Source organism: Burkholderia sp. USMB20, assembly GCF_000949135.2.
Classification (GTDB): domain Bacteria; phylum Pseudomonadota; class Gammaproteobacteria; order Burkholderiales; family Burkholderiaceae; genus Burkholderia.
In genome coordinates, this window is sequence record NZ_JTAN02000012.1 from 455369 (window position 1) to 678806 (window position 223438).

At 68.1% G+C, this 223438-nt stretch carries 207 protein-coding genes, 1 tRNA gene, 1 other RNA gene, 10 pseudogenes and 1 riboswitch (2 of these 220 cut by a window edge); of the genes and pseudogenes, 114 read left to right on the forward strand and 105 right to left on the reverse strand.

The window, feature by feature from the left end; genetic code table 11:
• The 8 genes from PL79_RS15275 to PL79_RS15310 all read left to right on the forward strand — a co-directional run.
• Window positions 1-532: the 3' portion of an L-iditol 2-dehydrogenase gene (locus PL79_RS15275; RefSeq protein WP_044844476.1), read on the forward strand. It extends 245 nt beyond the left edge of the window; the window shows 532 of its 777 coding nt (coding positions 246-777); the start codon falls outside the window, past its left edge; it ends in the stop codon at window positions 530-532.
• 72 nt (window positions 533-604) lie between these two features.
• A complete protein-coding gene (locus PL79_RS15280) occupies window positions 605-1561 on the forward strand; it encodes a sugar kinase (RefSeq protein WP_044844545.1) in 957 nt (318 codons plus the stop codon).
• On the forward strand, window positions 1549-2901 hold the full coding sequence (locus PL79_RS15285) for a D-tagatose-bisphosphate aldolase, class II, non-catalytic subunit (RefSeq protein WP_044844475.1): 1353 nt from the start codon (window positions 1549-1551) through the stop codon (window positions 2899-2901). The genes PL79_RS15280 and PL79_RS15285 overlap by 13 nt, the downstream gene beginning before the upstream one ends.
• Before the next feature lie 117 nt (window positions 2902-3018).
• Entirely contained in the window at window positions 3019-4344 is a 1326-nt protein-coding gene (locus PL79_RS15290) for an ABC transporter substrate-binding protein (protein ID WP_044844474.1), read from the forward strand.
• A gap of 102 nt (window positions 4345-4446) precedes the next feature.
• On the forward strand, window positions 4447-5394 hold the full coding sequence (locus PL79_RS15295; RefSeq protein ID WP_044844473.1) for a carbohydrate ABC transporter permease: 948 nt from the start codon (window positions 4447-4449) through the stop codon (window positions 5392-5394).
• Complete coding sequence (locus PL79_RS15300) at window positions 5391-6242, forward strand: carbohydrate ABC transporter permease (RefSeq protein ID WP_044844472.1); 852 nt, start codon at window positions 5391-5393, stop codon at window positions 6240-6242. Before PL79_RS15295 ends, PL79_RS15300 begins: the two co-directional genes overlap by 4 nt.
• Window positions 6239-6952, forward strand: coding sequence for an HAD family hydrolase (locus tag PL79_RS15305; protein WP_044844471.1), 714 nt, complete (start codon window positions 6239-6241; stop codon window positions 6950-6952). The genes PL79_RS15300 and PL79_RS15305 overlap by 4 nt, the downstream gene beginning before the upstream one ends.
• A 62-nt stretch (window positions 6953-7014) precedes the next feature.
• Window positions 7015-8124 carry an ABC transporter ATP-binding protein gene (locus PL79_RS15310; RefSeq protein ID WP_044844470.1) on the forward strand — a complete coding sequence of 370 codons (1110 nt, stop codon included), beginning with the start codon at window positions 7015-7017 and terminating at the stop codon, window positions 8122-8124.
• 13 nt (window positions 8125-8137) lie between these two features.
• On the opposite strand, the gene PL79_RS15315 is transcribed toward PL79_RS15310, so the two are convergent.
• Window positions 8138-9022 (reverse strand): LysR family transcriptional regulator, encoded by an 885-nt coding sequence (locus PL79_RS15315; RefSeq protein ID WP_044844469.1) that lies wholly within the window; start codon window positions 9020-9022, stop codon window positions 8138-8140.
• Window positions 9023-9135: 113 nt separating this feature from the next.
• Between PL79_RS15315 and PL79_RS15320 the strand changes: the two genes are divergently transcribed.
• Together PL79_RS15320 and PL79_RS15325 are read left to right on the forward strand one after the other, a co-directional pair.
• Window positions 9136-10338: a serine hydrolase domain-containing protein gene (locus tag PL79_RS15320; protein WP_044844468.1), complete on the forward strand. Its 1203-nt coding sequence runs from the start codon at window positions 9136-9138 to the stop codon at window positions 10336-10338.
• Entirely contained in the window at window positions 10335-11573 is a 1239-nt protein-coding gene (locus PL79_RS15325; protein ID WP_044844467.1) for an MFS transporter, read from the forward strand. The genes PL79_RS15320 and PL79_RS15325 overlap by 4 nt, the downstream gene beginning before the upstream one ends.
• 13 nt (window positions 11574-11586) lie before the next feature.
• Here PL79_RS15325 and PL79_RS15330 read toward each other — a convergent pair whose 3' ends face one another.
• The 6 genes from PL79_RS15330 to kynB form a co-directional block, all read right to left on the reverse strand.
• Complete coding sequence (locus PL79_RS15330; protein WP_044844466.1) at window positions 11587-12543, reverse strand: sugar-binding transcriptional regulator; 957 nt, start codon at window positions 12541-12543, stop codon at window positions 11587-11589.
• A gap of 116 nt (window positions 12544-12659) precedes the next feature.
• Entirely contained in the window at window positions 12660-14141 is a 1482-nt protein-coding gene (gene xylB / locus PL79_RS15335; RefSeq protein ID WP_044844465.1) for a xylulokinase, read from the reverse strand.
• Between the two features lie 127 nt (window positions 14142-14268).
• A complete protein-coding gene (dalD, locus tag PL79_RS15340) occupies window positions 14269-15663 on the reverse strand; it encodes a D-arabinitol 4-dehydrogenase (RefSeq protein ID WP_044844464.1) in 1395 nt (464 codons plus the stop codon).
• A gap of 480 nt (window positions 15664-16143) precedes the next feature.
• On the reverse strand, window positions 16144-17070 hold the full coding sequence (gene kynA / locus PL79_RS15350) for a tryptophan 2,3-dioxygenase (RefSeq protein WP_044844544.1): 927 nt from the start codon (window positions 17068-17070) through the stop codon (window positions 16144-16146).
• Between the two features lie 92 nt (window positions 17071-17162).
• A complete protein-coding gene (gene kynU, locus PL79_RS15355; protein WP_044844462.1) occupies window positions 17163-18419 on the reverse strand; it encodes a kynureninase in 1257 nt (418 codons plus the stop codon).
• 55 nt (window positions 18420-18474) lie between these two features.
• On the reverse strand, window positions 18475-19116 hold the full coding sequence (gene kynB, locus PL79_RS15360; RefSeq protein ID WP_044844461.1) for an arylformamidase: 642 nt from the start codon (window positions 19114-19116) through the stop codon (window positions 18475-18477).
• 130 nt (window positions 19117-19246) lie between these two features.
• Here kynB and PL79_RS15365 point away from each other — a divergent pair, with 130 nt between their 5' ends.
• On the forward strand, window positions 19247-19747 hold the full coding sequence (locus PL79_RS15365; RefSeq protein WP_044844460.1) for an Lrp/AsnC family transcriptional regulator: 501 nt from the start codon (window positions 19247-19249) through the stop codon (window positions 19745-19747).
• Here PL79_RS15365 and PL79_RS15370 read toward each other — a convergent pair.
• The 3 genes from PL79_RS15370 to PL79_RS15380 all read right to left on the reverse strand — a co-directional run bounded on the left by PL79_RS15370 (window position 19734) and on the right by PL79_RS15380 (window position 22628).
• A complete protein-coding gene (locus PL79_RS15370) occupies window positions 19734-20243 on the reverse strand; it encodes a flavin reductase family protein (RefSeq protein ID WP_044844459.1) in 510 nt (169 codons plus the stop codon). The genes PL79_RS15365 and PL79_RS15370 overlap by 14 nt on opposite strands.
• A 316-nt stretch (window positions 20244-20559) precedes the next feature.
• Window positions 20560-21225, reverse strand: a complete 666-nt coding sequence (locus tag PL79_RS15375; protein ID WP_044844458.1) for a hypothetical protein — start codon at window positions 21223-21225, stop codon at window positions 20560-20562.
• A complete protein-coding gene (locus PL79_RS15380) occupies window positions 21222-22628 on the reverse strand; it encodes a selenium-binding protein SBP56-related protein (protein ID WP_044844457.1) in 1407 nt (468 codons plus the stop codon). The genes PL79_RS15375 and PL79_RS15380 overlap by 4 nt, the downstream gene beginning before the upstream one ends.
• A 574-nt stretch (window positions 22629-23202) precedes the next feature.
• On the opposite strand from PL79_RS15380, the gene msrA reads away from it, so the two are divergent.
• Window positions 23203-23763 (forward strand): peptide-methionine (S)-S-oxide reductase MsrA, encoded by a 561-nt coding sequence (msrA, locus tag PL79_RS15385; protein ID WP_044844456.1) that lies wholly within the window; start codon window positions 23203-23205, stop codon window positions 23761-23763.
• Window positions 23764-23826: 63 nt separating this feature from the next.
• On the opposite strand, the gene PL79_RS15390 is transcribed toward msrA, so the two are convergent.
• The 3 genes from PL79_RS15390 to pdxH all read right to left on the reverse strand — a co-directional run bounded on the left by PL79_RS15390 (window position 23827) and on the right by pdxH (window position 27177).
• Window positions 23827-25158: a DUF72 domain-containing protein gene (locus PL79_RS15390; protein WP_044844455.1), complete on the reverse strand. Its 1332-nt coding sequence runs from the start codon at window positions 25156-25158 to the stop codon at window positions 23827-23829.
• 23 nt (window positions 25159-25181) lie between these two features.
• On the reverse strand, window positions 25182-26402 hold the full coding sequence (locus PL79_RS15395; protein WP_044844454.1) for an SAM-dependent methyltransferase: 1221 nt from the start codon (window positions 26400-26402) through the stop codon (window positions 25182-25184).
• 130 nt (window positions 26403-26532) lie between these two features.
• Window positions 26533-27177 carry a pyridoxamine 5'-phosphate oxidase gene (gene pdxH / locus PL79_RS15400; protein WP_044848555.1) on the reverse strand — a complete coding sequence of 215 codons (645 nt, stop codon included), beginning with the start codon at window positions 27175-27177 and terminating at the stop codon, window positions 26533-26535.
• A 128-nt stretch (window positions 27178-27305) separates the two neighbouring features.
• On the opposite strand from pdxH, the gene tcdA reads away from it, so the two are divergent.
• The gene (tcdA, locus tag PL79_RS15405; protein ID WP_044848556.1) at window positions 27306-28163 is read left to right on the forward strand and encodes a tRNA cyclic N6-threonylcarbamoyladenosine(37) synthase TcdA; all 858 of its coding nucleotides are present in this window, start codon (window positions 27306-27308) and stop codon (window positions 28161-28163) included.
• Between the two features lie 102 nt (window positions 28164-28265).
• Here tcdA and trxA read toward each other — a convergent pair whose 3' ends face one another.
• Window positions 28266-29114: a thioredoxin gene (gene trxA, locus PL79_RS15410; protein WP_044848557.1), complete on the reverse strand. Its 849-nt coding sequence runs from the start codon at window positions 29112-29114 to the stop codon at window positions 28266-28268.
• Between the two features lie 52 nt (window positions 29115-29166).
• Window positions 29167-30048: a pirin family protein gene (locus tag PL79_RS15415; protein ID WP_044848558.1), complete on the reverse strand. Its 882-nt coding sequence runs from the start codon at window positions 30046-30048 to the stop codon at window positions 29167-29169.
• A gap of 252 nt (window positions 30049-30300) precedes the next feature.
• Here PL79_RS15415 and PL79_RS15420 point away from each other — a divergent pair, with 252 nt between their 5' ends.
• Window positions 30301-31179, forward strand: coding sequence for an EamA family transporter (locus PL79_RS15420; protein WP_185640843.1), 879 nt, complete (start codon window positions 30301-30303; stop codon window positions 31177-31179).
• Window positions 31180-31224: 45 nt separating this feature from the next.
• Here the strand turns inward: PL79_RS15420 and PL79_RS15425 are convergent, their stop codons facing one another.
• Window positions 31225-32760: an N-acetylmuramoyl-L-alanine amidase gene (locus PL79_RS15425; RefSeq protein WP_044848560.1), complete on the reverse strand. Its 1536-nt coding sequence runs from the start codon at window positions 32758-32760 to the stop codon at window positions 31225-31227.
• The gene (gene tsaE / locus PL79_RS15430) at window positions 32742-33293 is read right to left on the reverse strand and encodes a tRNA (adenosine(37)-N6)-threonylcarbamoyltransferase complex ATPase subunit type 1 TsaE (RefSeq protein WP_044848561.1); all 552 of its coding nucleotides are present in this window, start codon (window positions 33291-33293) and stop codon (window positions 32742-32744) included. Before tsaE ends, PL79_RS15425 begins: the two co-directional genes overlap by 19 nt.
• A 17-nt stretch (window positions 33294-33310) precedes the next feature.
• Here tsaE and queG point away from each other — a divergent pair, with 17 nt between their 5' ends.
• The 3 genes from queG to xerD all read left to right on the forward strand — a co-directional run bounded on the left by queG (window position 33311) and on the right by xerD (window position 36030).
• Window positions 33311-34546 (forward strand): tRNA epoxyqueuosine(34) reductase QueG, encoded by a 1236-nt coding sequence (queG, locus tag PL79_RS15435; RefSeq protein WP_044848562.1) that lies wholly within the window; start codon window positions 33311-33313, stop codon window positions 34544-34546.
• Between the two features lie 63 nt (window positions 34547-34609).
• A complete protein-coding gene (locus PL79_RS15440) occupies window positions 34610-35077 on the forward strand; it encodes a methylated-DNA--[protein]-cysteine S-methyltransferase (RefSeq protein ID WP_044848583.1) in 468 nt (155 codons plus the stop codon).
• Window positions 35077-36030, forward strand: coding sequence for a site-specific tyrosine recombinase XerD (gene xerD, locus PL79_RS15445; protein WP_044848563.1), 954 nt, complete (start codon window positions 35077-35079; stop codon window positions 36028-36030). The genes PL79_RS15440 and xerD overlap by 1 nt, the downstream gene beginning before the upstream one ends.
• Before the next feature lie 68 nt (window positions 36031-36098).
• Here the strand turns inward: xerD and PL79_RS15450 are convergent, their stop codons facing one another.
• A complete protein-coding gene (locus PL79_RS15450) occupies window positions 36099-37661 on the reverse strand; it encodes a class I adenylate-forming enzyme family protein (protein ID WP_044848564.1) in 1563 nt (520 codons plus the stop codon).
• 377 nt (window positions 37662-38038) lie between these two features.
• Between PL79_RS15450 and ybaK the strand changes: the two genes are divergently transcribed.
• Together ybaK and plsY are read left to right on the forward strand one after the other, a co-directional pair.
• Window positions 38039-38530 carry a Cys-tRNA(Pro) deacylase gene (gene ybaK / locus PL79_RS15460; RefSeq protein WP_044848566.1) on the forward strand — a complete coding sequence of 164 codons (492 nt, stop codon included), beginning with the start codon at window positions 38039-38041 and terminating at the stop codon, window positions 38528-38530.
• 185 nt (window positions 38531-38715) lie between these two features.
• Complete coding sequence (gene plsY, locus PL79_RS15465) at window positions 38716-39354, forward strand: glycerol-3-phosphate 1-O-acyltransferase PlsY (RefSeq protein ID WP_044848567.1); 639 nt, start codon at window positions 38716-38718, stop codon at window positions 39352-39354.
• A gap of 117 nt (window positions 39355-39471) precedes the next feature.
• Here the strand turns inward: plsY and PL79_RS15470 are convergent, their stop codons facing one another.
• The gene (locus tag PL79_RS15470; RefSeq protein ID WP_014896235.1) at window positions 39472-39957 is read right to left on the reverse strand and encodes a YajQ family cyclic di-GMP-binding protein; all 486 of its coding nucleotides are present in this window, start codon (window positions 39955-39957) and stop codon (window positions 39472-39474) included.
• Between the two features lie 136 nt (window positions 39958-40093).
• Here PL79_RS15470 and murB point away from each other — a divergent pair, with 136 nt between their 5' ends.
• Complete coding sequence (gene murB, locus PL79_RS15475) at window positions 40094-41143, forward strand: UDP-N-acetylmuramate dehydrogenase (protein WP_044848568.1); 1050 nt, start codon at window positions 40094-40096, stop codon at window positions 41141-41143.
• A gap of 118 nt (window positions 41144-41261) precedes the next feature.
• Here the strand turns inward: murB and argF are convergent, their stop codons facing one another.
• The gene (argF, locus tag PL79_RS15480; protein WP_044848569.1) at window positions 41262-42191 is read right to left on the reverse strand and encodes an ornithine carbamoyltransferase; all 930 of its coding nucleotides are present in this window, start codon (window positions 42189-42191) and stop codon (window positions 41262-41264) included.
• A gap of 415 nt (window positions 42192-42606) precedes the next feature.
• Between argF and PL79_RS15485 the strand changes: the two genes are divergently transcribed.
• Window positions 42607-42927, forward strand: a complete 321-nt coding sequence (locus tag PL79_RS15485; protein WP_044848570.1) for a DUF3579 domain-containing protein — start codon at window positions 42607-42609, stop codon at window positions 42925-42927.
• 147 nt (window positions 42928-43074) lie between these two features.
• Here the strand turns inward: PL79_RS15485 and rpsT are convergent, their stop codons facing one another.
• Window positions 43075-43347: a 30S ribosomal protein S20 gene (gene rpsT, locus PL79_RS15490; RefSeq protein WP_006482211.1), complete on the reverse strand. Its 273-nt coding sequence runs from the start codon at window positions 43345-43347 to the stop codon at window positions 43075-43077.
• A 304-nt stretch (window positions 43348-43651) separates the two neighbouring features.
• Here rpsT and murJ point away from each other — a divergent pair, with 304 nt between their 5' ends.
• The gene (gene murJ / locus PL79_RS15495; protein WP_044848571.1) at window positions 43652-45202 is read left to right on the forward strand and encodes a murein biosynthesis integral membrane protein MurJ; all 1551 of its coding nucleotides are present in this window, start codon (window positions 43652-43654) and stop codon (window positions 45200-45202) included.
• Window positions 45203-45210: 8 nt separating this feature from the next.
• The gene (locus PL79_RS15500) at window positions 45211-46053 is read left to right on the forward strand and encodes a SirB1 family protein (RefSeq protein WP_044848584.1); all 843 of its coding nucleotides are present in this window, start codon (window positions 45211-45213) and stop codon (window positions 46051-46053) included.
• Between the two features lie 79 nt (window positions 46054-46132).
• On the opposite strand, the gene PL79_RS15505 is transcribed toward PL79_RS15500, so the two are convergent.
• Together PL79_RS15505 and PL79_RS15510 are read right to left on the reverse strand one after the other, a co-directional pair.
• Entirely contained in the window at window positions 46133-46891 is a 759-nt protein-coding gene (locus tag PL79_RS15505) for an SDR family NAD(P)-dependent oxidoreductase (protein WP_044848572.1), read from the reverse strand.
• A 247-nt stretch (window positions 46892-47138) separates the two neighbouring features.
• Entirely contained in the window at window positions 47139-47795 is a 657-nt protein-coding gene (locus PL79_RS15510) for an FMN-dependent NADH-azoreductase (RefSeq protein ID WP_044848573.1), read from the reverse strand.
• Between the two features lie 113 nt (window positions 47796-47908).
• Between PL79_RS15510 and PL79_RS15515 the strand changes: the two genes are divergently transcribed.
• The gene (locus PL79_RS15515; protein ID WP_044848574.1) at window positions 47909-48760 is read left to right on the forward strand and encodes a LysR substrate-binding domain-containing protein; all 852 of its coding nucleotides are present in this window, start codon (window positions 47909-47911) and stop codon (window positions 48758-48760) included.
• A gap of 134 nt (window positions 48761-48894) precedes the next feature.
• On the opposite strand, the gene adk is transcribed toward PL79_RS15515, so the two are convergent.
• The 4 genes from adk to lpxK form a co-directional block, all read right to left on the reverse strand.
• On the reverse strand, window positions 48895-49557 hold the full coding sequence (adk, locus tag PL79_RS15520; RefSeq protein WP_044848575.1) for an adenylate kinase: 663 nt from the start codon (window positions 49555-49557) through the stop codon (window positions 48895-48897).
• A gap of 208 nt (window positions 49558-49765) precedes the next feature.
• Window positions 49766-50557 (reverse strand): 3-deoxy-manno-octulosonate cytidylyltransferase, encoded by a 792-nt coding sequence (gene kdsB / locus PL79_RS15525; protein WP_044848576.1) that lies wholly within the window; start codon window positions 50555-50557, stop codon window positions 49766-49768.
• 116 nt (window positions 50558-50673) lie between these two features.
• Entirely contained in the window at window positions 50674-50877 is a 204-nt protein-coding gene (locus PL79_RS15530; protein ID WP_006750935.1) for a Trm112 family protein, read from the reverse strand.
• On the reverse strand, window positions 50858-51886 hold the full coding sequence (lpxK, locus tag PL79_RS15535) for a tetraacyldisaccharide 4'-kinase (protein WP_044848577.1): 1029 nt from the start codon (window positions 51884-51886) through the stop codon (window positions 50858-50860). The genes PL79_RS15530 and lpxK overlap by 20 nt, the downstream gene beginning before the upstream one ends.
• Window positions 51887-52336: 450 nt before the next feature.
• Here lpxK and xseA point away from each other — a divergent pair, with 450 nt between their 5' ends.
• Both xseA and sodB read left to right on the forward strand, forming a co-directional pair.
• Window positions 52337-53719, forward strand: a complete 1383-nt coding sequence (xseA, locus tag PL79_RS15545; RefSeq protein WP_044848578.1) for an exodeoxyribonuclease VII large subunit — start codon at window positions 52337-52339, stop codon at window positions 53717-53719.
• Between the two features lie 240 nt (window positions 53720-53959).
• Window positions 53960-54538, forward strand: coding sequence for a superoxide dismutase [Fe] (gene sodB / locus PL79_RS15550; protein ID WP_044848579.1), 579 nt, complete (start codon window positions 53960-53962; stop codon window positions 54536-54538).
• Window positions 54539-54648: 110 nt separating this feature from the next.
• On the opposite strand, the gene chrA is transcribed toward sodB, so the two are convergent.
• Window positions 54649-55860, reverse strand: a complete 1212-nt coding sequence (gene chrA / locus PL79_RS15555) for a chromate efflux transporter (RefSeq protein WP_044848580.1) — start codon at window positions 55858-55860, stop codon at window positions 54649-54651.
• A 141-nt stretch (window positions 55861-56001) separates the two neighbouring features.
• Window positions 56002-56709 (reverse strand): Crp/Fnr family transcriptional regulator, encoded by a 708-nt coding sequence (locus PL79_RS15560; protein WP_044848581.1) that lies wholly within the window; start codon window positions 56707-56709, stop codon window positions 56002-56004.
• A gap of 81 nt (window positions 56710-56790) precedes the next feature.
• On the opposite strand from PL79_RS15560, the gene PL79_RS15565 reads away from it, so the two are divergent.
• Together PL79_RS15565 and PL79_RS15575 are read left to right on the forward strand one after the other, a co-directional pair.
• Window positions 56791-57315 carry an Mpo1 family 2-hydroxy fatty acid dioxygenase gene (locus tag PL79_RS15565; protein WP_044848582.1) on the forward strand — a complete coding sequence of 175 codons (525 nt, stop codon included), beginning with the start codon at window positions 56791-56793 and terminating at the stop codon, window positions 57313-57315.
• Window positions 57316-57555: 240 nt separating this feature from the next.
• The gene (locus PL79_RS15575) at window positions 57556-58170 is read left to right on the forward strand and encodes a class I SAM-dependent methyltransferase (protein ID WP_044845571.1); all 615 of its coding nucleotides are present in this window, start codon (window positions 57556-57558) and stop codon (window positions 58168-58170) included.
• 16 nt (window positions 58171-58186) lie between these two features.
• On the opposite strand, the gene PL79_RS15580 is transcribed toward PL79_RS15575, so the two are convergent.
• Entirely contained in the window at window positions 58187-59461 is a 1275-nt protein-coding gene (locus PL79_RS15580; RefSeq protein WP_044845572.1) for an EAL domain-containing protein, read from the reverse strand.
• A gap of 180 nt (window positions 59462-59641) precedes the next feature.
• Complete coding sequence (mdtD, locus tag PL79_RS15585) at window positions 59642-61081, reverse strand: multidrug transporter subunit MdtD (protein ID WP_044845573.1); 1440 nt, start codon at window positions 61079-61081, stop codon at window positions 59642-59644.
• Between the two features lie 191 nt (window positions 61082-61272).
• Here mdtD and PL79_RS15595 point away from each other — a divergent pair.
• A pseudogene (locus tag PL79_RS15595) lies at window positions 61273-61596 on the forward strand (DUF2917 domain-containing protein).
• Here the strand turns inward: PL79_RS15595 and PL79_RS15600 are convergent.
• Window positions 61572-62800 (reverse strand): annotated as a pseudogene (locus PL79_RS15600) (citrate/2-methylcitrate synthase); the annotation flags it as partial. The pseudogenes PL79_RS15595 and PL79_RS15600 overlap by 25 nt on opposite strands.
• A gap of 139 nt (window positions 62801-62939) precedes the next feature.
• On the opposite strand from PL79_RS15600, the gene PL79_RS15605 reads away from it, so the two are divergent.
• Window positions 62940-64331: a CoA transferase gene (locus PL79_RS15605; RefSeq protein ID WP_044845576.1), complete on the forward strand. Its 1392-nt coding sequence runs from the start codon at window positions 62940-62942 to the stop codon at window positions 64329-64331.
• Window positions 64332-64368: 37 nt separating this feature from the next.
• Here the strand turns inward: PL79_RS15605 and PL79_RS15610 are convergent, their stop codons facing one another.
• On the reverse strand, window positions 64369-65115 hold the full coding sequence (locus PL79_RS15610; RefSeq protein WP_044845577.1) for a GntR family transcriptional regulator: 747 nt from the start codon (window positions 65113-65115) through the stop codon (window positions 64369-64371).
• Between the two features lie 168 nt (window positions 65116-65283).
• Between PL79_RS15610 and PL79_RS15615 the strand changes: the two are divergent.
• Window positions 65284-66130: pseudogene (locus tag PL79_RS15615) on the forward strand (aldo/keto reductase).
• A gap of 1786 nt (window positions 66131-67916) precedes the next feature.
• On the opposite strand, the gene PL79_RS15640 reads toward PL79_RS15615, so the two are convergent.
• From PL79_RS15640 to PL79_RS15660, 5 genes are all read right to left on the reverse strand, one after another.
• Complete coding sequence (locus tag PL79_RS15640) at window positions 67917-68927, reverse strand: HoxN/HupN/NixA family nickel/cobalt transporter (protein WP_044845641.1); 1011 nt, start codon at window positions 68925-68927, stop codon at window positions 67917-67919.
• Window positions 68928-69104: 177 nt separating this feature from the next.
• Window positions 69105-71216, reverse strand: coding sequence for an elongation factor G (gene fusA / locus PL79_RS15645; RefSeq protein WP_044845578.1), 2112 nt, complete (start codon window positions 71214-71216; stop codon window positions 69105-69107).
• Window positions 71217-71439: 223 nt separating this feature from the next.
• Entirely contained in the window at window positions 71440-71940 is a 501-nt protein-coding gene (locus PL79_RS15650) for a DUF192 domain-containing protein (protein ID WP_044845579.1), read from the reverse strand.
• A gap of 160 nt (window positions 71941-72100) precedes the next feature.
• Entirely contained in the window at window positions 72101-72313 is a 213-nt protein-coding gene (locus tag PL79_RS15655; protein WP_072465376.1) for a hypothetical protein, read from the reverse strand.
• A 289-nt stretch (window positions 72314-72602) separates the two neighbouring features.
• Window positions 72603-73181, reverse strand: a complete 579-nt coding sequence (locus tag PL79_RS15660; RefSeq protein ID WP_044845580.1) for a pseudouridine synthase — start codon at window positions 73179-73181, stop codon at window positions 72603-72605.
• A 275-nt stretch (window positions 73182-73456) separates the two neighbouring features.
• On the opposite strand from PL79_RS15660, the gene icd reads away from it, so the two are divergent.
• Both icd and PL79_RS15670 read left to right on the forward strand, forming a co-directional pair.
• Window positions 73457-74713, forward strand: a complete 1257-nt coding sequence (gene icd, locus PL79_RS15665; protein WP_044845581.1) for an NADP-dependent isocitrate dehydrogenase — start codon at window positions 73457-73459, stop codon at window positions 74711-74713.
• Window positions 74714-74992: 279 nt separating this feature from the next.
• A complete protein-coding gene (locus PL79_RS15670; RefSeq protein WP_044845582.1) occupies window positions 74993-77221 on the forward strand; it encodes an NADP-dependent isocitrate dehydrogenase in 2229 nt (742 codons plus the stop codon).
• Between the two features lie 129 nt (window positions 77222-77350).
• Here the strand turns inward: PL79_RS15670 and PL79_RS15675 are convergent, their stop codons facing one another.
• Window positions 77351-77575: a hypothetical protein gene (locus tag PL79_RS15675; protein WP_044845583.1), complete on the reverse strand. Its 225-nt coding sequence runs from the start codon at window positions 77573-77575 to the stop codon at window positions 77351-77353.
• Window positions 77576-78266: 691 nt separating this feature from the next.
• Here PL79_RS15675 and PL79_RS15680 point away from each other — a divergent pair.
• The gene (locus tag PL79_RS15680; RefSeq protein ID WP_044845642.1) at window positions 78267-79865 is read left to right on the forward strand and encodes a multicopper oxidase family protein; all 1599 of its coding nucleotides are present in this window, start codon (window positions 78267-78269) and stop codon (window positions 79863-79865) included.
• Between the two features lie 178 nt (window positions 79866-80043).
• Here the strand turns inward: PL79_RS15680 and PL79_RS15685 are convergent, their stop codons facing one another.
• Together PL79_RS15685 and PL79_RS36140 are read right to left on the reverse strand one after the other, a co-directional pair.
• A complete protein-coding gene (locus tag PL79_RS15685; protein WP_004196460.1) occupies window positions 80044-80247 on the reverse strand; it encodes a cold-shock protein in 204 nt (67 codons plus the stop codon).
• Window positions 80248-80303: 56 nt separating this feature from the next.
• A complete protein-coding gene (locus tag PL79_RS36140) occupies window positions 80304-80504 on the reverse strand; it encodes a hypothetical protein (RefSeq protein WP_185641051.1) in 201 nt (66 codons plus the stop codon).
• Between the two features lie 289 nt (window positions 80505-80793).
• Here PL79_RS36140 and clpS point away from each other — a divergent pair, with 289 nt between their 5' ends.
• The 4 genes from clpS to PL79_RS15710 all read left to right on the forward strand — a co-directional run bounded on the left by clpS (window position 80794) and on the right by PL79_RS15710 (window position 85814).
• Window positions 80794-81108 carry an ATP-dependent Clp protease adapter ClpS gene (clpS, locus tag PL79_RS15695; protein WP_006398529.1) on the forward strand — a complete coding sequence of 105 codons (315 nt, stop codon included), beginning with the start codon at window positions 80794-80796 and terminating at the stop codon, window positions 81106-81108.
• On the forward strand, window positions 81105-83405 hold the full coding sequence (gene clpA, locus PL79_RS15700; protein ID WP_044845584.1) for an ATP-dependent Clp protease ATP-binding subunit ClpA: 2301 nt from the start codon (window positions 81105-81107) through the stop codon (window positions 83403-83405). Before clpS ends, clpA begins: the two co-directional genes overlap by 4 nt.
• Window positions 83406-83508: 103 nt before the next feature.
• Window positions 83509-84891: an amino acid permease gene (locus PL79_RS15705; protein ID WP_442861557.1), complete on the forward strand. Its 1383-nt coding sequence runs from the start codon at window positions 83509-83511 to the stop codon at window positions 84889-84891.
• A gap of 152 nt (window positions 84892-85043) precedes the next feature.
• On the forward strand, window positions 85044-85814 hold the full coding sequence (locus PL79_RS15710; protein WP_044845586.1) for a COG4705 family protein: 771 nt from the start codon (window positions 85044-85046) through the stop codon (window positions 85812-85814).
• 63 nt (window positions 85815-85877) lie between these two features.
• On the opposite strand, the gene dut is transcribed toward PL79_RS15710, so the two are convergent.
• The 5 genes from dut to PL79_RS15735 all read right to left on the reverse strand — a co-directional run bounded on the left by dut (window position 85878) and on the right by PL79_RS15735 (window position 92094).
• Window positions 85878-86324 (reverse strand): dUTP diphosphatase, encoded by a 447-nt coding sequence (gene dut / locus PL79_RS15715; RefSeq protein WP_044845587.1) that lies wholly within the window; start codon window positions 86322-86324, stop codon window positions 85878-85880.
• A 55-nt stretch (window positions 86325-86379) separates the two neighbouring features.
• Window positions 86380-87591, reverse strand: coding sequence for a bifunctional phosphopantothenoylcysteine decarboxylase/phosphopantothenate--cysteine ligase CoaBC (gene coaBC, locus PL79_RS15720; protein ID WP_044845588.1), 1212 nt, complete (start codon window positions 87589-87591; stop codon window positions 86380-86382).
• 67 nt (window positions 87592-87658) lie between these two features.
• Complete coding sequence (gene lspA / locus PL79_RS15725; RefSeq protein ID WP_044845589.1) at window positions 87659-88159, reverse strand: signal peptidase II; 501 nt, start codon at window positions 88157-88159, stop codon at window positions 87659-87661.
• 2 nt (window positions 88160-88161) lie between these two features.
• On the reverse strand, window positions 88162-90999 hold the full coding sequence (gene ileS / locus PL79_RS15730; protein WP_044845590.1) for an isoleucine--tRNA ligase: 2838 nt from the start codon (window positions 90997-90999) through the stop codon (window positions 88162-88164).
• A gap of 102 nt (window positions 91000-91101) precedes the next feature.
• Window positions 91102-92094 (reverse strand): bifunctional riboflavin kinase/FAD synthetase, encoded by a 993-nt coding sequence (locus PL79_RS15735; protein ID WP_044845591.1) that lies wholly within the window; start codon window positions 92092-92094, stop codon window positions 91102-91104.
• Between the two features lie 122 nt (window positions 92095-92216).
• Between PL79_RS15735 and purN the strand changes: the two genes are divergently transcribed.
• From purN to nadC, 6 genes are all read left to right on the forward strand, one after another.
• Window positions 92217-92879 (forward strand): phosphoribosylglycinamide formyltransferase, encoded by a 663-nt coding sequence (gene purN / locus PL79_RS15740; RefSeq protein ID WP_044845592.1) that lies wholly within the window; start codon window positions 92217-92219, stop codon window positions 92877-92879.
• Entirely contained in the window at window positions 92876-94141 is a 1266-nt protein-coding gene (locus PL79_RS15745) for an RsmB/NOP family class I SAM-dependent RNA methyltransferase (RefSeq protein ID WP_044845593.1), read from the forward strand. Before purN ends, PL79_RS15745 begins: the two co-directional genes overlap by 4 nt.
• A gap of 18 nt (window positions 94142-94159) precedes the next feature.
• Entirely contained in the window at window positions 94160-95542 is a 1383-nt protein-coding gene (locus tag PL79_RS15750; RefSeq protein ID WP_044845594.1) for a mechanosensitive ion channel family protein, read from the forward strand.
• Between the two features lie 222 nt (window positions 95543-95764).
• A complete protein-coding gene (locus tag PL79_RS15755) occupies window positions 95765-96958 on the forward strand; it encodes a DesA family fatty acid desaturase (RefSeq protein ID WP_044845595.1) in 1194 nt (397 codons plus the stop codon).
• Between the two features lie 207 nt (window positions 96959-97165).
• Complete coding sequence (gene nadA, locus PL79_RS15760) at window positions 97166-98302, forward strand: quinolinate synthase NadA (RefSeq protein ID WP_044845643.1); 1137 nt, start codon at window positions 97166-97168, stop codon at window positions 98300-98302.
• Complete coding sequence (gene nadC / locus PL79_RS15765; RefSeq protein ID WP_044845596.1) at window positions 98299-99180, forward strand: carboxylating nicotinate-nucleotide diphosphorylase; 882 nt, start codon at window positions 98299-98301, stop codon at window positions 99178-99180. The genes nadA and nadC overlap by 4 nt, the downstream gene beginning before the upstream one ends.
• 92 nt (window positions 99181-99272) lie before the next feature.
• Here nadC and nadB read toward each other — a convergent pair whose 3' ends face one another.
• From nadB to radC, 4 genes are all read right to left on the reverse strand, one after another.
• Window positions 99273-100859 carry an L-aspartate oxidase gene (gene nadB, locus PL79_RS15770; protein ID WP_044845597.1) on the reverse strand — a complete coding sequence of 529 codons (1587 nt, stop codon included), beginning with the start codon at window positions 100857-100859 and terminating at the stop codon, window positions 99273-99275.
• Between the two features lie 170 nt (window positions 100860-101029).
• Complete coding sequence (gene rpmG, locus PL79_RS15775) at window positions 101030-101197, reverse strand: 50S ribosomal protein L33 (RefSeq protein WP_006478046.1); 168 nt, start codon at window positions 101195-101197, stop codon at window positions 101030-101032.
• 17 nt (window positions 101198-101214) lie between these two features.
• Window positions 101215-101448, reverse strand: coding sequence for a 50S ribosomal protein L28 (rpmB, locus tag PL79_RS15780; RefSeq protein ID WP_004186391.1), 234 nt, complete (start codon window positions 101446-101448; stop codon window positions 101215-101217).
• Between the two features lie 238 nt (window positions 101449-101686).
• The gene (radC, locus tag PL79_RS15785) at window positions 101687-102460 is read right to left on the reverse strand and encodes a RadC family protein (protein ID WP_044845598.1); all 774 of its coding nucleotides are present in this window, start codon (window positions 102458-102460) and stop codon (window positions 101687-101689) included.
• A 135-nt stretch (window positions 102461-102595) separates the two neighbouring features.
• Here radC and PL79_RS15790 point away from each other — a divergent pair, with 135 nt between their 5' ends.
• From PL79_RS15790 to PL79_RS15825, 8 genes are all read left to right on the forward strand, one after another.
• A complete protein-coding gene (locus PL79_RS15790; protein ID WP_044845599.1) occupies window positions 102596-103051 on the forward strand; it encodes an FKBP-type peptidyl-prolyl cis-trans isomerase in 456 nt (151 codons plus the stop codon).
• Between the two features lie 2 nt (window positions 103052-103053).
• A complete protein-coding gene (gene ispH, locus PL79_RS15795; protein WP_044845600.1) occupies window positions 103054-104034 on the forward strand; it encodes a 4-hydroxy-3-methylbut-2-enyl diphosphate reductase in 981 nt (326 codons plus the stop codon).
• A gap of 271 nt (window positions 104035-104305) precedes the next feature.
• Window positions 104306-105145 (forward strand): branched-chain amino acid ABC transporter, encoded by an 840-nt coding sequence (locus PL79_RS15800; protein WP_082088559.1) that lies wholly within the window; start codon window positions 104306-104308, stop codon window positions 105143-105145.
• A gap of 211 nt (window positions 105146-105356) precedes the next feature.
• On the forward strand, window positions 105357-106307 hold the full coding sequence (locus tag PL79_RS15805; protein WP_044845601.1) for a branched-chain amino acid ABC transporter permease: 951 nt from the start codon (window positions 105357-105359) through the stop codon (window positions 106305-106307).
• Window positions 106308-106326: 19 nt separating this feature from the next.
• A complete protein-coding gene (locus tag PL79_RS15810; RefSeq protein WP_044845602.1) occupies window positions 106327-107496 on the forward strand; it encodes an ABC transporter permease subunit in 1170 nt (389 codons plus the stop codon).
• A 23-nt stretch (window positions 107497-107519) separates the two neighbouring features.
• Window positions 107520-108296 carry an ABC transporter ATP-binding protein gene (locus PL79_RS15815; protein ID WP_044845603.1) on the forward strand — a complete coding sequence of 259 codons (777 nt, stop codon included), beginning with the start codon at window positions 107520-107522 and terminating at the stop codon, window positions 108294-108296.
• Entirely contained in the window at window positions 108296-109012 is a 717-nt protein-coding gene (locus tag PL79_RS15820) for an ABC transporter ATP-binding protein (protein WP_044845604.1), read from the forward strand. Before PL79_RS15815 ends, PL79_RS15820 begins: the two co-directional genes overlap by 1 nt.
• 270 nt (window positions 109013-109282) lie before the next feature.
• Entirely contained in the window at window positions 109283-109954 is a 672-nt protein-coding gene (locus PL79_RS15825) for a DUF2278 family protein (protein ID WP_044845605.1), read from the forward strand.
• A gap of 21 nt (window positions 109955-109975) precedes the next feature.
• On the opposite strand, the gene PL79_RS15830 is transcribed toward PL79_RS15825, so the two are convergent.
• The 3 genes from PL79_RS15830 to PL79_RS15840 form a co-directional block, all read right to left on the reverse strand.
• Window positions 109976-110431: a GNAT family acetyltransferase gene (locus PL79_RS15830; RefSeq protein ID WP_044845606.1), complete on the reverse strand. Its 456-nt coding sequence runs from the start codon at window positions 110429-110431 to the stop codon at window positions 109976-109978.
• Window positions 110432-110444: 13 nt separating this feature from the next.
• Window positions 110445-111629 (reverse strand): acetylornithine transaminase, encoded by a 1185-nt coding sequence (locus tag PL79_RS15835; protein WP_044845607.1) that lies wholly within the window; start codon window positions 111627-111629, stop codon window positions 110445-110447.
• Between the two features lie 296 nt (window positions 111630-111925).
• Window positions 111926-112957, reverse strand: coding sequence for a CDP-6-deoxy-delta-3,4-glucoseen reductase (locus PL79_RS15840; RefSeq protein WP_044845608.1), 1032 nt, complete (start codon window positions 112955-112957; stop codon window positions 111926-111928).
• A 106-nt stretch (window positions 112958-113063) separates the two neighbouring features.
• Here PL79_RS15840 and PL79_RS15845 point away from each other — a divergent pair, with 106 nt between their 5' ends.
• The gene (locus PL79_RS15845) at window positions 113064-114101 is read left to right on the forward strand and encodes an NAD-dependent epimerase/dehydratase family protein (protein ID WP_044845609.1); all 1038 of its coding nucleotides are present in this window, start codon (window positions 113064-113066) and stop codon (window positions 114099-114101) included.
• Here the strand turns inward: PL79_RS15845 and PL79_RS15850 are convergent.
• Window positions 114084-114272, reverse strand: a complete 189-nt coding sequence (locus PL79_RS15850; protein ID WP_044845610.1) for a hypothetical protein — start codon at window positions 114270-114272, stop codon at window positions 114084-114086. The two genes, PL79_RS15845 and PL79_RS15850, sit on opposite strands and share 18 nt — an antisense overlap.
• 105 nt (window positions 114273-114377) lie before the next feature.
• The gene (locus tag PL79_RS15855) at window positions 114378-115094 is read right to left on the reverse strand and encodes a pseudouridine synthase (protein WP_044845611.1); all 717 of its coding nucleotides are present in this window, start codon (window positions 115092-115094) and stop codon (window positions 114378-114380) included.
• 211 nt (window positions 115095-115305) lie between these two features.
• Here PL79_RS15855 and PL79_RS15860 point away from each other — a divergent pair, with 211 nt between their 5' ends.
• The 3 genes from PL79_RS15860 (at window position 115306) to PL79_RS15870 (ending at window position 117890) form a co-directional block, all read left to right on the forward strand.
• The gene (locus PL79_RS15860) at window positions 115306-115806 is read left to right on the forward strand and encodes a DinB family protein (protein ID WP_044845612.1); all 501 of its coding nucleotides are present in this window, start codon (window positions 115306-115308) and stop codon (window positions 115804-115806) included.
• A 192-nt stretch (window positions 115807-115998) separates the two neighbouring features.
• On the forward strand, window positions 115999-116772 hold the full coding sequence (locus PL79_RS15865; RefSeq protein ID WP_044845613.1) for an SDR family oxidoreductase: 774 nt from the start codon (window positions 115999-116001) through the stop codon (window positions 116770-116772).
• 188 nt (window positions 116773-116960) lie between these two features.
• Window positions 116961-117890, forward strand: coding sequence for a LysR family transcriptional regulator (locus tag PL79_RS15870; RefSeq protein ID WP_044845645.1), 930 nt, complete (start codon window positions 116961-116963; stop codon window positions 117888-117890).
• Window positions 117891-118015: 125 nt separating this feature from the next.
• Here PL79_RS15870 and PL79_RS15875 read toward each other — a convergent pair whose 3' ends face one another.
• Entirely contained in the window at window positions 118016-118903 is an 888-nt protein-coding gene (locus PL79_RS15875) for a LysR family transcriptional regulator (RefSeq protein ID WP_044845614.1), read from the reverse strand.
• A 105-nt stretch (window positions 118904-119008) separates the two neighbouring features.
• Here PL79_RS15875 and PL79_RS15880 point away from each other — a divergent pair, with 105 nt between their 5' ends.
• Window positions 119009-119899, forward strand: a complete 891-nt coding sequence (locus PL79_RS15880; protein WP_044845615.1) for an alpha/beta fold hydrolase — start codon at window positions 119009-119011, stop codon at window positions 119897-119899.
• A gap of 39 nt (window positions 119900-119938) precedes the next feature.
• On the opposite strand, the gene PL79_RS36145 is transcribed toward PL79_RS15880, so the two are convergent.
• The 4 genes from PL79_RS36145 to PL79_RS15895 all read right to left on the reverse strand — a co-directional run bounded on the left by PL79_RS36145 (window position 119939) and on the right by PL79_RS15895 (window position 122627).
• Window positions 119939-120109, reverse strand: a complete 171-nt coding sequence (locus PL79_RS36145) for a hypothetical protein (RefSeq protein ID WP_193759846.1) — start codon at window positions 120107-120109, stop codon at window positions 119939-119941.
• Window positions 120110-120272: 163 nt separating this feature from the next.
• Window positions 120273-120357 (reverse strand) — tRNA-Leu (locus PL79_RS15885).
• Between the two features lie 106 nt (window positions 120358-120463).
• Window positions 120464-121621, reverse strand: coding sequence for an ABC transporter substrate-binding protein (locus tag PL79_RS15890; RefSeq protein ID WP_044845616.1), 1158 nt, complete (start codon window positions 121619-121621; stop codon window positions 120464-120466).
• 64 nt (window positions 121622-121685) lie between these two features.
• A complete protein-coding gene (locus tag PL79_RS15895; protein ID WP_009689198.1) occupies window positions 121686-122627 on the reverse strand; it encodes a CysB family HTH-type transcriptional regulator in 942 nt (313 codons plus the stop codon).
• A 217-nt stretch (window positions 122628-122844) separates the two neighbouring features.
• Between PL79_RS15895 and PL79_RS15900 the strand changes: the two genes are divergently transcribed.
• The 6 genes from PL79_RS15900 (at window position 122845) to cobA (ending at window position 129047) form a co-directional block, all read left to right on the forward strand.
• Complete coding sequence (locus PL79_RS15900) at window positions 122845-124524, forward strand: nitrite/sulfite reductase (RefSeq protein ID WP_044845617.1); 1680 nt, start codon at window positions 122845-122847, stop codon at window positions 124522-124524.
• A gap of 25 nt (window positions 124525-124549) precedes the next feature.
• Window positions 124550-125092: a DUF934 domain-containing protein gene (locus PL79_RS15905; RefSeq protein WP_044845618.1), complete on the forward strand. Its 543-nt coding sequence runs from the start codon at window positions 124550-124552 to the stop codon at window positions 125090-125092.
• A complete protein-coding gene (locus PL79_RS15910; RefSeq protein ID WP_044845619.1) occupies window positions 125089-125832 on the forward strand; it encodes a phosphoadenylyl-sulfate reductase in 744 nt (247 codons plus the stop codon). Before PL79_RS15905 ends, PL79_RS15910 begins: the two co-directional genes overlap by 4 nt.
• 75 nt (window positions 125833-125907) lie before the next feature.
• Window positions 125908-126870: a sulfate adenylyltransferase subunit CysD gene (gene cysD / locus PL79_RS15915; RefSeq protein WP_044845620.1), complete on the forward strand. Its 963-nt coding sequence runs from the start codon at window positions 125908-125910 to the stop codon at window positions 126868-126870.
• 22 nt (window positions 126871-126892) lie between these two features.
• The gene (locus PL79_RS15920; protein WP_044845621.1) at window positions 126893-128209 is read left to right on the forward strand and encodes a sulfate adenylyltransferase subunit 1; all 1317 of its coding nucleotides are present in this window, start codon (window positions 126893-126895) and stop codon (window positions 128207-128209) included.
• 88 nt (window positions 128210-128297) lie between these two features.
• Complete coding sequence (gene cobA, locus PL79_RS15925; protein WP_044845622.1) at window positions 128298-129047, forward strand: uroporphyrinogen-III C-methyltransferase; 750 nt, start codon at window positions 128298-128300, stop codon at window positions 129045-129047.
• A gap of 90 nt (window positions 129048-129137) precedes the next feature.
• Here the strand turns inward: cobA and PL79_RS15930 are convergent, their stop codons facing one another.
• The 3 genes from PL79_RS15930 to lptF are packed head-to-tail and all read right to left on the reverse strand — an operon-like array spanning window position 129138 to window position 131790.
• The gene (locus tag PL79_RS15930; protein ID WP_044845623.1) at window positions 129138-129521 is read right to left on the reverse strand and encodes a sirohydrochlorin chelatase; all 384 of its coding nucleotides are present in this window, start codon (window positions 129519-129521) and stop codon (window positions 129138-129140) included.
• Between the two features lie 25 nt (window positions 129522-129546).
• Complete coding sequence (gene lptG / locus PL79_RS15935) at window positions 129547-130695, reverse strand: LPS export ABC transporter permease LptG (protein ID WP_044845624.1); 1149 nt, start codon at window positions 130693-130695, stop codon at window positions 129547-129549.
• A gap of 3 nt (window positions 130696-130698) precedes the next feature.
• Window positions 130699-131790, reverse strand: coding sequence for an LPS export ABC transporter permease LptF (gene lptF, locus PL79_RS15940; protein WP_044845625.1), 1092 nt, complete (start codon window positions 131788-131790; stop codon window positions 130699-130701).
• 122 nt (window positions 131791-131912) lie between these two features.
• Here lptF and PL79_RS15945 point away from each other — a divergent pair, with 122 nt between their 5' ends.
• Genes PL79_RS15945 through PL79_RS15955 form a run of 3 tightly spaced genes read left to right on the forward strand, consistent with a single transcriptional unit; the run spans window position 131913 to window position 134644 of the window.
• Window positions 131913-133424 carry a leucyl aminopeptidase gene (locus tag PL79_RS15945; protein WP_044845626.1) on the forward strand — a complete coding sequence of 504 codons (1512 nt, stop codon included), beginning with the start codon at window positions 131913-131915 and terminating at the stop codon, window positions 133422-133424.
• A gap of 34 nt (window positions 133425-133458) precedes the next feature.
• Complete coding sequence (locus PL79_RS15950) at window positions 133459-133875, forward strand: DNA polymerase III subunit chi (RefSeq protein ID WP_044845627.1); 417 nt, start codon at window positions 133459-133461, stop codon at window positions 133873-133875.
• A gap of 25 nt (window positions 133876-133900) precedes the next feature.
• Window positions 133901-134644, forward strand: coding sequence for a DUF2486 family protein (locus PL79_RS15955; protein ID WP_044845628.1), 744 nt, complete (start codon window positions 133901-133903; stop codon window positions 134642-134644).
• A 143-nt stretch (window positions 134645-134787) separates the two neighbouring features.
• Here PL79_RS15955 and PL79_RS15960 read toward each other — a convergent pair whose 3' ends face one another.
• Window positions 134788-135117, reverse strand: coding sequence for a c-type cytochrome (locus tag PL79_RS15960; protein ID WP_044845629.1), 330 nt, complete (start codon window positions 135115-135117; stop codon window positions 134788-134790).
• Between the two features lie 125 nt (window positions 135118-135242).
• Window positions 135243-136916: a dihydroxy-acid dehydratase gene (ilvD, locus tag PL79_RS15965; protein WP_044845630.1), complete on the reverse strand. Its 1674-nt coding sequence runs from the start codon at window positions 136914-136916 to the stop codon at window positions 135243-135245.
• A gap of 135 nt (window positions 136917-137051) precedes the next feature.
• Between ilvD and PL79_RS15970 the strand changes: the two genes are divergently transcribed.
• A complete protein-coding gene (locus PL79_RS15970; protein ID WP_044845631.1) occupies window positions 137052-137969 on the forward strand; it encodes a LysR substrate-binding domain-containing protein in 918 nt (305 codons plus the stop codon).
• 89 nt (window positions 137970-138058) lie between these two features.
• Window positions 138059-138949, forward strand: a complete 891-nt coding sequence (gene lgt / locus PL79_RS15975) for a prolipoprotein diacylglyceryl transferase (RefSeq protein WP_044845632.1) — start codon at window positions 138059-138061, stop codon at window positions 138947-138949.
• 181 nt (window positions 138950-139130) lie between these two features.
• Here lgt and PL79_RS15980 read toward each other — a convergent pair whose 3' ends face one another.
• The 5 genes from PL79_RS15980 to PL79_RS16000 form a co-directional block, all read right to left on the reverse strand.
• A complete protein-coding gene (locus tag PL79_RS15980; protein ID WP_044845633.1) occupies window positions 139131-139871 on the reverse strand; it encodes an SIMPL domain-containing protein in 741 nt (246 codons plus the stop codon).
• A 204-nt stretch (window positions 139872-140075) separates the two neighbouring features.
• Window positions 140076-140537 carry an EVE domain-containing protein gene (locus PL79_RS15985; RefSeq protein WP_044845634.1) on the reverse strand — a complete coding sequence of 154 codons (462 nt, stop codon included), beginning with the start codon at window positions 140535-140537 and terminating at the stop codon, window positions 140076-140078.
• Between the two features lie 69 nt (window positions 140538-140606).
• Window positions 140607-140788: non-coding RNA, 6S RNA (gene ssrS / locus PL79_RS15990), on the reverse strand.
• A gap of 80 nt (window positions 140789-140868) precedes the next feature.
• Window positions 140869-141183, reverse strand: a complete 315-nt coding sequence (locus PL79_RS15995; RefSeq protein WP_011885730.1) for a cell division protein ZapA — start codon at window positions 141181-141183, stop codon at window positions 140869-140871.
• Window positions 141180-141530 carry an ATPase gene (locus PL79_RS16000; RefSeq protein WP_044845635.1) on the reverse strand — a complete coding sequence of 117 codons (351 nt, stop codon included), beginning with the start codon at window positions 141528-141530 and terminating at the stop codon, window positions 141180-141182. The genes PL79_RS15995 and PL79_RS16000 overlap by 4 nt, the downstream gene beginning before the upstream one ends.
• A gap of 165 nt (window positions 141531-141695) precedes the next feature.
• Window positions 141696-141948: riboswitch (cobalamin riboswitch) on the forward strand.
• Window positions 141949-142636: 688 nt separating this feature from the next.
• Between PL79_RS16000 and PL79_RS16005 the strand changes: the two genes are divergently transcribed.
• Genes PL79_RS16005 through cobC form a run of 5 tightly spaced genes read left to right on the forward strand, consistent with a single transcriptional unit; the run spans window position 142637 to window position 146887 of the window.
• Entirely contained in the window at window positions 142637-143635 is a 999-nt protein-coding gene (locus tag PL79_RS16005) for a FecCD family ABC transporter permease (RefSeq protein WP_044845646.1), read from the forward strand.
• A complete protein-coding gene (locus PL79_RS16010; protein WP_044845636.1) occupies window positions 143632-144444 on the forward strand; it encodes an ABC transporter ATP-binding protein in 813 nt (270 codons plus the stop codon). The genes PL79_RS16005 and PL79_RS16010 overlap by 4 nt, the downstream gene beginning before the upstream one ends.
• Before the next feature lie 52 nt (window positions 144445-144496).
• Window positions 144497-145552: a nicotinate-nucleotide--dimethylbenzimidazole phosphoribosyltransferase gene (gene cobT, locus PL79_RS16015; protein WP_044845637.1), complete on the forward strand. Its 1056-nt coding sequence runs from the start codon at window positions 144497-144499 to the stop codon at window positions 145550-145552.
• Window positions 145542-146318 (forward strand): adenosylcobinamide-GDP ribazoletransferase, encoded by a 777-nt coding sequence (locus PL79_RS16020; RefSeq protein ID WP_044845638.1) that lies wholly within the window; start codon window positions 145542-145544, stop codon window positions 146316-146318. Before cobT ends, PL79_RS16020 begins: the two co-directional genes overlap by 11 nt.
• The gene (gene cobC, locus PL79_RS16025; RefSeq protein WP_044845639.1) at window positions 146303-146887 is read left to right on the forward strand and encodes an alpha-ribazole phosphatase; all 585 of its coding nucleotides are present in this window, start codon (window positions 146303-146305) and stop codon (window positions 146885-146887) included. The genes PL79_RS16020 and cobC overlap by 16 nt, the downstream gene beginning before the upstream one ends.
• A 152-nt stretch (window positions 146888-147039) precedes the next feature.
• On the opposite strand, the gene PL79_RS16030 is transcribed toward cobC, so the two are convergent.
• The 4 genes and pseudogenes from PL79_RS16030 to cobU form a co-directional block, all read right to left on the reverse strand.
• A complete protein-coding gene (locus tag PL79_RS16030) occupies window positions 147040-147951 on the reverse strand; it encodes a cobalamin-binding protein (protein ID WP_044849310.1) in 912 nt (303 codons plus the stop codon).
• Window positions 147948-148941: pseudogene (locus tag PL79_RS16035) on the reverse strand (aminotransferase class I/II-fold pyridoxal phosphate-dependent enzyme). The gene PL79_RS16030 and the pseudogene PL79_RS16035 overlap by 4 nt, the downstream one beginning before the upstream one ends.
• Entirely contained in the window at window positions 148934-149878 is a 945-nt protein-coding gene (gene cbiB / locus PL79_RS16040; protein ID WP_044849301.1) for an adenosylcobinamide-phosphate synthase CbiB, read from the reverse strand. The pseudogene PL79_RS16035 and the gene cbiB overlap by 8 nt, the downstream one beginning before the upstream one ends.
• A pseudogene (gene cobU, locus PL79_RS16045) lies at window positions 149872-150425 on the reverse strand (bifunctional adenosylcobinamide kinase/adenosylcobinamide-phosphate guanylyltransferase). The gene cbiB and the pseudogene cobU overlap by 7 nt, the downstream one beginning before the upstream one ends.
• A 73-nt stretch (window positions 150426-150498) precedes the next feature.
• Between cobU and PL79_RS16050 the strand changes: the two are divergent.
• From PL79_RS16050 to PL79_RS16060, 4 genes are all read left to right on the forward strand, one after another.
• Entirely contained in the window at window positions 150499-152001 is a 1503-nt protein-coding gene (locus PL79_RS16050) for a cobyric acid synthase (protein WP_044849224.1), read from the forward strand.
• An 81-nt stretch (window positions 152002-152082) separates the two neighbouring features.
• Window positions 152083-152223, forward strand: a complete 141-nt coding sequence (locus PL79_RS36150; RefSeq protein ID WP_185500425.1) for a hypothetical protein — start codon at window positions 152083-152085, stop codon at window positions 152221-152223.
• A 165-nt stretch (window positions 152224-152388) separates the two neighbouring features.
• Window positions 152389-152802: a DoxX family protein gene (locus PL79_RS16055; protein ID WP_044849223.1), complete on the forward strand. Its 414-nt coding sequence runs from the start codon at window positions 152389-152391 to the stop codon at window positions 152800-152802.
• Window positions 152803-152929: 127 nt separating this feature from the next.
• Window positions 152930-153589: a ParA family protein gene (locus PL79_RS16060; protein WP_044849222.1), complete on the forward strand. Its 660-nt coding sequence runs from the start codon at window positions 152930-152932 to the stop codon at window positions 153587-153589.
• Window positions 153590-153812: 223 nt separating this feature from the next.
• Here the strand turns inward: PL79_RS16060 and panD are convergent.
• The 4 genes and pseudogenes from panD to PL79_RS16080 all read right to left on the reverse strand — a co-directional run.
• Window positions 153813-154187 (reverse strand): annotated as a pseudogene (gene panD / locus PL79_RS16065) (aspartate 1-decarboxylase); the annotation flags it as partial.
• Window positions 154188-154228: 41 nt separating this feature from the next.
• On the reverse strand, window positions 154229-155068 hold the full coding sequence (gene panC / locus PL79_RS16070) for a pantoate--beta-alanine ligase (RefSeq protein WP_044849221.1): 840 nt from the start codon (window positions 155066-155068) through the stop codon (window positions 154229-154231).
• Window positions 155069-155325: 257 nt separating this feature from the next.
• Window positions 155326-156198 carry a segregation and condensation protein A gene (locus PL79_RS16075; RefSeq protein ID WP_044849220.1) on the reverse strand — a complete coding sequence of 291 codons (873 nt, stop codon included), beginning with the start codon at window positions 156196-156198 and terminating at the stop codon, window positions 155326-155328.
• Between the two features lie 4 nt (window positions 156199-156202).
• Window positions 156203-156391, reverse strand: a complete 189-nt coding sequence (locus tag PL79_RS16080) for a DUF3460 family protein (RefSeq protein ID WP_044849219.1) — start codon at window positions 156389-156391, stop codon at window positions 156203-156205.
• 254 nt (window positions 156392-156645) lie between these two features.
• On the opposite strand from PL79_RS16080, the gene PL79_RS16085 reads away from it, so the two are divergent.
• Both PL79_RS16085 and PL79_RS16090 read left to right on the forward strand, forming a co-directional pair.
• Complete coding sequence (locus tag PL79_RS16085; protein WP_044849218.1) at window positions 156646-158472, forward strand: autotransporter assembly complex protein TamA; 1827 nt, start codon at window positions 156646-156648, stop codon at window positions 158470-158472.
• Window positions 158473-158497: 25 nt separating this feature from the next.
• A pseudogene (locus PL79_RS16090) lies at window positions 158498-162577 on the forward strand (translocation/assembly module TamB domain-containing protein).
• Window positions 162578-162772: 195 nt separating this feature from the next.
• On the opposite strand, the gene metG reads toward PL79_RS16090, so the two are convergent.
• Together metG and PL79_RS16105 are read right to left on the reverse strand one after the other, a co-directional pair.
• Window positions 162773-164935 carry a methionine--tRNA ligase gene (gene metG, locus PL79_RS16095; RefSeq protein ID WP_044847721.1) on the reverse strand — a complete coding sequence of 721 codons (2163 nt, stop codon included), beginning with the start codon at window positions 164933-164935 and terminating at the stop codon, window positions 162773-162775.
• Window positions 164936-165311: 376 nt separating this feature from the next.
• A complete protein-coding gene (locus tag PL79_RS16105) occupies window positions 165312-165953 on the reverse strand; it encodes an OmpA family protein (RefSeq protein ID WP_044847722.1) in 642 nt (213 codons plus the stop codon).
• Between the two features lie 352 nt (window positions 165954-166305).
• Here PL79_RS16105 and apbC point away from each other — a divergent pair, with 352 nt between their 5' ends.
• The 5 genes from apbC to PL79_RS16130 all read left to right on the forward strand — a co-directional run bounded on the left by apbC (window position 166306) and on the right by PL79_RS16130 (window position 172033).
• Complete coding sequence (apbC, locus tag PL79_RS16110; RefSeq protein ID WP_044847723.1) at window positions 166306-167397, forward strand: iron-sulfur cluster carrier protein ApbC; 1092 nt, start codon at window positions 166306-166308, stop codon at window positions 167395-167397.
• A 133-nt stretch (window positions 167398-167530) separates the two neighbouring features.
• Complete coding sequence (sodC, locus tag PL79_RS16115; RefSeq protein WP_044847724.1) at window positions 167531-168067, forward strand: superoxide dismutase [Cu-Zn]; 537 nt, start codon at window positions 167531-167533, stop codon at window positions 168065-168067.
• A 193-nt stretch (window positions 168068-168260) separates the two neighbouring features.
• Window positions 168261-168830, forward strand: a complete 570-nt coding sequence (gene dcd, locus PL79_RS16120; RefSeq protein WP_006398615.1) for a dCTP deaminase — start codon at window positions 168261-168263, stop codon at window positions 168828-168830.
• Window positions 168831-168911: 81 nt separating this feature from the next.
• Window positions 168912-171191, forward strand: coding sequence for an arginine/lysine/ornithine decarboxylase (locus PL79_RS16125; protein WP_044847725.1), 2280 nt, complete (start codon window positions 168912-168914; stop codon window positions 171189-171191).
• Window positions 171191-172033: a lysozyme inhibitor LprI family protein gene (locus tag PL79_RS16130; protein ID WP_044847726.1), complete on the forward strand. Its 843-nt coding sequence runs from the start codon at window positions 171191-171193 to the stop codon at window positions 172031-172033. Before PL79_RS16125 ends, PL79_RS16130 begins: the two co-directional genes overlap by 1 nt.
• An 87-nt stretch (window positions 172034-172120) precedes the next feature.
• Here the strand turns inward: PL79_RS16130 and PL79_RS16135 are convergent, their stop codons facing one another.
• The 3 genes from PL79_RS16135 to PL79_RS16145 all read right to left on the reverse strand — a co-directional run bounded on the left by PL79_RS16135 (window position 172121) and on the right by PL79_RS16145 (window position 175240).
• Entirely contained in the window at window positions 172121-172804 is a 684-nt protein-coding gene (locus PL79_RS16135) for an HAD family hydrolase (RefSeq protein ID WP_044847727.1), read from the reverse strand.
• A 110-nt stretch (window positions 172805-172914) separates the two neighbouring features.
• Window positions 172915-174324 (reverse strand): argininosuccinate lyase, encoded by a 1410-nt coding sequence (gene argH, locus PL79_RS16140; RefSeq protein ID WP_044847728.1) that lies wholly within the window; start codon window positions 174322-174324, stop codon window positions 172915-172917.
• A gap of 106 nt (window positions 174325-174430) precedes the next feature.
• Window positions 174431-175240, reverse strand: coding sequence for a helix-turn-helix transcriptional regulator (locus tag PL79_RS16145; RefSeq protein ID WP_044847729.1), 810 nt, complete (start codon window positions 175238-175240; stop codon window positions 174431-174433).
• Between the two features lie 162 nt (window positions 175241-175402).
• On the opposite strand from PL79_RS16145, the gene PL79_RS16150 reads away from it, so the two are divergent.
• Window positions 175403-176155, forward strand: coding sequence for a class I SAM-dependent methyltransferase (locus tag PL79_RS16150; RefSeq protein WP_044847730.1), 753 nt, complete (start codon window positions 175403-175405; stop codon window positions 176153-176155).
• 145 nt (window positions 176156-176300) lie between these two features.
• On the opposite strand, the gene ppc is transcribed toward PL79_RS16150, so the two are convergent.
• Window positions 176301-179306, reverse strand: coding sequence for a phosphoenolpyruvate carboxylase (ppc, locus tag PL79_RS16155; protein WP_044847731.1), 3006 nt, complete (start codon window positions 179304-179306; stop codon window positions 176301-176303).
• A gap of 217 nt (window positions 179307-179523) precedes the next feature.
• Here ppc and hemC point away from each other — a divergent pair, with 217 nt between their 5' ends.
• The 3 genes from hemC to PL79_RS16170 are packed head-to-tail and all read left to right on the forward strand — an operon-like array spanning window position 179524 to window position 183670.
• Window positions 179524-180510, forward strand: coding sequence for a hydroxymethylbilane synthase (gene hemC / locus PL79_RS16160; protein ID WP_044847732.1), 987 nt, complete (start codon window positions 179524-179526; stop codon window positions 180508-180510).
• A complete protein-coding gene (gene hemDX / locus PL79_RS16165; protein ID WP_044847733.1) occupies window positions 180510-182480 on the forward strand; it encodes a fused uroporphyrinogen-III synthase HemD/membrane protein HemX in 1971 nt (656 codons plus the stop codon). The genes hemC and hemDX overlap by 1 nt, the downstream gene beginning before the upstream one ends.
• Window positions 182481-182482: 2 nt before the next feature.
• Window positions 182483-183670: a heme biosynthesis protein HemY gene (locus tag PL79_RS16170; RefSeq protein ID WP_044847734.1), complete on the forward strand. Its 1188-nt coding sequence runs from the start codon at window positions 182483-182485 to the stop codon at window positions 183668-183670.
• A 177-nt stretch (window positions 183671-183847) separates the two neighbouring features.
• Here PL79_RS16170 and PL79_RS16175 read toward each other — a convergent pair whose 3' ends face one another.
• From PL79_RS16175 to PL79_RS16185, 3 genes and pseudogenes are all read right to left on the reverse strand, one after another.
• Entirely contained in the window at window positions 183848-185152 is a 1305-nt protein-coding gene (locus PL79_RS16175; protein WP_044847735.1) for an MFS transporter, read from the reverse strand.
• Window positions 185153-185286: 134 nt separating this feature from the next.
• On the reverse strand, window positions 185287-186045 hold the full coding sequence (locus PL79_RS16180) for an SDR family oxidoreductase (protein ID WP_044847736.1): 759 nt from the start codon (window positions 186043-186045) through the stop codon (window positions 185287-185289).
• A 154-nt stretch (window positions 186046-186199) separates the two neighbouring features.
• Window positions 186200-187560, reverse strand: a pseudogene (locus PL79_RS16185) (aldehyde dehydrogenase family protein); the annotation flags it as partial.
• A gap of 224 nt (window positions 187561-187784) precedes the next feature.
• Here PL79_RS16185 and ppa point away from each other — a divergent pair.
• Window positions 187785-188312 (forward strand): inorganic diphosphatase, encoded by a 528-nt coding sequence (gene ppa, locus PL79_RS16190; RefSeq protein ID WP_011885693.1) that lies wholly within the window; start codon window positions 187785-187787, stop codon window positions 188310-188312.
• Between the two features lie 56 nt (window positions 188313-188368).
• Here ppa and PL79_RS16195 read toward each other — a convergent pair whose 3' ends face one another.
• Together PL79_RS16195 and PL79_RS16200 are read right to left on the reverse strand one after the other, a co-directional pair.
• Window positions 188369-189283 (reverse strand): GIY-YIG nuclease family protein, encoded by a 915-nt coding sequence (locus tag PL79_RS16195; protein WP_044847738.1) that lies wholly within the window; start codon window positions 189281-189283, stop codon window positions 188369-188371.
• Between the two features lie 80 nt (window positions 189284-189363).
• Entirely contained in the window at window positions 189364-190542 is a 1179-nt protein-coding gene (locus PL79_RS16200) for a GNAT family N-acetyltransferase (RefSeq protein ID WP_044847739.1), read from the reverse strand.
• Window positions 190543-190651: 109 nt separating this feature from the next.
• Here PL79_RS16200 and PL79_RS16205 point away from each other — a divergent pair, with 109 nt between their 5' ends.
• Together PL79_RS16205 and PL79_RS16210 are read left to right on the forward strand one after the other, a co-directional pair.
• Complete coding sequence (locus PL79_RS16205) at window positions 190652-192373, forward strand: NAD+ synthase (protein WP_044847748.1); 1722 nt, start codon at window positions 190652-190654, stop codon at window positions 192371-192373.
• 103 nt (window positions 192374-192476) lie between these two features.
• Window positions 192477-192815 (forward strand): P-II family nitrogen regulator, encoded by a 339-nt coding sequence (locus tag PL79_RS16210; RefSeq protein ID WP_006398637.1) that lies wholly within the window; start codon window positions 192477-192479, stop codon window positions 192813-192815.
• Window positions 192816-193010: 195 nt separating this feature from the next.
• On the opposite strand, the gene PL79_RS16215 is transcribed toward PL79_RS16210, so the two are convergent.
• Together PL79_RS16215 and PL79_RS16220 are read right to left on the reverse strand one after the other, a co-directional pair.
• Window positions 193011-194090 carry a porin gene (locus PL79_RS16215; protein WP_044847749.1) on the reverse strand — a complete coding sequence of 360 codons (1080 nt, stop codon included), beginning with the start codon at window positions 194088-194090 and terminating at the stop codon, window positions 193011-193013.
• A 570-nt stretch (window positions 194091-194660) separates the two neighbouring features.
• Window positions 194661-195587 carry a LysR family transcriptional regulator gene (locus PL79_RS16220; protein ID WP_044847750.1) on the reverse strand — a complete coding sequence of 309 codons (927 nt, stop codon included), beginning with the start codon at window positions 195585-195587 and terminating at the stop codon, window positions 194661-194663.
• A gap of 143 nt (window positions 195588-195730) precedes the next feature.
• Between PL79_RS16220 and PL79_RS16225 the strand changes: the two genes are divergently transcribed.
• On the forward strand, window positions 195731-196228 hold the full coding sequence (locus PL79_RS16225) for a GNAT family N-acetyltransferase (RefSeq protein ID WP_044847740.1): 498 nt from the start codon (window positions 195731-195733) through the stop codon (window positions 196226-196228).
• Window positions 196229-196286: 58 nt separating this feature from the next.
• Here the strand turns inward: PL79_RS16225 and PL79_RS16230 are convergent, their stop codons facing one another.
• The 4 genes from PL79_RS16230 to PL79_RS16245 form a co-directional block, all read right to left on the reverse strand.
• Window positions 196287-197066: an ABC transporter ATP-binding protein gene (locus PL79_RS16230; protein WP_044847741.1), complete on the reverse strand. Its 780-nt coding sequence runs from the start codon at window positions 197064-197066 to the stop codon at window positions 196287-196289.
• Window positions 197067-197084: 18 nt separating this feature from the next.
• On the reverse strand, window positions 197085-197798 hold the full coding sequence (locus PL79_RS16235) for an ABC transporter permease (RefSeq protein ID WP_044847742.1): 714 nt from the start codon (window positions 197796-197798) through the stop codon (window positions 197085-197087).
• Window positions 197795-198484, reverse strand: coding sequence for an ABC transporter permease (locus tag PL79_RS16240; protein WP_044847743.1), 690 nt, complete (start codon window positions 198482-198484; stop codon window positions 197795-197797). The genes PL79_RS16235 and PL79_RS16240 overlap by 4 nt, the downstream gene beginning before the upstream one ends.
• A 228-nt stretch (window positions 198485-198712) precedes the next feature.
• Window positions 198713-199489 carry an ABC transporter substrate-binding protein gene (locus tag PL79_RS16245; RefSeq protein WP_044847744.1) on the reverse strand — a complete coding sequence of 259 codons (777 nt, stop codon included), beginning with the start codon at window positions 199487-199489 and terminating at the stop codon, window positions 198713-198715.
• A 368-nt stretch (window positions 199490-199857) separates the two neighbouring features.
• On the opposite strand from PL79_RS16245, the gene PL79_RS16250 reads away from it, so the two are divergent.
• Window positions 199858-200556, forward strand: a complete 699-nt coding sequence (locus PL79_RS16250; protein ID WP_044847745.1) for a pirin family protein — start codon at window positions 199858-199860, stop codon at window positions 200554-200556.
• Between the two features lie 69 nt (window positions 200557-200625).
• Here PL79_RS16250 and PL79_RS16255 read toward each other — a convergent pair whose 3' ends face one another.
• Window positions 200626-201177, reverse strand: coding sequence for a Spy/CpxP family protein refolding chaperone (locus PL79_RS16255; RefSeq protein WP_044847746.1), 552 nt, complete (start codon window positions 201175-201177; stop codon window positions 200626-200628).
• A gap of 225 nt (window positions 201178-201402) precedes the next feature.
• On the opposite strand from PL79_RS16255, the gene PL79_RS16260 reads away from it, so the two are divergent.
• Together PL79_RS16260 and PL79_RS16265 are read left to right on the forward strand one after the other, a co-directional pair.
• Window positions 201403-202128, forward strand: coding sequence for a response regulator (locus PL79_RS16260; protein WP_006755678.1), 726 nt, complete (start codon window positions 201403-201405; stop codon window positions 202126-202128).
• Window positions 202112-203432: pseudogene (locus tag PL79_RS16265) on the forward strand (ATP-binding protein). The gene PL79_RS16260 and the pseudogene PL79_RS16265 overlap by 17 nt, the downstream one beginning before the upstream one ends.
• 40 nt (window positions 203433-203472) lie before the next feature.
• Here PL79_RS16265 and PL79_RS16270 read toward each other — a convergent pair.
• Complete coding sequence (locus tag PL79_RS16270; protein WP_027786765.1) at window positions 203473-203739, reverse strand: double-stranded DNA-specific endonuclease; 267 nt, start codon at window positions 203737-203739, stop codon at window positions 203473-203475.
• A 496-nt stretch (window positions 203740-204235) separates the two neighbouring features.
• On the opposite strand from PL79_RS16270, the gene PL79_RS16275 reads away from it, so the two are divergent.
• Both PL79_RS16275 and PL79_RS16280 read left to right on the forward strand, forming a co-directional pair.
• A complete protein-coding gene (locus PL79_RS16275; protein WP_135801067.1) occupies window positions 204236-205990 on the forward strand; it encodes an ABC transporter permease in 1755 nt (584 codons plus the stop codon).
• Between the two features lie 11 nt (window positions 205991-206001).
• Window positions 206002-207348, forward strand: a complete 1347-nt coding sequence (locus PL79_RS16280; RefSeq protein ID WP_135801068.1) for an ABC transporter ATP-binding protein — start codon at window positions 206002-206004, stop codon at window positions 207346-207348.
• Window positions 207349-207421: 73 nt separating this feature from the next.
• Here the strand turns inward: PL79_RS16280 and PL79_RS16285 are convergent, their stop codons facing one another.
• Both PL79_RS16285 and PL79_RS16290 read right to left on the reverse strand, forming a co-directional pair.
• Window positions 207422-207916 (reverse strand): hypothetical protein, encoded by a 495-nt coding sequence (locus tag PL79_RS16285; RefSeq protein WP_044846386.1) that lies wholly within the window; start codon window positions 207914-207916, stop codon window positions 207422-207424.
• A complete protein-coding gene (locus PL79_RS16290) occupies window positions 207913-208464 on the reverse strand; it encodes a hypothetical protein (RefSeq protein ID WP_044846387.1) in 552 nt (183 codons plus the stop codon). Before PL79_RS16290 ends, PL79_RS16285 begins: the two co-directional genes overlap by 4 nt.
• A 287-nt stretch (window positions 208465-208751) precedes the next feature.
• Between PL79_RS16290 and PL79_RS16295 the strand changes: the two genes are divergently transcribed.
• The 3 genes from PL79_RS16295 (at window position 208752) to PL79_RS16305 (ending at window position 211095) form a co-directional block, all read left to right on the forward strand.
• Window positions 208752-208937 carry a hypothetical protein gene (locus PL79_RS16295; protein ID WP_044846388.1) on the forward strand — a complete coding sequence of 62 codons (186 nt, stop codon included), beginning with the start codon at window positions 208752-208754 and terminating at the stop codon, window positions 208935-208937.
• Between the two features lie 150 nt (window positions 208938-209087).
• Window positions 209088-210509, forward strand: coding sequence for an alpha,alpha-trehalose-phosphate synthase (UDP-forming) (gene otsA, locus PL79_RS16300; protein ID WP_044846389.1), 1422 nt, complete (start codon window positions 209088-209090; stop codon window positions 210507-210509).
• A 4-nt stretch (window positions 210510-210513) separates the two neighbouring features.
• A complete protein-coding gene (locus PL79_RS16305) occupies window positions 210514-211095 on the forward strand; it encodes an AAA family ATPase (protein ID WP_044846390.1) in 582 nt (193 codons plus the stop codon).
• A 51-nt stretch (window positions 211096-211146) separates the two neighbouring features.
• On the opposite strand, the gene PL79_RS16310 is transcribed toward PL79_RS16305, so the two are convergent.
• Both PL79_RS16310 and PL79_RS16315 read right to left on the reverse strand, forming a co-directional pair.
• A complete protein-coding gene (locus PL79_RS16310) occupies window positions 211147-212514 on the reverse strand; it encodes an MFS transporter (protein ID WP_044846391.1) in 1368 nt (455 codons plus the stop codon).
• Window positions 212515-212693: 179 nt separating this feature from the next.
• Window positions 212694-213074 (reverse strand): DUF5594 family protein, encoded by a 381-nt coding sequence (locus tag PL79_RS16315; RefSeq protein ID WP_044846392.1) that lies wholly within the window; start codon window positions 213072-213074, stop codon window positions 212694-212696.
• Between the two features lie 117 nt (window positions 213075-213191).
• Here PL79_RS16315 and PL79_RS16320 point away from each other — a divergent pair, with 117 nt between their 5' ends.
• The gene (locus PL79_RS16320; protein ID WP_044846393.1) at window positions 213192-213593 is read left to right on the forward strand and encodes a hypothetical protein; all 402 of its coding nucleotides are present in this window, start codon (window positions 213192-213194) and stop codon (window positions 213591-213593) included.
• A gap of 183 nt (window positions 213594-213776) precedes the next feature.
• On the opposite strand, the gene PL79_RS16325 is transcribed toward PL79_RS16320, so the two are convergent.
• Entirely contained in the window at window positions 213777-214151 is a 375-nt protein-coding gene (locus PL79_RS16325; protein WP_044846394.1) for a hypothetical protein, read from the reverse strand.
• 143 nt (window positions 214152-214294) lie between these two features.
• Here PL79_RS16325 and eco point away from each other — a divergent pair, with 143 nt between their 5' ends.
• The gene (gene eco, locus PL79_RS16330) at window positions 214295-214795 is read left to right on the forward strand and encodes a serine protease inhibitor ecotin (RefSeq protein WP_044846395.1); all 501 of its coding nucleotides are present in this window, start codon (window positions 214295-214297) and stop codon (window positions 214793-214795) included.
• An 86-nt stretch (window positions 214796-214881) separates the two neighbouring features.
• On the opposite strand, the pseudogene PL79_RS16335 reads toward eco, so the two are convergent.
• Window positions 214882-215148 (reverse strand): annotated as a pseudogene (locus PL79_RS16335) (TetR/AcrR family transcriptional regulator); the annotation flags it as partial.
• Window positions 215149-215593: 445 nt separating this feature from the next.
• On the opposite strand from PL79_RS16335, the gene PL79_RS16345 reads away from it, so the two are divergent.
• The 3 genes from PL79_RS16345 to PL79_RS16355 all read left to right on the forward strand — a co-directional run bounded on the left by PL79_RS16345 (window position 215594) and on the right by PL79_RS16355 (window position 218714).
• Window positions 215594-216712: a right-handed parallel beta-helix repeat-containing protein gene (locus PL79_RS16345; RefSeq protein ID WP_044846396.1), complete on the forward strand. Its 1119-nt coding sequence runs from the start codon at window positions 215594-215596 to the stop codon at window positions 216710-216712.
• A gap of 437 nt (window positions 216713-217149) precedes the next feature.
• On the forward strand, window positions 217150-217890 hold the full coding sequence (locus tag PL79_RS16350) for a HipA family kinase (protein ID WP_044846397.1): 741 nt from the start codon (window positions 217150-217152) through the stop codon (window positions 217888-217890).
• On the forward strand, window positions 217887-218714 hold the full coding sequence (locus tag PL79_RS16355) for a DUF3037 domain-containing protein (RefSeq protein ID WP_044846398.1): 828 nt from the start codon (window positions 217887-217889) through the stop codon (window positions 218712-218714). Before PL79_RS16350 ends, PL79_RS16355 begins: the two co-directional genes overlap by 4 nt.
• Window positions 218715-218912: 198 nt before the next feature.
• Here PL79_RS16355 and PL79_RS16360 read toward each other — a convergent pair whose 3' ends face one another.
• Entirely contained in the window at window positions 218913-219137 is a 225-nt protein-coding gene (locus PL79_RS16360; protein ID WP_044846399.1) for a hypothetical protein, read from the reverse strand.
• Between the two features lie 422 nt (window positions 219138-219559).
• On the opposite strand from PL79_RS16360, the gene PL79_RS16365 reads away from it, so the two are divergent.
• The 3 genes from PL79_RS16365 (at window position 219560) to PL79_RS16375 (ending at window position 220547) form a co-directional block, all read left to right on the forward strand.
• Window positions 219560-219847 (forward strand): hypothetical protein, encoded by a 288-nt coding sequence (locus tag PL79_RS16365; protein ID WP_044846400.1) that lies wholly within the window; start codon window positions 219560-219562, stop codon window positions 219845-219847.
• Between the two features lie 189 nt (window positions 219848-220036).
• Window positions 220037-220315, forward strand: coding sequence for a hypothetical protein (locus PL79_RS16370; RefSeq protein ID WP_135801070.1), 279 nt, complete (start codon window positions 220037-220039; stop codon window positions 220313-220315).
• The gene (locus PL79_RS16375; protein WP_135801071.1) at window positions 220305-220547 is read left to right on the forward strand and encodes a hypothetical protein; all 243 of its coding nucleotides are present in this window, start codon (window positions 220305-220307) and stop codon (window positions 220545-220547) included. Before PL79_RS16370 ends, PL79_RS16375 begins: the two co-directional genes overlap by 11 nt.
• Window positions 220548-220682: 135 nt before the next feature.
• On the opposite strand, the gene PL79_RS16380 is transcribed toward PL79_RS16375, so the two are convergent.
• On the reverse strand, window positions 220683-220949 hold the full coding sequence (locus PL79_RS16380; protein WP_044846403.1) for an Arc family DNA-binding protein: 267 nt from the start codon (window positions 220947-220949) through the stop codon (window positions 220683-220685).
• A gap of 101 nt (window positions 220950-221050) precedes the next feature.
• Between PL79_RS16380 and PL79_RS16385 the strand changes: the two genes are divergently transcribed.
• From PL79_RS16385 to PL79_RS16410, 6 genes are all read left to right on the forward strand, one after another.
• Window positions 221051-221518: a hypothetical protein gene (locus PL79_RS16385; protein WP_082088598.1), complete on the forward strand. Its 468-nt coding sequence runs from the start codon at window positions 221051-221053 to the stop codon at window positions 221516-221518.
• A 9-nt stretch (window positions 221519-221527) separates the two neighbouring features.
• A complete protein-coding gene (locus tag PL79_RS16390) occupies window positions 221528-221854 on the forward strand; it encodes a hypothetical protein (protein WP_135801072.1) in 327 nt (108 codons plus the stop codon).
• Between the two features lie 126 nt (window positions 221855-221980).
• Window positions 221981-222625, forward strand: a complete 645-nt coding sequence (locus PL79_RS16395; RefSeq protein WP_044846405.1) for a hypothetical protein — start codon at window positions 221981-221983, stop codon at window positions 222623-222625.
• Window positions 222626-222735: 110 nt separating this feature from the next.
• The gene (locus PL79_RS16400; protein WP_193759847.1) at window positions 222736-222978 is read left to right on the forward strand and encodes a helix-turn-helix transcriptional regulator; all 243 of its coding nucleotides are present in this window, start codon (window positions 222736-222738) and stop codon (window positions 222976-222978) included.
• 12 nt (window positions 222979-222990) lie between these two features.
• Window positions 222991-223293 carry a helix-turn-helix domain-containing protein gene (locus tag PL79_RS16405; protein WP_044846406.1) on the forward strand — a complete coding sequence of 101 codons (303 nt, stop codon included), beginning with the start codon at window positions 222991-222993 and terminating at the stop codon, window positions 223291-223293.
• Window positions 223290-223438, forward strand: partial view of a hypothetical protein gene (locus PL79_RS16410; protein WP_044846407.1) — the 5' end (the start) only. The gene runs 658 nt beyond the window's last position; 149 of the gene's 807 nt are visible here — the first part of the coding sequence; it begins with the start codon at window positions 223290-223292; its stop codon lies off the right edge, out of view. Before PL79_RS16405 ends, PL79_RS16410 begins: the two co-directional genes overlap by 4 nt.

Consider the following 223438-nt stretch of genomic DNA (forward strand, 5'->3'; position numbering starts at 1 on the left):
CGACATCCTGTTCAACAACGCGGCGCTGTTCGACATGCGCCCGCTCCTCGACGAATCCTGGGACGTGTTCGACCGGCTGTTCGCGGTCAACGTGAAAGGGCTGTTCTTCCTGATGCAGGCGGTCGCGCAGCGGATGGTCGAGCAGGGCCGCGGCGGCAAGATCGTCAACATGTCGTCGCAGGCGGGGCGTCGCGGCGAGGCACTCGTTTCGCACTACTGCGCGACCAAGGCCGCGGTGATCAGCTATACGCAGTCGGCCGCGCTCGCGCTCGCACCGCACCGGATCAACGTGAACGGCATCGCGCCGGGCGTGGTCGACACGCCGATGTGGGAGCAGGTCGATGCGCTGTTCGCGCGCTACGAGAACCGGCCGCTCGGCGAGAAGAAGCGGCTCGTCGGCGTTGCCGTGCCGCTCGGCCGGATGGGCGTGCCGGGCGACCTGACGGGCGCCGCGCTGTTCCTCGCGTCGGCCGACGCCGACTACATCACCGCCCAGACGCTGAACGTCGACGGCGGCAACTGGATGAGCTGAAGTGGCGCCGCTCGCACGCTTACCCCTGGCGTTCGTGCCGCGCGCGGCCGCCGCCGCACGAGGACACGCATGATGGCGGAGATCGTGGTTGCCGGCGAACTGCTGGCCGAATTCGTCGCCGCCGAGCGCGGCCAGGGCTTCGACGTGCCGGGCCTGTTCGCGGGCCCGTTCCCGAGCGGCGCGCCGGCGATCTTCGCCGACCAGGCCGCGCGGCTCGGCGTGCGCGTCGCGTATGCGGGCTGCGTCGGCCGCGACGCGTTCGGCGACGCGATCGTCGCGCGGCTCGAGCGGGACGGCGTCGACGTCGCGCGCATCCGTCGCGTCGCACGTCCGACCGGCACCGCGTTCGTCGCGTATCGCGACGACGGTTCGCGCAGCTTCGTGTTCAGCCTGTCGACCAGCGCTGCCGCGTGCGTCGACGCATCCGACGTCGATACATCGATGTTCGACGGCTGCCGCTACTTCCACGTGATGGGCTCGTCGCTGACGAGCGAATCGGCGATCGCGGCGGTCCAGCGCGGCGTGATCGAGGCGGCGCGCGCCGGCGCGAAGGTGTCGTTCGACCCGAACGTGCGGCCCGAGATGCTGAGCTTCCGCCCGATGCGCGCGGCGCTCGACACGCTGCTCGCCGCGTGTCACCTGTTCCTGCCGAGCGAGGCCGACCTGCCGTTCTTCTGCGGGCCGCAGCCGGCCGAGCGCGCGATCGCCGGGCTGCTCGCGACGCATCCGCTGCTCGAACGCGTCGTGCTCAAGCGCGGCGCGGCCGGCAGCGTCGCGTTCGACCGTGCGAGCCGCGTCGACGCGCCGGCTTATCCCGTCGACGAACGCGATCCGACCGGCGCCGGCGACTGCTTCGGCGGTACGCTGGTCGCGAGTCTCGTCGCCGGCCTGCCTATCGACGTCGCACTGCGCCGCGCGAACGCGGCCGGCGCGATCGCGGTCACGCGGCGCGGCCCGATGGAGGGCAACAGCAGCGCGGCCGAGATCGACCGCTTCCTGACCGAACGAGGTGTCGCATGCCCGGCCTGACTTCCACTGCCGAACGCCCGCGCAGCGCGCACGCCGGCGCCGTGCTGCGGATGATCTTCGACGCGAACCGCGCGCAGGCGCAGCGCGGCATCTATTCGGTCTGCAGCGCGCACCGGCTCGTGCTGGAGGCCGCGTGCGAGGCCGCGCGCGCGGACGGCTCGCCGCTCCTGATCGAGGCGACCTGCAACCAGGTGAACCATCTCGGCGGCTATACGGGCATGACGCCCGCCGATTTCCGGCGCGACGTCGATGCGATCGCGCAGCGCTGCGGGCTCGCGCCGTCGGCGCTGGTGCTCGGCGGCGACCATCTGGGACCGAACCCGTGGCGGCACCGCCGCGCGGCCGACGCGATGCGCGAAGCGGCGGCAATGGTCGCCGCGTATGTCGAAGCCGGGTTCGAGAAGATCCACCTCGATGCGAGCATGGCGTGTGCGGACGATCCGGCGCGGCTCGACGACCGGACGATCGCCGCGCGCGCGGCCGGGCTGTGCCGCGCGGCCGAAGACGCGGCGGCGCGCGCCGGCGTCGCGCCCGTCTACGTGATCGGCACCGAGGTGCCGACGCCGGGCGGCGAAGTGGCCGGCGACGCAGCCGGCGATGCGATCGCGCGGATCGCGGTCACGCGCAGCGACAGCATCGCGGCGACGCTCGACGCGCATCGCAGCGCATTCGCGGCGGCCGGGCTCGACGACGCATGGACGCGCGTGGTCGCGATCGTCGCGCAACCGGGCGTCGATTTCGACGATCGCCACGTGCTCGACTACGACAGCGCGAAGGCCGCATCGCTCGGTGCAAGCATCCTGCACACGCCGCGCCTCGTGTTCGAAGCGCATTCGACCGACTACCAGACCGAAGGCGCGCTCGCCGCGCTCGTGCGCGACCACTTCGCGGTGCTGAAGGTCGGCCCCGCGCTGACCTTCGCGCTGCGCGAGGCGCTGTTCGCGCTCACCTTCATCGAGGACGCGCTGATCGGCGACGGCGCGCAGCGCTCGCAGCTGCGCGACGTGGTCGACGCCGCGATGCGCGCGCAGCCCGAGCACTGGGCGCCGTACTACCGCGGCGACGAGACCGAGCAGCGGCTCGCGCGCCAGTTCAGCTACAGCGACCGGATCCGCTACTACTGGCTGCAGCCGGCCGTCGTGGCGGCGGTCGAGCAGTTGTTCGGCAACCTCGCGCGGCAGCCGGTGCCCGAAACGCTCGTCGCGCAGTGGCTGCCGGACGTGTACACGGCGTGCCGCGCGGGCGGCCTCGCGAAGGAGCCGCGCGCCTGGGTGCGCCACCGGATACGCGACGTGATCGCGCACTATGCGCGCGCGTGCGGGATGCAGCGGCCGGCGTGACGGGCCGCGAAGGAAGTGCAGCAACGCGACACACGCAATACGCAATACGCAATACGCAATACGCAATACGCAATACGCAACACCGACGACAGTTCGAACAATCACAGGAGACATGCCATGCAACGAAAGATGCTCGATGCCGCCGTACGCTGCTTCGCCGGGGCCGCGCTCGCGACGGCCGCGTGCGCGGCGTCCGCCGGCACGCTGACGATCGCGACGCTGAACAACCCGGACATGATCGAGTTGAAGAAGCTGTCGCCGGCGTTCGAGAAGGCGAACCCTGACATCAAGCTGAACTGGGTGATCCTCGAGGAGAACGTGCTGCGCCAGCGCGCGACCACCGACATCACGACCGGCAGCGGCCAGTTCGACGTGATGGCGATCGGCACCTACGAGACGCCGCAGTGGGGCAAGCGCGGCTGGCTCGCGCCGATCACGGGGCTGCCCGCCGACTACGACCTGAACGACATCGTGAAGACCGCGCGCGACAGCCTGTCGTACAACGGCCAGCTGTATGCGCTGCCGTTCTACGTCGAGAGCTCGATGACGTTCTACCGCAAGGACCTGTTCGCGGCGAAGGGGCTCAAGATGCCCGACCAGCCGACCTACGACCAGATCGCCGAGTTCGCGGACAAGCTCACCGACAAGGCGAAGGGAACCTATGGCATCTGCCTGCGCGGCAAGGCCGGCTGGGGCGAGAACATGGCGTACGTGTCCACGGTCGTGAACACGTTCGGCGGGCGCTGGTTCGACGAGAACTGGAACGCGCAGCTCACGTCGCCGGAATGGAAGAAGGCGATCGGCTTCTACGTAAACCTGCTGAAGAAAGACGGCCCGCCGGGGGCAAGCTCGAACGGCTTCAACGAAAACCTGACCCTGACCGCGTCGGGCAAGTGCGCGATGTGGATCGACGCGACGGTCGCGGCCGGGATGCTCTATAACAAACAGCAGTCGCAGGTCGCCGACCGGATCGGCTTCGCCGCCGCGCCGGTCGCCGCCACGCCGAAGGGCTCGCACTGGCTGTGGGCGTGGGCGCTGGCCGTGCCGAAGACGTCGAAGCAGCAGGACGCCGCGCGCAAGTTCATCGCATGGGCGACGTCGAAGCAGTACATCGAGATGGTCGGCAAGGACGAAGGCTGGGCGTCGGTGCCGCCGGGCACCCGCACGTCGACCTACCAACGCGCCGAGTACAAGGCCGCCGCGCCGTTCTCGGACTTCGTGCTGAAGGCGATCGAGACGGCCGACCCGAACGATCCGTCGCTGAAGAAGGTGCCGTACACGGGCGTGCAGTACGTCGGGATTCCTGAATTCCAGTCGTTCGGCACGGTGGTCGGACAGGCGATCGCGGGTGCGGTGGCCGGCCAGATGACGGTCGACCAGGCGCTCGCCGCCGGGCAGGCGGCGGCCGACCGCGCGGTCCGGCAGGCCGGCTACAAGAAGTAACGCGGCTGGCACCGTGCGCGCTGCCGCGCACGGTGCGCGTCGCCGATGCAGAAAGGCGGGCCGGCCGTTCGTGCCCGCGTCTCAACCGGAGGGACTCCGATCATGCGTCATTTGCGTCTTCCCCTGAGCCATGCGTCGCCGGTCGGCGACGCGTCGTCGCCGCCGGGCGCGCCGCGCCGCGCGCGCGGCGGCGCCAGCTGGCTCGTGTCGCCGTCCGTCGCGGTGCTGCTGCTGTGGATGTCGATCCCGCTCGCGATGACGATCTGGTATTCGTTCTCGCGCTACAACCTGCTGAACCCGGACGTGAAGGGCTTCGCCGGGATCGACAACTACCGCTTCCTCGCGACCGATCCGTCGTTCCTGCCCGCGATCTGGCACACGCTCGTGCTGATCGGCGCGGTGCTCGCGATCACCGTGGTCGGCGGCGTGCTGATGGCCGTGCTGTTCGACCGCAAGTTCTACGGGCAGGGCGTGGCCCGCCTGCTCGCGATCGCGCCGTTCTTCGTGATGCCGACGGTCGCCGCGCTGATCTGGAAGAACATGATCCTGCATCCGGTGTACGGGCTCGTCGCGAACGCGATGCGCGCGCTCGGGATGACGCCGATCGACTGGTTCGCCGATTACCCGCTCACCGCCGTGATCATCATCGTCGCGTGGCAGTGGCTGCCGTTCGCGTTCCTGATCCTGTTCACCGCGATCCAGTCGCTCGACCAGGAGCAGAAGGAAGCCGCGCGCATCGACGGCGCGGGCCCGATCGCGATGTTCTTCTACATCACGCTGCCGCACCTGAAGCGCGCGATCGCCGTGGTCGTGATGATGGAGACGATCTTCCTGCTGTCGATCTTCGCGGAGATCTACACGACGACGGGCGGCGGCCCGGGCGATGCGACGACCAACCTGTCGTACCTGATCTATGCGCTCGGCCTGCAGCAGTTCGACGTCGGCCTCGCATCCGCGGGCGGGATCATCGCCGTCGTGGTCGCGAACGTCGTGTCGTTCTTCCTGGTGCGGATGCTCGCGCGCAACCTGAAGGGAGAGTACGAGAAATGAGCGACCTGACTTTGGAAGGCCGGCGCGCGCCGGCTGCATTCGACCTCGTGCGGCGCGCGCTGCCCGGTGCGCTCGCGTGGCTGCTCGCGCTGCTGCTGTTCTTCCCGATCTTCTGGATGGCGATCACCGCGTTCAAGACCGAGCAACAGGCGTACGCGTCGACGCTGTTCTTCATGCCGACGCTCGACAGCTTCCGCGAGGTGTTCGCGCGCAGCAACTACTTCGCGTTCGCGTGGAACTCGGTGCTGATCTCGGCGGGCGTCACGGTGATCTCGCTGCTGCTCGCGGTGCCGGCGGCCTACGCGATGGCGTTCTTCCCGAACCACCGCACGCAGAAGGTGCTGCTGTGGATGCTGTCGACCAAGATGATGCCGTCGGTCGGCGTGCTCGTGCCGATCTACCTGCTGTGGAAGAACGCGGGGCTGCTCGATACCGTGTCGGGCCTCGTGATCGTGTACACGCTGATCAACCTGCCGATCGCGGTGTGGATGACCTTCACGTACTTCAACGAGATCCCGAAGGACATCCTCGAAGCGGGGCGCATCGACGGCGCGTCGACGTGGCAGGAGATCGTCTACCTGCTGATGCCGATGGCGCTGCCGGGGCTCGCGTCCACCGCGCTGCTGCTCGTGATCCTGTCGTGGAACGAGGCGTTCTGGAGCATCAACCTGTCGAGCTCGAACGCCGCGCCGCTGACCGTGTTCATCGCGTCGTACTCGAGCCCCGAGGGGCTGTTCTGGGCGAAGCTGTCCGCGGCTTCCCTGCTCGCGGTCGCGCCGATCCTGATCGTCGGCTGGCTGTCGCAGAAGCAGCTCGTGCGCGGGCTCACGTTCGGGGCGGTCAAATGAGTGCTACCGGCGAACGCGCGCTCGGTCACGGGATGAACGTGCTGATCTGCGACTGCGACGGCGTGCTGATCGACAGCGAGGCCGTCGCCGCCGACGTGATCGTGCGCGAGCTCGATGCGCGCTGGCCGGGTGTCGACGCGCGGCCGGCGGTGATGCCGCTGCTCGGGCTGCGCATCGAGCGCGTGCTGGCCGGCGCGGGCGAGGCCGTCGGCCGCACGCTGTCGGCCGGCGACGTCGACGCGATCCGCCGCGCGGTCGAGGCGGCGGCCGTCAACGCGCCGATGGTCGATGGCATCGACAAGGCCCTCGCGGCGCTCAACCTGACGACCGCGTGCGCGAGCAACAGCTACCGCGCGTACGTCGAGGCGGCGCTCGCGCGCACGGGCCTCGCGCGCTTCTTCGGCGACCGGCTGTTCTGCGCGGACGCCGTGGCGAGGCCGAAGCCGGCGCCCGACGTGTATCTCGCGGCCGCGCGTGCGCTCGGCGCGGTGCCCGCGCAATGCCTCGTCGTCGAGGACAGCGTGACCGGCATCACCGCGGCCGCCGCGGCCGGCATGACCGTGCTCGGCTTCGTCGGCGGCGGGCATGCGTCGGCCGCGCAGATCGACGCGTTGCGCGGGATCGGCGCGCGTCACGTATTCGACGACATGCACGAGCTGCCCGGCTACGTCGCGCGCTGGCAGGCGACCGGCGCGGTGCTGCCGAACTAGCAACCAGGAACGAATGCGCGCCGCCTTCAACGCGGCGCATCACGAACGAACGGAGACAGACCATGGCAAGCGTGCTCCTGCGCAACATCGCGAAGCGCTACGACGACACCGAAGTGCTGCGCAACGTGAACCTCGACATCGCCGACGGCGAATTCGTCGTGTTCGTCGGGCCGAGCGGCTGCGGCAAATCCACGCTGATGCGGATGATCGCCGGGCTCGAGGACATCTCGAGCGGCGAACTGCTGATCGACGGCGCGAAGGTCAACGACGTGCCGAGCGCGAAGCGCGGCATCGCGATGGTGTTCCAGTCGTATGCGCTGTACCCGCACATGACGCTGTACGACAACATGGCGTTCGGCCTGAAGCTCGCCGGCGCGAAGAAGCCCGAGATCGACCAGGCGGTGAAGCAGGCCGCGAAGATCCTGCACATCGACCACCTGCTCGACCGCAAGCCGAAGCAGCTGTCGGGCGGCCAGCGGCAGCGCGTCGCGATCGGCCGCGCGATCACGCGCAAGCCGAAGGTGTTCCTGTTCGACGAGCCGTTGTCGAACCTCGACGCGGCGCTGCGCGTGAAGATGCGGCTGGAATTCGCGCGGCTGCACGACGAGCTGAAGACCACGATGATCTACGTGACGCACGACCAGGTCGAGGCGATGACGCTCGCCGACAAGATCGTCGTGCTGTCGGGCGGCGCGGTGCAGCAGGTCGGCACGCCGAACGCGCTGTACCACGCGCCGGCCAACCAGTTCGTCGCGGGTTTCATCGGCTCGCCGAAGATGAACTTCCTGAAAGGCACCGTCGAGTCGGTCGACGCGGCCGGCGTGCTGGTGCGCTTCGGCAGCGGCGAGACGCAGCGCGTCGCGGTCGAGGCGGCCGGGCTGTTGCGCGGCGCGGCGGTGACCGTCGGCGTGCGGCCCGAGCATCTGATCGTGGGGCAGGCGGAGACCGGCGTGGCCGCGCGGACGATGGCCGTCGAATCGCTCGGCGATGCCGCGTACCTGTATGCGGAGTCGGCCGTCGCGCCGGACGGGCTGATCGCGCGGATTCCGCCGCTCGATACGTACCGCACCGGCGAGGCGCTGCACGTGCATGCGCAGGCCGAGCACTGCCACCTGTTCGACGAGCAAGGCCAGGCGTTCCGGCGCTTGAGCGCGCACGCGAAGGCGGCGTGAGGGCGCGCGCCGGTCAGAGCCGCAGATGCTCGGCCATGTAATCGACGAAGGCGCGCAGTTTCGGCGTCGGATGGCGGCCTGACGGCCACAGGACGTAGATCGGCGTGCAGCTCGCGACGTGTTCGTCGAGCACCGCGCACAGCGTGCCGTCGTCGAGCGCGTCGCGCACGAAGAACTCGGGCAGGCACGCGATGCCGAGCCCGCGCAGCGTGAAGCACAGGCGCGCTTCCGCGCTGTTGCTGACCATCGCGACCGGCACCTCGGGCGGCGTACTCGCGTGCGGCACGCGCAGCGGCCAGGTCTCGAGCTTGCCGCTGCTCGGAAAGCGGTAGTGCAGGCAGCGATGCTGCGCGAGATCGGCCGGCGTGCGCGGCGTGCCGTGCCGCGCGAGGTAGTCGGGCGCCGCGACGAGGTGCTGGCGGAAATGGCGGAGCAGCCGCGACGACAGCCGCGAATCCGTCGGCTGGCCGGTGCGCAGCACCGCGTCGAAACCTTCTTCGACGACGTCGACGAGGCGGTCGCTGAAATCGATGTCGAGTTCGATCTCCGGATACGCGGCCATGAAATCGGCGAGCAGCGGCAGCAGCAGCGTGCCGATCGTCGGCAGGCTCACGCGCAGGCGCCCGCGCGGCGCTTCGGCGCTGTGCGTCAGTTCCTGCTCGGCCGCGTCGATCTCGGCGATCACGCGCCGGCACCGTTCCAGGAAGCGCGTGCCTTCCGCGGTCAGCGTGATGCTGCGCGTGCTGCGGTGAAAGAGGCGCACGTTCAGCCGCGCCTCGAGCCGCGCGATGCGCTTGCCGATCGCCGACGCCGACAGCCCGAGCGCGCGGCCGGCCGCGACGAAGCTGCGCGTTTCCGCGACCTGGACGAACACGACGAAACCGCCAAGATTTTCCATGCTGGTCCCCGATTGCGGACACCGATGTCCGGAGTGTCCGGAACTCTAACCCGGTTTTTCTTCTCGCGCCGGCTCCCTACGATGGGCGTTCCTTCACTGTTCGAGGTCACGCCATGTCATCCCTGCCTGTCACCGCCCACCGCGCCGAACCGGACGCCGACGCCGCGCTGCCCGAGCGCCTCGACGCCGCGCTCGATCGCGCGCTGGCCGATGCGCGCGTGGTCGGCGCGGTCGTGCTGGTCGCCCGCGACGGCCAACTTCGCTATGCGCGCGCGGCCGGTCTCGCCGATCGCGAGGCCGGCACGCCGATGCGCGAGGACGCGCTGTTCCGGCTCGCATCGGTATCGAAGCCGATCGTGACGGCCGCCGCGATGCGGCTGGTCGCGGCGGGGCGCATCGGGCTCGACGAGCCGGTCGCGCGCTGGTTGCCCGCGTTCCGGCCGACGCTGCCCGACGGCACGCCGGCCGACATCACGTTGCGTCATCTGCTTTCGCATACGGCCGGGCTCGGTTACCGCTTCCTCGAAGCCGACGCCGACGGCCCGTATGCGCGTGCCGGCGTGTCCGACGGGATGGACCGCGCGGACCTGTCGCTCGCGGAGAACGTGCGGCGCATCGCCGGCGTGCCGCTGCAATTCGCGCCCGGCACGTCGTGGAACTACTCGCTCGCGACCGACGTGGTCGGCGCGCTGATCGAGGCGGTCGACGGCCGGCCGCTCGCCGAAGCCGTGGCCGCGCTCGTCACGACGCCGCTCGGGATGACCGACACCGCGTTCTACTCGAATGACGCCGCGCGCTTCGCGACACCGTACGTCAGCACGCCGGGCGCGCCGCGCCGGATGGCCGACGACGATCTCGCGCCGGTGTACGACGGCACGGTCGGCATCCGCTTCGCGCCGGCGCGCGCGTTCGACGCGGCCGCGTGGCCGTCGGGCGGCGCGGGTATGGTGGGCACCGCGCGCGACTGCATGACGCTGCTCGATGCGTTGCGCACCGGCCGCGACGGCTGGCTCGCGCGCCGCTGGATCGACGAGATGTCGCGCGTGCAGCCGGGCGCGCACGACCTGCCGGACGCGCCGGGATTCGGTTTCGGGCTCGGCTTTTCGGTGCTGCGCGATCCGGCGGCCGCGCAGTCGCCGGAGTCGGTCGGCACGTGGCGCTGGGGCGGTGCGTACGGGCATGCGTGGTTCGTCGACCGCGCGGCCGGGCTGACGGTCGTCGCGCTGACCAATACGTTGTACGAAGGGATGCACGGGCGTGTCGTGACCGACGTGCGCGATGCGGTGTACGGCGTCGACGACCGGAGCGCGGCATGAGCGAGTGCGTATCCGTTCCCGACCGCGCTTCCGACCGCGTCGCCGACCCTGCGTCCGATCTGTCCGCACCGGTGCGCGAACGCCTGCCGGTCGCGAACCTGCTGGCGCTCGCGACCGCCGGTTTCATCACGATCCTCACCGAAGCGTTGCCGGCCGGCTTGCTCCCGTTGATGAGCATCGACCTGCGCGTGACCGAGGCGCTGATCGGCCAGCTCGTGACCGTCTACGCGCTCGGCTCGATCGTCGCGGCGATCCCGCTCGTCGCCGCGACGCGCGCGATGCGCAGGCGCCGGCTGCTGCTCGCGGCGCTGGCGGGCTTCGTCGTGTCGAATGCGCTGACGGCCGCGTCACCGTACTACGCGCTGACGCTCGCCGCGCGCTTCGTCGCGGGCATGTCGGCCGGGCTGTTGTGGGCGCTGTTGGCCGGCTATGCGAGCCGGATGGTCGACGCATCGCTGCGCGGCCGGGCGATCGCGGTCGCGATGCTCGGCGCGCCGGTCGCGATGTCGATCGGCATCCCGGCCGGCACCGCGCTCGGCGCGATGTTCGGCTGGCGCATCGCGTTCGCGGGCATCACGGTCGCGGCGCTCGCGCTGATCGGCTGGATCCGGCTGCGCGTGCCCGACTATCCGGGGCAGCCCGCCGGCGCCCGCGAGCCGGTGCTCGGCGTGATCGCACTGCCCGGCGTGCGGCCGGTGCTGGTCGTGATGTTCGCCTATGTGCTCGCGCACAACATGCTGTACACGTACGTTGCGCCGTTCCTTGCCGGCGTGCGGATGGGCGCGCAGGTCGATGCGGTGCTGTTCGTGTTCGGTATCGCGTCGCTGGTCGGCATCGCGCTGACGGGCGCATGGATCGGCGCCGCGCAGCGGCGGCTGACGCTCGCGAGCATCGCGCTGTTCGCGCTTGCGGCGGCGATGCTCGGTGCCGGGTCCGGGATGACGATCGTTTATGCGGGTGTCGCGCTGTGGGGGCTCGCGTTCGGCGGCGCGCCGACGCTGTTCCAGACGGCCACCGCGAACGCGGCGGGCGATGCGGCCGACGTCGCGCAGTCGATGCTCGTGACGGTGTGGAACCTCGCGATCGCGGGCGGCGGCATCGCGGGCGGGATGCTGCTCGGCGCGACGGGCGCGGGTGCGATTCCGTGGGTGCTGGTCGCGCTGCTGGCGGCTGCGTGGCTCGGCGCATGGCGCGCGCGCCGGCATGCGTTTCCGGCGCCGCGCGCGGCCGCGTGAGCGTGCGGCGGCGTCAGGCCGCCTTCGCGTCGAGCGCCGCGCGCGCGCAGGTTTCGTCGGTGACGAGCCCCGACAGCCAGCCGCCGCGCAGCGCGGCGATCACCGCGTCGCGCTTCTTCGGGCCGCCCGCGAACGCGATCGTCGGGCGCTTCGGCGGCGCGTCGAGCGCGACGCTCGTCACGCGTGCGCTCGTCGACACGTCGACGAGCCGGCCCTGCGCATCGATCGGCACGCCGAGCAGTTCGGCCACCGCGCCGAGCGCGGTCATCTCGTCGCGTTCCTGTTCGGTGATGAAGCCGTCTTCATAGAGCGGGCAGTGCGGACCGATGTTGCCGATCCCGACGAACGCGACGTCGGCCTGCGCCGACAGCGCGTCGACGATCCGGTACAGCCGGTGATTGCACCATTGCGCGCGCTCGGCGTCGCTGTCGGCGAACAGCGGCGCGGGCAGCAGGAAGTGCTTGCCGCCGGTCTTCTCGGAGATGTACTGCGCGACGTCGTAGCGGTTCGACGAGCCGTCGGCGGCGATCGCGCCGACCATCGACACGAGCCGGTGCTGCGGCCGCTCGATCTGGGCGATCTGCGCGACCGCCGCCTTCAGCGTCCGGCCGCTGCTGACGGCGATCACCATCGGCCGCGTCTCGTTCAGGTAGCGCTCCATCACCTGCGCGCCGGCGACCGCGAGCTTGCGGTCGATCGCTTCGGCCGCATCGGCATCGACGGGCACGACTTCGCACATCGTAAGCCCGTAGCGTTTCGACAGCTGCGCGCCGAGCTCGAGGCAGTCGGCGAGCTGGTGATCGACGCGCACGCGGATCAGGTTCTTCTCGACCGCGAACGCGACGAGGCGCTGCGCGACCGGGCGCGACACCTGCAGCTTCTCGGCGATTTCGTTCTGCGTGTCGCCCGCGACGTAGTAGAGCCACGCGGCACGCGTGGCGAGATCGAGTTTTTCTGAGGACTTGGACACGATAGCGGTTCGGTTCGGATCTGGGGGGCCGCCCGCGGACCGGCCGTCGGGCGGCGCAACGGCATCCACTGTAACGCATGCGCGGCGGGCGGCCGACGGCCGCCCTGCGTCGCCGCCTACGCGAGCCGCGCGCGCGACGGTTCGTAAAGCGGGCGCACGTGGCGATACAGCGCGCGGAACGCGTCGAGGCGCTCGCGCAGCAGCGCATGACGCGCGGCGTCGGGCACGTATTCGGCGCGCACCGGCGGCTTGGTCAGCACGACTTGCGGATCGCCGCCGACGGCGAGCCAGCCCAGCCGCGCGGCGCCCAGTGCCGCACCCGTTTCGCCGCCGCCGTGCTGGCAGGTGCGCACGTCCAGCGCGTCGGCGATCAGCTGCGCCCAGAACGCGCTGCGCGCGCCGCCGCCGATCAGCGACAGCCGGTCGGTTTCGACGCCGGCCGCGTGCAGCGCGTCGAGGCCGTCCGCGAGGCCGAGCGTCACGCCTTCGAGCACCGCGTAGCCGAGATGCGCGCGCTCGGTCGCATGCGTCATCCCGAAGAACACGCCCTGCGCATACGGATCGTTGTGTGGCGTGCGTTCGCCGGACAGGTAGGGCAGGAACAGCGGCGCCGTCGCGAGCGCGTCCGCGTCGAGCGCCGCGATTTCGGCGAGCAGCGCCGGCTCGTCGGTGCCCGTCAGCTTGCAGACCCAGCGCAGGCAGCTCGCGGCCGACAGCACGACGCTCATCAGTTGCCAGCGATCGGGAATCGCGTGGCAGAACGCATGCACGGCCGATGCCGGATTCGGCATGAAGCGGTCGCCGACCACGCTCAGCACACCCGACGTGCCGAGCGACACGAAGCCGTCGCCCGCGTGGATCGCGCCGATGCCGAGCGCGCTCGTCGCGTTGTCGCCGCCGCCGCCCGCCACCACGACGGCCTCCGACAGCCCGAGTTCGCGCGCGACGTCGGCGCGCAGCGTGCCGGACGGCGCATTGCCTTCGACGATGCGCGGCATCTGGGCGCGCGTCATGTCGCACGCGGCGAGCAGCGCGTCGGACCAGTCGCGGCGCGCGACGTCGAGCCACAACGTGCCGGCCGCGTCGGACGGATCGGACACCTTCGCGCCGGTGAGCCGGAAGCGCAGGTAGTCCTTCGGCATCAGCACGCAGGCCGTTGCGGCGAACACGTCGGGCTCGTGCTTCGCGACCCACAGCAGTTTCGGCGCGGTGAAGCCGGGCATCGCGAGGTTGCCGGCCAGCGCATGGAGATCGGGCGCGCGTTCGGTGAGCAGCGCGCATTCGTCGGCGCTGCGCATGTCGTTCCACAGGATCGCGGGGCGCAGCACGCGGTCGTCGCGGCCGAGCAGCACCGCGCCGTGCATCTGGCCCGACAGGCCGATCCCGCGCACCTGCGCGAAGGCCTGCGGATGCCGTTCGCGCAGCGCCGCGAGTGCGGCGAGCGTGCCTTGCCACCAGTCGTCCGGATGCTGTTCCGCCCAGCGCGGGTGCGGCCGCGACACGCTGAACGGCGTGCCGGCGGTGCCGACCACGGTGCCGTCCGGAGCAAGCAGCAGCACCTTCACTTCCGAGGTGCCGAGGTCGATGCCGAGATACATGAGCGATCCGTTCCGTCAGTGAGGAGCCGCTACTTTAGCCGCACGCGCGCGCGCCTGCCAACGCAGGTTCGCCCGAATGCGCGGCCGCTCGCGGGCGGCCGGCTGCGGGGCCGCGGGCCGCCGTGCGTCAGCGCTGCGCGAGCCATGCGTCGACGCGTGCGAGCCCGGCGCGCAGCGCGTCGAACAACGCCGCGTTGCCGGCGAGCGAGCCCCACAGCGCGCGGCTCGCGCACAACGCGACGACCGGGTCGTCGGCCTCGACGATCGCCCGCGCGGCGCCGTCGTCCATCACGCCGTCCTGGTACGCATACGGCAGCAAGCCGCGCGCCCAGCGTTCGAGAAAGCGCAGGAACAGCGCCGGCAGCACGGCAGTGGCGACCGGCGCCGCGCCGCGTGCGAGCGATTCGGCGAGCGTCGGCGCGATGAAGCCGGGAATCTTCGAGAAGCCGTCGGCCGCGACGCGCTGGTTCGTGTCCAGCACGTACGGATTGCCGAACCGTTCGAGCACGACGTCGCGGTAGCGCCAGAGATCGAGCGGGCTCGGGCTGAGACACGGGATCACGTCTTGCGTCACGTAGTCGTGCGCGAAGCGGCGGATCGCCGCGTCGTGCGTGCCTTCGTGGATGTACGTGTGGCCCGCGAGCGTGCCGGCCCACGCGATGCAGCTGTGCGTCGCGTTGAGGATGCGGATCTTCGCTTCCTCGTACGGATGCACGTCGTCGACCAGTTCCGCGCCGGCCAGCTCCCAGCGCGGCCGGCCCGCCGCGAAGCGGTCCTCGATCACCCACTGGATGAACGACTCGCCCATCACCGGACACGCGTCGTCGACGCCGGTTGCCGCGCGCACCCGTTCGCGCACGTCGGCGGTCGGGCGCGGCGTGATGCGGTCGACCATCGCGCTCGGCGTCGCGACGTTCGCATCGAACCACGCGAGCAGATCGGCCTCGCCGCGCCGTTCGAGGAATTCGCGCATGCCCGCGCGAAAGCGCGCGCCGTTGTTGCGCAGGTTGTCGCAGCTCTGCAGCGTGAGCGGGCCCGCGCCGCGTTTCGCGCGTTCGGCGAGCAGCGCCGCGAGCGCGCCGTACAGCGTCGTGCGCGCGCCTTGCAGGTCGGCCGCGAGATCGGCGTTCGCGAGGTCGAGCCGGTTGTGTTCGTCGAGGTAGTAGCCGCCTTCGGTGACGGTGAACGACACGAGCCGGCACGCGGGGTCGGCGCCGGCGTCGATCAGCGCGGCGAGATCGATCGACCACGGCAGCACGCGCGAGATCGCGCGGACCGTCTCGTACGCGCGCTCGCCCTGCGGCGTGACGGTCTCGAGCGTGTAGGCGCCGTGCTGCGCCGCGAGCGCGTCCATCGTCGCGCGCATGTCGTCGCGGATGTTGCCGACGGTCAGCGACCAGCGTTCGTCGGCCGGCACGGCCGCGTTCACGCGGTGCAGATACCACGCCTGGTGCGCGCGGTGGAACGAGCCTGCGCCGATGTGCAGCAGCACGGGCGCGTGGGCGGAGGGCGATTCGCTCATCCGGTGTCTCCTGTTCGTGCCAGTTTTTCCTGTCGAATACGATCATTTGCTCTTTGTGTGAGCGAATGATCGTATTCGGGCGAACGAAAGTCAAGGCGCGGACGCGGCATTTCGATGGTGCGCTGCGGCGGCGCGTGGGCGGAAGGCGGAAGGCGGAAGGCGGAAGGCGGAAGGCGGAAGGCGGAAGGCGGAAGGCGGATGGCGCAAGGCGCAAGGCGCAAGGCGCAAGCGTCCGTCGAGATTCGATGCGACGAGTTCGTCGAGCAGCGAGCGGGCTGGCCGCCCCGGCAGGATGCCTTGGCGCCGTCGGAACACGGCGAGCATGCGCAGCGGATGGTGCGGCGCCGCAACGATACGGCGATATGCCGGCGATCCCGGCCGCGCCGGCACATTCCGCGGCTCGCGCACGAACGCGCGTTGCCGCGCGAAGGGGAGGCGCCGGCCCGCACGTCGTCGTGACGCGCGGGCGCGAGGCGTGCGTTACAGCGTGGTGCGCACGTGCCAGAGCTCGGGGAACAGCACGACGTCGAGCATCTTGCGCAGATACGGCGCGCCGCTCGTGCCGCCGGTGCCCTGCTTGAAGCCGATGATGCGCTCGACGGTCGTCACGTGACGGAAGCGCCACTGGCGGAACGCATCCTCGAGATCGACGAGTTCCTCGGCCATCTCGTAGAGCTCCCAGTGCTGCTGCGGGTGACGATAGACTTCGAGCCACGCGGCCTCGACCGTTTCGTCGTGACGCATCGGCTGCGTCCAGTCGCGCTCGAGCCGTTCGGGCGCGATCGGGAAACCGCGCCGCGCGAGCAGGCGCACGACCTCGTCGTAGAACGACGGCGCCTCGAGCGTCGCGCGCACCTGTTCGAGGATGTCGGGCCGGTGCGCATGCGGCTGCAGCATCTGCACGTTCTTGTTGCCGAGCAGGAATTCGAGCTGCCGGTACTGGTACGACTGGAACCCCGACGACTGGCCGAGATACGGCCGCATCGCCGAATACTCGGACGGCGTCATCGTCGACAGCACGTTCCACGCCTGCACGAGCTGCTCGAGGATCCGCGACACGCGCGCGAGCATCTTGAACGCGGGCGGCAGCGCGTCGCCGCGCACCGCGTCGAGCGCGCCGCGCAGCTCGAACAGCGCGAGCTTCATCCACAGCTCGCTCGTCTGATGCTGGATGATGAACAGCATCTCGTTGTGATCGGGCGACAGCGGATGCTGCGCGTCGAGGATCGCATTCAGCGACAGGTAGTCGCCGTAGCTCATCGACTTCGAGAAATCGAGCTGCGCATCGTGCCAGCCGGCTTGAGCGGTGGCTTCGCCGGGCACGTGCGGCGCTTCATGAGCCGGTTGGGCCGCGCGTGCGCCCGAGAACGGGCAGCCCGCCGGCGCATCGTCGCCGGGTGGCTGAATATGACCAGAATTCACGACTTTCTCCAGATTTGAATGACGGGGCGCGGCGCGCAATCCGCACGTCGCGGCGGCGCGCGCCGGGCTGGAAGCGATCAGGTCACCGCGCCGCGCTCGGCGAACTCGGGCGCCTTCCACGCGTCGGTGGCGAGGATGTCGCGCAGCGTCTCGACGGCATCCCACACGTCGACGAAGCGCGTATAGAGCGGCGTGAAGCCGAAGCGCAGCACGTAAGGCTCGCGGTAGTCGCCAATCACGCCGCGCGCGATCAGCGCCTGCATCACCTCGTAGCCGTGCGGATGCTCGAAGCTCGCCTGCGAGCCGCGCTGGTGATGCGCGCGCGGCGTGACGAGCTTCAGCGACAGGCCCGCGCAGCGCGTTTCGACGAGCGCGATGAACGCGTCGGTCAGCGCGAGCGACTTGCGGCGGATCGCGTGCATGTCGGTCTGCAGGAACACGTCGAGCCCGCATTCGACCATCGACATCGACACGATCGGCTGCGTGCCGCACAGGAAGCGCGCGATGCCCGGATCGGGCGCGAAGCCCGGCTGCATCGCGAACGGTGCGCGGTGGCCCCACCAGCCCGACAGCGGCTGCGAGAAGTGAGCGAGATGGCGCTGCGGCACCCACACGAACGCCGGCGAACCGGGGCCGCCGTTCAGGTACTTGTACGTGCAGCCGACCGCGCCGTCCGCGTGCGCGCCGTTCAGGTCGACCGGCACCGCGCCGGCCGAATGCGCGAGATCCCACAGCATCAGCGCGCCCGCATCGTGCACGAGCTGCGTGACGGCCGGCATGTCGTGCATGTAGCCGGTGCGGTAGTTCACGTGCGTGATCATCGCGACGGCCGTGTCCGCGCCGAGCGCGTCGGGCAGGTCCGCCGGATCGTCGATCAGGCGCAGCTCGTAGTCGCCGCCGAGCTGTTCGATCAGCCCTTGCGCGATGTACAGGTCCGTCGGAAAGTTCGAGCGCTCCGACACGATCACGCGGCGCTCCGGCGCGCGTTCGGCCTGGTGGCGCACCATCGCCGACAGCAGCTTGAACAGGTTGATCGAGATGGTGTCGGTCACGACGGTTTCGCCGGGCGCGCCGCCGATCAGCGTCGCGAGCTTGTCGCCGAGGCGGCGCGGCAGCGCGAACCAGCCGGCGGTGTTCCAGCTGCGGATCAGGCCGTCGCCCCATTCGGCGCCGATCACCTGTTGCGCGCGGGCGGCCGATGCGCGCGGCTGCGCGCCGAGCGAGTTGCCGTCGAGATAGATCACGCCGTCGGGCAGCGCGAACTGGTCGCGCAGCGCGGCGAGCGGGTCGTCGCGGTCGAGGGCGAGCGCGTCTTCACGGGTCTTGATGATCATGATGTCGGGTCAGTAGTTCGCGGACGAGTGGTTCGCGGGTCGATGGTTGGATGAATCAGGAGGACCGGCCGGGCAGCGCGCGCAGCACCGCACGCACGGGGCTCGCGTCGAGCGTCGCGAACTTCAGCGGCAGCGCGATCAGCTCGTAGTCGCCGGGCGGCACGTCGTCGAGCACGATCCCTTCGAGGATCGCCATCCGGTGCGTGCGCACGCGGTGATGCGCATCCATGGTCTTCGATTCCTGCGGGTCGAGCGACGGCGTATCGATGCCGATCAGCTTGACGCCGTGCGCGGCGAGCAGGTCGACGGTCTCGGGCGCGACCGCGCAGAAGCCGCTGTCCCATTGCGCGACGCTGGCGCGCGCATAGGTGCGCAGCAGCACGCGCGGCGGCACGCCGGCGAGCGCGGCCTCGAGGTCGGCCGGGCGCACGACCGGCGATGCGCCGATGCAGTGGATCACGCGGCACGGGCCGAGATAGGTGTCGAGCGGCACCGCGCCGATCGGCGCGCCGTCGGCGTCGTAGTGGAGCGGCGCGTCGCAGTGCGCGCCGGTATGCGGCGACAGCGTCAGGCGCGCGACGTTGACCGGCGAGCCGGCCTCCATCCGCCATACGCGTTCGACGGAAACCGGCGTGTCGCCCGGCCACACGGGGGTGGCGGGGCTGACGGGCGGCGAGATGTCCCAGAGTGTGTCCATGGCATGACGAGTCGGTGAATCGATGCTTCGAATGATAGGTGGACGCTCGCAGAAAGTGCTTGCGAAATAAACATGGACAATCCGCCCGATTGGCAGATAATTCGACTCAGAGGGAAAATGGGGACCAAAAATGCACGCGATCACGCTCGATGCCACCGACTGCCGGATTCTGGCGGTCCTGCAGGAAGAGGGCAGAATCAGCAATCTCGATCTGGCGGAGCGCATCTCGCTTTCGCCATCCGCCTGTCTGCGCCGGATGCGCCTGCTCGAGGAGCAGGGCGTGATCGAGCACTATCGCGCGTGCCTGAGCCGCGAGAAGCTCGGCTTCGAGCTCGAGGCGTTTGTGCAGGTGTCGATGCGCAACGAAGAGAATCAATGGCACGAGCGCTTCGCGGAGGCGCTGCGCGAATGGCCGGAGGTGGTCGGCGCGTTCGTCGTGACGGGCGAGAGCCACTACCTGCTGCGCGTGCTCGCGCACAACCTCAAGCACTATTCGGATTTCGTGCTGAACCGGCTCTACAAGGCGCCGGGCGTGATGGACATCCGTTCGAACATCGTGCTGCAGACGCTGAAGGACGAAGCGGGCGCGCCGGTCGGGCTGGCGCGCATGGGGGCGATCAAAGCGGTGTGAGGCCGTGGAAGCCGCCGCCGTGGAACACGAGCGGCGGAGCGGCATCCGACACGGCACGCACGCCGCAGCGTTCCACTTCGCCGACGAAGATCACATGGTCGCCTTCGTCGTAGCGGCTGCGGTTGTGGCATTCGAACCACGCGAGCGCACCGTCGAGCACCGGCATGCCCGAGTTGCCGGCCGCGTGCGCGATCCCTTCGAAGCGGTCGCCCTTGTAGGTCGAGAAGCGCTTGCACAGGTCGAGCTGCGACGCCGCGAGCACGTTCACCACGTAATGGCTGTTGCTGCGGAACACCGGCGTCGACGCCGATTTGTGCGCGAGGCTCCACAGCACGAGCGGCGGATCGAGCGACACCGAGTTGAACGAGCTCGCGGTGATGCCGATCAGCTGCCCGGACGGCGCACGCGTCGTGATGACCGTGACGCCGGTCGCGAACTGGCCGAGCGCCTGGCGAAAGGCGGCCGAGTCGAAATCGGGCGGGGTGGCATGCTTCATCGGGCGGCCATCCGGATCGAAACGGACAGGCGCGGCGCGCGGCGGGTGCGGGAGGCGCGGCGGACGAAAGGCGGCAAGGCCAGGGCGGTCGGTCGGGAAGTGGTGCGCATGGCGCGATTTTAGCGGAATCGCGACCGCCGGGCCCGTGCGGACGGTGCATTGCGGGGCCAGCGTGAGGTAGCGAACACAGTCGCCCGGCGCCGCGATCGGGCCCGCGGAGGCGTTTCTGGCGTGTTTTATCGCGCGCGGTCGGCGGCCCGCCCATCCGCCACGCCCTGCATCACGCGCGACCGCCGCGGCAGCCATCGCGCGTGCGCTACCGCGCCGCCGCCAGCCCGAGCGACAGCGCACCCGTCAGGATCAGGCTCGACGCCCACACCGCATCGAGGTTGAACCAGCTCCGCGCGACGAACTTCAGCCCGAGATAGCGGTACACGAGCCACGCGAGCACGCCGCCCGTGCCGATCATCGCGGCCGCGTGCACGGCCGCGACGACGAGCGCCATCCCGAGATGCGCGTCGACGAGCGTGGCCGCCGCGCGATCGCCGGCGTCCGTGTCGAGCCCGCAAAGCCCCAGATAGATCGGCACCAGCATCAGCCCGGCGCCGTGCGCGAGCGCGACCGCGAACGACCACAGCCCGAGCCGCGCGGGCGGAATCCGGGCGAGTGCACGCGGGTGGCGCCGCCGGATCAGCAGCACCGCGCCGAAGCCGATCACGAGCGCGCTCGCGCCGATCCGGATCGCCGTCTGCCACGCGAGCAGCGCGGCGAGCAGCCCGAACGGCAGCATCACCATGAATACCGCGAGCGCATGGCCGAGCGCGAGATAGCCGAGCGCCGCGACGAGCGCGCCGCCGCGGCGCGTCATCAACGCGTTCGACACCGCGAGCGGCCAGCCCATCGCCGGATTGAGCCCGTGATAGACGCCGCTCGCGAGCACGGCCGCCCACAGCGCGAGCGGCGCGGAGAGGCCGGCGCTCAACGCTTGACCGACGGATAGCAGAACGAGTCGGTCGAGCAGTCGCCGCCTTCCAGCCGGATCTGGTGCGCGCGATAGCCGTCGGGGAACTCGACCCAGTAGTCGTCGGCGAGCGTCAGCCCGCCGTCCGGCCCCGCATGCGCGAGCACCTGCGCGGCCGGCACGCCGTCCGGATAGAACTGGTCGTCCCACGTCGAGTAGAGCGAGTTGGTCCAGTACACGCGCCGGCCGTCGCGGCTGATTTCCACCATCTGCGGGCCGCCGGCGAACGCGCGGCCGCTCGAGTGCGGCGCGCGGCGCACGATCCCGCCGATGCGCACCGACCCGGCGAGCACCGGGTGACGCGGATCCGACACGTCGTACTGACGCATCTCGCCCGTGCCCCAGCACGATACGTACAGGAAACGGTCGTCGAGCGACAGGTCGATGTCGGTCACGAGCGGCGGCACCGCGCCGAATCCCTGGAGCAGCGGCGGCAGTTCGTCGGCGGCGGCCGGCTCGGGCGGGATCGTCGCGGTCTTCTCCACATGGAACTGGCCGTCCTCGCGCCACCAGGTCCAGATCGATCCTTCGAGATTGGTCGTGTCGACCACGACGCCGACGAACCCGTATTCGCGCACCGGATCGTGCGCGGGCCGCACTTCGAGCGCCATCTGGTGCTGCGCGCCGAGATCGATCGTCTGCACGTTGCGCCGCGCGCGCAGGTCCCAGAAATGCAGCCGGTGGCCGTAGCGGTTCGCGAGCAGGTCTTCCGGCACGATGCCGTTCTCGAATTGCGGCGGCAGCGCCCATTCGCTCGACACCATGTAGTCGCGCGGCAGGTTCCACCAGAAGTCGTAATGCTTGTCCTGCGGGCCGCGGTCGATTTCCCAGCGGCCGAGCACGTCGAAGGTCTCGCAGTCCATGATGAAGATGCCGGGCGCGCCGTCGGTGCCGTCCGGGCCCGCGCCGCCGAGCGTGCTCACGTAGATGCCCTCGGGGCCGCAATGAACCGTGTGCGGCCGCGAATAGCCGGTCTTCGCGAACACCTCGCCGGGCTCGATGATCTTGTGGATGCGCGCCTGCGTCGGGTGCGGCTTCGTGTCGATCACGTAGATCCGCGACGAGCGCAGGCCCGGGATGATCAGGAAGCGGCGCTCGAGAAACGCGTGACCGGTCAGCGGCGACAGCGACGACGAGCACGCATTCCAGCCGAAGTGGTGGAATTCGTCGCCGGTGTTCGGCATCGTCACCGTGTGCACGATCTTGCCGTAGGTCGCCGAGCCGGGTTTCACGTCGATCACGGCAAGCGCGTCGGGCCTGGAAAAATCAGGGCTCAGCAACAACGTATAGGCAAATTCCTCCGCCGGCGCCTGCATCGCAAGTTCCGGCGAAGCGTGAAAGGTCGGGTCAGGCCGCATGCTCATCGTGGTGCCTCTCTCGGTTGTATCGGATCACCGGCGCACGGCCGTTCACTGCGGGCGTGCGGGTCGAACAGGTTGCGTGACGGGAATGCGCCGGCGGTTGCGCGCGATTGCAGGACGCGCGGTGCGCTGCATCAGGTCGGGAAAGCGGGGAAACGCGGCGCGCCGGATCGTCGCGCAGGCGGCGCAACGGGCGCACGGTGACGCGAGGGTGCGGTGAACGCGACGGCGCGCGGGGCACCGGTGGTCAGGCCCGCCATGCGGGTGATTTCTGCTGAGGCGTGCATATCGATGTTCCGGCAGATGTTGTTGGCATCAGGGCGGGCATGCATCGGACGCTGCGTGCAGCCGGACGGTGTGCCGTCGCGGCGAAGCGTGCCTAAGTGTAGTCGAGAAACGTGCAGCCGGTGGTGCGCGCCGCGCATGCGGTTCTGCCGGATTCGCGCGCGAGTGAGATACTTGAACGCTGCCGCTGCGCGCCGGGCAACCGGGCAGCGGCCGGGCAGTGGTGATAAGGACCGGCGGCGCCGGCACGCGCCTGCGTGCCGGCCGCCGTCTTCAACGAGGTACTGATTTCATGGTGAACGAGATGCTTGAAACCGCGACTGTGGGCGGCGGGTGCTTCTGGTGCACGGAGGCCGTGTTTCTCGACGTCGACGGCGTGACGGCCGTCCAGTCGGGCTATGCGGGCGGCCATACGCGCAATCCCGGCTATCGGGACGTCTGCGACGGCGACACCGGTCACGCGGAGGTCGTGAACGTGACGTTCGATCCGGCGCGCATCGGTTATCGCGAGATCCTCGAGATCTTCTTCGCGACGCACGATCCGACCCAGCTGAACCGGCAGGGCAACGACGTCGGCACGCAATACCGGTCGGTCGTGTTCACGCATTCCGACGCGCAGCGCGACGTCGCGCTCGACGTGATCCGCGAACTGGAGCGCGAGCAGGTGTTCGGGCAGCCGATCGTCACGCAGGTCGTGCCGCTCGACGGCAACTACTGGCCGGCCGAGGACTATCATCAGAACTATTACGCGCGCAATCCGGGGCAGGGCTACTGCTCGGTCGTGATCGGGCCGAAGCTCGCGAAATTCCGCCAGAAGTTCTCGCACCGGCTGAAGTCGCAGCGCGGCGCGTAATCGACGCATCAGCCGCAAGCGGCACGTCGGCCGCAAGCGGCGCGGGCACCCGCGCCGCGACCCCTACGCCGCCTCGCTGCGCCAGTGCGCGCACGCGGCGGCGATCTCGCGCGCGAGCGCGAGGCACGACAGCGGCGCGGAGCCTTCCGCCTTGTTGTTGATCGTGATGATCACCGGCTGTCCGGCCAGCGCGTAGCGCGCGGCCAGCTCGGCGAGCGCCGCGCGCGTGGCCGGGTCCTCGTCGACGAGCTTGTCGAACGGCTCGTACTTCGCCTTCGCCTGTTCGTACTTGAAGCCGCCGTGCAGGCTCCAGCGCACGATCAGCGGGCCCGGCGCATCGCCGTCGAGCAGCGCGAGCGCGGCCGCCTGGCGCAGCGGGTCGGGCATCCGCGCGTGCAGGCCGACGCAGTAGCGCACGCCGAGCGCCGCGAGTGCGCGGATGAAGCGCGGCGTGAGCAGGCTCGCGTCGCGGATCTCGATCGCGTAGCGCGTGCCGTCGGCGTCCGGCGGCAGCGGCGGCAATGCCGCGAAGAATGCCGACAGCCGGTCGATCAGCGCGGCCGGCTCGGCGAGCAGTTGATCGGGCATCGGCGAGAACTGGAACACCAGCACGCCGGCCTTCCTGCCGAGCCCTTCGACGCACGGCTGCACGAATTCCCGGGTGGCGAGCTGCGCGTCGAGGAAGGTCGGGTTCGGGCCCGACGGCTCGCCGCGCCTGCCGCGCACGACCGCGTCGGTGACGGACGCCGGCGCCTTCACGACGAAGCGGAAGTCGTCCGGCACCTGTTGCGCGTAGCGCAGGTAATCGGCCACCGACAGCGGCCCGTAGAACGAGCGGTCGAGGCTCACGCTCTTCAGCAGCGGATGCGCGCCGTACGCCTGGAGCCCTTCGCGCGATAGCTTCGTCTGCGCGAAATCGCCGTCGTAGACGATGCCGTCCCAGCCGGGGAAATACCACGACGACGTGCCGAGCCGCACATTGGGCGGCAGCGCGGCCGCGGCGGCGGCGACTTCCGCGGAAACCGGGGCGGGCGGCACGCCGCGCCGGCGCCGGCTTTTCTTCGGCGGCGCGGCCGGTGGAGACGGTTCGTCCCACAGCAGGCCGGAGGCGGGGGGCGGTTCCACCGGCTCCTGGTCGGCGCAAGGGCGGGGCGATGCACGGCCGGGGCGCGCGGGCGACTTTGCCGGCCGCGCAGCGTCGTGCTCGTCCGGCGTCACGCGTGCGTCGGCGCCGGCAGGGTTGTCGTCATCCGCGGGCGCAGCCGCGCGCGCGTCGGCGGGCGGCGCGCCACCGCCACCGAACAGGTCGAACTGCCCGTCGGCGTGCGATCCGTCCGGTTCGTCGCGCTGCTGTCGTTGCGGCGCCGTATTGCGCCGCGTCCTGCCGTCACCCATGCATGCCCAGCGTGAAGTGCCGCCTAGCGCGGCAGCGTGTGTTCGTACATGTAGCGCCGCGACCACGGCAGCGTTTTCGCGCTGCGTCCGGCCTTGCGGCACACGATCTGGAAGATCGACACGTCGTCGTGCTCGAACGCATACGCGCAACCGGCGAGGTACACGCGCCAGATGCGGAATTTCTCGTCGTCGACGAGCGCGCGCGCCTGGTCCGCCTTCGCCTCGAAGTTCTCGGTCCAGATGTCGAGCGTGCGCGCATAGTGCCGCCGCAGGCTTTCGACGTCAATCGCCTCGAGCCCGCCGCGCTGCGCCGCTTCGAGCGCGAGGCTGATGTGCGGCAGCTCGCCGTCCGGGAACACGTAGCGGTCGATGAATTCGCCGCCGCCGAGCGCCGTTTCGCCGCTTTCCGCGTCGGTCGACGTGATCCCGTGGTTCATCGCGACGCCGTCGTCGGTCAGCAGGTCGTGCACGCGCGAGAAATAGAGCGGCAGGTTCTTGCGGCCGACGTGCTCGAACATCCCGACGCTCGTGATGCGGTCGAACTGCCCGTCGATCTCGCGGTAGTCCTGCAGGCGGATCTCGATCTGGCCCTCGAGCCCGGCGGCCTTCACGCGCGCGGTCGCGAGATCGAACTGGTTCTGCGACAGCGTCACGCCGAGGCACGTCGCGCCGAACTTCTGCGCGGCGCGCAGCACGAGCGCGCCCCAGCCGCAGCCGATGTCGAGCAGGCGCTGGCCGGGCTCCAGCTGGATCTTGGTCAGGATGTGGTCGATCTTCTTGATCTGCGCGGTCGCGAGATCCTCGTCGCCGTTCTCGAAGTACGCGCACGAGTACACCATGTTCTCGTCGAGCCACAGCTGGTAGAACTCGTTCGAGACGTCGTAGTGATACTGGATCGCCTTCCGGTCGGTGTTCTTCGTGTGATTGAAGTAGCGCTTCACGCGCGCGAGCTTGCTCGCGCTCGTGACCGTGCTGCGCGCGAGCGAATAGCTGATGTTGATGATGTCCGACAGCCGGCCTTCGATGTCGATCTTGCCCTTCACGTACGCCTCGCCGAGATTGTCGAGGCTCGGTTCGAGCAAGAGCGGCAGCGCCGACGCGCTGTTGACCTTCAGCGTGACCTGCGGTGCGCTGAAGGTGCCGAAATCGAGTTGATCGCCGTTCCACAGCACGAGGCGCGCCGGTATGTTCGCTTTCGCCCGTACTTCGTCCGCCCACTGTGCCAGCTTCTTTTCCCAGAACATTTGGATTCTCCGTTTGTTCGTTGAATCGAATACAGCCAAGTATCTTGACCGGCGCCCGCCTCCTGCGAGGCGGGCGCCCGGATGCAACACGAGACACGACCGGCGAGCGGCACCGCGGCCGCGGTTCGGCTTACGGCGACAGGCGCGAGATCGTCCAGCCCGACGCCGCAGCGGCGTCGCGCGTATAGAGCAGGCGGTCGTGCAGCCGCGACGGGCGGCCCTGCCAGAACTCGATCGCGTCGGGCACGACGCGATAGCCGCCCCAGTGCGGCGGGCGCGGCGGGTTCTCGCCGTAGCGTTCGGCCACGTCCTTCTCGCGCGCTTCGAGCGTCGCGCGGCTGTCGATCACGGCGCTCTGCTCGGACGCCCACGCACCGATGCGCGAGCCGAGCGGGCGCGACGCGAAATAGCGGTCGCTTTCGTCGGCGCTGGTCTTTTCGATCCGGCCCTCGATGCGCACCTGGCGCTCGAGCTCGATCCAGTAGAACAGCAGTGCCGCGTACGGATGGGCGGCGAGGTCGCGCCCCTTGCGGCTTTCGTAATTGGTAAAGAAGACGAACCCGCGTTCGTCGACAGCCTTGATGAGCACGATGCGTGCCGACGGCCGGCCGTCGTCGCCGACGGTGGCGAGCGTCATCGTATTGGGCTCGGGGAGCTTGGCGGCGAGCGCCTCCTTGAACCAGCGATCGAACTGGGCGAAGGGGTCGGGGGCGGCATCGGCTTCGTCGAGCGAAGCACGCGAATAGTTGATGCGGAGATCGGCGAGAGTCGTCATGTTATGCAAACGCTTCAATCTGGGGCCAGTATAGCGAACGCGCGAGAATCGTGCGTGCACAGTGGCGCGTGCCGGCGGGGAGTTCAGGCAAAATAGAGGGCTGCTCGACTTACGTTTTCCTTGCTGCCATGTCCGCTGCCGACACCGCCCCGCTCAGTTCCTCTGATCTTACCCCGACCCCGACAATCCAGCTTGACGTGGATCGCGAGCGCCGCTTCGGCGGCATCGCGCGGCTGTACGGCGCCCCGGCGCTGGCCGCGTTCGAGGGCGCGCACGTGGCCGTGATCGGCATCGGCGGCGTCGGGTCGTGGACGGCCGAGGCGCTCGCGCGCAGCGCGATCGGCACGCTGACGCTGATCGATCTCGACAACGTCGCCGAAAGCAATACGAACCGGCAGATCCACGCGCTCGACGGCAATTACGGCAAGCCGAAGGTCGACGCGATGGCCGAGCGGATCGCGCTGATCGATCCCGCGTGCCGCGTGAACCGGATCGAGGATTTCGCGGAACCCGACAACTTCGACGCGCTGCTCGGCGGCGGCTTCGACTACGTGATCGACGCGATCGACAGCGTGCGCACGAAGGTCGCGCTGATCGCGTGGTGCGTCGCGAAAGGGCAGCCGCTCGTCACGGTCGGCGGCGCAGGCGGGCAGCTTGACCCGACGCGCATCCGCATCGACGATCTCGCGCTGACGATCCAGGATCCGCTGCTGTCGAAGGTGCGTGCGCAGTTGCGCAAGCAGCACGGCTTTCCGCGCGGGCCGAAGGCGCGCTTCAAGGTCAGCGCCGTGTATTCGGACGAGCCGCTGATCTATCCGGAAGCGGCCGCGTGCGACATCGAGGATGGCGCGGAGCCGTCGACCGCCGCGCATGTCGCGGGGCTCAACTGCGCGGGGTTCGGTTCGAGCGTGTGCGTGACCGCGAGCTTCGGTTTCGCGGCCGCCGCGCATGCGTTGCGGGCGATCGCGGCGCGGGCCGCGGGTTGATCGGGGCGTCGAGCGACGCGTCAAGGAATGTTGCGGCGCGGCGGACCGGCCGCGCGCGACGAGGCGAGTGGGCCAGGCCATCGCGGCCCGGCCGGTGGTTCGTCAGTTGAGCGCCATGCTCAGCTTGCGCCGCCACGCGGCGACGAGTTCCGGGCGATCGCCCGCCAGCTCGAACACCGAGATCATCGTACGGCGGCCGAGGTCGTCGCCATACGCGCGGTCGCGCAGCACGATTTCCAGCAACTGCTCGAGCGCGCCTTCGTACGCGCGGCGCGCGATCAGGCTCTGCGCGAGGTCGAAGCGTGCGTCGAGATCGGCGGGGTTCGCCGCGATACGCGCCTCGAGCGCGTCGGTCGGCGGCAGGTCGGCCGTCGCGTCGAGCGCATCGAAACGGGTCTTGATCGCCTGGTAGCGCGGATCGGTGCCCTGCACGGTCTGCGGCGACAGGCGTTCGGCCTCGGCGCGTGCGGCGTCCACCTGGTTGTTCGCGAGCAGCAGTTCGATCAGGTCGAGCCGCGCGTCGTCGAAGCCGGGGTTCAGCGCGAGCGCCGCTTCGAGGTGGGTGATCGCATCGTCGTAGCGCGATTCGGCGATCGCGTATTGTGCGGCGCGGCGCTCGGCTTCGTCGGGCGCGGGCAGCAGCCGGTCGAGGAACGCGCGCAACTGGCCTTCCGGCAGCACGCCGATGAACTGGTCGACCGGGCGCCCGTCGGCGAACGCGATCACGTGCGGGATGCTGCGCGTCTGGAAGTGCGCGGCGAGCTCCTGGTTCTCGTCCACGTTCACCTTCACGAGCTTCCAGCGGCCTTCGTAGTCGGCTTCGAGCTTTTCGAGCAGCGGACCGAGCGTCTTGCAGGGGCCGCACCACGGCGCCCAGAAGTCGACCAGCACGGGCGTGTCCAGCGACGCCTCGATGACGTCTTTCTCGAAAGTGGCAAGCGTGGTGTCCATGTCGTTCTCTTCGGTTCGAATGTCGTCAGGATGGGGGCGGCGTGCCCCTTTTTCAACGCGGCTTCGACTCGGGCAGCGGAATCCACTCGGTTTCGCCGGGCACCTTGCCCATTTCCTGGTTCGTCCACGCCCGTTTCGCGCGCTCGATCGCGTCGCGGCTGCTGGCGACGAAGTTCCATTCGATGAAGCGCTCGCCGTCGATCTTGTCGCCGCCCAGCAGCATCGCGCGCGCGCCGTTGCCGCTCGCGAGCGTGACGGTGGCGCCCGGTGCGAGCACGGCCATCTGCTCGGCCGGCACCGGCGTGCCGTCGATCGACAGGTCGCCGTCGACCACGTAGACCGCGCGTTCCTCGTGCGATGCGTCGAGTTCGAGGCGGCCGCCGGCCGCGAATTCGGCGGCGACGTACAGCGTGCGCGAGAACGTCGTGACGGGCGAGCGCAGGCCGAACGCGTCGCCGGCGATCACCGTGAGCGACACGCCGTTCTCGTCGCGCTTGGGCAGCGTGTCGGCCGCATGGTGCTCGAACGACGGCTCGGTGGTCTCGTGGGCAACCGGCAGCGCGACCCAGGTCTGGATCCCGTGCACCGTGTGGCCGCTCGCGCGCTGCGCGTCGGGCGTGCGCTCCGAGTGGACGATGCCGCGGCCGGCCGTCATCCAGTTCACGTCGCCCGGCACGATCTCCTGCAGCGAGCCGAGGCTGTCGCGGTGCAGGATCGCGCCGTCGAACAGGTAGGTGACGGTGGCGAGCCCGATATGCGGGTGCGGGCGCACGTCAAGCCCGGTGCCGGCCGGCAGCGTCGCGGGCCCCATGTGATCGAAGAAGATGAACGGGCCGACGAGGCGTGCGGCGAGCGCGGGCAGCGTGCGGCGCACCTGCAGGTTGCCGATGTCGCGGATGTGCGGCTTCAGCAGGGCTTTGATCGGATCGGTCATGGCGGGCCTCGTGGGGAACGGCAGGAATGCCGGTCATTGTACTGGCGGCACGGCGGCCACGCGTGCAACGGGCAGTCGGATGTCCGCCGCGCGATGCGGCCGCGGGGCAGGCACGCGTCGTGCGGCGCGGCCACGTCGCCGTGCCTGGCGCCGATTCCATGTGCGCCGCGCGGGTATCGGGTCGCGTGGCGAAATTCGGTAGACTGAGCGGCGTTCAGGAAACCATCCGACAAAATCGAGGAGACGCCGATGATGGCCCCGAAGGACTTGCTGCTCGCGCTGGTCGTGATCCTGGCGTGGGGCGTGAACTTCGTCGTGATCAAGGTCGGCCTGCACGGCATGCCGCCGATGCTGCTCGGCGCGCTGCGCTTCACGCTCGCCGCGGTGCCCGCGGTGTTCTTCGTGCGCCGGCCGCAGATTCCGTGGCGCATGCTGATCCTGTACGGCGCGACGATCCAGCTCGGCCAGTTCGTGCTCCTGTTTACCGGCATGTACGTCGGCATGCCGGCCGGCCTCGCGTCGCTCGTGCTGCAGTCGCAGGCATTCTTCACGCTGGTGTTCGCGATGCTGTTCCTCGGCGAGCGGCTGCGCGTGCAGAGCCTGGTCGGGCTCGCGGTCGCCGCGGCCGGACTCGTCGTGATCGCTGCGCAGGGCGGCCGCGCGATGACGCTCGCGGGCTTCCTGCTGACCCTCTGCTCGGCCGCGATGTGGGCGTTCGGCAATATCGTCACGAAGAAGCTGGGCAAGGCCAACCTGGTGTCGCTCGTCGTGTGGGCGAGCCTCGTGCCGCCGGTGCCGTTCTTCCTGCTGTCGCTGTGGTTCGAGGGGCCGCAGCGGATCGAGGCCGCGCTGCTCGGGCTGAACGGCGCGTCGATCTTCGCGGTCGTCTATCTCGCGTTCGTCGCGACGCTGCTCGGCTACGGCTTGTGGAGCCGCCTGATGTCGCGTTATCCGGCCGCCCAGGTCGCGCAGTTCTCGCTGCTGGTGCCGATCGTCGGGCTCGCGTCGTCGGCGCTGCTGCTCGACGAGCATCTGACGGACGCGCAGCTGATCGGCGCCGCGCTCGTGATGGGCGGGCTCGCGGTGAACGTGTTCGGCGGGAAGCTCGCGCGCCGCTTCGCGGCGTCGTGACGCGCCGGCACGCAGCGCGTGCCGGCGGCGGGGAAGGGTGGCCGGTCAGGCCATCCGGCTCTTCGCGAGCGGCGGATTCGCGGCGAAGTAACGCTTGATGCCGCGGAAGATCGCGTCGGCCATCTGGTCGCGATAGCTGTCGTCGTTCAGCCGGCTTTCCTCTTCCGGATTGCTGATGAACGCCGTCTCGACGAGGATCGACGGAATGTCGGGCGCCTTCAGCACCGCGAACCCGGCCTGCTCGACCGAGCCCTTGTGCAGCTTGTTGATGCCGCCGACTTCCTTCAGCACGTAGTTGCCGTAGCGCAGCGAATCGCGGATCTGCGCGGTCGTCGACATGTCGAACAGCGCGCGGCTGACTGCCGCGTCCTGCGTCTTGATGTTGATGCCGCCGATCAGGTCGGACGAGTTCTCCTTGTTCGCGAGCCAGCGCGCCGCGGCGCTCGACGCGCCGTGGTCGGACAGCGCGAACACCGACGAGCCGCGCGCGGACGGCGTCGTGAACGCATCGGCGTGGATCGACACGAACAGGTCCGCGCCGACGCGGCGCGCCTTCTGCACGCGCACGTTCAGCGGCACGAAGAAGTCGGCGTCGCGCGTCATCATCGCGCGCATGTTCGGCGCGCCGTCGATCTTCGCGCGCAGCTTCTTCGCGATGTCGAGCGCGACGTGCTTCTCGTACGTGCCGCCGCCGCCGATCGCGCCCGGATCCTCGCCGCCGTGGCCCGGGTCGATCGCGACCGTCAGCAGGCGCACGGTGCCGCCCTTGCCGGATTTCGGCGCGGTGAACTTGTAGGTGTCGCCGTCGTCCTCGCTGTCGTCGCGGCGCGCGATGACGGGCGGCGGCTTGACGGCCGGCTTCGCGGGCGTGGCGGGCGAAGACGGCGTTGCGGCGGCCGGCGGCGTGCGCGGTGCGGCCGGCGTGTTCTGCGCGAAGCGCTGGAAGAACGCGTCGCTGTTGTCGTTGCCCGCGACGGGCGGCGTCGCCGGCCCGTTCAGCGCGCTCGGCGGCTGCACCTGCTGCGCGCGCGCGGTGTCGTTGAGCGCCTGTTCCTTGCGTTCCGTCTGCGCGATCAGGTCGGTCAGCGGATCGGGCGCGACGGCCGGATACAGGTCGAACACGAGCCGGTACTTGTAGGTGCCGACCGGCGGCAGCGTGAACACCTGCGGCTTCACCGAGCCTTTCAGGTCGAACACCATCCGCACCACGTGCGGCTGATACTGGCCGACGCGCACCGACTGGATCTGCGGATCGTTCGGCGCGATCTTCGACACGAGGTCGCGCAGCGCCTGGTCGAGATCGAGCCCGTTCAGGTCGACGACGAGCCGGTCGGGACCCTGCAGCAGCTGTTGGCTATTCTGCAGCGGCTGGTCGGATTCGATCGTGACGCGCGTGTAATCGCGCGCGGGCCACACACGCACGCCGAGCACCGACGACGCGTGCGCGAGCCGCGGCGCGACGAGGCCGAGCACCAGCGTCGACGCGCCCGCGCACAGGATCTGGCGGCGCCGCCAGTTGTGCGTGGCGGTGGCCGCCGATTCGATCGAGCGGAACGGTTTGATCAACATCTTTCGAGACATGCCTTTCCTGAAGCGCTGTACGCACGGACGGTGAGGGCGCGGCCGTCGCCATCCACGTCGAGCGAGAAAACCAGATCGGGCACGCCGAGCAGGGGGCCCGCCTGCTGCGGCCATTCGACGAGGCAGATCGCGCTGGAATTGAAATACTCGCGAAAGCCTGCATCGGACCATTCGGCCGGATCGTTGAATCGATACAGATCGAAGTGATAGACCTCAAGTTCCCCGTCGTCGCGCGCGAACGCGTACGGTTCGACCAGCGTGTAGGTCGGGCTGCGCACGCGCCCCGGGTGGCCGAGGCCGCGCAGGATCGCGCGCACGAGGGTCGTCTTGCCCGCGCCGAGGTCGCCGATCAGCTGGATCTGCAGCCCGTTGAACGCGTGTGCATGGGCGAGTTCGCTGCGCGCCGCGTCGAGCGCGTGCGCGAAGCGGGTGCCGAAGGCCTCGGTCGCCGCTTCGTCGGCGAGTGCGATCACGCGCTCCGCGAGCGGGGCGGGCAGCGTGTCGGCATGAGGCGTATGGGACGTGGCTGGCATTCTCGTAAAATAGTGCGATGAACCGATTACCGGAACTCGCCGCATCCGACAGGCCTTCGACTCGTGCCGAAGGCGCGGCGCCGTGCGCGCTCGATGATGCGACGTTGACTGCGCTCGCCGCGCGCATCAGGGCGTGGGGGCGCGAATTGGGTTTCGGGGCGATAGGCATCAGCGATACCGATCTCTCGGATGCCGAAGCAGGCCTCGCCGCCTGGCTGGAAGCCGGGTACCACGGCGAAATGGATTATATGGCGAAACACGGGATGAAACGCGCGCGGCCGGCCGAACTTGTGGCCGGTACGCGACGCGTGATTTCCGCGCGGCTCGCCTATCTGCCGGCCGAAACGCTCGCCGCCGACGCGCCCGATGCGTCATCCGGCGCGCTCGCGCCGCACGACTGGCGCGCCCGCGAGCGCGCGCGTCTCGACGATCCGCAGGCGGCCGTCGTGTCGATCTACGCACGCGGCCGCGACTATCACAAGGTGCTGCGCAACCGGCTGCAGACGCTCGCGGAGCGCATCGAGCGCGAGATCGGCGCATTCGGCTACCGCGTGTTCACCGATTCGGCGCCGGTGCTCGAGGTCGAGCTTGCGCAGAAGGCCGGGGTCGGCTGGCGCGGCAAGCACACGCTGTTGCTGCAGCGCGACGCGGGTTCGCTGTTCTTCCTCGGCGAAATCTACGTCGACGTGCCGCTGCCGACCGACGCGCAAACGGCGCCCGAGCGCGCGCCCGAGACGCCCGGCGCGCACTGCGGCAGCTGCACGCGCTGCATCGGCGCGTGCCCGACGGGCGCGATCGTCGAACCGTATCGCGTCGACGCGCGCCGCTGCATCTCGTACCTGACGATCGAACTGAAAGGCAGCATTCCGGAGCCGCTGCGGCCGCTGATCGGCAACCGCGTGTACGGTTGCGACGACTGCCAGCTCGTGTGTCCGTGGAACAAGTTCGCGCAGGCCGCGCCCGTCGCCGATTTCGACGTGCGGCACGGGCTCGACCGCGCGACGCTCGTCGAGCTGTTCGCGTGGGACGCCGACGCGTTCGACACGCGGATGCAGGGCAGCGCGATCCGGCGCATCGGTTACGAAAGCTGGCTGCGTAATCTCGCGGTCGGGCTCGGCAACGCGTTGCGCGCGCCGGCCGATCGGCTCGCACCCGAAGCGCGCACCGCGATCGTCGCCGCGTTGCGCGCACGGGCCGACGATCCGTCGCCGGTCGTGCGCGAGCATGTCGAATGGGCGCTGCGTGCCGCATGAAGGCGGCGTAAAGTGTCGTCGGCGCGCGGCGGCGCCGCGTGTTTCACCGGTCAGGAGAAGTTCATGTTCAACGCAGTCATCGACGCGCCGTTCGGCAAGGTCGGCATCCGCACCGATGGCGCGGTGGTGCGCGAGATCGTCTATCTGCCCGAGTCGGTCAAGTCGGTCGATCCGGATTCGCCGCTCGCGAAGCGCGCGGTCGAGCAGATCGAACGGTATTTCGAGCGTGCGTCGGCGCGCTTCGACCTGCCGCTCGCCGACGTCGGCAGTGCATTCCAGCACCGCGTGTGGAACGTGATCAGCGACATTCCGCCGGGCACGGTGCTGACCTACGGGCAGGTCGCGAAGCGGATCGGCAGCGCGCCGCGCGCGGTCGGCCAGGCGTGCGGCGCGAACTATTTCCCGCTCGTGATTCCATGCCATCGCGTCGTCGCGGCCGGCGGCCTCGGCGGTTTCGCGAATCACGACGACAATGGCTATTACCAGAAAGTGAAGCGCTGGCTGCTGGCGCATGAAGGCTTGCCGTACTGATGAGCGAACCGTTGCTTTCCCCCGATTCCGACTCCGATTCCGCGTCCGACGCATCGCCCGCGCTGCTCGCGAGCCGCGCGTCGATCGATGTGTTCTGCGATGCGCTGTGGCTCGAGCACGGGCTCGCGCGCAACACGCTCGATGCGTACCGGCGCGACCTGGCGCTGTTTTCGCAATGGCTGGCCGCGACGCACGACACGTCGCTCGACTCGGCCGACGAAGCGATGGTGACGGGCTACATCGCCGCGCGCAGCGACGGCAAGGCGACGTCGTCGAACCGGCGGCTGTCGGTGTTCCGGCGCTATTACGGCTGGGCCGTGCGCGAGCGTCACGCGAGCGCGGACCCGACGCTGCGGATCACGTCGGCGAAGCAGGCCGCGCGGTTTCCGTCGACGCTGTCCGAGGCGCAGGTCGAAGCGCTGCTCGGTGCGCCCGACATCGGCACGCCGCTCGGCCTGCGCGATCGCACGATGCTCGAGCTGATGTACGCGAGCGGGCTGCGCGTGAGCGAGCTCGTCACGCTGAAGACCGTCGAGGTCGGGCTCAACGAGGGTGTCGTGCGGGTGATGGGCAAGGGTTCGAAGGAACGGCTCGTGCCGTTCGGCGAAGTCGCGCACGGCTGGATCGAGCGCTATCTGCGCGACGCGCGGCCCGCGTTGCTCGGCGCGCGCGCGGCCGACGCGCTGTTCGTGACCGCGCGCGGCGACGGGATGACGCGCCAGCAGTTCTGGAACATCATCAAGCGCCACGCGCAGCAGGCCGACGTGCGCGCGCACCTGTCGCCGCATACGCTGCGGCACGCGTTCGCGACGCACCTGCTGAACCACGGCGCCGACCTGCGGGTCGTGCAGCTGCTGCTCGGCCACAGCGACATCTCGACCACGCAGATCTACACGCACGTCGCGCGCGAGCGGCTGAAGACGCTGCACGCGCAACACCACCCGCGCGGCTAGCGCGGCGCGCGCCGGCCCGCGCGCCGGCCCGCGCGCGGGATGCGGCGGGATGCGGCCGGCGCCGCGCGTCACGCGAGTTCGCGCAGCTTGTGCTTCAGCACTTTGCCCGTCGATGCGGCGGGCAGCGCATCGAGCACGCGGATGCGCGCGGGGCGCTTGTACGGCGCGAGCCGTTCCGCGCACCACGCCTGCAGCGCGGCCTCGGTCGCGGCCGCGCCCGGCACCAGCTCGACGAACGCGAGCACTTCCTCGTTGCCCTCGATCGCACGGCCGACGACGGCCGCCTGCACGACGTCCGGGTGCGCGTTCAGCACCTGTTCGACCTCGACCGGATACACGTTGAAGCCCGAGCGGATGATCAGCTCCTTGCTGCGGCCCGCGATCGTCACCGAGCCGTCCGCTGCCTGGCGCGCGAGATCGCCGGTGCTGAGCCAGCCGTCCGGCGACACGGCCGCGCGCGTCGCGTCCGCGTTGCGGTAGTAGCCGAGCATCACGTTCGGCCCGCGCACGCGGATTTCGCCTACTTCGCCCGGCGGCACGTCGGTGCCGTCCGGTGCGACGATCCGCATCTCGACGCCCGGGATCGGCACGCCGACCGAGCAGTCGGTACGCGGTGCGTCGAGCGGCGTCTGCGTGATCGTCGGGCTGCTCTCGGTCATGCCGTAGCCGTTGTGCAGCGGCACGCCGTATACGCGCTCGACGCGGGCCTTCAGGTCGGCGTCGAGCGGCGAGCCGCCCGAATACGCGAAGCGCAGCCGCGGCGCATGCCATGCGTGCGCGTGCGTGTGCAGGTGCTCGAGCAGTTTCGCGTGCATCGCGGGCACGCCCTGGAAGATCGTCACGCCTTCGTCGGCGAGCGCGACGCGCACGGCCTCCGGCGCGAAACGCGGCGCGAGCCGCAGCGTCGCCCCCGCGTACAGGCTGCCGAGGCAGACCGACGCGAGCCCGTACACGTGCGACACGGGCAGCACCGTATAGACGACGTCGTCGGGCGACACGCCGCGCAGCGCGCTCGACGTCGCCGCGATGAACAGCAGGTTGCGGTGCGACAGCATCACGCCTTTCGGCGTACCCGTCGTGCCGGTCGTGTAGATCAGCGCCGCGCACTGCGCGGCGCCGTCGGGTGCCACCGGCTCGTCGGGGGCGCTCGCGTCGACGCGGTACGACCACGCGCCGATGTCGACCGGCAGCGCGTCGGCGGGCGTCGCGCCGTGGCGCGCCGCGTGCGTGCGCGCATCGGGCGATGCTTCCGTCGCGAACGCGATCAGCTTCGGCCGCGCGTGCGCGGCGATCGCATCGAGCTCGCCGGCCGACAGCCGCGCGTTCGACACGAGCGCCCAAGCGTCGACGCGCGCGGCCGCGAACAGCAGCACGATCTGCGCGACGCTGTTTTCCGCGACGATCATCACGCGATCGCCGCCGCGCACGCCGAGGCGCGCGAGCCGCTCGGCGGCCGCATCGACGGCCCGCGCCAGCTCGCCGTACGACAGGCGGCGCGCGTCCTCGATCAGCGCCGGATGCGTGGGCGCTTGCGCGGCCCAGCGGGCGGGCACGTCGGCGATGCGGCCGGGCAGCGCGGCGAGCAGTGCCGCGACGTCGAGCGGCGCGGATGAGCGGACAGGCGAGGACATGGCGTCTCCAGAAGAAGGGCCGGGCGGCGGCGCGGCAAGTTTTGCGAACGATCGTGCCATGACGGCGGGCGCGCCACAATCGGTCAATCGGGCAATAGCGGTTCGCGATGTCCGCAATGATGCCGGTGCGGCGCGGATCGGCTCGACGCGGCTGCGGCTGCGGCTGCGCTCGCCCCGGGACAAAAGGGCCGCGAGTATACCGCCGGCGCCCGGTACGCTGTCGCGAAGGCGAAGGCGAAGGCGAAGGCGAAGGCGAAGGCGAAGGCGAAGGCGAAGGCGAAGGCGAAGGCGTGATGCGCTCGTGTGCAATGGTGTGCGATGCATGCGATGGCCGCAACGCCGCCCGCCCGCCGGTCGTTCGCCATTAAAATGCCGCCATGAGCAAATCCAGACACGTGTCCGAGACACCCGCGACCCAGCTGCTGCGCCGCCACGGCGTCGCGTTCGGCGAGCATCCGTACGATTACGTCGAGCACGGCGGCACCGGCGAGTCGGCGCGCCAGCTCGGCGTCGACGAGCACAGCGTCGTGAAGACGCTCGTGATGGAGGACGAGCACGCGAAGCCGCTGATCGTGCTGATGCACGGCGACCGCACGGTGTCGACCAAGAACCTCGCGCGGCAGATCGGCGCGAAGCGCGTCGAGCCGTGCAAGCCCGACGTCGCGAACCGCCATTCCGGCTATCTGGTCGGCGGCACGTCGCCGTTCGGCACGCGCAAGACGATGCCCGTGTACGTCGAGTCGACCATCCTTGAATTGCCGACGATCTACCTGAACGGCGGCCGCCGCGGCTATCTCGTCAGCCTCGCGCCGGCGGTACTCACGACGCTGCTCGGCGCGACGCCCGTGCAGTGCGCGAGCGTCGACTGAGGGTTTCACCTTCGTGGCAGGCCGCGCTCGTTCGGTAGAATGGGCGCCGTTTCGGCCGGTCGGCCGGTCGGCCCGCACGGCGGCTGCCACGGCCTGCCGGCGGTTCGCCGCGGCGAGGCCTGCCCGCGACGGCGGCGCCGCGCCCGGCCGTCCCTTTACCGATACGTTGAAGAAGAGTTTTCCGCATGCAGATCCTGCTCGCCGCACTTGTTGCCTACCTGATCGGTTCGGTGTCGTTCGCCGTCGTCGTCAGCGCCGCGATGGGCCTGGCCGATCCCCGTTCGTACGGGTCGAAGAATCCCGGCGCGACCAACGTGCTGCGCAGCGGCAACAAGAAGGCCGCGATCCTGACGCTCGTCGGCGACGCGTTCAAGGGCTGGTTCGCCGTCTGGCTCGCGCGGCACTTCGGGCTGTCCGACGTCGCCGTCGCGTGGGTCGCGATCGCCGTGTTCCTCGGCCACCTCTATCCGGTGTTCTTCCGCTTCCAGGGCGGCAAGGGCGTCGCGACAGCGGCCGGCGTGCTGCTCGCCGTGCACCCGGTGCTCGGCCTCGCGACCGCGCTGACCTGGCTGATCGTCGCGTTCTTCTTCCGTTATTCGTCGCTCGCGGCGCTGGTGGCGGCCGTGTTCGCACCGGTGTTCGACGTGTTCCTGTTCGGCACCGGCCACAACCCGGTCGCGTGGGCCGTGCTCGCGATGAGCGTGCTGCTCGTGTGGCGTCACCGCGGCAATATCTCGAAGCTGCTGGCGGGGCAGGAAAGCCGGATCGGCGACAAGAAGAAGGCGGCGTCCGACGGCGGCGCGCAGGACGGCGGGAAGGCCTGAGGAAGGGGATTGCCGCCGCCGCCCGCCGGGGCGCCCCGCATGCGGGGCCGGCGGCGCGGCGTGACTGTTCGACGGCGTGGTCGACGGCGCGCTTGACGGCGCGGCCGACCGCGTCGATCAGTCGCGGAAGTTGTTGAAGTCGAGCGGGGTGTCGGTCACGTCCTTGCGCAGCATCGCGATCACGCTCTGCAAGTCGTCGCGCTTCGTGCCGGCCACGCGCACCGCGTCGCCCTGGATGCTCGCCTGCACCTTGATCTTGCTGTCTTTCACGAGCCTGACGATCTTCTTCGCGAGGTCGCCCGTCACGCCCTTCTTCACGGTGACGACCTGCTTGACCTTGTCGCCGCCGATCTTCTCGACCTTGCCGTAGTCGAGGAAGCGCACGTCGACGTTGCGCTTCGCGAGCTTGTTGATCAGCACGTCCTTGACCTGGCCGAGCTTGAAATCGTCGTCGGCGAACAGCGTCAGCTCGCGCTCCTTCTGCTCGACGCGCGCGTCGGAGCCCTTGAAGTCGAAGCGCGTCGAGATTTCCTTGTTCGACTGCTCGATGGCGTTCTTCACTTCGATCATGTTCGCTTCGGAAACGACGTCGAACGATGGCATGGCATTCTCCCTTGAGATGCGGGCGCCCGGCTCGCGCGCGGGCACTCGCTATAATTGCGGACTGTTTGCCATTTTACCGATGCCCCTCCGTTTGCCCAAGGCCGGCTGTCTGCCGGCCCGGCGGACGTGAACGCGAATGCCGATGCCTCCTGACGATTCCGCCCTGTCGCTGCTCCCCGACCATCCGCTCGCCGCGCACAACACGTTCGGCATTGCCGCGAAGGCGCGCTTTGCCGCGCGCGTCACGCATGCGGCGCAGTTCGAGGCGCTGCACCGCGACCCGCGCGTCGCATCGCTGCCGCAGCTCGTGCTCGGCGGCGGCAGCAACATCGTGTTCACGCGCGATTTCGACGGTGTCGTGCTGCTCGACGAGATCGCCGGCCGCCGCGTCGTGCGCGAGGACGACGACGCGTGGTACGTCGAGGCCGGCGGCGGCGAGACCTGGCACGCGTTCGTCGCGTGGACGCTCGAGCACGGGATGCCGGGCCTCGAGAACCTTGCACTGATTCCGGGCACCGTCGGCGCCGCGCCGATCCAGAACATCGGCGCATACGGCCTCGAGATGAAGACCTATTTCGATTCGCTGGTCGCCGTCGAGCTCGCGACGGGGCGCAGCGAGCGCTTCGACGCCGCGCGCTGCGGGTTCGGCTATCGCGACAGCTTCTTCAAGCGGGAAGGGCGCGGCCGCTTCGCGATCGTCGCCGTGACGTTCCGGCTGCCCAAGCGCTGGACGCCGCGGCTCGGCTACGCGGACGTCACGCGCGAGCTCGACGCACGCGGCATCGCGCCGGACGCCGCGACCCCGCGCGACGTGTTCGACGCCGTTGTCGCGATTCGCCGCGCGAAGCTGCCCGATCCGCTCGTGCTCGGCAACGCGGGCAGTTTCTTCAAGAATCCGGTGATCGACGTCGCGCAGTTCGACGCGCTGCGCGCGCGCGCACCCGAAGTCGTGTCGTATCCGCAGCCGGACGGGCAGGTGAAGCTCGCGGCCGGCTGGCTGATCGACCGCTGCGGCTGGAAAGGGCGCGCGCTCGGCGCGGCGGCCGTGCACGACCGGCAGGCGCTCGTGCTGGTCAATCGCGGCGGCGCGACGGGCGCCGACGTGCTCGCGCTGGCGCGCGCGATCCAGGATGACGTGCGCGAACGGTTCGGCGTCGAGCTCGAACCCGAGCCCGTGTGCCTGTAACGCGGTGTTGCGCCGCGCGGTTCGTTCGCGTTCGTCCGACCCAACAAAAAAGCGCCGATCGACGACGATCGGCGCTTTTTTTCGCATGCCGCGCGGATGGCGGCGATGCGTACGGCGGTCAGTGCTTGAGGCGGCCGAGCAGCAGGAACTCCATCAGCGCCTTCTGCACGTGCAGGCGGTTTTCCGCCTCGTCCCACACGACGCTCTGCGGGCCGTCGATCACGCCGGCCGTCACTTCCTCGCCGCGGTGCGCGGGCAGGCAGTGCATGAAGAGCGCGTCGGGATTCGCGTGCCCCATCATTTCCTCATCGACGCACCAGTCGGCAAACGCCTGCTTGCGCGCTTCGTTCTCGGCTTCGAAGCCCATGCTCGTCCACACGTCGGTCGTCACGAGATCGGCGCCCTTGCACGCTTCGTTCGGATCGTCGAACACCTCGTAGAACGGCGCGCTGTCCGGCGCCACCAGCTTCATGTCGAGCGCATAGCCCGGCGGCGTCGACAGGCGCAGCTTGAAGCCGAGGATCTGCGCGGCTTCGATCCACGTGTACAGCATGTTGTTCGCATCGCCGACCCACGCGACCGTCTTGCCGGCGATCGGGCCGCGGTGCTCGTAGTACGTGAAGATGTCGGCGAGCACCTGGCACGGGTGGTATTCGTTGGTCAGGCCGTTGATCACCGGCACGCGGGAGTTTTGCGCGAAGCGCGTGATCACGTCCTGCTCGAACGTGCGGATCATGATGATGTCGACCATCCGCGAGATGACCTGTGCGGAATCCTCGACCGGCTCGCCGCGGCCGAGCTGCGTGTCGCGCGTGCTCATGAACACCGCGTGGCCGCCGAGCTGGAAGATGCCGGCTTCGAACGACAGGCGCGTGCGCGTCGAACTCTTCTCGAAGATCATCGCGAGCGTGCGGTCGTGCAGCGGGTGATAGGTCTCGTAGTTCTTGAACTTGCGCTTCAGGATACCCGTGCGTTCGAGCACGTACTCGTAGTCTTCCAGCGAGAAATCCTTGAACTGCAGGTAGTGACGAATGGTTTTGGCGGTCATGAAACGAAATACGGCGGGTCTGAACCGGCCGCGGGGCCGGACGGCGCCGCCGTCGGGTGTGGATAACTCAAAGCAGCATAAAGGATTTTCTGTGCTTTGACGAGCCGCGACGAAAACCGGGTTGGGATCGTGGCGCACGCTGGAAGGCGCCGGAAGACGGGCGGCGAGACGACGCGCGATGCCGCGCTGCGGTATAATCCAAAAGTCTTCTCCAGCCCGGCAGGCAAGCCTCTTCGCGCTCTGCCGGACACAAGCCATGCGCTGCACAAATCCGGTGCGGCGCGTCGGCGGCACGCCTCGACAGCCTGTTTTTTCGGGATATCGGAGCGCGAGTGCCGCTGTCCGCTCGAGCTTTGTGTTCGCGTATCCGGGCGCTGTCGCCTGGACATCGCCGGGCCGTCACTTGGGTAACCACATGGCTGAAACCCCTCCGACCGAATTCTTCATCCAGGGCATTACGAAAGACGGGAAAAAGTTTCGCCCGAGCGACTGGTCGGAGCGTCTGGCCGGCGTGATGGCCTGCTTCGGGCCCGGTGCGAGCGGGCCGAACGCGCGCCTGAAATATTCGCTGTACGTGCGCCCGACGATGCTCGGCGACCTCAAATGCGTGATCCTCGATTCCCGGCTGCGCGACGTCGAGCCGATGGCGTTCGATTTCGTGCTGAATTTCGCGAAGGACAACAACCTCGTCGTCACCGAAGCGTGCGAGCTGCCGGACTACCACGAGAAGAAGTGAGTTCGACGGGCGAGGGCGCGTGCCGCGCCCCTGCCTGGCGGTCGCCCGGCGCGATGTGCGGGCGACGCACAGCAAAAAAGCCCGCCTAGGCGGGCTTTTTTGCGATCGCAGGAAACAGGAGCGCCCGCCGAAGCGGGCACGCCGGATTTACGCTGCTGCCTGCAGACCCTTGACGGCTGCGGCGAGGCGGCTCTTGCTGCGAGCGGCCTTGTTCTTGTGAACGATCTTCTTGTCGGCGATCGTGTCGATCGTCTTCACGGCAGCCTTGAACAGCTCGGCAGCCTTTGCCTGGTCGCCGGCTTCAACAGCCTTGCGAACCGACTTGATCGCGGTACGGAATTTCGAGCGCAGCGCCGAGTTGTGCGAATTTGCCTTCGCGGCTTGGCGGGCGCGCTTGCGTGCTTGTGCGGAGTTAGCCATGACGGTTCCTTATCCTGTCCTGTTTCCAGAGCTTGGAGCCTGACGGCCAAGCGCTGCTTTTCGATCCGTCCCCTGAGAGCGATTGCCCAGGGGCGCATAAAAAACGGTGATTTTAACCGAGGCCGAGACATGAAAACGACAGGCGCCGTGCATGTAACAGGCTCAGAAACCGGCGATTATAGCAACAAAATCAAGCGCGTGGCAAGGTCAACGTGACGTCGGCCGGACGGGGGCGCCGGCGACGCGCGCCCTTTTCGCCATCCGTCCGTGCCGGGCCTCGCAACGTCCGTATAATAAGCGCCCCATGAATCTATTCCGAGCCCTGCTGACGGTCAGCGGCTTCACGCTGCTGTCGCGCGTGACCGGACTGGCCCGCGAGACGCTGATCGCCCGTGCGTTCGGCGCCAGTCAATACACCGACGCGTTCTACGTCGCTTTCCGCATTCCGAACCTGCTGCGCCGCCTGTCTGCCGAAGGCGCGTTCTCGCAGGCGTTCGTGCCGATCCTGGCCGAGTTCAAGAACCAGCAGGGGCACGATGCGACCAAGGCGCTCGTCGACGCGATGTCGACCGTGCTCGCGTGGGCGCTCGCCGTGCTGTCGGTCGTCGGGATCGCCGGCGCGTCGTGGGTCGTGTTCGCGGTCGCGTCCGGCCTGCATACCGACGGGCAGGCGTTTCCGCTCGCGGTCACGATGACGCGGATCATGTTCCCGTACATCGTGTTCATCTCGCTGACGACGCTCGCGTCAGGCGTGCTCAATACCTACAAGAGCTTCTCGCTGCCGGCGTTCGCGCCGGTGCTGCTCAACGTCGCGTTCATCGCCGCGGCCGTGTTCGTCGCGCCGCACCTGAAGGTGCCGGTCTACGCGCTCGCGTGGGCCGTCATCGTGGGGGGCGTGCTGCAGTTCATCGTGCAGCTGCCGGGGCTGAAGAAGATCGACATGGTGCCGCTGATCGGCCTCAACCCGGTGCGCGCGCTGCGTCATCCCGGCGTGAAGCGGGTGCTCGCCAAGATGGTGCCCGCGACGTTCGCGGTGTCGGTCGCGCAGCTGTCGCTGATCATCAACACCAACATCGCGTCGCGGCTCGGGCAGGGCGCGGTCTCGTGGATCAACTACGCCGACCGCCTGATGGAGTTCCCGACCGCGCTGCTCGGCGTCGCGCTCGGCACGATCCTGTTGCCGAGCCTGTCGAAGGCGCACGTCGACGCCGATTCGCATGAATATTCGGCGCTGCTCGACTGGGGGCTGCGCGTCACGTTCCTGCTCGCGGCGCCGAGCGCGCTCGCGCTGTTCTTCTTCGCGACGCCGCTCACCGCGACGCTGTTCAACTACGGCAAGTTCGACGCGCATACGGTCACGATGGTCGCGCGCGCGCTCGCGACCTACGGGATTGGTCTCGTCGGCATCATCCTGATCAAGATCCTCGCGCCGGGCTTCTACGCGAAGCAGGACATCAAGACGCCGGTGAAGATCGCGATCGGCGTGCTGATCGTCACGCAGATCTCGAACTACGTGTTCGTGCCGCTGATCGGCCATGCGGGCCTCACGCTGAGCATCGGCGTCGGTGCCTGCCTGAACTCGCTGCTGCTGTTCCTCGGGCTGCGCAAGCGCGGCATCTACCAGCCGTCGCCCGGCTGGCTGCGCTTCTTCGTGCAGCTGATCGGCGCGGCGCTCGTGCTCGCCGGCCTGATGCACTGGTGCGCGATCAACTTCGACTGGGCCGGCATGCGTGCGCAGCCGCTCGATCGCATTGCACTGATGGCCGCGTGCCTCGTGCTGTTCGCTGCACTATATTTCGGTATGTTGTGGGTGATGGGCTTCAAATACGCTTACTTCAGAAGGCGCGCCAAGTGACGACCGCAATGACCCGCGTCCTCGACTACTTCAGCACGCTCGTGGCGGACGACGACAGTCTGCCCGTCACGGAAACCGCGCTGTCGCTTGCGCAGGACGCGTATCCCGACCTCGACCTGCAGGGTACGCTGGCCGAACTCGACATCCTGGCCGCGCGGCTGAGCCGCCGGCTCGCCGACGATGCGGACCTGAAGGACCGCGTCGCCGCGCTCAACGAGTTCTTCTTCCGCGAACTCGGCTTCGCATGCAATCACAACGATTACTACGACCCCGATAACAGCCACCTGAACGCGGTGCTGAAACGGCGGCGCGGGATTCCGATCTCGCTGTCGGTGCTGTACCTGGAGCTCGCCGAGCAGATCGGCGTGCCGGCGCGCGGCGTGTCGTTCCCCGGCCACTTCCTGCTGCGCGTGACGCTGCCGGACGGCGACCTGATCATCGATCCGACCAACGGCCATTCGCTGTCCGAGGCCGAGATGGTCGAGATGCTCGAGCCCTACGTCGCGCGTGCGGCGGGCGCGGTCGACAGCGCGTTGCGCGCGCTGCTGCAGCCGGCCACGAGCCGCGAGATCATCGCGCGGATGCTGCGCAACCTGAAGACGATCTATCTGCAGACGGAACGCTGGCAGCGGCTGCTCGCGGTCCAGCAGCGGCTCGTGATCCTGCTGCCGGAACAGCTCGACGAAGTGCGCGACCGCGGCTTCGCGTATGCGCGGCTCGACTACCTGCGCCCCGCGCTCGAGGATCTCGAGCAGTATCTCGGCGAGCGGCCCGATGCGGAGGACGCGACCGTCGTCGAATCGCAGGTGACCGAGTTGCGGCAGCGGATGCAGCGCGACGGCGAGGACTGAGCCGTCGCAGTCTCACCGGCACCCCGAACGTCGACACGCCCGCATCGCGGGCGTTTTTTTTGCAGCTGCTTGCTTGCACTTACTTCGGCTGCATCCGGATCGCGCCGTCGAGGCGGATCACTTCGCCGTTGAGCATCGGATTCTCGACGATCTGGCGCACCAGCATCGCGTATTCGTCCGGTTTGCCGAGCCGCGGCGGGAACGGCACCATCGCGCCGAGCGCGTCCTGCACGTCCTTCGGCATGCCGAGCAGCATCGGCGTCTCGAACAGCCCGGGCGCGATCGTCATCACGCGGATGCCGTGGCGCGACAGGTCGCGCGCGATCGGCAGCGTCATGCCAGCGACACCGGCCTTCGACGCCGCATACGCGGCCTGGCCGATCTGCCCGTCGTACGCGGCGACCGACGCGGTGCTGACGATCACGCCGCGTTCGCCGCCGGCGTTCGGCGCGGTCGCGGCCATCGCGGCGGCCGCGAGCCGGATCATGTTGAAGGTGCCGACCAAGTTGACGTTGATCGTCTTCGCGAACACGTCGAGCGGATGCGCGCCGTCCTTGCCGACGGTTTTCGCGGCGGGCGCGATGCCCGCGCAATTCACGAGGCCGCGCAGCGTGCCCGCGCGCGTCGCGGCGTCGACGGCCGCCTGCGCATCGGCCTCGCTCGATACGTCGCAGCGCACGAATACGCCGCCGAGTTCGCCCGCGAGCGCCGCGCCGGCTGCTTCGTTGAGGTCGGCGAGCACGACCTTGCCGCCGGCCTGAGCGAGCATGCGCGCCGTTCCGGCGCCGAGGCCCGATGCGCCGCCCGTGATCAGAAAGACGTTGTCGCGAATCTCCATCACTGTCTCCTTGGTTGGGTCCGATGCCGGTCGATCGGAGGCACGGCCGCCGCGCCGGTTCGTGCGGCGCACGTATTCGATCGATTGTACGGGGCGCCGCCGGATGCCGGCGAGACCGGCGCGGTCGTGCGAGGTCGTGCGAGGTCGGACGAAACGGATGGCGCAGGCGGAAAAAAGGTTCATCGAAGATTGCCGGCGAACACGTGGAAGACCGTCGGCGCTCGGCGGTCTCCAGCCGTTGGCCAGTTCAGCCGTCAACCGAAGCTGATGCTGAAGCCGCGTGTACCAGCGTCACTGCCTGTTCGCGCGCAGCCTCCCTGCCCGCGTGATCGATTTCGAGTCCAAACAGCGTTTTCTCGACGACGATCGATTCGATGTCGGTGATACCGATGAAGCGCAGCCACGCCTCAAGAAACGGCCGCTGATAGTCGAACGACTCGGCGGGCGTGCTCGATTGCCTTGAATAGTCGAGGCCTCTCGCATAGATCACGACGGCTTTCTTGCCGTTCAGCAATCCCGCCAACCCACGCTCGTCGAATGAGAAGAGGAGGCCGCGGTGGGACACGGCGTCGATGAAATGCTTGAGCTTGTACGGGATGGAAAAATTCCACAGCGGCACGGAGAACAGCAGCGTATCCGCGTCGTGCATCCGCTGCGCCAGCTGCCGGAAATCCGCCCACGCTTGCTGCTGGCCTTCGCTGAGCGGCGTGCCGCTCAAGTCCGCGTATTTGGCATCGAGCGCATCGCCGTCGAGTTCCGGCAATTGCGTCGCCCACAGATCGAGCACGTCGACCCGATGCACCGGATGCGCGTCGCGCCAGGCTTCCAGATACGCGTGCGCAACGTCGAGTGATGCGGACCGCGACTTGCGCGGGGACGATTCGATATGAAGCAAGGTCGACATGGAACGACTCCTGACGGGTTGACGGCCCTCATCAGAACATAGTTCGATTCGAAATATAAACGAAGTATCATCACGCTACTCAGTAGCATTCGCACTGTATTGCGGGACATCTCATGTTCGATACCGTTTTGCTGCGCTCCTTCGTGGCCGTCGTCCAGGAAGGCGGGTTCACGCATGCCGCGGCCCGTCTGAATCTGACGCAGTCCGCGGTCAGCGCGCATCTGCGCCGCCTGGAAAAACAGGTCGGCCGTGACCTGCTCGTGCGCACCACGCGCTCGGTCGCGCTCACGGTGGACGGCGAGCTGCTGCTGGGTTACGCGCGCGCCATCCTCGCGCTCAATCAGGACGCGCGGGCGCAACTGCTGCGCGAACCGAGCGCGGGCACGATCCGCGTGGGTCTGTCGGAAGACCTCGCCAACGTCAGGCTGATGCATGTGATGAAGGCGTTTGCCGGGCGGTACCCGCGCATCGCATTCAGCATCAGAGTGGGTATCCCGGGCGATCTGCTCCAGGCGCTGGATCACGGTGAACTGGATGTGGTGATGGGCGGGCGCTGCCACGGCGGGCCCGCCGGACGCGTGCTCTGGCGCGAGCCGCTCGTGTGGGCCGGTGCGGATTGGGCGTCGCTCACGCCTGGCGTACCGGTGCCGATTGCGCTGCTGCCGGAACCCTGCCCGTATCGCGAGGCCTCGCTGGCAGCACTGGCCCGAGCGGGCGTGGATTACCGGATCGTGCTCGTGTGCCCGAGCGGCGCCGGCCTGTGCGCCGCCGCGCACGCGGGCCTTGCGGTGACGCCGATCGTGCACACACAACTTGCGCACGGCTTGCGTGCGATTCCGCCGGATGCCGGACTGCCGGCCCTGCCCGATGTCGAGTTCACGATGTTCGCGGCACCGGGCGCGTCGGCCAGGGTTGTCGATGAACTGGGCAACGCGATCGTGCTGGCATTCGCGCACAACGGGTGACCACGTTCATCGCGGCGACAGCGTTGGGATTTGCGCGGCCAGAGGCACATGCATCGTCGCCGGTTCACGAAATTCCACGATGAACCAAAAAAAAGCCGCCCCGAAAGGGCGGCTTGCGGTGCACGACGCGGTGCTTACTTCAGTGCGTCGAACGCACGCTCGCGGATTTCGTCCACGCTGCCGAGGCCCGAGATCTTGCGATACTGCGGGGCCTTCAGGCCGTTTTCCTCGCCGCGCTGCGCCCAGTCGCCGTAGTACGTGATCAGCGGCTTGGTCTGCGCTTCGTACACTTCGAGACGCTTCAGGACGGTTTCTTCCTTGTCGTCGTCGCGCTGGATCAGCGGTTCGCCCGTCACGTCGTCCTTGCCCTCGACCTTCGGCGGGTTGAACTTCACGTGGTACGTGCGGCCCGATGCCGGGTGCGTGCGGCGGCCGCTCATGCGCTCGACGATCTCCGAGAACGGGACGTCGATTTCGAGCACGTAGTCGATCGCGACGCCGGCTTCCTTCATCGCGTCAGCCTGCGCGATCGTGCGCGGGAAGCCGTCGAACAGGTAGCCGTTCGCGCAGTCGGCTTCCTTCAGGCGCTCCTTCACGAGGCCGATGATCAGCGCGTCCGGCACGAGCTTGCCGGCGTCCATGTAGCCCTTCGCCTCGACGCCGAGCGGCGAGCCGGCCTTGACGGCCGCGCGCAGCATGTCGCCCGTCGAGATTTGCGGGATGCCGAACTTTTCCTTGATGAAGTTTGCCTGGGTACCCTTGCCCGCGCCGGGCGCACCCAACAGGATCAAACGCATGGTGATATCTCCGGTATGTAGATTCGTGTGGCGAGACGCAAAAGCGTCGGCGACAGCGTGCGCGGGGCTTGCCTTGCGCGCGGCGGACCGGTCTGATGCGGCGCGTCGGCGAAAGGCGACGCGCGGCTGCCGGGACAGGCCGTGGCGGGGTCAAGCTAGGACGCGCGGGTCGCGGACGGCTCGCACAATCGCCTGATTATGCCACGGGTTATTTTGAACCCGGCCGAAAAAGGGCCTGCACGCGTGCGAGATCGGCCGGCGTATCGATGCCGGCTTCGGGTGCATGCTCGGTGATCAGCACCGCGATGCGCTCGCCGTGCCACATCGCGCGCAGCTGTTCGAGCTGCTCGGCCTGCTCGATCGGCGCCTGCGCGAGCGACGGATAGGTGCGCAGGAAACGCGCGCGATAGGCGTAGAGTCCGATGTGGCGATAGACCGGAAAGGCCGGTGCGGGCATGGCCGCGACGTCGGGCCAGTGCGGCTGGTACGCATCGCGGCTCCACGGAATCGGCGCGCGCGAGAAGTACATCGCGACGTTGCGCGCGTCGAGCGCGACCTTCACGATGTTCGGATTGAACACGTCGGCCGCGTCGTGGATCGGGTGCGCGGCGGTTGCGATCGCGCAGTCCGGGTGCGCGGCGAGGTGCGACGCTACGTCGCGGACGAGCGCCGGGTCGATCAGCGGCTCGTCGCCCTGCACGTTGACGACGACGGTGTCGTCGCTCCACCCGAACGTCGCGGCGACTTCCGCGAGCCGGTCGGTGCCGGACGGATGGTCGGCACGCGTCAGCACCGCTTCGAAACCGTGCTCGCGGGCCGCGTCGAGCACGCTCTGCGCGTCGGACGCGACGAGCACCTGCTGCGCGCCCGCTTCGCGCGCACGCTCGGCGACGCGCACGACCATCGGCTTGCCGCCGAGATCGGCGAGCGGCTTGTTCGGCAGGCGCGTCGACGCGAGCCGGGCAGGAATGACGGCGATGAAGGGCTGCGGATGAGTCATCGGGGCTGAGCGGTGAGAAGAGCGGGGCGGGCGGCGCGTCGAAGGCGGGCCGCCCGGCAGGGCCGGCACGCGGCCGCGAAGAAGCGCGGCCGGGCGCCGGTGCAGCGGTGCGGCGTTTAGCTGCCGGCCGGGCCGGCGGGATCGACCGGCGTGCCTTCGACGGTCTGGCGTGCTTCGTCGACGAGCATCACGGGGATGCCGTCGCGGATCGGGTAGGCGAGCTTGTCCGCGTTGCAGATCAGCTCCTGCGCGGCGCGGTCATAGTGGAGCGGGCCTTTGCAGATAGGGCACACAAGGATTTCAAGCAGGCGAGCGTCCACGGAGTTTCTCCACAACGAGGGCAATGAGGCGAGGATCGAGCGCGGCTTCGACGGGGACGACCCACAGCCGAGCGTCGCGCCAGGAAGCGCCCAATTTTACTGCATCCTTCTCGGTGATCAGGATCGCATCGACCGCGTCGTCGACGAACGGATTGTCGGCGAACGCGTAATGGTCGGGCAGCGCGCGCGTCGCCGGCGCGAGGCCGGCCGCACGCAGCGTCGCGAAGAAGCGTTCCGGCGCGCCGATGCCGGCCGCGGCGAGCACGCGCTCGTGCGCGAACTGCGACAGCGGGCGGCGCAGCGCCGGCTGGTCGAGGTGCCACGCGGCGCCCGGCGTGAGCGCGAGCGCATAGGTGTCGGGCCATGGCGGCAGCGCGCCGCTGTACGGATCGTTGACGAGCGTTGCGTCGCGGTGGCGCGACAGCGGCTCGCGCAGCGGCCCGGCCGGCAGCAGGAAGCCGTTGCCGCCGAGCCGGTGGTCGAACACGACGAGCTCGACCGTGCGCGCGAGGCGGTAGTGCTGGAGGCCGTCGTCGCTGACGATCACGTCGACGTCCGGGTGCGCGGCGCGCAGCGCCTGCGCGGCCGCGACGCGGTCGGGGCACACCCACACGGGCGCGCCGGTGCGGCGCGCGATCAGCAGCGGTTCGTCGCCGGCCGCGCTCGCGCGCGACGCGGGCGTGACCGCGGTGGGCGCCGTCACGTTCGCGCCGTAGCCGCGCGACACGACGCCCGGCGTGAAGCCGGCCGCGCGCAGCGCGTCGACGAGCGCGATCACGGTCGGCGTCTTGCCGGTGCCGCCGACGGTCACGTTGCCGACCACGACGACGGGCACGCCGACGTCGACCGGTTGCTTCCAGCCCTGCGCGTAGGCCGTGCGGCGCAGCGCCGCGCACAGGCCGAACACGCACGCGAACGGCGTGAGCGCCCACGCGAGGGCGCCGCGTCGCTGCCATTCGCGCGTGAGGCGCGCTTCGAGCCGCGCGAGCGGGCCGCCGGGCGCGCTCATCGGGCCGGGCGCGGCGCGTCGTGCGCCGCGGCGTGGGACGGATTCGTCAAGACGGATTCTCCGTGGGGCGGCGCATGCCGCTAGGGGTTCGGAAGGCGGCACTCTAGCGCGCCGCACGCGGGCGCGGCAAGCGCGGCCGGGCGACGCACCCGATGGGGCCGGAACGGAACGGGCTGTGGATAACTCTGTGAAAAACTCCCGGCCTGTCCGCGTGAAACGCCCGCCGGGCGGACATCGAATCGGCGGCAAATCAAACTGCAAGGTTTAAAAAACTATAAAAATCAATGCGTTGTGAGGAATCGTCTGGGTTTTTCCGCGGTTTTGAAGCGTTTTTGATGGACGATTGCCAGAGTGTGGACACCTTCCAAATGGTGCAGCGCGGGCGGCCGGCGCTGGACGCCGCGCGCGTGTCGGACTATCGTGTCGCCGCCAGCATTCATCCGACCGCCCATGCTTTCCGACTCTCCTTTTTCCGCTCCCGGCGCGACCCGCGGCGGCGACGAAGTGATTCCCGTTTCGGCGCTCAATCGCGCGATTTCGACGATGCTCGAGCGCTCGTTTCCGCTGCTGTGGATTTCGGGCGAAGTGTCGAATTTCACGCGCGCCGCGAGCGGCCACTGGTATTTCTCGATCAAGGACCAGCAGGCGCAGATGCGCTGCGTGATGTTCCGCGGTCGCGCGCAGTACGCGGAATTCACGCCGCGCGAAGGCGACCGGATCGAGGTGCGCGCGGTCGTCACGATGTACGAGCCGCGCGGCGAAGTGCAGCTCAACGTCGAGGCCGTGCGGCGGACCGGCCAGGGGCGCCTGTACGAGGCATTCCTGCGGCTGAAGGCGCAGCTCGAGGCCGAAGGCCTGTTCGCGCCCGAGCGCAAGCGGCCGCTGCCGGCGCACCCGCGCGCGATCGGCATCGTCACGTCGCTGCAGGCCGCCGCGCTGCGCGACGTGCTGACCACGCTCGCGCGCCGCGCGCCGCACATCCCGGTGATCGTCTATCCGGCGCCCGTGCAGGGTGCGGGCTCCGCCGAGAAGCTCGTCGCGGCCGTGCAGGCGGCGAACGCGCGGCGCGAGGTCGACGTGCTGCTGGTCTGTCGCGGCGGCGGGTCGATCGAGGATCTGTGGTCGTTCAACGACGAAGCGCTCGCGCGTGCGATCGCGGCGAGCGAACTGCCGGTCGTCAGCGGCGTCGGCCACGAAACCGATTTCACGATCGCGGACTTCGCGGCCGACCTGCGCGCGCCGACGCCGACCGGCGCGGCCGAGCTCGCCAGTCCGCAGCGCGCGTTGCTGTTGCGCGAGGTGGCCGACCGGCAGCGCGCGCTTGCGCGCAGCCTGGAACGCGGGCTCGAGCAGCGTGCGCAGCAGCTCGACTGGCTCGCGCGCCGGCTCGTCAGCCCGGCCGAGCGGCTGCAGCGGCAGCGTACCCACGTCGAGCAACTGGCGGTGCGGCTCGCCTCGGCCGCGTCGCGGCCGGTGCGCGACGCGCGTGCGCGTTTCGCGCTCGCGCAATTGCGCTGGCAGCGCGCGCGGCCCGACCCGGCGCAGGCGCGTCAGGCACTCGCCGGGCTGTCGCAACGTCTCGCGGTGGCGCTGCAGCGCCGTCACGAGCGCGATACCGCGCGCGTGTCGGCCTGCGCGGCGCGGCTCGAGGTGCTGAGCCCGCAGCGCACGCTCGAGCGCGGCTACGCGGCGCTGATCGACACGCAGACCGGCCGCGCGGTGCGCGCGCCGAACGCGCTGAAACCGCAGCGCCGCCTGACCGTGCATCTCGCCGAAGGCTCGGCCGACGTATCGCTCGCCGACGTGCAGCCGCGGCTGACCGACACGATCTGACGGCGGCGGCGTAAGCGGAACGAAGGTCGCGCGTCCGGCGCTCCGGATGGTCCGGCGCCCGGCGCGGGAACGGATGCTGCGCATCCGTCTTCTGGTCCTGCCGGATGAAGCGGGAACGCCGATTTTCTGCATACCGCGGATAAATGCCCGTGAGTTTGCGGGGATATTCGGACTCGCCTACAATCGGACGCTCGGCAGCATTCAACACAGCCTCCCTACATACTCAACGAAGGAATCGCCATGGCTCATACGCTCCCGCCGCTCCCGTACGCTGAAGACGCACTCGCGCCGACCATCTCGAAAGAGACGATCGAGTACCACTACGGCAAGCATCATCAGGCTTATGTGACGAACCTGAACAATCTGATCCCGGGCACGGAATTCGAAAACCTGTCGCTGGAAGAGATCGTGAAGAAGTCGTCGGGCGGCATCTTCAACAACGCCGCGCAAATCTGGAACCACACGTTCTTCTGGAACAGCCTGTCGCCGAACGGCGGCGGCGCACCGTCGGGCGCGCTGGGCGACGCGATCAACGCGAAGTGGGGTTCGTACGACGCGTTCAAGGAAGCGTTCACGAAGGCCGCAGTCGGCACGTTCGGTTCGGGCTGGGCATGGCTCGTGAAGAAGGCCGACGGTTCGCTCGACATCGTGTCGACGAGCAACGCCGCCACGCCGCTGACGACGGCCGACAAGCCGCTGCTGACGATCGACGTGTGGGAACACGCGTACTACATCGACTACCGCAACGCACGTCCGAAGTTCGTCGAAGCGTTCTGGAACATCGTGAACTGGGACTTCGCAGCGAAGAACTTCGCGTAAGTCCATGCGTACTGCGCGCCGTTGCGGCGCGCGGCACCCGAAGAAAAGCCCTCGTCACGAGGGCTTTTTTGTTTTTGTCGGGCGGGAATCGATGCGTGGCACTTGCCGGATCACGCGAGCGTCGTCGCCAACCAGCCGAGCGCCGCGCTCGCGATCACGACGGCCCACGGCGGCACCCGCCAGAACACGAGCGCGACGAACGCGACGAGCGCCGCCGCGAAGTCGCGCGGCGACACGATCGTCTCGCTCCACACCGGGTGATACAGCGCGGCGAGCAGCAGCCCGACCACCGCCGCGTTCACGCCCGCGAGCGCGGCCTGCATGCGCGTGCTGCGGCGCAGGCGTTCCCAGAACGGCGCGGTGCCCGCGACGAGCAGGAACGACGGCGCGAAGATCGACACGAGCGCGATCGTCGCGCCGAGCCAGCCGTTCGGCGCGTCGCGCAGCGACGCACCGAGGAACGCCGAGAACGTGAAGAGCGGCCCCGGCACGGCCTGCGCGACACCGTAGCCGGCGAGGAACGCCGAATCGCCGACCCAGCCCGGCGCGACGACGGCCGCCTGCAGCAGCGGCAGCACGACGTGCCCGCCGCCGAACACCAGCGCGCCGGTGCGAAAGAATGCGTCGGCCACCGCGACGGGGTGCGAATGCAGCGCGCCCGCCGCGAACGGCAACGCGACGAGCAATGCGGCGAACAGCACGAGCCACAGCGCACCCGCGCGATGCGACACGTGCAGCGGCAGCGGATCGTGCGCGCCGCGCTCGGGCTGCGGCAACAGTACCAAGCCGGCCGCGCCGGCGGCGACGATCACGGCCACCTGCAGCCATGGGGCCGGCACGAGCAGCGCGAGGCAGGCCGCGACCGCCATCAGCGTGGCGCGGCGCGCATCCGGGCACAGCGTGCGCGCCATGCCCCACACCGCCTGCGCGATCACCGCGACCGACACGATCCGCAGCCCGTGCAGCGCGCCGGCCGCGACCGGCATGCCCGCTGCGTGCATGCCGAGTGCGAACAGCATCATCAGCAACGCCGACGGCAGCGTGAAGCCGAGCCACGCGGCGAACATTCCTGCATAACCCGCGCGCGACAGGCCGATCGCCATCCCGACCTGGCTGCTCGCCGGCCCCGGCAGGAACTGGCACAGGCCGACGAGATCGGCATACGCGCGTTCGGTCAGCCAGCCGCGCCGCGTGACGAACGCGTCGCGGAAGTAGCCGAGATGCGCGACGGGCCCGCCGAACGACGTGAGGCCGAGCCGCAGGAACGCGACGAAGACAGGCCACGCGTGGCGGGAAGGGGCGGTAAGGGTGGACGTGTTCAAGCGCGTGTGCGGGGAGAAGGACGAACGAGCCGCCACGATAGCGCGAAGCGATGACGGCGGGAATGCGGCGTTGCGGCGATCGCTCGATGGCGTCACGACGGGCGCGTCAGGACGGAGGCGGCGCGTCGTCAGTGCGTGCCGTCAGTGAGTGCCGTCAGGCAGCCCGCTCGCCCGGCGCAGCGCATCGACGTCGACGAGTTCGATCTCGCCGACATGCAGCCGCACGACGCCGTCGGCCTGCAGCGCCTTCAGCAGCTGGTTGGTGGTCTGCCGTGTGAGCGACAGCATCGCCGCGAGCTTTTCCTGCGACAGCCGGATGCGCGTGCGGCCGGCGCTGATCCCGCCGTAGCCGTCGGCGATCATCAGCAGCCGTGCGGCAAGCCGCTGCGCGGCCGGCATCACGCTCATCGATTCGACGGTCAGGAAGCTCAGCCGGAGCTTTTGCGCCATCAGCAGCGCGAACTGCCGCCAGTATTGCGGCGTCGTGTCGAGAATCGCGAGCAGCGCGCGCTGCGGGACGTGCAGCAGGAGCGTGTCGTCGAGCGCGATCGCGTCGTGCGTGCGCGGCTGGCCGTCGAACAGCGCGATCTCGCCGAACCACGTGACGGGTTCGGCGACCGTCAGCAGCGCTTCCTTGCCCTGCGGATCGACCGCGCCTATGGTGAGGGCGCCGGCCAGCACCGCATACAGCCCGCATGGCGGGTCGCCGCGGCGGAACAGCGCGTGGCCGGCCGGCAGGTGCCGCAACGCGGCGCGGGCGAGCAGGTCGTCGCGCAATGCCCGCGGCAGCGCGGCGAACCACGGGTGCGCTTCGATCTGCGGCAGGTACGGGGCGAGCGGCGAGGGCATGGGCACGCGATGTCGGGTAGCTGACAGAGGTTCCTGGGCGTGACGCGCATCATAGCGCCCAATGATCGTTCAGGAGACGCCATGAAGACGCTCGAAGACCACCTTTCCCAGTATGCGGCCTACCATCGCGACGCACGCAACATCGCGACGCATCTGGTCGGCATTCCGATGATCGTGTTCGCGGTCGAGGTGCTGCTGTCGCGGCCGGCGCTCGGTACGCTGGCCGGTGTCGCGCTGTCGCCGGCGCTGCTGCTCGCGGTGGCGTTCGCGGTGTTCTACCTGCGCCTCGACCTGCGCTTCGGGGCGGTCATGACCGCGCTGTTCGCGCTCGGCCTGTGGGCCGCGCAGACGCTCGCGCTGCTGCCGACCGCGCAATGGCTCGGGATCGGCATCGGCGCGTTCGTGGTCGGCTGGATCGTGCAGTTCGTCGGGCACTGGTTCGAGGGGCGCAAGCCCGCGTTCGTCGACGACCTGGTCGGGCTGATGGTCGGGCCGCTGTTCGTCGTCGCCGAAGTCGCGTTTTTCGCGGGCCTGCGCGGCGACGTGCGCCGCGAGGTCGAGCGGCGCGCGGGGCCCGTGCACGGCGGCGCGCATTCGCATGTCTGACGCGTCGGCCGCGTCGGCCTGCGGGTTCGGCGCGGACGCGGTCGGCTGCGCCCTCGGCGGCCGGTTCGCGGCGGCATCGCGGCCGGCCCTGGCGCGGCGATGCGCCGTGGGCCGAACTGACCGCGCCGGCGACCTGCGAGCGGCGCGGGGCCGCGCGTCGCCCGCCATCCCACGCGCGACGCGCAACGGCTAAGATGCGGGGTGCGTCGCACGACAGGACGCGTACGCGGAGCAATCGCCATGGTGGATCGCCCGACTCTCGATGCCTACGAAGCCCATGCCGCGCAATACGCGCAGGACTGGCTCGACCAGGCCGCCCCCGACGACATGTATGCGCTGCTCGAGCAATATTTCTCGCCCGGGCCGACGGCCGACGTCGGCTGCGGTGCGGGACGCGACACCGCGTGGCTCGCTTCGCGCGGATTCGACGTGCGCGGCTACGATGCGAGCGCCGCGCTGCTTGCCGAGGCGCGCTTGCGCCATCCGTCGCTGACCTTCGAGCTGGCTGCGCTGCCGGCGCTCGCCGGCGTGCCGGCCGGCGCGTTTCGAAACGTGTTGTGCGAGACGGTCGTCATGCACCTCGAACAGGCGGATGCTGCAGCGGCGGCGGCGCGGCTGGCCGCGCTGCTGATGCCCGGCGGCACGCTGTACCTGAGCTGGCGGGTGGCCGGCAACGGCGCGCTGCGCGACGAGCGCGGCCGCTTGTATACGCCGCTCGATTCGGCGCGCATGCACGCGGCGCTCGGCGCCGGCATGCACGTGATCGACGAGCACGAGGTGGTCAGCGCGTCGTCCGGCAAGCGCGTGCACCGGCTGATCGCGCGCCGCGCCAACGCCCTCGACGGCGCCGCGTGAGCGCGGCCGCGCGAACTCATTCGCGGCTGAGTGCCGCTTCCCAGTTGATGTCGACGCACAGCACCTGCATGCCGGTCGCGGCCGGCGCGGCGATCGATGCGGTCACGCACAGGTGCGCTTCGTTGATCGACAGGTACGGCGGCGTCAGATGCACGCGGCCGGGCGCGCGCATCGCGTGGATGAAGTAGGGGCGGCGCTCCCAGCTCGCGCCTTCCGAATGCAGCAGCGGCCGGAAGCGCTTTGCCCGCTGCGAGACGCTGCCGCGCGCGAGCACGTTGTCGCCGATCTGGCGGCCCGATGCATCGAGCAGGAAGCAGCGCGCGGTTTCCGGCAACCCGAGCACGGCGCCGGCCGCGTCGATCAGCGATTCGCCCGCGACGAGCTTCCGGCTGGCTTCCTCCAGCGCGGCGACATACGGCGCGAGGCGTTCGGCCTGCGTGCGCTCGCGTTGCGCGACGCGCAGCCGCAACGCGGCCGACAGCGTATCCATGCAGCCTGCGGCGGCCTGCGGTTGCACGGGGTCGACGCTCGGCCCCGCGAAGTACTGTCCCTGCACGAAATCGACGTCGCATTCGAGCGCGATCATCGCGTCGCGCTCGGTCGAGAGCCCGCCCATCAGCACGAGCTGGCCGGATTCGTGCAGCAGCGACACGAGCCCGGGCAGTACGCGTTCGAGATGCGAGTGTTCGCTCGCCTGCGCGAGGATCCCGCGGTCGAGCGTGACGATGTCGGGGTGCAGGTGCCACACGCGGTCGATGTTCGAATGTTTCGCGCCGAAGCCGCCGAGCGCGATCAGGAAGCCGGCCTTGCGCAGCCCGTCGACGATCGCCGCATAGCGCGGCGTCTCGCCGCCCGCCTGCTCGGGCACCTCGAGCACCACGCGATGCGGCGGCAGGCCGAGCGCCTTCAGGTTGGCGAGCAGCGCGTCGCCGTAGACGGTGTCCATCAGTGCCGCCGGGTGCAGGCTCAGGAAGAGCCATTCGTCGTGGCTGTCGAACGCGTGGAAGTTGCCGAGATGCAGCGATTCGGCGAGCCGGCCGAGCTCGAGCAGGTCGCCGCGCCGCGCCGCCTGCGTGAACACCTCGTGCGACGCGACCTGGCGGCTGTCCTCGTCGTGCGCGCGCAGCGACGCGTGATAGCCGATCGCGCGGCGGTGCGACACCGAGAAAACGGGCTGGAACACGCTGAACACGGTGTATGCGCCGTACAGCACGGTGCGCCGCTTCCCGTCGTCGCCGGCGACGGGGCGGGGCGGCTGGAAGCCGGGTGGATCGATGTCGATCATGCTCATGATGTCGGCCGAAGGAAGACTGCCAGTTTACCTACAGAATAGGCGAGCAAGAAGCATGCACGGCATCGTGCCCCGTGCGGCGGGCCGTCGCGGCCGGCAGGGCGCGCGCGGTGCAGCCGTGCTGCACCGACATGGTGCGCGGCGCGCCGCCGTGGCGATTGCGGCGGCGCGCGCCGTGCGTCACGCGCGTTCGGACGGATCGGTCTTGTGCTGCGTGCCCCCGCGGATGTCGGGCGCGAGTTGCGCGAAGATCCACGCGGACGCGGCCGTGATGATCCCGACACAGATGAAGGTCGCATGGAACGCGGGCAGCGTGTTGCTCGGCGTCACCGTGCGCAGCATCCCGGTGAAGGTGGCCAGCAGCGCGCCCGCGACCGTGACACCGAGGCTCATCGACAGCATCTGCACGAGCGAGAACAGGCTGTTGCCGCTGCTCGCGCCGCCGGTGCCGAGATCCTTCAGCGTCAGCGTGTTCATCGCGGTGAACTGCATCGAGTTGAAGCCGCCGAACAGCGCGAGATGGACGACCTTCACCCACACCGGCACCGTGTCGCGCATCAGCGCGAAGCTCGCCATCATCACCCCGACCATGATCGTGTTCGCGAGCAGCACCTTGCGGTAGCCGTGCTGCGTGATCAGGCGCGTGATGATCCGTTTCGAGAACATCCCGGCCGCCGCGACCGGCAGCATCATCAGCCCGGCCTCGAATGCCGAATAGCCCAGGCTCACCTGCAGCAGCAGCGGGATCAGGTACGGCATCGCGCCGCTGCCGATCCGCGCGAACAGGTTGCCGAGCAGGCCGACGCTGAACGTATGGATCTTGAACAGCTCGAGCGAGAAGATCGGCTGCGGCGCGCGCACCGCGTACAGCCCGTACGCGACGAAGCACGCGAGGCTCAGGATCAGCAGCACGAGCACGGCCGCGTGCTGCATCCCGAGATCGGCGAGCCCGTCGAGCGACAGCGAGATCGCGACCATCCCGATCGTCAGCAGCAGATAGCCCTTCAGGTCGAAGCGGCCGACGGCCGGGTTGCGCGCGTCGGGCATCGAGTAGAAGGTCGCGACGCAGCCGGCGACGCCCACCGGCACGTTGATCAGGAAGATCCAGTGCCACGACGCGATCTTCACGAGCCAGCCGCCGAGCGTCGGCCCGATCAGCGGCCCGATCAGCCCGGGAACCGCGACGAACGACAGTGCTGGCAGGTAGCGTTCGGCCGGGAAAGTGCGCAGCACGGCCAGCCGCCCGACCGGCAGCAGCATCGCGCCGCCCACCCCCTGCACGACGCGGAACACGACGAGCTGCGACAGCGTATGCGCGTTCGCGCACAGCAGCGAACCGAGCGAGAACACCAGGATCGCGCTGAAGAACACGCGCCGCGTGCCGAACGTGTCCGCGAGCCAGCCCGAGACGGGAATCATCACCGCCATCGTCAGCGAGTAGGCGATCACGACCGACTGCATCCGCAGCGGCGATTCGCCGAGACTCACTGCCATCGACGGCAGCGCCGTGTTGACGATCGTCGCATCGAGCGTCTGCATGAAGAAGCCCGTCGCAACGAGCCAGAGCATTATGGTGAGGTTCTTTTCGCCGGGAGCGGCGGCGGGCGGGCGTTGGAACATGGGGACGGACCGGTGGCGCGGGACAGCCGCCATTGTAGGCAAAGCCGCCGCGCCACGCAGGATCGGTCCGGACGCCTGTCCGGCGGCGGACCGGTACAGTTCAGTCGAAAGTGTCTGCAGGCGTATCTGTCCGTGGGTCGCCACTGTCCGAAATACTGGCGTCATCGAACCCACACGACCCGGAGGCGGCCATGCGCGAACTGCGACTCTACGAGATGGACGGCAACGAACCGGCCGGGCGGTGGCGGATTGTCGATCGCACCGCGTTGCAGGTCGCGGACGGCGGTCTGTGGGTGACGATCGAGGGCCGGCCCGACGATCACTGGTTGCATGCCGGTGAGACGCTCGCGCTGCTGCCCGGCATGCGCGTTTGGATCAGCGCGGCGCGGGCGGCGCGGTGTTCGCGTTCGGCCCGCAGGCGGCGCCGGCCGTGCAGGCTGCGCCGAGCGCATGGCGGCGGCTCGCCGCATGGCGCGGCGGCCGCGCTCCAGGCCGCCGCGTCGCTGCCGACGTAGCGCGCGCGGGGCCGGATGAGCTTGCGCTAGCGTACTGTTCGAGCGCGTGCGCGATCCAGCCGGCGGTGCGGCCGGCCGCGAACAGCGTGAACGCGGCGCCGTCGGGCAGCGCAAGCGTGCGCTCCAGCACCGCGAGCGCGAAATCGATCGACGGCCGCAGGCCGGTCGCCGCCTCGACGCGCGCGGCGAGCGCGCGGGCCATGCGCAGCGGTGCCCGGGCGGGCAGCGTCGCGTGCAGTGCGTCGAGCAACGCGCGTGCGCGCGGATCGCCGTCGGGATAGAGCGGATGCGCGAAACCGGACAGCGCCGTGCGTGCGCCGCCCGCGCGTTCGTCGTGTGCGACGCGCAGCGCGAGGTAGCGGTCGAGGTCGGCGGCCCGCGCGGCTTCGTCGAGCAGGGCGCCCGCGCGGAACGTCTCGCCGCCGTGGCGCGGGCCCGACAGCGCCGCGAGCCCGCCCGCGATCGCACCGAACAGGTGGGTGCCGGTCGACGCGATGCAGCGCACCGCAAAGGTCGACGGGTTCAGTTCGTGATCGGCGCACAGCACGAGTGCGCGGCGCAGCAGGTCGGCTTCGTCGCGCCGCCGGATCCGCCACGCGGCGGCGAGCTGTCGATGCACGGGCGCGTCGCCCGGTGCGATGCCGGCCAGCGCGGCCGTCGTCACGCGCAGCAGCAGCGTGGCCGCGTCGAACTGCGCGTCGCGCCCCTGCGCCCACAGGCGCGGCAGCGAGGCGGCCGCGGCGGGGAGCAGCACCAGCGTGCGCTCGAGCGGCGCGAGATGGGCCCAGCGGCGGGCCCAGTCTTCCCACTGGGCGGCGTCGAAACCGGTCGATGCAAGCGCTGCCGCAGCGAGCCGTGCGGGCGGACAATCCCACAGGCGGGCCGCCGTTTCCTCGAGCGTCGCGTCGTTCGCGAGCGCGATCGCATCGGCGCCGCGATAGTGCAGGCGCCCGTCGGCGATTTGCGTGATCCGCGATTCGAGCACGGGCACGCCCCAGTCGAGCGAGCGTTCGGCGACGCCGCCCGCGCGTTTTGCATCGGCGCGGCGGCGCGCGAGCAGGCGCACCTCGTCCGCGTCGTAGCGGCGGCGCTTGCTCGCGCCGTCGGGCAGCGAGCGCAGCAGGCCGCGGCTCACATACGCGTAAAGGGTGCTCACGCTGACACCGAGGATGCCGGCGGCTTCCGGCGCGCTGAGGGACGTCATGCCGATCGCTCCTGTCGGGGCGCATGAAGCGCGGCCCGGCTACAACTATTCGTTATGCATTGATTCGCGCAATCAAGATTGATCGCGCCTGTCGCGAATTCTAGACTCGAATGCATCTCCTCCACGGCGCGCTTCCACCATGACCCCCGAACTCGCATTGACCCACTTGTGGCAACTGGCGCACGGCGAACCGCGCGCACTGGCCCGCGCGGCCGTGGCGGGGCAGGACCCGACGCTGCCGTCGTCGTTCCACGTCGGCACGCTCGCCGCGGCGACGATCGCGGCAGCCGGGCTCGCGGCGGCCGAATGCCACCGGCTGCGCACGGGCGTCGCGCAGCGCGTCGACGTGTCGATGCGCGACGCGCTCGTCGCGTTTCGCAGCGAACGCTACCTGCGCGTGGACGACGGCCTGCCGCCCGAGCCGCGCCATCCGGTGACGGGCTTCTACGACACACGCGACGGGCGCTGGATCCAGCTGCATGCGAACTTTCCGCATCACCTGCACGGGATTCTCGACGTGCTCGGCAGCGGCCCGCAGCGCGATGACGTGGCCGCGGCGATCCGCACGTGGGACGGCGCGGCCCTCGATACCGCGCTCGCCGAGGCCGGCCTGTGCGCGGCATTGATCAGAACCCCTGACGAATGGGCGGCGCACGACCAGGCACGGGCACTCGCGTCGCTGCCGCTGTTCGAGATCGAGCGGATCGGTGACGCGCCCGTCGAGGCGATCGGCCGCGGCGCGCCCGACCAGCCGCTCGCGGGCGTGCGCGTGCTCGATCTCACGCGCATCATCGCGGGGCCGGTCGCGGGCCGCACGCTGGCATCGCACGGTGCACAGACGCTGCTCGTCAACGGCCCGCACCTGCCGAACATCGCGTCGCTCGTGATCGACAACGGGCGCGGCAAGCGCTCGACGTGGATCGACCTGCGCGAGGCGGGCGGTGTCGCCACATTGCGCGCGCTCGCACGCGACGCCGACGTATTTCTGCAGGCCTATCGCCCCGGCGCGCTCGCGGCGCGCGGGTTTTCGCCGCAGGCGCTGGCGGAGCTGCGGCCCGGCATCGTCTGCGTGTCGGTGTCCGCATACGGGCACGCAGGGCCGTGGTCGATGCGGCGTGGCTTCGACAGTCTCGTGCAGTCGGCGAGCGGTATCGCGTGGCACGAGCAGCACGCCGCGCAAGCGGACGGCCCGCGCCATCTGCCATGCCAGGCGCTCGATCATGCGACGGGTTATCTCGCGGCGTTCGGCGCGATGATCGCGCTCGCGCGCCGTGCGACCCAAGGGGGGAGCTGGCACGTGCGGCTGTCGCTCGCGCAGACGGGGCGCTGGCTGCAATCGTTCGGCACGGTGCCGGACGCCCTGCGGGCGCCGGATTTCACGTTCGACGACGTGCGCGACCGGATCGACCGGAGCGCGTCGCCGTTCGGCACGATCGATGCCGTGCGTCCGGCCGAACGCCTGTCTGCGACACCGCCGCGCTTCTCGAGGCCGCCCGTGCCGCTCGGCACGGACGAAGCATGCTGGTTGTGAGCGCCGGCGGCGCCGTACGCCGTGAGTATTGCCGGCGTTACTTGCGCAGTTCGACGACGAAGTCGTAGTAGTCGTTGCGGCAGTAGGTATCGGTGAGTTCGATCGCGCGCTGGTCGGCCGTATAACCGATCCGCGTGATCAGCAGCAGCGCATCGTGCGGCGCGATGCCCATCTGTTGCGCGATCTCGTCGGTCGCGTTGACCGCGCGGAAATGCTGCAGTGCGCGCACGATCGGCGTGCCGCGCGCTTCGAGATAGCTGTACAGCGAACCGCCGATCGCCTGCGGATCGGGAATCAGCGTGGCGGGGAACGTCGAATTCTCGACGGCCATCACGATGCCGTCGGCGAGGCGCAGGCGTTTCAGCCGTGTAACGGAGGCGGCCGGCGACAGGCCGAGCTGGATCACTTCGTCGCGATTCGCGGGCTGGATTTCGCGCTCGAGCCATTGCGAACTCGGCTTGAAGCCGCGGCGCTCGAGCATCTCGCTGAAGCTCGACAGCCGCGACAGCGGATCCTCGTAGCGCGGCCGGATGAAGTTGCCGGCGCCTTGCGTGCGGCGGATCAGGCCCTGCTCGACGAGCAGCGCGATCGCCTTGCGCGCGGTAATGCGCGACACGCCGAGCGCTTCGGACAGCACGCGTTCGGACGGCAGCGCCTCGCCGGCCGCCCAGCGATTGTCGTGGATCGCGTCGCCGAGCTTGCGGGCGAGCTGCAGGTAGAGCGGCGTGTCGTTGTCGGGGTCGGGGCGCAGGTCCTGCCAGCGGTCGTCCGTGGGAGCCTTCATGGAATGGGTATCGATCAGGGTGCCGGCCATTCTAAGTCATCATGCGGTGCCGTTATAGCCGGTTTTTGCCGCGTAACAGGTGGACGCCGCACCGATTGACTACACTGATGCGTCGTATTTGATGCTTCGGCCGCGGGTGCGCGGCCACGAATCCGCAGCGAGGAGCACATGACAGACACGATCGCCACGGTCGTCCTGCCGGACGGCGAGACGATTCCGAAACTCGGCCTGGGCACCTGGGAAATGGGCGAGCGGCCCGCGCGCCGCGCCGACGAGATCGCCGCATTGCGCGAGGGGATCGATCTCGGGATGACGCTGGTCGATACCGCCGAGATGTACGGCGACGGTGCGACCGAGGCACTCGTCGGCGAGGCGCTCGCCGGCCTGCGCGACGACGTGTTCCTGGTCAGCAAGGTGTATCCGCATCATGCGAGCCGGCGCGGCGTCGTCGCCGCGTGCGACGCGAGCCTCAAGCGTCTGCGTACCGATCGTCTCGACTTGTACCTGCTGCACTGGCGTGGTTCGGTGCCGCTCGAGGAGACGGTCGAGGGGTTCGAGGCGCTGCGACGCGCGGGCAAGATCCGCCACTGGGGCGTCAGCAACTTCGATACGGCCGACATGGCCGAGCTCGTCGACGAGGCGGGCGGGGGGCGCGTGCGCGACCAACCAGATTCTCTACAACATCGCGCGGCGCGGCCCGGAATTCGACCTGCTGCCGTGGCTCGCCGATCACCGGATGCCGGCGATGGCCTACAGCCCGGTCGATCACGGACGGCTGCCGAAGCGTTCTCCGCTCGATGAAATCGCGCGGCAGCGCGGTGTGTCGGTCACGCGCGTCGCACTCGCCTGGGTGCTTGCGCAGCCGGGCGTGTTCGCGATTCCGAAGACGTCGCGGATCGAGCACGTGCGGGACAATAGCGCCGCGCTCGATCTCGTGTTGAGCGATGACGAGCGCGCGCAACTCGACGGGTACTTCCGTCCGCCGCGCAGCAAGCGCGCGCTCGAAATGCTCTGACCGCGTCGGGGGCAGGCGACGCGTCGGTCAGTGGCCATGGCCACTGGACGATCCGCCGTTGCCGCCGGCACTGCCGCTTCCATTGCCATTGCCGACGCCATTGGCGCCACCGTTGCCAGCGCCGCCGCTACCGTTGCCATTACCGTCGCCACCGCCGTTGCCGTGACCGCCGGTGCCATGGCCGCCGGTGCCATGGCCGCCGGTGCCGGAACCACCGCCGGAACCACCGCCGGAACCACGCCGGAACCACCGCCCGAACCGCGCCCGACACGCCGCCCGAACCGCCGCCGATCCACCGCCGGATCCACCGCCGGAACCGCCGCCGGAACCGCCGCCGGACCACCGCCGGAACCACCGCCGGAACCACCGCCGGAACCGCCGCCGGAACCGCCGCCGGAACCGCCACCGGAACCACCGCCGGAACCGCCGCCGGAACCGCCACCGGAACGCCACCGGAACACCGCCGGAACCACCGCCACCGTGCCCCGCCACCGCCGAGGCCGCCACCACGTGACCTCCGCCACCGGAGCCTCCGCTACCGCCGGAGCCGCCGCCACCGTGACCTCCGTCGCCGTGGCCTCCGCCACCGCCGGAGCCGCCACCACCGTGACCTCCGTCGCCGTGGCCTCCGCCACCGCCGGAGCCGCCACCACCATGACCCCCGTCGCCGTGGCCTCCGCCACCGCCGGAGCCGCCACCGCCGTGACCTCCGTCGCCGTGGCCTCCATCGCCGTGACCTCCGTCACCGTGGCCTCCGTCACCGTGGCCTCCGTCGCCATGGCCTCCGTCACCGCCGGAGCCGCCACCGCCACCATGGCCGCCTCCGGAAGTACCGCCTCCGGAAGTACCGCCCCCGGAAGTACCGCCCCCGGAAGTACCGCCCCCGGAAGTACCGCCTCCGGAAGTACCGCCCCCGGAAGTACCGCCCCCGGAAGTACCGCCCCCGGAAGTACCACCTCCGGAAGTACCACCTCCGGAAGAACCACCGCCCGAAGTACCACCGCCTGAGCCCCCGCTGCCGGAGGCATTGCCGCCGCGGCCGGTGCCCCCCGAGCCAACCGAGCCGTTCGTCCCGCCCGTTGTCCCGCCGACGCCTGCGGGGCCGACGGCGCCATTGCCGTTGTTTCCGCCGCTACCCGTGCTGGCGCTCCCGCTTCCGGTCGTTCCGCCGCTACCGAGGCCGCCATTTCCGCCATTGCCGCCGCCGGCATACACACGCACCGCACAAGCGGCCGGGTTGGCCGCACATGACGCAGCGTTTTCGGCCAAGATCATCACGGTGTCCGCGCTGGACGTGGCGTCAGGCGCCGCGTTCTGCTCGATCTGGGCGGATGGGGGGGTGGAAGTGCCGTCACCCGGCAGCACGGTCACAGGAACGACGGTTGTCGTGTCCTGCGCGACGGCATACGAGCAGCAGCACGCAATCGCGGCTGCGGCCAGCAGGGTCATGCGATAGCACCGTCCCGTCGTGCGGGACAGTTGTTTCGTTATGCTCATCATTGGCCTCCCGATGCGCGCGATGCCTCGACACGCGCGTTCATCAACGTGTGGAGCAGGGGACCAGCAACGATGCAGTGTCGTTTCGGCGGCCGACGTGTGTCCGGCCGGCGCCAGAGGCCAGCCGCGAGCACGAGTCGGCACGCGGGCCCGCCGTGCGAATCCCTAATTGCGAGATTCGTGCCACCGGCCGGCTATGCCCGCGGCGCAAGGCGCGCACGTAGTGCGCGACAGCGTGCGATACGTCGTCGTGAGCTTTTTGTTTCCGAACTGAAACGTCTGACTACGTCTAGCGCGCCGTCGTGTCGGCAGCGCGCGGCCAGCGATGGCAGAGGATCGACGCGATCCAGGCGACGAGAAAGAGTGCGACGATGCCGTAACCGATCGCGCCGAAGCGTTCCCCGAGTGCATCGAGCGCATCGCGTACGGGGCCCGTCAACGACAGCTTGTCGGCGAGCAGGCCGGCGGCCTCGATCCCGCCGATGGCCAGCGCGACGGCCGCCGACAGCAGCGTGATGCTCGCGTTGTAGAGCAGCTTGCGCCGCGGGTCGTCCATCGCCCATCCGTACGCATGAATCATCAGGACATTGTCGGTCGAGTCGATCAGCGTCATGCCGGCGGCGAACAGCGCGGGAAACAGCATGACCGTATAGAGCGGCAGCGCGTGGCTCGCCTGTGCGGCCGCGATCGCGAGCAGCGCGATTTCGGTTGCAGTATCGAAACCCAGGCCGAACAGCACCCCGGCCGGATACATGTGCCAGCTCTTCGACACGAAGCGGAACAGCGGACGCAGCAGCCGACCGACGAGGCCGGCCGGCGGATGTGCATGCGAGGCGTCGTGCGCCTGATCGGGCGCGCCGCGATAGCGCCGCCACACGTCGCGCAGGATCACCAGGTTGATGCACGCGAGCACGAGCAGGAAGGTGGCCGACACGGCCGTGCCGATCGTGCCGCCGATCTCGCGGAATGCGTCGAAGCGGTCGCGCAGCGCGAACGCGCTCAGCGCGATGCCGAGCGTCGCGGCGATCACGATCGTCGAGTGGCCGAGCGAGAAGAACAGGCCGACCGTCACCGGACGCCGGCCTTCCTGCATCAGCTTGCGCGTCGCGACGTCGATCGCGGCGATGTGATCGGCGTCGACCGCATGACGCAGGCCGAGCCCGTACGCGATCGCCGCGGTGCCGAGCAGCAGCGGATGGTCGCGCAGCACCGCGAGTGCCCACAGCCAGACGGCGACGTTCGCGGCGATCAGGCCGGCATACAGCATCAGCAGGCGGCGCAGGGCAGGGGGGCGTGGCATCGGCAGGGTTCCGTCGGACGAATCGCGATGCATTGTGGCATGCGAAAAAAATGCCTGGCGTGCCGATCAAAAACGTCGCCGGCCGGTCGCATCGCTGCGTTCGACGGACGAAAAAAAGCCCGTCCGGAACCGGACGGGCTCGTGCTTGCCGCGCACCAGTGCGCAGGCGCGCCGTGCTTACTTCACTTTCGCGTTGATCACGGCTTCCGACACGTTCGCCGGCGTTTCCGCGTAGTGCTTGAACTCCATCGTGTACGTCGCACGGCCTTGCGTCGCCGAGCGCAGCGACGTCGAATAGCCGAACATTTCCGCGAGCGGCACCTCGGCGCGCACCAGCTTGCCGCCGCCGCCCGCGATGTCTTCCATCCCCTGCACGATGCCGCGCCGGCTCGACAGGTCGCCCATCACGTTGCCCATGAAGTCCTCGGGCGTCTCGACCTCGACGGCCATCATCGGCTCGAGCAGCACCGGCTTGGCCTTGCGCATCGCTTCCTTGAACGCCATCGAGCCGGCCATCCGGAACGCGTTTTCGTTCGAGTCGACGTCGTGGTACGAGCCGAACGTCAGGTGCACCTTCACGTCGACCACCGGGTAGCCCGCGAGCACGCCGCTCTTCAGCGTCTCGGTGATGCCCTTGTCGACGGCCGGGATGAATTCGCGCGGAATCACGCCGCCCTTGATCTCGTCGAGGAACTCGTAGCCCTTGCCGGGGTTCGGCTCCAGCGTGATCACCGCGTGCCCGTACTGGCCGCGCCCGCCCGACTGCTTGACGAACTTGCCCTCGACATCGGATGCCGTCGTGCGCACCGTTTCGCGATACGCGACCTGCGGCTTGCCGACCGTCGCCTCGACGCCGAACTCGCGCTTCATCCGGTCGACCAAGATTTCGAGGTGCAGCTCGCCCATCCCCGAAATGATCGTCTGGCCGGATTCCTCGTCGGTCTGCACGCGGAACGACGGATCTTCCTGCGCGAGACGGTTCAGCGCGAGGCCCATCTTCTCCTGGTCGGCCTTCGTCTTCGGCTCGACGGCCTGCGAGATCACCGGCTCCGGGAATTCCATCTTCTCGAGGATGATCGGCTTGGCCGGATCGCACAGCGTGTCGCCCGTCGTCGCTTCCTTCAGGCCCACTGCCGCTGCGATGTCGCCCGCGCGCACTTCCTTGATTTCCTTGCGCTCGTTCGCGTGCATCTGCAGGATCCGGCCGAGCCGCTCCTTCTTGTCCTTCGTCGCGTTCAGCACCGTGTCGCCCGATTCGACGACGCCCGAATACACGCGGAAGAAGATCAGCTGGCCGACGAACGGATCGGTCATGATCTTGAACGCGAGCGACGAGAACGGCTCGTCGTCGCTCGGGTGACGTTCGGCCGGCTTCTCCGGATCGTGGAAGTCGTGACCGAGGATGGCCGGCACGTCGACCGGCGACGGCAGGTAGTCGATCACCGCGTCGAGCATCGCCTGCACGCCCTTGTTCTTGAACGCGCTGCCGCACAGCATCGGCACGATCTCGTTGGCGATCGTGCGCTGGCGCAGCGCGGCCTTGATCTCGTCCTCGGTCAGCGATTCATGGTCGTGCAGGTACTTCTCGAGCAGTTCCTCGCTGGCTTCCGCGGCGGCCTCGACCATCTTCTCGCGCCATTCGTGCGCGAGCTCGACGAGATTCGCGGGGATGTCTTCGTACGTGAACTTCACGCCCTGGCTTTCGTCGTCCCAGACGATCGCCTTCATCTTCACGAGATCGACGACGCCCTGGAAATGATCTTCCGCGCCGATCGGAATCTGGATCGGCACGGCGACGCCCTTCAGGCGCTCGCCGATCTGGCGCTGCACGCGGAAGAAGTCCGCGCCGATGCGGTCCATCTTGTTGACGAACGCGATGCGCGGCACCTTGTACTTGTTCGCCTGGCGCCATACGGTTTCGGACTGCGGCTGCACGCCGCCGACCGAGTCGTAGACCATGCACGCGCCGTCGAGCACGCGCATCGAGCGCTCGACCTCGATCGTGAAGTCGACGTGCCCGGGCGTGTCGATGATGTTGATCCGGTGTTCGGGGTAGTTGCCGGCCATGCCTTTCCAGAAGGCCGTGGTCGCAGCCGACGTGATCGTGATGCCGCGTTCCTGCTCCTGCTCCATCCAGTCCATCGTGGCCGCGCCGTCGTGCACTTCACCGATCTTGTGGCTCACGCCGGTGTAAAACAGGATGCGCTCGGTCGTCGTGGTCTTGCCGGCATCGATGTGAGCGCTGATCCCGATATTGCGATAGCGCTCGATGGGGGTTTTGCGGGGCACGTGAACCTCCTGGTGGTTCGGATCGTAAGCGGGACGGCGGCGCCGGCCCGGGCTGAAACAAGCGAGATTTAAAGCATAGCGCTTGTCCGTGGCTTTTGCAGATGCGGGCAAGGTGCGCCGTATCAAGGCGGCCGCGGCCGCCGGCCGGCGAAAAAAAAGCCGGCGCCCAACAAGCAGGGCGGCCGGCTGCGGTCGATGCGCGGCGGTGCCGCGGCGATGGCGATTACTGGGCCTTGGGCAGCCCGTCGAGCTTCATGCCCGGCTTGATGCCTTTCGCCGCGAACCAGCCCTTGCTCATTTCGAGCGCATAGACGCCGTTGTTGCGCGGGCAGTGGTTGTCGGTCGTCTCGGCCTTCATCTCGTCGATGTCGGTGATCGTGCCGTCCGCGCGGACGAACGCGATCGACAGCGGGATCAGCGTGTTCTTCATCCAGAAGCAGTGCACGGCGTTCTCGTTGAACACGAACAGCATGCCTTCGTTCGGCGCGAGCTGCGACCGGTACATCAGCCCCTGTTCGCGATCGGCGTCGTTCGCGGCGACGGCCGCGTCGATCACGTACATGCCGGCGCGCAGCTTCACGCGCGGGAACTCGCCCGGCTGCTTGGCGCCGGGCGGCATCTGGGCGTGGGCGGTCTGCATGCCGAGTGCGAGGACGGCGAGCGCGGCGGGAAACACGGCGGCGCGCGCAAGGCGGCCGAGCGACGGGCGCAGGGAGAATCGCACAGCAGGGCTCCTATCGGGAAAACGAGACCCGCATGGTACGCGAAGCGCGCCGGCGGGCACAAAAAAGAAAAAGGCAGATCGCCTCGCGGTGATCTGCCTTTCAACGCCGTAAGAACGGCAAGACTGCGTGTTCTTGACTGCGTTATTACAAACAGCTTGCTTAGTTCGAAGCAGCTGCCGGTGCTTCGGCTTCGCTAGCTGCCTTCTTAGCTGCGTGGTGCTTCTTCTTTGCGTGGTGCTTCTTGGCAGCGTGCTTTGCCGGTGCCGAAGCAGCTGCCGGAGCAGCAGCCGAAGCAGCTTCCGGAGCCGAAGCTTGTGCGAATGCTGCCGTTGCGAAGAGGCCAGCGACCAGAGCGGCGATCAGTTTGTTCATGTTGTGTTCCTCAGCTTTAGTTAATTAACCAAATGACCCGGCAATAGGAGTCATGTCGTCTAACGGTGCCATCCACCTTTCGGTTGACAGACGCTTCGAGAAATTTCTCTTTGCGCTGCGGGCGCCGAATCGTATTCGAAGAAAACGTCGCTTTCGTGACGCAAACACGGAAATACCGGTTCGGCTGCCAATGCCGGATAGCTAAGGTTGGCATCTGCGTGGTTTAACGCACGATCTTCGCCGGCGGTTGACGAAAAAGATGACGAAAAATTCGCCCGTCGCGAATTCGTCATTCGGCGCGCGTGAAACCGTCCCACGGGGCCCGCTGCGGCAGCGCGATTGTTTCGCCCGGTGCAATGCCGAGCGCGAATATGTCGAGCGCGCCGATGCGGACACGCACGAGACGCAAGGTCGGGAAGCCGATCGCGGCCGTCATCCGGCGCACCTGCCGGTTCTTGCCTTCGGTGATCGCGAGTTCGATCCACGTGGTCGGGATCGCGGCGCGATAGCGGATCGGCGGGTTGCGCGGCCACAGCGCCTCGGGCGGTTCGATGAATTCGGCGCGACACGGGCGCGTCACGTAGTCGCCGAGATCGACGCCGCGCGCGAGCGCCTTCAGGTCGGCCGGGCCCGGCGCGCCGTCGACCTGCGCCCAGTAGCGCTTGACGAGCTTGTGGCGCGGTTCGGCGATGCGCGCCTGCAGCGCGCCGTCGTCGGTGAGCAGCAGCAGGCCCTCGCTGTCCGCGTCGAGCCGGCCGGCCGGGTAGACGCCGGGCGTGGTTACCCAGTCGCCGAGCGACGGCCGCGTCTCGTGCGCGGAAAACTGGCAAATCGTGCCGAACGGCTTGTTGAGGGCGATCAGGGTCATGGCGGGGCGCTCGCCCGGCGTGCCGCGGGGCGGCGGGACGGGCGGTCTATGGCAAATGGCGGAATCTTAATGCATAATACGGAACGGCAAGTCCTCTGTCTTATATAAGACATAAGGGAAGACTTGATACGCAGCGTCGCGCTTCGTGCCGCCGGCCCCGGTTGGGGCGCTAGAATAGCGGCTCGCTGTTGCCGTCACGAAGGTGGCAAGGCCACCTCGCCGCGCGCGCAGTTTCGACCAGCATCACCTGCTCAGCCACGTCACTGGAGTCGATCATGCCGTATCAGCACATCAAGGTTCCGGAGGGCGGTGACAAGATCACCGTCAACAAGGACTTCTCGCTCAACGTTTCCGATCAGCCGATCATTCCCTACATCGAAGGCGACGGTACGGGCTTCGATATCACGCCGGTCATGATCAAGGTCGTCGACGCGGCGGTCGCGCATGCCTACAAGGGCAAGCGCAAGATTCACTGGATGGAGATCTTCGCGGGCGAGAAGGCGACCAAGGTGTACGGTCCGGACGTGTGGCTGCCGGACGAGACGCTGCAGGTGCTGAAGGAATACGTGGTGTCGATCAAGGGGCCGCTCACGACCCCGGTCGGCGGCGGCATCCGTTCGCTGAACGTCGCGCTGCGCCAGGAACTCGACCTCTATGTCTGCCTGCGCCCGGTCCAGTATTTCAAGGGTGTGCCGTCGCCGGTGCGCGAGCCGCAAAAGATCGACATGGTGATCTTCCGCGAGAACTCGGAAGACATCTACGCGGGCATCGAATGGGCCGCGGGCTCCGAGCAGGCGAAGAAGGTCATCAAGTTCCTGCAGGAAGAGATGGGCGTGAAGAAGATCCGCTTCCCGGAAACCTCGGGGATCGGCGTCAAGCCCGTGTCGACCGAAGGCACCGAGCGTCTCGTGCGCAAGGCGATCCAGTACGCGATCGACAACGATCGCAAGTCGGTCACGCTGGTGCACAAGGGCAACATCATGAAGTTCACGGAAGGCCTGTTCCGTGACGCCGGCTATGCGCTCGCGCAGAAGGAATTCGGCGGCGAGCTGATCGACGGCGGCCCGTGGATGCGCGTGAAGAACCCGAAGACGGGCAACGAGATCGTCATCAAGGATTCGATCGCCGACGCGTTCCTGCAGCAGATCCTGCTGCGTCCGGCCGAATACGACGTGATCGCGACGCTGAACCTGAACGGCGACTACATCTCCGACGCACTGGCCGCGCAGGTCGGCGGCATCGGGATCGCGCCGGGCGCGAACCTGTCGGATTCGGTCGCGATGTTCGAGGCGACCCACGGCACGGCGCCGAAGTACGCGGGCAAGGATTACGTGAACCCCGGTTCCGAGATCCTGTCGGCGGAAATGATGCTGCGCCACCTCGGCTGGACGGAAGCGGCCGACACGATCATCGCCGCGATGGAGAAGTCGATCCTGCAGAAGCGCGTCACGTACGACTTCGCGCGTCTGATGGAAGGCGCGACGCAGGTGTCGTGCTCCGGCTTCGGCGAAGTGCTGATCGAGAACATGTAAGTCCCTTCCGGGGCAGGCCGGCGGACCGCCGGCCGCCCCGGCGCCTACTGCCGGCGCCGGGGCGTTTCATGAACGGCAGGTTTGTTGGCAGGGCGGTCCGGCATGCGGGCCGCGGCGCCGCGATGCGGCCCGGGTGCCCTGCAAGGTAGAACATGACGGCCCTCGCAACACCACCGCCCGGCTAGCCGGCACACCCCTTTCGCGATCGACCCGGTCGCTCCCCGCCGGTTACCGCCGGCGCTCCTCAGTCCCAAATTTTCACGTAGCAACGCATCGACCATGTCCACTTCGCCCAAGATCATCTACACCCTCACCGACGAAGCGCCCGCGCTCGCGACCTATTCGCTGCTGCCGATCGTCAAGGCCTTCACGCGCTCGTCGGGCGTCGCCGTCGAAACGCGCGACATCTCGCTCGCCGGCCGCATCATCGCGGCATTCGCCGACGTCCTGCCGCCGGAGCAGAAGGGTTCCGACGATCTGGCCGAACTGGGCCAGCTCACGCTGAAGCCGGAAGCGAACATCATCAAGCTGCCGAACATCAGTGCATCGGTGCCGCAGCTCAAGGCCGCGATCGCCGAACTGCAGGCGCAGGGCTACAAGCTGCCGGCCTACCCGGAAGAGCCGTCGAGCGACGAAGAGAAGGCCGTCAAGGCCCGCTACGACAAGATCAAGGGCAGCGCGGTGAACCCGGTGCTGCGCGAAGGCAACTCCGACCGTCGCGCGCCGCTGTCGGTCAAGAACTACGCACGCAAGCACCCGCACAAGATGGGCGCATGGAAGGCCACGTCGAAGGCGCACGTCGCGCACATGACCGAAGGCGACTTCTACGGCAGCGAGAAGTCGGCGCTGATCGCCGATGCCGGCAGCGTGAAGATCGAACTCACGACGGCGGACGGCGTGAAGAAGGTGCTGAAGGAAAAGACGGCCGTGAAGGCCGGTGAAGTCATCGACGCCTCGGTGATGAGCCGCAAGGCGCTGCGCAGCTTCATCGAAGCGCAGATCGCCGACGCGAAGGCGCAGGACGTGCTGTTCTCGGTGCACCTGAAGGCGACCATGATGAAGGTCTCGGACCCGATCCTGTTCGGTCACTTCGTGTCGGTGTTCTACCGCGACGCGCTCGCGAAGCACGCGGACGTGCTGGCGCAGGCCGGCTTCAACCCGAACAACGGGATCGGCGACCTGTACGCGCGCCTGAAGGACCTGCCGGCCGACACGCGCGAAGCGATCGAAGCCGACGTCAAGGCCGAGTACGCGGTGCGGCCGCGCCTCGCGATGGTCAACTCGGACAAGGGCATCACGAACCTGCACGTGCCGAGCGACGTAATCGTCGACGCATCGATGCCGGCGATGATCCGCGAGTCGGGCTGCATGTGGGGCCCGGACGGTGAACTGTACGACGCGAAGGCCGTGATTCCGGACCGCTGCTACGCGGGCGTCTACCAGGCCGTGATCGAGGACTGCAAGCAGCATGGCGCATTCGACCCGGTCACGATGGGCAGCGTGCCGAACGTCGGCCTGATGGCGCAGGCGGCCGAGGAATACGGTTCGCACGACAAGACGTTCCTGATCCCGGCCGACGGCGTCGTGCGCGTCACCGACGAAGCCGGCAACGTGCTGCTCGAGCACGCGGTCGAGTCGGGCGACGTCTGGCGCATGTGTCAGACCAAGGACGCACCGGTGCAGGACTGGGTCAAGCTCGCGGTGAACCGCGCCCGCGCGACCGGCGCGCCGGCCGTGTTCTGGCTCGATCCGGCACGTGCGCACGACGCGCAGATCATCGCGAAGGTCGAACGCTACCTGAAGGATCACGATACGAACGGCCTCGACATCCGCATCATGACGCCGGTCGACGCGACGCGTTTCTCGCTCGAGCGCATCCGCGCGGGCAAGGACACGATCTCGGTCACGGGCAACGTGCTGCGCGACTACCTGACCGACCTGTTCCCGATCATGGAACTCGGCACCAGCGCGAAGATGCTGTCGATCGTGCCGCTGATGGCCGGCGGCGGGATGTTCGAGACGGGCGCGGGCGGCTCGGCACCGAAGCACGTGCAGCAGTTCGTCGAGGAAGGCTTCCTGCGCTGGGATTCGCTCGGCGAATTCCTCGCGCTGGCTGCGTCGCTCGAACACCTCGGCAACGCTTACCAGAACCCGAAGGCGCTCGTGCTCGCGAAGACGCTCGACCAGGCGACCGGCAAGTTCCTGGACGAGAACAAGTCGCCGGCGCGCAAGGTCGGCGGCCTCGACAACCGCGGCAGCCACTTCTACCTGTGCCTGTACTGGGCGCAGGCGCTGGCCGAGCAGACCGAGGACGCCGCGCTGAAGGCGCAGTTCGAAGGCGTCGCGAAGTCGCTGTCCGACAGCGAAGCGCGCATCCTGGAAGAACTGTCGGCCGCGCAGGGCAAGGCACAGGCGATCGGCGGCTACTACCGTCCGAGCGTCGAGCTGACGAGCCAGGCGATGCGCCCGAGCGCAACGCTGAACGGCATCGTCGACGCAGTCGCCTGACGCCGGCCGCGCCACCGCGCGCGCCCTGGCAACGGCGGCAGCCGACGCGGCGGGCCTGGCGGCTCGCCGTCCCGCCGACAATGAAAACGCCCCGGTCGCCCGGGGCGTTTTTCGTTGCAGGCGTACCATTCAGACGTGAACGATTTCCCATTCGGCGATTTCGTGCGGCACTTCGAGCGTGGCCGTATCCAGTTCGGACGGCTGTTCGCAGTCGCCGCGGGAGATGTGGTCGGCTGCCACTTCCGGGCACGAGAACGCGCCGAGCGAGGCGTTGCCGAACGTCGCTTCCCAGCCGCCGTTTGCCGGCAGGATGTAGAACGACCCGAGCGCTGAACCAAAGCGAAATCCCTTCATTTCCGTTCTCCCTTTCTGATCACAAGCGATTCTGGTGTGCCGCCCGCCGGCGCGTCCGGCTGTGGCCCGACTGGCTGCTTGCGCCGGGTTCCGTATCGAACGTCGTGGCGAAGCGTCAGTGCATGGAACAAAGTCTACGTCCGCGAGCGCGCTCGATGGTGCGCGTAGAACGCTTTCTCGAAACAAAAATTCTCCTTTTAAAACAATGTGATATTTCGTGTGTTTTGTATTGCGGAATGATTTTTGGCATCGCGAAACAGCGAATTTGTGCCGTGCACCACGAATTTTTATAAAGCAGAGACTTGTTCCACATCGTGAAAAATCGAGGGGTTCAGGCAAAGAGGGCGCGCGACGCGTTGATGACGCGATGCGCAGCGGCAGCAAATGCCTTCGATCGCGCGTGACCAAAGCGGGTGAGGCAAGGCGTCGATCGGCCCGGCCGGCGCGAGGGCAGCGGGGCCCGCGGCGTCATTCGATGAGCGAAAACGCGGCCCGCGCGGCGCGCGAATCGTCGGGCCGGCCGCGTCGTGCGGCGTATCGACGCTCGCGCGGTGTCGCGGCGTTTCGACCGAGTGCTGCGGTTATGATGACGCGGGCATCGGATTGCGCGTCGCACGGGCGCTACCCCGTGCCGGCACGCGCGCAGGTCGAGACGGCCGCGCGATGCAGCACGAATAACGAGGAACGATTGATGATACGGAGAACCTTCCTGTCGCACGCCATCGGTGTCGCGGCCGCTTCGCTGTTTGCGCGCGCCGCATGGGCGCAGCATGCCGGTCACGCGGGCATGGCCGGCATGGATCAGATGGACGACATGCCGGGCATGTCGGGAATGGCGGACCACGCGCAGCACGCGAAGCCGGCGCCGGCCGCGCTCGCCGCGGCCGATGCGCTGCCGGCCGGCACGCCGCTCGCGTCGCTGCGCACCCTGGCAAACGAAAGCCGCGAACCCGGCACGTTCCGCGCGACGCTGGTCGCGCAGCCGGTCGCGCGTCCGATGCTGCACGGTGCGCGTCCGACGACGTTCTGGCAGTTCGGCACGGACACGCAAGGGCCCGTTGTCGGCCCGCTGATCGACGTGCGCGAGGGCGACACGGTCGAGATCCGCTTCGTGAACAAACTGCCGCAACCGTCGACGATCCACTGGCACGGGCTGCCGGTGCCGCCCGACCAGGACGGCAATCCGTCCGATCCGGTCGCGCCGGGCGCGTCGCATGTGTACCGCTTCACGCTGCCGAAGGGCAGCGCCGGCACCTACTGGTATCACCCCCATCCGCACATGATGACGGCCGAACAGGTATTCCGCGGGCTTGCGGGGCCCTTCATCGTGCGCGCCGCCGACGACCCGCTCGCCGGCTGGCCCGAGCGCAACCTGTTCGTATCCGACCTGAAGCTCGCGCGCGACGGCACGATCCCGCCGAACGACATGATGGACTGGATGAACGGCCGCGAAGGCCAGTTCGTGCTGGTCAACGGGGCGCGCCGGCCGCGGATCGACGTCGCGAGCGACGAGCGCTGGCGCGTGTGGAACGCATGCAGCGCGCGCTACCTGCGCGTCGCATTCGACGACGGTCGCGCGTTCGAGCAGGTCGGCACCGACGGCGGGTTGTTCGACGCGCCGCGCCGCGCGACGTCGCTGCTGCTCGCGCCGGGCGAGCGTGCGGAACTGCTGGTGCGCGCCGGCGACCGCGCGTCACGCGCGGTGCTGCAGGCGGCCGAGTACGACCGCCGCAAGATGGCAATGTCGCACGACGGCGGCCACGGCAGCCTGCCGCCGGATCCGGCGCTGGCGCTCGCCGATGTCGCGTTCGCGCCTGCAGCGGCGCGCGCGCTGCCGGCGACGCTGCGCATGGTGCCCGCGCTCGGCGAGCCGGTCGCGCAGAAGACGATCGAGTTCGGCGAAAAGATGGACATGGACGCGATGATGAAAGGGCCGGCACACGGCCGCCCGGCGGGGATGCGCTTCATGATCAACGGTGCGACCTACGCGCCGCATCGCACGACGCTGACCAGCCGCCGCGGCGACGTCGAGCGCTGGACCCTGCGCAACGCCACCGACATGGATCACCCGTTCCACTTGCATGGCACGCAATTCCAGGTGATCGAGCGCGCGTCGGACGGCACACGCACGAGCGAACCGTTCCGCGCATGGCGCGATACCGTCAACGTGCGCCGCGGCGAGACCGTGACGCTACTCGTCACGCAAGACATGCCCGGCGAGCGCATGTTTCATTGCCACATTCTCGAACACGAGGATCTCGGCATGATGGGCACGCTGAAGGTCGTGTAACGGATATCGAATATGTTTCACGCGCATGACGGCATTCGATCTGCGCGTGCGACAAGACAATACGTGTTCGATTATCGGGATTGAACGAAAAGGCCGGCCAATCGAATTAACGAGTGGCCGGCCTGAAAAAAAAGAAACCCGGCGCAATGCCGGGTTTCTTCGTCTGATATCCGGTGCCTTACGCGGCCTGGATGTTCGACGCTTGCTTGCCCTTCGGCCCTTGAACGACCTCGAAGCTCACCTTCTGGCCTTCCTTCAGGGTCTTGAAGCCCTGCATGTTGATGGCCGAGAAGTGCGCAAACAGATCTTCACCGCCCTCGTCGGGAGTGATGAAACCGAAGCCCTTCGCGTCGTTGAACCACTTAACGATACCAGTTGCCATTTCCTACTTCCCCTGTCACACAGTCGCTGCTACTTACCACGAGCACGCTCGAAAAGCTAAACGACCGGAAAATACAGCCGTTCCCCCCTCACAAGCTCACCTTCGGCCTCTTTCATTTCGCCAACCGGCGAGTTGAAAAAAGTGCCAGCTTGATTGTTGGCGCTCTTTATTTGAGTGTCAAGGGGAATTTTTAGACGTTTAGAGGGACGTTGTAAAGAACCCATTTTCAGGGTTTTTCCGGCTTTGCTTTGCAGCATCCCGTCGAGCGCGCGGACTTGAAAAGACGCATAATCGGCTCATATACCAGGCTCGAGTGACACGCGATCGAGTCGTCCCGGCTTGTGGGATACTGGACGCGGATGCGACGTCCGGTGCAGTTTCCCCCTGACGGTTCGTGTTCCGCGCCACGTGTGAAAGCCGGCACCGCAGCCGGCTTTCGTATGGTGCGAAGACGATCGCGGGTCGTCGGGAACCAGGGAGGGCACCGGCCGGTCGGTCGGGTAACGGCAGGATTGCGGGCCTGTCCGAGTTGTTTAGAATGGGTGTATGGCGATTATCCCGGACAAGCAGGACAGCACCGTCCTGGAACGCAAGCAGCAGAAGCTCAAGCCGCCTTCGATGTACAAGGTGGTGCTGCTGAACGACGACTTCACGCCGATGGAGTTCGTCGTGATGGTCGTACAGGAGTATTTCAAGAAGGATCGCGAGACGGCCACGCAGATCATGCTGAAGGTCCATCGCGAAGGGCGAGGGGTTTGTGGGGTCTATACGCGGGACATCGCGTCGACCAAGGTTGAGCAAGTCGTTACCCATGCGCGGCAGGCCGGGCATCCGCTGCAGTGCGTGATGGAGGAAGCATGATTGCCCAGGAATTGGAAGTCAGCCTGCACATGGCGTTCATGGAAGCACGCCAGGCGCGCCATGAGTTCATTACGGTCGAGCATCTGCTGCTGGCCCTGCTGGATAATCCGACGGCAGCCGAGGTGTTGCGCGCGTGTGCGGCCAACATCGAGGACTTGCGTCAGAACCTGCGCAATTTCATCCACGACAACACACCTACCGTCCCGGGCACCGACGATGTCGATACCCAGCCGACGCTCGGTTTCCAGCGCGTGATCCAGCGCGCGATCATGCACGTCCAGTCGACGTCGAACGGCAAGAAGGAAGTGACCGGCGCGAACGTGCTGGTCGCGATCTTCGGCGAGAAGGATTCGCACGCGGTCTACTACCTGCAGCAGCAGGGCGTCACGCGCCTGGACGTCGTGAACTTCATTTCGCATGGCATCGCGAAGACGAACGGCGGCGAAGCCGCGAAGTCGTCCGACGCGAACGCGGAAAGCGAAGACGCGAACGCGCAGAAGGAAACCCCGCTCGCGCAGTTCACGCAGAACCTGAACCAGATGGCGAAGGACGGCCGCATCGATCCGCTGATCGGCCGCGAGCCCGAGGTCGAGCGCGTCGTGCAGGTGCTGTGCCGCCGCCGCAAGAACAATCCGCTGCTCGTCGGCGAGGCCGGCGTCGGCAAGACCGCGATCGCGGAAGGGCTCGCCTATCGCATCACGCGCGGCGAAGTGCCGGACATCCTCGCGAACGCGCAGGTGTATTCGCTCGACATGGGCGCGCTGCTGGCGGGCACCAAGTATCGCGGCGACTTCGAGCAGCGTCTGAAGACGGTGCTGAAGGAGCTGAAGGAACGGCCGCACGCGATCCTGTTCATCGACGAAATCCACACGCTGATCGGCGCGGGCGCCGCATCGGGCGGCACGCTCGACGCGTCGAACCTGCTGAAGCCGGCGCTGTCGTCGGGCACGCTCAAGTGCATCGGCGCGACCACGTTCACCGAGTATCGCGGCATCTTCGAGAAGGACGCGGCGCTGTCGCGGCGCTTCCAGAAGGTCGACGTGACGGAGCCGACCGTCGAGCAGACGGTCGCGATCCTGCGCGGGCTGAAGTCGCGCTTCGAGGAGCATCACGGCGTCAAGTATTCGTCGGGCGCGCTGTCGGCCGCGGCCGAACTGTCGGCGCGCTTCATCACCGACCGTCACCTGCCGGACAAGGCGATCGACGTGATCGACGAAGCGGGTGCCGCGCAGCGCATCCTGCCGAAGTCGAAGCAGAAGAAGACGATCGGCAAGAGCGAGATCGAGGAAATCATCTCGAAGATCGCGCGTGTGCCGGCGCAGAGCGTGTCGCAGGACGATCGCAGCAAGCTGCAGACGCTCGACCGCGACCTGAAGAGCGTCGTGTTCGGCCAGGATCCGGCGATCGACGCGCTCGCCGCGTCGATCAAGATGGCGCGTGCGGGCCTCGGCAAGATGGACAAGCCGATCGGCGCGTTCCTGTTCTCCGGCCCGACGGGCGTCGGCAAGACCGAAGTGGCGCGCCAGCTCGCGTTCACGCTCGGCATCGAGCTGATCCGCTTCGACATGTCGGAATACATGGAGCGTCACGCGGTGAGCCGGCTGATCGGCGCGCCGCCGGGCTACGTCGGGTTCGACCAGGGCGGCTTGCTGACCGAAGCCGTCACGAAGAAGCCGCACTGCGTGCTGCTGCTCGACGAGATCGAGAAGGCGCATCCGGACATCTTCAACGTGCTGCTGCAGGTGATGGACCACGGCACGCTGACGGACAACAACGGCCGCAAGGCGGATTTCCGCAACGTCATCATCATCATGACGACGAACGCGGGCGCCGAGTCGATGCAGAAGGCGACGATCGGCTTCACGACGCGCCGCGAAACGGGCGACGAGATGACCGACATCAAGCGCCTGTTCACGCCGGAGTTCCGCAACCGTCTGGACGCGATCATCAGCTTCCGCTCGCTCGATGAGGAAATCATCATGCGCGTGGTCGACAAGTTCCTGATCCAGCTCGAGGAGCAGCTGCACGAGAAGAAGGTCGACGCGCTCTTCACCGACGCGTTGCGCAAGCATCTCGCGAAGCACGGCTTCGACCCGCTGATGGGGGCGCGGCCGATGCAGCGGCTGATCCAGGACACGATCCGTCGCGCGCTGGCCGACGAGCTGCTGTTCGGCAAGCTCGTCAATGGCGGCCATGTGACGGTCGACGTGGACGAAAACGACAAGGTGCAGTTGTCGTTCGACAAGCTGGCGAATCCGCCGCACAAGCCGAACGAAGAGGCGGTCGAAGTCGAATAAGCGATAATTCGTGGTTCATGCGAACGGCGCGGGAAGTTCTCCGCGCCGTTTCGTTTTATCTGGCGCCGGTGGCGCGATGGTGGTGCAGGGGAGTGGTAACGCAGTGACACAACAACAACAACGATCGTTCGACAACATCGTCGCGCGCGAACAAGGCTTGCGCCATGCGCTGACGTCCGGGCAGATGGCGATGATCGCGATCGGCGGCGCGATCGGCACGGGGCTGTTCCTCGGCAGCGGGTTCGCGATCGGGCTCGCCGGCCCCAGCGTGCTGGTTTCGTACGCGATCGGCGCGCTGATCGCGCTGCTGCTGATGGGCGCGCTCGCGGAAATGACGGTCGCGCATCCGACGGCCGGTTCGTTCGGCGCGTATGCCGAGCACTACGTCGGCCCGCTCGCGGGCTTTCTCGTGCGCTATGCATACTGGTTCGCGGTAGTGTTCGCGATTGGCACCGAGATCAGCGCGATCGCCGTCTTCATGAAGTACTGGTTTCCGGCCGTGCCCGGCTGGTATTGGGTGATCGGCTTCTCCGCGCTGCTGATCGCGGTGAACCTGGCGAGCGTCACGCTGTACGGCTCGGTCGAATACGCATTCTCGCTGTTGAAGATCGCGGCGATCGTCGTGTTCATCGTGCTCGGCGCGTATCTCGTGTGGTCGGCGCCGGCGGCTTCCGGCATCGGCTTCGCGAACTACACCGCGCATGGCGGCTTCATGCCGAAAGGGCCGTGGGGCACCTGGGTCGCGGTGATCGTCGCGATCTTCAGCTACATGAGCATCGAGGCGGTCGCGATCGCGGCCGGCGAGGCGCGCGATCCGCAGCACGCGGTCACGCGCGCGTTCCGCTCGACGGTGTTCCGGCTCGTGCTGTTCTATCTGCTGACGCTGTCGCTGATGCTCGCGATCGTGCCGTGGACCCAGGCCGGCACCGACGAAAGCCCGTTCGTGAAGGTGATGGCCGCGACGCACGTGCCGTATGCGGCCGGCGTGATCAACTTCGTGCTGCTGATCGCGGCGCTGTCGGCGATGAACAGCCAGCTCTACGTGACGACGCGGATGATGTTCAGCCTGTCGCGCGCGCGGCTCGCGCCGGCGGTGTTCGGCCGGCTCGGCGGCAACGGCGTGCCGCGCGCGGCGCTGTGGATCTCGACCAGCGGCGTCGCGGTCGCGGCCGTGCTGGTCGCGCTGTCGCCCGACACCGCGTTTACCGTGATGATGGCGATCGCGATGTTCGGCGCGCTGTTCACGTGGATGATGATCTTCGTCACGCACCTGCGCTTTCGCGCGCGGTACCGCGGGCCGGCGCTCGCGTTCCGGATGTGGGGGCACCCGTTCGGCAGCCTGCTCGGTGCCGGGCTCGTCGGCGCGATCCTGCTGACGACCGCGTTCACGCGCGAATTCCGGATGACGATGGTGGTCGGCGTCGTGTTCGTCGTGCTGCTGACGCTCGCGTACGCGCTGCACTATCGGCACCAGCACGCGCGCTGACGCGTGCGTTCCCGCCGCGGGGCTGCAGCCCGCGCGGCATCGCAACGCCCGCCGCGCTAAGGTTCCGTTAAGCCGGCGGCGATTACATTCGAACCTGTCCGCGATCCGGGCCGGCGCACGCCAGCCCGGCGCCATCTGTAAAAGGGGTTCGAATGAACAAACTTCCCGAAATCACGCTCGCGTTCTGGATCATGAAGATCTGCGCGACGACGCTCGGCGAAACCGGCGGCGACCTGCTCTCGATGACGCTGAACGTCGGCTATGCGGTGAGCTCGATCCTGCTGTTCGGTTTCTTTCTCGTCACGCTGGGCGCGCAGCTCAGGACGACGCAGTATCGCCCGGCGATCTACTGGGCCGTGATCGTCGCGACGAGCACGGCGGGCACGACGATGTCCGATTTCATGGATCGCACGCTCGGCCTCGGCTACGCGGCCGGCTCGTCGATTCTCGTCGCGATCCTGCTGGCGATCTTCACGGTGTGGCGCCTGAGCGGCGAATCGCTGTCGGTCGACCTGATCCGCACGCGCAAGGTCGAGCTGCTGTACTGGATCGCGATCCTGTTCTCGAACACGCTCGGCACCGCGCTCGGCGATTTCCTCGCGGACAGCTCGGGCCTCGGCTTCGGCGGCGGCGCGCTGCTGATCGGCGGGCTGCTCGCGGCGATCGTGCTCGCGCACTACTTCACGCGCATTTCCGGCGTGCTGCTGTTCTGGGCGGCGTTCGTGCTCACGCGTCCGTTCGGGGCGACGGTCGGCGACCTGCTGACGAAACCGGTCGCCAAGGGCGGACTCGCGCTCGGCACGGTCGGCTCGTCGGCGGTGCTGCTCGGCGTGCTGGTCGCGCTGGTGATCTACGCGAGCATCGCGCAGGCGCGGCGCCGCGAACTCGTACCCGCGCGGATCGCGCAGACGGCCGAGCGGTGAGCGAAGCCGGACCGAACCGACGAAAGAAAAGGGGCCGCGAGGCCCCTTTTTGCGTTGCGCCGTTCAGTGACGGCCGGTGCTGCCGAAGCCGCCTTCGCCGCGATCGCTTTGCGCGAAGTCGTCGACGATGTTGAACTGCGCCTGCACGACCGGCACGATCACGAGCTGCGCGAGCCGCTCGAACGGGTTCAGCACGAACTCGGTCTGGCCGCGATTCCACGTCGACACCATCAACTGGCCCTGGTAGTCGGAATCGATCAGGCCGACCAGGTTGCCGAGCACGATCCCGTGCTTGTGGCCGAGGCCCGAGCGCGGCAGGATCAGCGCTGCGTAGCCGGGGTCGTCGAGGTGGATCGCGAGGCCCGTCGGCACCAGCGTCGTTTCGCCCGGCTGCAGCGTGACGGGCGCGTCGAGACACGCGCGCAGGTCGAGGCCCGCGCTGCCGGTGGTCGCGTAGGCGGGCAGGTAGTCGCGCATGCGCGCGTCGAGAATCTTCAGGTCGAGTTTCATGCGGTCGTCGAATCGGTCGGGAAGGGCGCGGCGGCGCGGGCCGCCGCGCGGGTGATCAGATCAGGCGGTTGTCCGGCAGGCGCTTCGCGATTTCCGTGACGAGCACGTGCGCGAGTTCGTCCTTCGGCGCGCGCGGCAGGCGCGTGAGGCCGGCTGCCTCGAACAGCACGACTTCGTTGTCGTCGCGGCCGAACGTCAGCGGGCCGAGGTTGCCGACCAGGAGCGGCACGTTCTTGCGCTTGCGCTTCTCGTCGCCGTGCACGTCGAGGTCGCCGCTTTCGGCCGCGAAGCCGACGCAATACGGCGGATCGGGCAGCGCCGCGACCGACGCGAGGATGTCGGGGTTCTCGACGAACGCGAGCGCCGGCATCTTGCGGTCGGCCGTCTTCTTCATCTTGTGCTCGGCCGGCTGATCGACGCGCCAGTCGGCGACCGCGGCCACCGCGATGAAGATGTCGGCGTCGGCTACCGCCTGCATCACCGCGTCGTACATCTGCTGCGCGGTCTGCACGTCCTGGCGGTACACGCCCCACGGCGTGTCGAGCGCGACCGGCCCCGCGACGAGATGCACGTCGGCGCCGGCCTGCTGCGCGGCGCGCGCGAGCGCGAAGCCCATCTTGCCGCTCGAGCGGTTCGTGAGCCCGCGCACCGGATCGAGCGGCTCGAACGTCGGGCCGGCCGTGATCAGCACGCGGCGGTGTGCGAGCACCTTCGGCGCGAAGTGCGAGACGATCGCCTCATAGATCGCCTCGGGCTCGAGCATGCGGCCGTCGCCGACTTCGCCGCACGCCTGCGCGCCCGAATCGGGGCCGAGCACCGACACGCCGTCGGCGCGCAGTTGCGCGGCATTGCGTTGCGTGGCCGGGTTCTGCCACATCTGGCGGTTCATCGCGGGCACGACGAGCAGCGGACAGTCGCGCGCTACGCACAGCGTCGACAGCAGGTCGTCCGCGAACCCGTGCGCGAGCTTCGCGAGGAAGTCCGTCGACGCGGGCGCGATCACGATCGCGTCGGCTTCGCGCGACAGGTCGATGTGCGCCATGTTGTTGCCGATGCGCGCGTCCCACTGGCTCATGTAGACGGGCCGGCCGGACAGCGCCTGCATCGTGACGGGCGTGATGAACTGCGCGGCGGCTTCGGTCATCGCGACCTGCACGGTCGCGCCTGCCTTCGTCAGCAGCCGGGTGAGCTCGGCGATCTTGTAGCAGGCGATGCCGCCCGTCAGGCCGAGAACGAGGTGTTTTCCTGCGAGTTCTGCGTGTGCCAACTCAGGCCTCCAAGGGTCAAACGGAACGGCCGGCGCGAAGCCGGCCGTCGCCACCGAGTATGCGCGCTCAGCGCGAGCCGCGCACGCGACGCAGTTCGTCGTAGATCAGCAGCACCGCGCCGATCGTGATCGCGGAATCGGCGAGGTTGAACGCCGGGAAGTGCCAGTCGCCGAGGTGGAAATCGAGAAAGTCGATCACGTGGCCGTAGATCAGCCGGTCGATCACGTTGCCGAGCGCGCCGCCGAGGATCAGCGCGAGCGACACGCTGAACAGCCGCTGGTGGCCGTGGCGCTTCAGCAGGAAGCAGATCACGAGCGTCGCGCCGACGCCGAGCGCGGTGAACGCCCAGCGCTGCCAGCCGCTCGCGGTCGACAGGAAGCCGAACGCGGCGCCGCGGTTGTACACCAGCACGAGGTTGAAGAACGACGTCAGCGCATGCTGCGCGCCGTACGCGAACGTTTTCAGGATCGCGATCTTCGACAGCTGGTCGAACAGGATCACGATCAGCGAAATGCCGAGCCAGGGCGCGAGCGCGCCGCTGGCCGGTTTCGACAGGGTTTTCGCCATATTTACGCAGCGCTCCGGATTTCGCCGTTTTCAAACAGGTTCGAGAAGCAGCGGCCGCACAGCGTCGGATGATCGGCGTGCGCGCCGACGTCCTCGCGGTAGTGCCAGCAGCGTTCGCACTTCTGGTATTTGGACGCGGCCACGTCGACGCTTTCCTGCGCTTCGTCGTCGACCTTCACGACCGTTGCCGCCGACGTGATCAGCACGAACTTCAGGTCGTCGCCGAGGCTCGTCAGCGCGTCGTAGCGCGCGCCGCTCGCATGCACGGCCACTTCGGCCTGCAGCGACGAGCCGATGCGGTTCGCGGTGCGGGCTTCCTCGAGCGCCTTCGTCACGTTGCCGCGCACGTCGCGCAGCAGCGCCCACTTCTCGATCAGCGCGGCCGCGCCGGCGACTTCCGGATACGCGTAGTAGGTTTCCGTGAACACGGTGTCGCTGGCCGGCTGGAACACCTTCCACGCTTCTTCCGCGGTGAACGACAGGAACGGCGCGAGCACGCGCAGCAGCCCGTGCGTCAGGTGGTACAGCGCGGTCTGCGCGGAGCGGCGTGCGCGCGAATCGGCCGCGCTCGTGTACAGGCGGTCCTTCAGCACGTCGAGGTAGAAGCCGCCGAGGTCTTCCGAGCAGTACGTCTGCAGCTTCGCGACGACCGGGTGGAATTCGTACTTCTCGTAGTGGCCGAGCAGTTCCGTCTGCAGTTGCGCGGAGAACGCGACTGCGTAGCGGTCGATCTCGAGCCATTCGTCGACCGGCACCGCGTGCTGCGCGAAGTCGAAGTCCGACAGGTTCGCGAGCAGGAAGCGCAGCGTGTTGCGGATGCGGCGATAGCCTTCGGTCACGCGCTTCAGGATTTCCTCGGAGATCGCGAGTTCGCCCGAATAGTCGGTCGACGCGATCCACAGGCGGATGATTTCCGCGCCGAGACGGTTCGCGACTTCATGCGGATCGACGCCGTTGCCGAGCGACTTGCTCATCTTGCGGCCTTCGCCGTCGACCGTGAAGCCGTGCGTGAGCAGGCCCTTGTACGGCGCGCGGCCGTCGATCATCGATGCGGTCAGCAGCGACGAGTGGAACCAGCCGCGGTGCTGGTCCGAGCCTTCGAGGTACAGGTCGGCCGGGAACTGCAGCTGATCCTTGTGCGAGCCGCGCAGCACGTGCCAGTGCGTCGTGCCCGAGTCGAACCACACGTCGAGCGTGTCGCGGTTCTTTTCGTACAGGTTCGCGTCGTCGCCGATCAGCTCGCGCGGATCGAGCGTCTGCCACGCCTCGATGCCCGACTGCTCGACGCGCTTCGCGACTTCCTCGAGCAGCTCGAGCGTGCGCGGATGCAGCTCGCCGGTTTCCTTGTGCACGAAGAACGCCATCGGCACGCCCCATTGGCGCTGGCGCGACAGCGTCCAGTCGGGACGGTTCGCGATCATGCTGAACAGGCGCTGCTTGCCCCACGACGGGTAGAACGCGGTGGCGTCGATGCCTTCGAGCGCGGTTTCGCGCAGCGTCTTGCCGCCGTCGCGCGGCGTCACGTCCATGCCGGCGAACCACTGCGACGTCGCACGGTAAATGATCGCCGTCTTGTGACGCCAGCAGTGCATGTAGCTGTGCTTGTAGTGCTCGCTGCGCAGCAGCGAGCCGGCCTCGCGCAGCGCGTCGACGACCTTCGGGTTCGCGTCCCAGATCGACAGGCCGCCGAACAGCGGCAGCGATTCGATGTAGCGGCCGTCGCCCATCACCGGGTTGATGATGTCCGAGTCGGTCATCCCGTGCGCCTTGCACGACTGGAAGTCCTCGATGCCGTAGGCGGGCGACGAGTGCACGACGCCGGTACCGGTGTCGGTCGTCACGTAGTCGCCGAGGTAGACGGGCGCGGTGCGCTTGTAGCCGGGGTGGGCCGATGCGAGCGGGTGGTGGAAGCGCAGGTTCGCGAGCTTCACGCCCGGCGTGGTCGCGACGACGCGGCCGGTCAGCTTGAAGTCGGTCATGCACGCTTCGACGCGTTCTTCCGCGATGATCAGCAGCCCGCGCTCGGTGTCGACCAGCGCGTAGACGATTTCCGGATGGAGGTTCAGCGCCTGGTTGGCGGGAATCGTCCACGGCGTGGTGGTCCAGATCACGATGCCGCCTTCGGCGCGCGGCAGCGCCGGCAGGCCGAACGCCTGCGCGGTCTTTTCCGGTTCCGCGAACGCGAACATCACGTCGATCGTCGGGTCGGTGCGATCCTTGTACTCGACTTCCGCCTCGGCGAGTGCCGAGCCGCAGTCGAAGCACCAGTTCACCGGCTTCAGCCCGCGATACACGTAGCCCTTCTCGATGATCTTGCCGAGCGCGCGGATTTCTTCCGCCTCGTTGACGAAGTTCATCGTCTTGTACGGGTTCGCCCAGTCGCCGAGCACGCCGAGACGCTTGAAGCCGACCTTCTGCTTCTCGATCTGCTCGGTCGCGTACGCGCGCGCCTTGCTCATCACTTCGGCCGCCGGCAGCGACTTGCCGAACTGCTTCTCGATCTGGATCTCGATCGGCATGCCGTGGCAATCCCAGCCCGGCACGTACGGCGCGTCGAAGCCGGCCATGTTGCGCGACTTGACGACGATGTCCTTCAGGATCTTGTTGACCGCGTGACCGAGGTGGATGTCGCCGTTCGCATACGGGGGGCCGTCGTGCAGGATGAACTTCGGCCGGCCCTGGCTGGCCGCGCGGATCTTCTCGTAGATGCCGCGCTCTTCCCATTCCTTGACCCACTGCGGCTCGCGCTTGGGCAGGTCGCCGCGCATCGGGAACGGCGTGTCGAGCAGGTTGACCGGATACTTGGCCTGCGGTTTCGAATCGGCTTTCTTGTTGCTCATGATGGGATCGCTATCTAAATCGGGGGACGCTCGTGCGTCGTGAATCGGGGATGCGCGCGGGTCGGCGGCGCGAGGGTGCGGCGCGGGGCGCCGCCGGCCGGATCAGCTAATTCGGTCGGTCGCCGAGGTCGAGAAGCCGGTCGTGCGGCTGCCCGGCGCGCGGTCGCGCTCGACGAAGTACGCACGTGCATTCGCGACGTCCAGCGCGATCGCGCGCGACAGCGCCTCGAGATCGTCGAACTTCGCCTCGTCGCGCAGCTTCTTCAGGAATTCGACGCGGATGAGCTTGCCGTACGCGTCGCCGTGCCAGTCGAGCAGGTGGACTTCGAGCAGCACGCGGCCGGAATCGTCGACGGTCGGGCGCAGCCCGAGGCTCGCGACGCCCGGCAGCGGGGCGGGGCCCAGGCCGTGCACCTGCACGACGAAGATGCCCGCGAGCGCCGGCCGCTTGTGCGCGATCGGCAGGTTCAGGGTCGGGAAGCCGAGGTCGCGGCCGAGCTTCAGCCCGTGCGCGACGTGGCCGCTGATCGCGTAGCCGTGGCCGAGCGCCTGCGCGGCCGCGTCGAGATCGCCCGCCGCGAGCGCGGCGCGCACACCCGAGCTGGAGATGCGCGTGCCGTCGCTGCCGGCGACCGTGCCCATCTGCTCGACCTCGAAGCCGTACTGCTCGCCGGCCGCCTTCAGCGTGTCGAAGGTGCCCGCGCGCTTCGCGCCGTAGCAGAAATCGTCGCCGACCATCATCCAGCGCGTGTGCAGCCCGTTCACCAGCGTGCGCTCGACGAACGCCTGCGGCGACTGGCTTGCGAACGTATGGTTGAAGTGCTCGACGACGACGCGGTCGACCCCGTGCTCGCGCAGCGCTTCCAGCTTGTCGCGCAGCATCGCGATGCGCGGCGGCGCGCCGGCCGGGTTGAAGAATTCCCGCGGGTGCGGCTCGAAGGTCATCACGCACACGGGCAGGCCGCGCGCGTCCGCTGCCGCGCGCACGCGCGCGAGCAGGGCCTGGTGGCCGCGATGGACACCGTCGAAGTTGCCGATCGTCAGCGCGCACGGCGCGCGGCTCTCGGCGTTGGGCAGGCCGCGGAAGACTTTCACGATAGCGGATGCAGCGTCGGGGAATGGGCGGTGGGATGCCGCAAAGCAGAAGATTATAAACGTTCGGGCGGCCCGGCGGCCGAGAAGGGGGGAAACGCAGGGGCGAATGGTAAAATTCGCGGATGAAAAAACTCGTGATCCTGATTTCCGGTCGCGGCAGCAACATGGAGGCCATCGTCCGCGCGTGCGCGCAGGAACGCTGGCCGGCCGAGGTCGCCGCCGTGATCGCCAACCGGCCCGACGCGGCCGGCCTGGCTTTTGCCGCGTCGCACGGGGTGGCGACCGCGGTGGTCGACCATCGCTCGTTCGACGGCCGCGACAGCTTCGACGCGGCGCTCGCCGCCGAGATCGACCGCTCCGCGCCCGATCTCGTCGTGCTTGCCGGCTTCATGCGCATCCTGACGCCCGATTTCGTCAGACGATATGAAGGCCGGCTGCTGAACATCCACCCGTCGCTGCTGCCGAGCTTCAAGGGCATCCACACGCACCAGCAGGCGCTGGATGCCGGCGTCGCGCTGCATGGCGCGAGCGTGCATTTCGTGATTCCCGAACTCGACAGCGGTGCGATCGTCGCGCAGGGCGCGGTGCCCGTGCGCGCGGGCGACGACGCGGCCGCGCTCGCGCGGCGCGTGCTGACGGTCGAGCACGTGCTGTATCCGCGTGCGGTCCGCTGGTTCGTCGAGGGGCGCCTGCGCCTCGAGAACGGCAGGGCAGTGGTCGCGCCGGAAGAGGCGCGCTGGATTTTCGCGGATCAACCGCATACCGAAACGAGCGAGGGCGTATGAAGCTGCACGGATTCCTGATTGGCCAGACCGAGACCTTGCTGGCCGAGGTGCTGAAGTTCACCGGCCCCGCCGACGCGACGACGAGCCGGTTCTTCCGTGCGCACCCGAAGCTCGGCCACGCCGAGCGCGGCGTGATCGCCGAGGCGGTGTTCGCGGTGCTGCGCCGCAAGATGGAGTTCTCGCACCTCGCCGAGAGCGGCACGGGCAGCCCCGCGCGGCGCCTGACGCTGCTCGGCCTGATGCAGACGCTCGGCCGCAATGCGCTGAAGCCGTTCGTGTCCGACACCGAGGCCGCGTGGCTCGAGCACGTGTCGAAGATCGATCCGGCGAGCCTGCCGGTGCGCGTGCGCACGAACCTGCCCGACTGGATCTACCAGGCGCTGTCCGCCCGTTTCGACGCGGAGGAACTCGCGCAGCTCGCCGCCGCGCTGAACTACCCGGCGCCGCTCGACCTGCGCGCCAACGCGCAGAAGGCGACGCGCGACCAGGTGATCGACGCGCTGCGCGCGAACGGCATCGACGCGGGCGAGACGCCGTTCGCGCCGCAAGGCGTGCGCGTCGTCGGCAAGCCGGCGCTCACGCGTCTGAAGCTGTTCGAGGAAGGCCAGATCGAGGTGCAGGACGAAGGCAGCCAGCTGCTGTGCTCGCTGGTCGCGCCGCGCCGCGGCGAGATGGTCGTCGATTTCTGCGCGGGCGCCGGCGGCAAGACGCTCGCGCTCGGCGCGATGATGCGCTCGACCGGGCGCCTTTATGCGTTCGACGTGTCGGAAAAGCGCCTCACGAAGCTGAAGCCGCGCCTCGCGCGCAGCGGGTTGTCGAACGTGAACCCGGTGCTGATCGACAGCGAACACGACGCGAAGATCAAGCGGCTCGCCGGCAAGATCGACCGCGTACTGGTCGATGCGCCGTGCAGCGGCCTCGGCACGCTGCGCCGCAACCCCGACCTCAAGTGGCGCCAGACGCGCACGTCGATCGAGGAACTCACGCCGAAGCAGGCGTCGATCCTCGCGAGCGCCGCGCGTCTCGTGAAGAAGGGCGGCCGGCTCGTGTACGCGACCTGCAGCGTGCTCGACGCGGAGAACGAGGCGATCGTCGAGCAGTTCCTCGCCGACCATCCGGACTTCGTGCTGGTGCCCGCGCAGAAGGTGCTGGCCGACCAGCGCATCGAACTCGAGACCGGCGACTACCTGTCGCTGTGGCCGCACCGCCATGCGACCGACGGCTTCTTCGCCGCGGTGCTGGAACGGCGCGCCGCGCAGTAACGGCGGGGCGCACGGACGATGGAGAATCTGCAGAACCGCCTGCTGTCGCACCGGCTCGCGTCGGTGATCCGCGACTTCAACCAGCCGGTGATGATCTGGCAGGCGGCGATCCTCGTCGGCGCGCTGTGTTTCGCATGGGTGGCCGCGCGCTTCGTGCACGGCCGCATCGACGCGCGCCGGCGCGCCGCCGGCCGGATGCCGGGCGCCGGGGCGCAGAGCCTGAAGCGCGCGCTGTTCCCGCTGTTCGGCGGGTTGTTCGTGCTGGCCGCGCAGCTCGGGTTCGACCCGTTCATGTCGACGTCGCTGCTGTCGCTCGCGCTCGTGCCGCTGTTCGGCATCGGGCTGATCTACGTGCTGTTCTTCTTCGCGCGGCGCGTGTTCGCCCGCGACGGCCACACGCATGCGTGGCTGTCGATCGTCGAGAAGATCGTGTCGGTGATCGTGTGGGCGGCGATGGTGCTGACGGTGCTCGGGATCCAGCGCGACGTGATCGCGTGGCTCGACAGCGTGCAGTTTCGCGTCGCGAATGCGCACCTCACGCTGCTGTCGGTGATCTCCGGCGCGCTGTGGGTGTGCGTGACACTGATGGTCGCGATGTGGCTCGGCTCGGTGCTCGAGGAACGCCTCGCGCGCGCCACCACGCTCGACGCGAACCTGAAGGTCGTGATGTCGCGGATCGGCCGCGCGCTGCTCGTGTTCGCGGCGATCCTGATCGGCCTGTCGCTCGTCGGCATCGACGTGACGGTGCTCGGCGTGTTCGGCGGCGCGGTCGGTGTCGGCCTCGGCTTCGGGCTGCAGAAGATCGCCAGCAACTACGTGTCGGGCTTCATCATCCTGCTCGACCGTTCGCTGCGGCTCGGCGACGCGATCAGCGTCGGCGGGCTCCAGGGCGTCGTCACGCAGATCCGCACGCGCTATACGGTCGTGCGCGGCCTCGACGGCAACGAGACGCTGATCCCGAACGAGAAGCTGATCACCGACGTCGTGCAGAACCAGTCGTCGTACCTGACGCGCGGCTACGCGAAGGTCGCCGTGCAGATTGCTTATACCAGCGACGTCGAGCAGGCGCTCGCGGTGCTCGCGGAAGCCGCGAAGGGCGTGCCGCGCGTGCTCGCGGAGCCGGCGCCGACGCCGTATCTGGTCGGCTTCGGCGCGGACGGGATCGACCTGGAGCTCGGCTTCTGGATCGAGGATGCGGCGAAGGGCACGTCGGGCGTGCGTTCGTCCGTGAACCGCAACATCTGGCGGCTGTTCGGCGAGCACGGGATCTCGATTCCGTTCCCGCAGCGCGAAGTGCGCGTGGTCGGTTTGCCGGAGGGGTTCGCCGCGACCGGCGTGGTCGCCGAGGGCATGCCCGTGGCCGATGGCCTGTCGGTGGACGGGCGGGCGTCGGCCGCGTAGACGCGGCCGACGGCGTGAATCGGGCGGGGCCTGCGGCCAGAACCGGATCGCGCGCCTTTCCCGGTCCGCCGATGGACTGTTTGCGTTGCGTCAAGACAAGAGAATATTCATTTTTTACAAAGACTTGGAACGGTTGAAGTAAAATTCCGGTCTACACGCGGTATGCTTTCATTTTTATGACGTCGGCCGGCGCCGGCATCGCTCTCACCACAGGTAACTGCCTTGTTGAATTCCCTGCTCGATTTTCTTTCCCACGGGCTCCTGCGCTTTTCGTGGTGGCAGGTCGCGCTGTTCGCGCTTGCCGTCACGCACGTCACGATCATCGGCGTGACGGTCTACCTGCACCGCTGCCAGGCGCACCGCGCGCTGGAGCTGCACCCGATCGCGAGTCACTTCTTCCGCGCCTGGCTGTGGATGACGACCGGCATGCTGACGGGCCAGTGGGCTGCGATCCATCGCAAGCACCACGCGAAGTGCGAAACCGAGGAAGATCCGCACAGCCCGCAGACGCGCGGCATCTGGAAGGTGTTCCTCGAAGGCGCCGAGCTGTATCGCGCGGAAGCGAAGAACGAAGAAACGATGCGCAAGTTCAGCCACGGCACGCCGAATGACTGGATCGAGCGCAACGTGTACTCGAAGTACCCGATCCTCGGCGTGAGCCTGATGATGGTGATCGACGTCGCGCTGTTCGGCGTGCTCGGCCTGACCGTGTGGGCCGTGCAGATGGTCTGGATTCCGTTCTGGGCCGCGGGTGTCGTGAACGGCTTCGGCCACTTCTGGGGCTACCGCAACTTCAACTCGGCCGATGCGAGCACGAACCTGTTCCCGTGGGGCATCGTGATCGGCGGCGAAGAGCTGCACAACAACCACCACACGTTCGCGACGTCGGCGAAGCTGTCGAACAAGTGGTACGAGTTCGACATCGGCTGGATGTACATCCGCATCATGTCGGCATTCGGTCTCGCGAAGGTGAAGAAGGTTGCACCGACGCCGCGCCTGAACAAGCCGAAGACGGTGCTCGACCAGGAAACGCTGCAGGCCGTGCTGTCGAACCGCTACGAAGTGATGGCGCGCTACGGCAAGGCCGTGAAGCGTGCCTATCGCCAGGAGCTCGCGCACCTGAAGGAAATCGGCGGCGAGAAGTACCAGCTGATGCGCGGCGCGCGCAAGTGGTTCCACAAGGACGCCGACGGCCTCGACGAACCGCAGAAGAAGCTGCTGCCGGAGATCTTCGCGAACAGCCAGAAGCTGCACACGTACTTCCAGCTGCGCCAGGATCTGGCCGCGATCTGGGATCGCTCGACCGCTTCGCGCGAACAGCTGCTCGCGCAATTGCAGGATTGGTGCCATCGCGCGGAACAAAGCGGCATCAAGGCGCTGCAGGAATTCGCGACGCGCCTGCGTCGCTACGCCTGATTCGAAATCGATTAGAATCTCAGGACGTCACAAACCCCGCGTTGGCGGGGTTTTTTCATTTGGGCGGCCGGTTTTCGAAGGGCGACCGGAAGCCCGGAATTCGTATGAGGCTCGGGGCAGCGCTGACGTGCCGCCCCGGGGCGAGCGTAGGGATGGGCTGGAGCAAAAGCGCTGAAGCGCTAACTCGGGCCGACAGGAGATATGGAGATGCAATCGACGATCAAACCCGTCGAGTACGACCGGCCGGTCTCGGCGGGAACCGTCTGTGGGGTAGGCCAGGCGTGGGCCAAAGTGCCCGAGGCGCCGTCCGCCGAAGAACGCGCCGCACTGAAGGCGCGCATCAAGGCGCTGCTCGCACGTGAAAAGGCCGTGCTCGTCGCTCACTACTACGTGGATGCCGAGCTGCAGGAACTGGCGGACGAAACCGGCGGCTGCGTCGCCGATTCGCTCGAAATGGCCCGTTTCGGCCGCGACCACGACGCGCAGACGCTCGTCGTCGCCGGCGTACGCTTCATGGGCGAAACCGCGAAGATCCTGAGCCCCGGCAAACGCGTACTGATGCCCGATCTCGACGCGACATGCTCGCTCGATCTCGGTTGCCCGGTCGACGAATTCTCCGCGTTCTGCGATGCGCATCCCGACCGCACCGTCGTCGTCTACGCGAACACCAGCGCCGCCGTGAAGGCCCGCGCGGACTGGATGGTCACGTCGTCGATCGGCCTCGAAATCGTCGCCGACCTGCACGCGCGGGGCGAGAAGATCATCTGGGCACCCGATCGCCATCTCGGCAGCTACATCCAGAAGAAAACCGGCGCGGACATGCTGCTGTGGCAGGGTTCGTGCCTCGTCCACGACGAATTCAAGGGCATCGAGCTCGACCTGCTGCGTGCCGAATATCCGGACGCGAAGGTGCTCGTGCATCCGGAGTCGCCGGAAAACGTCGTCGCGCAGGCGGACGTCGTCGGCTCGACGACGCAGCTGATCGATGCCGCCGTGAAGCTCGACGCGACGCACTTCATCGTCGCGACCGACCTCGGCATCCTGCACAAGATGCAGCTCGCGGCGCCCGGCAAGACCTTCATCGCCGCGCCCACGGCCGGCAACAGCGCGACCTGCAAGAGCTGCGCGCATTGCCCGTGGATGGCGATGAACGGCCTCGCGAACCTCGCCGACGTGCTCGAGCGCGGTCACAACGAGATCTTCGTCGATCCGGCGATCGGCGCGCGCGCGCGTCTGCCGATCGACCGGATGCTCGATTTCGCCGCGGCGCACAAGAAGCGCGTGCAAGCGAGCGGCGATCTGCAGCGCGATCAGCAACTGTTCGCGAACGTGGGGGCTGCATGACCGGCGCAGTCTCTCCGCTGTTCGAAGCCGTCCGCGCACAATACGGCGCGGCGTTCGACGAAGCGATCGCGCGCAACGTCGCCGATGCGATCGCCGAAGACGTCGGCACCGGCGACCAGACCGGGCGGCTCGTGCCGGCCGGCGAGCGGCGCCGTGCGCGCATCATCGTGCGCGAGGAAGCCGTGTTGTGCGGCGTGCCGTGGTTCGAGGCCGTCATCGCGCGAATCGATCCGTCGATCGTCGTGCAGTGGCGCTATCGCGAAGGCGACCGGATGACGCCGGATTCGACCGTCTGCGAACTCGAAGGGCCGGCGCGCGCGCTGTTGACGGCCGAGCGCAACGGACTGAACTTCCTGCAGCTGCTGTCGGGCGTCGCGAGCGCGACGCGTCGTTACGTCGATCGCGTCGAAGGCACGCGCACGAAGATCCTCGATACGCGCAAGACGCTGCCGGGCCTGCGGCTCGCGCAGAAGTACGCGGTGCGGGTCGGCGGCGGCGAGAACCAGCGTCTGGCGCTGTACGACGGCATCCTGATCAAGGAAAACCATATCGCGGCTGCCGGCGGTGTCGGCGAAGCGCTCGATGCGGCGTTCGCGCTCGAATCAGGCGTGCCGGTGCAGGTGGAAGTCGAGACGCTCGCGCAGCTCGACACGGCGCTCGCGCATGGCGCGCAGTCGGTGCTGCTCGACAACTTCACGCTCGACATGATGCGCGAGGCAGTGCGCATCGCGTCCGGCAAGGCCGTGCTCGAAGTGTCGGGCGGCGTCAATTTCGATACGGTGCGCACGTTCGCGGAGACGGGCGTCGACCGTATCTCGATCGGCGCGCTGACGAAGGACGTGCGCGCGACCGACTACTCGATGCGGATCGTCGACTGACCGCGCGACATACCGTCTGACGAAAAAAGCCGCTGGCGCGCATGACGCCAGCGGCTTTTTTTGTGCGGCGGCAGCCGGGAAGGGCGTACCGGTCAGCGGCGCGAGCGGGGCGTGAGCACGCTCGGCAGCGCCTTCGGCAGCGTGTGCGGCCAGTCGCGGCTGTAGTGCAGCCCACGGCTTTCGCGGCGCGAGTACGCGCTCTTCACGATCAGCGTCGCGACGTCGACGAGATTGCGCAGCTCGAGCAGGTCGCGCGTCACGCGGAAGTTCGCGTAGTACTCGTGGATCTCGTCGCGCAGCAGCGACAAGCGGTGCTTCGCGCGCTCGAGACGCTTGTCGGTGCGCACGATGCCGACATAGTTCCACATCAGCCGGCGCAGTTCGTCCCAGTTGTGCGCGACGACGACTTCCTCGTCCGCATCCGAAACGCGGCTTTCGTCCCATGCGGGCAGCTTGGCCGGCGTTGCAGCGTCGAAGCCGGCCGCTTCGATCGCCTCGGCCGCCGCGCGGCCGATCACGAGGCATTCGAGCAGCGAATTGCTCGCGAGCCGGTTCGCGCCGTGCAGCCCCGTGTACGACGTCTCGCCGACCGCATACAGGCCCGCGAGATCGGTGCGCCCCGCGAGATCGGTGACGACGCCGCCGCACGTGTAGTGCGCGGCCGGCACGACCGGAATCGGCTGCTTCGCGATGTCGATGCCGAATTCGAGGCAGCGCGCATGGATCGTCGGGAAGTGTTCGCGCAGGAACGCTTCCGGCTGGTGGCTGATGTCGAGATACACGCAGTCGATCCCGCGCTTCTTGATCTCGAAGTCGATCGCGCGCGCGACGATGTCGCGCGGCGCGAGTTCCGCGCGCGGATCGTGTGCGGGCATGAAGCGCGTGCCGTCCGGCAGCTTGAGCAGGCCGCCTTCGCCGCGCACGGCCTCCGAAATCAGGAACGACTTCGCATACGGATGGAACAGGCAGGTCGGGTGGAACTGGATGAATTCCATGTTCGACACGCGGCAGCCCGCGCGCCACGCCATCGCGATGCCGTCGCCGGTCGCGGTGTCGGGGTTCGTCGTGTACAGGTAGACCTTGCCGGCGCCGCCGGTCGCGAGCACCGTGTGCGGCGCCTCGATCGTGATCGTGCGGTCGTTGTCGACGTCGAGCGCATACAGCCCGTGACAGCGGCGCCCGGGCAGCCCGAGCCGGTCCGACGTGATCAGGTCGATCGCATGGTGGTTTTCGAAGAACGTGATGTTCGGATGCTGGCGTGCGCGGTCGGACAGCGTCGCGAGCACCGCATGGCCGGTCGCGTCGGCCGCGTGGATGATCCGGCGGTGGCTGTGGCCGCCTTCGCGCGTCAGGTGGAAACCGAGTTCGGCCGCATCATCCTTCGTGAACGGCACGCCCTGGGAGATCAGCCATTCGATCGCTTCGCGGCCATGCTCGACGATGTAGCGCGTCGCGCCTTCGTCGCACAGCCCGCCGCCGGCGACCAGCGTGTCGTCGACGTGGTTCTCGATGCTGTCCGCCGAATCGAGGACGGCCGCGATGCCGCCTTGCGCGTTATCGCTTGCCCCCTCCATCATCGAACGTTTCGCGATCAGCGCGACACGTCGCGTGCTGGCCAGGTTGAGTGCGACCGACAGCCCTGCCAGGCCGCTGCCGACGATCGCCACGTCGAATTTCATGCTGCATCTCCATCGTTACGCTTTAGATCTTGTGCGTTCCGTCGACCTTGGCCGCGGAAAGGGGAGAGCATACCGCGTCGGGCCCGAGCGTGCGCGCGAAACCGCGCAAAACAAAAAGCCCCGCATGTGCGGGGCTTTTCGGTCGCCGTCAGGCTGGCAGAAACCGGAGATTACTTGATCTTGGTTTCTTTGTATTCAACGTGCTTGCGGACGACGGGATCGAACTTCTTGATCGCCATCTTTTCCGGCATGTTGCGCTTGTTCTTCGTGGTCGTGTAGAAGTGACCCGTACCAGCGGTCGACTCGAGCTTGATCTTGTCGCGTGCGCCTTTTGCCATGATTGTGCTCCTTGGGCTTAGGCTTCGCCGCGTGCGCGCAGGTCAGCGAGCACGGAATCGATGCCGTTCTTGTCGATCAGGCGCAGGCCGGCGTTCGAGACGCGCAGGCGCACCCAGCGGTTTTCGCTCTCCACCCAGAACCGGCGGTTTTGCAGGTTCGGCAGGAAGCGGCGCTTCGTCTTGTTGTTGGCGTGGGAAACGTTGTTGCCGCTCATCGGCGCTTTCCCAGTTACTTGGCATACGCGTGCCATGAGAGCACTCCTAATACGCTAAATTCGGGGTTCGATCGCCGATGAAGGTTCCATCGTACTGCCACGTGATCCATGGCTGCACTCAGAACGCCGAAGCCTGTAAAGACAAGGCCCTTCGATGGCTAGAACTGGTTGGAAAAAAGACAGACGACGATTCTAGCAGAAAAAGTTCAGAAAAATCAAACCCAATTTCGCATCGTCGTTGTGGCGCCCGTGGGGCGGGTCGCCGGGCCACAGTCTACAGCCAACCGGCGCGCGCGAACGAAAATGTATCGCTGGTGCCGACGACGACGTGATCGAGCAGCCGCACGTCGACGAGTTCGAGCGCGTCTTTCAGCACCCGCGTCAGGCGGCGGTCCTCCGCGCTCGGCTGGACCGCGCCCGACGGATGATTGTGCGCGACGATCAGCGCCGCGGCGTTCTGCTGCAGCGCGCGGCGCACGACCTCGCGCGGATAGACGGCCATGCGCGTCAGCGAGCCGCGCGTGATTTCCTCCATGTCGATCAGGCCGTTGCGGGCGTCGAGGTACACCGCAATGAATACTTCGTGCGGGCGCGAGCCGATCTTCAGCCGCAGGCAATCCTCGACGGCGCCGGGCGAATCGATCTGCAGGCGCGCGTGCGCCTTCTCCTCCAGCATGCGCCGCGCGATCTCGGTGACCGCGACGAGCCGTGCGGAACGCGCGGGACCGATGCCGGGGTGCATCTCGAAGTCGCCGGAGGTCGCCTCGAGCAGGCCGCGCAACGTGCCGAACTGCCTGACCAGCGCGCGGGCGGTGACGAACACATCGTGCCCGGGCTTGCCCGTGCCGAGCAGCAGCGCGATCAGCTCGTCGTCGGTCAGTGCGGCGGGCCCGCGCTCCAGCAGCCGTTCGCGCGGCCGCTCGGGGCGCCAGTCGGCCGGGCGGCGCTTGCGCAGGTGGATCGGGACGACGCGGCCCGGCGCAGCGGCCGGTGCGTCGGCGGTGTCGCGGCATTCGGCCGGCGTGACGGCGAGAGAGGATGACGGCATGATCGAAACTCCATTGGCGGCGGCCGTGTGCGCGACGTCGTCGCACTTTCAGCCTTGCGCGCTCAGGTGACTTACAATATTGGCTTTGCGCCGGGCCTTTCGGCCAGTTCGGGCGCCGACGAACACGAGTCATTCATGAGCATCATCGATCTATCCGAAGTGAAGCCCGGTTCCCATGTCACGCTGCATTACCGGCTGGCACTGGCCGACGGCGCCGACATCGTCAACACCTTCTCCGACAAGCCCGCCACGCTGCTGCTCGGCGCCGGGCAACTGGCGCCCTCGCTGGAACAGATTCTGCTCGGGCTCAGGGTCGGTGACCATTCGACTTTTCAGCTAACGCCCGAGCAGGGGTTCGGTCCCCGCAATCCCGACATGCTCCAGCGCGTGACGCTGTCGACGCTGCGCGAGAACGGGATGGTCGGCGACGATTTCACGCCGGGCGAGCTGATCGAATTCAACGCGCCGGACGGCGGCCGCTATGCAGGGGTGCTGAAGGAAGTCAGCGAAACCTCGGCGCTGTTCGACTTCAATCATCCGCTCGCGGGCCAAGCGCTCACGTTCGAAGTGAAAATCATCGGAATCCTGTAATCATGAGCACCACCGATACGCTGTCCGGGCAGACCGTCGCCGCCGATGCCGAAATCCTGCTGGCCCAGCCGCGCGGCTTCTGCGCAGGGGTCGATCGCGCAATCGAGATCGTCGAGCGCGCGATCGCGATGCACGGTGCGCCGATCTACGTCCGTCACGAGATCGTCCACAACAAGTACGTGGTCGAGGATCTGAAGAAGAAAGGCGCGATCTTCGTCGAGGAACTCGAGGAAGTGCCGGCCGGCAACACCGTGATCTTCAGCGCGCACGGCGTGTCGAAGGCCGTGCGCGACGAGGCGGACGTGCGCGGGTTGCGTATTTACGACGCAACCTGCCCGCTCGTCACGAAGGTGCACGTCGAAGTGGCGAAGATGCGCCAGGACGGCGTCGACATCGTGATGATCGGCCACAAGGGCCACCCGGAAGTCGAAGGCACGATGGGGCAGGTCGAGCGCGGCATGCATCTCGTCGAAAGCGTCGAGGACGTGCAGAAGCTCGCACTCGCCGATCCCGAGCGCATCGCGCTCGTCACGCAGACGACGCTGTCCGTCGACGACGCGGCCGAGATCATCGGCGCGCTGAAGGCGAAGTATCCGAAGATCCGCGAGCCGAAGAAGCAGGACATCTGCTACGCGACGCAGAACCGCCAGGATGCGGTGAAGTTCATGGCGCCGCAGTGCGACGTCGTGATCGTCGTCGGCAGCCCGAACAGCTCGAACTCGAGCCGCCTGCGCGAAGTGGCCGAGAAGCGCGGCGTGGCCGCGTACATGGTCGACGCACCCGACCAGATCGATCCGGCCTGGGTCGCGGGCAAGCGCCGCATCGGCGTGACGGCCGGCGCATCGGCGCCGGAAGTGCTCGCCCAGGCCGTGATCGCGCGGCTGCGCGAGCTCGGCGTGCGCAATGTCCGCGCCCTCGACGGCATCGAGGAAAACGTGTCGTTTCCGCTGCCGCGCGGGCTCAACCTGCCGCCCGCCGCCTGATTGCCGCATCGCACCCGCGATACCCCCGAAGCGCGCCTCCCGGCGCGCTTTTTTTTTGCGTCGCGAAAACGAGATGCAACCATTGTTCACAGCAATGGTGCAACCCGGTTGCTATCGCTGCGCGTAGCCGCTTCTCAAAATTGGTTGCAATGCAGGAAAACCCCATCGAATCAGGATTATTGGCGGCCTATAAATGGAGTTACAATGCGCCCGTTTTCAGGCCGGAATGGCTTTGAAATCGGGTTTTGGCAAGGCGCGGGAGACCTACTCGATGCATGTGAAGTTGGCTGACGCCATGTCCGTCGCCGCACCGGTTGCAATGCTTGCCGGCTGTAGCAAAAAGAGCGACGACGAGGCGGGCAGGGAGACTGCGGCACCCGCAGTACCGGCGGCCAGCGACGTGCGCGCTGCCGGACCCGGTCGTGCGGCGCGGTCGGTGTGCCGCATTGCGCAATCGGACAGTGACAAGGACAACGGGGCACGTTTGGCGATCGAGGATTTCAACGCGCAGGGCCCGAAGATCGGCATGCATTCGGCACGGCGGGCAGCACGCGCCGGCGGCGCTGCCATCGACCGGGCGACGGGCAAGCTGATTGCCCGACAACGAGCCGCCGGCCATGATGCGGCAGCAGCAGGGCGCGCCGCACGGCGGGCGCCCGGGTTTCGGGGCAACGCAGGCGACGTGCAGATGTCACTGATTCCCTTTCATTTCGATTCGACGAAACAGCGTGTCGCCGCGACCCATCGCGTCGCGGCGGGCGGTCTGCTTCGTTTCACGGATTCCGACGCAGTCCTGACGAAAGTCGGGCGCCACCTTCGCGATGCCGGTTCGGGCGCCGCGCGGGCGGCGGCGGACGGCCCGCTTGCACCGCAGGCGACGGCGTCCGGCATCGGAGCGCAAACCCTTGGCGACATCGGCATGTGCGCCGTCAAGGTGGTCGAGCCCGCGGGCGACGCGGCGCGGAACCTGATCTGCCCGGACGCGGGGTTCGCCCCGGCCCGGACGGAAAAAGGCATGGCGTTCGGGCAACCGGACACCGGCCGTTGCGGCACGCTGCCCTACGACTTCAAGGAGGCCAAGTACACCGTCCTCGATGTCGTGACGATTTAGCGACGGGACTCATGATGGCACCGGAACAGTGCGGTGTCGTTTCTGTATCCGTTCCGGCGGCAGGTCCGGCCGTACAGGCCGGGCGGCGCGCGCCGGGGCGATCCACCCTTACCGGTATCGACTAGTACCCGCAGTGTCGCCGCGAAGGCGCGATTCCTCGCTTACCCGCGGGGCGCAACGTCCTCCGGCAGCATGGGCCAAGGAGCTTTAAATGGATATTTTCGTCCAGCAGATCCTCAACGGGCTGGTGCTCGGCAGTGTGTACGCCATCATCGCGTTGGGTTACACGATGGTGTACGGCATTCTCGGCATCATCAACTTCGCGCACGGCGACGTGCTGATGATCGGCGCGATGGTCGCCCTGTCGGCGATCACCGTGCTGCAGAACCACTTTCCCGGACTCGGCAACGTCGCGACGCTGACGATCGGCCTTGGCATCGCCGCGGTCGTCTGCGCGTGCGTGGGCTACACGATCGAGCGGGTCGCGTACCGGCCGCTGCGCCGCGCGCCGCGTCTCGCCCCGCTGATCACCGCGATCGGCGTGTCGATCCTGCTGCAGACGGCCGCGATGATCATCTGGTCGCGCAACCCGCTGCCGTTCCCGCAATTGCTGCCGACCGATCCGATCAACGTGATCAAGGCGACCGACACGACGCCCGGCGCCGTGATCTCGGTCACCGAAATCGTGATCATCGCGGTGGCGTTCATCGTGATGGCAGGCCTCTTGCTGCTCGTGCACAAGACCAAGCTCGGCCGCGCGATGCGCGCGATCGCCGAAAGCCCGAACACCGCGAGCCTGATGGGCGTGAACCCGAACTTCGTGATCTCCGCGACGTTCATGATCGGCTCCGCGCTCGCCGCGCTGGCCGGCGTGATGATCGCGTCCGAATACGGCAACGTGCACTTCTACATGGGCTTCATCCCCGGCATGAAGGCGTTCACCGCGGCGGTGCTCGGCGGGATCGGCAACCTCGGCGGCGCGATGGTCGGCGGCGTGGTGCTCGGCCTGATCGAGCAGCTCGGCGCGGGCTACATCGGCAACCTCACGGGTGGCGTGTTCGGCAGTAACTACCAGGACGTGTTCGCATTCATCGTGCTGATCATCGTGCTGGTGTTCCGTCCGTCGGGCCTGCTGGGCGAACGTGTCGCGGACCGCGCGTAACGGAAGGGGAGCAAACAACATGACATCCATTCAACCGATCGAATCCTCGACGTCGCTCGTCGAAGAACGCAACACCGCCAAGACCGTCGTCATCGGCATCCTGACCGCGGCCTTCGTGATCGCGGCGCCGATCATCATCGGCTCGGCAGGCGGCAACTACTGGGTCCGCGTGCTCGACTTCGCGATGCTGTACGTGATGCTCGCGCTGGGCCTGAACGTGGTGGTCGGCTTCGCCGGCCTGCTCGACCTCGGCTACATCGCGTTCTACGCGGTGGGCGCGTACACGGCGGCACTGCTGAGCTCGCCGCACCTGACCTCGCAGTTCGAGTGGATCGCGGCGCTCGCGCCGAACGGCCTGCACATCCCGTTCCTGATCATCGTGCCGATCGCGATGGCGCTGGCGGCGACCTTCGGCATCCTGCTCGGCGCGCCGACGCTGCGCCTGCGCGGCGACTACCTGGCGATCGTGACGCTCGGCTTCGGTGAAATCGTCCGGATCTTCATGAACAACCTCGACCGTCCGGTGAACATCACCAACGGCCCGAAGGGGATCACGGGCATCGATCCGGTGCACGTCGGCGGCTTCAACCTGTCGCAGACGCACTCGATCTTCGGCTTCCAGCTGCCGTCGGTCTACATGTACTACTACCTGTTCGTGCTCTGCGCGCTGCTGGTGATCTGGGTCTGTACGCGCCTGCAGCACTCGCGTATCGGCCGCGCATGGGCCGCGATCCGCGAAGACGAAATCGCCGCGAAAGCGATGGGCATCAACACCCGTAACGTGAAGCTGCTCGCGTTCGCGATGGGCGCGTCGTTCGGCGGCCTGTCGGGTGCGATGTTCGGTGCGTTCCAGGGCTTCGTGTCGCCCGAGTCGTTCACGTTCTGGGAATCGATCGTCGTGCTGGCGTGCGTGGTGCTCGGCGGCATGGGCCACATCCCGGGCGTGATCCTGGGCGCGGTGCTGCTCGCGATCTTCCCGGAATTCCTGCGTTCGACGATGAGCCCGCTGCAGCACGCGATCTTCGGTCACGACATCGTCGACACCGAAGTGATCCGTCAGGCGCTGTACGGCCTCGCGATGGTGATCATCATGCTGTATCGCTCGGAAGGCCTGTGGCCGGCGCCGAAGCATGAGGACAAGATCGCGAAACTGGCGAAGCGCAACAGCAAGAAGCCGGTGCGCGCTTAACCAACGGACAAGGGGATACACACATGAGCGACAAGCAAATCCGACTGTCCGTCTCGGGCGTGAACAAACGCTTCGGCGGGCTGCAGGCACTGTCCGACGTCGGCCTGCAGATCAAGGAAGGCGAGATCTACGGCCTGATCGGCCCGAACGGCGCCGGCAAGACCACGTTCTTCAACGTGATCACGGGCCTCTACACGCCGGACTCCGGCGAGTTCAAGCTCGACGGCACGGAATACAAGCCGACCGCGGTGCACCAGGTCGCGAAGACGGGCATCGCGCGCACGTTCCAGAACATCCGCCTGTTCGGCGGGATGACGGCGCTGGAGAACGTGATGGTGGGCCGCCACGTGCGGACCAAGCACGGGCTGCTCGGCGCGGTGTTCCAGACGCCGGCCGAGCGCCAGGAAGAGCGCGAGATCAAGGAACGCGCGATCGAGCTGCTCGAGTACGTCGGCGTGCTGCAGTACGCGGACTACACGTCGCGCAACCTGTCGTACGGCCACCAGCGCCGGCTGGAAATCGCGCGCGCATTGGCGACCGACCCGAAGCTGCTCGCGCTCGACGAGCCGGCGGCCGGGATGAACGCGACCGAGAAGGTCGAACTCACGCGCCTGCTCGACAAGATCCGTTCGGACGGCCGCACGATCCTGCTGATCGAGCACGACGTGAAGCTCGTGATGGGATTGTGCAACCGGATGACGGTGCTCGATTACGGCAAGGTGATCGCCGAGGGTCTGCCGCAGGACGTGCAGAAGAATCCGAAGGTGATTGAGGCATATCTCGGCGCAGGGGTGCACTGATGGCAGCGGCAATGTTGAAAATCAAGGGCTTGCAGGTCAACTACGGCGGCATCCAGGCCGTCAAGGGCGTTGACATGGAAGTCCGCCAGGGCGAGCTGGTGACGCTGATCGGCGCGAACGGCGCGGGCAAGACCACGACGATGAAGGCGATCACGGGTCTCAAGCCGTACTCGGCGGGCGACATCGAGTACGACGGCAAGTCGATCAAGGGCGTGCCGTCGCACGAGCTGCTCAAGCGCGGCCTCGCGATGGTGCCGGAAGGTCGCGGGATCTTCGCGCGGATGTCGATCATCGAGAACATGCAGATGGGCGCGTACCTGCGCAACGACAAGGAGCAGATCAAGCAGGACGTCGACCGGATGTTCGGCTTCTTCCCGCGTCTGAAGGAGCGTGCGACGCAGCTCGCGGGTACGCTGTCGGGCGGCGAGCAGCAGATGCTGGCGATGTCGCGCGCGATCCTGTCGAAGCCGAAGCTGCTGCTGCTCGACGAGCCGTCGATGGGCCTGTCGCCGATCATGGTCGAGAAGATCTTCGAAGTGGTGCGCGAGATCTCGAAGGAGGGCATCACGGTGCTGCTGGTCGAGCAGAACGCGCGGCTCGCGCTGCAGGCGGCCGATCGCGGCTACGTGATGGATTCCGGCACGGTCACGATGGAAGGCGACGCGAAGCAGATGCTCGACGATCCGAAGGTGCGGGCTGCGTATCTGGGTGAGTAAATGAGCGGGCCCGGTGCGGCGCGGCGGCGGATGCCGGCGTGCCGCGCAAGGGCTTTCGAAAGGCTGTCACGGGATACCGTGACAGCTTTTTTTTCGTGCGGCGCGCCCGGCGGCGAACTGCGCGCGCGGATGCGACTCCATGCATTCGACAGTGACGCCGACCATGCGGCGCGGGGCACGGTAGCGCGAAGGCCCTCCGAAACCGGCCGTCCACCAACCGTCACGCAGGCTGCGTAGCATGGTCGGTCCATCGGGACACGGAGAGCACCCATGAGTCTGGATTACGGTTTCGTGAAGGCGAAGGTGACGTCGGTGGCGCAGCTGAAAGGCTCGCCACACGGCAGCGAGATCCAGTATCACATCCACCTGACGCTCGCATTGCCGACCGGCGACTGGGACGTCGCGATCAACGTCGGCACCAACGACGCGGACGACCTGCTGAACTACAAGCTCGTCTACGATTTCCATCATCCGGTCACGGCGATGCTCGCGGCCGCGGCCGAAGGCTATACCGATCTCACCGGGCAAACCGCGCTGCCGGCGCTCGACTATCTGCGCAGCGACATCCTGAACGAGACGGGCGCATGGCGTGCCAGCGCGGTGATGGACGGCACCGAGAACGCGGAGCCGATCCCGTCGCTGCTGCGACTCGTCAATGCCGCGCAGTCGCAGGGGCTCGACGTCGTCGTGTTCGGCCGCACGTATAGGGAGGGCAACGGCATCCACGACACGCACATGAACCAGGGTTCGACAGGCTCGAACTACCTGCATCGCGCGGGCAACGACCACAACGATCACAACGACGTGTGGCAGGACGGCGCGTTGATCGTGCGCGTGAGCGAGTCGCAGTGGGCCGCGTATTTCGCGGCGTTCGAGCAGCAGGCCGTGCCGACCGACGCGCTCGGCAATCCGCTGCCGGACGCGGGGCCGATCACGCGCTGAACGTGGCGGCTGCCGGCGGCGTCACGCGGCCGGCAGCGTCTTGCCGAACGAGATGCGTTCCTCGACGCGATAGCCGAGCGCCGCATAGAAGCGGCACGCATCGTCGTTGCCGGGCAGCACCTGCAGGTTGATCTTCAGGCAGCCGCGCGCGGCGAGCGCGCGTTCCGCATGCGCGATCAGCGCGCGGCCGATGCCGAGCCGCCGCGCGTCGTTCGACACGCCGAACGAGTAGAGCCAGCCGCGATGTCCGTCGAACCCCGCCATCAGCGTGCCGACGACCCGCGCGCCGCGGGTCGCGACGAAGAACAGCTCCGGCTGCGTCGCGAGCTTCAGCTCGATCGAGCGCAGCGGGTCGCGGTGCGGCGGCGCGCCGGCTTCGTCGTACTGCGGGAACGCATCGCGCCACACGGCCAGCACGGCATCGGTGTCGGCGCGTTCGAACGGGCGGATCGCGACAGCATCGGCGGCGGCATCCATCGCGGCGGTTTCCTTAGAGCGTGTCGAGGATCGACCGCAGCATCGCCATCATCTGGTCGATTTCCTCGGTCGTGACGTTCAGCGCGGGCATGAAGCGCAGCAGGTTCGGGCGCGCCGCGTTCAGCAGCAGGCCGTCGGGCTGCATGTCGCGGGCCTTCTCGACGATCTGCGGGCCGATGTCCTTGCCGAGCAGCAGCGCGCGCAGCAGGCCTTCGCCGCGTTCGCCCTCGAAGCCGCGTTCCTCCGACAGTTCGAGCAGCCTGCGCTTCAGGTATTCGGCGCGCTCGCGCACGCCTTCGAGGAAGCCGGGCGCGACGAGCTGCGAGATCACCGAATAGCCGACCGCCGTCATCAGCGGGTTGCCGTTGTACGTGCCGCCCTGGTCGCCGGCCTCGAACACCGCGACGTCGGCCTTCGACAGCAGCGCGCCGAGCGGTGCACCGCCGCCGATGCCCTTCGCGAGCGTCATGATGTCCGGCTCGATACCGGACAGCTCGTACGCGAACAGCGTGCCCGCGCGGCCGCACCCGCTTTGCACTTCGTCGACGATCAGCAGCAGGTCGTGCTGCTTCGTCAGCGCGCGCAGCGCCTGCATGAATTCACGCGTGGCCGGGATCACGCCGCCTTCGCCCTGGATCGGCTCGAGCATCACCGCGACGGTCTTGTCGGTGATCAGCTTCTCGACGGAGTTGATGTCGTTCAGCTCGGCCTTCGGGAAGCCCGGCACCTGCGGTGCGTAGATCGTGTCCCAGCCCGGCTTGCCGCTGGCCGACATCGTCGCGAGCGTGCGGCCGTGGAAGCTGTGGTCGAACGTGATGATCTCGTACGCGCCGTTCTTGAACTTGCGGCCCCACTTGCGCGCGAGCTTGATCGCGCCTTCGTTCGCTTCCGCGCCGCTGTTCGTGAAGAACACCTTGTCGAACACGCTGTGCTGCGTGAGCAGGCCCGCGAGCTTCGCCATCGGTTCGTTGTAGAACGCGGGCGACGGGTTCAGCAGCTTCTCCGCCTGCGTCTTCAGCGCCTCGACGATGCCGTCGTTGCAGTGGCCGAGGCTGTTGACGGCCCAGCCCTGAATGAAGTCCAGATAGCGCTTGCCCGTGTGATCGTAGAGCCACGAACCCTTGCCGTGCGTAAACACGATGTCGGGGCGGTTCGTGATGTACATCAGCGAGTCGATCGGGTAATCGTTCAGGGGCATGGCAGCAGACTCCAGCGGACGTTGAAAGGAAAACGGGCAATAAAAAAGCCACGGAAGGCCGTGGCTGGTGGGTCGAACAGCTTGTGCGTAACCGGTGAAGCGGAGGAGTAGGTTACGCGCGAGTCCGTGACGAGCCGGCGGCATCCGGGCGGAGCGGCGAGCGGCGACGTCGAAGTGCGGACAGGAAGCGGTTCATGTGCGCAAGCATAAGGCATCCCGCGCCCCACTGTAAACCGCCGCGATGCCACGGATGTGACACGGCGGCGCGCAGCGGGGCGCGCGGGCGCGCCCGGGGCTCAGACCGGATGCGCGAGATCGGCGGCGCTCGTGAACGAGTCCGCGTAGAACTCGTCGGCCGGCAGCGCGTGGTGCTGCGTGAAGTCGCGCTGTGCGGATTCGACCATCACCGGCGCGCCGCATGCGTACACCTGGTGGCCCGACAGATCGGGCAGGTCCTCGATCACCGCGCGATGGACGAAGCCGGTGCGGCCGGTCCATTGGTCGGCGTCGTCCGGCTCGGACAGCACCGGCACGTACTTGAAGTTCGGGATCTCGCGCGCCCATTGCTCGGCGAGCTCGCCGAGGTAGATGTCCTTCTTGCGGCGTGCGCCCCAGTAGAGCGTCATCGGGCGCGTGATGCCCCGGTGCTTCACGTGCTCGACGATCGCCTTGATCGGCGCGAAGCCGGTGCCCGATGCGAGCAGCACGATCGGCTTGTCGGAGTCCTCGCGCAGGAAGAACGTGCCGAGCGGGCCTTCGAAGCGCAGGATGTCGCGCTCCTTCATCGCGCCGAACACGTGGTCGGTGAACTTGCCGCCCGGCATGTGGCGGATGTGCAGCTCGATCGGGCCTTCCTCGTGCGGCGCGTTCGCCATCGAGTAGCTGCGGCGCGAGCCGTCCTTCAGGATGAACTCGACGTACTGGCCCGCGAGGTATTGCAGGCGTTCGTTGGCCGGCAGCTGCAGCTTCACGACCATCACGTCGTCGGCGCGGCGCTCGAGCGCGGCGATCCGGCACGGCAGCTTCTTCACCTGCACGCCGTCGACGCCGGCGATTTCACGCACGTCGATCTCGAGGTCGCATTGCGCCTTCGAGCAGCACAGCAGCGCGAGGCCGCGCGTGCGCTCGTCGTTGGACAGTGCCGACGCGGCGTGCGGGCCCTGTTCGATCTGGCCCGACACGATCTGGCCCTTGCAGGAGCCGCACGCGCCGTTCTTGCACCCGTACGGCAGATGGACGTTCTGGCGCAGCGCCGCCGCCAGCACGGTTTCGTCCGACTCGACCTGGAACTGCCGGCCGCTTTGCTTGAGAGTAACGTTGAATGCCATAGAACCAAATAGAACAAAATGTGGGGACCGTGCATATCGCGCACGGCAGCTACAATGCAAACCCGTTGCGCGCCGCGCAACGGTGGCTACTGATTTCGCAACCAACATGATCGCGACTCGAATCCTGCGCCGGCCGCGCGTCCTGATCGTCGGCTGCGGCGACGTCGGCCTGCGCTGCGTCGCGCAATGGCGCGATGCGCGCCGCACCCTGCGCATCGTCGCGCTGACGAGCCATCCGGGCCGCCGCGACGAACTGCGCGCGGCAGGCGCGACGCCGCTCGTCGGCGACCTCGATCGCCGGGCGACGCTCGGACGTATCGCGGGCCTCGCCCGCACGATCCTGCATCTCGCGCCGCCGCAATCCGACGGCCGCGACGATCGCCGCACCCGTGCGCTGATCGCCGCATTGTCCGTGCCTGCGCGGCGGCCGTCCGCACCGGCGGTGTCGTCGGTCGGCCGGCTGCGCACGCTGCGCGCCGCGACCCGACAGGCCGGCGTGCCGGTGCGGGAAGCGCGTATTGTACCCGACGCCCTTCGCGCGCCGACGCTCGTCTACGCCAGCACGACGGGCGTCTACGGCGACTGCGGCGGCGCCCGAATCGACGAAACGCAGCCGCTGCGCCCCGCGAATCCGCGCGCGTTCCGGCGCGTCTCGGCCGAGCGTCAGCTGCGGGCGGCGACGGTGCGCGGCGTGCTGTCCGCGCGCATCGTGCGCATTCCCGGCATCTACGCGGCGAACCGGCTGCCGCTCGCGCGGCTCGAGCGCGGCACGCCGGCACTCGACGCGGCCGACGACGTCTACACGAACCACATCCACGCCGACGATCTCGCGGCGATCCTGCGTCGCGCGGCCGTGCGCGGCAAGCCGGCCCGCGCCGTGCACGCGTCGGACGACAGCGAACTGCGGATGGGAGAATATTTCGACCGGGTCGCGCAGGTGTTCGGCCTGCCGCCGCCGCCGCGGATCAGCCGCGCGGACGCCGAGCAGCAACTCGAGCCGGCGCTCCTGTCGTTCATGCGCGAGTCGCGGCGCCTGTCCAATGCGCGGCTCAAGGCCGAATTGTGCGTGACGTTGCGCTATCCGACCGTAGACGAATTCCTTCAAACGCTCGCGCCGCGCGGCGCGTCAGGTCAGCGCCGGTAACGCCTCGATCAGCAGGAAGCACAACAGCGCGCCGATCAGCGCGCCGATCAGGTTCGGATGGTATTTGTGCTTCATGTGCATCATGGCCAGCAGCGCGCCGATCACGATGGCGCCCACGACCGCGAACGCGATCGTCACGTACGACAGTTCGAAAGAATGGTTGAAGTTCATGATGTCTCCCCTGCATTGCTGCTCGTACAGCTTGTGATTTCAGTATAGCGGGGGATGGGGCGGCCGCGACGCGGCCCGACATCGAACGATCGTGCGGATTTTCCCTTACAGGGTTTTGACGGGATTGCGCAGGGCTGAAAGGTCGTCTTCCCCGAGCCAGCGCCACGCGCCCGGCGCCAGGTCGTCCGGCAGCGTGAACCCGCCGATGCTTTCGCGGTGCAGTGCCTCGACGCGATTGCTGGCGGCCGCGACCATGCGTTTCACCTGATGATATTTGCCTTCGAGGACGGTCAGCGCGAGCGCGTGCGTGTCGCGCGCGTCGGCGGCGACCGCCGCGATCGGCTTCGGCTCGCCGTGGAGCTGCACGCCGGCGCGCAGCGCGTCCAGCTGGGCGTCGTCGAGCGGGTGGCGCACGGTGGCGACGTAGGTTTTCGGCACCTTGCGCTTCGGCGACGTGTACGCGTGCACGAACTGTCCGTCGTCGGACAGCAGCAGCAGGCCCGTCGTGTCCTGGTCGAGGCGGCCGACGCATTGCACGCCGCGTGCGACGAGCGGCGCGGGCAGCAGGCTGAACACGCTCGCGTGGTGTTGCGGCTCGCGCGAACACTCGTAGCCTGCCGGCTTGTTGAGCGCGAGATACGCGCGGGCGTGGAACGGCCACGCGGTGTCGTCGACCGTGAACACGAGGCCGTCGGTGTCGAACGACGCGTCGGGGTCGGTCGCGCTCGCGCCCGCGACGGTGACGCGGCCCGTTTCGATCAGGCCGCGACACTGGCGGCGCGAGCCGAAGCCCTGCGTGTAGAGAATGCTTTCGAGATCCATAGCGCGCGCATTCTATCAAGCCACGCGCCGGCACCGGCATGAACCCGCCCGCGCTGGTAAGCTGCCGGAGCGCCGCGCCGCACGTTTGTTCTTCACGGAAAGTGGACGTCGCATGCAAGGAGCGTACGGCTTCAGCGTGAAGTCGCGCCACGACGGCGGCAGGCTCGTACCCGGGCTGCCACCGTCTCCATTCCGACACGGAGTTCGCCGCATGAATCCGACGACGCTCGATGCACTCGCCGATTTCCCCCGTCAGCTCGAAGCCCATTTCGCCGCCGTGCCGGACGGCTACGCGCGCTGGACCCCCGACGACTGGAGCGGGATCCCGAGCGAGCATTTCTCGCCGCTCGGGCAGCTCTGCCACGTGCGCGACATCGAAATCGACGGCTACCACGTGCGGCTGCGGCGGATGCTCGACGAAGATCACCCGCTGCTCGTGTCGGTCGACGGCGATGCGCTCGCGCTCGAGCGCCGCTACGACGCCGCGTACGCGTCCGACGTGCTCGCGGCGATTCGCGACGCGCGGCGCGAGACGCTCGACCTCGTGTCGCGCCTCACGCCCGGGCAGTTTGCGCGCACCGGCGAGTTCGAAGGCTACGGCGCGCTGACCGTGCGCGGTCTCGTCCATTACCTGTGCAGCCACGACCAGCAGCATCTGGCCGGCATGCAGTGGCTGCTCGGCAAGATCGACGCGGCGCTGTACGCGCGCTGAACCGCACGGCCCGGCGGCCGTGCATCGTGTCGCGTCGAGCGGATTTCGTCGCGTTCGTCGGTGGGGCAGCCCACCGTTCCGGATGCCTGACTGGATCGTTTTTCTGGATAATTCATCCAGCCGTGCCCGGCTGACCGGCACGTCGCGCGTGCCTACACTCCTAGCTTCATTCAACGCAAACAGGAGTCAACCGTGGCTACTCATACGCTCGCAGACAAGGTCGTCCTGATCGCAGGCGGCGCCAAGAATCTCGGCGGGCTGATCGCCCGGGACCTGGCCGGCCACGGCGCGAAAGCGGTGGCGATTCACTACAACAGCGCGGCATCGCAGGCGCAGGCCGAAGAGACGGCCGCTGCCGTGCGCGCGGCCGGCGCGGAAGCCGCGACGTTCCAGGCAGACCTGACGACGGCCGCCGCGGTCGAGAAGCTGTTCGGTGACGCGAAGCAGCGCTTCGGCAAGATCGACATCGCGATCAATACCGTCGGCAAGGTGCTGAAGAAGCCGTTCACCGAAATCACCGAGGCCGAGTACGACGAAATGTTCGCGGTGAACAGCAAGTCGGCGTTCTTCTTCATCAAGGAAGCGGGGCGGCACCTCGAGGATCACGGCAAGCTCGTCACGCTCGTGACGTCGCTGCTCGGCGCGTTCACGCCGTTCTATGCGGCGTACGAAGGATCGAAGGCGCCGGTCGAGCACTTCACGCGCGCGGCGTCGAAGGAGTACGGCGCGCGCGGCATCTCGGTGACGGCGGTCGGGCCCGGCCCGATGGATACGCCGTTCTTCTACCCGGCCGAAGGCGCCGATGCGGTCGCGTATCACAAGACGGCCGCCGCGCTGTCGCCGTTCAGCAAGACGGGCCTCACCGACATCGAGGACGTCGTGCCGTTCATCCGTCATCTCGTGACCGACGGCTGGTGGATCACCGGGCAGACGATCCTGATCAACGGCGGCTATACGACCAAGTAATCGACCCGGTAACGGGCCGTGCCGGGGGCGTCGTGTGCGCGGCGACCCGCAATGGACCGTTTGCATGGACAATGGACGGGCGCGCGGACACAACGCCGCGCGCCCGTTTCATCTGTGCCGCCGGAAGCGGCCGCGACGCGCGGCGCTTGCCGGCCGCGGTCGTCCGAACCCACGTTCTCCGCCTGCCGATGGACAAGCTGGATCAGGTCAGGATCTTCCTTCAGGTTGCCGAGATGGGCAGCTTCATCAAGGCCGCCCACGCACTCGACGTGCCGCGCGCGACCGTGTCGGCCGCCGTCCAGCAGCTCGAGACCGCGCTCGGCACGCGCCTGTTGCACCGTACGACTCGGCAGGTCCAGCTGACTGCCGACGGCGCGCTGCTGCTGGAGCGTGGCCGGCGCCTGCTCGCGGAAGCCGACGAGCTCGACCGGCTGTTCCGGCGTCGCGATCGCGACGTGATCGGGCGGCTGAACGTCGATGCGCCGAGCCGGATCGCGCGCCGCGTGATCGCCCCCGCGCTGCCGTCGCTGTTTCGCCGCTACCCGAAGCTGCAACTGTCGCTCGGCTCGACCGACCGCTCGATCGATCTCGTGCAGGAGGGTGTCGACTGCGCGATCCGGGTCGGGCGGCTCGCGGACAGCAGCCTCGTCGTGCGGCCGCTGGGGCAGTTCGCGCTGATCAACTGCGCGAGCCCCGACTACCTGCGCGAATGCGGCGTGCCCGAGCATCCCGATGCGCTTGCGCACGGGCACTGGGCGATCGGCTATGCGTCGCCGACGACCGGCCGCGAGCTCGGCTGGGAATACTGCGCGGACGGTGGACGGCATACGCTGACGCTGCCGAGCCGCGTGATCGTCAACAACGCTGAAACCTATATCGCGAGCTGCATCGCCGGCATGGGGCTGATCCAGATTCCGCGCTTCGACGTCGTGCATCTGCTCGACAGCGGGGCGCTGGTCGAGGTGATGCCCGGCCATCGGGCCGCGCCGATGGACGTGTCGGCCGTATATCCGCATCGGCGGCATCGGTCGAGGCGGCTCAACGCGTTCGTCGAGTGGTTCGGCGAGCTGATGGCGGATGCATTGAACGACGCGGGCGCGGCCGGCAGCGGCGACTGAAAGCGGCGTCGTGGCCGCAACTGCGGGCCGCCCGCCATTCGCCGGCCGGTGACGCCAATCGATCGGCGTCGGTGCGACGCGGCATGCGCGGTACGTCCGGCACGTGCGGCCATCGCGTCGCGCCCTCAGGCGGCGAACTGCCGCGTGCGCCCGGTCGCCCGCACCGCGTCGATCAGCGCGGCGCAGGCGCCGTCGGGCTTCGACGCGAACGCGTAAAAGCGCGCGGCCGGCAACGCCGGCAGGCCGTCATTCGCCCCGCATGCGCGCAGGCCGTCGCGCAGCTGGCTGCGCGCGAGCGCCGTGACCGCGAAGCCGGCCAGCGCGGCCGATATGCAGCCGGCCATGCTGGCGCTTTCGAACAGCACGCGAAACGGCCGCAGCGCGGCGGCGAGCGAGGACACCGCGGCTTCCCGGTACACGCACGGCTCCGGGAACAGCGCGAGCGGCACATCGCCTTCGGCGTCGATTGCCATATCCGACGCGAACGCCCATACCAGTGGTTCTTCCCACAGCAGTTCGCCCGGCGCGTCGACCTGCCTGCATTGCTTGCCGAACACGACGTCGAGCCGGCCCAGCGTCTGCTCGCGCAGCAGCGCCGCGGTGATCCCGACCTTCAGTTCGATCGATGTGCGCGGATGACTGTCGCGAAACGTGCGCAGCACCTGCGGCAACCATGCGCCCGCGAAATCCTCCGACGCGCCGACCCGCAGCCGGCCATGCGCCGGCGCGCCGCGCAGCCTCGCGCGCACTTCGCGCTCCAGGTCGACGATGTTGCGCGCGTACGCGTACAGCGTGTCGCCGGCCGGCGTGAGCGCGATGCGGCGCGTCGTGCGCGCGAGCAGCACCGTGCCGGCCGCCTGCTCGAGCCGCTTGATGTGGCCGCTGACCGCGGACGGCGTCAGCGCGAGGCGCTCCGCGGCCGGCGCGAAGCCGCGGCTGTCGACGACTTCGAGGAAGGTACGCAACAGCGCGATGTCGAGCGCGGTCGACGCGGGATCGGTCAGCGGTTCCATCGGTTGATTCACCACGATATTTGAAGAATGAGTCATGATACGCCGCGAATCGTGATGAGAGACGGGCCTACCATCGGGCATTCAGGCTGACCAACCGGAGTGCACATGACCGCTTACCGCTATGCGACGACCGCGTCGCTCGAACTCGCCTATCTCGAATGGAACCCGCGCGGCGAACGCGTGGCCGTGCTGCTGCACGGCTGGCCGGACAGCCCGGTCGGCTGGGAGGCCGTGGCTCGAACGCTGGCCGCACGCGGCTACCGCGTGCTCGCGCCCGCGCTGCGCGGTTTCGCGCCGACCCGCTTTCGCGATCCCGCGACGCCGCGCAGCGGCCGGCTCGCGGCGCTTGGCCGCGACTTGCTCGAATTCATCGACGCGCTCGGCATCGAGCGGCCCGTGCTGGTCGGGCACGACTGGGGTGCGCGCGCGGTTGCGAACGCGTGCGGGTTGCGCGACGGCGCGGCCTCGCATCTGGTGATGCTGTCGGTGGGATACGGCACGAACGACCCGGCCCAGGCGTTGTCGCTGCCGCAGGCGCGCAACTACTGGTACCACTGGTTCCTGGCGACGCCGCGCGGCGAGCAGGCGCTGCGCGACGATCGCCGGGCGTTTGCGCGCCTGATGTGGGATACGTGGTCGCCGGCCGGCTGGTACGACGCACGCGACTTCGACGCGGCCGCGACTGCCTTCGACGGCCCGGACTGGATCGACGTGGTGCTGCACTCGTACCGTTATCGCTGGGGGTTCGTCGACGGCGGCGCCGCATACGCGGAAGACGAGGCACAGCTGACGCCCGCACCGGTGCTGTCGGTGCCGACGCTCGTGCTGCACGGCGGCGCGGATTCCTGCAACGGGCCCGAGACTTCGGCCGGGCGCGAGCGGTTCTTCACCGGCCGCTACGAGCGCGCCGTGCTGGACGGTGTCGGGCACTTTCCGCAGCGTGAGGCGCCGGGAGCGGTTGCGGACGCGATCGCGCGGTTCTGCGAGCAACGCTGAACGCGCGGCCGCACCTCGGTGCGCGGTCGATCGAACCGGTCACTCGGTGCGGTGCGGAATGTTGTCCGGGAACGGGTAGGGCGCGTGCGGCCCCGGCCAGTCGGGCACGGGCGGCTCGCGCAGCAGGTCGCATCCGCCCAGCAGGATCGACAACAGCGCGGCAAGCACGCGGCGGCGGATCGGGCTCGAAAAGAAGACGCGCGTGGACATGAGCGGCCTCCGTGCTTGCGTGTCCTGATGCTTGGACCGCCGGGGAAGGACGTGCGTTGCGGTGTGCGTGGCGCGCGCAACAAACAAAAAACCAACAAAAAACCCGCGAAGCGGCGAGCTTGCGCGGGTTTCGACAGTGCAGCGCATTGACGCTGCGAAAGACTGGTGCCCAGGGCCGGAATCGAACCGGCACGCCTTGCGGCGGGGGATTTTGAGTCCCCTGCGTCTACCAATTTCACCACCTGGGCTTTTGATCCTGGCCGCGCATGCGATTCGTACGGATTGTGCGCGGCGAAAGGCGGATTATGGCGGAAAACGGGGCACCGGGCAAGCTGTCCGGCGACCGCCCGTGCGTTACTGGCTCAGATAGACGAATCGGCCCTGCTTCACGATCCCCATCACGCTCGCGCGCTGATCGAGCCCCACGTGATCCTTGTCGCTGGTGTTGACGACGCCGTTCGGCACGACGAGTTCGTGCGCGCGTTCGAGTTCGCGCCGCAGCGCCGCGCGGAAGCCCGGCGTGCCGGGCTGCGCGGCCTTGAGCGCGTGGCCGACCGCGTCGGCGAGGCGCGGATACACGCCCGCCGCGTCGCCCGCGAACTGCGTGACCGTGCCGGCGCCGTATTTCGCTTCATACGCGTCGACGAACGCGAGTGCGGCCTTGCGGGCCGGATGGTCGGCAGGCAGCGTGCGCGCGACGACCACCGGCTGGGTCGGGAACAGCGTCCCGTCGACGTCCTTGCCGCCGAGCTTGATGAACTCCGGCGTGGCGATCCCGTGCGTCTGGTAGATCGCGCCCTTGTAGCCGCGCTCGATCAGCGTGCGTTGCGGCAGCACGGCCGGCGTGCCCGAGCCGGCGATCAGGATCGCGTCGGGCTTCGCGGCGATCAGCTTCAGCGCCTGGCCGGTGACGCTCGCGTCGGTGCGGTTGAAGCGTTCCGTCGCGATCACGCGGATCTTGCGGACTTCCGCGAAGCGTGTGAATTCGTTCAGCCAGCTGTCGCCATAGCTGTCCGCGAAGCCGATGAAGCCGACCGTCTTCACGCCGTGGTTGGCCATGTAGCGCGTCATCACGTCGGCCATCGCGCTGTCGCTCTGCGCCATCTTGAATGCCCAGGTCCGCGCGCCTTCCTGCGGCTCGACGATCGCGCCGGAGCCGACCAGCGTGATCATCGGCGTCTGGGCGGCGGCCACCGCGTCGAGCGCCGCGAGCGCGGCCGGCGTGATGTTCGGCCCGACCACGACGTCGACGCGATCCTCGTCGACCAGCTTGCGGATGTTGCGCACGGCCGCGCCCGGGTCGGACGCGTCGTCGAGCACCGTCACCTGCACCGGCTGCCCGGCGATCGTCTTCGGCCACATCAGGATCGCGTTCTTGCTGGTGATGCCGATCGCGGCGGCCGGGCCGGTCGACGACAGGTCGACGCCGACCTTCAGGTCGGCATGCGCGGCCGCGCAGGCGAGCACGAGGGCGGCGCCGGCGGCGCGGCGCAACAGGGCGGGAAGCGTCATGCGGAAATCTCCGTCGGGCAATAAAAAGGGGCGCGATTTGCGCCCCTGTCGTTATACCTGTCTGTCAAAGCTCGTACGATTCGGATTCGCCCTTGAGCGCCTGCTCGATCAGCTTGCGGTTCAGCGTCGGCGACAGCAGCTCGACGAGCGTATACACATAGCTGCGCAGATAGGCGCCCTGCTTGAGCGCGACACGCGTCACGTTGCTGCCGAACAGGTGGCCGACCGGAATCAGCCGCAGGTTGCGGTCGCGCTCCGGGTTGAATGCGATGTCGGCCATGATCCCGACGCCCAGGCCGAGTTCGACGTAGGTCTTGATCACGTCGGCGTCGATCGCTTCCAGCACGATGTCCGGCGACAGCCCGCGCAGCGCGAACGCATGATTGATCTTCTTGCGGCCGGCGAACGCGTCGTCGTACGTGATCAGCGGGTACTGCGCGAGATCGTCCAGCGTGACCGGCTTGCGTTCGAGCAGCGGATGGTCGGCCGGCACCACGGCCGCGTGATGCCACTGGAAGCAGGGCAGCGACACGAGTTCCTTGTAGTCGGCGATCGCCTCGGTCGCGATCGCGAGATCGGCCTGGTCGTGGATCACCATCTCGGCGACCTGCGTCGGGCTGCCCTGCAGGATCGACAGGTGCACCTTGGGGAAGCGCTTCTTGAACTCGGCGATCGCGGCCGGCAGCGAGTAGCGGGCCTGCGTGTGGGTGGCGGCGATCGTCAGGTTGCCCTGATCCTGCGCCGCGTAATCTTTTCCGACCCTTTTAAGGCTTTCAACTTCCTGCAGGATCCGCTCGACCGATGCGAGGATGATCCTGCCCGGCTCGGTGAGCGAGCGCACGCGCTTGCCGTGGCGCGTGAAGATCTCCACGCCGAGCTCGTCCTCGAGCTCGATGATCGCCTTCGACACCCCCGGTTGCGACGTGTAGAGCGCCTTGGCGGCCTCGGTGAGGTTGAAATTCTGCCGGACGGCCTCGCGCACGAAGCGAAATTGGTGCAGGTTCATTTATAACCCTTCCGCATATCAACAGAATTTTTTAGTCGTTTGAAATATAAGGCGAGTTTATTACGATTCACCGGAGTTTTTCAAATATGGATATCTGTTTTCGTCATTAGCAATCCAGCCGGGCCGCGCAAGGCCGGCGATGGCGGCGGAACGGAGATTCGGGCGCGACGTGGCTAGGACGTCGCGCGGTCACCACGAAAACCCCTGGGGTCCCCGAATGTATCAGTACGACCAATACGACCAGACGATCGTCGACGAGCGTGTCGCGCAGTACCGCGATCAGGTGCGCCGCCGGCTGTCGGGCGAGTTGAGCGAAGAAGAATTCCGTCCGCTGCGCCTGCAGAACGGCCTGTACATGCAGCGCCACGCGTACATGCACCGCATCGCGATTCCGTACGGCAACCTGCGCAGCGACCAACTGCGGATGCTGGCGCGCATCGCCCGCGAACACGACCGCGGTTACGGCCACTTCTCGACCCGCTCGAACATCCAGTTCAACTGGATCCAGCTCGAGGAAACGCCGGAGATCCTCGCGAAGCTCGCGTCGGTGCAGATGCACGGCATCCAGACGTCAGGCAACTGCATCCGCAACATCACGGCGGACCAGTTCGCGGGCGTCGCCCAGGACGAGGAGATCGATCCGCGTCCGTGGTCGGAAATCCTGCGCCAGTGGTCGACGTTCCATCCCGAATTCGCGTGGCTGCCGCGCAAGTTCAAGATCGCGGTGTCGGGCTCGACGCACGACCGCGCGGCCGTGCAGATCCACGATCTCGGCGTGTACCTGAAGAAGAACGCGCAGGGCGAGGTGGTCGCGAGCATCCTCGCGGGCGGCGGCCTCGGCCGTACGCCGATCATCGGCGCGGTGATCAAGGAAGACCTGCCGTGGCAGCACCTGCTCACCTATTGCGAAGCCGTGCTGCGCGTATACAACCGCTACGGCCGCCGCGACAATCTGTACAAGGCGCGTATCAAGATCCTCGTGAAGGCGCTGTCGCCCGCGAAGTTCGCGCAGCAGGTCGAGGAAGAGTGGCAGCACCTGAAGGACGGCCCGTCGACGCTCACGCAGGCGGAAGTCGACCGCGTGTCGCAGTACTTCCAGCCGCCCGTCTACGAGAAGCTGGCCGACACCGACGCGTCGTTCGAACAGCACCTGCTCGAGAACAAGGCGTTCGCGCGCTGGGTCGAGCGCAACGTCGCGCCGCACAAGGTGCCGGGCTATGCCGCGGTCACGCTGTCGCTGAAGGACCACCGCGTCGCCCCCGGCGACGCGACCGACGCGCAGATGGACCTGGTGGCCGACTGGGCAGACGCGTACTCGCTTGGCGAACTGCGCGTGTCGCACGAGCAGAACCTGATCCTCGCGAACGTGAAGAAGCGCGACCTGTTCACGGTGTGGGAAAAGGCTAAGGCGGCCAGCTTCGCGACGCCGAACGTCGGCCTGCTGACCGACATCATCGCGTGCCCGGGCGGCGATTTCTGCTCGCTCGCGAACGCGAAGTCGATCCCGATCGCGCTGGCGATCCAGCAGCGTTTCGAAGATCTGGACTACGTGTACGATCTCGGCGACCTGTCGCTGAACATTTCCGGTTGCATGAACTCGTGCGGTCATCATCACGTGGGCAACATCGGCATCCTCGGCGTCGACAAGGACGGTGCCGAGTGGTACCAGGTGTCGCTCGGCGGCGAGCAGGGCACGGGCCGCAACGGCGCGCGCCTCGGCCGCGTGATCGGGCCGTCGTTCTCCGCGGAGGAAGTGCCGGGCGTGATCGCGAAGCTGATCGACACGTTCGTCGAGGCACGCATCGACGGCGAGCGCTTCATCGACACGTACGACCGCATCGGCATCGCTCCGTTCAAGGAGCGCGTGTATGCGGCGCGCCAGGCAGTCAACGCGTAACCAACCGGGTAGAAGGAATTTGCAGATGGCTTCGATTATCAAGAACCGCGCAGTGATCGACGACGCATGGCAGGTCGTGCGCGCGGCGGAAGACGGTGCGCTGCCCGCGGTCGACGCATTGCCGGCCGGCAAGGTGCTGGTGCCGTTCACCCTGTGGCAGGCCGAGCGCGCGGCGCTCGTCGCCGCGAAGACGAAGGACGAACTCGGCGTGTGGCTCGCGCCGGACAGCGAGCCGGCCGATCTCGTGGCCGACTTCGGTGCGATCTCGCTGATCGCCGTCGATTTCCCGCGCTTCGCGGACGGCCGCGGCTACAGCATCGCGCGCCTGCTGCGCGAGCGCCACGGCTGGACCGGCGAGCTGCGCGCGATCGGCGACGTGCTGCGCGACCAGCTGCTGTACATGTCGCGTTGCGGCTTCGACGCGTTCGCGGTGCGTGCCGACAAGGACATCCACGATGCACTGAACGCGTTCGGCGAATTCACGCAGCGTTACCAGGGCGCATTCGACGAGCCGGCGCCGCTGTTCCGCCGCCGCGCGGCCGCGGCCGACGCGAAGGTGAGCGCATGAGCGCCGCGACCGCACTGACGCCCGAACTGGCCGCGAAGGTCGAGCGCCTCGACGCGCTGCTCGCGCAGATCGGCGCGCGCCACGAGAAGGTGAAGTTCGCGAGCAGCCTCGCCGCGGAAGACATGCTGCTCACGCACGCGATCCTGTCGAAGGGCGTGTCGATCGGCATCTTCTCGCTGAACACCGGCCGCCTGCATGCGGAAACGCTGGGCATGATCGACCGCGTGCGCGAGCGCTACGGCTACGAGATCGAGCAGTTTCATCCGCAGCAGGACGCGGTCGACCAGTATGTCGCCGAGCACGGCCTGAACGCGTTCTACGAAAGCGTCGAGCTGCGCAAGTCGTGCTGCCACATCCGCAAGGTCGAGCCGCTGAACCGCGCGCTGGCCGACGTCGGCGCGTGGGTCACGGGCCAGCGTCGCGAGCAGTCGGTCACGCGTGCGGAGCTGCACGAGGAAGAACAGGACGAAGCGCGCGGGATCGCGAAGTACAACCCGCTCGCCGACTGGACGGAAGCCGACGTGTGGGCGTACCTGAAGGCGTTCGACGTGCCGGTCAATCCGCTGCACGCGCGCGGCTATCCGAGCATCGGCTGCGAGCCGTGTACGCGCGCGATCCGCCCCGGCGAGGACAGCCGGGCGGGCCGCTGGTGGTGGGAGTCGCGCGACACGAAGGAATGCGGGCTGCACATCACGATCACGCCGATTCCCGCGAACGCCGAAGCCGGCGCCGCGCACTGAAAGCCGACAAGAAACCGAATATTGCGCCGCCCGCGACAGCGGGCGGCACGAACCCAGAAGAGAAGGACTGAAATCATGAGCACGACGCTCGAGCAATCCGCCTTTGCCCCGCCCACCGGTGCCGACGACCGCATGGGCCACCTCGACTGGCTCGAAGCCGAGTCGATCCACATCCTGCGCGAACTCGTTGCCGAATGCAGCAAGCCGGCGCTGCTGTTCTCGGGCGGCAAGGACTCGGTCGTCGTGCTGCACCTCGCGCTGAAGGCGTTCGGCCTCGGCGCGAACCGCAAGACCACGCTGCCGTTCCCGCTCGTGCACATCGACACGGGCCACAACTACGAGGAAGTGATCGACTTCCGCGACCGCCGCGCGCAGGAGCTCGGCGCCGAGCTGGTGGTCGGCCACGTCGAGGATTCGATCAAGCGCGGCACGGTCGTGCTGCGCCGCGAAACCGATTCGCGCAACGCCGCGCAGGCCGTCACGCTGCTCGAGACGATCGAACAGCACGGCTACACGGCGCTGATCGGCGGCGCGCGCCGCGACGAAGAGAAGGCGCGCGCGAAGGAGCGGATCTTCTCGTTCCGCGACGAATTCGGCCAGTGGGATCCGAAGGCGCAGCGCCCGGAACTGTGGAGCCTGTACAACGCGCGCCTGCACAACGGCGAGCACCTGCGCGTGTTCCCGATCTCGAACTGGACGGAACTCGACGTGTGGCAGTACATCGCGCGCGAGAACCTCGAACTGCCGTCGATCTACTACGCGCACCAGCGCGAGATCGTGCGCCGCAACGGGCTGCTCGTGCCGGTCACGCCGCTCACGCCGATGCGTGACGGCGAGACGAGCGAACTCGCGCAGGTGCGCTTCCGTACCGTTGGCGACATCAGCTGCACGTGCCCGGTCGAGAGCGACGCGGACGACGTCGAGAAGATCATCGCCGAGACGGCGGTGACCGAGATCACCGAACGCGGCGCGACCCGGATGGACGACCAGGCATCCGAAGCCGCGATGGAACAGCGCAAGAAGCAAGGTTATTTCTGAAGCACACGAGGACATTCACATCATGAGCATCATCGAGAACACCGAAGACCTCGGCGTGTTGCGTTTCATCACCGCGGGCAGCGTCGACGACGGCAAGAGCACGCTGATCGGCCGCCTGCTGTACGACAGCAAGGCCGTGCTGTCCGACCAGCTGTCCGCGCTGTCGCGCGCGAAGAACAAGCGCACCGTCGGCGACGAGATCGACCTCGCGCTGCTGACGGACGGACTCGAAGCCGAGCGCGAGCAGGGCATCACGATCGACGTCGCCTACCGCTATTTCGCGACCGCGAAGCGCAAGTTCATCATCGCCGACACGCCGGGCCACGAGCAGTACACGCGCAACATGGTGACGGGCGCATCGACCGCGCATGCGGCGATCATCCTGGTCGACGCGACGCGCGTGACGATCGAGAACGGCGTCGCGGAACTGCTGCCGCAAACGAAGCGCCACAGCGCGATCGTGAAGCTGCTCGCGCTGCAGCACGTGATCGTCGCGATCAACAAGATGGACCTGATCGACTACAGCGAAGCACGCTTCAACGAGATCCGCGACGCGTACGTCGCGCTCGCGAAGCAGCTCGGCCTGAAGGACGTGCGTTTCGTGCCGGTGTCGGCGCTGAAGGGCGACAACATCGTCGGCGCGAGCGAGCGCATGCCGTGGTACGCGGGCGAGCCGCTGCTCGACCTGCTCGAATCGCTGCCGGTCGAGACGCAGGCGCACGACGCGCTGCGCTTCCCGGTGCAGTGGGTCGCACGCCAGGACGGCAGCTCGGCCGACGATTTCCGCGGCTACATGGGCCGGATCGAATCGGGCGAGGTGAAGGTCGGTGACGAAATCGTCGTGCTGCCGTCGAACCGCACGGCGACGGTCGCCGAGATCATCGCGCCGGTGCCGGGCGGCACGGCGGCGGTCGCGCACGCGTTCGCGGGCCAGACGGTGACGATTCGCCTCGCGGAAGACGTCGACGTGTCGCGCGGCGACATGTTCGTCACGACCGCCGAGACGGTCGCGCCGGCGAAGAAGCTCGAGGCGGACCTGTGCTGGTTCGACGAGACGCCGCTGTCGCCGCAGCGCAAGTACCTGCTGAAGCAGACCACGAGCACGGTGTTCGCGAAGATCGGCGCGGTCAAGGAAGTGCTCGACGTGCATACGCTGTCGCACGCGACCGACCGCCAGGAACTGAAGATGAACGACATCGGCCGCGTCGCGCTGACGCTGCAGAAGCCGATCGTCTGCGACACCTACGATGCGCACCCGGGCACGGGCGCGTTCGTGCTGATCGACGAGGCGACGCACCACACGGTCGCCGCCGGCATGATTCGAGCGTTCTCGGCGTAACGGGCTTAACCGGCGGTCAGCGCCGCCCTCGCGGCGGCGCGGGCCGGCCGCCGTCCGCACGAGCAGGACCCCAAGCGAAGCGACAAACATGGGCAAGGTATATCTGATCGGAGCAGGGCCGGGCGCCGCGGACCTCATCACGGTGCGCGGCATGCGGCTGCTCGAGCAAGCCGACGTCGTGCTGCACGACGCGCTCGTCGAGCCGGCGATGCTCGACTACGCACCGAACGCGCGCAAGATCGCGGTCGGCAAGCGTTGCGGGCAGCGTTCGACCGCGCAGCATTTCATCAACAAGCAAATCGTCGACGCGGCGCGCGAGCACGCGTGCGTGGTGCGCCTGAAGGGCGGCGACCCGATGCTGTTCGGTCGCGCCGAAGAGGAAATGCGCGCGCTCGAAGCGGCGGGCATCGATTTCGAGGTCGTGCCGGGCATCACCGCGGCGCTGGCCGGCGCGGCGACGCTGAAGCGCTCGCTGACGTTGCGCGGCGTGTCGCGCAGCGTCGCGTTCGCGACGCACAGCCGCGCACCGGGCAGCGACGAGATTCGCGAGGCCGCGCGCGCCGATTCGATCGTCTACTACATGGGCCGCGACAGCGCGCCGGGCATCGCGCAGGAACTGATCGACGCGGGCCGTGCGAGCGCGACGCCGGTGGCGATCGTCGAGGCTTGCAGCACCGCGCGCGAGCGCACGCTGACGCTGACGCTCGGGCAGATGGCGGCGGGCGGCGCGCAGGCGTGGCTCGACCCGGCGGAGCCGAGCCTGCTGATGATCGGCGATGCGTTCGCCGAACGCGTGCGGCACGCGAAAGAGGGCGCTGCGTTGCAGGATGCGGCCTGAGTCGAACGTGCGATCCGCAGGCAAAAAAAGCGCCGGCTTCCGAAGCCGGCGCTTTTTCGTTTGGGCTCGCCGCTTTGGCCAGCGATTCGCTTACGCGTCGCGGCCGAGCTGGTCGATGCAGTAGCGCGCGATCGCGTCGAGCACGCCGTCGTCTTCCCCGACGGCCGTCGCGCAACGGATCTCGACGCCCGGATGCGTGGCCCGGCATGCATCGACGAGCTGCGGCAGGTCGCGGCGGACATGCCCGCCCTGACCGAAGAACACGGGCACCACGGTGATGCGCGTGCAGCCGGCCGCGACTTGCGCGGCGACGGCCGTATCGAGCGATGGCGTCATCAGTTCGAGAAACGCGAGCGACACGTGCGGAGCAGGGGAGCCGGCCCCGCGCAGCCGCGCGGCGAGCCGCTCGAACGGCTCGGCCCAGCGCGGATCGCGTGCGCCGTGGCCGAACAGGACGATGCCGTGCGAACTCATGTCGAAGCCTCCGTCGTGACCGCGCTCAGTGCCGGTCGACCCACTTGAGCGCGAACAGGCCGAGCGCGAGATAGATGAGGCCCGGCGTCGCCGCGGTCAGCGGTGCGGGCCAGGTGTTCAGCGTGCCGATGTGCGAGAACAGCGTGTTGAGCAGCTGGAAGCTCATGCCGAGCATGATGCCGCCGAACACCTTCACGCCGACCACGCCGGCACGCGTGTGCAGGTACGCGAACGGCAGCGACAGCACCAGCATCACGAACACCGCGAACGGGTAGAGCAGCTTGCGCCACAGCGCGATGTCGTAGCGCTGCGTGTCCTGCTGGTTTTCGCGCAAGTGCTGGATGTAGCGGAACAGGTTGATGAGCGACATCCGTTCCGGCGACACGAGCAGCACCGACAGGATCTGCGGCGTCAGGTCCGAGCGCAGCCGGTATTCGGGCAGCGTTACCTGCTGCGACCGGTACACGGGGTTCAGCGCGTCGGCCGGTGCGCCGCCGATTGGCTTGATCGGCGTCAGTTCGGTTTCCGTGACGCCCTTGAGCAGCCAGTGGCCGGGCGGCTCGTAGCGGCCCGTCTGCGCGATCCGCACGTTCTGCAGCTGGAATTTCGAGTCGAACTCGTAGATGCGCACGTTGCTGATCGTCGAGTCGGGCGACAGGCTGCCGACGTTCACGAAGCGCGTGACCTGCTCGCCGTTCTCGCGGGCCGCGAGCGTGTCCTTCACCCATACGCCCGACTGGAAGTTCGACGACACCGACGCGCCGAGCGCCTGCAGCCGCACGCGTTCGGACAGCTGGTCGGCGTATGGGCCGACGAATTCGCCGATCAGGTAGGTGATGATTACGAGCGGGACGCCGATCTTCAGCAGCGAGCGCAGCGCCTGGTTGGTCGCGAGGCCCGACACGCGGAAGATCGTGAATTCCGAGTTCGCGGCCATCTGCGCGAACACGTAGATCGCGCTGATCAGCGCGGCGACCGGGATGATCTCGTAGAAGCGCGACGGGGTCTGCAGCGCGACGCGCAGCACCGCGTAGCCGAATTTGTAGTTGCCGTGCCCGACCGAGTTCAGTTCGCTGATCAGGTCGAAGAAGAAGAACAGGCCCGAGAACGCGAACAGGATGAAGATGAACGTGACGTAGATCTGCCGCGCGAAGTATTTTTCATAGAGCCGCATCGATCATGCTCCCGAGCGGCCGAACAGCGCGCGTGTAAACAGCGGACGATTGCGCACGCGCAACCAGAAGATGAACGCGACGATCGCCGCGACGACCAGGTGCAGGCCGACGAGGCCGACGCCGAACGACATCTTGCCCTGCTCGATCTGTGCCTGCACGACGTTCAGCAGGTTCGAGTACGTCAGGTAGATCAGCACGGCCATCACGAGGTTGATCGTGCGGCTGCGGCGCGGGTTCTGGTACGACAGCGGAATGCCGAGCACCATCAGGTTGATCGCGATCAGCGGCAGCCCCGCGCGCCACGCGAATTCCGCGAGGTTGTCGCGCGTCGGGTTGCGCAGCAGGTCCGGTGTCGGCGTGCTGTTGGTGGTCGGCACGTTGGTGACCGGGGTGCTCGTGATCTTCACGCCGTAGCGCTGGAACTCCATGATCTTGAAGTTCGGCTGGCCGGGCGTGCCGTCGTAGCGGCGGCCGTCTTCCAGTACGACGAAGCGATCGCCGTCCTTCGTTTCCGTGTGGCCGGTGTGCGACACGACGACGTTGACCTTGCCGTTCTCGGTCGACGTGACGAACACGTTCTGCACCTTGCTCTGGTCCGGCGACATCTTCTCGATGAAGAACACGCGATGGTTCGAGGCCGATTCGCGGAACTGGCCCGGCGCGAGCAGCGAGATCTCGTCGCGCTGCTGGAAGCGCGCCTTGATCATCTTGCTCTGCTGGTTCGACCACGGCCAGCCGACGAACGCGAAGAACGCGATCAGCAGGACGATCGGCGTGGCGAACACGCCGATCGGCTTGATCAGGCGCGTGAGGCTCACGCCGGATGCAAGCCAGACCACCATTTCGGAGTCCCGGTACCACCGGGTCAGCACGAACAGGATCGACACGAACAGCGTGACGACGAGCATCACGGCGAGGTAGCCGATCACGGTCAGGCCGATCAGCACGAGCACGTCGCGCGGATCGATTTCGCCGGACGCGGCATAGCCGACGATGCGGATCATCATCGTCGTGAGCATGATCGTGAGCAGCACCATGAACACGGCGCCAGCCGTATACGCAAGCTCGCGCTGGAGGGAGCGTTCGAAGATCATTCTTGATGAGAAGAGGGCGGGAGGCTGCGCACGCGTGGTGGAGCGCTCGCGCCGCCACGGGAAAAATAGCGGATAATTGCGGCTTTCATCCTTAGCCCAGATTTTATCCGAGGACAAGCGCGATGGACTTTAGCATAAAAGGCTGTGATTGGAGCAAAGGCGAGGCCAAGGGGTTCCTGACCGGGAAGTCCGACTGCATCGTGCTCGGCATCTTCGAGGCGCAGACTCTCTCGGGCGCGGCGCTCGACATCGACACGGCCACCAAGGGGCTGATCTCGCGCGTGGTGAAGGCCGGCGACATGGACGGCAAGCGCGGCAAGACGCTGTTCCTGCACGAAGTGTCGGGCATCGGCGCATCGCGCGTGCTGCTCGTCGGCCTCGGCAAGCAGGATGCTTTCAATCAGAAAGCCTACAACGACGCAGTGACGGCCGCATGGCGCGCGCTGCTCGCGACCAAGGTCGGCCAGGTCACGTTCTCGCTCGCGCAGCTGCCGGTCGACGAGCGCAGCTCCGACTGGGGTGTGCGTGCGGCGATTCTCGCGCTGCGCAACGAGACCTACCGCTTCACGCAGATGAAGAGCAAGCCGGAACCGGCGTCGCACACGCTCAAGCGCGTCGTGTTCAGCGTCGATCCGGCCGATGAGAAGGCCGCGAAGCTGGCGGTCAAGCAGGCCGTCGCGCTGGCGAACGGGATGGATCTCACGCGCGACCTCGGCAACCTGCCGGGCAACGTGTGCACGCCGACCTATCTCGGCAACACCGCGAAGAAGATCGCGAAGGATTGGGGTCTGAAGGTCGAGGTGCTCGGCCTGAAGCAGATCCAGGCGCTCAAGATGGGCTCGTTCCTGTCGGTCGCGCGCGCGTCGGTCGAGCCGCCGCAGTTCATCGTGCTGCACTACCAGGGCGCCGCCGCGAAGGCCGCGCCGGTCGTGCTGGTCGGCAAGGGCATCACGTTCGACACGGGCGGCATCTCGCTGAAGCCGGGCGAGGGCATGGACGAGATGAAGTACGACATGTGCGGCGCGGGTTCGGTGCTCGGCACGATGCGTGCGGTCGCCGAAATGGGCCTGAAGATCAACGTCGTCGCGATCGTGCCGACCTGCGAGAACATGCCGGGCGGCAACGCGACCAAGCCGGGCGACATCGTCACCAGCATGAAGGGGCTGACGATCGAGGTGCTCAACACCGACGCCGAGGGCCGCCTGATCCTGTGCGACGCGCTCACTTATGCGGAGCGCTTCAAGCCGGCCGCGGTGATCGACGTGGCGACGCTCACGGGCGCCTGCGTGATCGCGCTCGGCGCCCACAACAGCGGCCTGTTCTCGAAGGACGACGCACTCGCGGGCGAACTGCTCGACGCATCGCGCGAAGCGAACGATCCGGCATGGCGCATGCCGCTCGACGACGAGTACCAGGATCAGCTGAAGTCGAATTTCGCGGACATCGCGAACATCGGCGGGCGTCCCGCCGGTGCCGTGACGGCGGCGTGCTTCCTGTCGCGCTTCACCGACAGCTATCCGTGGGCGCACCTGGACATCGCCGGCACCGCATGGAAGGGTGGCGCGGCGAAGGGCGCGACCGGCCGTCCGGTGCCGCTGCTCGCGCAGTTCCTGATCGACCGCGCCGGCCAGTGATGGCAGGTCTCACGACGATGCGGGTACGCGGGCAATGACGCGAATCGATTTCCATTCGAACGTCGGCGATTCGCTCGCATACGCATGCCGGCTGCTGCGCAAGGCCTACCTGGCCGGGCAGCCGGTCGTCGTGCTCGCGGAGCCCGCGCGCCTGCGTGCGCTCGACGAGCGGCTCTGGACGTTCTCGCCGCTCGATTTCATTCCGCACTGCGGCGTCGACAGCGCGCACGCGGCCGGCACGCCGATCGTGCTGGCCGCCGATCTCGACCAGGCGCCGCATCATCATGTGCTGCTGAACCTCGGCGCGGCCGTACCCGCGCAGTTCGCCCGCTTCGAGCGCCTGCTCGAAGTGGTCGGCAATGCGCCGGACGAGCTGGCCGCGGGCCGCGACCGCTACCGCTTCTATCGCGATCGCGGCTACGCGCTGAACAACTACAAGCAGGGCAGTTAGCCGAAACCGTCGACGGAGCGTTCCCGTGACACAAGCCGAATCCTCTTCGATCCCGACGCTGACCGACGTGCTGGTGCCGGGCAAGCCGGTGCCGGCGCGTTCGTCAGCGGCCGACGCGCCGCCGCACGACGTTGCCGCGGTGCCGGTGCTGACCGACGTGCTGGTATCAGGCCACCCGGCTCGGGCGTCCGCCGCGCCGGAGCAGCCGGGCACCGACCCCGAATTCGTGGTGGTCGAGCCGGTGCCGACGCCGGACATCCCGACCGTCGAATTGCCGGGCGACAGCGATGCGCCGGCGCAACCCGGTGCCGCCGGGCACGTCGTCGCCGAGGAGTCGGCCGCGGCGCAGGCGCCGCTGCGCTCCGCGCTGGCCGCCGACGACGCGCAGCAGGCCGGCGTTGCCGCGATGCCGCGCGATGCTGGCGAAGCGATGCTGTCCCACGCGATTGCACCGGCTGCCGGCGGGCTGGCTAGCGCTCAACTCACCGGCGCGTCGCATCCGGACGCGCATGTAGCCGCCGCGCTGACGGCGGAGGACACGCAGCATATCGCCGAGCGTCTGCGCAATCGGCTGACGAATTATCTGACCGGGGAAGGGCGCGAGGCCATCGAGGCCCGCTGTCGCGACGCGTTGCACGACCATACGGCCTGGCTCGTCGGCCAGATCACGCGCGAAGTGGCGCTGGCGCTCGAAACCGAAGTGATGGAGTGGGTTCGCGACGCGGTCGATGCGGAGATCGCCCGCCGCCGGACCGGTCATTCAGGCTGAGCCCGCCGCACGTTTCGTGCGCAGGGGCCGCGGGCGCGGCTCCAGTCATCGTCGCTGACGATTGCCGGCCGGTTGCAACGACAAGCGCGGAACGCTGCCGGGTGCAGGGTACGGTGCGCGATGCACGCACCCGGTCATCCGGTTCAGCGCAGCGACAGCACCCATTGCGAGAGCGTGTGCGCTTCTGCGCTCGTCAACTGCGTGTTGGCGGGCATCGGCACGCCACCCCACACCCCGACGCTGCCTTTCACGATCGATTGCGCGAGGTAATCGAGAGCATCTGCGCGTGCCGCGTACTTGCCGGCGATGTCGTGGAACGACGGGCCCATCAGCGGCTTGCCGACCGCATGGCAGGCCATGCAGTTCTTGCGCTGCGCGAGCGCGAACCCGTCGCCGGCCGGGTCGGCGTGTGCCGCCGCCGCGCTGCCGGTCAGCAGCGCCACGAGCAGCGCGCGCAATATCGTCTGTTTCATGCGGTTCTCCGCCGGCGGAGACGGCCGGCTTCACGGTCCGCGCATTATAAAAGCAAAGGGAAAGCGCGTTTTGCGCGTTTCCCCGGCGGCCGTTCGCAATGGGGTCGCATGCCCCGCGCGCCGCGTCAGCCGGTGACGGCGCCCTGGTTCGCCGGACGCGCGAGCGCCGCGAACTTGGCGAGCACGCCGCGCGTGTAGCGCGGCGCCGGCTGCTTCCACGCGGCGCGCCGGCGCGCGAGTTCCGCGTCGTCGACGTTCAGCTGCAGCACCAGCCGGTGCGCATCGATCGTGATCGAGTCGCCTTCCTGCACGAGCGCGATCGTGCCGCCGACGAACGCTTCGGGCGCGACGTGCCCGACCACCATCCCCCAGGTGCCGCCCGAGAAGCGGCCGTCGGTGATGAAGCCGACCGATTCGCCGAGCCCCTTGCCGATGATCGCCGACGTCGGCGCGAGCATTTCCGGCATGCCGGGGCCGCCCTGCGGGCCGAGATAGCGCAGCACCAGCACGTCGCCCGCGCGGATGCGGTCGCCGAGGATCGCGTCCATCGCGCTTTGCTCGTCGTCGAACACGCGCGCCGGGCCCGTGATTACCGGGTTCTTCAGGCCGGTGATCTTCGCCACCGCGCCGTCTTCCGCGAGATTGCCCTTCAGGATCGCGAGATGGCCTTCCTGGTACAGCGCGCGATCGATCGGGAAGATCACCTTCTGGTCCGCGCGCGGCACGCCCGGCACGTCCTTCAGCTCCTCGGCGAGCGTGCGGCCGGTGATCGTCATGCAGCCGCCGTGCAGCAACCCCGCATCGAGCAGGATCCGCAGCACCTGCGGGATGCCGCCGGCCTGGTGCAGGTCGGTCGCGACGTACTGGCCCGACGGTTTCAGGTCGCAGATCACCGGCACGCGCTTGCGGATGCGCTCGAAGTCGTCGATCGTCCAGTCGACCTCGGCCGCGTGCGCGATCGCGAGATAGTGCAGCACCGCATTGGTCGAGCCGCCGGTCGCCATGATCAGCGATACCGCGTTTTCGATCGACTCCCTGGTGATGATGTCGCGCGGCTTCAGGTCGCGCTTCACGGCCTCGACCAGCACACGCGCCGATTCGGCGGCCGAATCGACCTTCTCCTGATCGGGGTTCGCCATCGTCGACGAGTACATCAGCGACATGCCGAGCGCCTCGAACGACGAGCTCATCGTGTTCGCGGTGTACATCCCGCCGCACGAGCCCGACGTCGGGCACGCGTTCTTCTCGACCCCTTCGAAGTCTTCCTGCGACATCCGGCCCGCGGTGAACTCGCCGACTGCCTCGAACGACGACACGATCGTCAGGTCGCGGCCCTTCCAGTGGCCGGGGCGGATCGTGCCGCCGTACACGTAGATGCCCGGCACGTTCAGGCGCGCGAGCGCGATCATCCCGCCCGGCATGTTCTTGTCGCAGCCGCCGACCACCACCACGCCGTCCATCCACTGGCCCTGTACGCAGGTCTCGATGCAGTCGGCGATCACCTCGCGCGACACCAGCGAGTACTTCATCCCTTCGGTGCCCATCGACATGCCATCCGAGATCGTCGGCGTGCCGAAGATCTGCGGGTTGGCATCGGCCGCCTTCACCGCCGCGACGGCGGCATCGGACAGCCGCTGCAGGCCCGAGTTGCACGGCGTGATCGTCGAGTGGCCGTTCGCGATGCCGATCATCGGCTTGTCGAAATCGTCCTTCTGGTAGCCGAGGGCGTAATACATCGAGCGGTTCGGCGAACGGGCCACGCCTTGCGTGATGTGCTTCGAGCGACGGTTGTACGGCATGGGGGACTCCATCGTTGTATTGGCGACGCCCGCGATCGGCGCACCGGTTCGGATCAATCAAGCATGGAGTTTCCGGTTTGGGATGTCCAATATATTATTTGTCGCTTATTAAGTCTTTTTGCGAATGAGTGAGAGATGGCCGAACCGACGCCGGACCTGCGCCAGTGGCGCTATTTCGTGACCGTGGCCGACGAGCGCCATTTCGGCCGCGCGGCCGAGCGCCTGTCGATGACGCAGCCGCCGCTGTCGCAGGCGATCCGGGCGCTGGAGGACACGCTCGGCGTCGCGCTGTTCGCGCGCACCAAGCGCTCGGTCGCGCTGACGGCGGTCGGTGCGGCGCTGTTGCCGGACGTGCGCCGGCTGCTCGCGTCGGCCGACGCGCTGCCGCCGCTCGCACGGCGCCTCGCGCGCGGCGAAGCCGGTTCGCTGTCGCTCGCGTTCGTGTCGACCGCCGATTACGGGCTGCTGCCGTCGCTGCTGCGCGCGTTCGGCGCGCGTTATCCGCAAGTGCGGTTGCAGCTCGCGGAGGCGACGAGCGACGTGCAGATCGACGAACTCGTCGCGGGCCGCATCGACGCGGGGCTCGTGATTCCGCCGGTGCCGCCGCGCCACGCGGCCGGGCTGTCGTACCTGCCGGTCGTGCGCGAGCCGCTGGTGGTCGCGATGCCGGCGGCCGCGGCGCACGGCGTGTCGGAAGACGAACCCGTGCATCTGGCCGACCTGGCCGCGCTGCCGCTCGTGATCTTCCCGCGTCGTTTGGCGCCCGGCTTTTATGACATCATTACGGGCTGCTACGGCGCGGCGGGGGAAACCCCGCGCATCGGCCAGGAGGCGATCCAGATGCAGACGATCGTCAGCCTCGTGTCGGCCGGCATGGGTGTCGCACTGGTGCCGCAGTCGCTGCGTAACCTGCGGCGCACCGGCGTGGTCTACCGGCCGCTCGCCGGCGACGCGCCGGTCGTCGAAACCGGCCTCGTGTGGCGCACGGGCGACGTCAGCCCGGTGCTCGCCGGCTTCATCGACGTCGTGCGCGCGCAGGGGCTCGCCACGTGACGCGAACGATGGCGCGCCGGTGCCGTCCAATGCGCGGTGCGGCGCCGGTGCGAGCGCCGTACCGCATTCGAAAACTTCATCGCTAACCCATGATCATTCACCCGAATTTCGACCCCGTAGCGATCCACCTCGGGCCGCTGGCCGTGCGCTGGTACGGCCTCATGTATCTCGTCGGCTTCATCGCGGCGATCGTCGTCGGCCGGATCCGCCTGAAGCTGCCGCACGTCGCGGCGCAGGGCTGGACCGCGAAGGACATCGACGACATGATGTTCTACGGCGTGCTCGGCACCGTGCTCGGCGGCCGGCTCGGCTACGTGCTGTTCTACAAGGCCGACTTCTACTTCTCGCATCCGCTCGACGTGTTCAAGGTGTGGGAAGGCGGGATGTCGTTCCACGGCGGCTTCCTCGGCGTGACGCTCGCGATGGCGCTGTTCGCATGGCAGCGCAAGCGCCACTGGCTGCAGGTCACCGACTTCGTCGCGCCGATGGTGCCGACCGGGCTCGCGGCCGGGCGGCTCGGCAACTTCATCAACGGCGAGCTGTGGGGCCGCGTGACCGATCCGAACGCGCCGTGGGCGATGCTGTTCCCGGGCGCGATGCGCGATGACGCGGCATGGCTGCCGAAGCATCCGGCGCTCGTCGAGAAGTGGCATCTGGCCGACGTGTTCATGCAGTACCAGATGCTGCCGCGCCATCCTTCGCAGCTCTACGAAATCGCGCTCGAAGGCATTGCGCTGTTCTTCGTGCTGTTCTTCTTCTCGCGCAAGCCGCGGCCGATGGGTGCGATCTCCGCGCTGTTCCTGATCGGCTACGGGCTCGCGCGTTTCACGGTCGAATTCGCGCGCGAACCGGACGACTTCCTCGGCCTGCTCGCGCTCGGCCTGTCGATGGGGCAGTGGCTGTCGCTGCCGATGATCCTCGCGGGCGTCGCGTTGCTGGTGTGGGCGTATCGCCGTCGCGCGGCGAATGCGGTCGCGTGATGTCGCGGCGTGATGCGGTTGCGTCACGCGCGAGTCGTGTGATGCATGGCACGTGATGCGTGATGCCTGATGCGATGCGGACGCGCACGATCGGCGTGCGCGTCGATCGCAGGATCGCAAACGAAAAACGCCGGCCCTCGGGCCGGCGTTTTCACATCTGCCGCGCGTTGCGCAATGCGCGTTACTTCATCTGCACCGAGCCGTTGACCGTGACCGACACGGTCGCCTTGCCGCCTTCGACCGAAATCGGCGCGCTCATCTTCGCGCTGTCCATCGGTGCGGCGGCCATCGCCATCATGCGCGGGTACGGCTGCACGTTGCGGCTGCCGCCGACGTTCACGTCGCGAATCGAGTAGCTGTTGTAGCCGAACGCCTTCGCGGCTTCGTCCGCGCGTGCGCGGAACGACTTGATCGCTTCGGTCGTGAGCTTCTGTTCGGCCGCGCGCTGCGCTTCGGGTGACAACGAGAACTCGACGTTCGCGATCTGCATCTGGTTCGACAACTGGCCCGCGAGCTTCGACGCCGCCGCGAAATCGCGCGATTCGAGCACGACTTCGGTACGACCGCGCCATGCGGAGATCTTCCCGTCGCGATCGGTGCTTGGATAGACGGAGAACGCGCCGGTGTGCGCGGTGACGCCCGACACGCCCTTCGCCTGCGCGAGCGCCGCGTCGGCGCGCTGGTTCAGCGCCGACGTCAGGCTGCCCGGGTCTTTCGCCTGCTGTTCGTAGAACAGCGTGATGTGGATGATGTCCTGCGGCACGTCGGCGCTGGCCTGCGACGACAGCGACAGCACGCCCGCCGGCTCCGGGAAGTGCGGGTTCGCGGTCTGCGCGTGCGCGGCGGGCGACGCGAGCGTCAGCGCGACGGGCACGGCGGCGGCGAGGGCGAGCGACAGCGCGAGTGCGGATTTCTTGGTCATTGTTGGACTCCTTGTGCGAGGGCGCGCACGCGGATCACGCGTGCGCGACGCGGGCGTACCGCGCGACGAAAAACGGCAGCCGCCCGATCGGGCGACAGCGGTTGCTTAGGCTGCGCGAACGCACCGCGAGTTCCGTGGCGGTGGCGCGTGTTGACCGGATTTGACCTTTGGCGTGTGCTTGCCGCGCGCGCTTGATGCGCACGCCTACTTCATCAGCTTTTCGGTGATGAAGCGCCACTCGGCACGCGTGACGGGCGTGATCGACAGCCGGTTGCCGCGCGCGAGCACGCGCATGTCGGCGAGTTCGTCGTGTTCGCGCAGCGCGGCGAGCGGCACGAGCGGCGACTTCTTCACGAAGCGCACGTCGACGAGCAGCCAGCGCGGTGCTTCCTGCGTCGACTTCGGATCGTAATACGGGCTTGCCGGATCGAACTGGGTGGGGTCGGGGTAGGGCGTCGACGAGACTTCGGCGAGGCCCGCGATGCCCGGTTCCGGGCAGCTCGAATGATAGAACAGCACGCCGTCGCCGATCTTCATCGTGTCGCGCATGAAATTGCGCGCCTGATAGTTGCGCACGCCGGTCCACGGCAGCGAGTGCTGCGGCGCGTGCGCGAGATCGTCGATGCTTGCTTCGTCCGGTTCGGACTTCATCAGCCAGTATTGCATGGATCGTGATCGACGCAGAAAGGGCTGCTACAAAAGGAAACGGCATCGGGACTTCCCGATGCCGTTGAATAGGCCCCCGCCTTGGCCGCTAGGCCGGCATCCTGAACCTGGGGTTCAGAATTGGTCGCAGTTAGCAGCACTTCGGGTACATCAGACAGAGTGACGCGCGCGCCCGTGCTACAAATTTCCGCAACCGTGCACATGGCATTGGTTCAAGGAATATATGACCTTGGCGAACCAGGCAGGGAAGCTGACTGAACTGTGTTTCGTTGCGCCAATTTGACCACCGTTGATCGCCGAGATCAAGGGGAATCGACGCATCGATCAAACGTTACTGCGTCTCGTGCTGTGCGAGCACCGCGCCGAGTTGTTCGTTCATCTGGTGCATTGTACGACGGATTTCTTCCGCCGGAAATGCTTCACCGTGACGCACGCTCGTTTGCAGCCGCAGCAATTCGGACGCGAGCGACAGCGCGGCCATGACCGCGATGCGGTCGGTGCCGCGCACCGAGCTGTTCGCGCGGATCTTCGACATTTCTGCGTCGACGCGTGCGACGGCCTCGAGCAGCGCCGCTTCGGTCTCGGCCGAACAGGCGAGCCGATAGGGCTGACCGAGAATCGAGACTTCGATCTGCTTGGTGCTCATGCATGTTCTCCGTGGCTGGCCGCGTCGTCGCTGTCCGTGCGCGCCTGCGCATCCAGCAGGTCGAGCTGGTTGTCGGCTTGCTCCGCGCTCTTCGTGCGCGGCAGCTTTTCGAGAATCGCATTCAGTTTGACCTGGGCGTCGTCGATCTTTGCCGACAGCGTGTCGCGCTCGGCCGCGAGCGCATTGCGTTCGTCGCGCAGTTGCGCGAGTTCCGCGCGGACCGTGTCCGCTTCCGCGCGCAATTGCGCGACCTGCTCCTCGAGCGCGAGCCGTTCCGAGTGATAGCGCTTGTTCAGCGAGATCAGACGGCCAATATTTTGAGATAAAGTTTCGAGTTCGTTGAGCATTTGCTGCGTCCTCTAAAGACCCAGCATTTTAGCGCGGAATAACGCGCATTCCGACATCTGTAACGTTTCCAGTCGTAACACCCCCGCTTCTTGCCGCGAATACACGGGTCCGGCACGTGTTCCGCATGCGTCCGGACGCTTCCTTGACGCTCGCGCGGCCCGCTCCTAAACTGGCGCCGCCTCGGTGCTCGCGCGTGCGTCGCGCGGTTAAACGGGAAGCAGGGCGCGTGCTCCGCCCGGAGTTCGCCAACCTGCGCTGCCCCCGCAACGGTAAGCGGCCGCGTCGCATGACGCAGGCCGGCTCGGGCGCGTTTCGCGTGCAGGTCGCACGCTGGCGCGGGCCACTGCGCGTGATACGCGCGGGAAGGCGAGCCGGTACGCCGCCAGCCCGGATACCGGCCGAGGCGAGGAGCCTGCACGGCTTCATGACGCACGGCCCGCGGGGAAGCGGGGCGCGCAGTGCTTCACGGGACTTGTCTTCGATGCTGACCCCAATCGTCCGCACGGCGTGCGGCGCACGCTGCGCAATGTCGCCTGCCGCCATCGCGCGGAGCGCAGCGCACGCCGATTCGTCCGGATCGGCGACGACGCCGGTCGCCGCGGCACCGCGCCCGGTCGCTTGGCGCGACGCTGTCCCCTTGCTGCCGGACGCCGCGGTTGCCGCACCGAGCGTGCCTGACGGTGACGCAAGCGCGATGCCGATCGACCCGCTGCGGCGGCTTCCACTATATTGCGCAGAACGTGGGCCACGCGAGGATGCGGCGCGACGGATCGCGCGCGTGTCACGTCGGTGCGACCGGCACGCGGCCGGCCGCCGCATCGCGGGACCCGGGCGACGAATTGCGGAATCCGGGTGCCGATCGTCGCGCGCGGTATGGGGCGTCGCCGGCCGTGAATCATGCGTCATGCCGCGCATGGCATCCTGGCCGTGCGTGCGATGACATCACCGGGCACGGTTCGTCCGTGCACGCATCAACAACCTGTTCGACGAGGATGACGAGCTTGCGTATGCCTACGACACGCCGGAGCGCGACGCCGGTGCCGAGCCCGGCCGGCCATGACGGTCAGCGAAAGCGTCACGCGCCATGCGCGATGCCGTGCGGCGCATGAGCGCCGCGCGTGCCGCCGCGATCTGGGCCGCGCTCGCGGCCGTGGTCGCGTTGCTGTTCGTCGCGTCGCTGTCGATCGGCAGCGTGCCGATGTCGCCGTGGCAGGCGCTCGCGTCGCTCGTGCCGCACGGCGGCGACGCACTGCTCGCCGACATCGTGCGCACGTTGCGGCTGCCGCGTGCGCTCGCGGGCTTCGCGTGCGGCGCGCTGCTCGCGCTGGCCGGTGCGCTGCTGCAGGTGCTGTTGCGCAATCCGCTCGCGGAGCCGTACGTGCTCGGCGTGTCGGGCGGTGCGGCCGGCTTCGCGCTCGTCGCGATGATCGCGGGCGCCGCGTGGTGGCTCGTCGATGCGGCCGCGTTCGCCGGCGCGCTCGTGTCGGTCACGCTCGTGCTCGGGCTTGCGCGCCGCGAACTGTGGCGCGGCGATGCGCGCGACGCGTCGCCGCGGCTGCTGCTCACGGGGGTCGTGATCGCGGCCGGGTGGGGCGCGCTCGTCACGCTGCTGCTGTCGCTCGCGCCCGACGCGCGGCTGCGCGGCATCATCTTCTGGCTGACGGGCGATCTGAACGGCGTGACGGCGCCCTGGTTCGCATGGGGCGCGCTGCTGCTGGCCGCCTGCGTCGCGCTGCCGGCCGCGCCGCAACTCAACGTGCTGCTGCGTGGCGACGCGACCGCGCTCGCGCTCGGCGTGCCGGTCGCGCGGCTGCGCATGCGGATCTACCTCGTCGCGTCGCTGGCCGCCGCGGCCGCGGTGACGACGGCCGGCACGATCGGTTTCGTCGGCCTCGTCGTGCCGCACGCGCTGCGGCTCGCATTCGGCAACGACCAGCGCATGCTGCTGCCCGCCGCGATGCTCGCGGGCGGCGGCGGCGTGATGGCGGCCGACCTGCTCGCGCGCACCGCCATCGCGCCCGCGCAATTGCCGGTTGGCGTGATGACCGCGTTGATCGGTGTGCCGGTGTTCCTGTGGATGTTGCTGAGGAGACCGATGCGATGACGCATGCCGCACCGCACACCGCCGGCGACACGACCTATGCGGCGGTCGACCTCACGCTGAGGGCCGGCGCACGGACCCTGCTCGACGGCTTCACGCAGGTGTTCCGGCCCGGCGAGATCTGGTGCGTCGCGGGCCCGAACGGCGCCGGCAAGACGACGCTGCTCGCGACGCTCGCGGGCCTGCAGCGGCCGGCCGGCGGGCAGGTCGAGATCGACGGCCGGCCGCTCGCCGCGTGGCCGCCCGAACAGCTCGCACGGCGCCGCGCGCTGATGCCGCAGCAACTGCACGACGCTTTCAGCGCGACGGTATTCGACACGGTGCTGCTCAACCGCTTTCCGTATCTCGGCGGCTGGGGCTGGGAGCGCGAGGCAGACCGCGCGGCCGCGCGCGATGCGCTCGCGACGTTCGGGCTGAGCGCGCTCGCGTCGCGCGACGTGCTGTCGCTGTCGGGCGGCGAGCGGCAGCGTGTCGCGCTGGCCGCGACGCTGTGCCAGGACGCGCCGCTGATGCTGCTCGACGAGCCGCTCGCGCATCTCGACCTGCATCATCAGATCGACGGCCTGACCGCGCTGAGCGTGTGGCTCGACGCGGGCCCGCGCACGGTGCTGTTCTCGTGCCACGACCTGAATCTTGCGCGGCGTTTCGCGACGCACGCGCTGTTGCTCGACGGCCGCGGCCATGCGTGGGCGGGCCCCGTGCTCGACGTGCTGACGCCGGCGCGCGCGAGCGACGCGTTCGGCTATCCGCTCGTGCTGATCCGCGAGAACGGCCGCGATGCGCTGCTGCCCGCGTGGCCCGAGCGACGATGAACTTCCTTCTTTCGATGCGCGGCAGCGGCCGCACCAACGAGGCAACCTTCCGATGACGAACCCGACCGACTTCCCGCCCGCGATCGCGCCGCTCGACGACACGCTGCGCAAGCGTCTGCAGCATGTGATCGATCACAAGACCAAGCCGCCCGGCAGCCTCGGCCAGCTCGAGGCGCTCGCGCTGCAGATCGGCCTGATCCAGCGCACCGAGCGGCCGCACGTGCAGCGTCCCGTGACGATCGTGTTCGCCGGCGACCACGGGATCGCGGCCGAGGGCGTGAGCCCGTATCCGCAGGCGGTCACCGCGCAGATGGTCGCGAACTTCCTGGCCGGCGGCGCGGCGATCAATGCGTTCTCGGGCGTCGCGCAGAGCGTGCTCGAGATCGTCGATGCGGGCGTCGCGTCGCCGCTGCCGGTGTCCGACCGGCTCGTGTCGCTGCCGGTCGCGCGCGGCACGCGCAATTTCGCGGTCGAACCCGCGATGACGCACGACGAGGCGAAAACCGCGCTCGCCGCGGGTGCCGCGCGCGTGCGCGTGCACGCGTCGCTCGGCACGAACGTGATCGGCTTCGGCGAAATGGGGATCGCGAACACGTCGTCGGCCGCGTGCCTGATGAGCCGTCTGCTCGACGTGCCGATCGACGCGTGCGTCGGGCGCGGCACGGGTCTCGACGACCAGGGGCTCGCGCACAAGCGCGCGGTGCTCGGCCGCGCGCTCGTCCGGCATTCGCATGCGATCGCGCCGCTCGACGTGCTCGCGACGTTCGGCGGCTTCGAGATCGCGATGATGACGGGCGCGTATCTCGCGGCCGCGAGCGAGCGGATGACGATCCTCGTCGACGGCTTCATCGCGACGGCCGCCTTGCTCGTCGCCGAGCGCATCGCGCCCGGCGTGCGCGACTACTGCGTGTTCTCGCATGCGTCGCACGAGGCCGGGCACCGGCGCATGCTCGAGCATTTCGGCGCGAAGCCGCTGCTCGCGCTCGACCTGCGGCTCGGCGAGGGCACGGGTGCCGCGCTCGCGCTGCCGCTGGTGCGCGCGGCGGCCGCGTTCCTTACCGAGATGGCGAGCTTCGAATCCGCGGGCGTCGACAATCGTGACGCCTGAACGCGCGCAGGGCGTACGCGCCGAGCTGCGCTACTTCTTCGTCGCGCTCGGCTATTTCACGCGTGTGCCGGTGCCGCGCGCGATCGGCTACGCGGCCGGCGATCTCGATCAGGCCGCACGCTACTTCCCGCTGGTCGGCGCGTGCGTCGGCGCATGGGGCGCGCTCGTCTATCTCGCGGCGCTGCGCGTGCTGCCGGCATCGATCGCAGTCGGGCTGTCGATGGCCGCGACGCTGCTCGCGACCGGCACATTCCACGAGGATGGCCTGGCCGACAGCTGCGATGCGTTCGGCGGTGGCTACGCGCGCGACGACGTGCTGCGCATCATGCACGACTCGCGCATCGGCACGTTCGGCGCGGCCGCGCTCGTGATCGCGCTTGGCCTGAAATGGCAGGCGCTCGCGGCCATGCCGCCGCTGCGCGCCGCGTGGACCATGATCGCCGCGCATGCGGCGAGCCGCGCGGGGGCCGTGAGCCTGCTGATGTCGCTCGACTACGTCCGGCCGGAAGGCAAGGCAAAACCGGTCGCACGGCGCATGGGCGCGCGCGCGGCCTGCGTCGTGGCCGCATTCGGGTTGCCGTGGCTGTTCTGGCCGGACTGGCGCGCGGGCGTCGCGGCCGTCGTCGCGCTCGTGCTCGTGCGCGCATGGGCGGCCCGCTATTTCGTGAAGCGGATCGGCGGTTATACGGGCGACTGCCTCGGCTTCGCGCAGCAGTTGAGCGAGCTGGCGATCTATCTCGTGGTGCTCGGATGGATCTCGTCCTGATTCGCCATCCGGCCGTCGCTGTCGAGCCGGGCGTGTGCTACGGACGCAGCGACGTGCCGCTCGCCGCACCGGCCGAGGCGGGGGAGCGGACCATGCGCGAGCGTCTGGCGGCGCTCGGGGCGCCGTTGCCCGCGCAGGTCTGGACGAGTCCGCTCACGCGTTGCGCGTCGGTCGCCGAGCGGCTTGCGCAAGCGTTCGACGTGCCGCTGCGGCGCGACGCGGGCTGGCAGGAAATGGACTTCGGCGCATGGGAGCTGCAGCGCTGGGACGACATCGACCGCGCGGCGCTCGATGCGTGGGCGGCCGACCTGATGCATGCGTGCGCGCATGGCGGCGAAAGCGTCGCGCGGTTCGCCGCGCGTGTCGCACGGATCGCGGATGCGGTCGCGCAGGCCGACGCGCCGCAATGGGCGATCACGCATGCAGGCGTGATTCGCGCCTTCGCGTCGCATGCGCTGCGCGTGCCGCTCGATACGCTGCTGTCACGACCGGTGCCGACGGGCGGCGTCGTCTGGTTGCGGATGGAGGATGTTGCCCGCACGTGGGAAGTCGTCCACTGGGACGCGTAGGCTGTCGCGTGCTCGCCTGACGCGTGCAAGGGTATCAAGGCCCGCAATCAGCGTCGGATGGAGGATGCCGCTCGCACGTGGGAAGTCGTCCACTGGGACGCGTAGGCTGTCGCGTACTCGTCTGACGCGCGCAAGGGCATCGACGCCCGAAATCAGCGCGTCGGCCGCCGCGCCCGCGCCGCGTCGAGATCCTCGCACAGCGCGGCCGCGCCTTGCGCGATCCGCGGCGACGGCCGCGTCAGCAGATCGCCGTCGATCGCGAACAGGTTGTTGCGCGCCACGGCCGTCAGCGCGGGCCATGCACGCCATCGCGCGAGGCTCGGCAGCGGCGCGTCCGAGCGTGTCGCGCCGGCGCTCGTCGTCACGATCGCTTCCGGATTCGCCGCAAGCACGGCCTCGTCGGTGACGGTCGGCGCGAGCGGCTTCAGCGCCGCGAACACGTTACGGCCGCCGCACAGCGTGACGACGTCGTTGAACAGATGCGCGCCGTTGAGCGTCGTCAGCGGCCGGTCCCATACCTGGAAGAACATCGTGACGGGCGGGCGTGCCGCGTAACGCGCGCGCAGCGCCGCGATGTCGCGCGAAAACGATGCCGCGGCCGCGTCGGCGACCGGTTCCGTGCCGAGCAGCGTGCCGAGACGGCGCAGCGACGTCGCGACGTCGTCGAGATGCTTCGGTTCGCTGAAGAACAGCGGAATGTGCAGCGCGCGCAGTGCGTCGGTCTGCCGCTCGGCATTGCCGTGCCGCCAGACGACGATCAGGTCGGGCTTCAGCGCGGCGATCCGCTCGAGGTCGAGCGCCTTGTTGTCGCCGACGCGCGGCACGGCCTGCGCGGCGGGCGGGTAGTCGCTGTACGTGACCGTGCCGACCAGCTTCGTGCCGCCGCCGGCCGCATAGACCAGTTCGGTCGCATGCGGCGCGAGGCTGATCACGCGTTGCGCCGGTGCGGGCAGCGTGACGGCATTGCCTGCATCGTCGCGGGTCGTGATGTCGGCGTGAGCGAAGGGCGCGAGCGCGACCAGCATCGCGAGTGCCGGCAGCCGGCGCAACGGGCGGGCGTTCATGCGGATGCCCGTTGCAGCGTCGGCGCGCACTGCGCGAGCGCGTCGGCGACGCGCTGCCATTCGGCTTCGTTGCCCGGCAGGCCGACGCGCACGCTCGACGGTTGCGCGAAGTGCCGCGTCCAGATCCCGTGCGTGGCGAGTGCCGTATGCAGCGCGGCGGCGCGCGGTCGTCGGTCCAGCTAACAGCGCGTCCGTGCACCGCAATTCGTACGCGCGCGCAGCGCGGCGAGCGTGCGCCGTCGGCCGCGCCTCGCGCGCGGCGCTGCCATGCGCGTCGGCGAACGCGGGGGCGATCGCGTGAACGCGCGGGCCGCTGACGTCCACGCGCCGAGATTCGCGCAGCGCGGCGATCAGCTCGACGCGCAGCACGAGCCCGCGCGAATGCCGCGAGCCCGAAGAACTTGCCGACCGAGCGCACACGACAGCCCGGACGATCGGTGTACTGCGCGAGCGACGCGTGGCGCCCGTATCCGCGAAGGCCTCGTCGACGATCAGCGTGCCGCCGCGTGCCGACAGTTGCGCATGCCAGCCGAGCAGCCGTTCGGTCGGAACGAACTCGGCAGTCGGATTGTTCGGATTCCCGACGATGACGTGATGTAGCGTCGCAGGCAACGCGTCCGAGGCGATGTCGAGCGGGACGACACGATGGCCGTGACGCGCGAAGGCAGGCGCGTATTCGCCGTACGCGAGCGGTGCGACGCCGGCGTCGCCGGCCGGCAGCAGTGCGGGCAACGCGCGGATCGCGGCCTGGCTGCCGGCGACCGGCAGCACGTGCGCGGCATCGGGTGCGCCGTAGTAGCGGGCCGCGCATGCGGCGAGCGTGTCGCCGTCGTCGGGCAGCCGGCGCCATGCGTCGGCCGGGACCGGCGGCACCGGATAGCCGACCGGATTGATCCCGGTCGACAGGTCGAGCCAGGCGTCGTACGGAATGCCGTGGCGGCGCGCGGCTTCGTGCAGGTTGCCGCCGTGCGGGATGCGTGCGTCAGACATGATGGGTTGCGAGGATGAGTGCGCCGCTCGCGACGAGCAGTGCGAGCCACAGCGCGAGCGTGCGCGTGACGAGCGACAGCGCGGCGACGACGTGCGCGGCCGTCGCCGGTGCGCCGGTACCGAGCGCGGGACGGTCTTCGATTTCGCCGTGATAGACGGCCGGGCCGCCGAGCTGCACGTTCAGGCTGCCGGCGCCCGCGGCCATCACGGGGCCCGCGTTCGGGCTGTCCCAGTGGCGCGCCTGCGTGCGCCAGCAGCGCCACGCGGCGGCCGTGTCGCCGAGCAGCGCGTAGCTCGCGGCGGTGAGGCGTGCGGGAATCCAGTTGAGCGCGTCGTCGAGGCGCGCGGCGGCCCAGCCGAAGGTCAGGAAGCGCGGCGTGCGATAGCCCCACATCGCGTCGAGCGTGTTCGCGAGCCGGAACAGCAGCGCGCCGGGGCCGCCCGCGACGACGAACCAGAAGAGCGCGCCGAAGATCGCGTCGTTGCCGTTCTCGAGGGCCGATTCGACGGCCGCGCGCGACAGCGCGCCTTCGTCGGCTGCGCTCGTGTCGCGCGACACGATCCGTGCGGTCAGCGCGCGTGCGGCATCGAGATCGTGCCGCAGCAGCGCGGCGGCGATCGGCGCGACATGGTCGGCGAGGCTCTTCGCGCCGAGCGCGAACCACAGCAGCGCGACGTGCAGCGCGGCCGCGAGCGGCCAGGGCAGCACGGCCGCGAGCCACGCGGCGACCACCACCGGCGGCACCACGGCCGCGACCCATGCGGCGACGCCGACCACGCGGCCGCGCCGGCCCGTGTTCAGCGCGCCTTCGATGCGCGCGGCAAGCCGGCCGAACGCGACGAGCGGATGCCAGCCGGCCGGTTCGCCGATCACACGGTCGACGATCGCGGCCGCGACCGCGAGCATCGCGACGAGCGGCAGCGACAGCATCAGCATGACGGCGCTCCGGCCTTGAGTTCGAGCGGCAGCCCGGCGACCAGCAGCGTCACGCGCGTCGCGAGCGCGGCGACGCGCTGGTTCAGGCGCCCGAGTTCGTCGACGTAGCGGCGCGTGACCGACCCGAGCGGCACGACGCCGAGCCCGATTTCGTTGCTGACGACGATCACCTTCGCACGCGCGCCGCGCAACGCGTGCTCGAGCCGCTCGACCTGCGCCGCGTACTGCGCATCGTCGAGCGGTTCGCCGTCGAGCGGGCACAGCAGGTTCGTGAGCCACAGCGTCAGGCAGTCGACGAGCAGGCACGCGTGCGGATCGTCGAGCCGCGCGAGCGTGCCGGCGAGGTCGACGGGCGCGTCGGCGAAACCCCAGTCGGCCGGCCGGCGCGCGCGTGATGCCGATGCGCCGTTCGAATTCGGCGTCGGCGGCCGTCGCGGCCGCGGTCGCGATGTAGGTGACGGCGCCGCTGTCGGCGCGAGCCGCTCGGCGTGCGCGCTCTTGCCGAGCGCGCGCCGCCGAGGACGAAGGTGAGGTCGTGCGGAATCATCGCGTGATTGTAACGGCGCGGCGGCCGCACGCGGGCGATAATGCGCGTTTGCTTCGCCACGACTTTGCACACGATGAACGCACCCGAACCGCAGCCGCACGGCACGTTGATGATCCAGGGCACGACGTCCGACGCGGGCAAGAGCACGCTCGTCGCGGGCCTGTGCCGCCTCGCGCGCCGCGCGGGCGCGCGCGTCGCGCCGTTCAAGCCGCAGAACATGGCACTGAACAGCGCGGTGACTGCCGACGGCGGCGAGATCGGCCGCGCGCAGGCGCTGCAGGCGCTGGCCGCCGGCGTCGCGCCGCATACGGATTTCAATCCGGTGCTGCTGAAGCCGACGAGCGACCGCGGCGCGCAGGTGATCATTCACGGCAAGGCGCGCATGAACCTCGACGCGCGTGCTTACCACGACTACAAGCCGGTCGCGTTCGACGCGGTGCTCGAGTCGTACGCGCGGCTGCGCGCCGGCTACGACACGGTGCTCGTCGAAGGCGCGGGCAGCCCGGCCGAAATCAACCTGCGCGAAGGCGACATCGCGAACATGGGCTTCGCCGAGCGCGTCGACTGCCCGGTCGTGCTGGTGGCCGACATCGACCGCGGCGGCGTGTTCGCGCACCTGGTCGGCACGCTCGCGTGCCTGTCGGACAGCGAGCGCGCGCGCGTGCGCGGCTTCGTCATCAACCGCTTTCGCGGCGACATCAGGCTGCTCGAACCGGGCCTCGACTGGCTGCGCGCGCAGACGGGCAAGCCGGTATTCGGCGTGCTGCCGTACCTGCACGGGCTGATGCTCGATGCCGAGGACATGCTGCCGTCGCAGGCGCGCAGCGCCGCCGCGCGCGGCGATGCCGGCGTGCTGCGCGTGGTGGTGCCCGCGTTGCCGCGGATCAGCAACCATACCGATTTCGACCCGCTGCGCGCGCATCCGCAGGTCGAGTTCACGTACTGGAAGAGCGGCCCGCTGCCGGACGCCGACCTGCTGATCCTGCCCGGCTCGAAGAGCGTGCAGCGCGATCTCGCGTGGCTGCGCGACGCGGGCTGGGACGCGGTGATCCGCCGGCACCTGCGCTATGGCGGCAAGGTGATCGGCATCTGCGGCGGGATGCAGATGCTCGGCCGCACGCTGGACGATCCGCTCGGCCTCGAAGGGGCGCCCGGCAGCGTGGCGGGGCTCGGGTTGCTCGATTTCGACACGACGCTGCAGCCGGACAAGACGCTGAAGAACGTGACCGGGCAGCTCGCGCTGCCGGGCGCGGCCGCGGTGCACGGCTACGAGATCCACATGGGCGACACGCGCGGGCCCGCGCTCGCGGCGCCCGCGCTGGAACTGGCGGCGGGCGACGCACCGGGCGGCGTGCGCCCGGACGGCGCACGGTCGGCCGACGGGCAGATCCTCGCGACCTACGTGCACGGGCTGTTCGACGCGCCCGACGCGTGCGCGGCACTGCTCGCATGGGCGGGACTCGACGGCGCGGAACGCATCGACTATCCGGCGCTGCGCGAGGCGTCGCTGGAGCGGCTGGCCGATTCGTTCGCCGAGCATCTCGACCTGCGCGCGCTGTACGCCGAGTTCCGCTGACGCATGGCGTGCCGGCCTGGCATTTTGCGGCGGATCGCGTACAACTCAGATGGGCGGAGGTCCGCCCGAAGGAGCGCGACGATGAAGGGTCGATGGTGGTTGAGTGTGCTGCTCGCGGTGCTGCTGGGCGCGTCGGCGTTTGCGCACGCGTGCGATTCGTATGCACCGGGCGGCGGGCCGGCCGGTTCGGGCGACGCCGCCCAGGGCAAGAGCGGCGGCTGAGGTTCGCAGCGGGGGTGCTGGCATCGGGGCATGATCGGTCATGCCCTTTTTCATGATCCGATTCGTTCCATTCGGGAATCAGTTAAAGCCGGAATGCGTGTTTATTGGTCGAAACGATTCGAATAGAGTGCGATCCATTCCCATCCACTCACGAAGGAATTCGCCATGAACCCCAATCGCCTGAACGATCTCGGCGCGACGCTCCTGCGTGTCGCACTCGGCGTGCTGTACCTCGCGCACGTCGCGCAGAAGGTGTTCGTCTTCACGCTGCCCGGCACCGCGCAGTTTTTCGCGTCGATCGGCCTGCCGGGCTGGCTCGCGTATGTCACCACCGTCGTCGAACTGGCCGGCGGCCTCGCGCTGCTCGCGGGCTTCCGCGTGCGGATCGCCGCACTCGTGCTGCTGCCGTTCATGCTCGGCGCGGTGTCCGCGCATCTGCCGAACGGCTGGAGCTTCGCGTCGCCGAACGGCGGCTGGGAATACCCGGCGTTCTGGGCCGTCACGCTGGCCGTGCAGGCGCTGCTGGGCGGCGGTGCGTTCGCGCTCGGCGCACCGCGCGCCGCGACGCGGACCGCATAAACGGGGCGGGCTTCGGCGCAACCCGTTCCGGTGACACCCCGTTTGCCGATATCATCGCTCCCTGTATCCGCAATCGAGCGGCGCCTGCCAGGGCGGCAGGCGCCGCACGGCTTTTTCGGGGGAATTCATGACGGTCATCGTGGTGGCGAATCCGAAGGGCGGCGTGGGGAAGAGCACGCTGTCCACCAATCTTGCCGGCTATTTCGCGGCGCAGGGCGCATGGGTCGCGCTCGCCGATCTGGACCGGCAGCAGTCCGCGCATGCGTGGCTCGACCTGCGGCCGGCCGGCCTGCCGCCGATCGAGGCGTGGGAGCTCGACCCGGATGCGCCGTCGAAGCCGCCGCGCGGCCTCGAATATGCGGTGATCGACACGCCGGCCGGGCTGCACGGCAACCGGCTCAACGTCGCGCTGCAGCTCGCCGACAAGGTGATCGTGCCGCTGCAGCCGTCGATGTTCGATATTCTCGCGACCCAGCAGTTTCTGGAGCGCCTCGCCGGCGAGAAGGCCGTGCGCAAGGGCAGCGTCGAGGTCGGGATCGTCGGGATGCGGGTCGACGCGCGCACGCGCTCGTCCGACCAGCTGCACCGTTTCGTCGAAGGGCTCGGGCTGCCGGTGCTCGGCTACGTGCGCGACACGCAGAACTACGTGCAGATCGCCGCGCACGGCCTGACGCTGTGGGACGTCGCGAAGAGCCGCGTCGAGAAGGACCTCGAGCAGTGGCGGCCGATCGTCGAATGGGCGGAGCGCCGCGCGCCGAAAGCGGAGAAGGTCGCGAAGGCGTCCTGAGCGCGCGAGGCGGATGCGCGAGGCGAACCCGCGCGGCGCAGCCGGTCGAATTCGGTCGGTTCCCGCTCCAATGAAGAAGGGCCTGATGCGGCAGCGTGGCGGATCAGGCCCTTCGTACGTATGCGGGTGCGCGGCTTCGGCCGCCCCGGCGCGCGGCGCGCGCGGCAGCGATCCGGCGCGCCGCGACACACGCCGGCCGGCCGCGTGAATCACGGTCCAGTTTCTGCGTCGGCACGTGGTCGCGGTGGCCTTGATCTTTGTTGCCTTCGTCGATGAACACGAGCTTCGGCTTCCAGCCGGCCTGCAGCTCGGCTTCGTCGACCATCGCGAACGCCGCGATGATCACGAGGTCGCCGAGCTGCGCGCGGCGCGCGGCCGAGCCGTTCAGCGAGATCATCCCGCTGCCGCGCTCGCCCTTGATCGCGTAGGTCGAGAAGCGCTCGCCGTTGTTGATGTTCCAGATGTCGATCCGTTCGTTTTCGATCAGGCCCGCCGCTTCGAGCAGGTCTTCGTCGATCGCGCACGAGCCTTCGTAATGCAGCTCGCAGTGCGTGACGGCCGCGCGGTGGATCTTCGATTTGAGCATGTGGCGCTGCATGGTATCTCCGTGAGGCGTGTGAGGCGACGGCGGGCGGCCCGTCAGATTTCCAGGTTGTCGATCAGGCGCGTCGCGCCGAGCTTCGCGGCCGCGAGCACGACGAGCGGCTCGCCGGCTTCGAGCTCGGCGGCGCTCGGCGCGATCAGGTTCGCGCGGCGGCGGATCGCGATGTAGTCGGGCGCCCAGCCGCGCTCGGCCAGATGCGTGCGCGCGTGCTGCTCGAGCGTGCCGAGGTCGCGCTCGCCGCCGAGCACGCTGTCGCGCACGCGTTGCAGCGTCTTCGCGAGCTCGGGCGCTTCCTTGCGCTCGTCGGTCGTCAGATAGCGGTTGCGCGACGACAGCGCGAGGCCGTCCTCGTCGCGCACGGTCTCGGCCGCGATGATCTCCACCGGCAGCGCGAGCTGCTGGCACATGCGGCGCACGATCATCAGCTGCTGGTAATCCTTCTTGCCGAACACGGCGACGCGCGGCTGCACGCAGGACATCAGCTTGGTGACGACCGTGCACACGCCGGCGAAGAAGCCGGGGCGGAACTCGCCCTCGAGAATCCCGCCGAGGTCGTCGGGCGGCAGCACGCGGTACTCCTGCGGCTCCGGATACATGTCGCGCTCGGTCGGCGCGAACAGCACGTAGACGTTTTCCTTCTGCAGCTTCTCGATATCGTCCTGCAGCGTGCGCGGATATTTGTCGAAATCCTCGTTCGGGCCGAACTGCAGCCGGTTGACGAAGATGCTCGCCACGACCGGGTCGCCGTGCTGGCGCGCGAGGCGCATCAGCGACAGGTGACCTTCGTGCAGGTTGCCCATCGTCGGCACGAACGCCGTGCGGTTCTGTCCGCGCAACTGGTCGCGCAGTTCCTGGATCGAGCTGATGACTTTCATGATCGGGTAGCGGGTTCCTCGCGCAGGCGCGCGTTGGCGCCGCAACAGCGGCGTCGGGGTCGAAGCGGAGAACGCCGGCGCGCGGGCGGCGCATCGGGCGTCGGCGGATTGTAGAGGATTTGGCCGCCGGACGCATCGAAAAAAGTACGATCGTTCACTTTTTACGCGGGCGCGCCGCAGGCAGCCCGCGCGGGCGGGCCCGGCGGCGGGATGCGGCGTGTTTCGGTGTGCGGGGTGAGGCGGGGGCGGCGGGCGCCTTACGCGGGCAGGTACGCGAGGCGCACGTAGATCGGCGCGAACGGTTCGGGCTGCGTGATCTCGACGAGCGATTCGCGCGCGAGCTCGAGCATCGCGATGAAGTTCACGACCACGACCGGCACGCCGCGCGACGTGTCGAACAGGTCGGCGAACTCCATGAAGCGTGCGTTCTGCAGCTTGCGCAGGATCAGGCTCATGTGTTCGCGCACCGACAGCTCCTCGCGGGAGATCTTGTGGTGCTGGACGAGCTTCGCGCGCTTGAGCACGTCGGCCCACGCGGCGCGCAGGTCGTCCGAGTTCACGTCGGGAAAGCGCGGCGTGATGCTCTGCTCGATGTAGACCTCGGCGCGCAGGAAGTCGCGGCCGAGCTGCGGCAACTGGTCGAGACGTTGCGCGGCGAGCTTCATCTGCTCGTATTCGAGCAGGCGGCGCACGAGTTCCGCGCGCGGATCCTCGGCTTCCTCGCCGGTGTCGGCCTTCTTGACCGGCAACAGCATCCGCGACTTGATCTCGATCAGCATCGCGGCCATCAGCAGGTATTCGGCGGCCAGCTCGAGGTTCGACGTGCGGATCTGGTCGACGTAACCCAGATATTGCGCGGTGACCTGCGCCATCGGGATGTCGAGCACGTTGAAGTTCTGCTTGCGGATCAGGTACAGCAGCAGGTCGAGCGGGCCTTCGAACGTCTCGAGGAACACCTCGAGCGCATCGGGCGGGATGTAGAGGTCCTGCGGCAGCTTGAAGAGCGGCTCGCCGTACAGGCGTGCGAACGCCGCGACACCGTCGACCGTGTCGGGCGTCGAATCGGCGCCCGCGGGCGCGGCGATCGCGTCGTCCTGCCGGGCGGCGCTGGCCTCGTCGGCGGCGCTCACGTCGTCAGAAGTTCTGGTAGTAGACGTAGGACGTTTGCTTCACGCGCGATTCCTGCTGCTCGGCACGCTCGTCGAGGTCGATCGGCTGCTTGTCCCACAGCAGGGAGCGGCCCTTGCGCTGCTCTTCTTCGAGCGTCGGCTTCTGTTGCTTGAGCTGGTTCAGGAATTGCGTGACGTCGGACTGGTACGGCATGGCTTGGCTTTCCGTTTCGGGCGGCGCACGATGCGCCGGATTCGCGATGGCGGGATTTTACCGCATCGCGGGGAACAGCCGGCGGCAATCGCGCGTCGAATCCGCTGGCCGGTGCCCGCGGCGCGACCGGCCGGGCCCGTGCGCGCGTCGTTGCGCGCAAGCGTCAAAGAGGGGCCCGCGCGGGCAGGGCCGCCGCCCTGTGGTCAAATACAGGGTTTTCCACGGAATCACGACAACCGAGGGTGAGGTCATATTTGGCGGGTCACGCGAACCAGCAAGCACACACGACGCATGAGGCGAGCCCGCGCGCGGCCCGACACCCCGGTCGTCGCGCGCGGCGCGGCGCCGGTGCGGCGGTCCGGGCAGCCCTCGTCGGCTGTCTCGCCGCGTTCGTCGTGCTGCCGGCCTACGCGAAGTACGACGTCGACATCGACGCGCCGCGCTCGATCCGCAAGCTCCTCAAGACCCATCTCGACATCGCGCGCTTCGCGAAGCGCGACGACATCAGCGACGACCAGTTCGACTTCCTCGTGACCGCGACACCGCAGCAGGTGCGCGACCTGACCGCGACGGCCGGCTATTTTTCGCCGGTCGTACGCACCGACGTGCGCACGCGCGACGGCAAGCGTGACGTGCGCGTCGCCGTCGATCCGGGGCCGCAGACCGTCGTGTCGACGGTCGACCTGACGTTCAAGGGCCCGGTCGGTACCGAGGATCCGAAGCAGGAGGCCGCGACCCGCTTCGCGTTCTCGCTGAAGCCGGGCGACCCGTTCACGCAATCGGACTGGGACGTCGCGAAGGGCGCGGCGCTCAGGCAATTGCAGGCGCGCCGCTACCTGGGCGCGAAGATCGCGTCGTCGGAGGCGCGCATCGACCCGCGCACGCAGCGCGCGACGCTGGCCGTCACGTTCGACAGCGGCCCGACATTCACGATCGGCAAGGTCGATGTCGACGGCGTGCGCCGCTACCCGGAGAAGATCGTCACGAACGTCAATCCGCTGTCGGAAGGCGAGATCTACGACGTGCAGCGGATCACCGAGCTGCAGCGGCAACTGCAGAACACGCCGTACTACGCGAGCGTCGCGATCGACGTCGGCGACGATACGTCGAAGCCCGAGCGTACGCCCGTGCACGTGAAGGTCAGCGAGTTCCCGTACAACAACATTCGCGGCGGCGTCGGCTACGCGACCGATACGGGCCCGCACGTGCAGGGCTCCTACACGTATCTCGACACGTTCGGCGCCGCGTGGCCGTTCACCGTGTCGGGCCGGCTCGACCAGATCCAGCAGTACGGCCAGGTCCAGCTGTCGATGCCGCCCGGCGCGAAAGGGTGGACCAACAGCGTGCTCGCGTCGTACACGAACACCAACGTGTCGGACACGCGCATCTACAGCGCGCGGGTCGGCGTGCAGCGTACGCGCACCGGCCAGTTCATCGACTATGCGTACTCGCTGATGTTCTACCAGGACCGGCTCGACCAGAACGGCGCCGGCCCGACCACGAGCCGCGCGCTGGTGCCGCAGTGGGCATGGACGCGCCGCAACGTCGACGATCCGCTGTTCCCGCGCTCGGGCAACCTGATCCACGCGGAGGCCGGCTTCGCGATCAAGGGCGTGTTGACCGACCAGACCTTCATCCGCGGTTACGCGCGCGGCCAGCAGTACGTGCCGGTCGGCAAGCGCGACCTGTTCGTGTTCCGCGCGGAGCTCGGCGGCGTGTTCACGAGCGGCAGCTCGACCGGCGTGCCGGCATCGCTGCTGTTCCGCGCGGGCGGCTCGAACTCGGTGCGCGGCTACGGTTACCAGAGCATCGGCAACAGCGTCGCCGGCTCCGTGCTGCCGACCAAGTACCTGATGACGGGCACCGCCGAATACCAGCACTGGTTCAACCGCGACTGGGGCGCCGCGACCTTCTTCGACATCGGCACCGCGACCGATGCGTGGGGCGAGCGCGTGTTTTACCCGGGCGTCGGCATCGGCGCGCGCTGGCGCAGCCCCGTCGGCCCGATCAACGTCGACGTCGCGTACGGACTGCGCAACCACAGCGTGCGCCCGTACCTGACGCTCGGCATCGCCTTCTGACCTTGTTGCACGAGCCACGAACCGCATGACGAAGGACCCGAACGACACGCTGCCGCCGAACGATCCGGACTCGCCCGAGCGCGCGCCCGGTGCGCCGCCGCGCGGCCGCGGCGCGGGCGTGCGGGCCGATCGTCGCGTGGACGCTCGTGACGGCCGTGCTGCTCGTCCGTGCTGGCGGCCGGCTCGTGCTGGCCGCGGCGACGACCGAGCGCGGCACGCGGCTCGCGTGGCAGACGGCCGTCGCGTACTCGCGGCCGGCTGGCGGCACGCTGGACGGCCGCGCGCTCGCGACCGGCGTGCGCTGCGCGGCTTCGCATGGACGAGCCCCGGCGGCACGAGCACCGAAGTGCGGATCGACCGGCTCGAGGGCCGCTGGGTGCTGACCCGCGCGCCGTGGCGGCTGTCGGTCGCTTACCTGCGCGCGGGCACGGTCGACGTGCGGATCGTGCCGGGGCCGTCGAAGCCGGCCGCGACGCCGCAGGACCTGAGCCTGCCGCTGCAGTTGCGGATCGACGACCTGCGTGTCGGCCACCTGGCGATCCACGAAGGCGCCTCGACGACGCAGCTCGACCATCTCGCGCTGAACGGCCGCAGCGACGGCCGTCACCATGAACTCGCGCTCGACGGCGTCGACACGCCGTACGGCGCGCTGACCGCGCGCGCGAAGCTCGACGGCGTGAAGCCGTTCGCGCTGACGGGCAACGCGACCTACGTGGGCAAGGTGGCCAACGAAGCGGTCAACGCGAGCGCGAACGTATCGGGTTCGCTCGACGCGCTCGTCGCCGACGTCACCGCGAGCGGGATGAAACTGAACGGCCGCGCGCACGTCGAGGCCGCGCCGTTCGGCGCGGTGCCGCTCACGCGCGCGTCGCTCGCGTTCGATCACGTGAACCCGCAGGCGATCGCGCCGGGCGCGCCGGCCGCCGATCTCGCGGTGCGCGCGGAGCTGGCGCCCGTGACCGCGCCGGCCGGCACTGCCCCGGCGAAGGGGTTCGCGGTGACCGGCCCCGTGTCGATCGTCAACGCGAAGCCCGGCACGCTCGGCGAGCACCTGCTGCCGGTCGTCGACGCGCATGCGATCGTCAATCTCGACGCGCACGAGCAGCGAATCGACGGCCTCGGGCTGAAACTGATCCGCGACGGCAGCGTGACCGGCAACGGCACGCTGACGGGCGGCAAGGGCCGCTTCGACCTGAAGGTCGCGAATCTCGACCTGAACGCCTTCGTTGCCGAGTTGCGGCCGATGCGCCTGGGCGGGCCGCTCGGCGTGACGCTCGCCGGCGACGTGACGACCGTCGATTTCGACCTGAACGATCCGAAGCTCGCGCTCGGCGCGCGTGCGAAGGTCGCGCTGACGCCGCAGCAGACGGTGCTGACCGATGCACGCGTGACGGCGGGCAAGGGCCGCATCGACCTGACCGGCGTGTTCCGTCACGACGCGCATTCGAGCTACGACGCGAAGGCGACGCTGACCGCGTTCGATCCGCTGCTGCTCGCGGCGATGGGCGCGCCGAAGGCCGGTAGCGGCAAGCCGGCGGCAACAGTGGCCAAAACGGCGGCCAAAACAGCGACCAAAACCGCCGCCGCGGCCAAGGCGCCGGCCAGACGCGGCGAGACGCGCGTATCGGGCACGCTGACGGCATCCGGCGCGTTCGCGCCGCAGGTGTCGACGAAGGCGACCTTCAAGCTCGGCGACAGCCTGTACGACGGCGTGCCGCTGACCGGCGCGGGCGTCGTGCAGTTCGCCGGCTCGCGGATCCTGCCGAGCAATGCGACGCTGTCGATCGCGGGCAACCACGTCGACCTGCGCGGCAGTTTCGGCGCGCCGGGCGACCGGCTGCGCTTCGTCGTCGACGCGCCGGAACTCGACCGGCTCGGCTTCGGCGTGCAGGGGCTCGTGCAGGCGCAGGGCGAGCTGACCGGCAGCTTCGCGCATCCGAACGTGACGGCCACGTACAAGGCCCAGCACGTCGTGGTCGGCTCGAACCGGATCGGTGCCGCGCAGGGGCGCGCCGACATCCGCGACGGCGCGCACGGCGCGCTCGTATTCACGGCCGACGCGACCGACATCGCACTCGGTTCGCTGCAACTGAAATCGCTGCGCGCGAACCTCGACGGCACGCGCGCGAAGCACACGCTCGACGCGTCGGCGATGGGGACGGCCGGCGGCCGCGTGATCGACCTGACGCTCGCGGCGAACGGCGGCGTGGTCGAGAGCCGCGACGGAACGCGCTGGGACGGCACCGTCACGCGCCTCGCGAATCGCGGCACGCCGGCGGTGGCGCTGCAGGCGCCGCTTGCGGTGTCGGCCGGCGCCGGCCGCGTGACGCTCGGCGCGACGCGGCTCACGCTCGAAGGCGCGGCGATCGACCTGAAGTCGTTCGTGTTCGACCACGGCCAGATGCGCTCGGCGGGCGCCGTGCGCGATGCATCGGTCGCCCGTTTCCTCGAGATCCGCCAGGAACTGACGGGCCAGCGGCCGCCGGTGCGCACCGACGTCGTGCTCGATGCCGACTGGGATTTCTCGCTCGGCGCGAACGCGACGGGCTACGTGCAGGTGAAGCGGCGCGGCGGCGACGTGACGATCGAGACCGGGCGCGGTATCGCGTCGCTCGGGCTGACCGACCTGTCCGCGCGCGCGAGCTTTGCACCCGGCAACCGGCTCAACGTGGTGGCGCTCGCGAAGGCGAACCGGGTCGGCACGCTCGACGCGAACGTCACCGTGCCGTTCGCGCTGCGCGACGGCGTGTTCGGCGTCGTCGACGACGGCCCGCTGTCGGGCCGCATCGACGCCGACATTCCGTCGCTGAAGGCGACCGGCAACCTGTTCGGGCCGAGCTATCTGCTCGGCGGGCGCGCGGCGTTGAAGCTGACGGTCGCGGGCACGCCGGTGAAGCCGAACGTGTCGGGGATGCTGACGGGCGACGACCTGTCCGCGACGCTCGTCGATCAGGGCGTGCAGCTGAAGGACGGCATCGTGCGCGTGAAGCTCGCGGAGAACCTCGTCGAATTCCAGCAGGTCGAGTTCCATGGCGGCGACGGCACGCTGCGCGCGATCGGCCGCGTCCGTCTCGACGGCGCGGCGCCCGACCTGACCGCGAGCATCGTCGCGGACAAGCTCGAGCTGTTCGCGGCGCCGGATCGCAAGCTGTCGCTGTCGGGCAAGGCGACCGTCGCGAACGACGGGCCGCGCGGCGCACTGTCGATCGACGGCAAGTTCGTCGTCGACCGCGCGCTGTTCGACCTGCCGGAGGAGTCGGCGCCGCACCTGTCCGACGACGTCGTGATCGTGCGCCCGGACGGCACGGTGCGCGGCGACGTGCAGACCGGTACGGCGGCCGCGAAGCCGCAGAAGGTCGAGGACAAGCCGGCGCCGTCGCTCGCGCCGCGCGCGAACATCGACATCGGCCTGGGCAACAACTTCCGCTTCAAGGGCCACGGCGCGGATCTCGGCCTGCGCGGCACGATCACCGTGATGAGCGCGCCGGGCGTGCCGCTGCGCGCGGTCGGCAACGTGCGCGTGACGGAAGGCTCGACGTATACGTCGTTCGGCCGCAAGCTCGCGGTCGAGAACGGCTTCTTCACGTTCAACGGCCCGGTGTCGAATCCGGGCGTGAACATCCTCGCGATGCGGCGCAACCAGGAGGTCGAGGCCGGCGTGCAGGTCACCGGCACGATCCAGTCGCCGACGGTCAAGCTCGTGTCCGAGCCGAACGTCACCGACAACGAAAAGCTGTCGTGGCTGCTGTTCGGGCACGGCACCGACCAGGGCAACAACGTCGGCCAGCAGAACGCGATGACGGCCGCGCTCGGGCTGCTCGGCAGCGCGACCGGCAAGCGCGTCGCGCAGAGCATCGGTCTCGACGAATTCTCGATCGGCCGCAGCGACGTCGGCCTGACCGATGCGCAGGTCGTGCAGATCTCGAAGGCGATCAACGAACGCTTCGTGCTCGGTTACGAGCAAGGGCTGCAATCGGCGAGCAACGCGTTCAAGGCGACGATCAACCTGACGCGCTTCTGGTCGGTGTCCGCGTACGGCGGCACGTTCCAGGGCGTCGACCTGAACTACACGCGGCGTTTCGATCGCTGGTTCGGCCAGCGGTGACGAAGCGGGCGCCTGGCCGGTCGGCCAGGCGCGCCGGCGCCCCGGTTCGCGCGTGCGCACGCGCCGCATCCTGCCCACGCAGCGGCGAGCGTCACGCCGACCTGCAACCACCGGCCGCGGCGCCGCTCGCGGCCGCCCATGAAAAAGCCCCGCACGTGGTGCGGGGCTTCGTGTGCAAGCAGCGGCGCGTGCGGCTTACTTCACGCGCATGCCGGGCTTCGCGCCGCTGTGCGGCTCGAGGATGTAGAGGCCCGGCTCGGCCTTCTCGTCGGCCGCCGACGCGGCGAGCACCATCCCTTCGGACAGCCCGAACTTCATCTTGCGCGGCGCGAGGTTCGCGACCATCACCGTCAGCTTGCCGACGAGCTGCTCGGGCTGGTACGCGGACTTGATGCCCGAGAACACGTTGCGGGTCTTTTCCTCGCCGACATCGAGCGTGAGCTGCAGCAGCTTGTCGGAGCCCTCGACGGCCTGACACGCGACGATCTTCGCGATGCGCAGGTCGATCTTCGCGAAATCGTCGATCGAGATCGGACCGTCGTCGGCGCCGTTCGCCGCAGCGACCTTCGCGTTCGCCTTCGCGTTTTTCGCGTCCTTCGCGGCGTTGGCGGCGGTTGCCCCCGCGGCAGCGGCGCCGGCGGCCTCGGCCTGCAGCGAATCGCGGTTCGCGGCGAGCAGCGCGTCGATCTGCTTCGGATCGACCCGCGTCATCAGGTGCTGGTACGCCTTGATCGGCTGCGCGGACGACAGCGGCTTCGCGGCGTCGGCCCACGTGAGCGGCGCGATTCCGAAGAACGCCTCGACGGCTTCGGCCACGCGCGGCATCACCGGCTTCAGCGCGAGCGACAGCAGGCGGAACGCCTCGAGGCTCACGCTGCAGGTTTCGTGCAGTGCGACCGCGTTGGCCGGATCCTTCGCGAGTTCCCACGGCTTCGCGCCGTCGACGTACGCGTTCACTTCGTCCGCGAGCTCCATCGTCTGGCGCAGCGCGCGGCTGTATTCGCGCGCTTCGTAGTGCGCGGCGATCGCCGGAATCGCATCGCGCAGCGTCGCGACGAGCGGATGGTTCATCGCGCTGTCCTGCACGCGGCCGTCGAAACGCTTGAGCAGGAAGCCGGCCGCGCGGCTCGCGATGTTCACGTACTTGCCGACGAGGTCGCTGTTCACGCGCGCCTGGAAATCGTCGAGGTTCAGGTCGATGTCTTCCATCGTCGCGTTCAGCTTCGCGGCGAAGTAGTAGCGCAGCCATTCCGGGTTCAGGCCCGTGTCGATGTAGCTCTGCGCGGTGATGAACGTGCCGCGCGACTTCGACATCTTCGCGCCGTCGACCGTCAGGAAGCCGTGCGCGAACACGTTGGTCGGCGTGCGGTGGCCCGAGAACTCGAGCATCGCCGGCCAGAACAGCGTGTGGAAATACAGGATGTCCTTGCCGATGAAGTGGTACTGCTCGGCCTTCGTGCCCGGGCGGATCCACGCATCGAAGTCGATGCCGTTGCGGTCGCACAGGTTCTTGAAGCTCGCGTAGTAGCCGACCGGCGCGTCGAGCCACACGTAGAAGTACTTGCCGGGCGCGCCCGGGATCTCGAAGCCGAAGTACGGCGCGTCGCGCGAGATGTCCCAGTCGGCGAGCCTGGCCTCGCCGGCGTCGCCGAGCCATTCGCGCATCTTGTTGGTCGCTTCGGGCTGTGCGAGGCCGCTGACCCATTCGCGCAGGAACGACTCGCAGCGCGGGTCCGACAGGCGGAAGAAGTAGTGCGTCGAGGTCTTGCGCACCGGCGTCGCACCGGACACGACCGAGTACGGGTTCAGCAGTTCGGTCGGCAGGTAGGTCGAACCGCACACTTCGCAGTTGTCGCCGTACTGGTCCTTCGCGTGGCACTTCGGGCATTCGCCCTTGATGAAGCGGTCCGGCAGGAACATTTCCTTGACCGGGTCGTACGCCTGTTCGATCTCGCGCTCGGCGATCAGGTCGTTTTCCTTCAGCGCGAGGTAGATCTTCTCGCTCAGCACGCGGTTCTCGTCCGAGTCGGTCGAGTAGAAGTTGTCGAACGACACGCCGAAGCTGTCGAAGTCGCGCTTGTGCTCGGTCCACACGCGCTCGATCAGCTGCTTCGGCGTCAGGCCTTCCTTCTCCGCGCGCAGCATGACCGGCGTGCCGTGCGTGTCGTCGGCGCCGATGTAGTAGACCTCGTGACCGTGCATTCGCAGCGTCCGCACCCAGATGTCGGTCTGGATGTACTCGACCAGGTGGCCGATGTGGATCTGGCCGTTGGCATAGGGCAGTGCGGACGTAACGAGGATCTGGCGGCTGCCTTGCGGCGCCGCAGCCTGCACGGAAGTGAGGTCGGATGCGGACATAGGGTCTGTAGAAGAACGGCGGAAACGACGGAAACTGCGATTCTATCAGGGGCGCGGGCAGGTCAGCCGGCGCGGGCGCCGTGGATCGGGCGCCGGAAGGGGCGGGGCCGCGGCGGCGGCGTGCCAGGCGGTGCGATGCTGCGATGCAGCAGGCGAATTCCGGGCAAAAAAAACCGGGGCGAATTCGGCCCCGGAGCAACAACGACAAGAGGAGAATGGTGACGCGCCGGCAGCGCCAGCCGCGTACCGTAAAGACAGACCGCGGGTCGCGACAGAAGTTCGAAATTTTTTTCGATTTGTTACGGAGCCCGCGGGAAGCCTTGTGCGGCGGGGCCGCGCGCCCGGCGCGCGACCCCGTTTCCTCTCGCGACGATGCTTACTGCTGGGCTGCGCGCAGGTAGATCTCGACGCGGCGGTTTTGTGCGCGGCCGGCTTCGGTCGCGTTGTCCGCGATCGGGTTCGACGGGCCCATGCCCTGTGCCGCCAGGCGGCCGCCGGCGACGCCACGCTGCACCAGCGCGTTGACGACGCTCTGCGCGCGGTTCTGCGACAGCGTCTGGTTCAGCTGCTGCGAACCCGTGCTGTCCGTGTAGCCGACGACCGATGCCGTCACTTGCGGGTTCTGGTTCAGCGTCGTCGCCAGGTCGTTCAGCAGCGGCGTGAAGGCCGGCGTGATCGCGTACTGGTTGGTCGCGAACGTCACCGAACTCGGCACGTTCAGCTTCAGCGAGCCGTCCGGCTGCTCGGTCACCTGCGTGCCCGTCTTGGCTGCCGACGGCGCGAGCTTGTTCTTGATCGCCTGCCAGTTGTAACCCGTCACGCCGCCGACCAGTGCGCCGACGCCCGCGCCGATCGCCGCGCCCTTGCCGCCGCCGGCCAGCGCGCCGATGCCTGCGCCGAGCGCTGCGCCCGTGCCGGTCCCGACGGCCGTGTTGTTGCCTTGCTGCGTGGCGCAGCCTGCCAGCAGTGCGCCGGCCAAGGCGAAGACGGACAGGCGAGTCGCGATTTTCATGTTCATCTTGAATTCCTCTCTTGGTTGAACGAGTCGACAACGACGACAAACAACAGTTATGGCTCCCGGCACGGACGCCCGAAAAAGGTGGGCAGGCCCGTGCCCGCGGCAGCCGCCGAGGCGGCTGCATGCCCTGTTCGCCAGCGTGGCTGTTCCGGACAGGGTGATGCGTCAGCCTCTACAATATAGGCGGTTCGTGGCCGATTTGGCCCCATAGCATGCCGCACGCGAAGATTGCTCCGCCGCGCGCGTTCGCGCAATGGCGTGCAACAGATTCTTTCACTTTTCCCGATTTTCGCAGCGTTATTTGATATTTCTTGACGTTTGCGCGAGAGAAAAACGTTTTCACGGAGTTTCGATGAGCATTGACCGGGCACAAGTCGACGCCGCATTGGCGGCTGTCGTCGACCCCAATACGGGCCGTCCTTACGCGGCGAACAAGGGCGTGCGCAACGTCGCGATCGACGGCGACGCCGTGGCGGTCGACGTGGTGCTCGGCTATCCCGCGCGCAGCCAGCACGACGACGTGCGCGCGCGCATCGCCGCTGCGCTGAAGGCCGTGCCGGGCGTGCGCGACGCACGCGTCGCCGTGTCGCAGGAGATCGTCGCGCACACGGTGCAGCGCGGCGTGAAGCTGCTGCCGAACGTGAAGAACATCGTCGCGGTCGCGTCGGGCAAGGGCGGCGTCGGCAAGAGCACGACGGCCGTCAACCTCGCGCTCGCGCTCGCCGCGGAAGGCGCGTCGGTCGGCATTCTCGACGCCGACATCTACGGTCCGTCGCTGCCGACCATGCTCGGCATTCACGGCCAGCGGCCCGAGTCGCCCGACAACCAGTCGATGAACCCGCTGGTCGGCCACGGGCTGCAGGCGAACTCGATCGGTTTCCTGATCGAGGAAGACAACCCGATGGTGTGGCGCGGCCCGATGGCGACGTCGGCGCTCGAGCAGCTGCTGCGACAGACCAACTGGCGCGAGCTCGACTACCTGATCGTCGACATGCCGCCGGGCACGGGCGACATCCAGCTCACGCTCGCGCAGCGCGTGCCGGTGACCGGCGCCGTGATCGTGACGACCCCGCAGGACATCGCGCTGCTCGACGCGAAGAAGGGCCTGAAGATGTTCGAGAAGGTCGGGATTCCGATCCTCGGTATCGTCGAGAACATGAGCATCCACGTGTGCTCGAACTGCGGCCACGAAGAGCACATCTTCGGCGCGGGCGGTGCCGAGCGGATGGCGCAGGACTACGGCGTGACCGTGCTCGGCAGCCTGCCGCTCGACATCGCGATCCGCGAGCGCGCCGACAGCGGCACGCCGACGGTCGCGGCCGAACCGGACGGCGCGCTGGCGCGGCGCTATCGCGACATCGCGCGCGGGGTCGCGCTGGCGATCGCCGAGCGCGCACGCGACATGACGTCGAAGTTCCCGTCGATCGTTGTTCAAAATACGTAAAACCCTTGCGGGGCGGGGCCTCACGCTGTTTACGGCGCCGCGAGGCGCGGTATCATGGCGACTTTTCCCGGGTCCCTTTACCCGCCCGGCATGGCCGCCGTGTCGAACGGCCGCCAGCCGGCATGAGGATCGAATGAACCAACGACATCACGGCGTGCGCGCCGGCCGCGCGCGGCGCGCGCTGCTGGCCGCCGCCGCGCTGGGCCTGCTGGCCGGCTGTACCTCTTTTTCCTCGTCGCACGAAAAGCGTGCCGATGCGCAGTTGCAGCCGACCGTCGGCTCGCAGGCGCGCGGCGCGGTGACGTTCGTCGAACGCCCGGACGGCGTCCAGGTCACGTACAACCTGGCCGGCCTGCCGCCGAACAGCGATCACGCGCTGCAGGTGCACGAGCGCGGCGACTGCAACGCGGGCGACGGCTCGAGCGCCGGCCAGGTGTTCGCGCCGGCCGCCGACCGGCTGCGTGCGGGCGCGCGCGTCGCCGGCGATCTCGGCAACATCCATGCGGATGCGAACGGCGTCGCCGCCGGTTTCATCGTCGCGCCCGATCTGGCCCTCGACGGCGTGCGCTCCGCGCTGAACCGCGCGGCGCTGGTGCACCGCGACCCGAGCGATCCGGCGTTTCCGCAGCATGGCGCGGGGCCCGCGCTCGCCTGTGGCGTGATCCGTTGACGGCCGCCGCGTACGCGAGCCGATGATCGCGTAAAATGTGCGCCTTTCCGGGTCGCCGCGTCGCGAGCGGCCCTTCCTGACTGTCACGCAGCGTTTCCTGGCGCCCCGATATGAAACGACCCCAACGCTCACTTCGTTCGCTGTCCCCCGCGGGGACGGCCAGCCTTCTTGGGACGGCCCGGCGGAGGCTGGCATGAGCATCAAGTCCGACAAGTGGATTCGGCGCATGGCCGAAGAACACAAGATGATCGAGCCGTTCGTGCCCGATCAGGTCCGCGCGTCCGAGGACGGCCGCCGGATCGTCAGCTACGGCACGTCGAGCTACGGCTACGACATCCGCTGCGCGGACGAATTCAAGATCTTCACGAACATCAACTCGACGATCGTCGATCCGAAGAACTTCGACGAGGGTTCGTTTGTCGATTTCAAGGGCGACGTGTGCATCATCCCGCCGAACTCGTTCGCGCTGGCCCGCACCGTCGAATATTTCCGCATCCCGCGCACCGTGCTCACCGTCTGCCTCGGCAAGTCGACCTACGCGCGCTGCGGGATCATCGTCAACGTGACGCCGTTCGAACCCGAGTGGGAAGGCTACGTCACGCTGGAATTCTCGAATACCACGCCGCTGCCCGCGAAGATCTACGCGAACGAAGGTGTCGCGCAGGTGCTGTTCTTCGAAAGCGACGAAGTGTGCGACGTGTCGTACGCCGATCGCGGCGGCAAGTATCAGGGTCAGCGCGGTGTCACGCTGCCGAAAACCTGATCTGGTTGCATAACGTCTCACCAGTTTCCGGGTGACCGCTGCGCGTGACGCGCCGCGGTCGTTCTTTTTGGAGAATCGCCCATGAAGTTTCGTTTCCCCGTCGTCATCATCGACGAAGATTTCCGCTCCGAGAACATCTCGGGCTCCGGCATCCGGGCGTTGGCCGAAGCGATCGAGAAGGAGGGCGTCGAAGTCCTCGGCCTCACGAGCTACGGCGATCTGACGTCGTTCGCGCAGCAATCGAGCCGCGCGTCGTGCTTCATCCTGTCGATCGACGACGACGAACTCATGCTCGGCGAAACGGGCCCGGACGGCGAACTGCCCGAGCTCGCGACCGCGATCATCGAGCTGCGCGCGTTCGTCACCGAAGTGCGCCGCCGCAACGCGGACATCCCGATCTTCCTGTACGGCGAGACGCGCACGTCGCGGCATCTGCCGAACGACATCCTGCGCGAACTGCACGGCTTCATCCACATGTTCGAGGACACGCCGGAGTTCGTCGCGCGCCACATCATCCGCGAGGCGAAGGTCTATCTCGACTCGCTCGCGCCGCCGTTCTTCAAGGAACTGGTGAAGTACGCGGACGAAGGCTCGTACTCGTGGCACTGCCCGGGCCACTCGGGCGGCGTCGCGTTCCTGAAGAACCCGCTCGGCCAGATGTTCCACCAGTTCTTCGGCGAGAACATGCTGCGCGCCGACGTCTGCAACGCGGTCGACGAACTCGGCCAGCTGCTCGATCACACGGGCCCGGTCGCGGCGTCCGAGCGCAATGCGGCGCGCATCTTCAGCGCGGACCACCTGTTCTTCGTGACCAACGGCACGTCGACGTCGAACAAGATCGTCTGGCACGCGACGGTCGCACCCGGCGACATCGTGCTGGTCGACCGCAACTGCCACAAGTCGATCCTGCACGCGATCACGATGACGGGCGCGATCCCCGTGTTCCTCACGCCGACGCGCAACCACTTCGGCATCATCGGGCCGATCCCGCGCGACGAATTCAAGCCGGAGAACATCCGCCGGAAGATCGAGGCGAACCCGTTCGCGCGCGAGGCGATGCGCCAGAACCCGGACATGAAGCCGCGCATCCTGACGATCACGCAGAGCACGTACGACGGTGTCGTCTACAACGTCGAGATGATCAAGGACCTGCTCGGCGACCTGCTCGACACGCTGCACTTCGACGAAGCGTGGCTGCCGCACGCGACGTTCCACGACTTCTACCGCGACATGCACGCGATCGGCGACGGCCGCCCGCGCACGGGCGCGCTCGTGTTCGCGACGCACTCGACGCACAAGCTGCTCGCCGGCATCTCGCAGGCGTCGCAGATCGTCGTGCAGGATTCCGAGAACCGCACGTTCGACAAGCACCGCTTCAACGAGGCGTACCTGATGCACACGTCGACGAGCCCGCAGTACGCGATCATCGCGTCGTGCGACGTCGCGGCCGCGATGATGGAGCCGCCGGGCGGCACCGCGCTCGTCGAGGAGTCGATCGCCGAGGCGATCGACTTCCGCCGCGCGATGCGCAAGGTCGACGCCGAATACGGCGACGACTGGTTCTTCAGCGTGTGGGGTCCGGACGACCTGTCGGAAGAAGGCATCGGCTCGCGCGACGACTGGATGCTGAAGCCGAACGACCACTGGCACGGCTTCGGCCCGCTGGCGGAAGGCTTCAACATGCTCGACCCGATCAAGGCGACGATCATCACGCCGGGGCTCGACGTCGACGGCGAGTTCGGCGAGACGGGCATCCCGGCCGCGATCGTCACGAAGTACCTGGCCGAGCACGGCATCATCGTCGAGAAGACGGGCCTGTACTCGTTCTTCATCATGTTCACGATCGGCATCACGAAGGGCCGCTGGAACTCGATGGTGACCGAGCTGCAGCAGTTCAAGGACGACTACGACAACAACCAGCCGCTGTGGCGCGTGCTGCCGGAATTCGTCGCGCAGCATCCGCGCTACGAGCGCGTCGGCCTGCGCGACCTGTGCACGCAGATCCACGACGTGTACCGTGCGAACGACATCGCGCGCCTGACGACGGAGATGTACCTGTCGGACATGGAGCCGGCGATGAAGCCGTCGGACGCGTTCGCGAAGCTCGCGCACCGCAAGATCGACCGCGTGCCGCTCGACGAGCTCGAGGGCCGCGTGACGAGCATCCTGCTGACGCCGTACCCGCCGGGCATTCCGCTCCTGATCCCGGGCGAGCGCTTCAACAAGACGATCGTGAACTACCTGCGGTTCGCGCGCGACTTCAACGAACGCTTCCCGGGCTTCCACACCGACATCCACGGCCTCGTCGCGGAAGAGGTGAACGGGCGCGTCGAGTACTTCGTCGACTGCGTGCGCGACTGATGGCGACGCAGGGACGAATCCGGACGATGCGCGCGGCGCTGGCCGCGCTCGTCGCCTGGGCGAGCTGGTCGGCAGGGCCGGCTGGGCTGACCGTCGCGCATGCGGAAGTGGCGGCGGCCGACCCGATCGACGTCGCGATGCGGCAGTGTCTCGCGCGGCGCGACCGGTCGTCGACGGCCGGCCAGATCCAGTGCATGGGCGAAGCGCAGCAGCAGTGGCAGGCGGTGATGGACGGCGCGTACCAGCGCCTGTCGAACGACGCGCCGGCCGACGCGAAGCGCGGCTGGCAGGACAGCCAGCGCCGCTGGGTCACGTGGCGCAAGGATGAAATTCATCTGCTGAAGGCCGTGTACGACACGACGCGCGGCACGTCGTACGCGATGTCGAGCGCCGACATGCAGCTGCAGCCGGTGCGCGATCGCGCGTTGGCGCTGCGCGCGGCGGCCGACCGTTATGCACCGCCGCCTGCCGCCGTGCCGGTGGCGGCCACGAGCGGTGCGCAGGGCGGCACCCGCGGCGGTGCGGTCGCGGCGCCAAGCGCCGCCGCGGCAGCCGGCGGCAAGCCGGCGAACGCGCCGCGCGATCCGGCGATCCGCCGCGTGCGGCCGTGCGTGCAGGATGCCGCATGCGAGCACGCGCTGTTCGACTTGAACCGCTATTACCAGAAGCTGCGTCGCAAGATGCCCGCGCATTCGGCCGCGACGCTCGTGCGCGCGCAACGCGCGTGGGAAGCGTTCCGCGATTCGACTGCGCCGCTCGTCGGCGAGGACGGCCGCGTCGACTTGATCGGCGCGCGCATCGCGACGATGAAGCGTCTGTCGGAGACGGCCGGCAACGACTGAGGATCGCCGCGATGCCGGTCATCCGGCGCGGCAACGCAAAACGGGCACCCGCGGGTGCCCGTTTGCATGTGGCGCGCCGCGTGGCGCTTACGCGGGCTGCTGCGTGTCCAGACGGCCGAACCACGACGGCACGAGCGCGACTGCATCGTCGAGCGACGCGAGCACGTGCAGGCTCAGCGCGACGATCTCGGGCGTCGGCGCCTTCAGGTCGGGCACGGTGACGACCGACGCACCGGCGCCGGCGGCCGATTGCGCGCCGAAATCGCTGTCCTCGAACGCGACGCACGCGTGCGCCGGCACGCCGAGGCGTTCGGCCGCGAGCCGGTACACGGCCGGGTCGGGCTTGCCGCGCGCGACTTCGTCGCCACCCGCGATCGCGCGGAAGAACGGCAGCACGCCGACCGCGTCGAGCCGCGCACGAATCACGTCGCGCGCGGACGACGACGCGACCGCGCACGGAATGCCGGCCTGCGCGAGCGTCTCGAGCAACGCCAGCGCGCCGGACTTCAGCGGAAACTTCGGATGGGGTTCGGGCGCGGCGAGTTGCTCGCGCACGCGGATGCGCACGGCGTCGAACGTGTCGGCGTGGCCGATCAGCCGCGCGAGAATCACCTGGCCTTCGGCGAACGAGCGGCCGACGATCTGCAGGTAGTCGATCTCGGTCAGCACGACGCCATGCGCGTTCGACACGTCGATCCACGTGTTCATGATGGTCCGCTCGGAATCGACGAGCAGGCCGTCCATGTCGAAGAGCGCGGCGGAGAAGGTCATCGGCGGTGTCCGGAAAGCGGGAAAACGGAACGGCGGGGAAGGCGTCGGGCGGCGCGACGGCCGCCCGAATGAAGAACGGACGCCGAAGGCGTCCGTCCGCGACGGCAGGCTTACTTGCCGAGCGCGGCGCGCGCGGCCTTGACCGCCGCACGCACCTGATCGGGGGCCGTGCCGCCCGGGTGGTTGCGGCTCGCGACCGACCCTTCGAGCGTCAGGTAGCCGAACACGTCGTCGCCGATCAGGTGCGCGACGTTCGGCAGTTCCTGCTTCATTTCGTCGAGCGTCAGGTCGGCGAGGTCGATCCCGCGGTCGTCGCAGATCTTCACCGCGTGCGCGACGGCTTCGTGCGCATCGCGGAACGGCAGGCCGCGCTTCACGAGGTAGTCGGCGAGGTCGGTGGCGGTGGAGAAGCCCTGCAGCGCGGCCGCGCGCATCGCGTCCGGCTTCACGGTGATGCCCGCGACCATCTCGGCGAAGATCCGCAGCGTGTCGGCGACGGTGTCGACCGTGTCGAACAGCGGTTCCTTGTCTTCCTGGTTGTCCTTGTTGTACGCGAGCGGCTGGCCCTTCATCAGCGTGAGGAGCGCCATCAGGTGGCCGTTCACGCGGCCGGTCTTGCCGCGCGCGAGCTCGGGCACGTCCGGGTTCTTCTTCTGCGGCATGATCGAGCTGCCGGTGCAGAAGCGGTCGGCGATGTCGATGAAGCCGACGCGCGGGCTCATCCACAGCACGAGTTCCTCGGAGAAGCGCGACACGTGCGTCATCACGAGCGCGGATGCCGCCGTGAATTCGATCGCGAAGTCGCGATCCGACACCGCGTCGAGCGAGTTCGCGCAGATGCCGTCGAAGCCGAGCGTCTTCGCGACTGCGTGACGGTCGATCGGATAGCTGGTGCCGGCGAGCGCGGCCGCGCCGAGCGGCAGGCGGTTCACGCGGGTGCGGCAGTCGCGCATGCGCTCGGCGTCGCGCGTGAACATCTCGACGTACGCGAGCAGGTGGTGGCCGAACGTGACCGGTTGCGCGACCTGCAGGTGCGTGAAGCCCGGCATGATCGTGTCCGCGTTCTGCTCCGCGAGGTCGATCAGCGCGCCACGCAGGTCGTTCAGGAGGCCGCCGATGCGGTCGATCTCGCCGCGCAGCCACAGACGGATGTCGGTCGCGACCTGGTCGTTGCGCGAGCGGCCCGTGTGCAGGCGCTTGCCGGCGTCGCCGATCAGCGCGGTGAGGCGCGCCTCGATGTTCAGGTGGACGTCCTCGAGATCCAGCTGCCATTCGAATTCGCCGCGCTCGATCTCGCCCTTGATCTGCGTCATCCCGCGTTCGATCGCGGCGAGGTCGTCGGCGCTGATGATCTTCTGCGCCGCGAGCATGCTCGCGTGCGCGAGCGAGCCGGCGATGTCGACGAGCGCGAGGCGCTTGTCGAAAAACACCGACGACGTGTAGCGCTTGACCAGCTCCGACATCGGTTCCGAGAAGCGGGCCGACCAGGCCTCGCCCTTTTTGTGCAGTTGGGACGTCATGGCGATTCTTCGAAGGGGAGTTGGGCGGCGTGCGCCGCCGAGGGAATCCCGCAATTCTAGCATTCGTGGGGCGGGCGGCCGGCCTTCGCGGGCGTGGGCCGGTCGTTCAATCGCGCACGAGCACGACCAGCTTCAGGTCCTCGCGGTGCGCGGGTTTCAGCGTGATCTGCTGGTACACGAGGCGGCCGTCGGCCGGATGGTCGAATTCGCGCAGGCCGCCTTCGCGCTCGAACACGTCCTGCGACGCCCAGTACTGCGCGAAGGCATCGCTGCCGGCCATCAGCGCGTCGATCAGCGCGCGGGTCGGCGCATCGGCGAGGTGGCGGATCGAGTCGGCGCGGAATTCGGCCGCGAGCCGGCGCGCGCGGGTTTCCCAGTCGACGATCAGCGTGCGCGCGGCCGGCGCCATGAACGTGAAGCGCAGCAGGTTGCGGTCGTGCTCGTCGTCGAGCCAGCCCGTGAACAGCGCGGCGGCCGGCGCGTTCCATGCGAGCGCGTTCCATTGCCGGTCGAGCACGTACGCCGGCGTGGCGATCGCGGCGACGGTGGCGGCGAGCGTCGGCGGCAAGTCGCCGGCCGCGACGTCGGGCTCGGCCGGATCGCGCTGTGCGGCCAGTTCGAACAGGTACGCGCGTTCGGCCTTCGACAATTGCAGCGCGACGGCGATCCGCGCGAGCGCGTCGGCCGATGCCGACACCGGGCGGCCCTGCTCGATCCACGTGTACCAGGTCGGGCTGACGCCGCACAGCTGCGCGACTTCCTCGCGCCGCAGCCCCGGCGTGCGGCGGCGCGGGCCGGGCGGCAGGCCGACGGCCTGCGGCGACAGCCGCTCGCGGTGTGCGCGGATGAATTCGCCGAGCGCGCGGGCGGGCGTCGCATCGAGGGGCGGGGTGGGGGCGGACGACGGCTGGTTCATGCGGAAACGGCTGAAAAGGGGCGCTGAGTGCGCGGCAAGGATCAGGCAGGTGTAACAAATACCAGAATAACTGCTTAACTTGTACTGGTACAGGCGCGGCCCTATTGTAGCGATTCGCGCGCTGACAGGCAGCGAGCACCCCACCCAAGGAAGGAGCGAACGATGAAACACCACGACCAGGTCGCCGACGCATTCGGCACGACGGCCGCCGCCTACCTGACGAGCACGGTCCACGCGACGGGTGCCGATCTGCAGGCGCTGGCCGACGCCGTGCGCGCGACGCCCGAAGCCGCGGTGCTCGATCTCGGCTGCGGCGCCGGCCACGCGAGCTTCGCGGTTGCTCCGCACGTGCGCGACGTGGTCGCGTACGATCTCGCCGCGCCGATGCTCGCGACCGTCGATGCCGCCGCGCGCACGCGCGGGCTCGCGAACATCCGCACGCAGCAGGGCCCCGCCGAGCAACTGCCGTTCGACGCGGGCACCTTCGACTGGGTGGTCAGCCGGATGAGCGCGCACCACTGGCACGACGTGCGCGCGGCGCTTGCCGAGGTGCGCCGCGTGCTGAAGCCCGGCGGCCGCGTGCTGATGATCGACATCGCGGGCAACGACCATCCGCTGCTCGACACGTATCTGCAGGCCGCGGAAGTGCTGCGCGATGCGTCGCACGTGCGCGACTACCGTGCCGACGAATGGCTCGCGATGTTCCGCGACGCCGGGTTCGACGCGCACGTGCAGAGCCGCTGGCGCCTGCCGATCGATTTCGCTACGTGGGTCGAGCGGATCCGCACGCCGGCCGACAGCGTCGCGGGCATTCGTGCGCTGTGGGCGCATGCGCCCGACGAGGTGCACGGCTACTACGCGGTGCAGCCGGACGGCTCGTTCGAGCACGACGCGTTGCTGATCGACGCGCAATGAGCGCGAGGGACGGCACGGCGGCCGGTGCCGTCGCGCCGTTCGATGAAAAAAGCCGCGATACGCGGTCGCGTATCGCGGCTTTCGTTTTGCGGCTTTCGTTTCGCGATGACGGCGCGGCGCGGGGCAGGCCCGCACCGCGCTCGGATCAGCCCGTGTTGCGCAGGCCGGCCGCGATCCCGTTGATGGTCAGGTGAATCCCGCGGCGCAGCCGCGCGTTCGAGTCGCCCGCGCGGTGACGCTTGATCAGCTCGACCTGCAGGTGGTTCAGCGGATCGAGATACGGGAAGCGGTTCTTGATCGAGCGCGCGAGCAGCGGGTTGGTCGCGAGGCGGCCTTCGTGCCCGGTGATTTCCGCGAGCGCCTGCGATGTGCGCTCCCATTCCGCGACGATCCGCTCGAACACGTGCTTGCGCAGCTTGCGGTCGGCGACCAGCTGCGCGTAGCGCGACGCGACCGCGAGATCGGTCTTCGCGAGCACCATGTCCATGTTCGACAGCAGGTTCGCGAAGAACGGCCAGGTCTTGTTCATCTTCCTGAGCAGCGCGACGCGCTTCGTGCGCTCGGCCGCGTCCTGCGCGCCGTCGAGATACGCGCTCACCGCGCTGCCGAAGCCGTACCAGCCCGTCAGCAGCAGCCGGCACTGGCCCCACGAGAAGCCCCACGGAATCGCGCGGAGATCCTCGATCCTGCGGTTCTTCGGATCCTGCAGCTTGCGCGAGGCCGGGCGGCTGCCGATGTTCAGCTCGGCGATCTCGGTGATCGGCGTCGACGAGAAGAAGTAGTCGGTGAAGCCGGGCGTTTCATAGACGAGCGCGCGATACGACGCCATCGCGGCGTCGGACAGCGTCTGCATCGCGGCTTCGAACGCGGGCAGTTGCGCGGGCGCGTTCGATTGCGGCAGCAGCGACGCCTCGAGCGTCGCGGCGACCACCGTCTCGAGGTTGCGCCGGCCGATCTCGGGGTTCGCGAACTTGCTCGCGATCACCTCGCCCTGTTCGGTCAGGCGGATCTGGCCGTTCACGGTGCCCGGCGGCTGCGACAGGATCGCCTGGTAGGTCGGGCCGCCCCCGCGGCCGACCGTGCCGCCGCGGCCGTGGAACAGGCGCAGCGTGATCTTGCGTTCGCGGAACAGGTCGACGAGCGCGAGTTCCGCGCGATACAGCTCCCAGTTGGACGTCAGGAAGCCGCCGTCCTTGTTGCTGTCCGAGTAGCCGAGCATCACTTCCTGTTCGGCGCCCTGGTGCGCGATCAGCGCGTCGATGCCCGGCAGTGCGAAGTATTCGCGCATGATGCGCGCGGCATCGCGCAGGTCGGGAATCGTCTCGAACAGCGGAATCACCATCAGGCCGTTCTTCGCATGGTGGCCGAGCGTGCCTTCGAGCAGGCCCGTTTCCTTCTGCAGCAGCAGCACCTCGACGAGGTCGCTGACGGTTTCCGTGTGCGAGATGATGTAGTTGCGCACCGCACGCGCGCCGAATTGCGCGCGTACCTCGCGGGCTTTCTCGAACACGCCGAGCTCGCTCTGCGCGAGCGCCGAGTATTCGAGGTACTGCGAGCGCAGCGGGCGGGGATCGGCAAGCGCGGCCAGCAGCACGCGCAGCTTGTCTTCCTCGGCGAGCGCCGCGTAGTCGGCTTCGACGCCGGCGCGCGCGAACAGCTCGGCGACCACGGCTTCGTGGATGTCGGAGCTCTGGCGCAGGTCGATGCTCGCGAGATGGAAGCCGAACACTTCGGCCGCGCGCACGAGCGGCGCAAGGCGCGGTGCGGCGAGCGACGCGCCGTGATGCTCGTCGAGCGAGGCGGTCAGCACCTTCAGGTCGGCGACGAAGGCTTCGGAATCGGCGTACGGCACCGCGCGCACCGGCGGCGCACCGCGGCCGGCGCTGCGTACCGGCACCGTGCCTTCGCCGAGCCGCACGCGCGCGCTTGCGGCGAGCCGCGTGTAGATGCCGATCAGCGCACGGCGATACGGCTCGTCGACGCGATGCGGCGACTGGTCGGGCGACGCGGCCGCGAGCGCCTTCACCGCGTCGTTCGCGCCGACCAGCAGGTTCGATACCGACAGCTCGGCGCCGAGCTTGTGCACCTGTTCCAGATAGTGTTCGAGGATCACCGCGGATTGGCGGTTGATCGCTTCTTCGAGGGTCGGGGCGGTCACGTTCGGGTTGCCGTCGCGATCGCCGCCGATCCAGCTGCCCATCTGGAAGAACGCCGGCACGCGCGCGGACAGGCCGTGCTCGGCGAGCGCGGCCTCGATGTCGCCGTACAGCGCGGGCAGTTCGTCGAGGAACGTCGCGCGGTAGTACGACAGCGCGTTCTCGATCTCGTCGCCGACCGTCAGGCGCGCGTCGCGCAGCATGCGGGTCTGCCACAGCGCGGTCACGCGCGCGCGCAGCATCGATTCGTTGTACTGGCGCTCGCGCGCGGTCAGCTCCTGGTCGCGCTCGGCGAGCAGCCGCGCGATGTCGTGCTGCGCGTCGAGGATGCTCTTGCGCTGCACTTCGGTCGGGTGCGCGGTCAGCACCGGCACGATCAGCGCATCGTCGAAGAAGCGCTGCAGCAGGCGCTTCGACGCGTTGCCGGTCGTCTTCAGCTGCTCGAGCGCGTATGCGACGGTGCCGGGCTGCGGCGCGGAGCCGGCCAGCGCGTGGATGCGGCGGCGGCGGTTGTGGTGGCGGTCTTCCGCGATGTTCGCGAGGTGCGAGAAATAGCTGAACGCGCGCACGACGCTCACCGTCTGCTCAGGCGTCAGCTTGCGCAGCTTCTTCTCCAGCGTTTGCGCGGCCTCGCTGTCGTCCTCGCGGCGAAACTTCACCGCCGTCTGGCGAATGGTCTCGACGACGTCGAACACGGTGTCGCCTTCCTGTTCACGCACCACGTCGCCGAGCAGGCGGCCGAGGTAGCGGATGTCCTCGAACAGCGGACCGTCCTTGTCCTCGCGCGTGCGGGGGCCGGGCTTCGCCGCGCCGGCCTTGCGGGCGGCCGGGGCGGCGGATTTGATCGCGCGTTTTGTCTGACGTATCGGGTCTTTCGGTTTCGTTGCCGTTTTCGCACGGCCGTTCGCGGCGGTGGCGATGGTGCCCGTCGGGGCATCGGAGGAGGGCAGGGCAGCATTGCGGCGCGCCGTACGCGCCGATCCGGAAGACTTCACGATGGGTTTCCTTGGGAAAGCTCGAGTCAAAAGGGACTGCGGGGACTGCGGAAACTACGGGAACTGCGGTCAAGCAACCAGCTACGTGCGGCACATCCGCGCATCGGTGTCGCCGCCCGCGCCGAAGCGCGGCGGGCGCAGGCTCCGGGCCCGGGCGGGCCGGGGCGTGCGTGCTACCATTGTTCGATCTTCAATCCCGTCCTTCGATGTTCCAGCAATGAATTCCGAGACTCTTGCGGCACAAGCTCCCGCGACGCTGACGATCGCTTCGCGCGAGAGCCGCCTCGCGATGTGGCAAGCCGAACATGTGCGTGATGCGCTGCGCAAATTATATCCAGCTTGTGACGTGAAAATCCTCGGGATGACGACCCGTGGCGATCAGATTCTCGATCGCACGCTGTCGAAGGTCGGCGGCAAGGGCCTGTTCGTGAAGGAGCTGGAGAATGCGCTCGCCGACGGCCGTGCCGACCTCGCCGTGCATTCGCTGAAGGACGTGCCGATGGCGCTGCCCGACGGTTTCGCGCTGACCGCGATCATGGAGCGCGAGGATCCGCGCGACGCGTTCGTGTCGAACGACTACGCGTCGCTCGACGCGCTGCCGGCCGGCGCCGTCGTCGGCACGTCGAGCCTGCGCCGCGAGGCGATGCTGCGCGCGCGCTATCCGCACCTCGACGTGCTGCCGCTGCGCGGCAACCTCGACACGCGCCTGTCGAAGCTCGATCGCGGCGATTACGCGGCGATCATCCTCGCGGCCGCGGGCCTGAAGCGTCTCGGCCTCGAAGCGCGGATCCGCGCGCTGATCGACGTCGAGGACAGCCCGCCGGCCGCCGGCCAGGGCGCGCTCGGCATCGAAATCGCCGCGCACCGCACGGACGTCGCCGGATGGCTCGCGCCGCTGCACGACCCGCAGACCGCGCTCGCGGTCGAGGCCGAGCGGATGGTGTCGCGCGCGCTCGGCGGCAGCTGCGAGGTGCCGCTTGCCGCGCACGCGGTGTGGCGCGCGGGCGAGCTGTACCTGACGGGCCGCGTGTCGACGACCGACGGCCGGCGCGTGCTGACCGCCGAGGAGTGCGGCGCGGTGATGACCGTCGCCGATGCGCTCGCGCTCGGCCGCGCGGTGTCCGACGAGCTCGAGGCGCAGGGTGCGCTCGACATCGTCAACGCACTGCTCGCCGGCTCGCAGGCCGGCAAGGGCGACGCCTGATGGCGGGCGGCGCGCGCGCGTTCACCGCCGTCCTGACGCGCCCCGACGGCCAGTCGGCCGCGCTGGCGGCCCAACTGGCCGAGGCCGGTTGCGACGTGCTCGAATTCCCGCTGATCGATATTGCGCCGGTCGACGATCCGGCGCCGCTCGACGCCGCGTTCGCGGCGCTCGCGGACTACGCGCTCGTGATCTTCGTATCGCCGAACGCGATCGACCGCGCACTCGCGCAGTACGGCGCGATCTGGCCGAATGCGCTGCCGGTCGGCGTCGTCGGGCCCGGCAGCGTCGCGGCGCTCGAGCGCCACGGCATCGCGGCGCCCGCGCATCGCGTGATCGCGCCGCAGGCGCCCGCCGACGGCGGCGTCCCGCATTACGATTCGGAAAGCCTGTTCGCGAGCATCGAGGCCGCGTTCGGCGGCGCGCAGGCGCTGGCGGGCAAGCGCGTGCTGATCGTGCGCGGCGACGGCGGGCGCGAATGGCTCGCCGAGCGGCTGCGCGAAGCCGGCGCGGACGTCACGCTGGTGGCCGCGTACCGGCGCGTCGTGCCCGAGCCGCGCGTCGGCGCGTGGGAGCGCGTGCATGCGCTGCTCGCCGGCGCGCCGCACGGGTGGCTCGTCACGAGCTCGGAGGGCGTGCGCAACCTGCACGAACTCGCGCGCACGCACCTGAACGACGCCGAGATCGAGGCGCTGAAGCACGCGCCGCTCGTGACGCCGCACCCGCGCATCGAGCAGACCGCGCGCGCACTGGGTTTTGATAGGATTACGCTGACCGGCGCGGGCGATGAGCGCATCGTCCGCGCGTTTCGAACGATGGCCGACGAGGCCGTCCAACCGGCGACAGCCGCACCGGTGACTAAACGCATGACAGATACCAACGATTCCAAAAGCGTCGCTTCCCAGCCGGCCGCTGCTTCCGCACCGCCGTCCCGTCCCGCCTATATGGCGTCCGAACCGCCTGCGCGCCGCGGCGGCAGCGCGGTGCTGTGGTTCGTCGTCGTCGTGCTCGGCTGCGCGGCGGGCGCTGGCGGCTATGCGCTGAACCGCAAGGTCGACCGGCTCGACGATTCGTTCGTCGCACGCCAGAAGGTGCTCGATGCGCAGACGGCCGAGATCCGCATGAAGACCGAGCAGGCGCTCGCGGGCACGCACCAGGTCGACACGCAGCTCGCGCAGCTCGACGGCAAGCTCGCCGACGCGCAGAGCGCGCAGCAGGCGCTGCAGCAGCAATACCAGGACCTGTCGCGCAACCGCGACGCGTGGATGCTCGAGGAAGTCGACCAGATGCTGTCGAGCGCGAGCCAGCAACTGCAGCTCACCGGCAACACGCAGCTCGCGCTGATCGCGCTGCAGAATGCCGACGCGCGCCTCGCGACGTCGCAGAGCGCGCAGGCCGTCACGGTGCGCAAGGCGCTCGCGCAGGACATCGAGAAGCTGAAGGCCGCGCCGTCGGCCGACCTCACGGGCCTCGCGATCAAGCTCGACGACGCGATCGCGAAGATCGACGCGCTGCCGCTGTCGGGCGAGGCGATGGTTCCGCACGCGTCGCCGAAGGCCGCGCCGGCCGAGGCCGCGTCGCCGGTGGCAGCCGACACGCCGCGCTGGAAGGTGTGGTGGCATGACTTCTCGGCCGGGCTCGGCGAGCAGCTGAAGGGCCTCGTGCAGGTGCGCCGGATCGACAATGCCGACGCGATGCTCGCGTCGCCCGACCAGGGCTACTTCGTGCGCGAGAACGTGAAGCTGCGCCTGCTCACCGCGCGGCTGTCGCTGCTCGCGCGCAACGACGGCGCGATGAAGGCCGACCTGCACGCCGCGCAGGCGTCGCTCGGCAAGTATTTCGACCAGGCATCGAAGGACACGCAGACCGTCGAGGATCTGCTCAAGCAGGTCGACGGTGCATCGCTGACGGTTGCGGTGCCGAACCTGAACACGAGCCTGAACGCCGTTCAGCAGTTCAAGAGCCGGGGGTAACGATGACGCTTCGAGGAATCGTCTGGCTCGCGATCCTGTTCGCGATCGCCGCGGCACTCGCCACCGTCGGCCATTTCGACGCGGGGCAGGTGCTGCTCGTCTATCCGCCGTACCGGGTCGACGTGTCGCTGAACCTGTTCGTGATCTCCATCGTCGTGCTGTTCATCGTCGTGTACGCGCTGCTGCGCATCGTGCGCAACATCTGGCGCATGCCGCAGCGGGTCGCCGCGTATCGCGCGCGTTCGCGCAACGAGAAGGCGCAGGCGTCGCTGCGCGACGCGATCGCGAACCTGTACGCGGGCCGCTTCTCGCGCGCCGAAAAGGCCGCGCGCGACGCGCTCGCGGTCGATGCGAACCAGGGCGCCGCGAGTCTCGTCGGGGCCACCGCCGCGCACCGGATGCACGAGTACACGCGCCGCGACGACTGGCTGTCGAAGGTCGACGCGCCGGAATGGCAGGACGCACGGCTGCTCGCCGCGGCCGACATGCGCGCGGATGCGCGCGATGCCGACGGCGCGCTCGCCGCGCTGGCCGACCTGCAGGCGGGCGGCAAGCGCATCCATGCGCAGCAGGTCGCGCTGCGCGCGCAGCAGCAGTTGAAGAACTGGGCCGAGGTGCTGAAGCTCGCAAAGGCGCTCGAGAAACGCGAGGCGCTGCATCCGGCCGCGGCCGTGCGGCTGCGCCAGCAGGCGGCTGAGAACCTGCTGCGCGAACGCCGGCACGACCCGGACGCGCTGCTCGAGGTGTGGCAGTCGCTGTCGCCGCTCGAGCGCCAGTCGCCGCGCCTGGCCGATCTCGCGGCCGAGCTGCTGGTGACGCTCGAGCGCCGCACCGAAGCGCGCCGCATCGTCGAGGACGCGCTCGCGCACAACTGGGATGCGCGCCTGCTGCGCCGCTATCCGGACACGGCCGGCGGCGATGCGCTGCCGCTGATCCAGAAGGCCGAAGGCTGGAAGAAGGATCACCCGGACGATGCCGACCTGCTGTTCGCGCTCGGCCGTCTCTGCCAGCAGCAGCAGCTGTGGGGCAAGGCGCAGTCGTTCCTCGAAGCCGCGCTGAAGCAGGCCGACAACGAGGCGCTGAAGGTGCGTGCGCACCGTGCGCTCGCCCGCCTGTTCGAGCACCTCGGCGAAACCGACAAGGCGGCGAAGCACTACCGCGAAAGCGCGCTCGCGATCACCGTGGTCTGACGCGGCGGCGCTCGCCCGCCGCGCGTAAAAAAGCCCCGAACGCCGGATGGCCTTCGGGGCTTTTCTTATGCGCTCCCGGCTCGCCGGACCGGACCGGACCGGACGCGCTACGCGCGGAGCCGGCGCGGCAAGTCGTCTTCGCCCGCGACGAACCGCATCGCGGCGCGCCGCGTCACGTCACCTGTCGACGAGCCGCTTCGGCACCGACAGCGCGAGCAGCCCGCCAAGCACGAGGAACCCGGCGAGCATGTACATGCCCGCGTCGTTGGCGCCCGTCGCCTGCTTGAGCCAGCCCATCATGTACGGGCTCAGGAAGCCCGCGAGGTTGCCGATCGAGTTGATCATCGCGATGCCCGCCGCGGCCGCCGCGCCGCCGAGGAACGCGGTCGGCAGGCTCCAGAACAACGGCAGCGTCGTCAGGATGCCCATCGTCGCGAGCGTGAGGCCGAGCATCGCGAGCGCCGTCTGGTGCGCCCAGATCACCGACAGCACGAGCCCGAGCGCGCCGAATGCGGCCGGAATCGCGAGGTGCCAGCGTCGTTCGCGGCGCTTGTCCGCGCTGCGCGCGATCAGGATCATCGCGACCACCGCCGCCGCATACGGAACCGCCGACAGCAGCCCGATCATGAACGTGTCGGTCACGCCGGTCGCCTTGATGATCGTCGGCAGCCAGAAGCCGACGCCGTACAGCCCCATCACGAACGAGAAGTAGATGAGCGCCATCAGCCACACGCGCGGGCTCGCCATCACCGCGCCGAGCGGCAGGTCTTCCTTGGTCGCTTCCTCCGCGTCGACGTTGCGCGTGAGCAGCGCCTTTTCGTCGTCGGTGAGCCATTTGGCCTTCGCGATCCGGTCGTCGAGCGCGAAGAACACCAGCACGCCGGCCAGCACCGACGGGATCCCTTCGAGCAGGAACAGCCACTGCCAGCCGTGCCAGCCGCTCACGCCGTTGAACGCCTTCAGGATGAAGCCGGAGATCGGCCCGCCGATCACCCCGGACAAGGCGACTGCCGTCATGAAGAATGTCGTCATCCGGCCGCGTCGGTGCGCGGGATACCAGTAGGTGAGGTACAGGATCACGCCGGGGAAGAAGCCGGCCTCGGCGACGCCGAGCAGGAAGCGCATCACGTAGAACATCGCGGGCGTCGTGACGAACATCGTCAGGATCGAGATCACGCCCCACGTCGCCATGATGCGCGCGATCCAGACGCGCGCGCCGACCTTGTGCAGGATGATGTTGCTCGGCACTTCGAACAGGAAGTAGCCGAAGAAGAAGATCCCGGCGCCGAGCCCGTAGACGGTATCGCTGAGATTCAGGTCGCTCGCCATCTGCAGCTTCGCGAAGCCGACGTTCACGCGGTCGAGATACGCGACCACGTAGCACAGCAGCAGGAGCGGCGTGAGCCGCCACGACACCTTGCGGTAGGTTGCTTCCTCGAATGCGCCGGACGAGCCCGGCAGCGACTGCGTCGATGTTGCCATGTTGTCTCCTGTCCTTTCTTGTGGTGGCCGGAGCCGGCGCGGCGGCGCCCGATCCGGTGTCGTGCGAAGCAATGACGATGCGTGGATGCGGCGCCGGCCGGCGCTGCCGGCGCGGCGCCATCACGGCCGTGCGGCTAGATGCAGCGCCCGCCGTCGACTTCGAGACAGACGCCGGTGATGAACTCGGCTTCGTCGGATGCGAGGTACAGGGCCGCGTTCGCGATGTCCTGCGGCGTCGAGAAGCGGCCGAGCGGAATCGTCGCGAGGAACCGGCGGCGATTCTCCGGCGTGTCCTCGCAGCCCATGAACTCGGTCATCAGGCCCGTCTCGCCGAGCACCGGGTTGATGCAGTTCACGCGGATCCGGTCGGCGCCGAGCTCGGCCGCGAGCGACTTGCTCGCGGTGATCATCGCGCCCTTCGTGCTGTTGTACCAGACGAGGCCCGGGCGCGGCCGCACGCCGGCCGTCGACGCGACGTTCACGAACACGCCGCCGCCCTGCGTGCGGAAATACGGAACGAAGGTCTGCACGCTCCAGAACAGGCTCTTCATGTTGACGGCGTACACGCGGTCGAACTCGGCTTCCGTCACGTCGAGCACCGGCTTGTTGCGATGGGTGGTGCCGGCGTTGTTCACGACGATCTGCACCGAATGGAAATCGTCGAGCGCGGCCTGCAGCAGCGCGCGCCAGTCGGCGTCCTTCGACACGTCGCCCGCGACCGCGATCGCCTTGCCGCCCGCCAGCGCGATCTCGCTCGCGACGCGCTCGGCCGCCGCACCGTTCAGGTCGTTGACGACGACGTTCGCGCCTTCGCGCGCATAGGTCTTCGCGATGCCTTCGCCGAAGCCCGAACCGCCGCCCGTGACGAGGGCCGTCTTGCCGCTCAACCGCATGGTGTGTCTCCTGTGCTGGATGCGTGCAGGGTGCTGCGGGACACGGCCGGTCCGTTGCCGGCCGCGTTCGTCAGGTTCAGCCGTGCCGGATCGCGATCGTCTTCAGCGTCGTGAAACCGTACAGCGCCTCGAAGCCTTTCTCGCGGCCGTGGCCCGAGTGGCCGACGCCGCCGAACGGCAACTCGACGCCGCCGCCCGCGCCGTAGTTGTTGATGAACACCTGGCCGGCACGCAGGCGGCGCGCGAGACGCAGCTGGCGCGCACCGTCGCGGGTCCAGATGCCGGCGACGAGGCCGTATGGCGTGCCGTTCGCGAGTGCGACCGCTTCGTCTTCGTCGACGAAGCGCATCGCGGCGAGCACCGGGCCGAATACTTCCTCCTGCGCGAGCCGGTGCGACGCCGGCACGTCGCGCAGCAGCGCGGGCGCCTGGTAGAAGCCGCTTTCGGGCGCGTCGGCGACGACCTGGCCGTGCCCGGCCATCGGGATGCCGTCGTGCTGCGCGTCGGACAGGAAGTCCCACACGCGCTGCTGCTGTTTCGCGTTGATCAGCGGGCCACAGTCGAGATCCGCGCGGCTCGGGCCGACCCGCAGCCCGTTGAACGCGGTGGCGAGCCGTTCGACGAGCGGCTCGTACACCGCGCGCTCGATCAGCACGCGGCTGCCGGCCGAGCAGGTCTGCCCGCCGTTCTGTACGATCGCCGACACGAGCACGGTAGTGCCGCTTCGAGATCGGCGTCGGCGAACACGATCTGCGGCGACTTGCCGCCGAGCTCGAGCGTGACGGGCACGTGGTTTTCGGCGGCCATCTGCGTGACCAGCTTGCCGGTCGCGGGCGAGCCGGTGAACGAGATGTGATCGATGCCGGGATGGCGCGCGAGTGCCGCTCCCGCTTCATGGCCGTAGCCGGTGACCACGTTCAGCGCACCGGCCGGCAGCCCGGCTTCGGCGGCGAGTTCGGCCACGCGCAGCACCGACAGGCACGCATCCTCGGCCGGTTTCACGACGCATGCGTTGCCGGCCGCGAGCGCCGCGCCGACGCTGCGCCCGAAGATCTGCATCGGGTAGTTCCACGGCACGATGTGGCCGGTGACGCCGTGCGGCTCGCGCACCGTCAGTACCGTGTAGCCGGCCTGATAGGGGAGGGTTTCGCCGTGCAGCTTGTCGGCGGCGCCCGCGTAGAACTCGAAGTAGCGGGCGAGCGCGGCGGCGTCGGCACGCGCCTGCTTCAGCGGCTTGCCGGTGTCGCGTGCCTCGATCGCGGCGAGTTCCTCGAGATGGTCGGCGACGCGCGCGGACAGCCGCATCAGCACACGGCCGCGCTCGGCGGCGCTCGCCGCGCCCCACGGGCCCGCGAACGCGTCGCGGGCGGCGGCGACCGCGCGTTCGATGTCGGGCGCCGTGCCGCGCGCGATCGTCGCGAACGGCTGGCCGTCGGACGGGTCGACGACCGGAATCGTCTCCAGTTGCGCGGGCAACGTCCATTCGCCTGCGATGAAGTGCTTCGCTTCTTCCATGCGTGCTCCTGTCGACCCGAGTTGGCGCTTTAGCGCCTACTCGGCTTCCATGCAACATCACCCGGGGTTCGATGGCCGGACATCCGGAACGATTATCGCGCCGATCGTCATCCGGACGCCACCGGTCGATTGGCTATAATGGCGCATTCCCTGCGGGGACGCCCGCGGCGGTGCAACGGCCGCGGCGCCCCTGTCCCGAATTCCATCGACCAACAGAGAGCGCTATGAGCTTCAATCATGTTCCGGCCGGCAAGGACCTGCCGCACGATTTCAACGTGATCATCGAGATCCCCGCGCAAAGCGATCCGGTGAAGTACGAGGCGGACAAGGAGCTGGGTCTCCTCGTCGTCGACCGCTTCATCGGTACCGGCATGCGCTATCCGGTGAACTACGGCTACATCCCGCAGACGCTGTCGGGCGACGGCGATCCGGTCGACGTGCTGGTGATCACGCCGTTCCCGCTGCTGGCCGGCTCGATCGTGCGTTCGCGCGTGCTCGGCATGCTGCAGATGACCGACGAGTCGGGCGTCGACGCGAAGCTCGTCGCCGTGCCGCACGACAAGGTCTGCCCGATGACGGCGAACCTGAAGTCGATCGACGACGTGCCCGAGTACCTGAAGGACCAGATCAAGCACTTCTTCGAGCAATACAAGGCGCTCGAGAAGGGCAAGTGGGTGAAGGTCGAAGGCTGGGCCGGCATCGACGCCGCGCACAAGGAAATCGCCGACGGCGCCGCGAACTACAAGAAGTAAGCCGGCTGGCCGGCCTCGCGGCCGGCTCGTTCGGAACGCAAACCGCGCGTGTCTCCTCAGGAGGCCGCGCGGTTTTGTTTTGTGCGCGGTTTGGCGCCGATGGTGGTGTTCTTTCGTGTGCGGGTGGGCGCTGGCAGCGCGGCGGGGTTCGGCGAGGTTTTCGTACGCTTCGCTCGCGTTGCGCCGGTTGAGCGAGTGGCGCCCGTTGCGCCGCGCTCGGTGGTGGCCGGAGCAGCGGCTTCGACGGCTTCGGTTCTGGCCATTCCGGCCGCCGACGCACCGCGGCGCGCCGGCGATGTTGAAGCGCTGCCGGCGCGTGCCTTCGCGACGGACTTGCCGCCGGCCGCCGGCGCTTTCCGTTTCGGCGTCGAGTTGACGGCAGGCTCGTCCTGCTTTGCCGCCGTGCTGCGCGACGCGGCCTTTTTTGCTTCGGCAGCGTCGCCGTTCGTCGCACGCTTGCTGGCTGGAGCTGCTTTCGTCTTCGCACGAGCCTGCGCGCTTTGCCCGGACTTCGAGGTCTTGCCGGACCGCGATGCTTTCCCGTCACTACCGGCCTTCGCGGCTTTCTTCACGGGTCGTTCCGTTTCGACCGCCTGCATCGCGATTTCGGCGGGCTGCGGCGCCTTCTTCATCACTTTCTTCCGACGCCGCGTGCCGGCCTTCAAACCGTCCGCATCGACTTCCCCGTCGATCGACATCCCGGCCGGCAGCACCGATTCCAGCGTCCGCAATCCTGCCGCCAGTTCGCGCTTCTGCGCGGCGGTCAGCCGCTTCACCCAGTACTCGGCGCGCGACGCGATCGACCGGTCGGGCAGCGGGAACGACGCGAGCACCGCGCGCGGCTTGCGCGAGCGCGTATAGCGCGCGCCCTTGCCGGCTGCGTGCTCGTCGAAGCGCGCGGCGACGTCGGTCGTGATGCCGGTGTAGACGCTGTCGTCGGCACACTCGATCAGATACAGAAACCAGGACATGGGGAGGCGGCGGGATGCGAAGCCGTCAGTGTCTCAGAATTGGCGCGTGCCGCCGCAAGCGACATGATTCGCGCCCGCCGTCACGGCCCCCGCCGGAACGGATCGTGCTCGCGCAGCTCGTCGACGTACGCGTGGATATGCTCGGTCTCGCGTTCGAGAAAGCGCGCGACCGCATCGGAGAACGCCGGGTGCGCGAGCCAGTGCGCGGAATGCGTGACGGTCGGCAGGAAGCCGCGCGCGAGCTTGTGCTCGCCTTGCGCACCGCCCTCGAACGTGTCGAGCCCGGCCTCGATGCAGAATTCGAGCAACTGGTAGTAGGCCGTTTCGAAATGCAGGCAGGGCACGTGTTCGAGCGCGCCCCAGTAGCGGCCGTACAGCGTGCCGCCGCGGCCGTTCGCGCCGCGCCGGTAGACGGCGAGCGAGCTCGCGATCGGTTTGCCGTCGGCTTCGGCGATCACGAGCAGCAGGTTCTCCGGCATCGTCGCGCCGATCGCGCGGAAGAAGTCGAGATTCAGGTACGGGCTCGAATAGTGCTCGCGATAGGTCTGCCGGTAGCAGCGCGAGAAGACGCGCCAGTCGGCGTCGGTGATCTGCTCGCCGGCGAGTCGCCGGAACGTGACGCCGGCATCGCGCACCTTGCGACGTTCCGCGCGGATGTTCTTGCGCTTCTTCTGCTCGAGCGTGCCGAGGAAGTCGTCGAAGTCGCGGTAGCCGTCGTTGAGCCAGTGGAACTGCACGCCTTCGCGCAACATCATCCCCATCGACTCGAGCAGCCGCGCCTCGTCGCCGGTCGGGAACAGCACGTGCAGCGACGACACGTCGCTTTGCTCGGCGAACGCGAGCAGCGTGGCCGCGAGCCGGCGGCGCGCGTCGTCGTCGGCCGCGAGCAGGCGCGTGCCCTGCACGGGCGTGAACGGCACCGCGCACAGCAGCTTCGGATAGTAGGACAGCCCGTTGCGCTGGTACGCGTCGGCCCACGCCCAGTCGAACACGTATTCGCCGTACGAATGCTGTTTCGCGTAGACGGGCGCGGCCGCCGCGAGCCGGCCGGTGCGCGCGTCGGTCAGCGTGACGAAGTGCGGCGACCAGCCGGTGTCGTCGACCGCGCAGCGCGCGACGTGCAGTGCGTCGAGGAATTCGTGGCGCAGGAACGGCGTCGGCTGCGCGTCGCGCTCGAGCAGCGCGTTCCATTCGTCGGCCGGCACCTCCGCGGGGGACGACAGGATGCCCGTGCGATAATCGATGCGTTCGTGTTTCAAGCGTGAATCCGTACAGTTGGATGCCGCCGGATGCGTGCCGCCGTGGCCCGCTTCCGAGGCGTTTTCGTCAGCCGTTCAGGGCGCGCCGCCGGGCTGCGCCGATCCCGTCATGAAGACCCGACTCGCTCTCGCCCAGATCAACGTCACCGTCGGCGATTTCGCCGGCAACGTCGCGCGGATCGTCGCGGCCGCCCGCGCCGCGCACAACGATGGTGCGCGCCTGATGATCGCGCCCGAACTCGCGCTGTCCGGCTATCCGCCGGAAGACCTGCTGCTGCGGCCCGCGTTCTACACGGCGGCGGCCGCCGCGCTCGACGCGCTCGCCGATGCGCTGCGTGCGTTCGACGGGCTCGCGGTGCTGGTCGGCCATCCGTTGCGCAGCGCGGGCGGCGATCCGTCGGGCGGCGCTCCGCACGCGCCAGCCGTCGATGGTAATGCAAACCGCCCGATCGAGCGCGGCGTGCCGCCGGCCGACACCTACAACGCGGTATCGCTGATCGTCGGCGGCGAGATCGTCGGCACCTACCGCAAGCAGGATCTGCCGAACGCCGACGTGTTCGACGAGAAGCGCTACTTCGCGACCGACACCGAGCCGCTCGTGTTCGAGCTCGACGGCGTCAGATACGGCGTGATCATCTGCGAGGACGCATGGCATGCGTCGGCCGCGCAGATCGCGAAGGCCGCCGGCGCGCAGGTGCTGCTGATCCCGAACGGTTCGCCGTACCACATGAACAAGGAAGCGCTGCGCATCGACATCCTGCGCGCGCGGATCCGCGAAACCGGGCTGCCGATGGTGTACGTGAACCTCGTCGGCGGCCAGGACGAGCTCGTGTTCGACGGCGGCTCGTTCGTGCTCGACGGCGAGGGCGCGCTCGTCGCGAAGATGCCGCAGTTCGACGAAGGGCACGCGATCGTCGAGTTCGACGGCGCGCGCCCGCTGCCGGGTGCGATCGCGCCCGAACTGCCGGTCGACGCGCAGGTCTATCGCGCGCTCGTGACCGGCGTGCGCGACTACATCGGCAAGAACGGTTTCCCCGGCGTGCTGATCGGGCTGTCGGGCGGCGTCGATTCGGCGCTGGTGCTCGCGGTCGCCTGCGACGCGCTTGGGCCCGAGCGCGTGCGCGCGGTGATGATGCCGTCGCGCTACACGGCCGACATCTCGACCACCGACGCGGCGGAGATGGCGCGGCGCGTCGGCGTGCGCTATGACGAGATCGCGATCGCGCCGATGTTCGACGCGTTCCGCGCGGCGCTCGCGGGCGAATTCGCGGGCCGCGCGGAGGACGCGACGGAAGAGAACATCCAGGCGCGCATCCGCGGCACGCTGCTGATGGCGCTGTCGAACAAGTTCGGCTCGATCGTGCTGACGACCGGCAACAAGAGCGAGATGGCGGTCGGCTACTGCACGCTGTACGGCGACATGGCCGGCGGCTTCGCGGTGATCAAGGACATCGCGAAGACGCTGGTCTACCGGCTGTGCCGCTATCGCAACGCCACTGCGGACTACGGGCTGCGCGACGTGATCCCCGAGCGGATCCTGACGCGCGCGCCGTCGGCCGAGTTGCGCGAGAACCAGACGGACCAGGACAGCCTGCCGCCGTATGACGTGCTCGACGCGATCATGCGGATGTACATGGAGGAGGACCGGCCGCTCGCGGAGATCGTCGCGGCCGGCTATGCGGAGGCCGACGTCGCGCGCGTGACGCGGCTCATCAAGATCAGTGAATACAAGCGCCGCCAGGCGCCGATCGGCATTCGCGTCACGCATCGCGCGTTCGGACGCGACTGGCGCTATCCGATCACGTCACGCTTTACCGAACGTCTCGACTGAGCCGTGCCGCGCCGTGCGCGGCCGGCCGGCTTACGGCTTACACTTACGGCTTAAAATCGGGATTGCGATTTTTCATCCAAACGAGCATTGAGGGACAACCATCATGAAACGCATCACCGCCATCATCAAGCCGTTCAAGCTGGACGAAGTCCGCGAAGCGCTCGCCGAAGTGGGCCTCACCGGCCTGACCGTGACGGAAGTGAAGGGCTTCGGCCGCCAGAAGGGGCACACCGAGCTGTATCGCGGCGCCGAATACGTGGTCGACTTCCTGCCGAAGATGAAGATCGAGGTGGTCGTCGCGGAAGCGCAGGTCGACCAGGTGATCGACGCGGTGATCGGCGCGGCGCGCACGGGCAAGATCGGCGACGGCAAGATCTTCGTGTCGGACGTCGAGCGCGTGATCCGCATCCGCACCGGCGAAGAGAACGAAGCGGCGGTCTGAGCGCCGCATCCGGCCCGTTCGGCAGAGCGGGCAGAGCGGGCAGAGCGGGCAGAGCGGGCAGAGCGGGCCGCGGATCGCACGATCCCGGCCCGCCAATAAAAAACGGTGCGGATACCCGGGAGGGTACCGCACCGATACGCGCCTCTCGCAGCAGCGTGGAAAGTGTTGTCGAATCGTTCTCTGGACGGCGCCTGATCAGAACAGGTGCTGGATGCCGGCGTAGACGCCGGTCTGGCTGCCGCCCGGATGCGGGTTGCCCGTCGACACGGCGGTGCCTGCACCGTTCGCGTTCAGGCCGAAGTTGGCCGTCGAGCTGTTGCGCACCGTCGCGACCTGCACGTCGAACAGCGTGCGCTTCGAGATGTTGTACGAACCGCCGACCGTGTAGATGTTCGCGTTGCCGCCGCCGTGGTTGGCATTCACGTGGTACACGGCCGCGATCAGCGCTGCCGCCGGCGTGGCCTGCCACGTCACGCCGCCCCAGACCTGCTGGGTGCCGGTGATGCCGTTGTTGACGGCCGGGCCGCCGCTGCCGTCAGCATGCGACGACTGGTAAGCCGCCTGCAGCTTGAACTGGCCGAGGAACACGTTCAGGCCCGCGAAGTATTCACGCGAGTAGTTGAACACGTCCGAGAAGCGGCCGTTGCTGTCGCGCGTTTCGTCGTAGATGCCGCGCAACTGGAACAGCGAGTTCGTATACGTGACCTGTGCGCCGGCTGCACGGCCCGGCTGGCCGGCCGTCGTGTTGCCGTTGAAGCTGGTCGAGTTCGAGAACGCGAACTGGCCGTAGAAGTCGAGGCCGTAGAACTGCGGCGACTGGTACGACACGTTGTTGCTGGTCTTGTTCCAGTTGCGGCCGCGCACGAGCGATGCCGACGACCAGCTCGACTGGCCCAGCGGATCGAAGTCCCACACGCCGTTCGCGATCGCGAGTTCGCGACCCAGCAGCAGCGTACCGTAGCGGTCGTTGGAGATGCCGACGGTCGCGAAACGATCCCAGATCGAGCCGCTGAAGCCGCCCGTCATCGTGTTGAACGCGCCTTCGAGGTGGAACAGGACCTTGTTGCCGCCGCCGATGTCCTCGCTGCCCTTCAAGCCCCACAGGCTCGTGCCCCAGTCGCCGCTTTCCGCGCGCACTTGGTGGCCGTTCTGCAGGCCGTTCAGGTACTCGAGGCCGGCATCCAGGCGACCATACAGCGTGACGCTGCTCTGCGCGTGCGCCGTAACCACCCCAGCAGCCATCAGCGCGGCCGCGACCAAAGCTTTCTTCATCATCTCCTCCATACCCTGTCAAAAAGTCAACCCAGACTGCACGAGATGCCCGGAGCAGCGAGCGCCGGGCAAAAGCGAAAAGCGGGATAACCAGGGAGACCTCGTGCAGAGCCGGTAAGCGCGGCACGCGGGCAAGCGGACGGAAAACCGTTGAGCGGTCCCGCGCGGCCGGGTCGGCTTGCGGGGTCTCCTTGTTGTGTCGTGAAGCTAAACTACATTTCACGAACTTCGTTTTGCTACTTTGGTTACTAATTTAGCAAAAATACAATTTTGTGGCGATGGAAATCGTTGTTTGACTAACACGTGTCGCCAATTTGCCATGCAACACAGTGCGCAGCGGGTGACCAAGGGGCCGTCGATTCCCGGAAAACCCTTGTGAGACAAGGGAGACACGGATTCGGCGCCGGTGGGTCAAGGATTGTCACTATTGACGTTGCCGGGGCGCGAGCGTAAGCGCCGCACGTGCGGAATTGGTAAGTATTTCGTAATGAATTGGCGGTGGTCCGCCGCCGCCCGGGCGCCGGAAACGCTGGTGCGGCGGGGCGCTCCGCGCGCCGCACCGCAGCGTCGAACTCAACCGCCCGCCGGCCGGACGTCGAGCAGTTGCGCGCGCAGCCACCGGTGCGCGTCGGTGCGCGCATGCTTCGCGTGCGAGTAGACCTTCACCGTGTAGCGCGGGATCTCGAACGGCGCGGGGAAGATGCGGATCGGCGCCGCGTGGCGCAGTGCCTGTGCGGCACGGTTCGGCACCGTCATCAGGAGTGCCGATTCCGCGATCACGAACGGTGCGGCCAGCACGCTCGGCAACTGCACGGCGACCTGCCGCGCGAGGCCGAGCCGGTCGAGCACGTAGTCGACGACGCCGCGCGACTCGTTCCACGGCGTGACGACGACGTGGCGTGCCGCGAGGTACTGGTCGAGCGTCAGCCGCCGGCGGATGTCCGGATGCGTGGCGCTCGCGATCACCACGTAGTCGTCCGAGAACCAGTCGAAATCCTCGATGCCCGGCGCGTCGGCGGCCGACTCCTCGTGATAGCCGAGCGCGAAGTCGATGCGGCCGGCCGCGAGTTCGTCGATCGAGATCTTCCGGTCGGAGTGGACGACGCGGATCCGCAGCCGCGGGGCGACCTGCTCGATACGCGCGAGCAACGCCGGCAGCACCGCGAACGCCGTGTAGTCGCTCGCGGCGAACACGAACGTGCGGTCGCTTTGCGCGGGATCGAAGCGGCGTGCGCGAGCGAGCCCCTTCGACATCGTGTCGAGCGCGTCGCCGGCCCAGGTGGCGATGTCGTCGGCGCGCACGGTCGGCTGCATCTCGTTGCCGAGGCGTACGAACAACGCATCGCCGATCGCTTCGCGCAGCCGGGCGAGCGCGTGGCTGAGCGCGGACGGGCTCATCGCCAGCTCGTGCGCGGCCGCGGCGACCGAGCGGTGGCGGTACAGCGCGTCGAACGCGAGCAGCAGGTTCAGGTCGAGACGGCGCAGCTCTGGATGCATCATGTTCATGTCAGGATGAAGAAACTGCACTTCCTGCAGTTGTCTCGTGAACGTAGCATGTCGATCCGGGCGGCGTCACGCGCGATTGCGCGAGCGAGCGCCGCCGCATTCCGTTTTCAGTCCGGGCCGAAGGAGGGCTCCCCACCGTGCAAATCGACATCCGTTCGGCCACCGTCGCCGACGTGCCGCAGATCCTGCGTTTCATCACCGAACTGGCCATCTACGAGAAGGCGGAGCATGAAGTGGTCGCGACGCCTGCGTCGCTCGAGCGCAGCCTGTTCGGCGAAGGTTCACCCGCGCGTGCGCTGATCTGCGAGGTCGACGGCGAGCCGGCCGGCTTCGCCGTGTATTTCTTCTCGTATTCGACGTGGCTCGGCCGCCAGGGCCTGTATCTCGAGGATCTGTACGTGTCGCCGCGCTTTCGCGGCGCGGGCGCCGGGCTGCGGCTGCTGAAGGCGCTCGCGCGCGTCGCGGTGGATACCGGCTGCGGGCGTTTCGAATGGAGCGTGCTCGACTGGAACGAGCCGGCGATCCGCTTTTACGAAAGCGTCGGCGCCGCGCCGCAGAGCGAATGGGTGCGCTACCGGCTCGCGGGCGACGCGTTGCGCGCGTTCGCCGACGGCGCGCCGGTGGACGCCGCGTAAACGCAAGACGGGCGCCTCATGGCGCCCGTTCGTGCAGTGCGACGCAGGGGAGCGCGCGTTACTTGAGGCTGCCCGACAGGAACCCGCGCAGGCGTTCGCTCTTCGGGTTCGCGAACACCTCGGACGGCACGCCTTCTTCCTCGACGCGTCCCTGGTGCAGGAACATCACGTGGTTCGACACGTTGCGCGCGAAGCCCATCTCGTGCGTGACGACGATCATCGTGCGGCCTTCCTCGGCCAGCTTCTGCATCACCTTCAGCACTTCGCCGACCAGTTCCGGGTCGAGCGCCGACGTCGGCTCGTCGAACAGCATCACGTCCGGATGCATCGCCAGCGCCCGCGCGATCGCGACACGTTGCTGCTGGCCGCCCGACAGGTGCGACGGATACTGCTTCTCGACGCGCGGCGCGAGACCGACCTTCTCGAGGTACTCGCGCGCGCGGTCTTCGGCTTCCTTCTTCGGGATGCCGAGCACGTTGACGGGCGCTTCCATCACGTTCTCGATCACGTTCATGTGCGACCAGAGATTGAAGTGCTGGAACACCATCGACAGCTTGGTGCGCACGCGCTGCAGCTGCTTCGAATCCGCGGCGCGCAGCGCGCCCGTCTTGTCGAGCGCGGTGCGCACTTCCTCGCCGTCGACGAAGATGCGGCCGGAGTTGGGCTGTTCGAGGAAGTTGATGCAGCGGAGCATCGTGCTCTTGCCGGAACCGGACGAGCCGATCACGCTGATCACGTCGCCCGAGTTCGCCTTCAGCGATACGCCCTTGAGCACCTCGTTGTCGCCGTACCGCTTGTGCAGATCGTCGACGAAAAGCTTCTGAGTCTGGGAATTCATGAATAGTCCTGCGGAAACTTACTTGCCTTGCGGGCGCAGATACGCGAGCCAGCGACGCTCGGCCTGGCGGAACAGCCACACGAGCGCGAACGAGATCACGAGATAGAGCAGGGCGGCGATGCCGAATGCGTGGAACGACATGTAGGTCGCCGAGTTCACGTCGCGCGCGATCTTCAGGATGTCCGGCACGGTTGCGGTGAACGCGACGGTGGTCGCGTGCAGCATCAGGATCACTTCGTTGCTGTAGAGCGGCAGCGCGCGGCGCAGCGCGGACGGCAGGATCACGCGGCGATACATCGTGAAGGTGGACATCCCGTACGCGCGCGCGGCCTCGATCTCGCCGTACGACGTCGCCTTGATCGCGCCCGCGAAGATCTCGGTGGTGTACGCGCAGGTGTTCAGCGTGAACGCGAGCAGCGTGCAGTGCATGCCGTCGCGGAAGAACGCGTCGAGCAGCGGCGTGCCGCGCACGACCTGCAGGCTGTAGAGGCCGGTGTAGCAGAGCAGCAGCTGCACGTAGAGCGGCGTGCCGCGGAACACGTACGTATAGAGCCACACGGCGCTCGACAGCCACTTCCTCTTCGACACGCGGGCCACCGCGAGCGGCACCGACAGGCAGAAGCCGAGGCCGATCGACACGACCAGCAGCCACAGCGTGATCGCGACGCCGGTGATCCGGAAGCCGTCGGTGTAGAGGTAGTTGCGCCAGTATTCTTGGATGAGTTCGATCATAGGTCAGCCTTGCGGACACCGGTCGAGTAGCGCTTTTCGAGCCACATCAGCACGAAGTTCGAGATCGTCGTGATGGCGAGATAGACCGCACCGGCGATCAGCGTGAAGAAGAAGAACCGCAGCGTGCCCTTGCCGGCGTCCTGCGACGCCTTCACGACGTCCGCGAGGCCGATGATCGACACCAGCGCGGTCGACTTCACGAGCACCTGCCAGTTGTTGCCGATGCCGGGCAGCGCGAAGCGCATCATCTGCGGGAACATGATCCGCGTGAACACCTGCCAGTTGGTCATCCCGTACGCGCTGCCGGCCTCGAGCTGGCCGCGCGGCACCGACAGGAACGCGCCGCGGAAGGTCTCGGTGAAGTACGCGCCGTAGATGAAGCCGAGCACGAGCACGCCGGCGAGGAACGGGTCGATGTCGATCTGGTCCCAGCCGAGCGCGTCGGTCGCCATGTTCAGCCAGATCTGCAGGCTGTAGAACAGCAGCAGCATCAGCACGAGGTCGGGCACGCCGCGGATCAGCGTCGTGTAGACGGTGCCGGCGCCGTTCGTGAAGCGGTTGCGCGACAGCTTCGCGCCCGCGCCGAGCAGGCCCAGCAGGAACGACAGCGCGAGCGAAAGCACCGCCAGCTTGACGGTTTGCCAGGTGCCGGCGAGGATCAGCGGGCCGTAGCCTTGTAGAAACATATGTGGTCCCTGGTGTGGTCCCGGACGGCGCACGCGGTGCGCCGCGAAAGACGCGCCCGCCAAGCTGCGCGGAACGCCCCGTACGTATCATGACCGTCCGCCCCGGCAACGGTGCCGGGCCAGCCCGTCGCGCGAGCGGCGGGCGAGGGGGCGGGCGGCGCGTGGTTGACTGCCTGTCGTGCCGGACGCGGGGCCGCCCCCGCATCCGCTTCCCGGTATTGTCGGCGCTCAGCGCGCCGAGTAGACGCTGAACGAGAAATACTTGTGCGACAGCCGGTCGTACGTGCCGTCCTTGTGCATGTCGGCCAGCGCCTTGTTGATCTTGAGCTTCAGGTCCGTGTCGTCCTTGCGCAGGCCGATCGCGGTGCCGTCGCCGATCGTCTTCGGATCCTTCACCTCCGGGCCGGCGAACGCGAAGCCCTTGCCGCGCGGCGTGCGCAGGAAGCCGTAGTCGGCCTGCAGTTCATCCTGCAGCGTCGCGTCGAGGCGGCCCGAGCCGAGATCGGCATAGACCTGGTCCTGGTTCTGGTAAGGAACGATCGTCACGCCCTGCGGTTCCCAGTACGCCTTCGCGTAGGATTCCTGCGTCGAGCCCTGTTCGACGCCGACGTGCTTGCCCTTGAGCGACGCGACCGTCGGCAGCAGCGGCGAGCCGGCCTTCGCGATCATCCGCGCGGGCGCGTCGTACACCTTGTCGGAGAAGTCGATCTGCTCGCGACGCTTGTCCGTGACGGTCAGCGACGACACGATGACGTCGTACTTCTTCGCCTTCAGTGCGGGGATGATTCCGTCGAGATCCTGCGCGACCCACACGCACTTCACGTTGATCCGCTTGCAGATTTCCTTGGTGAGATCGACGTCGAAACCGACGATCTCGCCGCTCGGCGCGGTCGACTCGAACGGCGGGTAGCTGGCATCGACACCGATCCGCACGGTCTTCCACTCTTTCGCGAAGGCGCTGCCCGCCACGAGGGCGAGGGCGGCGCACAGGGCGGCCTTCTTCATTTCCATCCTTTTGTCGCTCACTTCCGGGGAGGCGCTCGCGGCCGGTCGGGCCGGGCGCCGCGGCGTATTCTAGACGGCCAAAATTCGTGTTTCGGCGCGCAGGCAACGGCGCTCGCCGGACGGGCGAACGCCAAAAGGGCGGTATTTTACCCGAACGCGATACCCGGAAAACGGCAATCCGGCGCGACCGATCGATTCTTCGATTCGGGCGTTGCGGCAATCGTGGTATTCGCAACGGGCATTGCGCCGATTGGGTTCGCGGGTGCAACGATGCGGTGCGCGGGCGGCGGATTGTGGCGCGCCCGGCACGCCCCTACAGTGCAGGTAAACCCGAAGAAAGAATATCTGCCTGCCGGAGTGCCCGCCCCATGTTCCAGATCCGCCGCGCTGCCGACCGCTGCCACACGCGCCAAGGCTGGCTCGAATCGAGCCACAGCTTTGCGCTTGCCGGCGCCGCCGGGGCCGCGCATCCGCCCTTCGGCGCGCTGCGCGCGCTGAGCGAGGACCGGATCGCGCCGACGCGCGGCTTCGGGATGCAGCCGCGCCGCGACCTCGAAATCGTCACCTGCGTGCTCGACGGCGCGCTCGCGCATCGCGACAGCCTCGGCAACGGCGCCATCGTGCGGGCCGGCGGCGTCCAGCGGATGAGCGCCGGCACGGGGCTGATGCACAGCGAAACCAATGCGTCGCGCGACCGGGTGCTGCATCTGCTGCAGATCTGGCTGCAGCCGGCGGAGCGGGGCGGACGGCCCGGCTACGCGGAGCGGCATTTCGCCGACGACGAGAAGCGCGGCCGCCTGCGGCTCGTCGCGTCGCCGGACGGCGACGACGGTGCGCTGTCGATCCGTGCGGATGCGCGGATCTTCGCGGGGCTGATCGATGGCGACGAGGCGGCGGCATTCGCCGTGCCGGCCGGGCGCAGCACCTACGTGCACGTGGTGCGCGGCGACGTGGAGGTCAACGGCCACGCGCTGGCCGCGGGCGACGGCGCGCGGATCGCCGGGGTAGAAGCGGTCGCGTTCGCACGCGGCCGGGCGGCCGAGGTGCTGCTGTTCGACGTCGCCTGAAATGAAACGGGGGACGCGGGCCGGGTGCCCGCGTCCCCCGCGATGCCGCCCGGGAGGCGGCCCGCCGGCTTACTGCGCCGGTGCCGACGCGCCCTTGGCCGCGCGGTGCTGCTCCCAGCGTTCCTTCATCTTCTCGTGACGCTGCTCCATCCGCGCGAACTGCTGCTTCAGCGCGGTGCTGACCGTCGTCTTCTGCTGGTCGTTCAGCCCGTTGTAGAACGCGAGCCAGGCGGCCGAGCTCTGCTCGCGCAGCTGCGCGTTCTGCTGCTCGGCCTGCTGGCGGGCGGCGTGCATCGCGTTCAGGTCGAGGATCGGCTGGTTCTGCTGCGCCTTGAACTGCTCGCGCATCTGCTCGTGGCTCTTGCGCATCGCTTCATGGTTCTGCTTCATCGTGTTGACGGCCGTCTGCCACTGCTGTTCCTGCGACGCGTTGAGCTTGAGCTGGTCGTGCAGCTTCATGATCACGCCGAACGGGCCGCCGTCATGGCCGCCGTGCATCTGGTGCATGCCGGGGCCGCCCGGCGGCGGCATGTCGTTGGGCTGCGCGGCATGCGCGGTGCCGAATGCGAGAGCGAGCACGGTGGCGGCCGCAATGGCCACGCGGGAAGTGTTCTTATACATTTCAGAAACTCCTTGTATCCAAAGGGTCCGGCGATGCGGCGCGCGGGGTGACCCGGGTGCCGCATCCGGTAAGACGCAGGTTAGCGGCGCGTGCTCGGGCCGGTGTTACGCGGGATGGCTGCCGGGTTACGGCGCATTACAGTTCCCTTGCGCCGTAACCCGCAGTAACCCTTTCGTCCCTTTGTTTCGTTCTTCGACTCTGCACTCGCGCGCTAAACTTCGAGCATGACTACCCAGATCCTCATCGTCGACGACGACCAAGAACTCCGAGACCTGCTGCGCGACTATCTCGTGCGCCAGGGGATGGAAGTGTCCGTGCTGCACGACGCGGCGACGCTCGAGAAGCGCCTCGAGCGCGAGCGGCCCGACCTGATCGTGCTGGACCTGATGATGCCGGGCGTGGACGGCCTGACCGCGCTGCGCCAGCTGCGCGCGGCCGGCGACGACATCCCCGTGATCATGCTGACCGCGCGCGCGGACGACGTCGATCGCATCGTCGGGCTCGAACTCGGCGCGGACGACTACCTCGGCAAGCCGTTCAACCCGCGCGAGCTGCTCGCGCGCGTGCAGGCCGTGCTGCGCCGCCGCCGCGCGACGCCGTCGGCGGCGGCGCCCGAGCAGCGCGAGCCGTTCGCGTTCGGCCGTTTCGTGCTCGACTTCCAGGCGCGCACGCTGTCGGTCGACGGCAAGCCGGCGACGCTGTCGAGCAGCGAATTCGCGCTGCTGAAGATCTTCGTGAATCACGCGCTGCGCACGCTCACGCGCGAACGGCTGCTCGAGCTGCTGCACGGGCCCGAGTACGACGGCACCGACCGCGGCATCGACGTCCAGGTATGGCGCCTGCGCCGCATCCTGGAAACGGATCCGTCGACGCCGCGCTTCATCCAGACGGTCCGCGGGCGCGGCTACGTGTTCGTGCCCGACGGCGAGGCCCATGCGCAAGCCCATTGATTCGCTGTTCGGGCGGCTGGCGCTGCTGGTCGTCGGCGTGTTGCTCCTGTCGCACTTCGCGTGGTTCTTCGCGATGCGCCTCGAGCGCAACCAGATGCAGACGCGTTATGCCGTCGAGGAGGCCGCGTTCCTCGTCGACGCCGTGCGCCAGCACGTCGAGCGCACGCCCGACCAGCCGCTGCCGTCGCGGGTGCGGCTGGTGTCGCCGGACAGTCCCGATGTGCCGAAAGACGCCGATTCGAACCTGGCGGCGCCGCTCAAGCGTTTCCGCGACGACGTGAGCGAGCGGATGCCGCCCGGCACACTGGTCGAGATCGGCGCGCCGGGCCATCCGCCGGTGCTGTGGGTCAAGGAGCCGAGCGACCGCAACTGGATCGTGGTGCCGGTGCAGCCGCTGCGCCCGCCGCGCTCGCTCGACCGGATGCTGCTGTGGCTCGGCACGATTTTTCTCGGCCGGCCGGTGATCGCCGCGCTGTTCGCGGCCTGGCAGCTGCAGCAGCCGGCTGCGCTCGCTGGCGCGCGCGTCGCGCGCTTCGGGCCGCGCCAGCCGGTGCCGCCGTTGCGGCGAGCGCGGCCCGCGCGAGCTGGCCGAGCTCACGCACGGCTTCAACCAGATGGTGGAACAGGTGTCGCAGGCCGAGAGCGACCGCGCGGTGATGCTGGCCGGCGTCGCGCACGACCTGCGCACGCCGCTCGCCCGGATGCGCCTGCGCGCGGAAATGATGGACGACGCACGGCTGCGCGACGGTGTGGTGCGCGATGTCGACTCGATGTCGCACATCGTCGACCAGTTCCTCGTGTTCGCGCACGGCGGGGCGGACCGCAGCGAGCCCGTGCCGGTCGACCAGACCTGCGAGCGGATCGCCCGCAGCTATCGCGCGGTCGCACCGAACGCGCCGGCGGTCCAGACGCATCTGGCCGCCGACGAAGGCTTCCGCCTGCCGACCGCGACGCTCGACCGGATCCTGTCGAACCTGCTGGACAATGCGCATGCGTACGGCGCGCCGCCCGTGCTGATCGAGACGGCGCGTACGCCGGCGGGCTACGTGCTGTCGGTCAGCGACAGCGGCGGCGGAATTGCGCCGCGCGACCTGGCGGCCGCGACGCGGCCGTTCGTGCGGCTCGACCCCGCGCGGGGCGGGAACGGCCACAGCGGGCTCGGGCTGGCGATCGTCGAGCGGCTGGTGCTGCGGCTGGGCGGGGCGTGCGAGATCGGCAATCGTCCCGAGGGCGGCCTGCGCGTGGCGATGACGTTCCCGTTCGACGTGGTGCCGAAGGACGAACTTCACGCCCAGGCCGCGTAAGCGGCGCATGCGGCGCCTGCCGGGCACGCGCCGCGCGGCATCATTCGCCGAACAGCGTGCCGAGCGTCTCGGCGGCGTTGCTGTCGATGGTGTTGTAGGTCACGCTCGTGGCCTCGAAGATATAGACGGTCGTATAGCGGCCGAGGCGCTCCAGGATCTCCTCCTGCAGCGATTCCGGCACGACGTTCATGTTCAGGTACCACGCCGTCGACGACAGCCGGGTCTGGAACGACCCGTACTCCTGCATCAGCTCGTAGAACGCATCGGCGTCCTGATCGCGGCAGACGATCACCAAGTTTCCTGCCATTCGCTTCCTCCCGCTGGTCGGTCGATCCCTGGCGGCTATGGGGCTAGCGACGCCAGGGGCTAGCCCCGATCATACCTGCTTCGCCGCAATCGTCCGCTGACATCCGCCATGGTTTGCGTCCGTGTGCGGCTGGCGGGTTCCCGGCCGGCCCGGATCACGGCATAATTCGGGGCCTGCATGCCGGCCGCACGACCGCGGCCGGGCTGCTCCGCACCGCACGCCTGCCGTTCGCCGGCGTGCCGGGCACGATCCGTGCGCCGCCCGCGCGCCGCGCCGGCCCCGCACGGTTGAACCTGAAATACAGGTTGGTGTAGTGTCGTGCCGTCGCGGCCCGACTCGCCGCGCCCGGGGGGCGCAGCTTGCACGCACGGCGCCCCGCGCCGGCGTGAGATCGTGAATCAATCGAATTACCGCGTCGAATTACCGCGCCCGTGCGCTTTGCCATGAATCAACATCGTCTGCCGGCTTCGTTCGGCCTTACCGGGGAGGGCGCCTGATGGACGTCGGATTCTTCAATCCGAACCGGACCGCCAACGCGTCCGCGTGGCGCGTCCTGCCGAACCGGTGGGACTTCATCGCGTTTCCGCTGATCATCTGCCTGATCGCGATGGCGGTCGTCGGCTTTCATGAAACGATGGCGCCGATCGGGACCCTTCAGACCCAGAAGATCTCGCTCGACCCGTCGAACCTGCCCGAATACGCGTTGCGCACCACGCTGCGGATGCTCGCCGCGATGGTCGCGTCGCTGGTGTTTACGCTCGTCTACGGCACGCTCGCCGCGAAAAGCCGCCGCGCCGGCATGGTGCTGATCCCGATCCTCGACATCCTGCAGTCGGTGCCGGTGCTCGGCTTCATCTCGTTTACGGTCACGTTCTTCCTCGCGCTGTTCCCGAGCCGCGTGCTCGGCGCCGAGCTCGCGGCGATCTTCGCGATCTTCACGAGCCAGGCGTGGAACATGACGTTCAGCTTCTACCAGTCGCTGCGCACGGTGCCGCGCGACCTGGACGAAGTGTCGCGCGGCTTCCACCTGACGTCGTGGCAGCGCTTCTGGAAGCTCGAGGTGCCGTTCTCGATGCCGGGGCTGATCTGGAACATGATGATGTCGATGTCGGGCGGCTGGTTCTTCGTCGTCGCGTCGGAGGCGATCACCGTCGGCAACCAGACGATCACGCTGCCGGGCATCGGCGCGTATCTCGCGCAGGCGATCGCCGACCAGAACCTCGGCGCGGTGGGCTGGGTCATCGTCGCGATGTCGGTCGTGATCCTCGCGTACGACCAGTTCCTGTTCCGCCCGCTCGTCGCGTGGGCCGACAAGTTCCGGATGGAGAACACCGCGTCGGGCGATGCGCCGCAGTCCTGGCTGCTCGACATGCTGCGCCGCACGCACCTGATCCACCAGCTGCTCGTGCCGGCCGGCTGGCTGCTGTCGCAGGCCGCGCGGATTCCGTTGCGCGTGCCGGCGCTCACGAGCAAGCGCTCGCGCGGCACGTCGGCGCGCGGTTCGTCGCGCGCCGGCGATATCGTGTGGGGCGCGTTCGTGATCCTGCTGACGGTGTACGTCGGGTGGCGCGTCGTCAGCTTCGTCGCGACCGGCGTGACGATGGGCGAGGTCGGCCATGTGCTGGTGCTCGGGCTGATCACGTTGCTGCGCGTGCTGGTGCTGATCGCGATCGCGTCGGTGGTCTGGGTGCCGCTCGGCGTGCTGATCGGGCTGCGCCCCGCGCTGGCCGAGAAGATCCAGCCGCTCGCACAGTTCCTCGCCGCGTTCCCGGCGAACCTGCTGTTCCCGGTGTTCGTGATCGTGATCGTCCACTTCCATCTGAACGCGGACATCTGGCTGTCGCCGCTGATCGTGCTCGGCACGCAGTGGTACATCCTGTTCAACGTGATCGCCGGCGCGATGTCCTATCCGAACGACTACAAGGAAGCGACGAAGAACTTCCGCATTCGCGGCTGGCAGTGGTGGCGGCAGGCGATGCTGCCCGGCATCTTCCCGTACTACGTGACCGGTGCGATCACCGCATCCGGCGGCGCGTGGAACGCGAGCATCGTGTCGGAGTTCGTGCAGTGGGGCGACACCAGGGTCGTCGCGCATGGCCTCGGCTCGTACATCGCACAGATGACCGCCGCCGGCGATTTTCCGAAGATCATCCTGGGCATCGCCGTGATGTCCCTGTTCGTCACCCTGTTCAACCGTCTGCTGTGGCGTCCGATGTACGCCTATGCGGAATCCCGGCTCCGTCTCGATTGAGAGTAAGCGCGATGCAAAACCAGACCGTAATCAACGCCCCTGTCCAGACGTCCCAGCCGCTTCAGCCGCCGCGCCTCGGCGAGGAAATCCTGCGCGTCGAACATGTGAATCGCGGCTTCAACAAGTCGCAGGGCGAGTTGCTCGTGCTCGACGACGCGAACCTGTCGCTGCGCGAAGGCGAGATCGTCGGGCTGCTCGGCCGCTCCGGTTCGGGCAAGTCCACGCTGCTGCGGATCATCGCCGGGCTGATCGAGCCGACCGGCGGTGACGTGACTTATCTCGGCAAGCCGCTGCGCGGCCCGGCCGAAGGCGTCGCGATGGTGTTCCAGACCTTCGCGCTGTTTCCGTGGCTGACCGTGCTGCAGAACGTGGAGGCCGGCCTCGAAGCACTCGGCGTCGGCGCACGCGAGCGGCGCGAACGCGCGCTCGCCGCGATCGACCTGATCGGTCTCGACGGCTTCGAGAACGCATATCCGCGCGAGCTGTCGGGCGGCATGCGCCAGCGCGTGGGCTTCGCGCGCGCGCTCGTGGTCGATCCGACGATCCTGCTGATGGACGAGCCGTTCTCGGCACTCGACGTGCTGACCGCCGAGACGCTGCGTACCGACCTGCTCGACCTGTGGACGCAAGGCCGCATGCCGATCAAGTCGGTGCTGATCGTCACGCACAACATCGAGGAAGCGGTGTTCATGTGCGACCGGATTCTCGTGCTGTCGTCGAACCCGGGCCGCGTGATCGCCGAGATCAAGGTGCCGTTCAAGCATCCGCGCAACCGGCTCGACCCGGCCTTCCGCAAGCTGGTCGACGACATCTACGCGAAGATGACGGCGCGCCAGACCGGCGAGGCGACGAAGAAGGGGCTCGAGCTCGGCAGCTGGCTGCCGCAGGTGTCGACCAACCTGATGGCCGGCCTGATCGAGACGCTCGCGATGGCGCCGTACCACGGCCGTGCCGACATGCCGGAAATCGCGCGCACGCTGCATCTGGAGGTCGACGACCTGTTCCCGATCGCCGAAGTGCTGCAGTACCTCGGCTTCGCCGACGTGCGCGAAGGGGACGTGTTCCTGACGCCGCCGGGGCGTGTGTTCGCGGAATTCGGCACGCAGGAGCGCAAGCTGATGTTCGCGGATCACCTGCTGAAGCACGTGCCGCTCGCCGCGCGGATCAAGAAGGTGCTGAACGAGCGCCCGGGCCATCGTGCGCCGCGCGTGCGTTTCGAGCAGGAGCTGGAGGATTTCCTGTCGGACGGCGCGGCGGAGGAAACGCTCGACGCGGTGATCGACTGGGGTCGTTACGGCGAGATCTTCTCGTACAACGACCAGACCGAAATCTTCAGTCTCGAGGACGTCGAGTCCTGAGTCGCCGAGCCGGGCCGTCTGGCCCGGCATCCGCATGCGTTGCATTCGAAGTCAGGCCCCGCGCATCGCATCGTTACTGCAGGTTACCCCACCGGTCGACCGCCGGTTCGGCCGACGCCCACTTCCAGTGTGTGCCTTGCTGGCACGCATTCGCGAAATACCAGTCGGCCTTGTCGCCGTCCTTCACCGAGAACGCGAATTCCTTGCACAGTGCAAGCGCCGTCGAGTACGCGCGCGTGACGCGCACCTCGCCTTCGCCGTTTTCGAGCGGCAGCGTGTTCTTCACGTTCCACGGCTTCACTTCGCCGACGGCCAGGCTGCCGGCCGCCTTCGCGATCGCGTCCTGCTGGTTCTGATGGAGCTGTTTCATCGTGCGGTTGACGGCCTCGTCGGTCGCCGCCTGCACGGCGATCCCGACACCGACGCCGACGGCCGGGTTCGCGGTGACGAGGCCCGTCGCCGCGCCGGCGAGCGCGCCGCTCGCCGCGCCGACCGAGCCGCAGCCCGACAGCGCGGCGCTGGCCGCGCACAGTGCGCCGATCGCAGCGATTCGGATCGCGACGCTCATTGCAGCGCGCCCCAGCGTTCGGTCGCCGGTTCCGCCGACGCCCATTTCCACACGGGACCGTCGCGGCAGATCGTGGCGACGTAGAACGCCGATTGCGCGGCCTTGTCGGCCTTCGCGGGCGTGTCGACCGCGAACACGATTTCCTTGCAGTCGAGCGGGCCGATGCTGATCATCCGGCTGACCGTCACGCGGCCCTGTTCGTCATCCTCGATCGGAAACGAATGGTGCGTCGTCCACGGCGCGACGCCGCCGACGTCGAGCGGGCCGGCCGCCTTCGCGATCTGTTCCTGCGTGTAGCGGTGCGCGACGCGCTGCGTGTACTGGACGCCCGCACGCGCACCGGCGACGGCGCCGAGGCCGATGCCCGTCGCGACGGCGGCGTTGTTGGTGACCTTGGAGGCGATCGCGGCGCCCGCGATACCGGCGCCGGCGGTCGCGCCTTCGCTGTACAGCGAGTTGCAGCCGGACAGCAGTGCGGCCGTGGCGAGCGCGGCCAGCACGATGCGCGCCGGCGTGGCCCGGCGCGGCGGTTCGAAACCCATGTTCATCCCTGAGTGCAAGTCCTGTCTGGGTGAGCGGCGACGCATGCGCGCCCCCTTGCCGCGTCATTGTTTCGCAATGGTCATGGGAAAACTGCAAAGCTTTGACAAATGGCCGGCGGCGGGTCGCGCGCGTACGCGCGGCGCTATTGTCGGACAGATGGCGGAGCCGGGGTCGAAGCGTTACAAATTGAAGGTAATTGTTACCGTGGCATGCGAGGAAGCGACCTAGACTGTTTTGTTATGGAATGTTTCTACGGCGGCTCCGAGCCGCGCGCCATATGAGACACCCAGCCATGCGCCGTTCGAAACGGTTTTCTCCCCGGCCGCCCGATGCGGGTGCCGAGCGCCCGCGTCCACAGACCGACGCGCCGGCCGTCGCGCCCGACGAGACGCCGTCCGACGGCGATCACAACCAGGGCGGCGCACGCCCGGAAGGGCTCGACTATCAACGCGACCTCGGCCAGGAGCAGGACGCTTGAGCCTGTCGCCGCCGTATTCCGCTGCCGCATTTCATTGCGCGCCTGGTTGCATCGCTCACATCTGAATCGCCGCGCGACTGCCTTCGGGCCGTCGCGTCCGCCTTGGCGCGCGCCGCGCGTCATTCAATCGAATCGAGGAGGGGAAGCCGCATGAGCAGATTGATCGTGGTATCGAACCGTGTCGCCGCCGGCGAGGACACGCGCCCGAGCGCAGGCGGTCTCGCGGTTGGCGTGATGGATGCGCTGAAGGAAACCGGCGGCGTCTGGTTCGGCTGGAACGGCGAGATCGTCGGTACGCCCGACACGCAACCGGCGATCCAGCGGGACGGCAACGTCACCTATGCGACGGTCGGGCTGACCCGGCGCGACTACGATCAGTACTACCGCGGCTTCTCGAACGCGACGCTCTGGCCGGTGTTTCACTACCGCAGCGATCTCGCGCGCTTCGACCGGCAGGAGTACGCCGGCTATCTGCGCGTGAACGCGATGCTCGCAAAGCAGCTCGCCGCGCTGCTGCGGCCCGACGACCTGATCTGGGTGCACGACTATCACCTGCTGCCGTTCGCGCATTGCCTGCGCGAGCTCGGCGTGAAGAATCCGATCGGCTTCTTCCTGCACATTCCGTTTCCGTCACCCGACATGCTGCGCGTCGTGCCGCCGCACGACGAGCTCGTGAAGTTCATGTGCGCGTACGACATCGCGGGTTTCCAGACCGATGCCGACAAGCAAGCGTTCACCGACTACATCGAGCGGCGCGGCATCGGCGCGGCGAGCGACGACGGGATGCTGCATGCGCACGGCCGTGTCGTGAAGGTCGCCGCCTATCCGATCGGCGTGCATCCGGATGCGATCGCCGAGGCGGCCGTCCAGTATGGCTCGCGCAAGCCGGTGAAGATGCTGCGCGACGCGCTCGGGGGCCGCAAGCTCGTGATGAGCGTCGACCGGCTCGACTATTCGAAGGGGCTCGTCGAGCGCTTCCAGTCGTTCGAGCGGATGCTCGCCAACCAGCCGGGCTGGCAGGGGCGCGTGTCGCTCGTGCAGATCGCGCCGCCGACGCGCTCCGACGTGCAGACCTACCAGCGCATTCGCGAGACGCTCGAAGGCGAGGCCGGCCGGATCAACGGCCGCTTCTCGCAGCTCGACTGGACGCCGATCCAGTACCTGAACCGCAAGTACGAGCGCAATCTGCTGATGGCGTTCTTCCGGATGTCGCAGGTCGGCTACGTGACGCCGTTGCGCGACGGGATGAATCTCGTCGCGAAGGAATACGTCGCGTCGCAGGACCCGGCCGATCCGGGCGTGCTCGTGCTGTCGGAGTTCGCGGGCGCGGCGGCCGAGCTGAGCGGCGCGCTGCTCGTCAATCCGTACGACGTGTCGCAGATGGCCGATGCGCTCGAGCGCGCGCTGTCGATGCCGCTCGCCGAGCGGCGGGCGCGGCACGAAGCGAACCTCGCGCGGCTGCGCGAGAACAACCTGTCGGTCTGGCGCGACACGTTCGTCGCCGACCTGCGCAGCGTCGCGGCGGCCGCGTCGGTCACGCGGCGGGCGGGCCGGCGGGCCGCGCATGTCTGAGCGGATGTCCGAGCGCGTGGAGGAGGGTGGCGCGGAAGACGATGCGGCCGCCCGCTTCTTCATCGTCACGGGCGGCCCCGGCTCCGGCAAGAGCACGTTGCTCGATGCGCTCGAGCGTACCGGTTTCGCGCGCTCGCACGAGGCCGGGCGCGGTGTGATCCGCGACCAGATGGCGATCGACGGACCGGCGCTGCCATGGCGCGACCGGGCCGCGTTCGCCGAACTGATGCTGAACTGGGAGATGCGCTCGCACCATCTCGCGCGAGGCGCGCGCGGGCCCGTGTTCTTCGATCGCGGCGTGCCGGACGTGATCGGTTACCTGCGGCTGACGGGCCTTGCGGTGCCCGCACACGCGGAGGCCGCGGCACGGCGCTTCCGCTATCACCGGCGCGTGTTCATCGCGCCGCCGTGGCCCGAGATCTACGCGCAGGACACCGAGCGCCGGCAGGATTTCGCGGAGGCCGTGCGCACCTACGACGCGATGGTCGACTGCTACACGGCGTATGGCTATCGGCTGATCGAGCTGCCGCGCGTGAGCGTGAAGGCGCGCGTGCGCTTCGTGATGGACGCGCTCGACGCCGCCTGAGCCGCGGGCGCGGTGCGCGGCGGCGTCAGGTCGCCGCGTCAAGTCGCCGCATCAGGCCGCAGCGTCGGGGCGCGGCGACGCGATGCGCAGCATGCTGACCACCGCGGCGACCGCCGCGAACACCGTGGCGACATAAAGCGCGATCGTCGGACCGCGGTCGGGCGCCAGCCCGAAAATCAGCGCGACGAGCGCGGCACCGAGCGTCTGGCCCGTCAGGCGCGCCGTGCTCAGCATCCCGCCCGCGCCGCCGCTGCGCTCGCGAGGCGCCGACGACAGCATCGCGCGATTGTTCGGCGACTGGAACAGCCCGAAGCCCGCGCCGCACAGCGCCATCCGCCACACGATGTCGACGGTACCCGGGTGCGCGCCGATCGTCGCGAGCGACAGCAGCCCGGCCGCGAACAGCGCGAGCCCGATGCCGCCGAGGATGCCGGCCGAGTAGCGGTCCGACAGCACGCCGGCGAGCGGCGCGGCGAATACGATCACGAGCGGCCATGGCGTCATGTAGAGGCCGGTTTCGACTTGGGAGAAGCCGAGCGAATGCTGCAGCCAGAACGGCAGCGCGACGAACGCGAGCATCTGCGACGTAAACGACGCGACCGACGTGCAGATCGACAGCGCGAACATCGGGATGCGCATCAGGTCGACCGGTAGCAGCGGCGCCGGCTGCGACAGCTGGCGCTTCACGAAGAAGTAGCCGACGCCGAACGCGACGGCCAGCTCGGCCGCGACGTACGCGTGGCTTTCGCCGTGACCGAGCCCGTCGACGGCCATGATCAGCAGGCCGAACACGCACGCGTTCATCAGCGCGCTCGGGAAGTCGTACGGCGCGTCGTGCAGCGGGTTGGCCGGCAGCGCACGCAGGCTGCCGAACACCGCGGCGATGCCGATCGGCACATTGACCGCGAACAGCCAGGGCCACGACGCGAACGACAGGATCGCCGATGCGACCGTCGGGCCGATCGCCGACGACAGCGCGACCACCATCGCGTTGATCGACAGCCCGCGCCCGAGCATCGACGACGGGTAGATCATGCGCACCAGCGCCGCGTTGACGCTCATGATGCCGGCCGCACCGAACCCCTGGATCACGCGCATCACCGCGAGCGTCGGCAGCGATCCGGCGAGCGCGCAGCCGAGCGACGCCGCGGTGAAGAGCGCAAGACCCGCGATGTAGATGCGGCGATAGCCGACGCGTTCGCCGAGCGACGCGAGCGGCAGCAGCGTGATCGTGACCGCGAGCTGGTACGCGTTGACGATCCAGATCGATGCGGCATCGGACGCGTGCAGGTCGCGCGCGATCGTCGGCAGCGCGACGTTCGCGATGGCGCCGTCGAGCACGGCGAGCGTGATGCCCAGTGCGACGCAGACGATCGCCCAGTAGCGTTGCGGAAGCGGCAGGCCGGTATCGGCGTTCATGGCGGGAGCGAAAGCGTGGTTGTCCGCGTGCCCGGGTGCCGGTTGCGTGCGCAACCATGCTTGCGGGTGGAGGCGGCGGTGAACGGTCCGGCCGGCCTGGCGGCGCTGGCGCGGGACCGGTCGAGTGTATCACCGGGCCGAATCGCGCGACGCCGACACCGCCGCCGGCCGGCGCGCGTTCAGCCTTCGAAATCGAGGCCGCCGAGCCGCACGAGCGGGTCGGCCTGCGTGCGCGACGCGAGGTCGATGTCGCGTGCGCCCTCCCATGCGCTCAGCTTCCTCGGCAGCGCGCTCAGGTAGTGCTCGAACCGCATGGGCCCGTCGGGCTCCATCAACCGTTCGATCTCGTCGGTGTCCCAGGTCAGTTCGAGGTTCAGCGGATGCACGAAGCCGCTCACGTGCTCGTGCGGCGCGCTGCGGATCTGCACGCGCGTCGGTTGCCCGTGGCCGCCGTACGGGACGACGTCGGTCAGCACGTGATCGGCGAAGAAGGCGGCGATCGCCTGCGCGATGCGCGGCGCGAATTCGGTATCGAAACGGCGGGCGGTTTCGGGCTGCATGAAGGCGTCTCCAGTGTGCCGAAAATCGTAGCACGGCCGTGCCGCGTTTCGGCGTGCGTGATACCCGTAATGGCGCGTTACCACTTGCTGCATCTATTACGGCCGGGCGCGGCCACAATGCATCGCATCCAGTACCACTTCGCGTGGGAGTCCATCATGAAAAAGATTGCCGCTGTATGTGTCCTCGCCGGTTCGCTCGCCGTGGCGGGCCCGGCGTCCGCGCATGGCCGCGACGGGGGCGCTGTCATCGGCGCGCTGATCGGCGGCGCGGTGCTCGGCGCGATCGTGACGTCGGCGATGAATCCGCCCGTCGCGTATCAGGCGCCCGTGTATCAGGCACCGGCCTATCAGCCGCCGACGTACTACCAGGCACCGGCCTACCAGCAGCCGGCTTATCCGACCTACCAGCAGGCGCAATACCAGGACGACGGCCCGAGCTATTGCTACGACCGTTATCAGCGCGCGTACGTGTGCGGCGCGCCCGTGTCGGGCGGCTATGCGCAGCCGGCGGGGTGGTAAGAAGCGGGCACGCGCATGAGGCGCGGGCAGGTTCGGCGTTGCGTAGCCGGCCGCCCGGTTTCCGGTGGAGCGGACGACAAAAGGCCCTCGCGGTGATGCGAGGGCCTTGCTTTTTGAAGGTCGTCTATCGGCTCGTATCGGCCTCGCGCGGGCCGTGCGTGGATACAAACGGTTGCAATTGCATCAGTGGCGATGGCCGCCGCCGTTGCCTTGGCCGCGCCCGCCGCCGTCGTCATTCCAGTCGGCGCGGCGTCCGTCGCCGCGGCCCCAGCCGCCGTGACGGGCGCGTTCGCCGCGGTCGCGATCCCAGCCGCCGCGGTCACGATTCCAGCCGTCGCGTCCGCGATCCCAGTCGCGGCGTCCGCGGTCCCAGTCGCGCCCGCCGCCACCGCCCCAGATGTTGACCGTCCCGTACACGGGCGACGCCCCGTAGGCCGGCCCGTACGCGTAGCCGGGATCGGAATAGTAGGGCTGTCCGTAGCCGTATCCGGCGTCCGGACCGACGACGCACCCGGCCAGCAGCGTGGCGACGCCGGCGGCAGCAATGAGCTTCAGCATGATGATCTCCGTTGGTTTCCGTATAAGTACCGCGCGCGGGGATCGCCGGCTGTATGCAATTGTGTCGTGAAATTACAGCGCCGTAAGGTCTTGGGGCGAAAGTGTTAGCATCCGGGGCCTATTTGTTTTTCAGGAGCACATCGATGAAATTCGCGATCCGGGCCGTCCTGGCCGCCCTTTGCGTGACGACCGCCGCCGCCTGCGCGGCCGGGCCCGCATCGGCGCCCGCCGTGCCGGCCGAGTCGATCAAGATGTTCCCCCAGCCGACGGCCGGCCAGCAGCGCGCGGTGATCGCGCTGCCCGCGCTCGAGAACGAAGGCGACGCGCGCGTCGAGCTGATGATCGGCAAGACGCTGCAGACCGACTGCAACCAGCAATGGTTCGGTGGGGAACTGACCGCCGAGGACGTGAAGGGCTGGGGCTATACGTACTATCGCCTGACCGACGTGAAGGGGCCGGCGTCGACGCTGATGGCCTGCCCGGGCCAGGCGCCGCAGCAGCGCTTCGTGCAAGTGCGCGGCGACGGCCAGCTGCTGCGCTACAACAGCCGCCTGCCGCTCGTCGTGTACGTGCCGGACGGTTTCGACGTGCGCTATCGCGTGTGGCATGCGTCGAAGGACGTGCAGCACGCCGTGACGCAGTAACGCATCGGCGCGGTCGTGCAGGGGCGCTTGCCGCTGCACGGCCGCGTGTGGTTTCGCTTGCGGGCTTCTTTCCGAGGTCCGCCGTTTTATCCGCCGCTCGCGTGTGCGAGCGCCGGCCATGCGGCCAGCGCGGCTTGCGCGACCGCCTCCAGATCGCGACGGCTCGCACCGTCGCGCGCCTGAATCGACATCCCCTGTTGCACCGTCACGTAGTAGCGCGCGATCGCGTCGAGGTTCGCATGTGCAGAAATCTCGCCGGTCGCAACGCTTTTGCCCGGCCGCGCGCGTAACGCGGCGACGGTCTGCTCGCGCATCGCGATCAGCATTTGCCGGACCGTGTCCGAGCGCTCGGCCGACGGCGGGGCGAATGCGTAAGGGGTGACGCGCGATGTGACGTGTGCCGCATGTCACCGTGATGGCGTGATGATGAATGGAACAGGATAACGAACGGTTTTGCAGGCGCACGGCGGAATTCATTTACAAAGTAATCAAGCGTACTTACGATGACGCCAATCTGGGCTAGCGGAACTTCGTATGCGTACGGTCGATCGGGCGATGCTTGCCGCGCTCTGCCTTTGGCTTGCTGCATGCGGCGGCGGTGACGGCAGCGCGGCTCCGGCATCGCAGACCGTTGCGGGCACATCGACATCACCCGTCGCTCCCGCCGGCGCCGCATCCGGCGCATCGGCTGCATCGACGAATTCCGGCAGCCCGGCACCGACCGCTGCGCCGACCGGTTCCGCGTCCGGCACGACGCTTCTGCCGTCCAGTGGAGCCAAACCGATTCTGGTCGCCGATGTGACGGTCTCCCCGGCTGCCGACGGAAGCGACCAGGCCGACGCGTTGCAGAAGGCATTCGACAGCCTGCGTGCCGGCCAGCGCCTCGTCATCGCGCCGGGCCGCTATGTCGTCGGGCATTCGCTTGCCGTGACGGTGCCGCAGGCGGTGATCTCGGGATACGGCGCGACGCTGGCCGCGACGAATCCCGCCGACCAGACGATCGTGATGAGCGGCGCCGGCTCGACGCTCGTCGGCGTGACGCTGGCCGGCACCGGCACCACGCGGCTCACGACGCCCGAGTCGACCAAGGTCGAGGTGACGGGCTCGGACGTTCAGGTGCTCGGGGTGACGATCCAGGGCGGCGCGAGCGCCGGGATCTTCGTGTTCGGCGGCAACCGTATCGCGATCGTGGGCAATACCGTGCGGGCGACGCTGGCCGACGGCATCCATACGACCTACGGGTCGACCAACGTGCTGGTGCAGAACAATACGGTGACCGGCACCGGCGACGATCTGATCGCCGTGGTCAGCTATCTCGGCGACGGCCGCCTGAGCAGCAACGTGCTGATCGACCATAACGCGGTGTCGGGCAATTCTTGGGGGCGCGGCATCACCGTTGTCGGCGGGCAGGCGGTGACGATCTCGAACAATACGGTCGATGGCGTCGAGAAGGCGGCGGGGATTCTGGCCGCGCAGGAGGACAGCTGGAAAACCTACGGGGCTTCGAACGTCGTCATCACGGGCAATACCGTGACCAACATTCAGAACGCGAACGTGAACAACGGATTGCAGCCGACGCAGCAGGGCGCGATCGAGCTGGATACCTGGTCGGGAGCGGTGTCGGATGTCACGGTGGCGAACAACCGCGTGTCGGGTTCCGGATATGCGGGGTTCCGGGCGTACGGAAACGTGTGTTCGTTCAGCGTGACGGGCAATACGTTCTCGTCGATCGCCGGGTTGCCGGTCTCGTTGCTGACGAACGGCTGCGTGTCGAACCAGATCGTCGTCGATGCGAACCGGCTCGCGGACGGCAGTGTGCTGGCGCTGCCGGCGGGGGCGTCGTCGACGGGGACGTTCGCCGTGACGGGCGCGAATGCGAGTCTGATGCCGCAGGTCAGGACGGGGTTGATGCAGTGACGGGGCGGTCAGGGCTCAGGCCTGGCGGCCATTCGCTGGCACAGCACGGCATACGCGGCTTCGGCGGAACACGCGGCCAGGCGTGAGCGTGGGCACCCGACGTTCGGACGCTGTGCGTGCCGACGGTGCGATTTTCAGGCTGAGGCGGAATTTCGGGAAATTGCTGGTCCCCCGACAGAATTCATATCTTCCATGTAATTATTGGGGTAATCACGAAATTTTTATGAAGATGCCCCCAAGAATGCCCCCTAAAGATATCTCCTTTGGAGGCGGCGACTAGCCAGGGTGCACGGTAAGATGACCTTGCCGGTTGATACGCACAAGCAGTACAACCGCGTCTCGATCGGCATTGCTGGATATAATCAACTAACCGTTGTGTTCCCAAAAGGCGGCCGCAACCGCGGATCAACAGAACTAAGAGAGACCGCACAATCAAGATGATCAATGGCGAAGTGGTGCAGATCGTCGAGATCCTAGGGCGCGCGGCACAGGGACGCACTCGTCCGTTTCATTGCCGTGGAGATGACGGGCGCCTTTACTATGTCAAAGGGCATGACGCTGGGCCGCGTAGCTTGGTGAGCGAATGGCTTGCAAGCAATATGGCCCGAGCTTTTGGTCTCCCAGTTGCCGACTTCCGAGTTGTGGAAGTGCCCGAGATGCTTCGATACGCCGGCCTTGCTGACTTTGCCGATCTCGGCTCCGGCTTGGCGTTCGGCTCGGTTGAGCACGAGAACGTTGCGGAACTTACCTTGTCAAATATTCGTAAGATTCCTGCCGCAGTCAGGCAGGACATCGTCGTCTTCGACTGGTGGGTGCGGAATGAAGATAGGTACCTGACAGATCGTGGTGGGAACCCCAACCTGCTTTGGGACGTTGCACATCAGAAGGTTGTGGTCATGGACTACAATCTAGCATTCGACGAGACGTTTAATGAGGGTCAGTTTCTAGAGGGGCACGCCTTTTCCTCAGACTGGAACGACGTCTACCAAGATTGGATTGCAAAGCCGGCATTCGAGCAGCGAATGCAAAACGCCTTGGAGCGGTTCGAGGAGGCGTGTGACAAGATGCCGGACGAGTGGCTAGAGGTCGATTACGACGTGCCCCATTCGCTAAGCATCGACAGAGCCCGAGCCATCTTGGAGCGATACAGTCAGCCAGAATTTTGGAACAAGCCATGAAACATCCATGCAGATACGCGCTAGTACGCTTCATGCCGTATGCGCAGACCGGAGAGTTCGCGAACGTGGGGGTCGTTCTGATGAGCCCCACGGCGCGCTTCTTCGGCTACAAACTCATGGATCGCGTCGTGCGGATCACCTCGTTTTTTGATGACTTGGATGCCGGCATATATAAGCATTCACGTGACGTGTTTCGTGATGAGTTGGATCGCATCGGTGCTATGGTGCAGCGAGCGTTCATCGGTGCCGTTAGCGGTCATGCGCTGGACTTCGCGAACCACGCGTTTGACGAGCTCGTGAAGGATCGGCAGGCGATTATTTATGCTGACACCCCACGTGCAGCTCTTGTCGACGATCCCAAAGTATCGTTGGACCAGTTCTACGAGCACTACGTCGGCCGGTCTTTCGTAACGCCCCAGAACAGGGAGCGGATCGTGGAGCAGCGGATTCGAAGCATTCTTCGTGCTGCCGATCTGCAGAAGTTGTATGCGCCACGTGTGCTCGGCGAAGACTATCAAGCCCGTCTTCCGTTTGTGCGTCTCGACGATCACCAAAAGGCGGTCAAGCTCATCAAGCCTCTTGATCTTGATCGTAGGACGCCAACGGCACTGTATGACCATGGCTGGGAGTGGATTGGTAAGATCCGCAAACTTCGCAAGGATGGTCAATTTGATGGCGACGTTCTCTTCGCTGTGCATCCGCCAAAAGAGAACTGCAGCGCGAGCGCCGTGGCATACGCCGAGGTCAAGGCTGAGTTTGACCGTGCCGAAATTATGGTTGCAGAAGACGACGATCAGAAGCGGATTCTAGAGTTTGCTGAGTAAGCACCACGGTGTACAAGACGAGCGTTCCCGACCTGCTGCTATGTCTTTTGTGTCTTTGTTCCGGCCCCGCCTCGAGCGGGGCTTTGCTTTCTTGGGGCCGATTTTGTACTCGGCCCCCGGTGACGAATGTTTTTGCGCATCCACGCAGCCGCACGTCGAGTATGGGGTAGGCGCAAAAAACAGCGGAAGCCGCCGGTTTCATGTCCGATCGATTTCCGATTCGGCGATTTGGAAGCCACCGTCGAAGGCTTCATCCATCCGATCAGCAATGAATTGGCCGACTACCTTGTGCCCGTCGATATATACGTGGAACGGCCATTTGTCGGAGCGGATTTCGTAGCCTGTCACGACCTCGATCGTTCGACCTTTGTAAGTGTCGGTTTGGACGTTGCGGACGCCGGTTTCGGTTTGGATTCGCGCCACGGCAGTGCTCCACGAACTTGATGGTGCATGCTAGCACGATGCTGCGGTTGTTCCCCAGCCTAGGACATGTTGGCCGAGTCATATCAAGATACTTCGCCCGATAAGACGGCTTCGTGACGGAGGGTGTGCCGCCAGGATTCTGCTCGGATTTGGAGTTTCCATGGAATGCATCTGCTTCTAGCACGCATTGGTACTGAACCTGCAAGTCTGGGGAGTGCCGCTACAGCGACCGGAGCTCTGTTCCGATCCGGCATCATACTTAGTAGTACTTCTGGCCTAGTAACCTGTGTGATATTTCTTGACATTAGACCCATAGGGTCTAATATTGTGTTCATGTGGTAGTGCACTTCGCGCAGCCCTCATCCCGAAAGGAAAGACCATGCACCTCCTGTTTCATGCTCGCCCATTCGAGGCATACCGCAATGCTGTACACCCCCCCGACGACGAAGGACCTTGCCGATCTCAAGCACGAGCTGGGATATACCGGTAAACAGCTTGCCGAGCTATTCGGCCTAGCTGGCGATCATCAGTGGCGCAAATATACGGGCGGAAACGCACCACGCCCAATGGGGCCGCAGATGCTGTTCTTTGCGGCGGCTCGGCTTGAATTGGATGAAAAGACGCTCAATCGCGTACTTAAACGTATGCAGGACATCGGCGCGACCATCGATCTCAACGCCGAAGTGCTGGACTCCACCCACGAGGAATAACTGCGATAGCGGCAGCTTCGCAGCGTCGCCGTTGTCGCGAGGAGCGCCTTGCTGTGGGGCGGCGAATACGATATCCGGCGTCATCGTGCAGAGTCATTTCGACATATCTAGCAACGAAGAGCGGCGGCCAAGGTGTTGGCGCACCAAGACCGCCTGACCACAACACGACCTGTAATGGAGGTTCGTATCATGGCTAACGCAGATTCTACCGAACGCGTTCTCATAGACGGATTTGAACCGGTGTCCGTCGATGACATCGAATACACCGCAAACATCACCTACGAGCAGGCCGAGGCGATGAGTGCAATCTTTCGCAGCATTTCCCGGCTGACGAGCGACCGCGAAATCAAGGTTCTTTGTGAGCATGGTGCTCTGCAAGCAGACCTTCAGGCGAACGACATCGACGGAATTCGCGAAAGAGCATCGAAGGCAGGTTTCGACGCGCGCGGGGTTCGTCATGGCAAGTAGCAACTCTACCGAAGCACAGTCTGGCACGCCGCCTTTACCGGGCATGGCCGACCATGAGCGAATGAACGAAATCGAGAACAACGCGCTTAAGTTACGTGCACTGCTGTGGAACATGCATCGCGATGCCGCGGCAGCAGCCGGCAGAGAAGAGGACGCCACGCTCTTGTGGCTGGCGAGTGACCTTGTCGGCGATATTTTGCGCGTCGCCGGTGAGGCGGATTGCATGCAGTAATTTGGAGATATGGATCTTTATGGTCCGGCGCTGCTAAGGGAGCTTCGGATCGAAAGCGTCAATGAAGGCCCATCACTGATCCACCTCCCACGAGCACCATGAAGCCCCGCCTGCGCGGGGCTCTTTAGTAGCGCATCAATCTCGTGTCCGTGGCTGACGCTTCGGCTTCTCTCGCTTGTCTAGCGCCCCAACGACCTTTTCCGCGATGTGCTCTGCGAACAAATCAAGCGTTCGATCGTCGATATGAACGCCCCCATCTTCGCCGCCAGTCGAAAAGCTCGCCTCCAATCGGGCAACCACTTCCGCGGTCAAGGACCGTCTCTTTTGGGTTGACGCGGCATCCAACCGCTCTTTCAATTCGAGCGGGATGCGAAGATTAATTTGCGGATCGTCTCGGGCCATGCGGGCATTGTAATGTAGCACCGTGCTTGAAATCAATAAAGCACCGTGCTACATTTCGATCAAGGCGATTCAACAGAGGCGGTTCGGCGCTTCAGACGACCATGCAAGAAGAACAATTCCTCATCCGCGATCGAGCCTACGGCGTGTGGCATCGGACGCGTTCGATCAGCAGGTTCATCGGCACACGTGAGGCCAAGGCATTGACGATGGCTGACCTGGACAGCGTGCTTTTTGTCGAGTTCGGTTGCTCCAACAAGCTGCCTCTGGCACTGGTAGAGGTCGCACGAGACATCGGACAAGACAAAGCAACCGGTGTTATCCATCAGCTTGCGCGCATGTCCGGGCTTCCTGCATTTGTAGCTCTGTACAGTCCGGCATCGAAGGCAAACCCGGCCAGCCCTGCTTGGCACGATATCGAAGAATTTCGGGTGCGACGCGTATGGCCGAAACCCGAAAAACGTTGGCGCCGGCTGTCACCAGCCGAATGGGCCGCTGCGCTCGTTCAGATTCGGGATTGGCAGCTCAAGCGCTTCTCGTCGCAACACGCCGCCAATGACTCGGCGTACTAGGGGAAGAACATGCGAATCAATCAAGAATCGTCTCCGGCATCTTCAGGTGTTGATCAGGATCTGCGGCAACTGAACCAGCGTGCGGTGAGCTGTGAGCAAGAAATTGCAGATATCAAAGACCTTCTGGTCGATAAGACATCGGAAGCGTGGAAGCTCTACAACATCCTGGAGTTTATGGTGGCCGCAATCCCCGAGGATCAGCCGGGCGGCTTACCCGTTCAGTGCACTCTCGTCGACTTGCGGGAAGATGCCCGGAATCTAGCCATCGGCTTGATGGAGATCCGAGACAACCCCACGCGGTACAAGCAGATTGTCGAGGGCAACGCACGCCGCTAACCGGTGTAACACTGGCACAATCATCGCGAATAGCTTGACCACCCTTGACTAGCCCGACGGGGCGAAAACCGGTTCCCTCGCCGGCCGTCAGGGGTGCCCGATTTCAGAGGGGTTGCGCGAGGGCGCATGATGGGTTTGAACTCCGGACCGCCTATTGCCGCCGACGATCTCCAAGCGTTGATGGCTTTCCCCACCGATGAAGCCGCGCGTAGAGCGTTCGGCCTCTACCTTCGCCACGATCGTGCGGCACTGAAGGGGGAGAGTATCGGGTTATCCGCGGAGGACTACCTCTTTCTGACTTCCTGCTCACAGGTGTCCCGTCCAGAGATATTGGAGCGAGTTAAGAAGGCGACGAGGCGAGGCATGGCGGCCGCTTGGCCGTTTGTCGATATGTTTCAGTCCCCCGCCGATTCCAAGCCGTCGCTTGCGAAGGCTTATCGCAAAGCGCAAGAGTTCAAGCAGGCGAACTACGCGGACACGAAGAAGCGTCTTACGGACGTGTACCCGGACCTGGATTCGGACCAGATGGAGCGGAAGTACTTCGAGGAAGTGAAACGCGAGTTTGCTACCGTCCTGCATTTCTGGATGGCGCATCTGATCATAAACGCGGCGACCGACCGTGGGCCGGATGCCAGCGATCCGCGACAACTTCTCAAATTCTTGCTGGGTGCGGAGCGGTGCGCAGAGTACCTTGCATCCATCCGACATTCAAACCGGCATCCGGCTATCGACGTCACCAAACTTCATCGAATCCCCATCGCCGTCCGCTGAGCCTTATCTGGCGCGGCTTCGATAGGGAAAGTGAAGTTCCCTCACTTCATTGACTGATTAGAGTCTGACATCTTGTTACGCATGCAAACGACGCCAAGGAGCGACAAAGCATGCGTGCAAATGCCGAAACCAAGACGGCCCTCGCGACGCTTCCCGCGGTCGGCTTCTCCCGCTGGAACCAGCTTCAGCTGTTCATTCCGGTCAGCCGTGAAACGTGGCGCAAGCTGGTGAAAGAAGGTCGTGCCCCGCAGCCACAGCGCTGGACTGAACGGTGCACGGTTTACAGCAATGAGGAAGTGCACCGCTGGATGAAGAATCCAGCCGCCTACCAAGCGCAAGCGATGGCTGCGTAAGGGGGGGCGTCGATGACAAACAATAAAAAAGCCGCAACCCTTGAAGGTGCGGCTCAAAACAAAGCTCAAGCCCACTATAGCAGCAACGATGCCGCGGCTCAACGCGCGCGCGTTCTCGCTTTCCTTCATCACCACGGTTCGCTCTCGACTCTCGATGCGCGCCACCTGATTGACGTCATGCATCCGGCTGCGCGCATCATGGAACTGCGGCGCATCGGGGTCGAGATCTCGACGGTGTGGACCCAGGAAGCCACGCCGGAAGGTGGTTGGCATCGCGTTGCACGCTACCACCTGATGCGGGAGGTAGCGGCATGACGCGGCCGTCATTCCAGTTCTACCCAGGCGACTGGCAGGCGAACAGTAACCTGCGACGCTGCACCCATGCCGAGAAAGGCGTGTGGATCGACGTGATGTGCCTGCTGCACGACTCGGCGGAATACGGCGTATTGCGCTGGCCGCT

Bases quoted from the DNA above. Each gene is read 5' to 3' on its own strand.
- PL79_RS15280 (WP_044844545.1), top strand. From the start codon at position 605: ATGGCGGAGATCGTGGTTGCCGGCGAACTGCTGGCCGAATTCGTCGCC.
- PL79_RS15285 (WP_044844475.1), top strand. From the start codon at position 1,549: ATGCCCGGCCTGACTTCCACTGCCGAACGCCCGCGCAGCGCGCACGCC.
- PL79_RS15290 (WP_044844474.1), top strand. From the start codon at position 3,019: ATGCAACGAAAGATGCTCGATGCCGCCGTACGCTGCTTCGCCGGGGCC.
- PL79_RS15295 (WP_044844473.1), top strand. From the start codon at position 4,447: ATGCGTCATTTGCGTCTTCCCCTGAGCCATGCGTCGCCGGTCGGCGAC.
- PL79_RS15300 (WP_044844472.1), top strand. From the start codon at position 5,391: ATGAGCGACCTGACTTTGGAAGGCCGGCGCGCGCCGGCTGCATTCGAC.
- PL79_RS15305 (WP_044844471.1), top strand. From the start codon at position 6,239: ATGAGTGCTACCGGCGAACGCGCGCTCGGTCACGGGATGAACGTGCTG.
- PL79_RS15310 (WP_044844470.1), top strand. From the start codon at position 7,015: ATGGCAAGCGTGCTCCTGCGCAACATCGCGAAGCGCTACGACGACACC.
- PL79_RS15315 (WP_044844469.1), bottom strand. From the start codon at position 9,022: ATGGAAAATCTTGGCGGTTTCGTCGTGTTCGTCCAGGTCGCGGAAACG.
- PL79_RS15320 (WP_044844468.1), top strand. From the start codon at position 9,136: ATGTCATCCCTGCCTGTCACCGCCCACCGCGCCGAACCGGACGCCGAC.
- PL79_RS15325 (WP_044844467.1), top strand. From the start codon at position 10,335: ATGAGCGAGTGCGTATCCGTTCCCGACCGCGCTTCCGACCGCGTCGCC.
- xylB (WP_044844465.1), bottom strand. From the start codon at position 14,141: ATGTATCTCGGCATCGACCTCGGCACCTCGGAAGTGAAGGTGCTGCTG.
- dalD (WP_044844464.1), bottom strand. From the start codon at position 15,663: ATGAGCGAATCGCCCTCCGCCCACGCGCCCGTGCTGCTGCACATCGGC.
- kynU (WP_044844462.1), bottom strand. From the start codon at position 18,419: ATGATCATCAAGACCCGTGAAGACGCGCTCGCCCTCGACCGCGACGAC.
- kynB (WP_044844461.1), bottom strand. From the start codon at position 19,116: ATGGACACACTCTGGGACATCTCGCCGCCCGTCAGCCCCGCCACCCCC.
- PL79_RS15365 (WP_044844460.1), top strand. From the start codon at position 19,247: ATGCACGCGATCACGCTCGATGCCACCGACTGCCGGATTCTGGCGGTC.
- PL79_RS15370 (WP_044844459.1), bottom strand. From the start codon at position 20,243: ATGAAGCATGCCACCCCGCCCGATTTCGACTCGGCCGCCTTTCGCCAG.
- PL79_RS15380 (WP_044844457.1), bottom strand. From the start codon at position 22,628: ATGAGCATGCGGCCTGACCCGACCTTTCACGCTTCGCCGGAACTTGCG.
- msrA (WP_044844456.1), top strand. From the start codon at position 23,203: ATGGTGAACGAGATGCTTGAAACCGCGACTGTGGGCGGCGGGTGCTTC.
- PL79_RS15390 (WP_044844455.1), bottom strand. From the start codon at position 25,158: ATGGGTGACGGCAGGACGCGGCGCAATACGGCGCCGCAACGACAGCAG.
- PL79_RS15395 (WP_044844454.1), bottom strand. From the start codon at position 26,402: ATGTTCTGGGAAAAGAAGCTGGCACAGTGGGCGGACGAAGTACGGGCG.
- pdxH (WP_044848555.1), bottom strand. From the start codon at position 27,177: ATGACGACTCTCGCCGATCTCCGCATCAACTATTCGCGTGCTTCGCTC.
- tcdA (WP_044848556.1), top strand. From the start codon at position 27,306: ATGTCCGCTGCCGACACCGCCCCGCTCAGTTCCTCTGATCTTACCCCG.
- trxA (WP_044848557.1), bottom strand. From the start codon at position 29,114: ATGGACACCACGCTTGCCACTTTCGAGAAAGACGTCATCGAGGCGTCG.
- PL79_RS15415 (WP_044848558.1), bottom strand. From the start codon at position 30,048: ATGACCGATCCGATCAAAGCCCTGCTGAAGCCGCACATCCGCGACATC.
- PL79_RS15420 (WP_185640843.1), top strand. From the start codon at position 30,301: ATGGCCCCGAAGGACTTGCTGCTCGCGCTGGTCGTGATCCTGGCGTGG.
- PL79_RS15425 (WP_044848560.1), bottom strand. From the start codon at position 32,760: ATGTCTCGAAAGATGTTGATCAAACCGTTCCGCTCGATCGAATCGGCG.
- tsaE (WP_044848561.1), bottom strand. From the start codon at position 33,293: ATGCCAGCCACGTCCCATACGCCTCATGCCGACACGCTGCCCGCCCCG.
- queG (WP_044848562.1), top strand. From the start codon at position 33,311: ATGAACCGATTACCGGAACTCGCCGCATCCGACAGGCCTTCGACTCGT.
- PL79_RS15440 (WP_044848583.1), top strand. From the start codon at position 34,610: ATGTTCAACGCAGTCATCGACGCGCCGTTCGGCAAGGTCGGCATCCGC.
- xerD (WP_044848563.1), top strand. From the start codon at position 35,077: ATGAGCGAACCGTTGCTTTCCCCCGATTCCGACTCCGATTCCGCGTCC.
- PL79_RS15450 (WP_044848564.1), bottom strand. From the start codon at position 37,661: ATGTCCTCGCCTGTCCGCTCATCCGCGCCGCTCGACGTCGCGGCACTG.
- ybaK (WP_044848566.1), top strand. From the start codon at position 38,039: ATGAGCAAATCCAGACACGTGTCCGAGACACCCGCGACCCAGCTGCTG.
- plsY (WP_044848567.1), top strand. From the start codon at position 38,716: ATGCAGATCCTGCTCGCCGCACTTGTTGCCTACCTGATCGGTTCGGTG.
- PL79_RS15470 (WP_014896235.1), bottom strand. From the start codon at position 39,957: ATGCCATCGTTCGACGTCGTTTCCGAAGCGAACATGATCGAAGTGAAG.
- murB (WP_044848568.1), top strand. From the start codon at position 40,094: ATGCCGATGCCTCCTGACGATTCCGCCCTGTCGCTGCTCCCCGACCAT.
- argF (WP_044848569.1), bottom strand. From the start codon at position 42,191: ATGACCGCCAAAACCATTCGTCACTACCTGCAGTTCAAGGATTTCTCG.
- PL79_RS15485 (WP_044848570.1), top strand. From the start codon at position 42,607: ATGGCTGAAACCCCTCCGACCGAATTCTTCATCCAGGGCATTACGAAA.
- rpsT (WP_006482211.1), bottom strand. From the start codon at position 43,347: ATGGCTAACTCCGCACAAGCACGCAAGCGCGCCCGCCAAGCCGCGAAG.
- murJ (WP_044848571.1), top strand. From the start codon at position 43,652: ATGAATCTATTCCGAGCCCTGCTGACGGTCAGCGGCTTCACGCTGCTG.
- PL79_RS15500 (WP_044848584.1), top strand. From the start codon at position 45,211: ATGACCCGCGTCCTCGACTACTTCAGCACGCTCGTGGCGGACGACGAC.
- PL79_RS15505 (WP_044848572.1), bottom strand. From the start codon at position 46,891: ATGGAGATTCGCGACAACGTCTTTCTGATCACGGGCGGCGCATCGGGC.
- PL79_RS15510 (WP_044848573.1), bottom strand. From the start codon at position 47,795: ATGTCGACCTTGCTTCATATCGAATCGTCCCCGCGCAAGTCGCGGTCC.
- PL79_RS15515 (WP_044848574.1), top strand. From the start codon at position 47,909: ATGTTCGATACCGTTTTGCTGCGCTCCTTCGTGGCCGTCGTCCAGGAA.
- adk (WP_044848575.1), bottom strand. From the start codon at position 49,557: ATGCGTTTGATCCTGTTGGGTGCGCCCGGCGCGGGCAAGGGTACCCAG.
- kdsB (WP_044848576.1), bottom strand. From the start codon at position 50,557: ATGACTCATCCGCAGCCCTTCATCGCCGTCATTCCTGCCCGGCTCGCG.
- lpxK (WP_044848577.1), bottom strand. From the start codon at position 51,886: ATGAGCGCGCCCGGCGGCCCGCTCGCGCGGCTCGAAGCGCGCCTCACG.
- xseA (WP_044848578.1), top strand. From the start codon at position 52,337: ATGCTTTCCGACTCTCCTTTTTCCGCTCCCGGCGCGACCCGCGGCGGC.
- sodB (WP_044848579.1), top strand. From the start codon at position 53,960: ATGGCTCATACGCTCCCGCCGCTCCCGTACGCTGAAGACGCACTCGCG.
- PL79_RS15560 (WP_044848581.1), bottom strand. From the start codon at position 56,709: ATGCCCTCGCCGCTCGCCCCGTACCTGCCGCAGATCGAAGCGCACCCG.
- PL79_RS15565 (WP_044848582.1), top strand. From the start codon at position 56,791: ATGAAGACGCTCGAAGACCACCTTTCCCAGTATGCGGCCTACCATCGC.
- PL79_RS15575 (WP_044845571.1), top strand. From the start codon at position 57,556: ATGGTGGATCGCCCGACTCTCGATGCCTACGAAGCCCATGCCGCGCAA.
- PL79_RS15580 (WP_044845572.1), bottom strand. From the start codon at position 59,461: ATGAGCATGATCGACATCGATCCACCCGGCTTCCAGCCGCCCCGCCCC.
- mdtD (WP_044845573.1), bottom strand. From the start codon at position 61,081: ATGTTCCAACGCCCGCCCGCCGCCGCTCCCGGCGAAAAGAACCTCACC.
- PL79_RS15605 (WP_044845576.1), top strand. From the start codon at position 62,940: ATGACCCCCGAACTCGCATTGACCCACTTGTGGCAACTGGCGCACGGC.
- PL79_RS15610 (WP_044845577.1), bottom strand. From the start codon at position 65,115: ATGAAGGCTCCCACGGACGACCGCTGGCAGGACCTGCGCCCCGACCCC.
- PL79_RS15640 (WP_044845641.1), bottom strand. From the start codon at position 68,927: ATGCCACGCCCCCCTGCCCTGCGCCGCCTGCTGATGCTGTATGCCGGC.
- PL79_RS15655 (WP_072465376.1), bottom strand. From the start codon at position 72,313: ATGAACAAACTGATCGCCGCTCTGGTCGCTGGCCTCTTCGCAACGGCA.
- PL79_RS15660 (WP_044845580.1), bottom strand. From the start codon at position 73,181: ATGACCCTGATCGCCCTCAACAAGCCGTTCGGCACGATTTGCCAGTTT.
- icd (WP_044845581.1), top strand. From the start codon at position 73,457: ATGCCGTATCAGCACATCAAGGTTCCGGAGGGCGGTGACAAGATCACC.
- PL79_RS15670 (WP_044845582.1), top strand. From the start codon at position 74,993: ATGTCCACTTCGCCCAAGATCATCTACACCCTCACCGACGAAGCGCCC.
- PL79_RS15675 (WP_044845583.1), bottom strand. From the start codon at position 77,575: ATGAAGGGATTTCGCTTTGGTTCAGCGCTCGGGTCGTTCTACATCCTG.
- PL79_RS15680 (WP_044845642.1), top strand. From the start codon at position 78,267: ATGATACGGAGAACCTTCCTGTCGCACGCCATCGGTGTCGCGGCCGCT.
- PL79_RS15685 (WP_004196460.1), bottom strand. From the start codon at position 80,247: ATGGCAACTGGTATCGTTAAGTGGTTCAACGACGCGAAGGGCTTCGGT.
- PL79_RS36140 (WP_185641051.1), bottom strand. From the start codon at position 80,504: ATGCTGCAAAGCAAAGCCGGAAAAACCCTGAAAATGGGTTCTTTACAA.
- clpS (WP_006398529.1), top strand. From the start codon at position 80,794: ATGGCGATTATCCCGGACAAGCAGGACAGCACCGTCCTGGAACGCAAG.
- clpA (WP_044845584.1), top strand. From the start codon at position 81,105: ATGATTGCCCAGGAATTGGAAGTCAGCCTGCACATGGCGTTCATGGAA.
- PL79_RS15710 (WP_044845586.1), top strand. From the start codon at position 85,044: ATGAACAAACTTCCCGAAATCACGCTCGCGTTCTGGATCATGAAGATC.
- dut (WP_044845587.1), bottom strand. From the start codon at position 86,324: ATGAAACTCGACCTGAAGATTCTCGACGCGCGCATGCGCGACTACCTG.
- lspA (WP_044845589.1), bottom strand. From the start codon at position 88,159: ATGGCGAAAACCCTGTCGAAACCGGCCAGCGGCGCGCTCGCGCCCTGG.
- ileS (WP_044845590.1), bottom strand. From the start codon at position 90,999: ATGAGCAACAAGAAAGCCGATTCGAAACCGCAGGCCAAGTATCCGGTC.
- purN (WP_044845592.1), top strand. From the start codon at position 92,217: ATGAAAAAACTCGTGATCCTGATTTCCGGTCGCGGCAGCAACATGGAG.
- PL79_RS15745 (WP_044845593.1), top strand. From the start codon at position 92,876: ATGAAGCTGCACGGATTCCTGATTGGCCAGACCGAGACCTTGCTGGCC.
- PL79_RS15750 (WP_044845594.1), top strand. From the start codon at position 94,160: ATGGAGAATCTGCAGAACCGCCTGCTGTCGCACCGGCTCGCGTCGGTG.
- nadA (WP_044845643.1), top strand. From the start codon at position 97,166: ATGCAATCGACGATCAAACCCGTCGAGTACGACCGGCCGGTCTCGGCG.
- nadC (WP_044845596.1), top strand. From the start codon at position 98,299: ATGACCGGCGCAGTCTCTCCGCTGTTCGAAGCCGTCCGCGCACAATAC.
- nadB (WP_044845597.1), bottom strand. From the start codon at position 100,859: ATGAAATTCGACGTGGCGATCGTCGGCAGCGGCCTGGCAGGGCTGTCG.
- rpmG (WP_006478046.1), bottom strand. From the start codon at position 101,197: ATGGCAAAAGGCGCACGCGACAAGATCAAGCTCGAGTCGACCGCTGGT.
- rpmB (WP_004186391.1), bottom strand. From the start codon at position 101,448: ATGGCACGCGTATGCCAAGTAACTGGGAAAGCGCCGATGAGCGGCAAC.
- radC (WP_044845598.1), bottom strand. From the start codon at position 102,460: ATGCCGTCATCCTCTCTCGCCGTCACGCCGGCCGAATGCCGCGACACC.
- PL79_RS15790 (WP_044845599.1), top strand. From the start codon at position 102,596: ATGAGCATCATCGATCTATCCGAAGTGAAGCCCGGTTCCCATGTCACG.
- ispH (WP_044845600.1), top strand. From the start codon at position 103,054: ATGAGCACCACCGATACGCTGTCCGGGCAGACCGTCGCCGCCGATGCC.
- PL79_RS15800 (WP_082088559.1), top strand. From the start codon at position 104,306: ATGCATGTGAAGTTGGCTGACGCCATGTCCGTCGCCGCACCGGTTGCA.
- PL79_RS15805 (WP_044845601.1), top strand. From the start codon at position 105,357: ATGGATATTTTCGTCCAGCAGATCCTCAACGGGCTGGTGCTCGGCAGT.
- PL79_RS15810 (WP_044845602.1), top strand. From the start codon at position 106,327: ATGACATCCATTCAACCGATCGAATCCTCGACGTCGCTCGTCGAAGAA.
- PL79_RS15815 (WP_044845603.1), top strand. From the start codon at position 107,520: ATGAGCGACAAGCAAATCCGACTGTCCGTCTCGGGCGTGAACAAACGC.
- PL79_RS15820 (WP_044845604.1), top strand. From the start codon at position 108,296: ATGGCAGCGGCAATGTTGAAAATCAAGGGCTTGCAGGTCAACTACGGC.
- PL79_RS15825 (WP_044845605.1), top strand. From the start codon at position 109,283: ATGAGTCTGGATTACGGTTTCGTGAAGGCGAAGGTGACGTCGGTGGCG.
- PL79_RS15830 (WP_044845606.1), bottom strand. From the start codon at position 110,431: ATGGATGCCGCCGCCGATGCTGTCGCGATCCGCCCGTTCGAACGCGCC.
- PL79_RS15835 (WP_044845607.1), bottom strand. From the start codon at position 111,629: ATGCCCCTGAACGATTACCCGATCGACTCGCTGATGTACATCACGAAC.
- PL79_RS15840 (WP_044845608.1), bottom strand. From the start codon at position 112,957: ATGGCATTCAACGTTACTCTCAAGCAAAGCGGCCGGCAGTTCCAGGTC.
- PL79_RS15845 (WP_044845609.1), top strand. From the start codon at position 113,064: ATGATCGCGACTCGAATCCTGCGCCGGCCGCGCGTCCTGATCGTCGGC.
- PL79_RS15850 (WP_044845610.1), bottom strand. From the start codon at position 114,272: ATGAACTTCAACCATTCTTTCGAACTGTCGTACGTGACGATCGCGTTC.
- PL79_RS15855 (WP_044845611.1), bottom strand. From the start codon at position 115,094: ATGGATCTCGAAAGCATTCTCTACACGCAGGGCTTCGGCTCGCGCCGC.
- PL79_RS15860 (WP_044845612.1), top strand. From the start codon at position 115,306: ATGAATCCGACGACGCTCGATGCACTCGCCGATTTCCCCCGTCAGCTC.
- PL79_RS15870 (WP_044845645.1), top strand. From the start codon at position 116,961: ATGGACAAGCTGGATCAGGTCAGGATCTTCCTTCAGGTTGCCGAGATG.
- PL79_RS15875 (WP_044845614.1), bottom strand. From the start codon at position 118,903: ATGGAACCGCTGACCGATCCCGCGTCGACCGCGCTCGACATCGCGCTG.
- PL79_RS15880 (WP_044845615.1), top strand. From the start codon at position 119,009: ATGACCGCTTACCGCTATGCGACGACCGCGTCGCTCGAACTCGCCTAT.
- PL79_RS36145 (WP_193759846.1), bottom strand. From the start codon at position 120,109: ATGTCCACGCGCGTCTTCTTTTCGAGCCCGATCCGCCGCCGCGTGCTT.
- PL79_RS15890 (WP_044845616.1), bottom strand. From the start codon at position 121,621: ATGACGCTTCCCGCCCTGTTGCGCCGCGCCGCCGGCGCCGCCCTCGTG.
- PL79_RS15895 (WP_009689198.1), bottom strand. From the start codon at position 122,627: ATGAACCTGCACCAATTTCGCTTCGTGCGCGAGGCCGTCCGGCAGAAT.
- PL79_RS15900 (WP_044845617.1), top strand. From the start codon at position 122,845: ATGTATCAGTACGACCAATACGACCAGACGATCGTCGACGAGCGTGTC.
- PL79_RS15905 (WP_044845618.1), top strand. From the start codon at position 124,550: ATGGCTTCGATTATCAAGAACCGCGCAGTGATCGACGACGCATGGCAG.
- PL79_RS15910 (WP_044845619.1), top strand. From the start codon at position 125,089: ATGAGCGCCGCGACCGCACTGACGCCCGAACTGGCCGCGAAGGTCGAG.
- cysD (WP_044845620.1), top strand. From the start codon at position 125,908: ATGAGCACGACGCTCGAGCAATCCGCCTTTGCCCCGCCCACCGGTGCC.
- PL79_RS15920 (WP_044845621.1), top strand. From the start codon at position 126,893: ATGAGCATCATCGAGAACACCGAAGACCTCGGCGTGTTGCGTTTCATC.
- cobA (WP_044845622.1), top strand. From the start codon at position 128,298: ATGGGCAAGGTATATCTGATCGGAGCAGGGCCGGGCGCCGCGGACCTC.
- PL79_RS15930 (WP_044845623.1), bottom strand. From the start codon at position 129,521: ATGAGTTCGCACGGCATCGTCCTGTTCGGCCACGGCGCACGCGATCCG.
- lptG (WP_044845624.1), bottom strand. From the start codon at position 130,695: ATGCGGCTCTATGAAAAATACTTCGCGCGGCAGATCTACGTCACGTTC.
- lptF (WP_044845625.1), bottom strand. From the start codon at position 131,790: ATGATCTTCGAACGCTCCCTCCAGCGCGAGCTTGCGTATACGGCTGGC.
- PL79_RS15945 (WP_044845626.1), top strand. From the start codon at position 131,913: ATGGACTTTAGCATAAAAGGCTGTGATTGGAGCAAAGGCGAGGCCAAG.
- PL79_RS15950 (WP_044845627.1), top strand. From the start codon at position 133,459: ATGACGCGAATCGATTTCCATTCGAACGTCGGCGATTCGCTCGCATAC.
- PL79_RS15960 (WP_044845629.1), bottom strand. From the start codon at position 135,117: ATGAAACAGACGATATTGCGCGCGCTGCTCGTGGCGCTGCTGACCGGC.
- ilvD (WP_044845630.1), bottom strand. From the start codon at position 136,916: ATGCCGTACAACCGTCGCTCGAAGCACATCACGCAAGGCGTGGCCCGT.
- PL79_RS15970 (WP_044845631.1), top strand. From the start codon at position 137,052: ATGGCCGAACCGACGCCGGACCTGCGCCAGTGGCGCTATTTCGTGACC.
- lgt (WP_044845632.1), top strand. From the start codon at position 138,059: ATGATCATTCACCCGAATTTCGACCCCGTAGCGATCCACCTCGGGCCG.
- PL79_RS15980 (WP_044845633.1), bottom strand. From the start codon at position 139,871: ATGACCAAGAAATCCGCACTCGCGCTGTCGCTCGCCCTCGCCGCCGCC.
- PL79_RS15985 (WP_044845634.1), bottom strand. From the start codon at position 140,537: ATGCAATACTGGCTGATGAAGTCCGAACCGGACGAAGCAAGCATCGAC.
- PL79_RS15995 (WP_011885730.1), bottom strand. From the start codon at position 141,183: ATGAGCACCAAGCAGATCGAAGTCTCGATTCTCGGTCAGCCCTATCGG.
- PL79_RS16000 (WP_044845635.1), bottom strand. From the start codon at position 141,530: ATGCTCAACGAACTCGAAACTTTATCTCAAAATATTGGCCGTCTGATC.
- PL79_RS16005 (WP_044845646.1), top strand. From the start codon at position 142,637: ATGAGCGCCGCGCGTGCCGCCGCGATCTGGGCCGCGCTCGCGGCCGTG.
- PL79_RS16010 (WP_044845636.1), top strand. From the start codon at position 143,632: ATGACGCATGCCGCACCGCACACCGCCGGCGACACGACCTATGCGGCG.
- cobT (WP_044845637.1), top strand. From the start codon at position 144,497: ATGACGAACCCGACCGACTTCCCGCCCGCGATCGCGCCGCTCGACGAC.
- cobC (WP_044845639.1), top strand. From the start codon at position 146,303: ATGGATCTCGTCCTGATTCGCCATCCGGCCGTCGCTGTCGAGCCGGGC.
- PL79_RS16030 (WP_044849310.1), bottom strand. From the start codon at position 147,951: ATGAACGCCCGCCCGTTGCGCCGGCTGCCGGCACTCGCGATGCTGGTC.
- cbiB (WP_044849301.1), bottom strand. From the start codon at position 149,878: ATGCTGATGCTGTCGCTGCCGCTCGTCGCGATGCTCGCGGTCGCGGCC.
- PL79_RS16050 (WP_044849224.1), top strand. From the start codon at position 150,499: ATGAACGCACCCGAACCGCAGCCGCACGGCACGTTGATGATCCAGGGC.
- PL79_RS36150 (WP_185500425.1), top strand. From the start codon at position 152,083: ATGAAGGGTCGATGGTGGTTGAGTGTGCTGCTCGCGGTGCTGCTGGGC.
- PL79_RS16055 (WP_044849223.1), top strand. From the start codon at position 152,389: ATGAACCCCAATCGCCTGAACGATCTCGGCGCGACGCTCCTGCGTGTC.
- PL79_RS16060 (WP_044849222.1), top strand. From the start codon at position 152,930: ATGACGGTCATCGTGGTGGCGAATCCGAAGGGCGGCGTGGGGAAGAGC.
- panC (WP_044849221.1), bottom strand. From the start codon at position 155,068: ATGAAAGTCATCAGCTCGATCCAGGAACTGCGCGACCAGTTGCGCGGA.
- PL79_RS16080 (WP_044849219.1), bottom strand. From the start codon at position 156,391: ATGCCGTACCAGTCCGACGTCACGCAATTCCTGAACCAGCTCAAGCAA.
- metG (WP_044847721.1), bottom strand. From the start codon at position 164,935: ATGTCCGCATCCGACCTCACTTCCGTGCAGGCTGCGGCGCCGCAAGGC.
- PL79_RS16105 (WP_044847722.1), bottom strand. From the start codon at position 165,953: ATGAACATGAAAATCGCGACTCGCCTGTCCGTCTTCGCCTTGGCCGGC.
- apbC (WP_044847723.1), top strand. From the start codon at position 166,306: ATGAGCATTGACCGGGCACAAGTCGACGCCGCATTGGCGGCTGTCGTC.
- sodC (WP_044847724.1), top strand. From the start codon at position 167,531: ATGAACCAACGACATCACGGCGTGCGCGCCGGCCGCGCGCGGCGCGCG.
- dcd (WP_006398615.1), top strand. From the start codon at position 168,261: ATGAGCATCAAGTCCGACAAGTGGATTCGGCGCATGGCCGAAGAACAC.
- PL79_RS16125 (WP_044847725.1), top strand. From the start codon at position 168,912: ATGAAGTTTCGTTTCCCCGTCGTCATCATCGACGAAGATTTCCGCTCC.
- PL79_RS16130 (WP_044847726.1), top strand. From the start codon at position 171,191: ATGGCGACGCAGGGACGAATCCGGACGATGCGCGCGGCGCTGGCCGCG.
- PL79_RS16135 (WP_044847727.1), bottom strand. From the start codon at position 172,804: ATGACCTTCTCCGCCGCGCTCTTCGACATGGACGGCCTGCTCGTCGAT.
- argH (WP_044847728.1), bottom strand. From the start codon at position 174,324: ATGACGTCCCAACTGCACAAAAAGGGCGAGGCCTGGTCGGCCCGCTTC.
- PL79_RS16145 (WP_044847729.1), bottom strand. From the start codon at position 175,240: ATGAACCAGCCGTCGTCCGCCCCCACCCCGCCCCTCGATGCGACGCCC.
- PL79_RS16150 (WP_044847730.1), top strand. From the start codon at position 175,403: ATGAAACACCACGACCAGGTCGCCGACGCATTCGGCACGACGGCCGCC.
- hemC (WP_044847732.1), top strand. From the start codon at position 179,524: ATGAATTCCGAGACTCTTGCGGCACAAGCTCCCGCGACGCTGACGATC.
- hemDX (WP_044847733.1), top strand. From the start codon at position 180,510: ATGGCGGGCGGCGCGCGCGCGTTCACCGCCGTCCTGACGCGCCCCGAC.
- PL79_RS16170 (WP_044847734.1), top strand. From the start codon at position 182,483: ATGACGCTTCGAGGAATCGTCTGGCTCGCGATCCTGTTCGCGATCGCC.
- PL79_RS16175 (WP_044847735.1), bottom strand. From the start codon at position 185,152: ATGGCAACATCGACGCAGTCGCTGCCGGGCTCGTCCGGCGCATTCGAG.
- PL79_RS16180 (WP_044847736.1), bottom strand. From the start codon at position 186,045: ATGCGGTTGAGCGGCAAGACGGCCCTCGTCACGGGCGGCGGTTCGGGC.
- ppa (WP_011885693.1), top strand. From the start codon at position 187,785: ATGAGCTTCAATCATGTTCCGGCCGGCAAGGACCTGCCGCACGATTTC.
- PL79_RS16195 (WP_044847738.1), bottom strand. From the start codon at position 189,283: ATGTCCTGGTTTCTGTATCTGATCGAGTGTGCCGACGACAGCGTCTAC.
- PL79_RS16205 (WP_044847748.1), top strand. From the start codon at position 190,652: ATGAAGACCCGACTCGCTCTCGCCCAGATCAACGTCACCGTCGGCGAT.
- PL79_RS16210 (WP_006398637.1), top strand. From the start codon at position 192,477: ATGAAACGCATCACCGCCATCATCAAGCCGTTCAAGCTGGACGAAGTC.
- PL79_RS16215 (WP_044847749.1), bottom strand. From the start codon at position 194,090: ATGATGAAGAAAGCTTTGGTCGCGGCCGCGCTGATGGCTGCTGGGGTG.
- PL79_RS16220 (WP_044847750.1), bottom strand. From the start codon at position 195,587: ATGATGCATCCAGAGCTGCGCCGTCTCGACCTGAACCTGCTGCTCGCG.
- PL79_RS16230 (WP_044847741.1), bottom strand. From the start codon at position 197,066: ATGAATTCCCAGACTCAGAAGCTTTTCGTCGACGATCTGCACAAGCGG.
- PL79_RS16235 (WP_044847742.1), bottom strand. From the start codon at position 197,798: ATGATCGAACTCATCCAAGAATACTGGCGCAACTACCTCTACACCGAC.
- PL79_RS16240 (WP_044847743.1), bottom strand. From the start codon at position 198,484: ATGTTTCTACAAGGCTACGGCCCGCTGATCCTCGCCGGCACCTGGCAA.
- PL79_RS16245 (WP_044847744.1), bottom strand. From the start codon at position 199,489: ATGAAGAAGGCCGCCCTGTGCGCCGCCCTCGCCCTCGTGGCGGGCAGC.
- PL79_RS16250 (WP_044847745.1), top strand. From the start codon at position 199,858: ATGTTCCAGATCCGCCGCGCTGCCGACCGCTGCCACACGCGCCAAGGC.
- PL79_RS16255 (WP_044847746.1), bottom strand. From the start codon at position 201,177: ATGTATAAGAACACTTCCCGCGTGGCCATTGCGGCCGCCACCGTGCTC.
- PL79_RS16260 (WP_006755678.1), top strand. From the start codon at position 201,403: ATGACTACCCAGATCCTCATCGTCGACGACGACCAAGAACTCCGAGAC.
- PL79_RS16270 (WP_027786765.1), bottom strand. From the start codon at position 203,739: ATGGCAGGAAACTTGGTGATCGTCTGCCGCGATCAGGACGCCGATGCG.
- PL79_RS16275 (WP_135801067.1), top strand. From the start codon at position 204,236: ATGGACGTCGGATTCTTCAATCCGAACCGGACCGCCAACGCGTCCGCG.
- PL79_RS16280 (WP_135801068.1), top strand. From the start codon at position 206,002: ATGCAAAACCAGACCGTAATCAACGCCCCTGTCCAGACGTCCCAGCCG.
- PL79_RS16285 (WP_044846386.1), bottom strand. From the start codon at position 207,916: ATGAGCGTCGCGATCCGAATCGCTGCGATCGGCGCACTGTGCGCGGCC.
- PL79_RS16290 (WP_044846387.1), bottom strand. From the start codon at position 208,464: ATGAACATGGGTTTCGAACCGCCGCGCCGGGCCACGCCGGCGCGCATC.
- PL79_RS16295 (WP_044846388.1), top strand. From the start codon at position 208,752: ATGCGCCGTTCGAAACGGTTTTCTCCCCGGCCGCCCGATGCGGGTGCC.
- otsA (WP_044846389.1), top strand. From the start codon at position 209,088: ATGAGCAGATTGATCGTGGTATCGAACCGTGTCGCCGCCGGCGAGGAC.
- PL79_RS16305 (WP_044846390.1), top strand. From the start codon at position 210,514: ATGTCCGAGCGCGTGGAGGAGGGTGGCGCGGAAGACGATGCGGCCGCC.
- PL79_RS16310 (WP_044846391.1), bottom strand. From the start codon at position 212,514: ATGAACGCCGATACCGGCCTGCCGCTTCCGCAACGCTACTGGGCGATC.
- PL79_RS16315 (WP_044846392.1), bottom strand. From the start codon at position 213,074: ATGCAGCCCGAAACCGCCCGCCGTTTCGATACCGAATTCGCGCCGCGC.
- PL79_RS16320 (WP_044846393.1), top strand. From the start codon at position 213,192: ATGCATCGCATCCAGTACCACTTCGCGTGGGAGTCCATCATGAAAAAG.
- PL79_RS16325 (WP_044846394.1), bottom strand. From the start codon at position 214,151: ATGCTGAAGCTCATTGCTGCCGCCGGCGTCGCCACGCTGCTGGCCGGG.
- eco (WP_044846395.1), top strand. From the start codon at position 214,295: ATGAAATTCGCGATCCGGGCCGTCCTGGCCGCCCTTTGCGTGACGACC.
- PL79_RS16350 (WP_044846397.1), top strand. From the start codon at position 217,150: ATGATCAATGGCGAAGTGGTGCAGATCGTCGAGATCCTAGGGCGCGCG.
- PL79_RS16355 (WP_044846398.1), top strand. From the start codon at position 217,887: ATGAAACATCCATGCAGATACGCGCTAGTACGCTTCATGCCGTATGCG.
- PL79_RS16365 (WP_044846400.1), top strand. From the start codon at position 219,560: ATGCTGTACACCCCCCCGACGACGAAGGACCTTGCCGATCTCAAGCAC.
- PL79_RS16370 (WP_135801070.1), top strand. From the start codon at position 220,037: ATGGCTAACGCAGATTCTACCGAACGCGTTCTCATAGACGGATTTGAA.
- PL79_RS16375 (WP_135801071.1), top strand. From the start codon at position 220,305: ATGGCAAGTAGCAACTCTACCGAAGCACAGTCTGGCACGCCGCCTTTA.
- PL79_RS16380 (WP_044846403.1), bottom strand. From the start codon at position 220,949: ATGGCCCGAGACGATCCGCAAATTAATCTTCGCATCCCGCTCGAATTG.
- PL79_RS16385 (WP_082088598.1), top strand. From the start codon at position 221,051: ATGCAAGAAGAACAATTCCTCATCCGCGATCGAGCCTACGGCGTGTGG.
- PL79_RS16390 (WP_135801072.1), top strand. From the start codon at position 221,528: ATGCGAATCAATCAAGAATCGTCTCCGGCATCTTCAGGTGTTGATCAG.
- PL79_RS16395 (WP_044846405.1), top strand. From the start codon at position 221,981: ATGATGGGTTTGAACTCCGGACCGCCTATTGCCGCCGACGATCTCCAA.
- PL79_RS16400 (WP_193759847.1), top strand. From the start codon at position 222,736: ATGCGTGCAAATGCCGAAACCAAGACGGCCCTCGCGACGCTTCCCGCG.
- PL79_RS16405 (WP_044846406.1), top strand. From the start codon at position 222,991: ATGACAAACAATAAAAAAGCCGCAACCCTTGAAGGTGCGGCTCAAAAC.